The sequence below is a fragment of the Duncaniella dubosii genome, assembly GCF_004803915.1.
Lineage (GTDB): Bacteria > Bacteroidota > Bacteroidia > Bacteroidales > Muribaculaceae > Duncaniella > Duncaniella dubosii.
Map to the genome: position 1 here is coordinate 922,473 of NZ_CP039396.1, position 230,686 is coordinate 1,153,158.

A 230,686-nucleotide genomic window follows, 5' to 3' on the forward strand; every position below is an offset into this window, starting at 1 on the left:
GTGTGGAATACACCCCGCGAGTAGGCGCACGCGAAGTGAAACGCGAAAATATCACAGTCACTCCCGAAGACACATTTCTTGCCGGTGTCACCGATGAGAGCCTCGGAGAATGGAGACCCGGAAAACGCTTCAGTGTCACCAACGACAAAATACGCCTGATTTTCGGCGCCACCGCTTCGCCCTACGACTCGCTCGGAGGAAAGACCCTCATATTTACCGGCGCTAAGGAAGCTCCTTCTATAACAGGAACATCGGTCACCGACATCAGTTTCACAGCCGAGTCGTGCGACGGACGTACCTTTGTCTACCGTATCAACCGCCCTATCGCCAAAGTGAAGGAACAAGGGCCGCTTAGCGTGCCGTTCACCATACAGGAAAGCCTTGTCGACGATGCCCGGAAACTAATGGACGGACAGCATTACTATGTGCTCACGCGCACATGGCGCGATGACTCAGACAATTCGCTCAACGGCCGTCAGTTCGTGCCGGTGACTGTCGACTCCGTGACCCCGGCAACGACATCTATCCTATCAAGGTGTCGTTTACCGACGAGCGCGGCACTTCGGCTCGCCTCTTCCTCCATCCCGGTCCGCGAAGCTACACTCCGCGCTCATTCCCGGCGCTGTTCTCATTCACAAACCCAAGGCTGAAATATCCGTCAATCACCGACGATATGTGGGACAAGATTATCAACGGACGTGTCGCGCTCGACATGACCCGCGAGGAATGCCGGCTGGCACTCGGCGCACCACGCGAAGTCGACCGAGGCGCTGACAATTCATACATACGCGAGGTGTGGCTCTATGAAAACGGCATCTATCTCGTGTTTGAAGACGGCATATTGAAGTTATACCGCCATTGAACCCCTCCCCCCGGCTCTGCGTTAGATATAATGGAGGCTGCCTGACGGCGGCCGGCTGCATTGAAAACATATCTGAACAAAAAACATAACAGAGCTATGATTACTGTAACATATCTTGACCACAGCGGGTTTGCAGTCACAACCCCGCAGGCTGTCATGGTGTTTGACTACTACAAAGACCCTGACAAGAAACTCGAAAAGGTGTTGAACGACAATCCGTCGAAAGACGTGGTGTTCTTCGTGTCACACCATCATCCCGATCATTTCAACACCTCGATATTCGAACTTGCGCAGGAACGCAAGCGCACTTATGTCCTTTCCAACGACATCTTCTCTAAGCTTGTCCCCCAAAAGGGTATTTCCGTCGCGTGGATGTCGGCCGGCGATGTCATTGACCAGATTCCCGGGTCAAAAGAAGTGAGGGCCTACGGCTCGACCGACGCAGGCGTAAGCTACGCCATCACCACCGCCGAAGACGAAGTGATTTTCCATGCCGGCGACCTCAACGACTGGCACTGGAGCGAGGAATCGACCGAACGCGAAGTTGCCGAGGCTCAGGCCAAATTTGAAAAGATCGTCAACCGCATCGCCGAGGACATTCCTGAAATAAAGATCGCCATGTTCCCCGTCGATGCCCGTATGGGAGCTGATTTTGCCAAAGGTGCTGAAATTTTCCTCTCGAAAGCCAAGGTCGACAACTTCTTCCCGATGCACTTCTGGGGCGAACCGCAGAAGGCATGCGATTTCCAGTCGTATGTCCCCGCCGGCTCGACAACCAAGTGCCACTGCCTCGACAAACCCGGCTGCAGCGTGGAAATCAGATAGATGACAACAATTATAATCAGATTTTATATTCCCTGCATATTCACGCAAGTATGAACCAATAGGTAACGTATTCACAAAAATAAAAAAGGACCATCCTTCATCGAAAAAGCGTAAAAGGATGGTCTTTAATTATGTGTGACGGTCATTAAGCGGCATAGTTAAAATTCCCGCTCAGACAGTCCTGTCATTCTTATTCGTTTGTCTTGGCGGGGACGGCCACGGGGTTGGGGGCGGAGTTGGCCTTGCCTGCCTCCCAGCCGAGCGCGCTCGCGCCAAGGACGGCTGCATCGGCTTCCTTAAGCTCTGAGGGGATGACCTTGACCTTGCCCTTGAAGATATGGAGCATGTTTTTCTCCATCGACTCGCGCAGAGGACGCATCAGAAGGTCGCCCGACTTGGCAAGACCACCGAAAAGGATAATGGCCTCCGGCGAAGAGAACACGGTAAAATCAGCAAACGCTTCACCGAGGATATTGCCGGTGTATTCAAAAATCTCCTTAGCAAGTTTATCGCCCTTAATGGCAGCGTCGTAGACATCCTTTGATGTTATCGCATCAATCGGGAGCTCGCGGAGCAGCGATTCGTCCTCGCGGATTTCAAGGAACTCGCGGGCAGTGCGAGCGACACCTGTGGCCGAGCAGTATGCTTCGAGACAGCCTGTGCGGCCACATCCGCACAGACGGCCGTTGTTGCGACGGATTATTGTGTGGCCAAGCTCGCCGGCGAAACCGTCGTGGCCATAGACAAGCTGACCGTTGATGACGATACCGCTGCCGACGCCTGTGCCGAGTGTAATCATGATGAAATCGCGGAGACCGCGGGCCGCGCCGTAGGTCATCTCGCCGATTGCTGCCGCGTTTGCGTCGTTGGTGATGGCCACTGGTATGCCGAACTTCTCGCTTACAATCTGCGCGAGAGGCAGCGGCGATGGCCACGGGAGATTAACCTTGCCTTCGATTGTGCCGGTGTAATAGTTGGCGTTTGGAGCGCCGATGCCTATGCCGAGAATCTTGTCGAGAGCATCGTTGGCCTCAAGAAGACGGATAACTTCGGTGTGGAGCTCGTCGAGATAATCATCGAAATCAGCATGCTTCTGAGTCTTGATTGATGAACTTGCAAGCACAACGCCACGGGCGTCAACAATGCCAAACACGGTGTTGGTTCCACCTATGTCGATACCTAAAACATAAGGTTTAATCATTGGATTTGATTTTTGAGATTGTTTTATTTAGGATTAGTGAGATACAAAATTACAAAATCTTTCGTGCCACAGAAATATTTTAAAAATTTTATGACTAATTTAACGCAACAAAGGGATTCCGCATCTGATGAAACGCGGAATCCCTCTGTTTAAAAGTCGTTATAAGAAACTTATCTCTCTCAGAATTTTAATATCACACCTGCATTAGCCACAAATCCGTCAAGCGGAGCGTATATGTCGCGAAATTCGGGATTAGTGACGCTTCCGGTGTAAATGGTGTCGAAACGAGTCTGACGACGGTCAGTGAAGTTTTCAAAGTTTGCATAGATTGAAAACCTGTCCCATATCTTTTGAATCATAAAACCCATTGTGACATAATCTTTTCCCATAAGACCGTCGGTCAAATGCTGTTTTCCGACATAGTAAAGTTCATATCCTATGCGCCAGCTGTCTTCAATCTCATACATCAGCATGGAATTCAAACGATGTTTAGGTGTGAGAGTCTTAGCATATCTATGGCCGTTTTCTCTCACGACAGCATCAGTGTAGGTATAACCGAGAAAGAGGCTAAAATCAGAATACATTATCTTAACATTGGTCTCAGCACCCTTACTGTTCATATTACCTGCTATGTTATAGAATCTGTAGAGACCGTCAGACTCCTGCTTCAGTTCAAGCGGATGACGGAGATATGTGTAGAAAAACAACTGATTCAATGTGAAAATCACACGCCCGTCAGCAAACGATGTGCGGTAATTAAAATCGACATTCGCACCATAGCTCCGTTCCAGTTTGTTAAATTTCCTGTCAATCGGCAACACGTTTTCATATTGCAGCCTTTCGCTCTCTTCTGAGAATATCGACGGCGGTTTGTAGCCGAAACCTCCACCTATGCGCGCCGAAAATTTACTGTTGATTTTAAACAATGCCGACAGACGAGGCAAAACCGCAAAGCCATAATCGCTGACATAATCACCTCGCAGTCCTGTCTCAAGAATGAATCTGTCACTCAGGTTAAGCGTGTTCTGGACGAACGCTCCAAACGTATTTATTGAAAAATCGCGGACAGGCATGGGGGTCAACTGCTTTTCGCTGAAATGTTCGGTCCATACGTTAAGACCACCCACCCATTCGCTCCGCTTGCCGGAGTTCACATAGGAAACTTCGCTGAATGACGACCACTGATCTCCGTCAAAACGATAGTCCGGAATGGAAATCTTACGGCGGAAGAGAGTCACACTGTTTTTCACGTTAAGACTGCCTGCCTCATTGAATTTATGTCTGACCGACAAACGGGAGCTATAGCGCTGCGACCTGTTACGCTCGAAGTATGGATGCTCTTCAGTGTGTCCGTTACGGATATAATCCATATCCCCTCCCAAGCGGTCTTCGACCATCGCTTCAATCCCCAGATTAGCCGTAGTATTTTCACCAGGATAGAAAAACAAAGTCGGGTTAAGCGTAAAGCGGTCAAACTCAGGAATGGCAGTAAAACCTACGTCTGACGGGTCATAAGCCCAGTTCCGGTTATATGACGCAAAAACCGTCGTGCCGACCTTTCCGAAACGCTCTCCATAGAATGAATTGACATCAAGTCCCTTAGCGGTCGTACCATTGAGTTGAATCTGAAAATCACGTTTCTCTTCAGGGGTTTTAGACACAAGGTTAACAAGTCCGGCGATAGCGCCCCCGCCGTAAAGAGTACTTGACGAACCTTTGATGATTTCAACCTGACGCAGATCAAGAGGCGGTGTCTGCAGAAGTCCGAGACCGGCGGCAGCTCCCGAAAACGCAGGAAAACCATCCTTCAGTATCTGGGTGTATTTTCCATCAAGACCCTGAATCTTAATAAGTGAATTTCCGGATATAGCGGATGTCTGCTGGGTCTGAATACCGGTGCTCTCGCTGAGGAGCATCCTGATATCTCCGGGCTTCATCAGACTTTTTTCCTCGAGTTCTTCAGACCCGATGAATTCAACACGGGTCGGGAGATCATTAAATGTGCGCGTGCCACGCGTTGCGGTAACCACTACTTCTTCAAGTTCATTCTCATCTTCCTCAAGCGAAATCACATTGATGTCACCGGGATTAGCCAAAGGAAACACAAACTTTTTGCGTTCGGTCTCATATCCCACACAAGAGAATACGATTGTCTGTGGACCGTCAGGTATACCAGTTATGGTAAGGAAACCGTCGGCATCCGCTATCGCCCCTTTATCAGTTCCCTGTATTATTGCTGTCGCGCCCACAAGGGTCTCTCCACAATCTCCGTCTATGATTTTTGCCTTGAATATATTTTGAGCGCAAACAGCCTGTAGCGACAAGACCATTACCGCTAATAAAATTGAAATCTTTTTCATTGATAATTATTGTATAGTGAATTTTGATTAATACATACCGTCTCATGCCAAAACTATCTTTCGGCATGTACGTGTCAGAGAGGGAATGAAAAAAATCATCCCTGCAATGTCATTAAAAATCACTAACAATAAAGCGGCGGGGGAGTGTCAACTGAAATAAAGGCTTCTTGGATACGAGCCGTCGGAGCATATTCCATTACAGCATGGCAACAAACCACAGGTTCAACAACTTTAACCCGCCTGACGGCCTCAAATCCGGTGCAGGTCGAGCATGCTATAAATGGAGAACAACAATCACATCCGTAATCATCACCACATGTCCCCTCACACTGACATTCAGAGCCACGAAGCGCACACATGTCCTTCTCCAATGCCGGAGCAGTACACATGAGCATAACAAATAAAAGAAGTATGAGCGAGATAAAACGCATTTAAATGATGATTACAATCCTAACGGACTGCAAAATTAAGAAAAAAACTAATACAGATCACGAAAACAGTTTGGTTTAACATTCTATAACACAAGGATTGTCAGAGCCATGATTGCCATACCGACGATGACGCCTAAAAGAGAAAGATGATGATGGCCGAAGCTTTCGGCGCTTGGCAGCAGCTCGTCGAAAGCTATATACACCATGATTCCGGCCACAGAGGCAAGACAGATGGCATTGACCATCGGAGACCAGAACGGAAGGAGGAAGGCCATGCCGACAAGCGCCCCGGCCGGTTCGGCGAGACCCGATATGAGCGAGTAGCGCAGTGCCTTGCGGCGGTCGCCTGTGGAATGATAGATCGGGACGGAGACAGCAATCCCCTCCGGGATATTGTGGATGGCTATCGCCACCATGATCGGCAGCGCCACTTCAAGACCGTCGAGACATGAAATAAAGGTAGCCATTCCCTCGGGGAAATTATGGATGCCGATGGCGAGAGCCAGCATCGTGCCGGTACGTTTCAGCTTGTGATGGCTGTCAGACCTCTCCAGCTCATTCATGGTGTGTGTCTCATGAGGATTCTCATCCTCGGGGACAAGATAGTCGATGGCGGCTATCAGCCCTATTCCTCCGAAAAAGGCTGCAAGCATTATTGATGTGGCCACGCGGTCAGAGTAGATGGCTTCGAGCGACTCGACAGCCTGTGGCATAAGCTCCATGAATGAAATGTAGACCATCACGCCGGCCGAAAGTCCGAGCGCACCAGCCAGCATACGGGTGTCGGTGCTTCGGGTGAAAAAAGAAATCAAAGCTCCGATTCCTGTCGACAGACCGGCCAAAGCCGTAAGTCCCAAGGCAATAAGTATGGTTGATAATTCAGGCATGAAAAAAATATTGAAGCGTTGTAAAAAAAGTTGTCCAAAAATTTGGCAGAATAAAAACAAAGCAGTAATTTTGCACTCGCAAACGGCTCCTTAGCTCAACTGAATAGAGCATCTGACTACGGATCAGAAGGTTACAGGTTTGAATCCTGTAGGAGTCACTAAGGTTAAGGAAAAAGCCATTCCGACGGGTCTACTTCGGGATGGCTTTTATATTTTTCTTACAATTCGTACGATGGAGATTATGTTCATTTGCGGCGTAAGGCATTTACTTTCTGGTGAAGCTTCTCGACTTCAGCAAGTGTGACCGCAGCTACGGCGAGAGTTGCAACCTGAAGTGTTGCATGAATAATGCAGTGGAGAAGTTTGTGACGGTGGCAGGATGCCTCCTCATGATCATGATGTTTGATAATTTCCATAATAGATAGTTTTTTTATTCGTGAATCAATCCCGGGCGAAGACTCAACCGGCAGAGCGGGACAAGAGCATCACCCTTACATCATCTAAAACGCCCCACCGCTTTTTCGGTTCAGACAATTAACTTTTATTTCACAGCGCTACTGCCCCAATAGCTATGCGCCGCTGAAAAAGACTACAGGGCTGTCATCGCGACAGCCCTGTAGTCTTTTAACCTTAAATCTAATACCATGAAAACACAGTGCAAATATAGTAACTTGTCTTTAAAACGAACCATACAGTAAAAAGGTTCACGGACATTTCATTTTTTGAAAAATTTTTCCCGATACCACGACAAGACATAACGACAGACTGACGGAACGTCTGACTATCGGGCTGACGGCAATAAAAAAGCTAAAAAACAAAGGGCTGTCATCACGACAGCCCTTTTGTTCTTTAACCTTAAATCTAATACCATGAAAACACAGTGCAAATATAGTAACTTGTCTTTAGAACGAACCATACAGTAAAAAGGTTCACGGACATTTCATTTTTTTTGAAATTTTTTTTCCGATACCACGACAAGACATAACGACAGACTGACGGAACATCTGACTGTCGGGCTGACGGCAATAAAAAAGCTAAAAAACAAAGGGCTGTCATCGCGACAGCCCTTTTGTTCTTTAACCTTAAATCTAATACCATGAAAACACAGTGCAAATATAGTAACTATGTCTTTATAACCTCGGGCAGCCTGAAAAGTTCACGCAAGCAGCCGATTTAACATAAGTTAACACTACGGCTCAAAAAAATGATGTAATTTAGCATCTTGAAAAGCAATCTGACAGATAATTACACTCTGACGATTAAATCGTACCGAGACAATCTGACGGAGATTAATTAAACCGAATACGTAATATATTTAATGAGTACCCGCCTTTTAGTAATAGACGACGAAGAGTCAATCTGCGAAATCCTGAAGTATAATCTTCAGAAAGAAGGATATCTGGTCGACACCGCCTATAGCGCTGAAGAGGCATTGGAAATGGATCTCACCCCCTACGACCTTTTCATCGTTGACATCATGATGGAACGTCTCAGCGGATTTGACTTTGCCAAACGCCTGCGCAACTCATCTGAAATGGAAGACGTGCCAATCATTTTCTGTTCGGCTCTCAACGGCGAGGACGATACTGTCATGGGGCTGAACATCGGGGCAGACGACTACATCACGAAGCCGTTCAAGATAAGCGAGATGCTTGCAAGGGTCAACGCCGTGTTGCGTCGCACCCAGATTGCACGCCGTGCGCGCGAAGCGACATCTGCCGTCTTACACGACGGACTCGAACCCCAGATCGTATATCAGGGACTGCGCATAGACCCCAACGAAAAAATCTGCTATCTCGACGGAGATAAGGTCGCACTGACCAAAACCGAATTCGAGATACTCGCCTTTTTCCTCACGCGCCGCAACCGCATCTATTCGCGCGAGGAAATCATACGCCATGTGTGGGCCGATGACGTAGTGGTCACAAACCGCACGATTGATACCAACATCACACGTCTCCGCAAAAAAATCGGACATTACGGCAACAACATCGAAACTCGCTTAGGGTTCGGCTATGGGTTTAAAGAGAAGGATTAACTACCAGTGGAGACTCTTCCTGCCGATTGCGACAGCGCTGTGCATCGTGTTCGGTGCCATAATATTCTATCAATATAAGAGAGAGGCCAACTATCGCGCGCAGGTGTTCAACACCGAAATCGACCTGATCGACAGCCGCATTCTTGACGCATACCGTCAGGATGTCAATCTGCGTACATTCCTGTCATTCATCCAGCAATTTTTCCAAGGCTCGATGTTTGAGGGAGTGCGTGTCAGCGTCTACACCGACGACCGCCTTACATACTCGCTCGGCACCCCCATCCCCCTTGACATGACCGATGTCGACATACGTAAACGAAGCGCTACGTACTCAAACATAGAAGGATCTGACGGAGAACGTCTTGTCCGGCGCGAAGAAGACAAACTTTATTTCTTCTCCAAGGTCAAGAGCGACGACGGCAAGGTCACGGTCTGCACCGCGATGCCCTACAGCGATAATGTCCACGATGCCATCGACATCGACATGAGAGTGTGGCTCGTGATTCTGTCGGCCCTTGCCGTAACCCTGATCATCGCCTATCTGTCTACCCGGATATTGTCGCGCAACGTAGTGCTGCTGCGCGAGTTTGCCTACAATGCTGCCTCAGGTGGAAAAGTCAGGGAGGACTACGAATTCCCGCGAAACGAACTGGGCGACATATCCCGTGAAATCCTCAAATTCTATCATGACCGCAACAAGAGTCTCGAAACAATAAAGCGCGAACGCAGGATATCAATACACGCCATCGAAGAAAAAGCCAAGATTTCGCGTCAGATGACCAACAACATCAACCACGAAATCAAAACTCCGGTCGGAATCATACGCGGTTATCTCGAATCAATCCTCGGCGACCCGGAAATGGACGACCAGACGCGCACCCGCTTCCTTGAGCGCATGATGACCAATGTCGAGCGACTGACCTCGCTCCTCAACGACGTATCGACAATGACCCGCCTCGAAAACGGCGCTGACATGATAGCCGTTGAAAGCGTCAACATGCACGACCTCGTCTACCAGATTGAATATGACCTTCCGGCCAACAACCTTGCCGGAAAGATGGAATTCCAGTTCGACATCCCGCTGGACTGCGAGGTCACAGGCAACTACAGCCTGCTCAACGGCATGGTGTGCGGACTCATCAAGAATTCGGCTCTCTATTCGGGAGGAACCGAAATACACCTCAACATGATTTCTGAAAACGAACGGTTCTACGTGTTCAGCTTCTATGACAACGGCAACGGTGTAGGTGAAGAGCATATCCCCCACCTGTTTGAGCGGTTCTACCGTGTCGACAACGGACGCTCACGTAAAATGGGCGGGACAGGACTCGGACTGCCGATCGTCAAGAGCACCATAGACTCTCTCGGAGGGACAATCTCGGTTCACAACCGTTCGAAAGGCGGCCTTGAATACATATTCACACTGCCAAAATACGTTGATAAAGACTGAAACAATCCTCACGCACCCTTCAAGTAAGAATTTTTCACCGATTATCGGTGAAAATGTCGACTAATCTGCACAAAACCGCCTTTTAGACAAAAAAACAGTCTTAAATTTAGTAAATTCAGATAATAATGCTTAAATTTGCATTGCAACCCGTGACGCTTTGCACTGTTTCTGTCGCACGATAGCATCCCCGACACTATATTTTGTAAAGTTCACATGCTCCCCTCTCTCATCTCATCGATTCATCACTTTCGATGTACTTCTTGCAATACATACAGGCTTTGTGCTTAAAATAATACTCTTTAAAACATCCTTATAATCGAAAGCTAATTTTTATGGGATACTGGACAATAAACTCTCTCATTATCTTTGCTTTGTGTGCGCTCCTCGCAGGTGTGCTCATCCCTCAGATTCTTTTGATTGCCTACCGTCGCAATCTTTTCGATGAAGTCAACGAACGCAAGATTCACAAAGGTCTTGTCCCCGTCTGGGCGGCATCGCGTTTGTCCCCGTGATTATCGTTTCAATCGCCGTGCTGCTGGAAGGCAACATAAAGTTGGGCTATTCAATGTTTTCCGATGCACTTTCCAATTGCTACCTTCCGCTCCTTTCCACCTTCATCGCACTGCAGCTCCTCTACCTGACCGGCCTTGCCGACGACCTTATCGGTATCAAGTACCGTGCGAAGTTTGTGGTTCAGCTCATCTGTGCCATCTTCCTGCTTGGCGGAGGCGTATGGTTCTCCAGCCTCGGAGGCGTTCTCGGAATCGGTGAAGTGTCACCGTGGTTCGGTTACCCCTTCACAATCGTTGTTCTCGTGTTCCTCATCAATGCCATCAATCTCATCGACGGAATCGACGGACTCGCATCGGGTCTCAGCTCTATCGTATGTGTCATCTATGGTGTCGCATTCATGTTCCTCAGCGAATATGCTCTTGCCATAGTCAGCTTCGGCACACTCGGCGTACTCATCCCCTTCTTCTATTATAATGTGTTCGGCGATGTCAACAAACACAAGAAAATCTTCATGGGCGACACCGGTTCGCTGACAATCGGCCTTATCCTCGGTGTGCTCGGAACAATCCTCTATGTGCATCCCAACAACAACATGCTCGGTGTCAACCCGTCGATCATCGCATTCTCACCCCTGATTGTCCCCTGCTTCGACGTAATCAGAGTCTACATGCTCCGCATACGTCAGCACCGCAGCCCCTTCCTCCCCGACAAGAGCCATATACACCACAAGTTCCTTGCAGCAGGCATGAAACCGCGCATGGCCATGATTACAATCGTCAGCGTATCGGCGCTGTTCACCATCATGAACTTCGCTCTCGCCTCATATATGAAAGTGAACATCAACATCATCGTCATAATCGACGTTGTGGTCTGGACTCTCGGAAACTACTGGGTTTCACGCAAAATAAAGACCTATCAGGCATCACTTGGCTCAAAGAATGCCTAAAGACATACTGAATCAGCCGCAGCCGTGGCCAACGGCAACGCAGATAACAAATTTCCCTGTAGAGAAATAATCTTTTCAGGGAAATTTGTTATCTTTGTAGAACACCACACGTAAACTCAACTACGAAAAAATCAGAATCACTCATGATTGACCAGATACTCAACGAGGAGATAACCGAAAAGGCAGTCCTTGTCGGACTTATCACCGAACAGCAAAACGAGACAAAGGCAAGGGAATATCTCGACGAACTCGCCTTTCTCGCCGACACGGCGGGAGCCAAGACCGAAAAGATTTTCATGCAGAAACTCCCCTATCCCAACCCACGCACGTTTGTCGGCAAAGGCAAACTCGAAGAAATCCGTGCCTATATCGAGGACAATGACATAGGAATGGCCATTTTCGACGACGACCTAAGCTCAAAGCAGGTGCTCAACATCGAGCGCGAGCTGAAAGTAAAGATTCTTGACCGCACGAGCCTGATTCTCGACATCTTTGCCAAACGCGCCCGCACAGCCAACGCAAAGACTCAGGTGGAACTTGCACAGTATCAGTATCTCCTCCCACGACTGACACGAATGTGGACACACCTCGAACGCCAGCGAGGCGGCATCGGTATGCGCGGCCCGGGTGAAACACAGATCGAAACCGACCGCCGAATCATCCTCAACCGCATATCATGGCTTAAAGAACAGCTCCGCGACATAGACAAGCAGAAGGCCGTCCAGCGTAAAAACCGTGGCAAACTAACACGCGTGGCACTCGTCGGCTACACCAATGCCGGAAAATCCACCCTGATGAACGTGCTCAGCAAAAGCGATGTATTTGCCGAAAACAAGCTTTTTGCGACACTCGACACCACAGTGCGCAAAGTGATTATCGACAATCTCCCGTTCCTGTTAACCGACACCGTAGGGTTCATCCGCAAACTTCCCACCCATCTCGTCGACTCGTTCAAATCGACACTCGACGAGGTGCGCGAAGCAGACCTGCTCGTACATGTGGTCGACATCTCCCACCCGAATTTCGAGGAGCAGATCGAGGTTGTCGACAAGACCCTCCGCGAAGTGTGTGACGGCGCTGACAAACCGATGATAATGGTGTTCAACAAAATCGACGCGTTCACCTACACGCCTAAGGACGAAAACGACCTCACACCCGGGACTCGCGAAAATGTGTCGCTTGAAGAACTGGAACGCATGTGGATGTCGCGTCTGCCTCACGACTGTGTGTTTATCTCGGCCAAGAAAGGCACTAACATCGAAGAACTCAAACAGATGCTCTATGAACGCGCAAAAGAAATCCATCTGACCCGATTCCCTTACAATGACTTCCTTTTCCAGAAATATGACTCTGAAAACATCGATCCACAATAGATTCCGAAACCTCTGAAGTCATTTTTTGAGGTACAGAAATTCAGAAATAACAAAAATAACAGATTTTTATTCTGTCATTTGGATTCAGGCGATTTGACTGCCTGTTATTTCTCAACCGATAGGTTGGGATTGTCCAAAAGAATAAAAATCTGTTATTTTTGTTATTTCTGAATTTCTGTACCCTATCCCACTCATGAGTCGGACATGGGAAAATCAATGCAATCCGAAGGAAAGGATAAGCCACGAAGAAATAGACATGTAGATAAGCATGCCGATGATGTCGTTTGTGATGGATATAAACGGCCCTGTCGCAATAGCGGGATCTATTTTAAATTTTTCAAGAGTAAGGGGCACGAACGTTCCGAAAACCGAGGCAAACATCACCACGCAGAATATCGAGGCCGAAACGGCTATTGTCGTCACCTGATGTCCGCTGCCAAGGGTAAAGAAATTGTAGAGGAACACCAGCAGGGCGATGATACTGCCATTGAGCAATCCGACCCCGAGTTCCTTGAGAAGCTGCCTTGTCGACTTCTTGATGTCAAGCGAGCCGTTGGCAAGACCTTGGACCACGATTGCCGACGACTGTGTGCCGACATTTCCGCCCGTGCCTCCGATAAGCGGAATAAACAGAGCCAAGGCAGGATCGACCACAAACCCTCCTTCGAAGCGACCGAGAATAACAGAGTTGCAGATTCCGCCGACCATACCGATAAGAAGCCACGGCAGACGCGCTTTGGTCTGGGCAAACAGTTTGTCGTCGCTCTCCACGTCGCCCGAAAGACCTGATGCCAGCTGATAGTCGCGCTCGCTTGAGTCACGCACCTTGTCCATCACGTCGTCGACCGTTATGCGTCCCAGCAGACGGCCGATCGAGTCAACAACAGGCATCGCCACGAGGTCATATTTCTCGAAGTCAAGAGCCACATCGTCTATCGGCGTGTCGGCCTTGACGGCCACGGGGTCGGTCTCCATGACATGACGGATTTTGGAAACCGACGGATGGGTTATGAGTTTTTTGAGCGGAAGAGTGCCGCGCAGACGGTCCTCGTTGTCGACGACATAGACATAATAGACCTCGTCCATGTCCTCGGCCTGCATCCTCATCTGCTTGATGCACTCGGGCATGCTCCAGTTTTCGTTGACCACAATCATTTCCGTACCCATCAGACCGCCGGCCGTATCCTCGTCATATTTCAGAAGGTCGATGATGTCGCCGGCCTGCTCTACGTCGTCGATGTGGCTGAGAATCTTCTCGCGGTCATCCTCGTCAAGCTCCTGAATAATGTCGACCGCATCATCCGAGTCAAGGTGTTCGATCTGCTTGGCGATATCGGCCACATCCATCTTCGAGAGAAGCTTGGCTCGGTCGTCCTCGTCAAGCTCCATGAGCACATCGGCCTGCATCTCCTCGTCAAGAAGCTTGAAGAGATATTCGGCCTCATCGAGATCAAGATCCTGATAAAGCTCCGCGATGTCGGCCGGATGGAGGTCGGCAAGTTCCTCGGCAGCGGCCGAATCGGCACGGTCATGGATAATTTTACGCAGGTGTGCGAGATATTCGGGGGTGAATTCTTTCATTACCGTCGTGTGAGGAGTGAGGGCTGGAAAATTCGACTCTTATTGGCTTATCTCGACGAACCGACAAGATTTGTCAGTTCGATGAACTGTGCCACCGAAAGCTGTTCGGGGCGCAGAGAGAGAAGCGGGTCGTCCGGCAACGGCACTCCTGCCGGAAACATTCCGCGGATCGAATTGCGGATGGTCTTGCGGCGCTGCCCGAAAGCCGTCTTCACGACGGATTTGAACAGCCGTTCGTCACATCCGAGATCGGTGACGCCGTTGCGGACCATCCTTATCACGCCGCTCTTGACTTTAGGCGGCGGATTGAACACATTTTCATCTACCGTGAAAAGATATTCAACGTCATACCATGCCTGAAGCAGCACGCTCAGGATTCCACGCGCCTTTGTCCCCGGAGCGGCGGCAAAACGCTCAGCCACCTCACGCTGAAGCATTCCCGAGCAACAAACCACTTGGTCACGGTAGTCGAGCACATGGAAGAAAATCTGCGACGAGATATTGTAAGGGTAGTTTCCGATTACGCAAAACTTCTGACCGTCAGGATAAATCGCAGCCAGATCAAGGCGAAGAAAATCCGCGTCGAGTATACGTCCGGCCAATTCAGGATAGTTGTAGCGCAGATAGTCGATGCTCTCGCCGTCTATTTCAGCCACTTTCACATCATGGCCCGACGCGATGAGATATTTTGTCAGTACGCCCATTCCGGGGCCTACCTCCATCACAGGAAGACCCTTGTATGATGAAAGGGTGTCGGCAATGCGTGCGGCGATGCTCTCATCGGTCAGGAAGTGCTGGCCAAGAGCCTTTTTCGGACGCACATCACCGCCCTGAGTGGGTTTGTTATAGTTTCTTTTCATGGACTTCTGCGCGTGGAAGGGTTGATTAATCAAATGCAAAGATACAAATAAGTCGAGAGTAATGCCAAATAAATTTGGCATTACCGGGCGAAAGTATCTGAGACGAAGTCAAAAATCATGCACTGGCTCACTTCACAGCCTTACTGATGGCGGATGCTCACATCATTTTCAGAATGCTCGCTACTTACGAATCAATTTTCCTATCAGTGCGATGAATAGAGATATAGGTATGCTCCATCCCCATATACCATCATCAAAAGATTCTTTCTGAGAAAATTTCAATATGACATAAATTAAAGGTAAAATGAATAGACCGAGCCACATTAATACGGTTCCAATTTCTTTTCGCATATCAATAAAAATCTAAAGTATTTCATATAATTTTATTTTAATTCAACACAAAATCAACATTTATAATTTACAACCATTATCTATTTTTTATTTAGATAAATTTTAAATAACACATTATCTGATGAACAACGAAACAATATCAGTCGTTTTATATAGTGAACGCAGAAAAACAAGACGTTCAAAACGGTAGTCTTTGGCGATAAGGCCACAGGCTATATGACGAAGAGCAGAGCTCGAACCTCAATTCGGCTCTCTCTGCCCCCGATAGAAGGTTTCTAAACCGTAGAAACCTTAGGGAGACGGCCTAAAACCCGCTCCCGACATTATCACCCCGCCCGGCAGTGGAACCAGCGTCCCGCCGGCTTTTTTGTGGGGTGTATGTAATCAAAGTTTTGATATACCGGTCTGTATTAAAGTTTATTCACACGGCCTGTAAAGAGAACTGCGCCTGTCGATGTCTCCTCAATAATGAAAGCAAACGGACGGTCGATATGGAATTCTACCGGCTCAAAGTAAACATCGGTATCCCACGATTCATGCTTCGTGACAGCCGTAGCAACTGTCCCTTTTTCATCAACTTCAATACGGGTAAACTGTTCTGATCTCGACAGATGCACGGCCCTGTCAGACATCGCCGACAGATCGGCCTTATTGGCATCATAAACCTCCTTGATGCCCATACTTCCAAAATAACCGTCGAGATCAAAACGGGTGTCTATCGTGAATTTCGGCATTTCAAGCATACAATCTTTGACTACCCGGTTGCTTTTCCAAGCTGCCCAAGCTTCCGCATCGAGTGTCTGCAACACCTCGCCGAGCGACGAGTCCTTCGACGGGAGCAGCAGAGTCATCGCATATGCGCCGTTGCCGTAATTCATGCGGACAAGTTCATATTTCTCCGTTTTGAAATAGGGCATATATTCCTTTTTACACATAGTGGCAACATTCGAGACTGTTCCGTCGGAATTGGTGAATTCCTTGCTCACCGTATTCTCGGTTTTAAACGGCTGCTGCCACTCGCTTTTGAAATAAAGGGCGTTGAGAATGATAAATACTATATCTCCTGAGTATGGACTATTGATTACAGACGGAATCATCCCGTCGGTTTTCAACGAGCACCAGTCATTTATCTTTTTCACGGCCACGTCGGTCGTAAGGTCAACCGTCGCAACATCGGTGCGATAGAAGTCTGCCATGGAACGTGAATAGGCCGGTAGGATATTGAATCCATTGTTAAGCCACAAGGAGTTGGCACTGCGGAAAGCGGTCTTCTTGTCGGCTTTGGGCAGTTCGGACAGCAGACGTTTATTCAAGGCGTTAAGCTCTCCGACTGAATTACCGCCGAGAACCTTGGATAGCTCGTCGAGAGTTGTCCCCTGCGCGCCGTTGGCGAGCATGCTGAGTGAAAACTGCGCACTCAGAGGCGACACCATAAAATTGGCCTGCTCCGAATTGGCATCGAAATAACGCAACATATCAAAAGCAGTGCTGATCTGCGTATCGACAATAGCTATTTCACTGCCGTCCAGCACTATATCCTTACGCTCGTTATCTGCCACATCACTATCACTGCTACATGCGCTAAACATCAGGGCAAAGCCACACAATAAAGCATTACATATTTTCATTGTATATAATTTAAATGAATATCCTTTATTTTCCCATCAATCATTCTATTATAGATAATGTAGATAAGTCTATTTCATGCCTTATACATTATTTTATTACTTACACTACTAAATGGAGTAATTGATGAATTACTAAATCATTACTTATCTAATTTTTGGTAATAACCTGATAACTCATAATGCCGTAAGCTCATAGACCCGACAAGTCAACCGTCTGTGAGGTGGGTCAGCGGGCGCAGGAGCGGACGGCTTCGAGGTCGCTGAGGCCGTCGGCGGCTATGTTTCGGTTGATGCCGGCAGGACGTTTGGTGACGCGCACAAGGTCGCCACAGCGGGCCACAGTGAGAATTTCGTTGAAATCAAGAGCCTTGAACTCGTCGTAGCCTACGGGCTGCCAGTCAATGAGAAACTTCCCGGCATCCTTGACTATATTATCGAGAGCCTCGGGCTTGATCACGAGCAGGGCTCCGGCATAGGGAAGCTTTAAACCGCTGTAGGAGCTGTCGGAACGGTCGCTCTTGGCCAAATCGGCAGCGTTAATCCAATCACCGCCGGCCTGCCGCACAGCGGCTTCGATATCGGGCACGACCACCACCACATTCCAGATACCGTCGGGATTTTCCGGCTCTGTTGTCTGAGGTGCAGCAGCACGCACGGGAGCGGCTACGGCAAGTAGCATGAGCAGCGAAGCTGCAAGGAAATAGCATAAACGGTTTGAATTCATGGTGATTTTTAGTCAATTTAAGTAAAGAATCACTAAATTTATTGATTTAAAGCTCAATATGCAAGAATTAGTATCTAGCATTAACTAATATTAACAAACATTAACAATGCTTACTTTGAACTAAAAAACACCCGACCTTATAAATGAGATTATATCATATTCCCGATATTATACATTTCCAAGAGCATCAGGCACTCTTGAAGCAATCATATCGGATAGTCAACTTAATATATCAGAGCGTCAGCTAAAGCTGGCCGAGTTCCACCATCGTGGCGACGCGCTCGACTATAGCATCCTTGCGGTCGGTGTCAGGCTTGTAGGAGGTCTTGAGATTGACACCGAATATACGTCCGAATGTCTGCCAGAACCCGGCACGGAATGAGCCGAGGAAGGCTTTCAGGATATTATAACTCGACTGGTTGGTCTCGCGGTTGATTAGCTTGACAAGCATCTGTGCCTGTGACTTCGTAAATTTCTTAAGAGCCGGCTTATACTGTTCGAAAACCGCCCCCTCCATCTTTTTCAGATGTTCCTCCCGCTCCTTCTGGGTCGGAAATGTCTCTATGTACTCATAGGTTTCGATAAGCGTCTCGCAGATGAGTTTGGCATATGGAAGAGTCTTCTTTACATCGCGGACCGTCTTCCAGTAGAATTCCTCTTCCTTTTTGTTTTTGAACTTCAGCGGCGGATAGACTGTCACATCGGCAAGCACGAGCATCAGAGTATTTTCGCCGTCCTCGCCGTCAAAAAAGTAATAGCCCTGCAACGGTTTCACACGGCCGCTGCCGACCTTTATGGGGTCATCGGCCACGGTAACATCCGCGTCGGGCGACATGACAGGGCTGCTGTATGCGCAGAGCGCACACAGAGCCGTCATGATAATTGATATGAAGATTCTATTGAGTTGTGTCATACATTATTATAACACCCGAAACCGGTGTTTTATTGTAACGCCGTCCTAATCTATGGTCTCAGGCCCGTGTGGGACGGGAGGATAGTCGACTGTGTAGTGGAGACCACGTGACTCCTTGCGTTCCTTAGCCTGACGCATGATCAGGTAACCGACATTAATGATGTTGCGCAGCTCGCAGATTTCACGCGATGCCTTCGATTGCTTGAAAAGCTTCTCGGTCTCCTCATAAAGAATGTCGAGGCGATTCCATGCACGGTCAAGGCGAAGATCGGAGCGCACGATGCCCACATACGTACCCATAATCTGGTTGACTTCCTTGATGCTCTGGGTAATAAGCACCATTTCCTCAGTGTGGCGGGTGCCTTCGTCATTCCATTCGGGGACATCGGCGCGGAAATCATAGTGCGAGGCATTGGCAACGGCATGTTTCGCGGCCGCGTCGGCATAGACAACAGCCTCTATCAGCGAATTGGATGCCAGACGGTTGCCGCCGTGGAGACCTGTGCACGAGCATTCACCAACAGCATAGAGCCGATGTATCGACGACTCAGCGTTTCCGTCGACCTTGATGCCTCCGCAGAGGTAGTGGGCCGCAGGTGCTACAGGAATGTAGTCCTTGGTGATGTCAATGCCGAGCGACAGACATTTGGCATAGATGTTCGGGAAATGCTTGCGTGTCTCCTCAGGATCTTTGTGTGTCACGTCGAGATACACGTGGTCGTCGCCTGTAAGTTTCATTTCCGAGTCAATAGCACGGGCAACGATGTCGCGTGGCGCGAGCGACAGGCGCGGGTCATATTTGTGCATGAACTCCTCGCCCTTGAGGTTGCGGAGCACAGCGCCGTAGCCGCGCATGGCCTCTGTAATCAGGAAGCTCGGTCGGTCGCCGGGATGATAGAGCGCGGTCGGGTGGAACTGTATGAATTCCATATCCTTAACCGTTCCCTTGGCACGGTAGACCATCGCGATTCCGTCGCCTGTCGCCACAAGCGGATTGGTCGTTGTCTGATAGACTGCCCCGACACCTCCGGTGGCTATGAGTGTGATGCGCGATAGGAATGTATCGACCACGCCGGTGGCGGTGTCGAGCACGTATGCCCCGTAGCAGGTTATATCGGGGGTGCGGCGGGTCACGATCTTGCCCAGATGATGCTGGGTTATTATCTCGATTGCAAAATGATGTTCGAAAATATCGATGTTTTCATTTGCTCTGACAGCCTCGATGAGCGATTCCTGAATTTCGAAGCCGGTGTTGTCGGCATGGTGGAGGATACGGAATTCCGAATGGCCGCCCTCGCGGTGAAGATCAAAAGTTCCGTCGGCCTTCTTGTCGAACTCGACACCCCAATCTATCAGCTCGCGTATCTGCGCAGGAGCTTCGGTCACCACCTTGCGGACGGCCTCGGGGTCGCTGAGCCAGTCGCCGGCAATCATGGTGTCGTTGATATGTTTTTCGAAGTCGTCAACTTCGAGATTTGTGACAGAGGCCACGCCTCCCTGAGCGAGAGCCGTGTTGGCTTCGTCAAGAGTGGTCTTGCAGATGAGTGCCACGCGCCCTTTCGACGCTACTTTCAAGGCAAAGCTCATGCCTGCTATGCCTGAACCGATTACGAGATAGTCATACTTTCGTGTCATGATGCCTTTCGAAATATGAGAGGAGGGTGAGGATTGGTTTCTTATGGAATTGAGATTATGTTTATGAGTGTAGAGCAGCGGAGACGTGTCATTTGATGATGGCAAGACCGCCTTGGGCCGTTTCTTTGTAGATTGACGGAAGGTCGTGGCCGGTCTGCTTCATTACCTCGACGATACGATCGAACGACACAGAGTGACGTCCGTCGGAGAACGAGGCATAGAGGTTGCTGTCAAGCGCACGGGCCGCGGCATAGGCGTTTCGTTCAATACAGGGAATCTGCACAAGTCCGCAGACAGGGTCGCAGGTGAGTCCGAGATGGTGTTCGAGACCCATTTCAGCAGAATATTCAATCTGTGCGGGCGTACCTCCGAAAAGCTGGCTCGCAGCAGCGGCGGCCATTGCGCATGCCACGCCGACCTCTCCCTGACAACCGACCTCCGCACCGGAGACCGAGGCATTATGCTTGACGACACTGCCGAAAAGTCCGGCTGTCGCAAGCGCACGGAGTATGCGTTTGTCGGAAAAGCCCTTTGAAGTCGAGAGATGATAGAGAACTGCCGGGAGCACTCCGCACGACCCGCAGGTCGGAGCGGTCACAATCCGGCCGCCCGATGCGTTCTCCTCACTGACGGCAAGAGCATAGGCATAGACAAGCCCGCGCGAACGAAGGCTGTCGTTGTGGCCGGAGGCATGGAGATAGTAGCTGACGGCCTTGCGGCGCACGCCAAGCCCTCCGGGGAGCACCCCTTCGGCATCGATTCCGCGCTCGACCGCCTCTTTCATCACTTTCCAGACTTCCGCCAGATAGTCCCACACGTCGGGGTCGTCATATTCCCGACATATTCCCAGAAACTCTTGCCCGACTTATCGGCCCAAGCAAGAATATCGGCTATCTTGCTAAGAGGATAGACATCGCGCACCTGCGGACGGTCCTCGCCCTCGTTCACGATGTCACCTCCGCCGATCGAATAGACCGTACGGCGGTCAGTCTCGTGCCCTTCGCTGTCAAACGCGGCAAAAGTCATCCCGTTGGGGTGGAACGGCAAAAATATGTCGGGTTGCCAGAGTATGGTGGTCGGAGCAATCTTCTCAAGCTCGCCAAGTATCGCCACATCAGTCATGTGACCCTTTCCGGTGCCCGCAAGAGCGCCGTAAAGGGTCACAGTAAACGATGCGGCATCCCGGTGAAGGGAGCCAAACTCCTGAGCGGCCTTCAGAGGCCCCATCGTGTGAGAACTCGACGGGCCGTGGCCAATCTTATAGAGTCGTTTGATTGATTCCATCAATAATTTTTGAAAATCATCAGTCGATGAGGACGTGGCCGGTCATCTCCTTGGGCTGCGGAAGGCCCATAATCTTAAGCATGGTGGGAGCCACGTCTGCCAGCTTGCCGTCCTCGACCTTGGCGTCCTTGCGTTCTGTCACATAGATACAGGGCACAGGGTTGAGCGAGTGGGCGGTGTTGGGAGTGCCGTCGGCGTTGACCGCATTGTCGGCGTTGCCGTGGTCAGCGATGATGATGACTTCATAGCCGGCTTCCTTGGCTGCCTCAACAGTGTCCTTGACACACTCGTCGACTGCCTTCACGGCCTTGCAGATTGCATCGTAGACACCGGTGTGACCCACCATGTCGCCGTTTGCATAGTTCACGACAATGAAGTCATATTTTTCCTCCTTGATGGCCTCGACGAGTTTGTCCTTGACCTCATAGGCACTCATTTCGGGCTTGAGGTCGTAAGTGGCAACCTTCGGAGAAGCTACAAGTATGCGCTCCTCGCCCTCGTAAGGCTCTTCGCGTCCGCCGTTAAAGAAGAATGTCACATGGGCATACTTCTCGGTCTCGGCGATGTGGAGCTGCTTCTTGTCGAGGCTCGACAGATATTCGCCAAGAGTGTTTTCGACATTCTCTTTCGGGAAGAGGATGTGTACGCCGGTAAACGAAGCGTCGTAGGGAGTCATGCAGTAATACTGGAGTCCGGGGACAACCTTCATGTCGGCTTCGGGGATGTCGTGCTGGGTGAGGGCTACGGTGAGCTCCTTGGCGCGGTCGTTGCGGTAATTGAAGAAAATCACTGCGTCGCCTTCCTTGATAGTTCCGTCGACAGTCGAGTTGTTGATAGGCTTGATGAACTCGTCGGTCACGTCGTCATTGTAGCTCTCCTGCACGGCTTCGGCCATATCGGCAGCCTGCTTGCCTTCGCCTTTCACGAGAAGATCATAGGCCACTTTGACGCGCTCCCAGCGTTTGTCGCGGTCCATTGCATAGTAGCGGCCGATAATCGAAGCGATTTTTCCGGCCGACTTGGCACAGTGGTCTTCGAGAGCCTCGATAAAGCCCTTGCCGCTGCGGGGGTCGGTGTCACGACCGTCCATGAAGCAGTGGATATAGACTTTTTCAAGACCGTAGTGCTTCGCGATGTCGCAGAGCGCATAGAGATGGTCGAGCGACGAGTGAACGCCACCGTCGCTGGTAAGTCCCATAAAATGGATGGCCTTGCCGTTGTCGCGGGCATAGGTGAACGCATCTACGATTTCAGGGTTGGTGAGGATCGAGCCGTCCTTGCATGCCTTGTTGATTTTCACAAGGTCCTGATAGACCACGCGACCGGCACCTATATTGAGGTGTCCCACTTCCGAGTTGCCCATCTGGCCGTCGGGAAGACCGACGTTTTCACCTGAAGCCTGAAGCTCGCTGTGGGGATATGTGTTTACGAGATAGTCCCAATAGGGGGTCGGAGTAGAGAAAATCGCGTCGCTCTTTGAGTGATTGCCGATTCCCCATCCGTCGAGAATCATTAACAATGCTTTCTTTGCCATGATGTTATAGAAATTGTATGGTTATTTTTCAAGAGTGCAAATTTACAAATATTTTATTAGAAACAGCTAAGGATAGCGCGATAAATGAGGCTACCGCCTCTGTCTGTCAGATTTTTTGCAAGGTCTTGACCTGCGTGACGCTCAATGGGATTTCACGGGTGTAGTGTGTCACGAATATCAGCGACATTCCGTTGCGGCTGACAAGGAGGTCGATGAGACGGCGGACACGCTCCTTGTGAGCGGCATCAAGCCCGTGGAGTGGCTCATCAAGAATCAGTAGCGACGGCTGTTTGATGAATGCCCGGGCCAGAAGCACGAGACGCTGTTCGCCGGACGAAAGCTCCTGAAACCGGCGGTCGGCGATGTGGCCTATGTCGAGAAGCCTCAGCCATGTGCGCGCCTCGTCAAGCTCATCGGATGTGGGCTTGCGGAACTGCGAGAGAGAGTTGCGAAGTCCTCCCGCCACAATTTCCTCAACCGGCAGAGCCGAACGGAAATACAGCTGCATCTCGGGACAGACATAACCTATGCGATCCTTTATCTCCCAGATGCTTTCACCCGACCCGCGACGTCGGTCAAAGAGAGTGATACGGTTGGCATAAGCCTGCGGATTGTCCGCGCAGACAAGGCTAAGTAGCAACGATTTACCTGAACCGTTAGCCCCTGTGAGCGCCCACCTCTGTCCGGCACAGACCTTCCAGTCAATCCCTTCAAGGACTGATTTGCCACCGTAGCGCACGTGACCGTCCTCAATAGCGAAAGCCACCTCAAACTCTCCTGCGCTTCCCTTCTGAGCCGGAAGATCCTGAAGAGTCATTTCAGGCACTGACGGCAATGGCCGCGAGCGGAGCGCATCAATGGCTTCGGGACTTGTCTCGGGGGCTGAGACCTCATTGCCGGATATGGCGATAACCGAATCCGTATAGGAAGGAATGTCGGCAGGGTCACACAACAGGAGCACAATGCCGACACCTCCCTCTGCTATGCCCTTAATCGCCTTGTCAAGCTCGGAGCGCGAAAGCTCGTCGAGACCGATATAGGGATTGTCAAGAATCAGAAGGTCAGGCACTTCAAGGAGCGCGTTTATTATCAACAGCTTACGCAATTCACCGCTCGACAGATAGTTGATGCGTTTCCCGACGACATCGCGAAGGGCGAAGGCATTGCATAGCTCCGTCCATTTTTCGGAAACAGCTTTATCGCCAAGTATCTCGCCGACAGTCGGCACGAGGTCATTGACCGTAGCCTCAAAGCGCTGGTCGTAGCGGGTCACTTCGATGCCCGTAAGTGAATGGATATCGGTGAAAGCAAGCATCTTCACCTTCATGTCGGGACGGCAGAACCGCAGACGGTTACCGTAGGCATAACGCCCCTTTTCGATAACAAGTCCGAGAGTCGATTTTCCCGCACCATTCGGTCCGAGAACCACAGTGACACCCTCCGGGATATAAGACCCATGCGGATTGGCAAGCACCACATTGCCGTAGCCGAGCCTCCGGCTGTCGAAACTGACGATAAACTTCGTACTATCCATAGCTATTTTAATTAATCAAGCTGTTGACCTAAAAATATGTTTTTACAGCCACAAAATTACAAAATCGGCCAAAAGCCCACCTCATTTTTATTTGACTATATTATGTTTTAATGATATTTTTTGTATTTTTGCCGAAAGTCTCCCCCTCTCCTGCGACAACAAACCAATCACGAAAATAACCGATACCTGAAAAAAGTAACTTTACAAGCAAAATTTCATCCCTATGTTTAAAGACCAACCTAAAGGCCTTATTCCAGCCGCCCTCAGCAATATGGGCGAACGCTTCGGCTACTACATCATGAACGCCGTGCTGGTGCTGTTTCTATGTTCGAAATTCGGACTCAGCGAAGAGACGAGTACCCTTATCTATTCCTTCTTCTATGCCGGCATCTACCTGCTCAGCCTTGTCGGAGGTGTGATTGCCGACCGTACACAAAACTACAAGGGCACAATCATCAGCGGTCTCATCGTGATGTGTTCAGGCTATCTCCTCCTGTCAATTCCCATCCTCTCCACAAGCGAGAATATCTCATGGCTCCTGCCGATGACCTGTTTCGCCCTCTTCCTGATCGCATTCGGCAACGGTCTCTTCAAAGGCAACCTGCAGGCAATCGTAGGCCAGCTCTACGACAATCCGAAGTATGCCTCCAAGCGCGACTCCGGATTCCAGATTTTCTATGTGTTCATCAACGTCGGCGGTCTCATCGCCCCCTTTGTCGCCCCCATGCTCCGCAGCTGGTGGCTCGGTGTCCACAATCTCGCCTACAATGCCAAACTCCCCGCGCTCTGCCATGAATATCTGAGCGTGACCGACAACATGTCGACCGAAAACATCAACAACCTCTACTCGCTCATCACAGCCACCGGCGGAAATGCGGCCGGCGACATTCAGGCATTCTGCAGCCAGTATCTTGAAGTGTTCAACACCGGTGTCCACTATTCGTTCATCGCATCGGTAGCGGCAATGGTGCTCTCGCTCGCCATATTCCTCATCTACAAGAAGGGTCTTCCCAACCCGTCGGCCAAAGCCAAGACCACTTCTGTCAGCATCTCTGACGAGGAACGCCGTGCAATGGCCAAGGAGATCAAACAGCGCATGATGGCCCTCTTCGCAGTGCTCGGCGTGGTTATCTTCTTCTGGTTCTCGTTCCATCAGAACGGCACCTCGCTCTCGCTCTTCGCACGCGATTTCGTCGACACATCCACTATCGCACCTGAAATCTGGCAGGCTGTCAATCCGTTCTTCGTGATTGTCCTCACACCGGTTGTCATGGCCCTCTTCGCCATGCTCAGCCGCCGTGGCATCGAAATCTCCACCCCCAAGAAGATTGCCATCGGTATGGGACTCGCAGGTCTCGCCTTCCTTTTCCTCGCCATCTTCTCGGCTGTTTCAGGTTATCCCTCGGCTACTGAATTCCGTGCAATGCCCGTCGGAGAGACCGCCGGTATGCTTGCCGGTCCGTGGGTGCTCATCCTCCTCTATTTCTTCCTGACAGTCGCCGAACTTTTCATCTCACCCCTCGGGCTTTCATTCGTGTCGAAAGTTGCCCCCGGCCACATGCAGGGTCTCTGCCAAGGTCTATGGCTGGGAGCTACAGCGCTCGGAAACCTCCTGCTCTGGATCGGCCCGCTCATGTATAACGCATGGCCCTTGTGGATGTGCTGGAGCGTATTCCTTGCCGTCTGCATCGTATCTATGGGCGTAATGTTCGGCATGGTCAACTGGCTCGAACGAGTGACCAAGGCATAAATTCAAGCATAATTTAAGTACATAAAGGATAAAGCATTTGGTGCTGATACGACCATTTCAGACCAAATACTTTATCCTTTATCAATACCCACTGCAAACTTAATCCTTCGCACTTAAAACCTCGTACTTTGCACTCAATACTTCGTGCTTAATACTTTGTACTCAATACTTTGTACTTCGTACTTAATACTTCGCACTTATGTTCAACAACCAACCAAAAGGCTTATACGTGCTCGCGCTTGCCAACACCGGCGAGCGTTTCGGCTACTATACCATGCTTGCAATCTTCCTGCTGTTCCTGCAGGCAAAATTCGGGCTCGACTCCACCGTATCCGGCCAGATTTACGCAGGCTTTCTCGCTCTTGTCTACTTCATGCCCCTTATCGGCGGATGGGTCGCAGACAAGTGGAGCTTTTCAAAATGTGTAGTCACAGGACTTGCAGTCATGTTTGTCGGCTACCTCATCATGTCGATTCCAACCGATATCCGAAGCACCTCGTCACTCATAATCCTGATATTCGCACTTCTGCTCATTTCCTGCGGTACGGGTCTGTTCAAAGGCAACCTTCAGGTGATGGTCGGCGACCTCTACAACGAAGCCCGCTATAGCGGACAGCGCGATGCCGCATTCTCGCTTTTCTACATGGCAATAAACATAGGTTCTATGTTCGCGCCCATGACTGCGACTGCCATGTGTAATCTTGCACTGAACGGCAAGGGCCTCACTTATGTGTCCTCACTTCCTGCTCTCTGCAACAATTATCTTGACGGACACGAAAACGCAGCCGAACTGATTGCCACCGCCTCTGAAAACGGCATGAATCCCGGAACAGACATAGCAGCATTCGCAAACGACTATATCACAACACTCTCGACCGGCTACAGCTATGCTTTCGCGATAGCCTGCGGTTCGCTCATCGTCAGCTTCCTGATCTATTTCCTCGGCCGTAGCACATACGCCCACATACTGACCGACAAGAAACAGGCTGTTTCGGCCAAAACCGTTACCAATTCCGGTCCGGAGCTGACTCCCGCACAGACCAAGCAGCGCGTCGTTGCGCTTTTGCTCGTCTTTGCCGTGGTGATTTTCTTCTGGATGGTATTCCACCAGAACGGCGCGACACTCACCGAATTTGCCAAGAGCTGCACCTCGCCTCAAGCCGAAGGATGGACCCGTATCGGATTCAATGTCTGGGCATTGTCGAGCATCGCCATCGGCGTCTATGCGCTCTTCAACCTTTTCCAGTCGAAAGGCACTCTCAGCCGTGTGATTTCAATCGTCATCATCGCACTCGTGGCCGTAGCGCTCAACTATTTCTACTCCCACACCGACAATCCCCTCACCGGCATACAGCCTCAGGAATACCAGCAGTTCAACCCCTTCTATGTCGTGGCGCTCACTCCATTCTCGCTTGCCATTTTCGGCTGGCTTGCCAAACGCGGCAAAGAGCCGTCGGCACCACGCAAAATCGGCTATGGCATGATTATGGCAGCCGTAGCCTACGGTCTCATGCTCATAGGCTCGCTGTCAATCGTCGGGACAACCGCCACAGTGTCGCCCAACTGGCTTATCTCGACCTACCTTCTCCTGACCTTCGCCGAACTTCTGCTTTCGCCGATGGGTATAAGCTTTGTCAGCAAGGTCGCACCCCCGAAGCTCAAAGGCTCGATGATGGGCGGATGGTTCGCAGCCACAGCCGTAGGCAACTATCTCGTGTCTATTCCGATGGTGCTTTGGGGTAAAATCCCTGTCTATGTCCTCTGGGGCATCCTCGTGGCCATCTGCCTCGTCTCGGCTGTGTTTATTTTCTCAATCATGAGGAAACTCGAAGCCGCTACCGCCGATACCCCGCTCCCGCTGACACCGACCCCCTCGAAACCGTCGGGGACGAAGCCATCTGATACATGGCCGGCCCTATTTGCCTAAAGAACCACACTGGCAAATACCTCATAAAAAGCATTCCCGTCTTCCTGCTAAAGGGAGGACGGGAATCTTTTATGATGCAAAATTTACAGATAGTCTTTCGGAAATCTATGGCATATATAAAAAATTGTCCGCTGCCCCTTTCAATCAAGGAGCAACAGGACCAAAGCCAAAAGGCGTCAAATAGTTATAAAACTATTCCTTTCCAATAATGTAGAGATTATATCATACTTACACTACACCATCGTTTGCCCTGAAAACCATCATCGCGATGACATGCGGAGCAATGTTGCCTTTTTTCCTTAGTCCAAATATTGTGAATTTAATGCGTAAAATTTTTATCAGTCCAAGGATTGCAACTATTGTGGTGCTTCTTTTCACTGCAAAGGTAAAAACTTTTTCATATAGCAAAGAAATCATTTTCATTCTATTAATATTATTTAACACTCATAGATAAGCCATTTGAATTTAGTTGTATTAGACGACTATATCCGCATTGCATACAAAAAAACTCCTTCCCAGACCGAGGTTTTCGCAATTAATTCGTATTTTTGTCATTCTTATACATAATAATAACCCAACGTGACTTTTATCACAATGAAAAATATCATACTCTTCGATCCGGTTGAGGCGCGCGACCGTCTGCTTCCGCTGACGCTGACCCGCCCGGTGGCTCTCATTCGCCACGGCATAACCACCATTTCCGAAAAATGGCAGAAAGCCATACCGGGCGCCTATTCATATTCGACTCAGGACTACCTGTCGATGAAATATCCTATGGTCGAAGCCACTGACGGCGACAACCTGTTCATCGCCGGCAACCTCCACCCCGACAGCAAGCTTGTCGAAGCCATTCTTGCCCTCAACATTGGGGAAGCCCTCACCTTCAACGGAGAGACAATCGCACGCAGAGGCAACGGCAACCCGACCTCTGAAACCGAATATGACGGAACTCCCTTCCGCCTCAGCAACATCTGGGATATCTTCATGCTCAACGACGAGGCCATACGCCGCGATTTCGAACTCCTCACCGCCGGACGCTCTTCCCGTCCGCTCAGCGACAGCTGCCGTCTCATCGGCGACCCCTCGCAGCTCTTCATCGAAGAAGGTGCGACAGTCGAATGCGCAAACATTAACGTGTCGAAAGGCCCGGTCTACATCGGACGCGATGCCGAGGTGATGGAAGGCGCATGTCTGCGCGGACCGATCGCCATGTGCGAGCACTCGGTAGTCAACATGGGCGGAAAAATCTATGGAGCGACCACTCTCGGCCCTTACTGCAAGGTCGGTGGAGAGCTCAACAACGTCGTGATGACCGGTTTCTCCAACAAAGCCCACGACGGATTCCTCGGCAACGCCGTCATCGGCGAATGGTGTAACCTCGGCGCAGGCTGCACCGCATCGAACCTCAAGAACACCTATGCCCCGTCAAGCTCTGGAGCATGGCCGAGGGACGCTTCATCAAGACCGACCTGCAGTTCTGCGGACTCATCATGGGCGACCACTCAAAGGCCGGAATCAACACAATGTTCAACACCGCCACAGTTATCGGTGTCGGTGTCAACTTCTATGGCGCAGGATTCCCGAGGACATATCTGCCATCGTTCACCGAAGGTTCGCCGCTCGGCATGAAACCCGTCATCATGGACCGCTTCTTCGACACCGCATCGCGCATGATGTCGCGCCGACACAAGGAACTCACTCCCATCGACAAGGAAATATATATCAACATCCGGGAGCAGAGCGCCGAATAAGCCGGCCCACACAATTATCCCCTACAATTCACCCCCTCACACCACCAAACCACTATGCCAAAAGTATCAGAACGCGGCACAATCATGCCCGCATCACCAATCCGCCGCCTCGCCCCTCTTGCCGGCGACGCCAAGGCCAGAGGCATAAAGGTCTACCATCTCAACATCGGACAGCCCGACGTCCCGACCCCGCCCGCCGGACTCGAAGCGCTGAAACACATCGACCGTCAGGTGCTCGAATACAGCCCCTCGGCCGGACTCCCTTCGCTCCGCGAAAAACTCCGTGAATACTACCACCGCTTCAACATCGAGGTCGATGTCGACGACATCATCGTGACAACCGGCGGATCGGAAGCCGTGCTCTTCGCATTCATGGCCTGCCTCGACCCCGGCGACGAGATTATAGTCCCCGAGCCGGCCTATGCCAACTACATGGCCTTCGCCATATCGGCCGGAGCGAAAATCGTCACTGTCCCCTCAAGCATCGACCAAGGGTTCGCCCTCCCGCCTGTCGAGAAATTCGAGGAGCTTATCACACCGCGCACAAAAGGTATCCTCATCTGCAACCCCAACAATCCGACCGGCTACCTCTACACAATGAAAGAGATGCTCCAGATCCGCGACCTTGTGAAAAAATATGACCTCTTCCTCTTTTCCGACGAGGTTTACCGCGAATTCTGCTACACCGGTGCGCCCTACATCTCGGCCTTCCACCTTCCCGGCATCGAGGAACAGGTTGTGCTCATCGACTCCGTGTCGAAGCGCTACAACGAATGTGGCATCCGCATCGGAGCGCTCATCACCAAGCATCCCCAGCTCAAGACCAACGTCATGAAGTTCTGTCAGGCCCGTCTCAGCCCTCCACTGCTCGGGCAGATCGTGGCCGAAGCTTCAATCGACACCCCCGCGACTACATGCTCGCCACCTACAACGAATATGTCGAGCGCCGCAAATTCCTCATCGACGAGCTAAACAAAATCCCCGGCTGCTACACCCCCATCCCGATGGGAGCGTTCTACACCGTCGTGAAACTCCCCGTCGACGATGCCGACAAATTCTGCCAGTGGTGTCTGCGTGACTTCAATCTCGACGGAGAGACCATCTTCATGGCCCCAGCCTCAGGCTTCTACACCACCCCCGGAATGGGCAAAGACGAAGTGCGAATGGCCTATGTGCTCAAAAAAGAAGACCTTGCCAAAGCCATGAAAGTCCTCGCAGCCGCCCTCCAAGCCTACCCCGGCCGCACAATCTGACATCCCTACCCTCCCCATAGATAAAAACCGGAACACAACGATAGCGCACGCCTTCCGGGCACTCCCGCCCGCAGCCGTGCGCTATCGTCTCGTTATATATCACTGAACAGAATCACACCTTAATTATATATAGGCCGACTGTCAGCACCCGCCGGCGAGCCGCCTGATGTCGCGGGCGACCGACGACTCACTGTTAGGCCCGATCACACGGTCGGCAGCAGCGATAACCTCCGGCATCGCATTGGCAACGGCCACAGCCTCGTCGGCAATTCCAAACATCGGCAGATCGTTGAGATTATCCCCGTAGACCGTGATGCGCTTCGCCCCGATATGGCCGGCAAGCCACTTTATGGCCGCAGCCTTGCTGACACCCGCACCGAAAACCTCGATATTGGCCACGTCATGGTTGAAAATATCGCGGTAGCACGACACCGATACACCGTCCACTCCCCGCAGACGCTCCACCACGGCCTCGACCCTCACAGCCTCACCCATGCCGAACACGAGTATGGTCGAAGCCGACGGGACAGTAAGCTCACGGCTGTCGCCCAACACGAAGCGCTTCCCCTCCAGATGGCGGCGCTCCTCGTAGAAATGCCTCTCCTGACGGTTCATCTCGCTTCGGTGATAGACATTGAGCCTTTCCCCGTCGCCAAGGTCATAGACAAACGGATCGACACCCTCGGCCGCAAACACAGCCACCACCTCGGACGCCACATTTCCATCCATCAGCACAGGGCGCAGATAGCGCCTGCGCTCCCTGTCCCACAGCGCCGCCCCGGTCATGACAATGGCCGGAATCGACGTATAGGTATCCTCAAGCAGCACATCGACCGTGGCCGGAGTCCGCGCGGTGGCCACCGTAATCGCCGTCCCGCACCGAGAAAGCCCGCTGACAATCTCCGCCGTCTCACAGCTGACCCTGCTGTCAGTCCCCAGCAACGTCCCGTCCATATCGCTTACATATAGAGTTTTCATAAATTCCGATTTAAATTCTTTCAAATTATAATTATCTAATCCGCAATGCGGTAGCATTCCTTATATTTACTTTATTGCAACAGTTCGGTAATTTTTGAGCAGGCATAGCTGTATCGCACTGATACACAATAGTTTGCATTGATATTGAATTATTGTTGCATCTTATTGATATTCAATTGAATATGCAAATTTTACCGAACTATTGTTATTGCAAAAATACATAAAATAATCCCTATTCTCATATTCCATCGGCCTCAAAAGCAGTCCTTGAGCGTCCCTGAAAGAAAAAACCGTAGTCCGGTTCATCCTTATCGTTGACAATCAGACCACAAAATTTGGAAATCTAAGGCAAGATGTATAATTTTGCAACATAACTCTGGCAAGAGAGCCTCAGTTCTACATTTTAACTAATTACAAGCGTTTTTTGCTTAATCCTTCAATCAAAAATCGGCAAAATTTTTACACAGAGGATCGGGCAGTCAAAAAGACGCTCATGCGTGCCTATCTTCCACCCCGTAGGCTCGGGGTCGATATATCGGCATGGCGTGGGGGTGGACTGTATATTCTGTGTTGGGCGTTTGCCGATGCCTTGATTGAGATATTCAGCATAATGTCCCTACGCTTTTTTATTGACTTTCGGCTCTGAGGGGGACACATAGCCAAATAAACCAATCAATTTATATGGCAAACACTTTACGCTTCGGAATCTTAATGTCCATTGCAAGCGCTTTCGGGCTAAACGCCACAGCCCAGAGCGAAACATTCACCGGGGTATCAGGCACAAACTACTACGTCAACTACGAAGATGGATTTATCGGCCAGACCTTAAATGGAGAGATGAAACTGATTTCTCCCCAATCCTTTGTCGAACGAGATCTGATACCCATGGCATTCACCGCAGATTCTCTTACGGCAGAGACAAGAGATATCTATGACAGAATTCAATATGCCACCGACGCACTCCAGAAACTAATTGACGGTGCAACGATGATTACCAATGGATACGCGGATGAAATGATTGTGTTCAACAAGGACATGGAGAATCTACTGTATCTCTATCTTCAGCTTAGCGAGAATCTTGATAAAATCTATAACTCCCGTCAAAAGACCGGAATCAAGAGAGCAAGAGAAACGAAATTCGAGTTCAATGTCAGCGGAACTCTGACCGATCTTGACTACACATTGTTTATGGTGAATTTCACTCGGGGTTATCTCATAGACCTCTTAAACGAGATTATCGAGACCGCAGACGAATATGAGGCCGCCGGCAAAGAAATGATTGATATTCTCACTCTCTATCAGAGCCACGCCTCGACTCTGACTGATAATTATAACTATCTTGCCGACTACTTCAACAAGAACGCCGCCACAATGACCAAAGAAGACTGCTATTGGCTTCTGGAACAGATTAAAAATCAGGTAGGAACCATTAACTCATTACTCAATGATGCTCCCAAGAACCCGGCTTCCTATGCCGAATATCTCCTCAAAATGACGGCTGAAACCCTCGATAAAACATATTCCGAATATCTCGAAACCGTCGAAGAAGTCAACAACCTTAATAATCAGCTCGTAAATCTGGCCTACCTCCCGTCAGTGCTATATGCAGGAATTGAAGGAGACCCGTTCGGACTTTATTACTACATAAAGGACAATGGCGGAGTTCTCAATATCCCTTCCACACAGCAATATGTCGACATATACACGGTGACAGGTATAAACGGCAATATATTTACTCCTTTCTATGAGGTTGCCAATCCAAATTGCACAAAGCTAATAATTCCTGCCACAATTAAATCTATTTCCGACAACGCGTTTGCTGTCAACGGATTGGAAACGATAGAAGTCAATGCCATCGAAGTGCCCGATATGACCGACGACTGCTTCACAACCGATGTATACAAATCTGCCGCTCTTATAGTCCCCGACGGTACAACCGAAGCCTATGCTTCCGCCCCCGGATGGAAAAATTTCGCCAACATCAGATCTGTGACAGAATCCGGCATTGAATCTGTCATCGCTGACGGCGTGAATGTAAAGATTGAAGGCGGTGTCCTTTATGTCTCCGGAGCAGACGGATTGCTGACAGAAGTATTCTCCATAAGCGGAGCGTCTGTATATAAAGGATGTGACAGTGCAATCCAGCTTCCTGCACACGGAGTTTACATCGTCCGCATAGCAGACAAGTCATTCAAAGTAGCACGATAAACGACAATCAAGGCGGAGAGAGGTCAGACACAAAGAACCTCAGGCGTATCCGTGTCCCACTCTCCGCCTTATTATCCCTGATCAACACTATGAAGAAAAATATATTATTATCCAAAAGCCTCGTCCGTCTTCTCCTTCTCGCTCTTCTTCCGGCAATCAGTTCGTGCGGGAGCGAAGGAAATGACATGAATACGTCACTCATACCTATCCTCAGTGGTAAAAGCTACGGCTACATCAACCTTGAAGGAGTCTACATGATAAATCCGCAATTTGATGAAGCCGGTGAATTTTTCGATAGGCGCGCACTCGTGCGCAAAGGCAATCTTTACGGATATATCGATGAAAAAGGCACTTATGTCATCCCGCCAAAATACGTCAGTGCCACGCCTTTTTCCGAAGGAGTGGCATGGACAGTGGAGGCCGACGGCGCGCCGACTCTGATTGACACCGACGGCAACACCCAGCTTGTGGCAAAAGATGCCGAAAAAGTCTGGGTATTTACAGAAGGAATGGCCAAGGTCTTGACAACAAAATCTGACAACTCTAAAGTATACGGCTTCTTGGACAGAAAAGGGCAATTCGCAATAACGCCACAATTTGACCAGGCATATCCGTTCAGTGATGGAATGGCCAATGTACGTATCGGGAAAAATTCGGGCTATGTCGATAAGAAAGGACGAATGGAAATAAGCGACTCTATAATGAAATGCGTCTCATCGTTCTTTAGAGGATATGCCATCGTTGAAAACGGCAATGGCGACTATGGATTAATTGATTCCAAAGGACGGCTTGAAATAAACCCACAGTTTTCTGAAATATATCCTGACGGAGACATGCTTATCGTAGCGACCTCCGGCGATGAAAAAAACTACGGATGGTGTGACCGAAACGGAAAATTCATCATTAATCCTCAGTTTCGCAATGCCTCATTTTTCAGCAACAACGATTATGCCCCGGTTAAGATAGGAAACAGCTGGGGATATATCGACCGTAAGGGTAAAATAGTCATTAATCCACAATTTGACGATGCTCTCTCCTTTATTGACAATAAAGTGGCATTCGTCAAAACGGGTGATAAAGTAGGAATTATCGACAAAGATGGCAAATATGTGGCAAATCCACAATTTGACGAACTCCCGGGAATGTATATGCTGAATATGGCATACGGAATCCCCGCCACAAGTGTAAATTACTATGTCACCACCCGCTACTTCAACGTTGAAAAAGCCGTGGATATGGTGATGGACAACGTGACAAAAGAAGGAATCAGAGGAATAACACTAAAAACCCCGATTTCAAAAATTATCAAGGATTTTAATATTCACGAACGTAATCTCTACGGAAGCTATGGAGCGACAAATATCACATCTGCCGAACTTGGCAAAAATCTCTTCGCGACATTCAGTATTGAAGGCGACTTTTTCCAAGACGTATCCGACGGATGGTGGGGTACGACAAGCGTACTTGTAAAAAACGCAACCCCGAAAGCACTGCATTACTCTCTTCAGACAACAGGGCTGGCTATCGGGAAGGAACGAAAGTTATTCAAAGCCTTAGCTGACAGAATGAATCTTAAAATCAATTCTGACAAAAACTCGGCTACCGGAAATTATGGTAAAAACCACATCTGGCTGACTCTAAACGAGAATGAAATCAAAATATCAATGACTCCCGGAGGGAAAAATTATGCCGACGTACCGGATTCCACTCTCATCATTGAAGAACTCATCGAAGATCAAACCTCAGCGGAGACATTCGAAGGTAAAATCAACAACAAATATGGAATCGTCATGCAGCTTCTGATTCTCGGGTCAGATGTAAGCGGGACATACCATTACACCTCTCGCAAATCACCGATTACTCTGTCAGGCACACTTGACAGCGACGGCACTATCCGGCTCGAAGAAAAAACCGGCGGGAAGATTACCGGACAGTTTGCCGGCACATACACCCCGTCGGAAATCTCAGGAACATGGATTTCAGCCGACGGCAAAACCCGTATGCCTTTCGTTGTCGAGCGCAGCAATAATTAGGATTATGAAACCAAATAAAATAATATGAAACATTCAATAAATATACTTCGGAGAATAGTAGCACTCATGCTGCTTTCTATTTCGCTGATACCCGCAAACGCCTACAATTATGATGAGGAAGCCGGACTGAGAAACTTCCGTGATAAATCTTATGTGGCAGCTCTCCCTATGCTTCAGCGTGCAGCCAAAGCAGGAAGTCTCCCGGCTCTTGATGCTCTCGGGCAGATGTATGAACACGGATGGGGAGTAAAAGCCGACAGAACAATCATGATGAACATGTATAACAAGGCTGCCTTACACAACTATCCTCCAACCCTATTTCATCTCGCAACCTATTATTACGATAGCGGCCAGACAGACAAGGGATTGGAAATGATGATAAAAGCGTCGGAACACGGATCAACAGAAGCCAGCATGGCCTTAGGCAAACTCTATATGGCTGATGACAAAGAAAAAGCCATCAGATACTACCGCCATGCAGCGGATAACGGTGAATATTCGGCTTTCAATGAAATAGGCCGTATATACACGCTTGACAATGACTGGCCCAATGCACTCGAATATCTGACAGAGGCCAACAGGCATAACACTATCAGCAACGACATGAAGTTAGCTCTCGCGACCATGAAAGCCCAAGGCTTGGGCACTACAAAGAATCTGGAAGGAGCATTAAGCCTCCTGACCGAACTATATGAAAACGGATATGAACCCGCGACTTCTCTATATAACGAGGTCAAGACCGCAGCAAACAAGATTACCGCGCCCGTATACCCCGGCGGAATCAATGCTCTTTATGCTTTCCTGCGGAAGAATGCCCGGAAACCTCATGCCGCAATCCCATCCGCACTAAACGGGACAGCCACTGTCGAATTCATTATCACTCCAGACGGAACAGTCAGCAATCCACAATATGTACGAAGGTGCAACGTCAGGGTTGACGAAGAAGTCATGCGGCTTGTCCGACTCCTGCGCGGATGGAAGCCTGCAACCAAAGGTGGAAAACCATGCAGTACAGTAACACGTCTGTCAATGTCATTTTCACCTGCCTATAACGCCGAAATCCAATTTACGAAGGTTAAATAATCGCTATTGAGGGCAGAATTTTTGCAAATGGAGCCATTTTTGGACTTTTTTGCGCATTTTTTAGTCAAAAAAAGTTAAAACCAATTGGGTTTTACTTATTGTATCAATTATAATGCGTACATTTGCATGTGTGTTTTTCATAGTATTAGATTAAGATAAAGGTTTAAAAAGGAAAGAGGATGTCGTGAGACATCTTCTTTTTTATTATCCATTTTGTCGTAAACTGCATATCGACAAGGCGCTGTGCTGTCTTCCTCTGAAATGCCACGCAAACCCGTCGTCCAGTTCGCTGGCTCTTGTTAAAAAACAACTTTTTTAAGAAACGTAAACTAAAAAAAGTTGCATTTCGACGGCAAAAATTCTAATTTTGCGCCCGAATATTATCAATTCATTCAACCTATTTCCCGAATAGCAATCCACATGAAAAATCTTGACCTTATCCTCGCAGAGAAGCTACTGAAAATCAGTGCTATCAAACTTCAGCCGGAAAACCCTTTCACTTGGGCGTCAGGCTGGAACTCACCCATCTATACGGATAATCGCAAGACACTCTCCTATCCCGATGTCCGCAATTTTATCAAGGTCGAGCTCACCCGCATTATCCTCGAGAACTTCGGAGATGTCGACGCCATCGCAGGTGTGGCCACCGGCGCGATAGCCCAAGGCGCTCTCGTTTCCGACACACTCGGTCTCCCATACGTCTATGTCCGCTCGACCCCCAAGGATCACGGACTTGAAAACCTCATCGAAGGCGACCTCCGCCCCGGACAGAAAGTAGTGGTCATCGAAGACCTCGTATCGACTGGCGGAAGCAGCCTCAAGGCCGTCGAAGCCATCCGCAACGCCGGCTGCGAAGTCATCGGCATGGTCGCTATATTCAGCTACGAATTCCCCGTGGCAGTAAAGCGCTTCAAGGAAGCAAACGTCAACCTCATGACACTTTCGAACTACTCGGCCCTCATCACCGCAGCCCTCGAAACCGGATTTATCCGCGAGAGCGACGTCGCAACCCTCAAGGAATGGCGCAAAGACCCCTCGCTCTGGACTCCCGACTCCCCCAAGGTCGATGAATAAATCCCCTCTGACGACCGTCGCTCCGCCCAAACGGCCCGACCGACCGTCAATAATGATAGAAAAATCATAAGCCACCTGTCCGCAATCAGAATTTCAACGGGCCGGTGGCTTTTATCACCATAAAACAAAAACAAACCTCAACCACAAAAAAGCTAAAGTTATGGCAACATATACAGGCAAACCCGTGACACTACCCCGTCCCATCGGACAGATATACGAACGTGTGGCTGACCTCAGCCAATACCGCTCGCTCGTCGACCAGCTCCCCGAAGAGCATCGCGAAAAGCTCAACGGCGTCGAATTCGACGGTGACTGCATCCGCATGGAAGCCCCCGCCATCGGACAGCTCGTGTTTAAAATCAGCGAGCGCATCCCCACAAGCCGCGTAAGCTTCTCGGCCGAAGGATGCCCCGTCCCCCTCAGCCTCAGCGTCAACCTCAAGGAAGCCGGCGAGGACTCGACCATACTCACACCGGCAGTCAAAATTGAAATACCCCCGATGCTCAAACCCTTCATCGGAAACAAGATTCAGGAAGCAGCCGATAAATTCGGCGAAGTCTTCACCTCTATTTTCCAGTAAATATATCACCGCCATGCCCGCTCTCCTTCGCAAACTGCTCCCGGCGCTCACGCTCGCAGCTATGCTGACGGCATGCGAGTCGGTCGATGACGACCGCATCCCATACGCCGAAGTCCATCTGACATTCCACACCGTCGGCGACTGGAACATATATGGCGTGCAGGGCGACGCAGCCTCATCGCGCACCTACATATTCAACTCCAAGGAGCGCGTCCCCTCCAACTTCCCCTACACGACACTCGACCGCACCGGCTACGGCGGCCTGCTGCTCGTCACCGACGTGCTCGGCGACCTCCACGCCTACGACCTCGCATGTCCGTTCGAAGTGCGCCCAAACGTCCGCGTGTCCATTCCCGAAGGCGAACTCTTCGCCCGCTGCCCATCGTGCGGGAGCACGTTCGACGTGTTCCAGAACCGTGGCAACCCCATCTCAGGCCCGGCACAGGAACGGGGCTACGCCCTCAGACGCTACTCGGTCGTCTCGGGCGGAGCGACAGAATATCGCGTCGTGACCCGCTGAACAACTCACCTCGCCAATCAGGACTGACGTATAAACAGACAAAAAACAGATGTGCAGGAAACGCTTGCCGGTCAAGCATTCCCTGCACATCTGTTTTTGTCTATTATCTCCCGATTATTTCTGCCGTCCTTTCAGAGCGAAATATTTCCAGAGCGGAGCAGCCATAAGAGCCTGCTTCATGTTGTCGTTGACAAGCATATCCCAGACCTCATCCTCGCTGAGCAATTCGACCCGGATATCCTCGGTCTCGTCGAGATGCTGCTCGGCGATGCGCTCCACATCACGGGCGATGAAACTGTAGCTGAGATTGTTCTGGCTGCTCGGATTGGCCGAAATGACCATCGACAGCTCCCACTCCCCGCCACCGAAACCGGTCTCCTCAAGCAGCTCGCGCTGCGCCGTGGTCAGCGGGTCTTCACCCCTCTCCGCCACACCCGCGCAAAGCTCCGTCGCCACGATGCCGAGTCCGTGACGGTATTGCTTCACCATCACAAACTTACCCTCCGGAGTGATGGCAATCACATTGATCCACATAGGGTATTCAAGCACATAATACTCGTCATACACAGTGCCGTTGGGCAGACGCACGACATCGCGCCGGGCTGTGAGCCACGGACGGCGGAAGAGATACTCACTGCTGAGGGTCTCCCATTTCATCTTCTCATCTTCATTGACAGAATTCATAGCTAATATATTTAGAGACGTTTATTAAAATCATTTCTCTTTCTGCCTAAGCAGAAAGTCGCTTATTGCGAGCGCAACCGAGGGAAGGCCGTCAGGCATCTCGCTGTTGAGAATGTCCCACATCCCGTCGGGATTCTCGCGCGCGACGGTCATCACTCGCATATACTGCTCGCGGGTGATAATAGCCGAAAAGTCGGTCAGCTTGTCCTGACGGATGAGCGACACGATATGGCTGTAGACAGTCCGCGGCTTGATACCCTTGGTCTCGGCGATGCCGTTGACATCATAGCCCGCATTGAGAAGCAGAAGCGTCTCTTCGTGTGACAGCCCTGTCCCCAGCGACTCGGCAATCCCCTTGAACTTGCGTATGGCGGTGACAAATGGTTTCCAGTATTTGACCGTCTTCTTCTCGCCGACACCCTCGACACGGGCAAACGAGTCCATGTCCACAGGCTCTACGCGCACCATTTCAAGCAGCGTCTTGTCGGAAAACACGATGTAGGGAGGCACCTGCTCCTTGCGCGCAAGCTTCAGACGCACCTCCTTCAGCTCGGCCAGCAGGCGCTCGGCCGGCTTGAGTTCCGGTTCGGGGATAACCTCCTTCCTTCCGCGCGCCGTCTTGCGGCGTTCAGGCTCTTTGTATTGAGCAAGTGTGACGGGAGTGCGGTCGCGCAGCACTATCGCTCCGTAGGCCGTCACCTTCAGATGGTTGTTTTCATTATAGGCGATGTCGATCAGACCAAGCTGTATGAGCTGCGAGAGATAGGAGTTCCACTCTGGATAGCTCAGGTCGCGCCCCGCGCCGTAGGTCTTTATCCGGTCGTAGCCACGGTCGATGAGATCGCGTTTCGAAGCCCCGCGCAGAATGTCGATCAGCATCGTGAAGCCGACCTTGCCCTCAGTCCTTATGATGGCGCTCATAGCCTTCAGGGCGATGACCGTACCGTCCATACGTTCGGGGGGATTGAGACACACGTCGCAGTTGCCGCAGTCATGGTCCATCGTCTCGTTGAAATAGCTCAACAGAATGCGTCGGCGACACAGCGACGACTCCGCATACTCCTGCATGCGCTTCAGTTTCTCGCTGTTTATGGCCTGCTGGCCGCTCTCGTCGACGAACCCCTGAAGAGTGATGATGTCGGCGTAGGAATAGAACATCGTTGCCTCGGCCTTCACGCCGTCGCGTCCGGCACGCCCTATCTCCTGATAGTAGCTCTCGATGTTGCGGGGCATGTTGTTGTGGACCACCCAGCGGATATTGCTCTTGTCGATACCCATTCCGAAAGCCACGGTGGCACACACCACCTGAACATCGCCGTTGATAAAACGGTCCTGCGCACGGTTGCGCTCCTCGATTGAAAGACCGGCATGATAGACCACCGATTTGTAGCCCATGCCGAGAAGCTCATTGTTCATCGACTCTGCCGACTTCCGGCTGATGCAGTAGACTATACCTGAATCGTGGCGGTAACGGTCGATGAGCATCGCGATGTAGCGCAGACGCTGGCTCTTGCCGGGATTGTTCATCACCCGGAGCGAGATGTTGGGACGGTCAAACGAGCCGATAAACGTGGCCGGATCTCTGAGGCAGAGCTGTCGGGCGATGTCGTCGCGCGTGAGACGGTCGGCCGTCGCTGTGAGCGCCATGACAGGCACGTGGGGATAAAGCTCCTTCAGCCGCGAGAGACGGGTGTAGTCCGGTCGGAAATCATGTCCCCATTGCGAGATGCAGTGAGCCTCGTCGATGGCAATCAGACTTATCGGAAGATCGCGCGACCAGCGGTCGATTTCCATCAGAAGGCGTTCGGGAGATATGTAGAGAATCTTGATGCGGCCTGTGAAAAGCTGCTGGAGTATATTGTGGTTCTCGGCCTCGGTCTGCATTGAGTTGACCGCCGCCGCAGGAATGCCATTGGCGGTCAGCGCGGTCACTTGGTCCTTCATAAGCGCTATGAGCGGAGAGACGACCACGGTCACCCCTCCGTCGGTCAGCAGAGCCGGAATCTGATAGCATATCGACTTGCCGCCCCCCGTAGGCATGAGCACCACGCAGTCGCGCCCGCACGCAGCCGTAGTTATTATATCGAGCTGCAAGGGACGGAATTCACTGTAACCATAAAACCGGCGCAGAAGTGCGACCGCACGTTCCTTTATATCGAGTATTGGTTCTGACAATTGTACTGGATGAGATTGGATTGGACAATAATAGGCCGGCGCAAGAGTCAGAAAGCCTGCTCCTCACCGCCAAGTGCATTGATGACCGTGCGGACGATTATTTTAAGGTCGAGGAGAAACGACCAGTGTTCTATATACCAGATGTCGTGTTCGACACGTCGCTCCATCTGCCAAAGCTCCTCGGTCTGACCCCGGTAGCCGCGCACCTGCGCCCATCCGGTGATGCCGGGTTTGATCAGATGGCGCACCATGTACTGGCTGATTAGACGGCGGTAGTCCTCGGTGTGTTTAAGCATGTGTGGACGCGGGCCGACAATCGACATGTCGCCCATGAACACATTGATAAACTGCGGCAGCTCGTCGATGCTCGTGCGGCGCAGGAAATCGCCGAGTTTCGTCTTGCGCGGGTCATTCCTCGTGGCCTGCATACTGTCGGCCTGCTCGTTGACCCTCATGGTGCGGAATTTCCAGCAAAGAAAATCGCGTCCCATGTAGCCGGTGCGCATCTGGCGGAAAAACACCGGGCCGGGAGAGCTGAGCTTGATGGCAATCGCCACGGGGATGAAGATGACAGGAGAGAATATGAGGAATGTACCTGAGAAGGCTATGTCAAACGCACGTTTGAGCACCCGGTTGGCATTGCGCTCAAGCGGGTTGTGGCGCACTTCGAGCACCGGCATCTGCCCGATGGAGTCAAGCCGGAACTTGCGTGTCAGGAAGGGAGAAATCTGAGGGACAAAGTGGAATTTCACCATGTGTTTCTCACATATGCCCAGTATGAGCTGGACGGCCTCACGCTGCTCACCCGAAAGGGCATAGAAAATCTCGTCGGTATGGTTCTCGACCACAAATTTCTCCAGTTCCTCCAGATTGCCGGCATACTGGCTGCGCAGTTCGAAATCAGGCGGACAGTAGCGGTCAAAGAATCCCTGACATCTGTAGCCGAAACCGCTGTCAAGCTCCATCTCAGCCAGCAGACGCTCGCCGGTGGGATTACACCCGACGATTACTATGCGCGAATAGCTGCGGCCACTGCGCCGATAGGTCTTCAGAAGATAATGTGAACCGAGCCACCACGCCATCTGCATCAGCGCGCTCACCGAGTAGAACTCCGCAAAGACACGCCACGGTATGGCATCGAGTTTCAGGAAATAGAGCAGGAATATGAATCCGAGAGCATGGAAACAGACGGCGTGTAGAGCCGAAAGCATCAGCCTGTCCATCTGCATTGCCCTGACCTTGTGGATGCGCCCGATGTGACGCGCCACCGGGATATAGGCCACGTTGAGCAACACCCATATAAGGCGCGTGTGGATTTCAGCCACCGACGGGTTGAGTATGGTCACGACAAAAAAGACCCCGTTAAGTATAAGGAAGTCAACTAAAGTCAGAGCCCTGTGGAAATATCGTCCGTGTCTGTTACCTTTTCCCATAGCCAAAATGTGTGTCTAGTCTCTTATATATAATCGGTCGGATACCCTTAAATATTGTAAACGGAGACGAAAAAAATATCAATTCGACATCAAATAATGACCATCGGACGTGTTTACATCCACATCCGATGGTCAAATCGTAGAACCCGGCGGCTCAACATCTGCGGAGACTTCGTGTCTCCCCTGTCGTCGGGTCTTTTCAGAGTTTGCTGTCGATGACAGCTATTTTTTTCTCAAGATCGGCGATATCGTCTTTTAGACGCTGCATGCGGCGTTCCATATCCTTGAGCATCGAACCGGCGTTCTTCGACTTGGCCGAAAGAAAGCCCATGTTGTTCTCATAGGTCTGGAGTTCACTGCGGCGCTGCTCGTAGACACGCATCAGGCGTTCGCGCTCACGATAGAGACGGTTTTCGTCATTGCCGATTTCATTGATCGTATTCTCGAAAGAAGCCATGCGCGAACCGCGCTGCGAAATGTCGAGTTTCTGATACAGCTCGTTGACAACCGCACGGTAAGCCTCATAGATATTGTCTTTCTCGCTGAACGGCACATGACCGACGCTCTGCCATTCGGCCTGAAGGTCCTTGACTGCCTTGATTGCGTTTTCGCGTCCGAGAGTCTCAAGGTCGAGAGCCTTGAGTTTGTCGATAATCTCGTTTTTCTGTTCGAGGTTGGCGCGCTCGGTGCGGCGTGTGCCGGAGTTGTTCTTTTTCTTCTGCTCGAAGAAGTAGTCGCATGCGGCAAGGAAACGGCGCCACACCTGATCGGAATGCTTCTTGGCCACAGCGCCGATAGTCTTCCACTCTTTCTGAAGGGCGGCGAGTTCGTCGGCTGTCTTACGCCATTCGGTACTGTCTTTAAGAGCCTCGGCGCGCTCGCAGAGTGCGATTTTCTTCTCAAGGTTGCGCGAAAGAGTGTCTTTCATGCCACGGAAAAACTCGGCCTTGGCGGCAAAGAACTTATCGCATGTCTCACGGAAGCGGGCAAACAGCGCATTGTTCGACTTGCGCGAAGCATAGCCGATCTTCTTCCAGTCTTCCTGAGCGGCGATTATGAGCTTGGTCATCTCGTCCCATGCGGCATAGGTCGAAAGCTTGTCGAATTCGTATGACTCGATGCGTTCGCAGAGCGCTTCCTTAGCGAGCTCGTTTTCACGCTCACGTGCCTTGCGCTCCTCGAAGAATGTCTGGTAGCGCTTGTTGATTTCAGCTGATATATCCTTGAAGCGGCCCCAGATTTCCTCACGCACTTCCTTGGGCACAGGACCGATCGAACGCCACTGCTCGTGGAGTTCCTGAAGGCGGCGGAATGCTGCGATGACATCCTCTTCCGCACGAAGCTTGTCGGCTTCGGCCACAAGAAGTTCCTTTTCCGAAAGGTTCTTCTTGAAATCATAGTCGCGGAGCTCCTTGTTTATCTTGAGCTGGTCGTAGAATTTCTCGACTGCATCCTGATAGCTTTTCCATAAATCGGCGGCTACGGGAGCGGGCACTTCGCCGATTTCCTTGAATTCATTCTGGAGATCTCGCACCTGCTGGAAGAAACGGTTGGCATTGTCGACATCGCTTCCCATTTCAATAATCTTGTCGATGATTTCCTTCTTGCGCTCGTAGTTCTTCTGCTGCTCGGCCTCGATGGCTGCACGCTGCTCGGCCTTTTTCTCCTTTACAGTGGCAAGGATGGCCTTGAATGCCTCCTCGGTTTCATCTGTGGTGGGCTGAAAAGCCTCAGGCTGATTTCCCGCCTCGACGAAAGCCTCACGTTCGTTGCGCTGCTCCTCGTTGCGGATTGCATAGAACTGTTGTTTCAGACGCGACACTTCCTCATTGGTGATCTCTGCAGGTTCTTTCTCCGAAAGGAGCTTCAATGCAGCGAGGATGCTTTCTTTTGTTGCAGGCTCATGCGAACGTTCCGTAGCGACTTCTTCTGAAAGCTCTTCAGACGAAGCAGCCACCGGCGACTCCTCCTCAACAGCTACAGCCGATGAGACGGTCTCGGCCGGTTCGGGTGTCGGAGTGGAAATGTTTGTAGAATCGGCTGCCACTGATGCGGCGCCTTCGTTCAAGGTTTTATCCAATGCGTCGTTTGGCATTGAAGTGTCACGCGGTTCCATAACAGTTGTTTAAGGTGATAAAATGCTCACTGCACTTTTTCAGGGGCCGCAGCCGCCTCGCGCAGCGAGAAGGGATAGGTAAATAGATTTTAGTGTGCTAATTTACTGATTATTTTCAAAAAAAATAATTTATTTCGCGAAAAATCCAATAATTAACACTTTAATACTAAAATTAACATAAATTCCTGTGGTTTCACTATCAATCTAATAACGTGCTGATTCACTCGGCAGCCACCGCATAGACCCCCATAGCAGTGCCCGTGAAGTTTCCGGCGGTGCGGGTGCTGAGAAGCGAGGCGGGAACTGTCTGAGGCAACTGACGGTAGTCTTCATCGCCTTCGGCATACTCAAAACTGTAGCTGCCCTTTCCGTCGGCCACTATCCTGAGACGCAGAGGCTGCGAAGAGTCGTCGAGAGGCGACTCGAACTCTATCACTCGGTCATTCTTGCTCCGGGCATCGACCCGCGCAACCACATCGCCATACGAATTGACCGCCTTTCCGAAGACAATATGACAGTCATCATCCTGAAACAGCATAAGTCCCGCGATGTCCTCAGGGCTCTGCGGTGAGAACTCATCGAGTGTCACGCTCAGTTCGAACGCATTTTCCGTCACCCAGCGTCCGATGGCCGATGGCGATTTCTTGTCGGCAAATCTCACAGGCGAAGCCTCAACGGTCAGAGTCCCGTCTGCGTCTGTGCTGTAGAAACCAGATTTCGGATTCCTGATGAAAAACGCATCGTCGACAAGCCCGTCGGCAGTCCACAGACGGCTCTCACGCTCGCGCTGCGGACGCCCTTCAAGCACCTCGTCGCGGGCGGTGATGACAGGCTGGCCGTATTTCCAGCCGACACGGTGGATGAAAGTCTCGCGCCCCATGATGTCATGACCGTCTTCCGAGTAGGGACGCACCCCGAGAAACACAGCCCACCATCTGCCATCCTTGTCCTCGACGAGATCGGCATGCCCGGCACAGGTGACGGGGTATCGCCGCGAGGGGTCAAGACCTCTCTGCGTCAGTATCGGATTTATGCGGCACGGTCTGAACGGCCCTTTGGGACTTGCCGATTCAAATATCACCTCGCGGTGGTCAGGGCCAGTGCCTCCTTCGGCACACATAAGGAAATATTTCCCACCTATATAATATAGGTGTGGTCCTTCAATCCATACGGGCTTCTCATCGATATTGACACCTCCGTTGACTATCACCTTCGACTCGCCGGTCACACGGCCTGTCTTCCAGTCAAAATCATGGATGCGTATGGTCCGGTGACCGTCGTAGAGCGCCTCCCCTTCAGGAGAGTCGTTGTTGACTATATAAGCCTTGCCGTCGGCATCGAAAAACAGGCTCGGATCAATCCCGCCGACCTCCGGCAACCAGACCGGATCGCTCCATTCACCTTTTTTCGGGTCTTTGCATGTCACATAGAAATTGCCCCCGTTGTCAACGAGCGTCGTTATCATATAGAAAGTCTCATTGTGGGGATTATAGGAAATCGAAGGCGCATATATGCCACCCGACACACGGATGCTGTCGGGGAGCGAGAGCTGCGAAGGTCTGTCGAGCACATAGCCGAGGCGCTCCCAGTTGCGCAGGTCGGTACTGTGCCATATCGGCACTCCCGGATAGAACGCAAACGAAGAATTAACCATATAGTAATCATCGTCAACCCTGACTATCGACGGGTCGGGATAACATCCGGGCAACAATGGTGTCCAGTCGGGCGAAGCAACTTCGTCGCCGTCGGGCATGGTCACCTGATAGCTGAAGTCGGAAAAAACAGCCATAGGTTTCTCGTCGCTCTCATTGCACGAAACGGCCATAATCAGTCCGATGGCACATGGTAGTAAAGATAAGGATATTTTTCTCATAGCATATAGTAAATACATTGTACGCAAAGATAATACAGCCTTGCATTACTGACAAGTATTTCACCTGTTCTTTTTCTTATTTCGTCACATTTATTTTCACCGTTAAGCAAAAAAGTCCTATCTTTACATCATGACTTCATCACACAGACTTCTGCCTGCAACCATAGCGCTGATTTCAGCCATAAGCCTCGGAGCATCACCGGCCCGCCCGGTGAGACATACCGCCACACTCCCCGACGGCTCGACCGTCGGCTACCGGATGGTGGGTGACGAACGATTCCACTACCTTGTGACCGACGACGGATACCCCCTTGTGGCCGACGGAGCGACCCTCTGTTTCGCGGAGACAGGCGACAACGGGAGAATGGTCAGCAGCGGAGTGGCCGCCGCCGACCCTCAGTTCCGTTCGCCGGCAACTTTGACGTCCCTTAAAAACCTCGACAGCAACGCTGTAATTGAAAAAGCGGCATTGTCAGCCGAGGTCTCTCCTATACGCGCCATCAGTCCGAAATACGCCCCTTCACGCGCACCGGAATCCATGAGCACCACGACATTCCCCGTCACAGGTTCTCCGCGCGGACTTATAATCCTCGCCGAATATACCGACGTGAAATTCTCGACCCCCATGCCGCAGCAATATTTCAGCGACATGCTAAACCTTGAAGGTTTTGACCGGGACAGAGCCTCAGGCTCTGCACGCGATTATTTCATTGTATCGTCTGCCGGGGTGTTCACTCCGCAGTTCGATGTCGTAGGGCCGGTGACCTTACCCCACACACAGGCATACTACGGACGCAACGAGCCTTACGATGATGCCAACGCGTCCTACATGATACCCGACGCATGCGACATTCTCGCTGCCCAAGGCTTCGACTTTTCAATTTATGACTGCGACAATGACGGTGAAATCGACAACGTGTATCTCATCTATGCCGGCCGTGGCGAATCGTCGGGCAACCTTGAAGACATCAATACCGTGTGGCCTCACTCTTGGAAGGTCGGCGACATGAACCGGTACTACAACGGCTGTCTGCTCAACCACTACGCCTGTTCAAACGAAATCGAGGGAGACAAGCCTGACGGCATCGGTACGTTCTGCCATGAATTCTCACACGTCATGGGACTCCCCGACCTGTACTATACCGGACACTCGCTGCTCACCTATCTTACACCCGATACTTGGAGCGTACTTGATATCGGCTGCTATCTCAACGACTCCCGCACACCGCCTCTCTATTCATCTTTCGAACGCATGTCGCTCGGATGGCTGAAGCCAGAAGTAATCGACAGTCCCGGCGAATATGCGCTCGAACCGCTTGCCGATACCAATACCGCCTATCTTGTCAAGACTGATTCCGATGACGAATTTTTCCTCTTCGAAAACCGGCTTAAGGAGGGCTGGGATTCCTATCTCAGAGGCGAAGGCATGTTGATATGGCACATCGACTACGACAAAGACATCTGGTTCAGCAACACTGTCAACAACACCCGCTCCCACCAGCACGTAGATCTCGTCGAGGCCATCAGCCGTACATCGCCCTCAGCCTCCCCCAGCGACCCCTTCCGGGCGCGTCAAACGTCACCGAATACACCGCCGACACTGCGCCTCCAAGCCCGCGTTTCATTTCATGGTCGCATAACGACCCCGGCTATCCCTTGACAAACATCCGCACCGACGGCCGGCTGATCCGCTTCATGGCAGGAAACAGCGACGACTCTGCCATCGACGACATCATGGCGTCCGAACCCGTCACTGTCAGAGGCGGCGAGGCTATTATCATCAGCGGTTCAGACCTGCCGGCCTCAGTCTACACCATCGCCGGCACACCGGCCTACCACGGCGAATCCCGCCGAATCATACTCCCGACCGGGCTTTACATCGTCAAAGTCGGAAACCATACAACAAAAGTGGCGCTTCATTGAAAGCGCCACTTTCGTTGTATATCGTTGTATATGTATTACAATTCCTGTAAAACCTCGGATTGAACGATGCTGCTCAGACTATTCTCAGATCGACCACTGTCTCCCCGTCGAGTAAAGCTGAGATGCGCGACCCTTCTTTCAGGTCTACCGGCTCGGCAATCGGAGGCAGCATGATGACATCGCCCATCTTTAACGTCATGTATTCACTGACATTTGCTATGACCTCATCGACAGTCGGCGCAATCGGCTCTGACACCGATTCAAAGACCGGGACATCGGAAACCGACACCTGAACCGTCGCCCCGTCCTGAGCATGTGCCGCCGGCAGCCATGCCCCGTTGACAAGGCTCGAATCCATCCCCGACAAAACACCCTCAAGCCCCGCGCACTCCCTAAGGGTGACACGAAGCGAAAGGCTCACGCCGTCATAGTAGCGCGAGGCAAACTTGCGTGCGATGTTCTTGCCGAGACGGCCGATTCTGACCGACGGATGCAACGACGCCACCCATCCCTCACCCCATTCGGGCATGAAAAGTGGACGGCCCGGAAGAATCAGGGCCGAATCCGGGTGGATATCAATGTCGGGAGAGGATGATAACGAAACGAGACGGATTATTTTCATTTTGGCATACGGTTATACATCACCGCGAGATGCGCATAAATCGAGGTGTTCTGTATGGCCACCGCCGGCGATGTCTTGATATGGAAAGGTGTGAAATTCCAGAGCGCCTTTATTCCTGCATCGACACACTTCTGTGCGACCTCCGCAGCACTCTCCACGGGGACTGCGATAACAGCGATTTCCGCGTCAAGCTCCCTCACACGGCGCTCAAGATCCGAATAATCATAGATAGGCTTGCCGCCGAGCCGCGTACCGACCACATCGGGATTGACATCGAATCCGGCTACGATGTTGAGCCCGTAGCGCGACAGGCCGGAGTCGGCCATAAGCGCCGCGCCGAGGCTGCCGACACCCATCATCACCGCATTGTGCTCGCGATGGAAACCGAGAAAATCGAGCAGACCGCGTTCAAGCTCCTTTACCTCATAGCCTATGCGTGTCTTGCCCTTGATGTTGAGATACGACAAATCCTTCGCTATCTGCGACGAGTCGACATTGAGCTGATGTGAGATTGCTGTCGAGGAAACATACTCGACTCCCTCCGCTCTCAGACGCGACACGCAGGCGAGATACCACGGCAGACGGCGTATGGCCGGTTCCGGTACGTATGGTGCTGTCGTCTCCATTAAGGCAATCGTGTTTTAGTCATTCTATCAAGAGGTAAACTTCTTTTTCTGAAATTTTGTTTGCTTACGGTTATCGGAATAGCCTCGGGAGAAGAGCGTTTTTTCCATTTTTTATGACTTGGAGACCCAAGTCCGGGCCACAGCCGCGACTGCCGCAAGACCGCTCATGGCGGCTTCCGCTGATTTCATAGCCGGAAAAGCAAACAGACTCTGAGACAAAATTACAACTTTTCCGCCTATTATCCAAAGAAGTATTCCGCAGCCTTTTTGCATCTCGCAAAAATTTTCATAATTTTGCCGTAAAAATAAGCAATCAATTTTCACGACATGAACCGCAAAGTAAGAGTACGTTTCGCTCCCTCTCCAACAGGCCCGCTCCACATCGGAGGTGTCCGCACAGCGCTTTACAACTATCTTTTCGCACGTCGCAACGGTGGCGACATGATTCTCCGTATCGAGGACACCGATTCCAACCGTTTCGTCCCGGGTGCGGAGGACTACATCAACGAGTCGCTTGCATGGCTCGGAATCAAGATTGACGAAGGTGTCCGCGAAGGCGGCGCTTACGGTCCTTACAAGCAGAGCGAACGCCGTGACATATACCGCACACATGTCAGACAGCTCCTCGATGCCGGACGCGCATACATCGCTTTCGACACCCCCGAGGAACTCGAAGCCGCACGCGCGGCCACTCCTAACTTCCAGTATGACGCATCGACCCGCATGAACATGCGCAACTCCCTCGCGATGCAGCCCGAAGAAGTGAAACGCCTCATGGACGAGGGCACCCCCTACGTGGTCCGTTTCCTCATCGAACCGGGACGCGACGTGGAAGTCAACGACCTCCTGCGCGGAAAAGTGACCATCAACTCATCGATTCTCGACGACAAAGTGCTCTACAAGAGCGCCGACGACCTTCCGACCTATCACCTCGCCAACATTGTCGACGACCATCTCATGGAAGTGTCCCACGTCATCCGCGGCGAGGAATGGCTGCCGTCAGCACCGCTCCACGTGCTCCTTTACGAAGCATTCGGCTGGGCCGACACCCGTCCTGAATTCGTCCATCTCCCCCTTCTGCTCAAACCCGACGGCAAAGGCAAGCTCTCGAAGCGCGACGGCGACCGCCTCGGCTTCCCCGTGTTCCCTCTCGAATGGACCGACCCCAAGACAGGCGCTGTCTCCTCGGGCTACCGCGAGTCGGGCTACCTTCCCGAAGCTGTCATCAACTTCCTCGCCCTTCTCGGATGGAATCCCGGCGACGACACCGAAATCATGTCGATGGACGAGCTTATCGCGAAATTCTCATTCGACCACTGCTCGCGTTCGGGCGCTAAATTCGCTTTCGACAAAGGACGCTGGTTCAACCACGAATATCTCCAGACCACACCCGACGACGAACTCGCCCGCCTGTTCCGCCCCGTCCTTGAGGCTCACGGCGTGAACGCAGCCGATTTCTCCGACGATTACATCGCCCGGGTGGTCTCACTCGTGAAGGGACGCATCAATTTCGTTGCCGACCTCTGGGATCAGGCAAAATTCTTCTTCGTAGCACCCTTGACCTACGCCGAAAAGGACATCAAGAAACGCTGGAAAGAAGATACCCCCGCCATCCTCACAGAGCTTATCGAGGTGCTCCGCTCGCTCCCCGACTTCAGCTCGAAGGGCGCAGAACCCGTCGTCCTCGACTGGGTGGCTGCCAAGGGCTATCATCTCGGAAATGTGATGAATGCCTTCCGACTCACCCTCGTCGGCGAATGCAAAGGCCCGCACATCTTCGACATCACCGAGCTTATCGGACGCGACGAGACCATCGCCAGAATACAGCGCGGCATCGACACCATCAAAGCCCCCGAATCCTGACACCATTGCGCAGTAGGGTCACCGGCCCTACTGCGCAACCCTAATAACCTCACACTTTATACTTAATACTTCATACTTCATCCTTTAATACTTTACTCCTTAAATATTCATCCATGATCAAAGTAGGCATAATCGGAGGTTCAGGCTATGCCGCCGGCGAACTCATCCGCATCCTAATCAACCACCCCGATGTCGAACTGAAATGGGTTCATTCGCGCACCGTCGGCGGACAGCGCATCGTCGATGTCCATCAGGGCCTCCACGGAGAAATCGACATGAACTTTTCAAGCAACTTCGATCTCAAAAACATAGATGTCCTTTTCTGCTGCCGCCCGGCCGGAAAGACCCGTGAATTCATCGAGACACACACCATGCCCGAAGACCTCAAAATCATCGATCTCGCACGCGACCACCGCATCGAGGACGGCACTCACGACTTCGTCTACGGACTATCGGAGCTTAACCGCAAACCGATGGTGCGCGGTGCACGCCATGTAGCCAACCCCGGCTGCGTCGCTATGGCTGTCGAGCTCTCACTCATGCCGCTGGCCAAAAACCTCCTGCTCAACTCCGACATCCACACAACCGTCATCACCGGCGCGACAAGCGAAGGTGCGGAACACCGGCCCACCACCCACTATGCGTGGCGCAACGACAACATGGTGGTCTACCGCCCGTTCGCCCACACACAAATGCCCGAAATCCTTCAGGCCCTCAAGGCGATGCAACAGAGCTTCAACTCAAAGATCCACATGCTGCCGATGCGCGGCTGCTTCTCGCGCGGCATAATGGCTGTCAGCTACCTCGACTGCTCGCTCGACCTCCCCGAAATCATAAAGCTCTACAGCGACTATTTCGCCGACCACAACTTCACATTCATCACATCCAAGATTCCCGACCTCAAAGACGTGGTCAACACCAACAAGTGCATCATCCACCTCGACAAAATCGACGGCAAGGTGCTCATCACGGCTGTAATCGATAATCTGCTGAAAGGTGGCGCAGGCAACGCTGTCCACACCATGAACCTCCTCTTCGGCCTTCAGGAGACAACGGGTCTCACCATGAAGCCCGCGGCATTCTGACCTCCGGCCTGACACTCTTCCCCCAACGGCCTGACATCCGGTTTTTCCACTTCATAAACATAAACGGCCGCAATCCTTCCGTTCCCGGAATGGACTGCGGCCTTTGCTTTGAACATAAAAGCCCCCGGAGCTGTTAAAATGACAGCCGTAATTAATTATACCACCTTGACATGTACACACATTAATATACCCGGCTACTATCTAAACAAACACACTTATCGACTATGGACATGTTTTGTTATCAATGTCAGGAGACAGCAAAGGGAACAGGCTGTACCCTGCAAGGAGTCTGCGGAAAAAAAGCAGAGACATCAGCCCGGATGGATCTTCTCTTGTATGCCACCCGTGGCATCGCAATCGTCAACCGCGCTCTGCGTGAAAAAAACACCCCGTCAAGAGAAGCGTCACACTTCATTATCGATGCACTCTTCACCACAATCACAAACGCAAACTTCGACAATCCGATGCTTGACGACTACATCACACAGGCGTTCAAGCTTAAAAACATCCTTTGCGGACAAGCGAAAAAGGAGGAAATACCGCTCCCCGGTCTCCCGGAAGTCGAGTTTCAGGCCAAGGCCGACGAATATGAAAAGGCTGAAGCGTTCACAGGTGTTCTCGCCGAAAAAAACGCCGACATCCGCGCCATCAAACAGCTCGCTGTCTACGGCTGCAAAGGCATGGCAGCCTACGCCCGTCATGCCGCGAACCTTGGCTATGAGGACGAAGATGTCTATACGATAATCGAAAACGCGCTCGCCGAGGTAAGCCGGTCAGACATCAGTGCCGACGAGCTTTTCTCACTTGTAATCAATGTCGGCGAAGGCGGTGTCAGGGCTATGGCCCTTCTCGACAAGGCCAACACCTCGACCTATGGCAACCCCGAAATCACCGAAGTCGGGATAGGTGTACGCGACCGCCCGGGCATCCTTGTCAGCGGGCACGACCTGAAGGATCTTGAAGAGCTGCTCGTGCAGTCCGAAGGAAAAGGCGTCGACATATATACCCACTCCGAAATGCTACCCGCCCAGAGCTACCCGTTCTTCAAGAAATTCCCGCATTTCGCCGGTAACTACGGCAACGCGTGGTGGAAACAGACTGATGAATTCGAGACTTTCAACGGAATGTTTCTCTTTACGTCAAACTGTATAGTCCCTCCTCGCAAAAACGCCACATACACCGACCGTGTCTACACGACCGGTGTAGTAGGCATGCCCGGAACCCGGCACATAGCCTCCGGCAAGGACGGCAGAAAAGATTTTTCGGAGCTCATCAGCCGTGCGGCCTCCTGCCAGCCCCCGCAGGCAATTGAAAACGGAAAAATCGTAGCCGGATTCGCCCACAATCAGGTGCTCGCCCTCGCACCGAAGATCATCGACCTCATCAAACGCGGAAAAATCCGGAAATTTGTCGTCATGGCAGGCTGCGACGGTCGCTTCCCGTCGAGAAAATATTACACCGAATTTGCCGAGAAACTTCCTGAAGACTGTGTGATTCTGACAGCCGGATGCGCTAAATACCGCTACAACAAACTACCGCTCGGCGACATCGAGGGAGTCCCGCGTGTCCTCGATGCAGGCCAGTGCAACGACAGCTACTCGCTCGTGGTCATCGCTACTGCCTTGAAGGAGGCATTGGGTCTGAAAGACATCAATGACCTTCCGATAGTCTACAACATTGCGTGGTATGAGCAGAAAGCCGTCATCGTGCTTCTCGCGCTCCTGAGCCTCGGAGTCAGGAACATCCATACAGGACCTACCCTTCCGGCTTTCTTCACCCCCGATATCCTAAAGGTGTTGAAAGAGAAATTCAACATCGCCACCATCTCTACCGTCGACGAAGACATCGACACTCTTGTCGGAAAATAAGACAGAGCCGTGATTAAAAATTTTTCAGAGTGCCACAGCTTGTGGCACTCTGTTTTTTATATATCTTTGCAACATAAAACCCGTATCCGATAAGAAACCCCGAAAAATAGATTAAAAAACTCACTGCAATGATTGACGAAATTATTCGGTATAATCGCGAGTTCGTAGCCTCTGAAGGCTATCGCCGCTATGAGACATCCAAGTATCCCGACAAACGCATAGCAATCGTGACCTGCATGGACACACGTCTTGTCGAGCTCCTCCCGGCCGCCCTCGGTATCCGTAATGGAGATGTCAAGATGATCAAGAACGCCGGCGGCACAATCACCAATCCCTTTGACTCCACCATGCGTTCGCTGCTCGTGGCTGTCTACGAACTCGGAGTCAACGAGATCATGGTCATAGGCCACACCGGCTGCGGTGTGCAGGGCATGGATGCCGAGGAAATGCTCCACCTGATGCGTGAACGCGGAATCGACGAGGAACACATATCGCTCATGCGCCACTGCGGAATCGACCTAAACAGCTGGCTTCACGGATTCACCGACACTCCCGAAGCCGTCGCAGAGACCGTCAACCTCATCCGCAACCACCCTCTGATGGCCAAGGATGTCCGAGTCAGCGGCTACATCATGGACTCAGCCACAGGTCTCCTCCAAAACATCTGACATACAATAAGCCCCCGACATATGTCTGATTTAACAGCCGCATAGATTTAACTAAAAATAAATGAAAATAAATTCAATAAATCTATTTTATTATAAAAATATTTTATAACTTTGCCCCGCGTCAAAACTTTGGCTTCATACAAGAATTAAAGTTAGTATTTAATCACATCCACGATACTTTCCGAAAATAAATTTTCAACATTAATAATACCATAACCTTAAAAATTCAACCTTATGAAGAAAATCTTTACTCTTGCTGCCGTGGCATGCATGGCATGGTCTGTTAACGCTCAGGAAATCTGGCGCGCAGCTGACTTTGACCTTACAACAGCTACACTTGAAAAACTGACAAACAATATCTATGCAGGAGGCACAGCTGAAGCCCCCGACACAAGCAAACCCGGTGAACTCAGCACTTCACAAATCTCGGCCTCAACAGCTAACATCACCCTCACCGGCCTCTCAACCCCCAATGCAGACAAAACTATTGCAACCGGAGCAGACGCATGGCAGCTCAAAGGTTCTGTAGACGGCAACGACGCCCTCATCGTCGACGGCTGCAATCCTACATTCGCACAGTATCTCATGGGTCAGGGCAATCCCGAATCAGTTTCTTGGTACTACTACGAAACCAACTCTGACGGAGACGAAGTATTCCGTGTGGCAGGTACTTATTGGGAACCCGGAATGGACATGCCCGCAAAAGGTATGTACTGGAAGTTTGATGCTAAAGCTGACGGAACTCTTAAGACAGCTGTATATATCAATAAGGGCAATCACCTCACCTACATCGTTGACGCTGCAACAAAACAGCCTCTTGCTCCCGAATCCATCGATGTTGCCATATTCTATCAGAACACAGGCTTCGCTTTTGAAGGCAGCGTAGACGAAGGCAATGCCAAGTATCTCAATGTTGGTAAAATGCCTGAAGATTACATCCTCCAGCACACCAACGGCATCACCCAGAACCGTCCCGCTCTCGGCTATGTAAGCTTCCCTGTAAAAGCCGGTCAGTCTTACTACCTCTTCAACCCCAAAAGCCAGGTAGGTCTCTATGGCTTTGAATTCACTGCAGCCGGTCAGTCTGGTATCAGCAACATCATCGCTGACGAAACCCTCAACCCCGACGCTCCCATGTACAACGTACTTGGCCAGCGCGTAAGCAAGGAATACAAGGGCATCGTTATCCAGAACGGCAAGAAATTCATCAACAAGTAATCAATTTCCCGTCATAGGATAAAAAACATCAACCCCGCTTCACACCGAAATGTGGAGCGGGGTTATCCGTTTAATGAAATCAATATATCGGGAGTGACCGGTCTACTCCCCTTCTATAAACCCGACCGTCAGTTCGACAGCCCGGCGGAATGCCTCGGGCTGACCGCCGACAGTGATGAAAAGGTGGACTGCCTGTGGAAACTCAACCCTCGTCAGCCGTTGCGCCCCTACCCTTGTCGCAAACTCGCGTCCTTGATTGCAGAGAATGTCGCGCCCGGCAGCCACAAGCAGAGTCCGGGGCAGATGCTCAAGCGCCTCATCACTCAGGTCGCCGACATTGACATCGCCCGCGACATCGCCTTTAAGATGACCGATATACGCACTATTGAAAGCCTCCATCAGATCCGCATCCAGACCATAGCCCGACCCGTAGTCACCCCACGAAGCCGAACCGTCAGGATAAGCCTTCGTCACCGGATAGAAACACACCACACCTGCGAGCCGCCTGCAACACTCGTCGCCGGAAAGTGCGGTAGCCAGCGCGAGATTTCCACCCGAGCTGTCGCCCCCGACAAACACCCTGTCGGAATCAGCGCCGATTTCCGCGGCATTCCCGAAAGCAAAGCCCACGGCCTCGCGGCAATCCTCAAGCCCGGCCGGATAGGGCGACTCCGGCGCAAGTCGATAGTCGACCGCAAGCACCCTCGCCTTGCCGCTCGCCGCCACCTCCTGACAGAAACGTGCACAACTGTTGATGCTTCCTATCGTCCAGCCCCCGCCATGAAAATATATCAGCAGCGGAAGCGCCCCGCCGACACCCTCAGGCCCATATAGCCTCATCGTCGGAGAGAGGTCACGCGTGACCACCCCCTCGCGTAGCGGAGGCTTCGAATTGCGTCCGTGGCGCACCCTCTCCAGCGCCTCGCAATCACCCTCTATCGCCCGCAGGATGGCATCTTTCTGAGACGACTGCAATCCCTCCGGCAGTCCGCGACGAAAAGCCTCAGCCTCAACACGCATGATACTGTCGGAAACCGTCTGCGCATTCATGCCGCACAACGACGACATGACACAGCCAAGTAAAAAAACAAAATTCTTCATCGTATATCAAATAATTATATAATCTGCTTCCATGTATATAGCTAATTCCTAATGAAATACGCATACAACATGCACCTTTATCATGAAAATCGGTTTAAGACCGCCGTCAAAGATATGCAATATTCTCCGAAAAATAAATGCCGGCCTCCGACGCAGACTACGCTGCACCATAGAGACCGGCTGTTGTCAATGTAGCTATAAAAAAGAATTGATTGTCTCTCGACAACCAATCTTAGTTAACCTTAAATCTAATACCATGAAAAACACATTGCAAATTTACGCACTTTTGCAGAATCTACAAACTTTTCTGCAACAAAAATCCTCCGTTTTAACATATTTTTTAGCATCGTGACCAAAATTCATCAAAACGAATGGATTTTTTAGCGAAAATCACAGCTTTTGGCAACATTTTGCCATTTTCAGATTTCAGGATGAATCTATGGCACCCTTCCCGCACTACCGCTCTACTCCAAAGCTCAGGCCCATCAGCGCAATGAAATTTTACAATAGGAAAAACGCGGAATTTTTCGTAATTTTGCCAATAGAAATACAATAGAGCACCCTGTTTATGAGCGAGGACAACTTCACAACGGATACCTTGGACGAAAACGACGGCTTCACACCGGAAGAAAACCCACCCGGCCATGCCGACAATTTTGATCCGAAAATAATCGTCGACACCAGCAACGACACCATCCGCCACCAGCTGCGCGGCATGTACCAGAGCTGGTTTCTCGACTATGCGAGCTACGTGATTCTTGAGCGAGCTGTCCCCAACATCGAGGACGGTCTCAAACCCGTGCAGCGACGCATACTCCACTCGATGAAGCTGCTCGACGACGGTCGCTTCAACAAGGTGGCCAACATCGTGGGCAACACCATGCAGTTCCACCCCCACGGCGATGCGTCGATCTACGAAGCCCTCGTACAGCTCGGACAGAAAGAACTCCTCGTCGAGACTCAGGGAAACTGGGGCAACACGCTCACAGGCGCTGGCGCAGCGGCAGGACGATACATCGAAGCACGCCTCTCGCAGTTCGCCCTCGACGTGGTCTACAATCCCAAGGTGACCGAATGGACTCTCAGCTACGACGGACGAAAAAAAGAGCCCGTCACTCTCCCGGTCAAATTCCCCCTCCTGCTCTCGAAAGGCGCTGAGGGTATCGCGGTCGGACTCTCGTCAAAGATTCTGCCTCACAACTTCAACGAAATCATCGACGCGGCGATCTCATATCTGCGCGGCGAACCCTTCACACTCTATCCCGACTTCTTCACGGGAGGCTCTATCGACGTGTCGCGCTACAACGACGGCGAGCGCGGCGGCGTGGTCAAGATTCGCGCCAAAATCGAGAAAATCGACAACAAGACCCTCGCAATCACCGAAATCCCCTACGGCAAGACAACGGCGACCCTCATAGAGTCGATCGTCAAGGCTCAGGAAGCAGGAAAAATCAAAATCCGCTCCGTGGTCGACAATACCGCCCAGACAGCAAACGTGATTGTCTACCTTCTCCCCGGAACATCGAGCGACAAGACCATCGACGCCCTCTATGCCTTCACCGACTGCGAGGTATCGGTCTCGCCCAACTGCTGCGTGATTTCCGACAACAAGCCACACTTCATCGGCGTGAGCGACGTGCTCCGCCACAACGTCGACCGCACACGCGACATACTCGGACAGGAACTGAGGATACAGCTCGGCGAAGTCCGCGAACAGCTCCACTTCGCATCCCTCGAACGGATCTTCATCGAGGAGCGCATCTATAAGGACAAAGGCTATGAGGAAAGCGAGAACCGCGAACAGGCGATAGCCCATATACGCGGACGACTCGAAAAATTCAAGGATATCTTTATCCGCGAAGTCACCGACGACGACATCATCCGCCTCTTCGAAATCAAGATGGGGCGCATCCTCAAATTCAACGTCACCAAATGCGAGGAGCAGATCGCGGCATTCCACGAACGCATCGCCGACCTCAACTCCAAACTTGACAACCTCACCGCCTACACCATCGACTGGTATGCCAGCCTCAAGCACAAATACGGAGAGGCATATCCGCGCATGACCGTCATCAGGAACTTCGACAGCATTCAGGCCACCGCAGTGGCCGAGGCCAACGAGAAGCTCTACATCGACCGCGAGGAAGGTTTCATCGGGACATCGCTCAAAAAAGACGAATACCTCTGCAACTGCTCGTCGATCGACGACATCATCATCTTCTACAAGGACGGCCGCTACAAGGTGGTCAAGGTGCAGGAAAAACTTTTCGTCGGCAAGGGAATCATACACGTCGACGTGTTCAAACGCAACGACAAACGCACCGTCTACAACGCCATCTACCAGAACGGCAAGGGCGGTACATACTACATGAAGCGCTTCTTCGTCACCGGCATCACGCGCGACAAGGACTATAACCTCACTCCCGGACTCCCCGGAAGCAAGGTCTGCTGGTTTACCGTCAACCACAACGGCGAGGCCGAGGTGGTCAAGGTGACACTCAAGCCCAAACTGCGCCTGAAGACACTACAGTTTGATGTCGATTTCTCCGAACTCGCCATAAAGGGGCGCAGCGCCATCGGCAACATCGTCACCCGCAACGAAGTCCACCGCTTCTCGCTCAAAGCAGCCGGACGCTCGACACTCGGCGGACGCGACGTGTGGTTCGATCCCGATGTCATGCGACTCAACTACGACAGCCGTGGCAACTATCTCGGAGAATTCAACACCGGCGACCTCGTGCTCGTCATCCAGAAAAACGGCGAATACTACACCTCGACATTCGATGCCTCAAACCACTACCCCGACAACATCCTCCGCATCGAGAAGTTCGACCCACACAAGGTCTGGACAGCCATCCTCAACGATGCCGACCAGAAATATCCTTACCTCAAACGCTTCACCTTCGAACCCTCGGCGAAGACCCAGCGCTATCTCGGCGAAAACGAGAAGTCGGAACTTATCCTGCTCAGCGACGAGCCGGGACTGCGCATAGAAGTGACATTCGGGGGGCCGACTCATTCCGTCCTGCGATGGAAGTCATCGCCCGCGATTTCATCGCCGTCAAGTCGTTCAAGGCCAAAGGCAAACGACTCACCACTTTTGCAATCGACCACATCACCGAACTTGAACCGGTCGTTACCGACGAGGTGGACGATGACGACGATTCAACCGACGAACAGTCACAGCCCGAAACAGCTCCCGAACCCGACCCGTCAATCGAGCCGGAACGCAGTGACGATGAAATCCGCGACGAACTCACCGGCCAGCGGCGACTTTTCTAACTCCCTGTCTATCAAAGAGGCCAAAAGGTTCAGAAAGAAGAATATAAAGGTACAGAAATTCAGAATAGACAAAAATAACACATCTTTTAGACTTGATTCAGGCAGAAAAAGTTTTTCAACTTATCGTGCCATACGGACTAAAAGATGTGTTATTTTTGTCTATTCTGAATTTCTGTATCTCTTTTTGTCTGTTATGTATTTTTGTACCCCTATGGCTTCTATCTGAGGGACTTACTGTTCCTCAGCGCTATGAGCTGTTGCCGTTTCGGCTTCCTGCTCCTTGTCGAAATGATTGTAGGCATCGACAATGCGCTGGACGAGAGCATGGCGGACAATATCCTTCTTCGCAAATTCAATCTTGCCTATGCCGGGGACATCCTTCAGCACCTTCAGAGCCTGAATCAGCCCCGATGTCACCGAACGCGGAAGGTCAATCTGTGTGGCGTCGCCCGTAATGATCATCTTGGCGTTCATGCCCAAGCGTGTAAGGAACATCTTGATCTGCTGGACGGTGGTGTTTTGCGCCTCGTCAAGCACGATCACAGCATCGTTGAGCGTGCGTCCTCGCATGAAAGCGAGCGGAGCAATCTGAATGACATTCGTCTCCATGTATTCCTTAAGCTTGACCGCCGGAATCATGTCTTCGAGAGCATCGTAGAGAGGCTGGAGATAAGGATCGATCTTGTCTTTCATGTCGCCCGGCAGAAAACCGAGCTTCTCGCCGGCCTCTACGGCAGGACGCGACAGGATTATCTTGCGCACTTCGCGGTTTTTCAGCGCCCTTACGGCCAAGGCGATGGCTATGTAGGTCTTTCCAGTTCCGGCAGGCCCGAGGGCAAATGTCAGGTCATTCTCGCGGACCGATTTCACCATCAGCGCCTGATTCTCGTTGCGCGGACTGATAGGCTTGCCGTTGATGCCGTAGATAATCACATTGTCATTGCGCGGAGTCTCTGGCGACTTGCCCTTAACGATGTCGAGAATCACCTCCTCGGTCAGCTTGTTGTACTTGATGCAATATTCCTCAAGCTCCTTGATGCGCTTCTCGAACTCGGCGGTCTCATGCTCGTCGCCGATCACCTTGATGACCGACCCGCGGGCTGCCATGCGCAATTTAGGGAAAAGATTGCGGATAAGCTGCATGTTGCTGTTGTTGACACCGTAGAAACTGACGGGGTCTACATTGTCTATGATTACGATTCTTTCAATCATTCAGGTGTCTGTGTTAAATTAGTCCCTCGTTGCAGAGGAAGATGTCTCGCGCGCGTTCCTTATTATCTTATTATATTATGATGCCGGGTCGTCAATATCCGGAGTCTCCCTCTTTTATTTTATTAACTTCCGCAGTTTTGTTTTTGTTTAGCGGAATCGTGTACATAAGTGAAAAACCGCCTGTCACCGCCGAACCGCGCTTGCCGTAACCGGGGATGAACATCGGCTTGCCGACATCGCTCTTGGTTTCGTGGAGGATTGAGTGGTAGATTATCGTCCAGCCGAGCGACCAGCTCTTCAGCACCTTCACCTTGATTCCGAAAGTCACTTCGAGATAACCGGCGGTCGACTTCCTGTCGGCAATAGAGAATTTTCCTTCCTCGCCCCAATAGCTGTCATCGACTGTCACATTGTCGACGTTCCACTTGAAATTCGTAAACCCGTATCTCAGGCCCATCTGCAACTTGTAGTCCGGATTGGAGTTATAGAAAAAGTTGTATGACGCACCGATTTTGACGTAGGGCGACACCGGGACTCTGAACGTGAAGTTCGAACCGTCGGGAGTGTCATTGCAATTGTCGACACCGATTGCCAGAAACGGGAAATAGCGGTTGTGGAGACTCACCTCCGCCCACACGTCGCCAAGACCGTAATGTTGTCCGAATGCACGCATGATGGGATTCCACAGATTGACACCACCGACCACCTCGTGGAGAAGCGGATATTCCATCTTCGGAGGCACGGGCAGCAGCAGCGAGTCGACAACCTCGGTGCCTGTCACCGTATCGACAAGAATCTTACGGCCCTGAGCGTCGATCTGCTCCACGACATGTGTGCGGTCGAGACGCTTCTGGCGCTCTGAATCGGGGATTGTCTTGGGCACATCGGGAGTGACAGGGGTCACACGCCGCTGTGCCGACACCTCGGTCGCGGCCAATGCCAGAACGACCGCCACGGCCACCCGTAGCGCAGACGCGAAGCACGAAAATATATGTTTAAAACTATACATCTTGATTGTTAGCCTCTTAAACTTTACTCCTGTCCTCTCATTCTTCCTCTTCCTCCGCCGTGCGGAAATAAATCTGGATTGTCTCGTGGTCGATGTTGGTTATAAGCGAGTCGGTCACTGCCACAGAGTCAATGAGATGAGTCGTATAGCTATAAGACGTAATACGGTAGTGATACATCGCCCCGCAGTCTTCCGACGCGAAATATGGCGTGGCCACATAGTCGAAACGCAGCGTGTCGATTAGCCACGGAAAGTCAAGAGCCTTCTGTTTATATTGAAAATAGAACTCCGTCGACGGCTTGGTGGAACGGAAAGGGAGATAGAGCTGCGACACACGCGACCCCGGTCCGAGAAGCAGGGTATCGTTCGGAGCATCGACCCCGCCGACAGCCACCGAGTCGGGAGTGATCTGCTGTTTGGTCGACATCGAGTAGAAACCTGCGAGCGGCAATGAATTCTGGTTTTCCGTACAACCGACATTGCTACACGAACTCACAGCAGCCCAGATACAGCCCCCGACGGCAACTATGTTAAAAAGCGCTTTCAAAAACTTACTTAAAACTTAAAACTTTTACACATCGTACTTAGCACTTAATACTTCGTACTTAACACTTTGTACTTTGTACTTAAAACCGTCCCCACTTGACAATCTCGTCAAGCTCCTTGCGCTTCTTGGCGGGAACTTCGACTCCCTCAGCCGGATAGCCGAGCGGAATAATAGCGACCGGCTCTACGCCTTCGGGCAGACCGAAAGCCTCGGCAATCGCCTTGGGATCGAAATTGCAGACCCAGCAAGTCCCGAGACCGAGCGAGGTGGCGGCCAGACAGAGATGCTCGACGGCTATCGAGACATCGACATCAGTGTGATCCTTGCCGTCGCAGCCTCGGTGCCAAGCCTCGTCATGGATGCCGCATGCGACGATAAATTCCGGAGCGGTGCGTATCCACTCGCGGTCATAGCTGCTCAGGATAGCCGCGCGCTGCTCGTCGGAATCAGCCACAAGGAATTTCCACGGCTGACGGTTGCAGGCCGACGGCGCGAGGCGCACGATGTCAAGGACGGTAAGCACAGTGTCGCGCTCAACCTTGCGGTCGGAATAGGCGCGGCATGAATAGCGCTGCTCGCAAAGGCGATATAATTGGGGATATGCGTTTGATTTCATGAGAATATATGTAATTCTGTATTTTTTTGAATGTTTGATTAAAGCCGAGACACACGGTCTTTGCGGCGACTCACCGTCGTGTCAGAGTTCGCTCTTGATTTCATAGTGATTGCGCCCCGGGGCGTTACGGACAATCAGCTCGCCGATAAACCCAGTCAGAAACAGCATCGTGCCTAATATCATCATCGTCAGAGCGAGATAGAAATAGGGAGAATCCGTGACAAGGATGTAGGGATTGCCGTGATACATGTCCCAGAGCTTGCCGAAACCGACCACCATGACGGCGATAAAGCCGACTATGAACATGAGCGAGCCCAGAAGACCGAAGAAGTGCATCGGCTTAGCCCCGAACTTCCCGGTGAACCATAAGGTTGCAAGGTCGAGATAGCCGTTGACAAAACGGTCGAGGCCAAACTTCGTCGTTCCGTATTTACGCGCCTGATGATGGACCTCCTTCTCCCCGATGCGGTTGAAACCTGCATTCTTGGCAAGATAGGGAATATAGCGGTGCATGTCGCCGTAGACCTCGATATGCTTCACCACCTCAAGGCGGTAAGCCTTCAGACCGCAGTTGAAGTCGTGCAGATTCTTTATGCCGCTCACCTTGCGTGCGGTCGCGTTGAATAGCTTGGTGGGGATTGTCTTCGACAGCGGGTCGTAGCGCTTGCGCTTCCATCCCGACACGAGGTCGTAGCCGTCGCGCATAATCATCCTGTAAAGCTCGGGGATTTCGTCGGGCGAATCCTGAAGGTCGGCGTCCATCGTGATTACTACGTCGCCTTTCGCAGCCTTGAAACCGGTGTTGAGAGCCGGCGACTTGCCATAGTTGCGTCTGAACGAAATCCCGTGCATTCCCGGATTCTTGGCGCAAAGCTTCTCTATCACCTTCCAAGAGTCGTCGGTGCTTCCGTCGTCGACAAAAATCACTTCGTATGTGAAGTCGTGGTCAGCCATGACACGTTCAATCCATGCCGCAAGCTCCGGAAGCGACTCGGCTTCATTGTAAAGGGGTATGACCACTGATATATCCATAAGTCCGTGGGATTGGGGTTATTGTGATTTGTAGTAGTGAATGTGTCGTTTGCAAATGAAGTATCCGTGCCGGAAGAGGCATCGGCCATTTATTCGTCCGCACCGTCGATCCGTCCGCGACGCTGGCGCTGCAGCTTGTGGCGCAGGGCAATGAGAGCGCTGATGACAATCGACAGAATCGAACCGCTGACAATCGCCGCCATGATAATCTCGCTCACGATTGCGATCGGCGAGGGGATGAAATTGGCCTCGATCATCTGGGCGGCTATCCCGCCGGCCTCTTCGAGCGCCGTCCCGGGCGCGTTCTTGCCAAGCTCTATCAGCCCCTGCAGCTGCCCCATGATGAAATCAGGCTCGATCCACTTCATGTAGACCACAAGCAGAGCGCCCGAAATGAGGATTCCGCAGACAAACACCACCACTCCGAGCATCCACATCATCGGGAAAGTGGCACACTCCTGAAGTTCCTTGTCGTAGCGCCTGATGAACACATAGATTACTGCAGGCACACATACAACCATCACAAGCGACAAAAGGCCGAGCAACGGAAGAGCGGAGGCGAAAATGGAGCTGAAAAACATCAGCGACAGGTAAAGGCCGAAAATGAAGCCGAAATCGGCACCACGGCGATAGGGAGAGGTTATTATATTCTGATTTGCTGTCATGGGAATTAGAAATGAACCGGGGCGCTCCCGAAAAACACCCGCCGGGGAAGGAAATCGGCCGCGACAGGCCGTCCCGACAAGCTCCGAAGTCGCTCACGACTTGCAAAGTTAGGTATTTTTTGGCACTTTTTCAAGAAAGTTGTAACTTTGTACTTCAATGAAATCAATTCGCATACCACATCTCTTCCACTGCCTGCTGATCCTGCTCGCATCCTGCATGATGGGCGGATGCCGTATCAGCTACAAACTCAACGGTGCAGCCATCGACTACACCGTCTACAAGACCATCTACGTATCAAACTTCCCCATCCGCGCTGCGCTCGTCTATCCGCCTCTACAGCAGACGTTTGAAAACGAACTGCTCGACTATATCTCGCGCAACACCCGTCTGCGCACCGTCGACACCCCCAACGCCGACCTGCAGCTCGAAGGCGAGATCACAGGCTACAACCTCTCCCCCAGGCCGTCACCGAAAACGCATACGCCTCACGCACCCGCCTGACCATTCAGGTCAAGATCCGCTACATCGACAACAAGGCCGAAGGCAAGGACATCGACCAGACGTTCAGCGCCTACCACGACTTCGACAGCTCCGAAATGCTCACCGACGTGCAGGACCAGCTCTGCAACGAAATCTCCAAAGAACTTGTCGACCTGATCTTCAACGCCACTCTCGGCGACTGGTAACACCCGCCACCAGCACTTAATACTTGATACTTGTCACTTAATACTTGACACCTAACCCCCTTCATCCTTTTCCAAGAGCCATGAACGAACCGCTAAGCCATTATCTTCGCACCCTTTCCGACCCGGAAATACCGGTCGGGCTTTCCGACGTGGAACGGCTGATGAAGGAATATCCGTTTTTCACCCTTCCGGCTCTCACCCTCATGCAGCGCGAAGGCAACGCTCTTCCGGCCGAAACCCGCAGCCGGCTGCTCGGACAGATAGCGCTCAACGCTCCCGACCCCGCAGCTTTCGCCGCGCTCTCCGACAGCCGTCGCGACACGTGGCTAAACTTCTATCCGCCCGAAAAGAAAGCCCCGGTGACGACCGAGAATGCCATCGACACCTTCCTCAACACCTACGGACACTCATCGCCCGAAGAAGACAGACTGCTCGAACGTCTCATCTTCAACCCGACCGCCGACTACTCAGCGGTTCTCGAACGCGAAGAGCCACTCCCTACCCCCTCAGCCGATCCAACAGACCCGCAGACAGCCCTCATCGACAGCTTCATCATGAAACAGCAGGGAGCATCGCCCGCAGCCACGTCAGCCGAGGATGACACCAAGGCTTCCACGCCTCCCTCCGAAAGCCCCGAACCCGCCGGCAACGACACTCCCCCCGGCCTGTCCCTCCCGCTGCTCAGCCAACCGGCATCAAGCCCCCTTCAGACATCGCCGTCAACAGCGGACAGACAGCCTCTCCGCCGCCGGCCGCCACTCCGTCCGACCACCCGACAGCCGTCCACGAAACCGCCTCGGACACCTCTCTAAGTGAAAGTCTTGCAAAAATCTACATCCGCCGTCGCCGTTACGACAAGGCTTTTGAAATTATTCACGGTTTGAGCTTGAATAATCCAAAAAAAAGTGTTTACTTTGCAGACCAATTGCGTTTTCTGCGTAAATTGATGCTCAATTCGAGCTTAAGCGAACAAAATAAACCATCAAATTAACTATGTATATTTTATTGATTATCCTGACGCTCATCTGCGCAGTGCTCCTGATTTGCGTAGTGCTCGTTCAGAAGTCCAAAGGCGGAGGCCTTTCGTCATCGTTTGCAGGTTCAAACCAGATCATGGGTGTGCGCCGCACCAACAGCTTCATCGAGAAACTCACATGGGGTCTCGCCGGAGCCATCTGCCTCCTCTCCATTCTTGCAACATTCTCTATGCCCAAGGCCATCAACGCCAATTCGTCACGCGTAAACGCCGCTCCCGCCGAGCAGGTTATTCCCGGTGATTTCAACACTGCAGCTCCTGAAGCCGCTCCCGCAGCGACTCCCGCTCCCGCTGCCACTGAAACTCCCGCCGAAGCTCCCGCACAGGCATCTGACTCTGAGACTCCCACCGAATAATCAACCCACAGCCGGATTCCTATCCACACCGAAGGGTTAATCTCATACACATAGCCTGCTCTGACACATCAACAACGTCGGCGCAGGCTTTAGTTGTTGATATAAGTAGCTCCGGGATGCCCCGGATGCCCCTCTCCGACAACCAAAACCTCATACCGTCACAAAATACATTGCAATCGGCATGAAAGATTTTTTCCAGCTCCTGATGAGGTTCGTGCCACCCTACAGGAAGTATCTTTTTCTCAATATATTATTCAATTTCCTCGCCGCCTTTCTGACCCTTTTTTCTTTCGCCCTCATAATCCCGATTCTGGAGATGCTATTCAAGGTGAAAGAAGCCTCTTATGAATTCATGCCGCTCGGCTCTGCCTCGCTGAAAGACGTGGCAATCAACAACTTCTACTGGCTCACACAGGAGTGCATAGTCAACTGGGGACCGGTCGGGACACTTGTCCTGCTTTCGGTCATGCTCGTCATCATGACCGCCCTCAAGACCGGGGCGACCTACGCGAGCCTATATTACGTGATTCCGATGCGTGCGGGAATCGTCCGCGACATCCGCAACTTCGTCTACGATAAAATCGTCTCGCTGCCGATAGCCTATTTCACCTCCGAGCGCAAAGGCGACGTGATGGCACGTATGACAGGCGACGTCGCCGAGATTGAAAACTCCATCATGTCGTCGCTCGACATGCTCTTCAAAAATCCCGTGATGATCATCGTGTGCCTCTCAGGCATGATCATGATTTCATGGCAGCTCACCATCTTCGTGCTTGTCCTTCTCCCGATAGCCGGAACAGTCATGGGGCGCGTCGGCAAAAGGCTGAAACGCAAGTCGCTTCAGGGACAGCAGCAGTGGGGCACAATCATGAGCTACATCGAGGAAACCCTCGGCGGTCTGCGCATCATCAAGGCTTTCAATGCCGAAGACAAGGTAAAGCAGCGTTTCCGCGACGGCAACCAGCGATTTTTCAACATCACCGCATCAGTGCAGCGCCGCCAGTCACTCGCCCACCCAATGAGCGAGCTGCTCGGCACAATCACCGTGGCCATTGTCCTCAGCTTCGGCGGCATGCTGATTCTCTCGGGCAAGACAAGCCTGACCGCGCCTGAATTCATATATTACATGGTGATTTTCTACAGCATCATCAATCCCGCAAAGGACCTGTCGAAAGCTGTCTACAGCATTCAGAAGGGTCTCGCGGCGATGGAGCGTGTCGATGCCATCCTTGCCGCCACAAATCCCATCACCGACCCTGTCGCGCCTAAGGAAATCAAGAACCTCAAGGGACATATCACCTACCGCGACGTGACCTTCGGCTACGATCCTGAAAGCCCGTGGTCAGAAAAATCGACCTTGACATCCCGGCCGGAAGCACCGTGGCGCTCGTCGGACAGAGCGGAAGCGGCAAATCGACCCTCGCCGACCTTCTACCCCGCTTCTACGACATCGACCGTGGCAGCATCACGGTCGACGGATGTGACATCCGAGACCTCCGCGTCCACGAACTGCGAAGCTACATGGGCAATGTCAATCAGGAAGCGATACTCTTCAACGACACTATTTTCAACAACATATCCTTCGGTGTCAAGAACGCCACAAGAGAGCAGGTCATCGAGGCGGCCAAAATCGCCAATGCCCACGAATTCATCCTCGCCACCGAGCAGGGCTACGACACCAACATCGGTGACCGAGGCTGCCGTCTGTCGGGCGGTCAGCGCCAGCGCCTCTCCATTGCCAGAGCAATCCTCAAGAACCCCCCGATACTCATTCTCGACGAGGCGACCTCGGCTCTCGACAGCGAAAGCGAGAAGTCTGTACAGGAGGCACTCGAACGCCTCATGAAAGACCGCACAACGCTCGTCATCGCCCACCGCCTGTCGACCATCCGCAACGCCGACCTCATCTGCGTGCTCCACGAAGGAGAGATTGTCGAGCGCGGCACTCACGACGAGCTTTTCGCTCTCAACGGCTACTATACCCGACTTGTCGAAATGCAGTCGATGAACTGACATTCCGTCAATGAAACATCTGCAAAATAGCACCCAAACGACAGCATTTCTTGACAATTTGTTTGAAATTCAATAAAAAGTGTGTATATTTGCCATAAATTGTCAATCTAAGCATCTTCATTGTTTGAGCACAGAACATAAGGAATAATGGAAAAAATAGACAACTTAGACCGCAAGATATTAGAAATCGTCATGCGCAACGCGCGCATTGCCTCGAAAGATGTCGCTCAGGAATGCGGAGTCTCACGAGCGGCCATCCATCAGCGCATCCAGCGCATGATAGACCTCAATGTCATCACCGGCTCAGGATATCTCGTCGACCCTAAAGTCCTTGGCTATCGGACATGCACATATATCGGAGTCAACCTCGAACGCGGAGCTATGTACCGCGAGGTCGTCCCCCAGCTCGAAAAAGTCCCCGAAGTCGTCGAATGTCACTATACGACAGGTCCTTACTCGATGCTTATCAAGCTTTTCGCCCGCGACAACGAGCATCTGATGGAGCTTCTCAACGACAAAATCCAGATGATTCCCGGAGTCGTGGGAACCGAGACCCTCATATCGCTCGACCACAGTATCAGCCGGGTGCTCCCGGTAACTTACGACGACTGAGCCGTCGGTCATCCGGCCATCCACACGACAAAGCGCCGGAGTCCTCCGTCCCCTCTTCTTCCCTTAAATTTTCCTACCTGACAGCATGAGACACATTATTCCCCTCTTTGCCTTGACCGTCGCGCTCGGAGCGACGGCCGAGCGGATTTGAATTGACAATGACTGGCGTTTCGCCTTCGGCCACACCGACCCCGCGCGGGACTACGGATCAGGCACTGAATATTTCAACTACCTTACAAAAGCTGCATCGGTCCACAACATAGGTCCTTATGCCATGAAGTTCAACGACTCGACATGGACCGAAGTCGACCTCCCGCATGACTTTGTGGCCGACCTGCCATTTGCACGCGAGGCAAGCCACAGCCACGGCTACAAGACCGTCGGCTACAAATATCCCGAAACTTCCGTCGGGTGGTATCGCAAGGTACTTCCCGTGGCCGCCGAGGACTCCGTGATGCGTCTGTCGCTCGTTTTCGACGGAATATTCCGCGACAGCCGGGTGTGGTTCAACGGCTTCTATCTCGGAGGCGAACCGAGCGGCTACACACAGCAGACCTACGACATCACACCTTATGTCAACTGGGGCGGCGACAATGTGATTGCCGTCGGTTCGGATGCCACTCTCGAAGAAGGATGGTTCTATGAAGGCGGAGGCATCTACCGCCACGCATGGCTCGACCGCAAAGCACCCCGCCACATAGCCGACAACTCCATCGCGACATCCTTTGTCGACGGCCCGAATTCGGCTGTCACCGTCAGCGGGCGCATAGCCAACCGCCTCTACGGAGTCGATCCCGCCGACAATGAGACTTGGACCCTTAACGCCGTCCTCATCGACCCGCAGGGGAATAAGGCTGCTGAAAAAACAATCGACATCACCGGCCAGCTGCGCCGGATGATTGACCGCGACCGCAACCACCCCTCGGTGATAATGTGGAGCGTCGGCAATGAGGAGTGGGGTGTCGAATGGGATGAGAAAGGCCGTCGCATCGTCAGTGAGCTGCGCGACGTCTGCCACCGTCTCGACCCTACGCGCCCTATGACCGTGGCCACAAGCGGAGGCCCGATGCCGATAATTCCGGCCGATGTGGCGGGCTACAACTACATAATGCAGAACCCTGTCGAAAAATACCGCGCCGAATATCCGGCCCGCTGCGCCTACGGCTCGGAAGAGACATCGGGCTGCGGGACTCGCGGTGTCTATTTCGACGACCGTGAAAACGGACGAATGGCCTCGCTCAACCGCATTCCCGACAGTCGCGACAGCTGTCTCAACCGCATCGAGCGCGGATGGCGCTTCTATGCCGACCGCCCGTGGCTCGCCGGACTCTTCTATTGGACCGGATTTGACTACCGCGGCGAGCCTAACCCGCTCGAATATCCCGCGACCGGCTCTGAATTCGGTCTGCTCGACTACTGCGGTTTCCCGAAGGACGAGGCTTGGTATCTCAAATCGTGGTGGACCGACGAACCCGTGCTGTACGTCTTCCCCACTGGAATCTCGAAGGACACGAGGGCGAGACCATCGACCTCTGGGTTTACTCCAACATGGATGAAGTCGAACTGATTGTCAACGGCAAGAATCTCGGGCGCAAGACCATGCCCCGCAACGGCCATCTGTCATGGCCGGCCGTCTACCGTCCCGGCTCGGTTGAAGCCCGAGGCTACCGGAACGGCCGCCGGGTAATGACACGCAAGGTCGAGACCACCGGTCAGGCAGTCCGCGCCATCCCTGACTATGCCTATTCCAAAGATGGCATCCAGATCATCAACGTCAGTCTCGTCGACTCCAAAGGCCGCACCGTCCCCACAGCCTGCAACCCCGTCACCATCACCTACGGCAATCCCGGAGCCACCCCGGACAGGACTGCGGCATACGCCTGCTCGGCGCAGGCAACGGCGACCCGGCTTTCCGTGGCATCGAACGCCCCGCCCCCGGATCAAATCCGGCATCATTCACAATCCCAGCCTTCAACGGCCACGCCCAGTTCATCATCCACAACCCTCACTCCTGTCCCGTCTCAATCACCTTGAGCGACACGACATCAACAGACGACTAATTTATCACCATCTTCTTAATTCGTTATGTCCGAAATCTTCATCAGACGATATTATCAGGAAGAAAATATCATGTATTACCTCCATTTTATCGGAGAAGAAGCTGTGCGTCAGCTCGAAATACATACCGGCAAACGTCTCCGCTACACTACCGAACACCCGTATGACGATGACGGCGGCTTATACGACCAAGATTTCTCCGACGTCGAATGGCCGGCCGACTCATTCATTACCCGCGAGGAATTCGAAACCGAGTGGAATAAATAATCATTAAAATTACGAATAAATGTCTACCTTTGCGGATGGTCACTCTGAATGACCGTCCGCAGCTCTTATTCACCACATCACAAATGACAAACCGACAACTTATCACCATAGTTCTTGCGCTGTTATGGCTCTTGCCGGCCTCTGCATCAGAGCGTACCGGCAGTTCCGCAGCAGACAGCAACACCTCAGCGTCACAGCTACCCGGCAGCACACCCGAAGCCGACCCTGCCATCATCCGCCCCGTCTTTGCAGCCTATACCGCCGAATTCGGGTCAGGCCATCTCGCCGACACCTACCTCAGCCCCATAAAATACACCGGATGGCACGCCGGGCTTGACTACCAGCGCTATCAGGCTATGCGTTTCGACCCCGAACACTGGACCATGCGCCTCCACTTCAACCTCGGGCTCGACAAGACCGACAATCCCGCACGCAACGCCACGATGTGGAGCGCCATGCTCAACGCCGACTGGGGCATGATGCGGAAGTTCCGTCCCTTCACCCCCGACCTCACCCTCGCCGTCGGCGGCTCGACCGGCATCGAGGCCGGATGTCTCTATAACGCACGCAACGGCAACAACCCTGCCTCAGCCAAGGCCGCATGGACCGTCAACCTGACCGGCTACGCCTCATGGCGCACAAAACTGTGGCGGTTGCCGGTGACACTCACATATCAGCCGACCCTCCCCGTCGCAGGAACATTTTTCGCCCCGGACTACGGCGAGCTTTACTATGAAATCTATCTCGGCGACCACAAGGGACTCGCCCACGCCGCATGGTGGGGCAACTATTTCAAGCTCGACAACCAGCTGACCGCCGACCTCCACCTCGGATCGACCAACCTGCGCCTCGGCTACCACGGCGCAATCTTCTCGTCGAAAATCAATCATGTGGTGACCCACATCTTCACCCACGCCTTCACCGTAGGTGTGAGCGGCGAGTGGATTTCGGTCAATCCGCGAAAGGGCATTCCCGCCAAATGCCGGATGATAAACGCCTTATATTAATCTGAATCCGTCACCCCTGTCACACGCAAAACAATGACCCGACTCATAAACGCACTATCAGCTCTCTCACTGCTTGCAATCACCATCCTCTCAGCTTCGTGTCACCCCATCGAGGAGTATGCCGACGATCCGCAAGGCAATTTCGAAGCCCTCTGGACCATCATCGACGAACACTACTGTTTCCTTGACGAAAAAGGCATTGACTGGGATGCCGTCCATGACACATACGCCTGCCGGATAGGCCCGGAGATGACACGCGAGGAACTCTTCATCGTCTGCGCCGACATGCTCGACGAGCTGAAAGACGGCCACGTCAATCTCTCAGCGCCCTTCAACACCTCCTACTACCGCAAATGGTGGAGCGACTATCCGCAGAATTTCTCCGAACGGCTCATCGAAGAGTCGTATTTCAACTTCAACTACCGTCAGACGGGAGGCATGAAGTTCGGCATACTCTCAGAAAACATCGGCTACATCTACTATTCGTCGTTCTCCAACCCCGTCGGCGAAGGCAACCTCGACAATGTGCTTTATTTCCTGAAAAACACTCAGGGACTGATTATCGACGTGCGCGACAACGGCGGCGGCAACCTGACCAACGTCGAGACCCTCGTCAGCCGTTTCATCACGCGTCCCACAGTCGTCGGATATATCTCCCACAAGACAGGGCCCGGCCACAACGACTTCTCCGAACCGTTTGAAATCGAATACAAGCCCGCTGCCGAGGGACGCATCCGCTGGGGAAAACCGGTCATCGTGCTCGCAAACCGCTCGACCTTCTCGGCTGCCAACAATTTCGTGTCAGTCATGAAGCTGCTCCCGGAGTACGAGTTGTCGGAGCTACCACAGGCGGAGGATCGGGCATGCCCTACTCATCAGAGCTTCCGTGTGGTTGGTCAGTGCGCTTCTCGGCCTGTTCGATGCTCGACGCAGAGCGCCGTAGCACCGAATACGGCGTCGAACCCACCGAAGGCTGCGCAGTCGACATGAATCCGCTCGAAGCCCTCTCAGGCAAAGACACCATACTCGAATTTGCCATCGCCCTCCTCCAGAATCCATAACTTTACCCATTCATCAATTCTTTAGAGGAGTATCGATATACAATGTTGATACTCCGTGTTTAGTTCAAAGTAAACTTTATCGGAATTCTGCTTGTTAATTCAACAGAAATCCGTTATCTTTGCATAGTTTCTATCCCTCCTTCAACCCGATCGGAAATGGCTGAATTTTATCTTTGCCCTGTCGATGACATCGATAACCAGAAATATGATTTCTATCTGCTCTACATTGACGGACGAAATTTCTTTGAGGACTTTGTGAAGTCACTCAGACAGAAATCCGAACTTGATGAGATGGATACAATCATGGCCCTTATGGATAAGGTCGACAACAACAATCTGCCGACATCAAAATACAGGCATATAACCGGTGGGAAATATGACAGAAAAGATGTGTGGGAGTTCAAGTCAAAACATCTGAGAATCTATACTCTTAAAATCCCGCCGGACTACTATATAGTCCTTGGCGGCTATAAGAAGGGGCAGGAAAAAGACATTGCCAAGATATTCAGACATTTTAATAATATTCCTGATGAAATTCCAATCAGGGATGATGACGAAAACGACAATGAAGCTCAACAAGAACAGAAATAAATATGATTCGCCCGCTTACTGGACGCAACTCATCCAGCTTTCGCTCCAAGATAACATCAGACATTATCTTGAAGAAAAACATCTGACGCAATCTGAGTTTGCTGAACGGCTTGGAGTGTCGAAAGGCTACATTTCCCAAATACTTAACGGCGATTTTGACCATAAACTCTCCAAACTCACCCAGCTGGCTCTTGCCTGCGAGATGGTGCCGCGCATAGAATTCGTCCCGAAGCAGCACAGCCGCGAAGTCGCCTACGAAAGCTATATCCGCCCTGCCGACTGGAAACATTGCACCACCTATACCCGAAAGCTGAACTTTCACACCGTCCGGCCTCAAAATGCGAAATACACAGAACTTCCCGGATCTAAAACTCTCCGTTCTGCCGTCATATTTGATGGAGGAAACAACTGGACAGAATCTCAATCTCCGATAACCATAGATAAGATTGCCTGATGATACGCTTCAATATGTCAAAGATAGCAATAAATCAATTTGCTATATTAAAGGACAGTTGTCAGGGAAAGGCCATCACACTTTCCACGGAACTGTCATTTCAGTATTCCGCTGAAACGCGTCAGATTTCTTGTGAGGTAGGCTATCGTTTTACCACAGACGAGGAATTATTCCTGATATTGAAATCGCAGTGTGATTTCGCGATTCATCCTGACGATTGGGCGACCTTTGAAAAAGAGGACGGACTCCACATTCCAAAATCTGTCATGGAACTGCTGGCAGTGCATACCATCGGGACATCCCGGGGTATCCTTTTCTGCAAGACAGAGGGCACACCCTTTAATTCCCTGATGATTCCGCCTATCAATGTCGCCGGAATGATGAAGGATGAGGATGAAAATGTAGCGCCTCATCAATAGTCTGACCGGGATTTCCAATCCTGCTGTTGGGATTCTTACGTTTTTTGCGTACATTTGTATAGAGATAAAGCCGGGTGAATAAAAAACAGGTAATGATATATAGGGATTGCTCCTGTTTTTTCAACCGTCTTAAAATTTAATCAACTTACAATCTCCTGCAAATGCAACAGTTCGTTCATCTCCACGTACACAGCCAGTATTCCCTCCTTGACGGACAGGCTTCGGTCACGGGTCTTGTCGATAAGGCAATGGACCTCGGCATGCCCGGTTTCGCGCTGACCGACCACGGCAACATGTTCGGCATCAAGGAATATTTCAACTATGTCAACAAGGTCAAAGGCAAATACAAAGGCAAGCTCGCCGACCTCAAAAAGAGAATAGAGGAAGCCCCCGAAGGCGAAGCCGACAAGCTCCGCGCCGAACTTGCCCCCGAGATGGAGAAAATTGAACGCAAACTCGCATTCAAACCCATATTCGGCTGCGAGATGTATGTGGCCAAAGGCTCTCTGACCGACCGCTCCGACAAGACCGACAAAGGCCGTCACCTCGTGGTCATAGCCAAGAACCTGAAAGGCTACAAGAACCTAATCAAAATCGTCTCGCAGGCACATACCCACGGCTTCTATCACCACCCGCGAACCGACAAGGAAGCCCTTGCCGCCCACCGCGAGGGGCTGATCGTATGCTCCGCCTGTCTCGGCGGAGAAATCCCCCGCCTCATAGCCGAAGGCAACACCGCCGAGGCCGAGAAGCAGGTCGTATGGTTCAAGGAGACCTTCGGCGATGACTACTACATCGAGCTGCAGCGCCACAAAACCGACCGTCCCGGTGCGAACCGTGAGACATACGTAGAGCAGGAAAAAGTTAACCCCGTGCTCATCGAGCTTGCACGCAAGCATGGAATCAAGATCATAGCCACCAACGACTCCCACTTCATCAACGCCGAGGATGCCGAGGCCCACGACCGCCTCATCTGCATCTCGACCAACAACTATGTTGCCGATCCCGAGCGCATGCGCTACACCAAGCAGGAGTGGTTCAAGTCGCAGGACGAAATGGCGGCCGTGTTCCCCGACCTCCCCGAAGCGCTTGAAAACACCCTTGAGATCCTCGACAAAATCGAGGTCTATTCAATCGACCACGCGCCGATCATGCCCTTCTTCGAGATTCCGGCCGACTTCGGCACGGAGGAGGAATACCGCACACGCATCACCGAGCAGCAGCTCTTTAACGAATTCACACAGGACGAGAACGGCAATGTAGTCCTCTCGCCTGAAGCCGCACAGAAGAAAATCGAGAAACTCGGAGGCTACGACAAGCTCTACCGCATCAAATTCGAGGCCGACTATCTCTCGAAACTTGCCTATGAAGGCGCGGAGCGCCGCTACGGCTCTCCGCTGACCCCGGAACTGGAGGAACGCATACGCTTCGAGCTCTACATAATGAAGACGATGGGTTTCCCCGGCTACTTCCTCATCGTGCAGGACTTCATCAACGTAGCCCGCAAGGAGCTCGGAGTGAGCGTAGGCCCGGGTCGTGGTTCGGCGGCCGGAAGCGTCGTGGCCTACTGTCTCGGCATCACGCAGGTCGACCCGATCAAATATGACCTCCTTTTCGAACGTTTCCTTAACCCCGACCGTATCTCGCTCCCCGATATCGACGTGGACTTCGACGACGACGGCCGTGCCGACGTGCTTCACTACGTCACGGAGAAATATGGTGAAGACAACGTGGCCCATATCATCACCTTCGGCACCATGGCCGCGAAATCAGCCATCAAGGACGTGGCCCGCGTCGAGCAGCTGCCTCTCGCCGAGAGCAACCGCATAGCCAACCTCGTCCCAAGCGCATGCCTGACGGTCCTGACGGCAAAACCCTCAAGACCAACCTGAAGAACTGTTACCAGTATGTGCCCGAATTCGCAGCCGAGCTGAACTCTAACAACTATCTCATCCGCGAGACACTCGAATATGCTCGCCGTCTCGAAGGCAACGTCCGCAACACTGGCGTCCATGCCTGCGGTGTCATCATCTGCCGCGACCCGATTTCCGACTGGGTACCCGTCGCCACAGCTGTCGACAAGAGCGTCGATTCGAAGGATAACGACAAGATGATAGTTACTCAGTATGAAGGATCTATCATCGAGGACACCGGACTCATCAAGATGGACTTCCTCGGGCTTAAAACTCTGTCAATCATCAAGGAAGCCGTCTCAAACATAAAGCAGACCTGCGGAATAGACGTCGACATCGACTCCATCGACATAAACGACCCGAAAACCTACGAGCTTTACAGCCAAGGCAACACCGTCGGTACGTTCCAGTTCGAATCGGCCGGCATGCAGAAATATCTGCGCGAACTCCAGCCGTCGACCTTCGAGGATCTCATAGCCATGAACGCCCTCTACCGTCCCGGCCCGATGGACTATATCCCCGACTTCATCGCCCGAAAACACGGACGCAGCCCCATTACCTACGATATTCCCATCATGGAGAAATATCTCAAGGACACCTACGGGGTGACCGTCTATCAGGAACAGGTCATGCTCCTGTCGCGTCTGCTCGCCAACTTCACGCGCGGTCAGAGCGACACACTGCGTAAGGCGATGGGTAAGAAGCTCATCGACAAGATGAACGAGCTTAAAGGGCTCTTCCTCAAGGGCGGACAGGCCAACGGCCACGACCCGAAGGTGCTTGAAAAAATATGGGCCGACTGGGAAAAATTCGCATCCTACGCGTTCAACAAGTCACACGCCACATGCTATTCATGGGTAGCCTTCCAGACGGCATGGCTCAAAGCCAACTATCCGTCGGAGTACATGGCGGCCGTCCTCACGCGCAACCGTTCCGACATCAACAAGCTCACCGGCTTCATGGATGAATGCAAGCGCATGAAAATCCCCGTGCTCGGCCCGGACATCAATGAAAGTTTCGTCGAATTCGGTGTCAACTCCCACGGTGACATCCGTTTCGGACTCGCGGCCATTAAGGGCGTGGGCGAAAACGTGGTCAAGGCCATCATCGCCGAGCGCAAGGAGAACGGCCCGTTTGAGTCGATCTATGATTTCGTAGAGCGTGTCCCCTCGTCGGCTGTCAACCGCCGCATCTTTGAGAATCTCGTCTATGCCGGCGCATTCGACAGTTTCGAAGGCGTGAAGCGCGAGGATTTCTTCTATGAAAACCCTCGTGGCGAAGTGTTTACTGAAACCCTCGTCCGCTACGGACAGGCATTCCAGAACGACAAGCACAACTCGGCCATGTCGCTCTTCGGCGATGACGCGGAGATGAGCACAGCAGGTCGTCCGCCCGTAGTTCCGCAGAAGGAATGGGCCTCGGCAGTGAAACTTGAACGCGAACGCGAACTTGTCGGTATGTATCTCTCGGCACATCCCCTCGACCCTTATTTCATGGAGCTGACCTACGGCACATGTACCGTCAAGGGCTACAATGAATTCGACCCGGTCGAAGGCGTGGAACTCACGTTCGGAGGCATGGTGGTCGACTTCACCAGCCGTCCCGCCCGCAACGGCGGCCAGTTCGGCATACTCAAAATCGAGGACTACACCGGCAGCGCCGAGTTCATGCTCTTTGAACAGACCTATATCAACTTCCACAACTACGGAGTCCCGGGCACGCCTATCCTCATCACCGGACGCTATGAGAAGCGCTTCTCCTCGTCGCCGCTGCGCTTCAACATCATGAACATCCGTCTGCTCAACGACGTGAAAGGCAAGCTCGTACACTCTATCACAATCGACCTGCCGTCCGACAAGATAACCAAACATATCAAAGAACTGATCGAGGAGGAAATCAAGCGCGAGCCTGATGCCAACGGCGAACTGACATTCCGAATCTTCGACCCCTCGATCAACCGCTCGCTCCACCTGCGTTCCAACCGCCGCATCCCCATCTCCCGCAAGCTCATCGACACCCTGACCGAAGAGGACATAAACTTCACCATAAATGACTGACGCAGCACAGCCCTGCCATGCCATTCAAATTAACAAGAATTTATAAACAGGACTCGCATACGCAGGTGTTTGTTTCAGGAAAATTACGTACATTTGTAGCACTGAAAACAATCAGATACATAATCTAAACTAAACGACTAACTATCATGACATTCACTGATCAGAACGTACACGACATCATTGCTTCAGGCAAACCGGTGGTAATCGATTTTTGGGCAACATGGTGCGGCCCCTGCCAGCGCATGACCCCCATCGTTGAAGAACTCGCTGAAGAATATAAAGATACAGTTGTCATCGGCAAGTATAACATCGAGGAGGAAAACGACCTTGCAGCACAGTATCGCATCATGTCAATCCCCACCATCCTCTTCTTCAAGAACGGTGAGCAGATCCGCGACCTCCGTCTTGCCGGCGCTCAGCCCAAAGAAAATCTCGAAAAGCAAATCAAGAAGCTTCTTGAACTTTAATATCTGCTCCGGGACTCTCTAAGAGGCAAGTATCCAAGACATCAAAAACCAAGGGACAAGCGATTTTCCAATCGCTTGTCCCTTGGTTTTTGTATTATCGCACATTTCCGTGGGGTAAGGCTATGTAACTTTGCAGTGTCGCTCAATATCCAAAGTCATTCCCCATCAAGACACTCCGCCATGAATACACAAAACGCCATTGTCACAGTCTCTGCAAACTTCCGCACTCACAAACCCCATTTCTCCCGCTCAAAATCAGCGAAAGAAAGGTGGACAAAACCTGTTTCAAAGGCTTTCTACGAAAAACTGCGGCTTCGCTGCGAGCAGATTTTCGAAGAAATGCGCTATGGCAGCGGATGGGTGATGAACTTCATGCCGGCCGTCGACAGATATATCTCGACAGGAGAGACTCCGGGAATGTGTGACGAGGGCATACGGATAGTTTTCATCTGTCTGCGTCATGAAATAGACATGGCGCTTGAACGCTCTGCAAAAGCCCGCAAACGGGCCGCAGAACGACGCGAGGGGAAGGAGGCTGCGCAGACTGCCACCCCAGCCGATGAGCCTCATAAGAAGGAAAAAGGTACACTTCCGACAGATACGGCCGATGCGGTCACACCCGATTGTAAGGCCGAGACCTTCAGCCCGACAACCGAGCCGGTCAGTGAAATCAGAATTCAGAGAAACAATAGGGAAGAGTCGAGCTGACGGACGGGAAAATCATGATACGGTTCTTCCCGCAAGCATAACTTCAACAGGCCCACCGGCAAGTTTCTCATATTCAAGCAGAGCCTGACGGCATGCCCGCAAGGTGAAATCGGATCGGGAAGCTCGTTGCCGTCAGTCCCGCGGGCAGCTATGGCAATGGACGTGAAGCGGGCTTCAGGATAGGTGGCATGGGCATAGAAAGCCGCCGTGCGTTCGGCACACAGTCCAGACGGATATGCGGCGTTTTCCTGATTAGAGCCGGTGACAATCTCACCGTTTGAGAGCAGGATGGCCGCTCCTACACTGAATTTACTGTAAGGGGCATAGCTGCGATAGGTTGCCTTGCTTGCAAGCGTCACAAGCTGCTGCTGTTGCGGAGTCAGTTCATCGAATCCGGCTTCAACCACGGGAATGGTTATATCAAAAGTCTTCATAGAAATAAGGAATTTTCAGTTGTCAAATGTATCAAATAAATTCCGGCAGCCGTCCTGAAGCAGATCGAGCACAAGCTCGAAACCTTCCGAACCTTCATAATAGGGGTCAGGCACATGGTCGTAGCGGGAAGTGTCGGTAAAAAAAGCCGCCATAGGCACTATTTTCCTCTCGGCCTCCACCGACGGCGCTACACGCCGCAGATTGGAGACGTTTGAAGCGTCCATAGCCACTATCATATCGAAATCAAGGAAATCTTCGGTATCGACCTGACGGGCGCGATGGGTCAGCTCCAGACCTCGCTGACGGGCATGCACCCTCATGCGCCGGTCGGGAAGATCGCCGATGTGGTAGGCGCCCGTTCCGGCTGAGTCAATCACCCAGCCGTCCTGACGACCCTTGCTCTCCACAATGTCGCGCATTATACCTTCGGCCGCAGGCGAACGGCAGATATTGCCGAGGCAAACGAAAAGCACTCTGAAGGGTTTTCCTTCTTGACGGGCCGACAGGATGTCGCAGATACGCCGGCGGGCGGGATTATCGTTGTTCATATGTATATATTGACAAATAAATCACACATATTGTATAAATCAATTTCTCAGAGTTACTTACAAAAGTAATAATAAAAACGGTCAGTGTGGCATATAAGTTGAAAAAAGCATCTCCACAGAGCCTTTTTAACAGCTTTGCAGAGATGCTTTCGTTTATAACTACACTATCGGGAGATGTATCCTTCAGTGAAGACGGGTCTTCACTGTCAGTTCTCCAGATCTTTCGGAATGGCCACGATACGGAGCTTGTTGTCGCGGATGAACGAGATGATGTTGTCGCGTTCGGTACTCGGGTCTACGTCGGCCTCAATGCGCTTGAGAGCATTGAAAACAGAAGTGCCGGTCTGATAGATGTGACGGTAGCACTTGGCAATGTCATCAATGCGCTCCTCGCTTACGCCCTGCATCCGCAGGATGGTAGCGTTGACACCGAAATAGGCAGTCGGGTTATGAGCCATGATGCAGAAGGGAGGCACATTGCCGGTGATGCGGCATCCGCCCTTTATAAGCACCCAGTCACCGACGCGCGAGTTCTCGTGGATCACAACGCTCGATGAGAGGATTGAACATTCACCGATTTCAACGTCGCCCGCTATGGAGACATTATTGCCGATCACATCGCGACCCTTGAGATGGGAATCGTGTCCGACATGTGAGTTGGCCATGAGGAACGATCCGGTCCCGATGAGAGTGCCGCCTTCGGAAGCGATGCCACGGTTAATGATAACGTTTTCACGAATCACCACGTTGTCGCCGACGTAGCAATAGGTGAAACCGCCTTTCCAGCGGAAATCCTGCGGGTCAGCGCCGACAATAGCACCCTGATAGATTTTACAGTTCTTGCCGATGCGCGAACCACGGATTATGCTTGCAAAAGGCATAACCACGGTGTTGTCGCCGATCTCGACATCCTTGTCGATGTAGGCGAAAGGATGGATAGTGACATTCTCGCCGAGTTTGGCCGAGGGGTCGATGTGAGCTTTGTCGCTAATCATGTTATTATATGTTTGAGGTTGGAGCTATTGCACTTGTTTATCGTCCTCCGCCGAGGTTCTGATAAAGATTGATTATCGAACGTGCGGCGGTCAGGTTGGTTGTGATCTGGGCAGTCTGTGCGCTGAGCAGGTTTTTCTGGGCAGTGAGCACTTCGAGATAGGTTGTCGAACCGTCGAAGAGGAGAAGCTCGTTGGTGATTTCGACAGCCTTTCCAAGGTTCTCGACCTGAAGGGCGAGCCACTGCTGCTTCTTGACGCTCTTCTCATAGACGGTCATGGCATCGCTGACATCGGCAGCGGCACTCATGAGAGTATATTCGAAGTTGTTGAGGGCCTGCTGCTGCTGAGCCTTGGCGGCTTCAAGACGGGCAATGTTCTGTCCGCGCGAGAAGATGGGGGCTGTCAGGCTGCCTGCAAGCTGGATGAACCAGTCACCGGGATTCTTGACAAAACCTCCGAGAAGGTTGGTAAATCCGCCGTTTGCAGTGATGTTGATGCTGGGATAGAAAGCGGCGCGGGCCGATGCGGTCGAGTAGTAGGCCGAAGCGAGAGCCATTTCAGATGCACGCACGTCGGGGCGCACAGCGAGTTCGGCCATCGGGATGGCGGTACGGTTCATGACAGGCACATTGATCGAGGCATCGGGCGATACAGTCCATTTCCGGGGCATCTCGTTGAGAAGAAGCGACATGGTGTTGTTGGCTTCGTGGAGCGAAAGCTCGATGTCGGTTATCGAAGCCTCGATGCTGTAGTATTGCGCAAGGCTCTGGACCACTGCGTCCTCGCGCAGACGGCCTGCCTCTTTAAGATTGCGCATCACATTGACGCTCTCTTTCCAGAGTTCGGAAGTCTCGCGTGAAAGTTTGAGCTGGGCTTCAAGAGCCGAGATCGAATAGTAGCACTGGGCCACGCCGGCGATAATCTGCGAGCGGACAGCCTGTTCGTAGGCTCTCGACTGAAGCTCGGCCATCTCGGCGCCACGCTTGGTGTTGAGAATCTTGCCGAAGATGTCGACTTCCCAGTTGACAGCGAGCGGGAGCTGATAGGTCCAGCTGAAATCATTGTCGGCATATTTCGCACCCGCACCGTTGGGTGTGAAGGCGAGCGAGGGGAGATAGCTCAGACGAGCGCCCTTGAGCTGTGCGTGGGCGATGTCGACGTTGAGCTTGGCGTTGCGGAGATCCTTGTTGTTGTCCAAGGCACGCTGGATAAGGTCGACAAGAGCGGGATCAGTGAAGACGGCACGCCACGAGAGATTGCCGAAAGCCGTTGAATCGTCCTGAATCTGAAGAGCCTCGGCATACTCCTTCACGAGCTGACTGTCGATGTCCTTGACATCATATTTTTTGTAAATCCCGCAGCCACTGAGCGCGGTAACGCTCAGCGAGGCTGCAAGGACAAGTGAAAAATTCTTGATTTTCATTGAGTATGGTGTTAACTGTGATGAAAAACAGTTGGAGAATTTGATTAGTGAGAGGGAGTGTACTGCTCGATTTCGTTCTCGATACCTTCATTGTCGGTGTCTTCCCACTTGAGCGGAGTGATCTTTTCCTGAATCTTCTGGAAAATCACGAAGAGGGCGGGCACGATGAGCACCTGAAGAATCATACCGATGAGCATACCGCCGATCGAACCTGTACCGAGGGCACGGTTACCGTTGGCGCCCGCACCGGTCGCGAACATCATCGGGAGAAGACCGATAATCATTGCAAGCGATGTCATGAGGATAGGACGCAGACGCGCTGAGGCACCCTGAATCGCAGCATTGACAATCGACATGCCCGTGCGGCGGCGCTCGACAGCGAACTCAACGATAAGGATGGCGTTCTTGGCGAGAAGACCGATGAGCATGATGAGGGCAATCTGCAGGTAGATGTTGTTGGTGATGCCGAATATCTGAGCAAAGATGAAAGTACCCATGAGGCCGAAGGGAATAGAGAAGATAACGGCGAAGGGAAGGATGTAGCTTTCATACTGTGCGGACAGAAGGAGGTAGACGAAGAGTAGACAGAGACCGAAGATGACGGCAGTCGTTGAGCCGGCACCGGTCGAAGCTTCCTCACGTGTCATACCGGAATATTCGTAGCCGAATCCGGCAGGGAGTGTCTCGGCGGCAACACGTTCGATTGCTTCAAGACACTGGCCTGACGAATAGCCCGGAGCAGGCTGGCCGGTCACAGAAATCGACTGGAACATGTTGAATCGGTTGAGAAGGTCAGGACCGTAGACCTTGGTGAGAGTCACGAAGTTTGACAGCGATGCCATCTGGTTGCCGTTGCGCACCTTGATCGAGGCAAGGGTCTCGGGGCTTACACGCGATTCGGGGGTAGCCTGCATCATAACACGGTAAATCTTACCGAAACGGTTGAAGTTTGACACATACATACCGCCATAGTAGCCCTGAAGCGTCGAAAGAATGTCTTTCGGCGACAGACCGGCCTGCTTGGCTTTTGCAGCGTCGATGTCGACCATGTATTGCGGGAAGGTCGGGTTGAATGTCGTGTAGGCCGCCTGAACTTCCGGCTGCTGGTTGAGCTTGGCAAGGAAGCCCTGAACCACGGTGAAGAAAGCGTTGACATCACCGCCGGTGCGGTCCTGCATCTTGATTTCAAAACCGTTGGTCATAGAGTAGCCCGAAATCATCGGGGGAGCGAAAATCATCACACGTCCGTCCTTGATGACCGAAGTCAGTCCGTAGAGCTTCATGAGGATTGCATCAGATGTCTGGTCGGCACGCTTGCGGTCTTCCCAGTTCTTGAGCTTGAGGATGAAAGTACCGTAGGTGGCACCCTGACCAGCCATGAAGCTATAGCCGGAAATCTTTTGGCGATACTCGATTTCAGGAATCTGAGCAAGAAGCCCGTCGATTTTATCGAGCACTTCGTCAGTGCGTTCCTGAGATGTTCCCGGGGGCATGTCAAGCATACAGAAGAGCGTACCGGTATCCTCGTTGGGCACGAGGGTCGAGGTTGTGATGCTCATGAGCCATACAAGAATAGCAACAACGCCGGCCACAATTCCAAACGAAGTGATCTTGTGGTGGATGAAGAAAGAGGTAAACTTGTTGTAGACTTTCAGGATGCGGCCGAAGCCGATTTCAAATCCTTTGTGGAAACGCTTGCTGAAGATGCCGAGGACTGCGATGACTGCGCAGACAGAAGCGATTGCAAGCTGGAGGGGCTTGTGGATGTTGTACCATCCGAGCACCATGAACGTGATTGTGGCGACAAGGAAAGCAAAAGTGATCAGCGGGGGGAGATTGAGAGAGAAACGGCGCTTGGTCTCCTTGACAACGGCTTCGCCGGCTGCGCTGTAAGCCTTGCCCATGCGTTCCTTGAGCGACGAATTGTCATCGTGGCCTTTCAGGAAGACGGCACAGAGCGCGGGAGAAAGGGTCAAGGCGTTCAATGCGGACAGACCGATCGCGATTGCCATTGTCAGACCGAACTGACGGTAGAACACACCTGTCGTACCCGACATGAATGACACGGGAATGAACACGAGCATCATGACGAGGGTAATCGAGATGATTGCACCGCCGATTTCACCCATCGCGTCAATCGAAGCCTTACGCGCGCTCTTGTAGCCAACGTCGAGCTTGGCATGGACCGCCTCGACGACCACAATCGCGTCGTCGACCACAATCGCAATCGCAAGGACGAGAGCAGAGAGGGTGATGAGGTTGATGGAGAATCCGATAAGATTCATGAAGAAGAATGTACCGACAAGGGCCACGGGAATGGCAATGGCGGGGATGATGGTCGAACGGATGTCCTGAAGGAAGACATATACGACGAAGAACACAAGGATGAATGCCTCGATGAGGGTCTTGATAACCTCATGGATAGAGGCATCGAGGAAGTCGTTGTTGTTCATCGGGACAGCGATGGCGAGACCGGCAGGAAGTTCCTTCTTCATGTTGTCGACCACCTTGAGACAGTCGTTGATGATCTGTGTCGCGTTAGAACCTGCGGTCTGGAAGATGATACAGCTCGTAGAAGCGAAGCCGTTGAGAGAGTTTGAGAAGCCGTATGTCACACGTCCGAGTTCGATTTCGGCAACGTCGCCGAGACGGAGCACCTCGCCGGTCGGTTTTGCGGAAACGACGATGTTCTCAAATTCCTCGGGGGTTGTGAGACGGCCTTTGTATTTCATCGTGTACTGGAAGCTCTGGTCACCCTGTTCGCCGAAGGCACCGGGGGCAGCCTCGATGTTCTGCTCGGCAAGAGCATAGGAGATGTCGGTGGGGACAAGACCATACTGAGCCATCACCTCGGGCTTGAGCCAGATACGCATGGAGTAGTCAGCGCCGAATGACATAACGTCGCCCACACCTGACACACGCTGCAACTGCGGAATCATGTTGATTTTCGCGTAGTTGTCGAGGAACTCCTGAGTGTAGTTGCCGGACTTGTCGTAGAGTGCCACCATGAGAAGCATTGAGCTCTGACGCTTCTGAGTGAGCACACCCACCTGAGTAACTTCGGCAGGAAGGAGGTTCTGTGCTTTTGCGACACGGTTCTGAACGTCGACGGCAGCCATGTCGGGGTTGAAGCCCTGTTCGAAATATACGGTAATGTCGGCCGAACCGGTATTAGTTGCGGTAGACTCCATGTAGGTCATGCCTTCAGCACCGTTGATCGACTCTTCGAGAGGGGCAATCACAGAGTTAAGCACCGCCTGAGCATTCGCACCTGTGTATGTAGTGGAAACCCTGATGGTCGGAGGCGCAATGTCGGGGAACTGGGTTACCGGCAACGAAAAGAGTCCGATCAGACCGAGAAGTACGATGAAGATCGAAATCACCGTCGACAGCACCGGTCTGTTGATGAATCTATCTAATTTCATTGAATTTACTTAAAAATGATATACTGTGTTTCCGTTAAACTTATTTCGCAGCGGGAGCGGCCTGTGCCGGTGCTTCACCTGCCTGAGGTGCTTCCTTTGGAGCGACGGGATTGATGACCATTCCGTCAGAAAGCTTAGAGCCAACGCCTTCGACAGCGATGCGCTGACCGGGCTGGAGACCTGAGGTGACAACGAAGGTCTTGCCGTCATTGTTGGCCTCGATAGTGATAGGAGTGGAAACAATCTTGTTTGAGTCGTTGACAACGTAGGCGAAACGACGGTCCTGAAGTTCGAAGGTAGCCTTCTGGGGAATCACTATTACGTCCTGCTTGTCGTCAGGGAGTATGATCTGACCTGTGCCTCCGCTGCGGAGGATTCCGCTGGGGTTCTTGAAGAGGGCGCGGACGCTCGAAGAACCTGTCGAGTTGTCGATGACACCGGAGACTGTGGCAACCTTGCCGGAGATGGGATAGAGAGTTCCGTCGCTAAGTCGGAGCTGTACTTCGGGCATGGCCTTGATGGCAGCGTCGATTGACTGCTTGCCTTCACCCGAAAGCTTAAGGAGGTCTTTTTCGGTGAGTGAGAAATAGGCATAGACTTCAGAGTTGTCGCTGACAGTTGTCAGAGGCTGTGCTGAAGACGGAGACGCGAGAGAGCCTTCACGGTTGGGGATAGTGCCGACAACGCCGTCGCTGGGAGCAGTCACGACTGTGTAGGCAAGATTTTTCTGGGCAGAGGCGAGAGCGGCCTTGGCGTTGGCGAGCTGAGCCTGTGCCTGCGCGAGAGAATTCTGTGAGAGCTGATACTCGTATTCGCTGATGATGTTCTTGTCGAAAAGAGTCTTTTTGCTGTCGGCGGTCATCTTTGCGGTGTTGACAGCTGTCTGGGCGTTGTTGACGGCAGCGCGGGCCTGATCGACGGCAGCCTGAAATGTCACCTGATCAAGAGTGAAGAGCACCTGTCCCTTGCGCACGTGCTGACCTTCATCAACATGAACCTTTGTGATGAATCCTGTTACCTGCGGACGGATATCAATGTCGGTCTTACCCTTTATGGTTGCAGGGAAGGTCGACTGCAGAGCAGCTGTCTGAGGAGCGATTGTGATAGTAGCGATTTCGGGGCCGGCATCTGCATCTGCTGCTGGTTCTTCGAACATGAAGGCAGCAAAGCCACGGCTGCGAGCATCATACCGATGCCGCTTTTCGATAACGCGATGGATTTCATTGTCATTCTTTTCTTAACTTTGATAATATACCTATTTTAATAATTTTTCGAAATTTAACGTGCAAAGTTACCAATTATTTAAGCACTAATAGACAAAGGGAATAATAAAGATTGTAAAATTGGCAAAAACTCCCTCATTATTTCCTTTTTTGACCAATAGAGTATTAGGAATTTTATTGAATAATTTTACACATCGAGGCTCATGCAAGAGTCTTTTTTCTAAGATTCGGCAGGAAGGCAGCCACGATGCCGAGAAGGGGCATATAGGCACAGAAATTATAGACGGCCTCAATTCCGTAGCGGTCAGCGAAGTCGCCGAGCACAGCAGAGGCAATGCCTCCGACACCGAAAGCGAATCCGAAGAAGAGGCCGGAAATCATGCCGAGCTTTGTCGGGAGGAGTTCCTGAGCATAAAGCAATATTGCGGGGAAGGCCGACGAGAGCATGAAGCCGGCACAGAAACTGAGCATGACTGTTGGTGCGAGGCCGACGTGGGGCATGAGAAGCGAGAAGGGGCTGTCCCGAGAATCGAGGCCCAGATGACGGCCTTGCGGCCATAACGGTCTCCAACAGGGCCTCCGATTAGCGTGCCTACGGCTGTCGAGACTACGAATACAAAGAGGAATATCTGAGAAAGGGAGACGGAAACTCCGAATTTGTCAATGAGATAGAAGGTGTAGTAGCTCGAAAGGCTTGCCATGTAGATGTATTTCGAGAATATGAGGACGATTATGACACCGATTGTAAATATGGTGTGGCTGCGCGAGAGCGGGAGTACGGCATGACGCTCCGTGCGGACCTCACTATTGCGAAGCTCGCGGAGATAGTTGCCATACCACCGGCAGATCGGTCGCATGGCCCAGAAACAGAGGAAAGCAAAAATCAGGAAAAAGGCGACATAGCGGCGGTCGTGAGGCGCAACGATGAGTGCGACGAGCAACGGACCGATAGAGCCACCGAAGTTTCCGCCGACCTGAAAGACAGACTGCGCGAAGCCTCGGCGCTGACGTCCGGCAAGAGATGTTATGCGCGATGCCTCGGGATGAAGCGTTGCCGAACCGAGTCCGACCATGAAGACGGCGACAAGTATGCCGGTCAGAGTCGTGCAGAAGGCGAAGAGGAGGATTCCGACAGCTGTGGAGCACATTCCCATAGGCAGACTGAACGCGAATGGCCTGCGGTCGAAAGCATAGCCTACAACGGGCTGAAATATTGATGCCGCAAGCTGATAAACGAGCGTTATAAGGCCGATTTCAGCAAAATTAATGCCAAGATCAGCCTTGAGCATTGGATAGACCGCTGTGATGACCGACTGGAGAAGGTCGTTGAGACAGTGGGCGGCACTCAGCGCAAGCAACACATGGAATGTGGGCATTTTTGTCAAGCCCTTCAGTTTCTGAAAAAAATTAGCCATAAGACGTATATAATTCTACAGTTTTCTATCTACAAAGATATTTCAGAAATATATAAAAAAGCCGAAGCCTGAGACGCTATCTGCATCTCAGGCTTCGGTCGGTTAGAAGGGGCGGTTATCTACTTTCCCACTTTCGCAGTATCATCGACGTGGTGAGGTTTAACTTCTCTGTTCGGAATGGGAAGAGGTGGAGCCCTCACGCTATGGCCACCTTAGTGTCTGCGGTCAGGAACTGTATCCTGCCTTGTAAGGTTAGAAAGAGGCGGTGGAAGCGAAGTGAAGCTACATGAGTAACCTTCTCTTGAACCGGCCACCGAACGATTCCCGAGGCCTTGTTACGTTTGCCAGCGGATGTACGATTCAGCGACTGAAACTGTCCTTCCATCAATGGGAAGGCTATTTTTTGGGATTGCTCCCAAGAAAGGGTTTGGGCGATTAGTACCGCTCGGCTGTGTACGTTACCGTACCTGCACCTGCGGCCTATCTACGTCTTCGTCTTAAACGGCCCTTGTGTGGAGATCTTATCTTGAGGGGGGCTTCGTGCTTAGATGCTTTCAGCACTTATCCTTACCCGACGCGGCTACCCGGCGGTGCTCCTGGCGGAACAACCGGTAAACCGGAGGTCGGTCCAACACGGTCCTCTCGTACTAGTGTCGGGGCCTCGCAAATCTCCCGCGCCCACAACAGATAGAGACCGAACTGTCTCACGACGTTCTGAACCCAGCTCGCGTGCCACTTTAATAGGCGAACAGCCTAACCCTTGGGACCTTCTCCAGCCCCGGGATGTGACGAGCCGACATCGAGGTGCCAAACCACTCCGTCGATATGAGCTCTTGGGAGGGATCAGCCTGTTATCCCCGGAGTACCTTTTATCCTTTGAGCGATGGCCCTTCCATACGGAACCACCGGATCACTATGCTCTAGTTTCCTACCTGTTCGACTTGTCTGTCTCTCAGTCAAGCGCGCTTGTGCCATTACACTCTGCGGCCGGTTACCAATCGGCCTGAGCGCACCTTTAGAAGCCTCCGTTACGCTTTTGGAGGCGACCACCCCAGTCAAACTACCCACCAAGCAGTGTCCTCGCCAACGCGAGTTAGAGACCAAATGTGCAAAGGTCAGTATTTCAACGCCGACTCCACGGTGACTGGCGTCACCGCTTCGATGTCTCCTGACTATCCTACACATCGCACACCCGGTCACAGTGCTAAGCTGCAGTAAAGGTTCACGGGGTCTTTTCGTCCCGTTGCGGGTAATCGGCATCTTCACCGATACTACAATTTCACCGAGCTCACGGTTGAGACAGTGTCCGGATCATTACACCATTCGTGCAGGTCGGAACTTACCCGACAAGGAATTTCGCTACCTTAGGACCGTTATAGTTACGGCCGCCGTTTACCGGGGCTTCAATTCAATGCTTCCCTTGCGGTGACATCTCCTCTTAACCTTCCGGCACCGGGCAGGTGTCAGGCTGTATTCTTCATCTTTCAATTTCGCACAGCCCTGTGTTTTTGTTAAACAGTTGCCTGGACCTATTCTCTGCGCCCTCCCCGGAGGGAGGGACCCCTTATCCCGAAGTTACGGGGTCAGTTTGCCTAGTTCCTTAACCGTGAATCTCTCGAGCGCCTTGGTATGTTCTACCCGACCACCTGTGTCGGTTTGGGGTACGGGTCCTGCATGGATTAAGTTTAGCGGATTTTCTCGGGAGCATGGTTACCTCCGCTGTCGGATTGCCTCGGGGGCTCTCCGTACTGTCCCGTTTCAGCACCCCCGGCGGATTTGCCTGCCGGGCGTATACCTACGCGGTTCAACGTGCTATTCCGTCAGCACGCGGGAGTGTCACTTCTCCGTCTCCACATCACTCCATACAGGAGTAACGGAATGTTGACCGTTTCTTCCATCGGGTACGCCTTGCGGCTGCCCCTTAGGTCCCGACTGACTCTGATCCGATTAGCGTTGATCAGAAACCCTTGGTCTTGCGGCGAGGGGGTTTCCCGCCCCCTTTGTCGTTACTTATACCTACATTTGCTTTTCCGGCTCCTCCAGCGCGGCTCGCGCCACGCCTTCAGCGGTTACCGGAATGCTCCCCTACCAATCATGCATTACGCATGATTCCACGTCTTCGGCACCGGACTTATGCCCGATTATTATCCATGCGGGATCACTCGACTAGTGAGCTGTTACGCACTCTTTAAATGAATGGCTGCTTCCAAGCCAACATCCTAGCTGTCCTTGCAATCCCACCTCGTTATTGTCTTCAACTTAGCCCGGATTTGGGGCCTTGGACGGTGGTCTGAGTTGTTCCTCTCTCGGACGCGGACCTTAGCACCCGCGCCCTCACTCCCGGGGACCGTGCCGTGGCATTCGGAGTTTGTCAGGACTTGATAGGCGGTGAAGCCCTCGCATCCTATCAGTCGCTCTACCTCCACGGTACTGCGCCCGAGGCTGCACCTAAATGCATTTCGGGGAGTACGAGCTATCTCCAAGTTTGATTGGCCTTTCACTCCTACCCTCAGGTCATCCGAAAGCTTTTCAACGCTTACCGGTTCGGTCCTCCAGTGGGTGTTACCCCACCTTCAACCTGCCCAAGGGTAGATCACTTGGTTTCGCGTCTACCGCCGCTGACTGAAGGCGCCTTGTTCAGACTCGCTTTCGCTTCGGCTCCGCACCTGAAGTGCTTAGCCTCGCCAACGACGGTAACTCGTAGGTTCATTATGCAAAAGGCACGCCGTCACTGTACTAAACAGCTCCGACCGCTTGTAGGCACATGATTTCAGGGTCTGTTTCACTCCTCTGTTCGAGGTTCTTTTCACCTTTCCCTCACGGTACTGGTTCGCTATCGGTCTCTCGGTAGTATTTAGCCTTACGGGATGGTCCCGCGGATTCGGCCAGGATTCCTCGTGTCCCGGCTTACTCAGGTGCCGTCTCTGTCAGCTCTTGCATTTCGCCTACGGGGCTCTCACCCGCTGCGGCCCTCCTTTCCAGAAGGTTCGGCTATGCGCCCGCTGTCCATTCGTCGACGGTCCTACAACCCCGGTCCGCGCCGAAACGCGGCCGGTTTGGGCTCTTGCGCGTTCGCTCGCCACTACTTGCGCAATCATTGGTTTATTTTCTCTTCCTCCGGGTACTGAGATGTTTCAGTTCCCCGGGTTTGCCCCTCCTATATGGGAGGTACCGGCCGAAAGCCGGTGGGTTGCCCCATTCGGACATCTGCGGATCAAGGGATATTTGCTCCTACCCGCAGCTTTTCGCAGCTTATCACGTCCTTCGTCGCCTCCGAGAGCCAAGGCATCCTTCATGTGCCCTTATCTCCTTTCTTTATGACCTTAGTATTTTTCAATCGGTTCGAACATCACTCGGCTCGCTCTCTGAAATCGTCCTGTTGTTGTGACTCGATTCAAAGAAACAGAGTTGCCTCGTGTTTCGCTTGATTTGATTTACTCGTTGTGTTTGCTTCGATTTTGCAAGCTCCATATTTTTTCAATGGAGTCTCGCGTATCTTCGCTTCCAGTATGTCAATGTCCTCTTTCTTGTGTAGTCCCTGGCAGAGTTGAACTGCCGACCTCTACATTATCAGTGTAGCGCTCTAACCAACTGAGCTAAGGGACTGTGCTTAATCCCTTCAGGAAGGACCGCTGTGAATCCGTTTCACGGGATTAATTATGATAGTTGCAACTTCCGAAGCAGTACGGAGTCCGTGAACCCCGCCGGACATTTCCATATCCGTGTGCCAGCCTTCTATATTTCGTCAGACTTTCTTTCAGACCCGGAGACCGCTGTCTCCGCTCCAGAAAGGAGGTGTTCCAGCCGCACCTTCCGGTACGGCTACCTTGTTACGACTTAGCCCCAGTCACCGGTTTTACCTTAGGGCGCTCCTTGCGGTTGCACACTTCAGGCACTCCCGGCTTCCATGGCTTGACGGGCGGTGTGTACAAGGCCCGGGAACGTATTCACCGCGCCGTGGCTGATGCGCGATTACTAGCGAATCCAGCTTCATGGAGTCGGGTTGCAGACTCCAATCCGAACTGAGACAGGCTTTGAAGTTCCGCTCTGCGTCGCCGCATCGCATCTCTCTGTACCTGCCATTGTAACACGTGTGTCGCCCCGGACGTAAGGGCCGTGCTGATTTGACGTCATCCCCGCCTTCCTCACAGCTTGCGCCGGCAGTCTCGCCAGAGTCCCCAACTTTACTTGCTGGTAACTGGCGATGGGGGTTGCGCTCGTTATGGCACTTAAGCCGACACCTCACGGCACGAGCTGACGACAACCATGCAGCACCTCGACGGATGCCCGAAGGGCTGCCTCCTTTCAAAAACATTCATCCGTCGTTTGAGCCCGGGTAAGGTTCCTCGCGTATCATCGAATTAAACCACATGTTCCTCCGCTTGTGCGGGCCCCCGTCAATTCCTTTGAGTTTCACCGTTGCCGGCGTACTCCCCAGGTGGAATACTTAACGCTTTCGCTGTACCACCCAGACCTCAATCGGCCCGGACAGTTAGTATTCATCGTTTACTGCGTGGACTACCAGGGTATCTAATCCTGTTCGATACCCACGCTTTCGTGCATGAGCGTCAGTTGAGCGCCGGTATGCTGCCTTCGCAATCGGAGTTCTGCGTGATATCTATGCATTTCACCGCTACACCACGCATTCCGCATACTTCTCGCTCACTCAAGAACGCCAGTTTCAACGGCACGACGGGGTTGAGCCCCGAAATTTTACCGCTGACTTGACATTCCGCCTGCGCACCCTTTAAACCCAATAAATCCGGATAACGCTCGCATCCTCCGTATTACCGCGGCTGCTGGCACGGAGTTAGCCGATGCTTTTTCTTCAGGTACTCGCAAAACGCCACACGTGGCGTCCTTTGCTCCCTGACAAAAGAGGTTTACAATCCATAGGACCGTCATCCCTCACGCGACTTGGCTGGTTCAGCCCTGCGGCCATTGACCAATATTCCTCACTGCTGCCTCCCGTAGGAGTCTGGTCCGTGTCTCAGTACCAGTGTGGGGGACCTTCCTCTCAGAACCCCTACGCATCGTCGCCTTGGTGGGCCGTTACCCGCCAACTAGCTAATGCGACGCATGACCATCCGTAGCCGGAATCGCTTCCTTTAAACCCCGGGGAGATGCCTCCAAGGGTTGTTACGCGGTATTAGACGGAATTTCTTCCGCTTATCCCCCTGCTACGGGCAGGTTTCATACGTGTTACTCACCCGTGCGCCGGTCGCCGGCGGGAGTATTGCTACTCCCCCGCTGCCCCTCGACTTGCATGTGTTAAGCCTGTCGCTAGCGTTCATCCTGAGCCAGGATCAAACTCTTCGTTGTTGTCTATCTTTTCTTTTTCTTTTCTATTTCATAATAGAGCAGGAAAGCAAGAAAGACCGTCTGTTCTGTTCTTTATTTTGCCTTCACAGAAACAGCGCCGGATCCTGTCTGACTTATTCGGTTGAACACCGGATTTTTTTCGGAAATTTGACAGAGTTCACTTCTAAATTATGACTCTTGTACTACTTCGTTATTGTTGCAATTATTTCAATGTTCTCTTCGTCGCTTTCTTCGGAAGCGCCTCTCGTGGCGTTTATCGGAAAACTTTGCAAGGGTATGTCTTATTTTCGAAACCTGCAAATCTTTTCGAGATTTTAACATTTGTTTAACATTTCATCGTCGAACAATTCAATGTCTCTCAGCGTTTCAATCTCCAGCCCCTCACCGCTGTGAGGTTTGCTTCTCAAAAGCGAGTGCAAAGGTAGACACTTTCTGTATTACCTCCAAATTTTTCATGGTGTTTTAACAGAATTTTAACACTTTTGCGTAAATAGAGCCTTTTACCACATTATTAAATATAATATGGCATCTATAATCATATTAAAAATCTCCCCTACCCTCTCAAAAATATAATAGCGGGAACGCCGGAAAAGATGAAGGAACGCAGAAAAAAAATCACGCACCGATATGCGCGGAGCATAATAAAAATTTCACGCGACGCTGATTTTTTTTCGCAAAAGCGTTCAAATTTTGAAAACACACGAGAAGAGAAAAAGATCAGGCCGAATAGCATCTTTTAAATATTGACAACGCAAAAGCGCTTGCTTTTGGATGAATTTAACTCATGGATTGGGAAAATAGAACAAAAATTCGTATATTTGCAAAATATTTGAAAGAATGACAAGCCGTCTTACTGCTTCCACCATCTTTTTCATATGCAATCCGGACAAACCTCTGAAATAATGTCCGGGTCATGAGAGTCAGACTGCTTCTGACTGAAAAGCCAAAGGCAGGACTGCTCTAAAAACATCAGTTCAATAACATTCTTAATCTTAGAGAACCGACAGAGCTCTTCTCCCCGGATAAGCCGATGCGGTCTAAAAATTTTTAAAAACACGACTTATTTAAAGACTTTATGTGCGGAATTGTTGGTTATATCGGCTCAAACAGAGCCTATGACATCCTGATACAGGGACTCAAGCGCCTTGAATATCGCGGTTATGACAGCGCCGGTGTAGCGCTTGTCGACAGCGAAGGGAAGCTTCATGTCCATAAATCACAGGGAAAAGTTTCTAACCTCGAACATGTTGCCCAAGCCGGCTGCATCGAAGGTACTCTCGGTATCGCCCATACCCGCTGGGCTACACACGGCGAGCCGAACGACACCAATGCCCATCCCCATGTGTCGCAGAGCGGCATGATAGCGCTCGTCCACAACGGCACTATCGAAAACTACTCAGTGCTGAAAAAAGTGCTGACCGACCACGGATATGAATTCAAAAGCGAGACAGACACCGAGGTGCTTGTCCAGCTCATCGAATATATCAAGCTCACATCTTCATGCACACTCCTTGAAGCCGTGCGCGAAGCGCTCCTTCAGGTCGAAGGCGCGTATGCCATCGCAGTTGTCGAGCAGGAAAATCCCGACACGATGATTGTGGCACGCAAAAGCTCGCCGCTGGTAATCGGCGTGGGCGAAGGCGAGACTTTCATCGCCTCTGACGCGACTCCGATCGTAGGATATACCGACAAGGTTATCTATCTCAAAGACAACGAAATCGGCATCATCAGCCGCAACGAGCCTCTTCAAGTCATCTCGCTGTCGAGCAACAAACCTTCAGACATCAACATCCAGAAGCTGAAACTTTCGCTCGCCCAGCTTGAAAAGGGCGGCTATGACACATTCATGCTCAAGGAGATTTTCGAGCAGCCGTCTACGCTGCGCGACTGTCTGCGCGGCCGCATCGTAGACAATTGCTCGCGTGTGGTCCTCTCTGGCGTGGAGCTTAACAAGGAGCGCTTCATGAAGGCTGAACGCATCACGCTCGTGGCCTGCGGTACGTCATGGCACGCTGCCCTCATCGGCAAGCGTCTCATTCAGGATTTCTGCCAGATTCCGGTTGAAGTTGAATATGCTTCGGAATTCCGTTACGGCAATCCGGTGCTCAACGAAAAAGACATCGTTATCTCGATAAGCCAGTCGGGCGAGACCGCCGACACTCTTGCTGCCATCCAGCTCGCCCGTGAGAAAGGCGCGTTTGTCTACGGTATCTGCAACGTGGTCGGAGCGTCGATTCCCCGCAATACCGACTCTGGAACATATATCCATGTCGGCCCTGAAATCGGCGTGGCATCAACCAAGGCATTCACAGGTCAGGTGACAGTGCTTACGTTGCTCGCGCTCTCTGTCGGACAGCTTCGCGGCACAATCGACAACGAAACGCTCCACAACATCCTCGTTTCGCTCGACAAAATGCCCGAGACCATCAAGGAGGCTCTCAAAGTTGACGATGAAGTGAAGAAACTTTCGAAAATCTTCGCTTATGCCCACAATTTCCTCTATCTCGGACGTGGCTACAACTACCCCACCGCCCTCGAAGGCGCACTGAAGCTGAAGGAAATCTCATATATCCACGCCGAAGGCTACCCCGCCGCCGAGATGAAGCACGGACCGATTGCGCTCATCGATCATGAGATGCCGAGCGTGATTATCGCTCCGAGCGATTCGCTCTACGACAAGATCATCTCCAACGTACAACAGGTGAAGTCACGTGGAGGAGCAGTCGTGGCAATCGTGTCGGAAGGCAATCAGGCCATGAACGACATCGCCGACTTCTGCATCGAGATTCCCGAAGTACCCGAATGCCTCACTCCGATTGTAGCATCAATCCCACTCCAGCTTCTTGCCTACTATATCGCCGTGAACAAGGGCAAGGATGTCGACCAGCCCCGAAATCTTGCAAAATCAGTCACTGTCGAGTAATATACGACACAGATAAAACCATAGGAAAGTCTCCGCTTGCATTGGCGGAGACTTTTTTTGTGAGGATATGTCAACATTTTATACTCCATAATGGTTTATAAGAGACAGGATAATCAAAGTTAACACATATAATCACTCTATTACTATGACTAAGAAAAGTATAAAAGGCACAAAGACTGAAAAAAATCTGGTGATAGCCTACATGGCTGAATCAGGAGCATATTCCCGTTACACTTATTATGCAGGACAGGCCGACAAGGAAGAGTATTTCCCAATCGGCGAGATTTTCCGCGAGACAGCAGCCAACGAACTGCGCCATGGCAAAATTTTCTTCAAATACCTCGAAGGAGGCTCGCTTGACGTCTGTCTCGGCGTGGATGCCGGAGAAATCGGCGATACCGCATCGAATCTTGCCACTGCCGCTCAGGAAGAACTCACCGAGGGCGTTGAACTTTACACCCAGTCGGCAAAGGTTGCCGACGAGGAGGGTTTCCCCGAAATCGCAGAACATTTCAGAGCCATCGCCTCAATCGAGAAGCGTCACCACGAACGTTTCATGGCCTATCTCAAACAGGTCAAGGAAGGAACTGTGTGGAAACGCACCAAGCCCATCACATGGCAGTGTCTCGTATGCGGCTATCAGATGGTCGGCAAAGAGCCCCGAAAGTATGTCCGGCTTGCGACCATCCCTATCAGCACTACATCGCGCTCGACATGGACGAACTTTAAGAGAAATGCAGCATAACGGTCTGCAATTTCACACTGACCGGATGCTGCCGAATAATGCAAATGTATAAACAGGAAATACCCGCTGCGACTATTTTCGCAGCGGGTATTTCCTGTTTTGTTCCGGCTGTAGGGCCGTTATTACATCGCAAAGGCGTTGAAACCTCCGTCGACGACGGCAACCGTACCTGTCACGAAGCTTGAAGCGTCGGAAATCAGATACTGGATAGTTCCGCAAAGCTCTTCGGGATCGCCGAAACGGCCGAAAGGTGTCTGACGGATCACAGCTGCGCCACGGGCAGTCAGCGAGCCGTCGGGATTGGTGAGCAGCGCGCGGTTCTGGTTGGTCACGAAAAATCCCGGGGCGATGGCGTTGACACGGATGCCCGAGGTAAACTTTGTGGCCACTTCCGTAGCAAGGAAGGCTGTGAAGTTAGAGATACCTGCCTTGGCGGCGGCATAGCCCATCACTCGGGTGATCGGACGGAAAGCAGCCATCGACGAGAAGTTGACAATCGAGCCTTTGCCGGCCTCGACCATCGGCTTGAGGAAAATCTGTGTGGGGATTACAGTGCCTGTGAGGTTAAGGTCGAGCACTTTCTGGAAAGCGTCGATCTTGACATCGAAGAAATTGCCCTCGGGCGAAATGACAGCTCCGGCCATATTGCCACCTGCGGCATTTAGGAGAGCGTCGACACGTCCGTATTTCGCCATGATTGCATCGCAGTTAGCCTGCACCACGGCAGCATCCATCACGTCGGAGACAAGAAACATCGCTTCGCCGCCCTTGGCCTTGATAGCGTTGACAATCTCGTCGCCCTCTTCCTGACGGCGGCCGAGGATAACCACCTTCGCGCCCTGTGTCGCGAGATATTCGCCGATGCAGCGGCCGAGGACACCTGTCCCGCCGGTTATGACCACCACATGGTCCTTGACTGAAAATAATTCGTTCATGATTTTTAGATAGTATTCTGAATTGTCGTTTTAATCAGCAGCCCTTTTCGGCATTGATTGTCGCCATGATGCCCGAGACCATCCCGAGGGCGAGCATTCGGCCGTGGAAAGAATAGCCTGCGTTGTAGCCCATTTTTTCGTCGCCGAGCATCAGCGGAGCGTGGTCGACGCGCATCGGGACTCCGGGACGTTTTTCCTCAAACGTGCGTACCACGTCGATAAGGCGCGGGTCGAGGTGGGTCGACTCCTTGAAGTCGCCGTTGGGCATCACGTTGCAGATGCGGGCATGGACGAAGTGGGTGCGGTCGGCATATTTCTTTGCCAGCTCAGGCACATCGTTGTGGGCTCCGGCGCTGAGCGAACCTGCGCAGAACGTCAGACCGTTGTGAGGGTTGGGCACTGCGTCAAGGAAAGCTTTGATGTCGGCGTCGCAGGTGACGATGCGCGGAAGGCCGAGAATCTGCAGCGGGGGATCGTCGGGGTGGACACACATGTTGATGTCATATTCGTCGCAGACCGGCATGATGGCTTCGAGGAAATATTTCATGTTCTCGCGGAGCTGGTCGGCATCTATGCCGTCGTAGAGCGCGAGGAATTCGCGGAACTTCTGGACCGGGTCGAGATCGCTTTCTGAAATGTTGCCGTTGACGAAGCCTGAGTCTTGACAATGATGTTCTCGACGAGGCGCTTCTCGCCTTCCTCGTCCATTGTCTTCTTCAGCTCGTCGACACGGGCAAGGATTTCGTCTGTGTAGTCCTTCTCCGCTCCCTCGCGCTTGAGGATGTGGATATCGAAATAAGAGAACTCAGCGCGGTTGAAGTAGAGGTTTGAAGTCCCGTCGGGGTTGGGATATTCAAGGTCGGTGCGTGCCCAGTCGAGCACCGGCATGAAGTTGTAGCATATTGTCTTGACACCTGCCTTGCCGAGATTACGGAGCGACTCCTTGTAGTTCTCGATAAGTTGGTCGCGGTCAGGGCCGGCATATTTGATCGACTCGCTCACCGGGAGACTCTCGACCACGCTCCAGCGCAGACCTGCCTTCTCTATGAAGTTTTTCATCTTCTCGACCTCTTCAAGCGACCACACCTCACCGTTGGGAATGTGGTGGAGGGCGGTGACGATGCCTTCGACTCCGATCTGACGGAGCATTTCGAGGGTAATTTTATCGTTGGGGCCGAACCAACGCCATGTTTTTTCCATCTGGTCTATGATAAGTGATGATTATTGTTGCGTATAGCTATAGGAAAGGCGCATGCGGGACGAAGGACTGTTGGAAAGCCCCGGCCCGTCTGCGCCTGTAGATGTTTTCGTTTTTTATGGTCAGTGCATATTATTTGCGGGCCTCAACAACATAAGAGAGAGCCTCACGGCACTTGTCGGTGACATACTGCCAGTCCTGAGCGGCCACGCGGTCTTTCGGAAGAGTTTTGAACCCATGCCGACACACCATACACCGGCCTTGATCCAGCCTTCGATGTTTTCCTTTGTAGGTTCTACGCCGCCGGTGACCATAAGCTTGGTCCAAGGCATGGGAGCAAGGAGACCCTTGACGAACTTTGTGCCGAGCACGTCGCCGGGGAAACACTTGCAAAGGTCGCAGCCGGTTTCCTGTGCGGCACCGACTTCGCTGACTGTTCCGCAACCTGGGGTATAGGGAACGAGACGGCGGTTACATACGCGTGAAACTTCAGGGTTGAAGAGCGGGCCGACAACGAAGCATGCGCCGAGCTGGATGTAGAGTGCGGCGGTAGCTGGATCGACAATCGAGCCGACACCCATTGCCATTTCAGGACATTCCTTTGCAGCAAACTTCACTACCTCTGCAAAAACTTCGTGAGCGAAGTCACCACGGTTGGTGAACTCAAACGCACGGATGCCACCATCGTAGCAAGCCTTTACAACCTGCTTTGCAACTTCTGCGTCTTTGTGGTAGAAAACGGGCACAACACCGGTCTCACCCATCTTGGCGAGGACAGCGATCTTATCAAATTTTGCCATAATTTCTTTGGTAAATCCAAGGGTAAAATGTAATTCGTTAGTTACTCGCAAAGTTAAACAAATCTCGCGAAACTCTAAAATAAAATTATCCCATTTATTGTTAATACCATTCCAGCCAATACAAATAAATAATCAGATGACGGGGATACTGTCCTAATCCTTGAATCATTTGGAATCCTACCTAAACCGAAACAAGGCAATTGTCGCGTATTGATTTAAGCGCTTGTTGTATCTATCGGATCTTAAAAATTACAATAATATAACATCCTATTGTCACCCATAAATTTTCAGTTTTAAAGTTCCGCAATCTGACACACTATCGCCTACCACGCAATGCAATAAAAGGCCGCATCCATGACGGAATGCAGCCTTTTGTCTGATATACCCAAGGCTAATCAGCCATGGGGGAGGATTGACGAAGAAACCTTTGGGGAGATTACTTCTTATCGCGGTTGCGCCAGAGGTTGGTCATGTCTTCGAGGGTCTTGCCCTTGGTTTCGGGGACGAGGGCGGCGACGAACCATGCGGCGATGACGCAGATGATGCCGTAGAGCGCGTAGGCAAACATGTGGCCGAACTTGTCGCCCATGCCGAGACCGTGCATGTTATACATCGGAACGAAGGTCGACGAGACGATGAAGTTGAAAATCCACTGGAAAGCCACCGCGATGGCCACTGCCTGCGAACGGATGGTGTTGGGGAAGATCTCGGCGATGAGCACCCAGCAGATGGGGCCCCATGAGAACATGAACGAAGCCGAGTAGACCATAATCGAGACAACAGGGATGATCGGAGCGATACCGTCGACTATATTGCTGAGAGCCACGCCAAACGCGCCGATAGCCATGCCGATCGACCCCCAGATGAGCAGGGGCTTGCGTCCGAGCTTCTCAACCGAGAAGACTGCAACGAGGGTGAACGAGATGTTGACGATGCCCATGATGATAGTCTGCACCATCGGGTTGCCCATGTTCATCGACTCGAAGATACGGGGTGCGTAGTAGAGCACGGCATTGATGCCGACCGCCTGCTGGAACACCGAAAGCATCACGCCGACAAATATGACCATGATGCCAAACGAGAAGAGCTTTTCGCTCTTGACCTCGACTGTGCTCTTGATCTGGGCAAGGATTTCTTTGGCTTTCTCATAGCCGTTGATGTGCGAGAGCACACCGAGAGCCTTCTCGTCGCGGCTGGTGAGGGCGAGATAGCGCGGTGATTCGGGCACAAGGCTTACGAGGATGGTGAACAGACCGGCTACAATAGCTTCAGAACCAAACATGTAGCGCCAGCCTTTCTCTATGGTCCATGTGTCGGACTCGGCGCTGACCTGATAGAGCGTAGCACCGATTTTCTCGATGACTGGCTGAGTATGCTCTCCGAGGATAAGGAAGTTGACGAAATAGACCACAAGCTGGCCGAAGATGATGGCAAACTGGTTCCACGACACGAGTGTGCCTCGCAGATTCGACGGGGCTACCTCGGCGATATACATCGGGCATATAGCCGACGCGAGTCCCACACCGATGCCTCCGAGAATACGGTAGAAGTTAAAGGCGATCATCAGCCCTGAAGTCGGAGTGCCGTAGTCAAAGAAAAGGAACTCGGGATAATAACTGCCGAGCGCAGAGAGGAAAAAGAAAATGCCGGCGATGGCAAGCGATTTCTTGCGTCCGAAATATGAAGCGAAGAAGCCCGAAACGGCAGCTCCGATGATACAGCCGAGCAGAGCACTCGACGAAGTGATGCCGTGGATGGTGTCAGTGTAGACAAAATCTTTTGCTCCGAGGAAGAAAGCCTGCAGCCCCTTCTCGGCACCTGAAATCACGGCCGTGTCATAGCCGAAAAGCAAGCCTCCGAGCACTGCGACGAGCACAATCGAAAAGAGGTAGACCTTGCTTCCTTTCTGAGGATAGTTCATGGTTAGGTAAGAAGTTTTTGATGGGTTATATAGTTATTGTTGATTGTTTTCAGAGTAGCGGTTTATGAGGAGCGGGGCTGAGTGGAAGAGGATGTGTGTCGGGAATCTATTAGAGGAAAATGTCCGTGCAGGCATCATCTGTCTGATGCCGCACGAACATTGTTTCATGGAAACAGTGAGGTATTCACGGGGAATACACACTGATTTCTCCGCTTAGCAATACATGGCAACGATAGCTTCGTAAAGCTCCTGCTTGCCTGAGGTCTGCTTGGGTTCGGGCTGAGTCTTGGCGTAGGCAACCACGTCTTCAAGAGAGAGCTTGCCTTCCTCGAATTCCTTACCCTTGCCACCGTCGAACGAAGCGTAGCGCTCGGCGAACATGGTCTTGTAGGGTGATTCCTCAAGGATTGCGGCAGCGCTTTCGAGCGCACGTGCCATTGCGTCCATACCGGCGATGTGAGCGATGAAGATATCTTCGAGGTCGGTAGAGTTGCGACGAGTCTTGGCGTCAAAGTTAGTACCGCCGTTGCCGAGGCCGCCGTTACGGATGATCTGCATCATTGCCTGGGTAAGCTCGAAGTTGTCGATGGGGAACTGGTCGGTATCCCAGCCGTTCTGGTAGTCACCACGGTTAGCGTCGATAGAGCCGAGCATGCCGTTGTCGACAGCCACTGCGAGTTCGTGTTCGAAAGTGTGGCCGGCGAGAGTAGCGTGGTTAACCTCGATGTTCACCTTGAAGTCATTTTCGAGACCGTGAGCCTTGAGGAAGCCGATGACAGTCTCAGTGTCGACGTCATACTGGTGCTTAGAGGGTTCCATAGGCTTGGGTTCGATGAGGAATGTGCCGGTGAAGCCTTTTGAGCGGGCATAGTCGCGGGCCATGCGGAGCATAGTTGCGAGATGCTCTTTCTCACGCTTCTGGTCGGTGTTGAGGAGGCTCATGTAGCCTTCGCGTCCACCCCAGAACACATAGTTCTGACCGCCGAGAGCGATAGTAGCGTCGATAGCGTTCTTGATCTGGACTGCTGCACGGGCAACAACATCGAAATCAGGGTTGGTTGCAGCGCCGTTCATGTAGCGGCCGTTGCCAAACACGTTTGCTGTGCCCCAGAGGTTCTTGATTCCGGTTTCGTCCATCTTAGCCTTGAGGTAGGCAACGATTTCCTTCATGCGGCCTTCGTAGTCGTCGATGTCGTTGAGGTCGCCGATGAGGTCGGTGTCGTGGAAGCAGAAATATTCGATGCCCATCTTCTGCATGAACTCGAAACCTGCGTCGGCCTTCTGCTTTGCGATGGTCATTTCGTCAGGACCGATGTTCCAAGGGAATTTCTTTGAAGTTCCGCCGAACTGGTCGCCGCCTTCAGCACAGAGAGTGTGCCACCATGCCATAGCAAACTTGAGCCATTCTTTCATAGGCTTGCCGAGCACAACTTTTTCTGCGTCATAGTAACGATAGGCCATAGGGTTCTTTGAGTCCTTGCCTTCAAACTTGATTTTTCCTATACCGGGAAAATATTCTTTTACTGCCATAATAAATGTATTGATAGATGTATTAAAGATTAAGTATATTGTTTCTATATTTATAAATCAGATTTCGCGCATCAGGCGCTCCTTCCACAGATCGTAGGCATCGCGATAGGCACGGCTGTCGCTGACCGAAGGCTCGATGATCTCGATTTTTTCGAGCGACGCGAACGCCTCGTTGTTGTCGCGATAGATTCCTGCGCCTATTCCCGCACCCTTGGCCGCGCCGACTGAACCGTCGGTGTCGTAAAGCTCGATGGTCGCACCGCTCACGCCGGCAAGCGTGTTGCGGAAAAGCGGACTGAGGAACATGTTGGCATGTCCGGCGTGAATCTTGTTAATCGGCATGCCCATCTGCTCCATAATCTCCATTCCATACATGAACGAGAACACGATGCCCTCCTGAGCCGCACGGAGAAGGTGAGATTTGTTGTGGGTGAGGAAGTTCACACCGTGGATCGAGCAGTTGACCTCCTTGTTCTGCAACACACGCTCCGCTCCGTTGCCGAAGGGGATGACCGACACGCCTTCAGCTCCGATCGGAGCTTTGGCTGCGACATCGTTCATCTCGGCATAGCTTATGCCCTCGGGGGCGACGGTGCGCTTGCTCCACGAATTGAGAATGCCCGTGCCGTTGATGCAGAGCAACACGCCCAGACGGGTGGCCTCGTCGCTGTGGTTGACGTGGGCAAACGTGTTGACACGGCTCTTGACATCATAGTTCACCTCGCCAAGCACACCATAGACCACTCCTGAAGTTCCTGCGGTCGATGCTATTTCACCGGGATTAAACACGTTGAGCGAAAGCGCGTTGTTTGGCTGGTCGCCTGCTCGATACGACACCGGAGTGCCCTCGGTGAGACCAAGCTCGGCAGCCGCTTCGGCTGTCACACGGCCCTGAATCGAGAATGTCGGGACGATTTCGGGGATTATGCTCCCGTCAAATCCGAGATAATCCATCAGGAATCCGGCAACCTTGTTTTCCTTGAAGTCCCAGAGCATCATTTCCGACAGTCCGGAGACGGTGGTGCAGATGCGGTCGGTCAGACGCATGGCGATATAGTCGCCGGGAAGCATAATCTTGTCGATTTTCTCAAACACCTGAGGCTCGTTTTCCTTGACCCACGCAAGCTTGGTGGCGGTGAAGTTGCCGGGTGAGTTGAGTATGTGGCTGAGACACTTCTCTTCGCCGAGTTCGTTGAAGGCCTTTTCGCCGTATGGCACACCTCGCGAGTCACACCAGATGATGGCCGGACGCAGAGGTACTTTGTTCTTGTCGACCATCACGAGGCCGTGCATCTGATAGGATATGCCTATCGCCTTGATGTCCTTCGGATCGGCCTTTGACGAAGCGAGTATGCTCTCGGTGGCATGTTTAAGACTGTCCCACCACTGCTGGGGACGCTGTTCGGCCCATCCGGGCTTCACTGCTATGATCTCGGCCTCGGTACGGGGATAGAAGTCCGATGCCACGGTCTTTCCGGTCTCGACATTCACAAGGCTCGCCTTAACAGAGGAACTGCCTATGTCATATCCTAAAAGATACATATTTCGTGTTGTGTTTGGTTATGATGTAACGTTAATTCTGTTGGTTAAATTTCGAAAAATCCGCCTGCAGGTGTCGTCCGGCTAACGAGAGCCACTGTAGGCTTTCTTGTCGAAGCGGTAGTAGCGGGCCGCCCTGTGAGCCACTCCCTGCTGCCGCTCGTCGAGAGGTATGATATATGACAGCTGCGAGATTTTCTTATGGAAATTTCTCACGTCGAGCTGTTTGTCATAGATAATCTCCATCAGCATCCTGAACTGCGATGCCGTAAATTTCTTCGGCAGAAGGTTGAAGATGAGCGCACGGTTGTTGTCAGCCTCGCGTCTTATGGCCTTCAGAGCCTCGGCGATTATCAGGTTGTGGTCAAAGGCAAGGCGACCGAGCTGATTGAGCCGTTGCCATTCGGCCACTTCAGTGTTGACTGTCTTTTCAAGTGTCTTGTCAAGCTTGACAAGTGAAAAGTAGGCTATGGTCACTATACGCTTCACCTTTGCCTGTTCCTTTTCAAGCCAGTGGACATCGCGCAGATTGCTCGTGCGGTCCTTCGACCCGAAAGCCTTGAACTGTGTCAGCGTCACGTCGCTGACACCGGTCAGTTCCTTGAGCACTCTCGATGCAGCGTCGTCGAGATCCTCATCCTGATAGATGAGGCTGCCCGGCAGTTTATAGTCCATGAAAACCTTGCCGTTTGAGTCGCAACCGCTCCGTTTGCTGAGTAGCACATTCAGACTTTCACCATCGAAGCCGAGTACAACGCAGTCGACCGAGATATGATTATTGGCAAGTGGTGCCGCCATAAAACTTAGTGATTTTTGTGTTAGTCGGTACTTTAAGGTTCTCGCAATGAAGACCGCTCCGGCTGGCACCGGAGGCATTGTCAATCGTTTGCGATGGCAAATGTACGAATTTTACAAATCACGTGTCCACTCAAAAATATGTTGTATAACATAAAAATGAGCGCCTTTCGTTTTCTTACCGTCTACAGTAAGGGGTCGTGTTCACGTCAATTATACAATAAGCTATCACTTCGCTCTGTCTTTTTCTTCCAAATGCCTTGTCTGTTCCGCAATTATACCTTTATACAAGCCATGCGCCTTATAGTCCGACATACAATAAGAACCGCACGTTTCATGCTTTTAATTTTTGTAACACAATCTGTTAAATTTCTCTAACATCTCGGCTTCTTTTCTGATGTCAGTTGTTTATTAGACAAAACTCTCAAACTTTAAACTCAAAAAACCAATAAAAAAACAATAAGTAATATCCATTAAAAAAGAAAAAACATCGCGTTTCGAAAGAAAAGCACTTACACTTCAACTAAAAAAGCAAAGACATGAAACGATTAATTCTTGCTTCAGCCCTCGTCGGCTGTATTATGGGTGCCTCAGCCCAGGATCTGATCGAACGCCCGACATTTGGCGATAATTGGCAGCTCGGCCTCGACGGTGGTATCACCACCCCGCTCAAAGGCCACTCCTTTTTCGGTAACATGCGCCCGACCGTAGGCCTGCATCTTGGGAAACAGCTTACTCCGCTCTTCGGCCTCGGCATCGAAGGCGTGGCAGGCATCAACACATCGACCGTCAATGGCGGACGCAGTAGCAAGACCGCCTTCGACGATACCTATCTCGGTGCCTACGGTACGTTCAATCTAACTAACGCATTCTGCGGTTTCCGCTGCGAACCGCGTCCCTTCACAATCGATGCTGTTGTCGGCATCGGATGGATGCATGACTACGTAAGCTACGGAAGCGACCACAGCAACATCGGCGCAAAAGCCGGCCTCAACTTCAACTTTGCCGTAACCGACCATTTCGGAATCTCGCTAAAACCGAGTGTCCTCTGGAATGTCACCGGCAACGGAACAGGACATGACGATCAGGGTCTCGACCTCAAACGCGCCAACTTCAACCTCACTGTCGGCCTCAACTACAATTTCGGACCCGGCTTCGAATGCGTGAACTGCCCCGACAACTCTGCCGAACTTTCAGAACTCAACGGACGTGTCAACGCCCTCCGTGCTGAAGTCGACGGACGCAACGCAGCCCTTGCAGCAGCCGATGCAAAGAATGCCGAACTTACAGCCGCTCTCGCAGCCGCCAATGCAAAACCGGCAAAGATCATCAAGGAAAACAATCTCGAATCTGTCCGCTACGTCTTCTTCAAGATCGGTTCGAGCGTGATTACAGCAGACCAGCAGCCTAACATCGAAATGATCGCTGCCTACCTCAACAACCATCCCAAGGCCACCGTACAGGTCCGCGGATATGCTTCGGCCGACGGCCCAGCCGATGTCAACGAACGTCTCGCTAAGGCTCGTGCAGAATCTGTCAAGAACGCCCTAATCAAGAGATATAAAATTGATCCCAAGCGCATCAACGCCGAAGGTGAAGGTATCGGACACATGTTCAGCGAAGAATCCTGGAACCGCGTTTCCATCTGTACTCTCGACGCTGACTGACAGAACCCGCGTCTCTAACACCTCTATTATATAATAATGTATAGGAGGTGGAAATCTCCTCTCAACATTGACTGACACACACTTCATAAGTCCCGTCCGACGATTGTCGGACGGGACTTTTTCTATGCCTTCACCATGATTTTTTCTCTTCGTTTTGCATTATCGCACCTTTTTGCCCCCTGCCGTCCCTTAACTTTGCAATGTCGCTCCACAACCATCACCCCTTATTTTCCTTTGTCTATTTCCTCGTCAACCCGGCAACAACCATTTATCCACCCTCAAAAATCCCATTCCATGACACCCGCACCACTTGAATTTGTAAGACATCCTGAAAATGACACCACCGACCCCGCTCAGCAGACAACTGACACACAGACCCCACCTCAGAAACCCGACACAGAAAACAACACAACCGACATCGACCGACACATCATCCTGAACACTCCGCGCAAAAGCGTCTGGGACACACCCCTCACCCCTTAGCCCATTATTATTATTTGTACTTTGTACTTAATCCCTTGTACTTAATACTTTGTACTTAATACTTTGTACTTCGTACTTAATACTTAAAAAAAATGCTCACTACCCAGCTCACCAACGAACTCGCCCCCACCCTGCTCCGCAGCGAAATCGACGAACGCATAGCAAAAGTGCGCCCCTCGTCCACCCCTCTCGACCAGATTTCACGAATGGTCGGAGCGCGAAAAGCCAAATCAATGAAAGTGGAATACTATTCGGTCGATATCAAGGACGGGGCTTCGAAAACCTCACGGTCGCTCCGCGGAGTCACTCTCGCCGCCGGACAATCCTTTGAACTCCCTGTCGAAAACGCCGCCATCTTCACTGAGACCGAAACCGTCCTTCTCCCATCGGTCATCATCCCTAAGGGTTCTTACAAAGGACAGCACCTCGTGGCCTATGTCTCGGCAATCAACGCCGACAGCATCTCGCTCATTCCAGTAAACATCCCCGAAGGCGAAGCCGGTATAGAAATCGGAACAATCGAACAAGGCACTAACGTCACACGCATGGGTCGCGCAGCCCGCGAACTCGATGTCCAGACATCACAATACGTCGCGCTTCCACGCAAAAACTACAATTTCTGCCAAATATTCAAAAGTCAGGTCGAAGAAGGTTTCTATCAGCGACTTTCCGATAAAGAAGTCGGCTGGACATTCTCTGATCAGGAAGAAGTAGCCATAATGGACATGCGCATGGGCATCGAGAAATCGTTTCTCTTCGGAGCACGCGCCCGCATCTCACTCCCCGACAGTCAGGATGAAATCCTGTTCACAGGAGGCATCTGGAATCAGACCGACCGCACTTTCACCTACGAGAATATGACCGAGCAGGGACTCACAGCCCTCTCGCGTGCGGCTTTCACCGGACGGTCGGGCTCATCGCGCAAAGTGCTCATCGGTGGATCAGGGCTTATAGAGGCTATCTGCATGACTCCTCATGTCAAGTCAATCAGCGCCGATGACAGGGAAGTCGTATGGGGCATCGACTTCCACCGCATTGTCTCCAAGTTCGGGACACTCTATGTTCATCACTCCGAGGTCTTCGACCTCTGCGGCAAAGAGAACTGTGGCATGGTAATAGATCCTGAATACATCACCAAATACACCCATGTCCCTTTCTCGGCCGACCGCATCAGCTTCCGCAAGCAGGGTGTCCGCAACACCGAAGGCGTAGTCCTCACCGAAGCCTCCTGTCTTGTGCTACGTCACCCGGACTCCCACCTCCGGATTGAAATGGCATCCGAAGCAAACAGTCCTTCAGCGAGATAAGAAGCCGACAGGGTCGTACATCCGTACGACCCTGTTGTTATTCCTCAGTCTGGATGCACTTAGTGCTAAGACTGAAATACAGCAGTCCGAAAATCAGTATGGCCAGCGCGATACCGGCCACAATCTCCTTAACCTCCGGGGAACTTAGCTTTGCAATCATAAATGCGATCATCCACATCACGCTCGACATGCCACCGCCGGAAATGCCGTCGCGTCTGAATGCCTTCCACGACCATCCGTTGGCGCGCAGACATAGAAACAGCGATATTAGATAAGCGCAAAACAGTGTCATGGCTACAATCTGTAGGGCAAGCGGCCCGGGAAACATCGCAATCCACACCACTAATATCCATCCTGCGGCAAAAGCTATCAGGTTTACTGTCCGTGCCGACGACAATACTATGTTTTTCATCTTTTCCTTGATTATTATAATGTGACCAATTGATATCGATATGATTATACGCTTGCAAATTTAATCATTACCGTTAAAAAAAACAAATAAAGACGACAAGTTTCTATTCCATCTCTCTGCTCATTTACCGAACAGAGAGATCCGGAATAGGAACCTGTCGTCTTTTCTATGTGCGCGTTTATCAGCCTCTGTCATCCGACAGGGCTACATGCACACAAATATTATTAATTAGCGGGAGTGATGTCGGAAGTCTCAACCTCAAACACGAGCATTGCGTTGGGTGCAATGCCGGCCTGCTGGTTGCCGTCGACTCCATAGGCAAGATTGCCGGGGATATAGAGCACATACTGTGAACCGTTCTTCATCATGGCGAGACCTTCACCGAAACCGGGAACGACACGCTTGGGGTTCATCACGACACCGTCTGAGTTGCTGTCAAACACTTTGCCGTCGATGAGCTTGCCGGTATATTTCACCTTGGCGCTGCCGTTCTGACCGACTGCTTCGCCTGTACCTTCCTTGATCACCTTGTATGCAAGACCTGAAGGAAGCACCTTGATTGCGGGGTCTTTAGCCATCTGATCCTTCAGATAAGCCTCGCCGGCAGCAGTGTTTTCCTTAGCTTCGGGGCTGTTTTCCTTGGCCTGACGGGCTTCTTCTTCCTTCTGCTGGTAAAATTCCATCATCTTCTGCTGTGCCTGTTCTGCGAGAACTTGGAACTGGGTCTGTGCCTCACGGAGAGCATCCTGATTGACTGTATCGGCAGAGAATGCCTTGGCGTATGCCTCATAAAGCTTGGCACGGTCGATGGGCACACCTGCTTCCTCATAACGGAAGAGCTGACCTACGAGCTGCAGACCGAAGCTGAGACCTGTAAGGTAGCCCTGCTGGGTGGTGTCGGTCATGATCACCTGCTTGAGACCGCGGAGAATGTCTTCTTTCTTAAGATTAGCTTTCTGATCTTCGGGGAGGGTGAGATATTCCGATGCAAGACGGCAGCCCTGAGCCTCGCCCATAGCTACAGAGAGTGAATCGCCGAATCCCTTGTTGGCATTGCTTGATGATGAATTGCCGCATGAGCTCGCGCCGAGCAGCACTGCGGCCACGCCGCAAGCCATAATTAGCTTTTTCATAAACTTTTGTAAATTTTATTTTTTAATGGTGTTTTCTTGTCGTTTTCTATTTTTTACGCCGAAGTGCGGCCGCCACTGTCATAGCGCCCGCACCTTCTCGGCTATAGGATAGATTTTTCTTATTTCTTGATTACCTTGAGCAGCTCTACGTCAAAGATAAGAGTCGCGTTCGGGCCAATCACACCGCCTGCGCCCTGCGGGCCGTATGCCAGCTGCGAGGGAATGAACAGACGCCACTTCGATCCGGCCTTCATGAGCTGGAGTGCTTCAACCCATCCGGGGATAACCTGTGTCACACCGAATGTCGCGGGTACGCCACGCTCTACAGAGCTGTCAAACACAGTGCCGTCGATAAGTTTGCCTGTGTAGTGGACCTCGACCTGATCCTGAGCGGTAGGCATCTCGCCGTCGCCTTCGGTAATCACCTCATACTGCAGGCCGGAAGCTGTGGTCTTGACCTCCACGCGCTTGCCGTTCTCTTCGAGGAACTGCTTGCCGGCTGCCTCATTCACGTCGGCCATCTTGGCTGCCTCGGCACGCTGCTTCTCCTCAAGTGCGGTGAAATATTTCTGAATCTCAGCCTTTGCCTCGTCGTAGCTCATCTTGGGTTCGCTGCCATAGAACACAGCGGCAACTCCGTCGGCGAAATCCTGTACGTTGATTTCCTGAATGCCGCTCGCACGGAAATTGTTGCCCATGCTCAATCCGAGAGCATAGCTGATACGGTCCAATTCTTTATTTTCCATAATTATTTTTTGATTTAATTGTCATCAAGTCTGCAAAGATAGCCTATTTTGCAACGCTCTTTCCAATAATTTTAATTTAAAAAAGTTAAAATCTCAATCGTGCCCGCGCCACAAGCTACCGTTTTGTACAACAAACACCGCCGCCGTTTGGTTCAGCGCCCGGATGTCAGCAAGTTACGAGCGCGACTGTTTAGAATTCCTTCAAGCGCGCCAAATACTTACCGATGATATCGAACTCGATGTTGACCTTAGTCCCGACCTCGATTTCCTTGAAATTGGTATGCTCGAACGTGTAGGGAATGATGGCCACCCGGAATGAGTAGCGCTCCGAGTCACAGACGGTAAGGCTGACTCCGTTGACCGTGACCGAACCCTTTTCGACTGTCACATAGCCTTTGGCCGCCATTTCGGGAGCCACATTATATGCAAATTTGTAGTAGCGGCTGCCTTCAACCTCTTCGATTGCCTCGCAGACCGCCGTACAGTCCACATGGCCCTGCACGATATGCCCGTCCAGCCGGCCGTTCATCACCATCGAGCGCTCAAGGTTCACGAGACTGCCCGCTTCGAGCAGACCAAGATTGCTGCGGTCGAGTGTCTCCTGAATGGCTGTCACGGTATAAGTTCCGTCGCCCGGAAGCGAAACCACTGTCAGACAGACTCCGTTGTGAGCCACGCTCTGGTCGATTTTTAGCTCGTCCGTGAAACTGCACTTCACCCGCAGGTCGACATTGCCGTCCTTTCTAACCACGTCAACCACCTGCGCAGCCTCTTCTACTATGCCTGAGAACATAATTATTGCTATTTTTAGTGTCTTGATTGTTTATATAATGGTGCAAATTTACGAAATTTGCCACTTAATGCAAAAACACAACCCGAATCATGAAAAAAAGCCCTCTTTACACCCGCACAGGCGACACCGGCATGACCTCTCTCATCGGAGGACAGCGCGTCGCCAAAAATTCGCCCCGCGTATCAGCCTATGGAACCCTTGACGAACTCAACGCCATGATAGGACTCGTACAGGCTCATTGCACCGAGCTTGACAACTTCGTGACAGCGACACTCCTGTCAATCAACAACACTCTGTTCAACATCGGCGCATATCTCGCCACACCATCGCCACAGACCGACAGTCAGCCCGAAGCGCCTGCCGGCGACACTCCCGGCCAATCCCCCGAGCCGGAGTCTCAGACCGACGGCCCTGCCGAAAAAATCACAGCCACGCTCACCCCTGTCCTCACCGAGCTTGAACATCAGATCGACCTTCTCGACTCGTCTGTCCCACCGATCCGTCTGTTCGTCCTCCCCGGCGGGTCGATCGGGGCAGCCCACGCCCATGTCGCACGCACCATCTGCCGCCGTGCCGAGCGCGAAATCCTCAACCTCGCCGACACAGGAGCGTTTGTAGCTCCGATAGTCCTCACATATATCAACCGCCTCAGCGACTACCTCTTCGCACTCGCCCGCTACATCAATCACTTCACAGGCACTCCCGAACTCACATGGCATAGATAAGCATCATCTTCCGGCCAATAATCGCCAAATCCCGGCAAGATTCTAAACTTAACTCCGTCCGCTCTGCATTTACCGACATCATTTCGCAGGAGGCATACTGACTGCTAATCAGCCGGTATGCCTCCCTCATTCTATATCCCCATCCCGGCAACAATTCCTGCGTCAAAATCTTGGAAAACGGCAAAAACAGCCCCGAAAACCTTGGAAAAACGGCAATATGACCATGTTCATTCGCCGTCAGACTGACTGCGGAGGTGTTTACCGGGTAGATTTCAGCGGACTAACGTAATGAAACCATAACAGCAAAATGGAGAACGGAAATGTTATAAATGCTTTATTAATAGATTGTTCAGAGAGATTGGCCTGTTTTTATTCGGCAGTTACAGAGCTTTTTTGTAAATTTGTAGCCAAATTACCCGTTGCAGGGCTAATGACATTACTAACAATCTAACCATCACCATATTATGAACAATAAAGAAGTGGTTCTCTCCGGCATACGTGCCACAGGCAACCTTCACCTCGGCAACTACTACGGAGCGCTCAGCAAGTTCGTTAAAATGCAAAACGACTACGACTGTCTGTTTTTCATCGCTGACCTCCATGCCCTCACAACCAATCCAGAACCCGACGCCCTCCATGCAAACGTCAAGAACATCCTTGCCGAATATCTCGCAGCGGGCATCGATCCCGAGAAGGCTACAATCTTCGTCCAGAGCGATGTCCCCGAAATCTCAGAGATGTATCTCCTGCTCAACATGCACGTCGGCATCGGCGAACTGATGCGCACGGCTTCATTCAAGGACAAGGCGCGCAAACAGCTCGGCATCAAGACAGGAAACGACGACGAAGACATCGAGAAGCAGATCATAGGCACCGACTCCAACAAGCGTGTCAACGCCGGACTCCTCACCTATCCCACCCTCATGGCCGTCGACATCCTCATCCAGAAAGCTCATAGAGTGCCTGTCGGAAAAGATCAGGAACAGCACCTCGAACTCACCCGCCGTTTCGCACGCCGCTTCAACTCGTTCTATGGCGTAGACCTCTTCCCCGAACCCCAGAACTTCAACTTCGGCGACCATGCGGTCAAAGTCCCCGGACTCGACGGCTCAGGCAAAATGGGCAAGAGCGAAGGCAACTGCATCTACCTCATCGACGAGGAAAAGGCTCTTCGCAAAAAGGTGATGCGCGCCGTGACCGACGAAGGTCCTAAAGAACCCAACCAGCCGATTTCCGAGCCTGTGCAGAACCTTCTCACACTCATGGAGCTTACCTCAGCCCCCGAAATCGTCCAGAGCTACCGCGATGCCTATGCCGACTGCTCAATCCGCTACGGCGACATGAAAAAGCAACTCGCCGAAGACATCCTGAAGGTCACCACACCCATCCGCGAGCGCTACCACGACATCCGCAACGACGACGCATACATCTCGCGCATTGTCCGCGAAGGTGCCGAGCGTGCACGCGAACGCGCTTCAAAGACACTCTCGGAAGTGCGCGAAGTGATGGGCATCCGCCGTTTCTGGTAAACAGCCCCGCTTTTCCGCTAACACTGATTACATTGATAATCCGGATAAATGAAAAAATATAATCTTATCAACAATTCGCTCGGCTGGCTCTGCTTCGTCATCGCAGCGGTGACCTACATGCTCACCCTTGAGCCTACAGCGAGCTTCTGGGACTGCCCGGAATTCATATCCCAAGGCTACAAGCTTGAAGTCGGCCACCCGCCGGGCAACCCTATCTTCATGCTTGCCGCCCGCTTCTTTGTCAACTTCGCATTCGGCGATGTCAGCAAAGTCGCGCTTATGGTCAACTCCATGTCCGCACTCCTCTCGGCCGGCACAATCCTGCTGCTGTTCTGGACAATCACCCATCTCGTCCGCCGTCTTGTCGTGAAGGATAATGTCGAGAACCTCTCGCTCACACAGATGCTCGTCATCTTCGGCTCGGGTATCTGCGGCGCTCTCGCCTACACGTGGAGCGACACGTTCTGGTTCTCGGCAGTCGAGGGCGAGGTCTATGCCTTCTCCTCGTTCTGCACGGCTCTTGTCTTCTGGCTCATCCTCAAATGGGAGAACCGCGCCGAACGACCCCATAGCGACAAATACCTGATACTCATAGCCTACGTCATCGGTATCTCAATCGCAGTCCACCTGCTCAACCTCCTCTGTATCCCCGCCATCGCTCTCGTCATCTACTACCGCCTCTGGAATAACACCACAGCCAAAGGCTCACTGGTGACTCTCGCGGTTTCGGCTGTGGTAGTCGGACTTATCCTCTACGGCCTTGTCCCCGGATTCATCGAGGTATCGCAATATTTCGAACTCTTCTTCGTCAATGTGCTCGGCTGCAGCTACAACATGGGCGTGCTCATCTATGCAATCCTTGCGGTAGCCTGCTTCATCTGGGCCATCAGCGAACTTTACAAGCAGAACAGCATCGCGAAAATCCGCATCAGCGTGCTGCTCAGCATCTTCTTCTCCGGTATTCCCTTCATCGGCGACAGCATGTGGATTCCTGTGATCATCATGATTGCGGTCATCGCTTATCTCTTCGTCGCCAAGAAACTCCCGGTGCGCATCCTCAATCTCGTCGTGATGAGCATATTCGTCATCTTCATCGGCTATTCGTCATACGCTCTGCTGCTTATCCGCGCAAGCGCCAACCCGCCGATGAACCAGAACGCTCCCGACAACGTTTTCGCACTCGCCTCCTACCTCAACCGCGAGCAGTATGGCGAGCGTCCGCTCTTCTACGGACAGACCCACCAGTCGTCCGTGGTCTATGAAATCGACGCTCAAGGCCAGGCTTCACCTATGTATAAGGAAGGAAAACCGCTCTATGCAAAGGTGGTCAAGACCTCAACCGACCAGCCCGACCACTACGAAATCACCGGCTACAAGAAAGACTATGTGATGGCTCCGGAGCTCAACATGCTCTTCCCGCGTATCTACAGCGGACAGCATGCCGCCGCCTACTCCGACTGGATCGGCGGACTCAAGGGCAAGCCCGTGAGCGCTACCCGCTATGTCCATGACGGCGAAGTCCTCCAGACGGTCGACGCTATCAAGCCCACTATGGGCGAAAGCCTGCGATTCTTCCTCGTCTACCAGCTCAACCACATGTACTGGCGCTACTTCATGTGGAACTTCGCAGGCCGCCAGAACGACATCCAAGGCAACGGCGAAGTCAATCACGGCAACTGGATTTCAGGCATACCGTTCATCGACAATCCGCGTCTCGGCGACCAGAGCCTTCTCCCCTACTCCGACGGCGAAGGCAACAAAGGCCACAATGTCTTCTATATGCTCCCGCTAATCATGGGCATCATCGGCCTCGGCTGGCAGGCTTTCACCTCCAAGCGCGGCATCGAGCAGTTCTGGGTCATCTTCTTCCTCTTCTTCATGACCGGCATAGCCATCGTGCTCTACCTCAACCAGACCCCGACACAGCCCCGTGAGCGTGACTATGCGTTCGCAGGTTCGTTCTACGCCTTCGCAATCTGGTTAGGCATGGGCGTGGCCGGACTCTGGGCGCTTGTCTGCGAACTGTTCAACCGCAAAGGCAAGGAGAAAGGCAAAAAACACACTTCCGGCAGAGGTTCTCGCCGCCAAGGAGCGCAAAGTCAGCCTCGCCGGTGCGGTTTTCGCCTGCCTCGTGGGCCTGTTTGTCCCGCTGCAGATGGTATCGCAGACGTGGGACGACCATGACCGCTCGGGCCGCTACGTCACCCGCGACTTCGGCATGAACTACCTTGACTCCGTTGACGAAAACGGTATCATCTTCACCAACGGCGACAATGACACCTTCCCTCTCTGGTATGCTCAGGAGGTCGAGGGACACCGCACCGATGTCAAGGTTGTCAACCTCTCGTATCTCACCACCGACTGGTATGCAAATCAGGTCAAGCACCCCTCATATCAGGCCGAAGGAATCGAGACACTTGCCAAGCCCGAAGATTACGGCTACGAACGCATGAATTTCAGCTATTTAGCGGCCGACTGCGACAGCACACCCGTCAATGTCTTCACTGCGTTGCGTCAGGTTTATGACCAAAGCTCAAGCAAGAACGCATGGAACGCCCCGATGATGGAATACAACAACTTCATCATCCCCGTCGACATCCCTGCCGCCGTAAAGGCCGGACGCATTACCGAACATGAGGCAGAAGTGGCCGACACAGCCATCCGCGCCAACATGGCCGACGACCGCGAGGCATCGCGCCACGGAGGTATGACCCTCAGCCAGATTCTCTCGCTCGACATGCTCGCGACATCTGTCAAGAACGGATGGAAAAACCCCATCTACTTCGCATCGACAGTGCCTTCCGACTACTATATCGCCCTCCAGCCCTACATGCGCTCGACAGGTATGGCCTACGAGGTGACACCTGTCCGCAACGAGGAAAACGGCGACTATGACATCAACGCCGTCAACACCGACAAGGCTTACCGCAACATAACCGAGAAATTCCGCTGGGCGGACTCGACAAGGTGACCGACCCGAGTCAGATATACCTCGACGAGACCGTGCGCAAGATGGTGACCACCACCCGCTCCTACATTCTCGGTACTGCGACCGCGATGATCAACGAAGCTGTGATGGCCGAACGAGCCGACTCCATAGCTACTGACGATGAAGCCCGCAAGCAGCTCGAAGCCTACAAGACCGACCGCTATGCCAAGGCCAAGGAGCTTCTGACCATCATCGAGGAGAAACTGCCCGAAGCCGCAGCCCCCTACGCTATCCAGATACCGCAGAAGATGGCACAGATCTATGCCCGCATCGGCGTCGCCACCGGCGACAAGGAAGCATCGGCAAAGGCCATCGAGCTTCTCGAGAAGGAAATCATGCGCTATGCCGGAAATGTGAAATACTACCAGAGCCTCAACCCCTGGCAGTATGCCACCCTCCCGCAGACCGACCGTTTCATAGAGACATATTATATGGTCTATCTACTTCAGGATCTCGGCGACATAGGCGGTGATCCGGAAAAGATGGTTGACCGACTCACCGACATGGGTGTCAATTTCGACCGCATTGTCTCCATCCTCCAGCAGTAGAATCCATGTGGATCGAACAACCGCCGTTTTTCTACCGTCTGCTCTTCACCGAAGCTATATGGCGTATACTCCACCGGGGAAAAAAGGTCGTCTATCTCACTTTTGACGACGGCCCTATCCCCGAGGAGACGCCGTGGGTGCTCGACGTGCTTGACCGCTACGACATCAAAGCCACCTTCTTCATGGTCGGCGACAATGTGAGAAAGCACCCCGAAGTGTTTGAGGAAGTCAAACGGCGCGGCCACTCCTACGGCAACCATACCATGCACCACCTGCAGGGGCTGAAAGAATGTGCCACCACATTTTTCCGCGACATCACTGAGGCCGACCGGTATATCGGCTCAATCCTGTTCCGGCCGCCACACGGCATCATCTCCCCGCTCCAGACAAAGCTCATCAAGCGCCACTACAATATAATAATGTATGACGTGGTGACACGCGACTACTCTAAACGTGTCACGAAAGAGCAGGTGCTTGACAATGTGAAGCGCTACACCCGCAACGGGTCTATAATCGTGTTTCACGACTCTCTCAAAGCCCACGAGAAGATGCGCTATGCCCTCCCGCGCGCCATCGAATGGCTCAGGGAGCAGGGCTATGAGTTCCGCGCACTGCCAATGTGAACGGTGTTGCCGATGGATGCCGCTGAAATCAAACAACTGCTGAAAGCGGCGGGAGCGTTCAAGTCAGGAATCGCACCCGCTGAGGAAGTCGATGCCGACCGCATGGCCGACTACGACAGATGGCTTTCCGAAGGCCGTCACGCCTCAATGTCCTATCTTGAGAAATACAATGATATCCGACGGAATCCCGCTCTGCTCCTACCCGGAGCAAAGAGCGTGATTTCGTCGGTTTTCAATTACTGGTGGGGACGCTCCGACAGCCCGCTGAAATGGGCCTCATACGCTCTTGGAGATGACTATCACGACGTGGTGCGCTCGCGACTGCAAAGCGTGGCCGACACAATTGTCCGCGAGACAGGGGCGGAATGCCGTGTCTGTGTGGACACAGCCCCGATTTCCGAACGCTACTGGGCTGTCAGAAGCGGTGTCGGCTTCATCGGGTTGAACCGTCAGCTTATTGTACCCGGCGCAGGCACACATTTCTTCCTCGGAGAGATTGTCACTACCCTGCCACTCACGCCTGACTCTCCCGAGACGCGCACCTGCGGTGAATGCCGGCGCTGCCTGACCTCCTGTCCCGGCGGAGCGCTCAGCGACACAGGGCTTGATGCCAACCGCTGCCTCTCCTACCTGACCATCGAACACCGTGGCGATTTCCCGGCCACTGTCTCCTCCAATCCGGCCATGTCAGACAGACAAGCGGACAACGACCAAAGCCTGTCGCCGGCCATACGTTTCGGCCGACACATCTACGGCTGTGATGTCTGTCAGGATGTCTGCCCGCACAACCGTTTCGCCCCCATCTCTGAAATCGAGGAATTCCGCCCGCGTCCGGCCATATTGCAACTCGACACAGAAGCCATACTCTCCATGAAGCAGGAAGACTTCTCAACCATCTTCCGACGTTCGGCCATCAAGCGCACCAAACTCGCCGGCCTCCAACGCAACGCCATCAAAATCAAGGCAAACGACAAAAACACACATAACTAACGGGGAGATAAAAATATTTCAGTCACAATGCCACAGCATTGCTCCTTCAATTCATCACAAAATCCATCTCAAGAGAATGGACACCGGCTTTCACATTTGTTTTTAAACAACCTCTAACAAAAATCAAGGAGAAAAATTGAAACTTTATGAGACAATGAGCTTGTAATTTTATTATTTTTTATCTACCTTGCAGGACATTAACCAATCAAACGCCTTGTCATGGAAACGATTATTCTCCTTATTCTTGTGACAATCCTAATATTTGTCATAAAAAACAATTCTGACATCTCACTGATAAAGGCTCAGAATGAGTTAAACCACCTTAATCTTGAAAGGCTGCGCAAAAGGCTTGAAAATTTCGAAATCAAGGGGGAAGCAGAAATCCAAAATGTCATCGATACAAATACGGAGACCGAAAAATGCCCTGACATAAACATCGGGACTCAATCTTCTGAGAAAACCGTCGACAATGTCCCGCCGATTACAGATAATGAGGAGGAAAAAGGACTCCCGACCGTCCCGCCATTCACTCCGATTGCCGTCAACGGCGACCAACCAGACTCTCCAGATACAGACCAATGCACTCCGAATGAGGTCTCACCAGACGAAGAGCATGCATGCAATCCACGCAAGGCCAATTGGGAAAGACTCATCGGAATCAATATTTTCAGTAAAATAGGCATTCTGATACTTATAACCGGTGTCGGGTTCTTTGTCAAGTATGCCATTGACAAAGAATGGATAAACGAAATGACACGGACTATCCTCGGAATCTGCGCGGGCTTCACGCTGTGGGGAATAGCCTATCGAATCAGAGATGACTACCGCAATTTCTCATCCATTCTTGCCGGAGGAGGATTTGCAATCTGCTTTCTCTGCATCGGCATAGCATTCCACCTTTACAGCCTGTTTTCAGCGACGGCCACGTTTATCTCGCTTGTCGCCCTTACACTGTCAATGATTCTGATCTCACTGAAATTCGACAGAGCAGAACTGGCTTTCATATCCATTATCGGGGGATTTGTGACTCCGTTCATCTCATCGGACGGAAACGGCTCTTTCCTGTTCGTATTAGGCTACATGGCACTGCTCAACACCGCCATGTCGGCTATCACTATCCACAAAAAATGGCATTCGCTACCGATTTTATCCTGTTGGCTTACATATATCATATGTATTGCCGGATACATAAGCAATGAATTCAGAGAAATCTACGGATGGGGACTTGTGGCTATCATCTATTACTTCATACTGTTTACCATCTCGCTGACCGTCACACTCAACCGAAGCCAACTACGGTTACGAACCGTGTTCCTCAATCTATCGGCAATCATACTTAACAGCCTCGCTTATCTGAGCCTGACCACCTTACTTGCCGAGAAAACCGCACTGCTCTCGCACTTCGACGGCTGTGCCGGAATCATCGGAGCAGCCATAAATTTCGGCATCTATCTCAGATATTATCTCAACAAAGAAGATGGGCCTGCAAGCAATCTGCTTATAATCCTGATAGCCGGGTTCTCGTTGGCAACAATCCTAATACAGTTCTCAAATCCAAACATATATATCGCAGGAATAGGGCTTGAAGCTGCAATCGCATCATGGCTGTATTCCTACAGCGGCAAACGCATATTCAAGATAATAGCGCTTATCATCGGACTGCCTCTGAGCTGCTGTCTTATACATTCAGTCGTATTCGGATATGACTCTTATGACGAATCATGGGGCTATATCGTGACCGCAATCGCATTCACATGGAGCGCCTATTATAATTTCATAAGACAGAGCCGCGAAGGGAAATGTTGCGAATCAATCCTATCGTCAGGCGCGCTGTGGGCGGGAGCGACAATCGGACTTTCCGGCTCGCATGCCATTTTCAGCCACTTTTTCATCGGGGTTGCAGCCGATGGCTTAACCTTGCTGCTGACAGCAACCGCAATGTCCGTAATCCTTTTGACCACGACAAACTACAGAATGCGGTCGACATATCTGCTCTTCCCCGGATCTATCGCTGCGGTATTCGCTTTGATGAGCCATACGAGCGAGGAAATGCCGATTGCAAATCTACCTCTGCTGCTGTCAATGGCCGGATTCACATACGCATATCTGATATGCGGAAAAGACATTTTCATCCGCAAGCTCATACAATTGCCTAATATCAGCTATTATACGATATACTTTAACCTCGCGACAGCGGTCTATGCGGTGTCTGTCGCGCTCAACCTGCTCGACATATCCGGATTGTCACATCTCCACAGTGCGGGAGTATCAATTGCGCTGACCGGCTGCGCAGCCATAGAGATGGCACTCGGAATGCGCTATCAGAACAAGCTGCTGAGATTCATATCACTCGGAATATTCGGAATTGTGATTGTCAAACTCCTTGTTTTCGATCTCTGGAGAATGGCTGCGATAGGCCGTATAATCGTTTTCATCCTGCTCGGAGTAATTCTGCTGGCTGTTTCATTCTTCTATCAACGGCTGCGCAACGTGCTTATCGACAAACTGCCTCAAGAGGATAAGTAATACCTTCCCAAAACTGCCCTATCCATTTTTTCCTAAGGCATTTCGTCCGTCTCTCGGAGGAGGCGGGAGGGTGGTGTCAGGGCGAGGGAGGCGGGATTGTATTTCGTGCCGAACGAGAGATGAAACCCGTGGGCGAGCAGCTCACGGGCAAGCTGCGGTTTGCCCCGGAATCCGTGGATTATCCACGGCTGGGCTGGGCGCAATGATTTCCGAAGCGCGATTATTTCGGGATAGGCTTTGACAATATGGAGTATCAATGGCTTTGAGAGCCGTTCGCTGATGGAGATGTGAAATGTGAGCAGGGTGGTCTGTGCTTCGATTATTTCATTTCTCGACAACGATTCACTGCCTTCAATCTTCGGGTCGAGCCCGCATTCGCCAATGGCAAGAACTTGCGGCTCAGCGGCGAGAGCCTGCAACATACGGATGTCGGCAGGAGTTGCCTTAAACAGATTCCACGGATGGATGCCTACGGAGTAAAAATATCCTTTGTGCAGCCGTAACTTCCCTTCCTTGCCGACGGGATCAATGTCGACTATGGCGTTGCGACGCAAACGGTGTGTGTGGGAGTCGAACATAGGAGGAAGGACAAAGGACTAAGTATTAAGGACTAAGTATTAAGGACTAAGTATTAAGGACTAAGTATTAAGGACTAAGTATTATTAATGTGGGGGTGAGGGGTAGGATTAAGTAAGAGGAAGTAGGTGCTGATTAATAAGGGATGTAATTTAGGGGACGGGGTCGTAGCCTGAGCCTCCCCACGGATGACAGCGTGCGATGCGCCTGATGGCGAGCCATGTGCCCCGGATGATGCCGTGTTTCTGTATGGCCTCTATTGCGTAGGCGCTGCACGTTGGGGTGAAACGGCATGCAGGAGGAAACAGCGGTGATATGCAGAGCTGATAGAAGCGAATCGGCAATATGAAGAGGAGGCGGAGCAATGGAGGGAAGGATTAAGAGAATATTAAGTACAAAGTACTAAGGACTAAGTAACAAGGACTAAGTAACAAGGACTAAGTATTAGGGTTGGTCAGAGAGAGTTTTGGAGATGCGGGTGAGGATGCGGGTGACACCTTTGAGGACTTCGGCGTATGGAAGGACTTCAGTGGCAACGTAGATGAAGGCGATGTCGAGCGGAATGTCCTTTGGTATCAGGTGACGGTTGAGGCGGTAGGCTTCGCGGACACGACGGCGCATCTGCACACGGTCGACGGCATGACGCAGTTTTTTCTTAGGATAGAGACGAGAAACTGGGGACACGGGGCAACCTTGCGGCGGGATGTCTCCGAAGATGTCTCCATAGCGACAAGCCGCGATAAGTTGACAGTCCATACGGCTCTCAGAGGGTAGGCCATAACAGACTGAGCAGCGGGATTGCTGCGGTCAAATAGCTGGCCGATTGCAATCTCGCTGCGGAGTTTTTCGATTTTATATAGTCTCTGTCCGACCATATTTCCAGATGATCTTATTCGCCTTTTTCAACTTCTTCCTTGAGGAAGTTTTCGAGGGCAGCGGTCATTGAAGGAGCTTTGACCGATGGAGCTTCGAGGTCGAGGCGCAGGCCCGCGTTGCGGACAGCCTGTGCGGTCGTAGCGCCGAAGCATCCGATGCGGATGTCTTTCTGCTCGAAACCGGGGAAGTTTTTCAACAGGGAGTCAATCCCGGCCGGACTGAAGAAGAGCAGCATATCGTAGTCAAACTTCTCTTCAGGACCGAAGTCGTTGGAGACCGTACGATACATGACGGCTTTGGTGTAGTTGATACCGTTCTTGTCAAGAATGGTGGTGTCTTCCTTGTGAACGTCAGATACTATGTAGAGGAATTTCTCCTTCTTATGCTTTACAAGAGAGGGAAGAAGACCGTCGAGTTTACCAGTCTCGCCATGGAAAATCTTGCGTTTACGGTAAACAATGTACTTCTGAAGATAAAGAGCGATAGATTCTGTTGTGCAGAAGTACTTCATAGTGTCAGGAATGGAGATTCTCATCTCCTCACAAAGCCTGAAGAAGTGGTCAATAGCAGTACGGGCTGTGAAGACAATAGCCGAAAAGTCAGAGATAGATATTTTTGACTGACGAAATTCCTTGGCGGTAAGCCCTTCTACTTTGATAAAAGGCCGAAACTCGATTTCACTCCATATTTATCAGCGATGTCGTAATAGGGAGACTTGTCGGAAGCCGGCTTAGGCTGGGAAACTAAAACTTTTTTAACTTTCACTGTCAGAGCGCTTAGGGATGTAATTGACTGAAAAATCCGATACATCTATATATGATGACCGGGGGTACAATTTCGAGAGTGCAAAGATACAAAATAAAATAAAGCAAAGAGCCAAAATTGTCGTAAAAAAGCCTAAAGCCCTTGAAAATAAATATCAAACGAGCCAAAATATAGCAAACTACGCCAATAGTGACAACAATGGGAGCCACATCAGGATTGAACAGCACCACGAGCGCGGGTATGGTGAGCGCCATTCCCAGAAGCGACTGCGAGGCGTTGAAACCTTTGAGCCACTGACGGCCCGAGAGCTTGTCGGTGAACACATAGCCCACTATGCGGTAGGCCATCAGCTGCCACAGATAGTAGACGGCAGCCCCGACGGTCAAGGCGGCTATCTCAGGGAAAGTCGGGAGAGGCGTGGTGTAGCCCGATGAGCTGAGGGCGGCATTGATTATTATGCCTTCGCACAGACATGCAAGTAGCACGATTGAAATCTGGATGCCTGTCTCGGTGAATGTGCGGACTGCCGATGTATCGTCGGTGTGGCGCACAGTCCAAAGATCGTAGGTGAAATTTTTGAGAAAGGTGGAATAGTGACGGAAGTTATAGGCAAGCAGCAGAAACACTCCGATTATCAGACACAACACACCCGAGTCATAGCCCGGCAGAAACTTACGCTCAGCCGGTCTTACCCCTGAGGTAAAAGGGACAGGCCCGACGGTCATGGTGAGTTTCTCGGCAGCCGATGATGGCGCTTCATACTCGCGACACAGCTTCGGGGCAAACGGCGAGACGACAGAATCGAGGGGCAATGAAGTGTTCATCGTCATATACGGTCAATAATTTCCATAGCTTCCTCGGGAGAGGCGACAACTGTGGCAGGAATCACACCGCCACGCATGAAGCCTTTGGCCTGCATCGAGTCGAAGAGAGCAATGAGATGATCGTAGTAGCCGTCGGTATTGACAATTATGACAGGGCCGTTGAAAAGCGAGAGCTGATGCCACGTCATGATTTCGGCAAGCTCGTCGAGAGTCCCTATGCCACCGGGAAGAGCGATGGCCGCACGCGACATGGAGGCCATCGTATGTTTGCGGTGGTGCATCGACTCGGTGTCGATACAGCGTGTGAGGCGGGGGTGATTCCATCCTTTCTCAATCATGAAATGCGGGAGCACGCCGACAGCCTCGCCCGAGGCATCGACAGCGCCTTCGATGGCAGCGGCCATCATGCCTCCCGCACCGCCTCCGCATACAAGTGTCAGGCCGGAAGCAGCGATCAGTTCACCCATTCGACTGGCCACGCTTAGGTAGAGGGGATCAATATCGGATGAAGAGGCGCAATAGACAACTACGCCCGATGGAAGTGCATTATTAGGTTTCATGGGCGCAAATTTACGAAATAAGCGTCAGATACGGGGCATTCCAAAGCCGGAATTTGACTCTAAAAACAAAAATGCCCTCCCGCAATCAAGGCAGGAGGGCAAAGGCAGGGCCTGACAGCCTCTAATAGCTGCGAGAACGGAGGAATGGACGCGCGGGAGTGCGCAAAGCAGAGAGCATGGCTGCAACAGCGCTCTCGGAACGGGCTGTGAATGAAGATGCAAGCTCAGAGGCGGCATCTGAATGAGTCGAGGATGAGGCAACCGAGTCGGCAAGCACCCGACAGGCTACGGCGAGTTCGAGATTACGGCGCAGGAGCGAGCCGAGCTGCCCGGAGACACCGGCCGGAAGCCTGAGATCTATACGAGAGAAGGGTATCAGCCTCCTCAGCAGAAGACTGATGACCCAGATCGACGGCAGGAAGTTCATTGTCAAGCTCCGCATCGTCGACATAGGGGAGAAGATGGAGAATGATTCCGGCGAAGGCGTTTTTGACCATAAGCCTCAGGAGTCCCGTCCGCTCCCGGTCAAGGAGCGGACGGAGAAGGAGACGCGTGGATTCGTCGGCCGCCGACAGTGACTCAAATGCAGCAAGCGCATGGATCGTGTCGGTGATGACAGCGGTTGAAAGTGAGAAGTGCATTTTTCAAGGTTCAGAATTAAGATTGAATCAAGATTCGGTTTAAGCGGGAACGAGGAGTTTGCGGGTACGGCAGTCGAAGTAACGGCGGACAAGGGAAATGGCTGTGGCCGGAGAGATGAAAAACTGCGACGCTCCACCGGCTGACAGCACATTGGCCAGCGCGTCGGCCAGCCTCATGCCGCGCTTTTCCATGAGACGTGTCACACGGGTGTTGAGTTCGGTCCACAAGGCAAATCGGCGGCCGCGCCGAAGCTGCAGACGTCCGTGGCGAAGGACACGGAGCATGCGGAGCGCATAGTCAAAGGTGCAGTAATATGCCGGCGCATGACTCATGGCCGCCTTAACGGCAAGCGATTCAATGTCGACCGCCGCACCTGCGGGAAGGGAAGTGATAAGATTATTGACCGCTGTAAGGAAATGACGGTTGCGCAGATTGATGAGAGAAAGCATGACTGATGAAATTTAAGGTTTAAAAATTAGTGAATTTGCAGGACACCACTTTTCCGGCGTGAGGTTTTTATGTCGGTTTTACATTGGCAAATTTACAACAGCAGTATGGTAAAAAGCGTGCACACGTATGTAAAAATATGTTAACAACAACGGCATTCCAAGGCATTTCCCCGAAATCACGACAACAGAGCGAGCGCTATGCGGTCGCGCAAGGTTCGGAATGAATTGAAGCTTTCATACACATCGAGCAGAGCGATTGCCGAGTTATATACCTGACTTTCATAGAGCGAGGCCGAAACATTAGCGCCCGGGGTCATGCCCTGAAGGGCCGATGTCACCCCCGAAATCTGCTGAAACATCTGCATTTCCATCTCCAACAGCCGCGCTGCCCCTTCGCTGCGTCCGGCAGCCGTCACCTCGACAGGCAATCGGCGTGCGGTCGGATTGACCGGAATCACACCGCCGGGACGGCTCCAGATATCGGCCACCTTTTCCATGTCGAGTCCCGGAGGAATAGCGTCGGTCGGCATCAGCAGCACACCTTTGGCACTGTTGGCAAGAATGTGGTCGATTGTGGTAATGAGCGTGTTGATGTGTTTCTGCTGTCCGACCAGATCCTCGATGAAAGGATGGACGGCACCGTCGGTGAGCGGGTAGAACTTCAGGGCAAACGGATGTGCGCCCGATTTCAGCGGCGAGCGCGAATGGTCGATCACGCTTCCGTCGGGAGTGAGGAAACGGCAATGCCAGTGTGGATCTTCGACAGGATGATGCGGATCAATGTCGTAGGTCCACACCTCTATAACCCGACAGAAGCCGGGCGAGGATGAAGAGTAGAACTTCGTATCAGCCGAGTCATGTCCGCCCCATGCCACCGACGAGAGATAAGGCCCGTCGGCTGAGACGTGGCGGTAGATTTTTTCAAGATAACGGTGACGGCGCGCGAGTTGTGGCCGAAACGGAGGCGCAGTTCGTCGAGAGTCATGTCGTGGAGCATACCGATGAGGCGGATATCGCTTCCACGCGGGTCGCGGAAAGGAGTGCAGAAAAAGTGTTCGGGATTCACATTGTCGATCCACACTCCCGCTCCGTCAGGAGGACGGTTTTCATAGACCACACGCTGTATGGCCGTCCCGGAAATGAGGAACTCTTCAAGCGCACGGCTGTCGAGTTCATCCAGAAGATTAGACCGGTAGACATCGAGAAGCTGCGCTGAAGGAGGCTCTCCGGACTGCGAGATGTTGTAGCGGAAACGGCCGACGACACTTTTGACCAAGGCGCGGAGCAGATTGTTGGTCAGCGGACGCATGCCGGCCATACGCGCTTTCTCATATTCGCTGACCGTCTGGCCGGAGGATGTCTGCGTCAGGTCGCTCCACTGGTCGCCATACGTGTGGCGCATAAGTCCGCGCCTCGTTGTCCGCAGTGCGGCATGGCGTTTCCATGCACTGAACGCCTCTTCGATGAGGCCGGGATTGGAGGAGAACATTTTTTATCTGTATAAACGATGAAAGTTTGACAATCAGAGTTGGCGGGGATGAATGGTTGCAAAGGCGGAGTCGTCGAGACGGTATTCATCCTCGTCGTAACTCACACAGAGCAGAGTGCGGACCGATTCGCCCGAAGCGGCGGCAGGATAAAGGTGCAGACGGTTGTCGTGGAATATTGCTACAGGCCGCGACGGCGTTGCCCGCGTGTAGGGGTGAAGCTGACGCATGGCCGCGGGATGGGTCGGACTCGTGACAATCCGCGCTGATGTCAGCCAAGAATCGAGACGCACGCTTACGATTCTCACCACCGACTGCGGAAGATCAATGACGACAGAACCGTCGGATGCCGGTGTCAGGATTATGGATTTTGAAAGGTCGTCGGCAACAAGGCAGGAGGCAGGAGCTTCAAGAAGCAGCCGTCTGTACCACTGCTTCATTTCCGAAAGATGGATTGCGGATGTGTCGATTCCGTCGTTGCGCCTGAAGGCGGCATCGGTGAACGAAGGCGAATAGCCGGAATGAAGCATCCAAAGGTCGAGCATGCGGGAGGGAGTGAGGCGGAGGTGCATTATTTTTCAAGGTCTAATGGTGAGAGATTAGAGTAGATAAGGGAGTGACAGAATAGCTGAGAATTAGGGAATAAGGGGATGGTTGACGGTGAAGGGTGATGCAAAGTTACGGCACACGGCTGCGGGTTTTGGAGCGATAATACAAAAGAGGTCGTTATTTTTCGTATTTTTGCAAAGTCACAGAGCGCTGCCAAGAAGCCGATGAATTTCCACCATCGTCTATAAGCAGACGCATTATACAATCATTATCATCTACCTACATCATGATTTCCATAAGTGATCTGAAAGAAAAAGTGCTCACCGGCGGAGAGCTTACCGAAGCCGAGGCAATGAGCCTCGCCAACCTCAACACGGATGAATATGACAAACTTTTAGAATCCGCAGCCGAAATCACCGACCGCTTCGGCAGCCGGAATTTTGATTCGTGCTCCATCATAAACGCCCGCTCCGGGCGCTGTCCGGAAGACTGTAAATGGTGCGCCCAGTCGGCTCACCATAAGACCGATATCGCCGTCTACCAGCTTGTCGACCGCGATACCTGCATGGCGCTTGCCGACTACAACCACCGGCGTGGAATCGGACGGTTCTCGCTCGTCACAAGCGGACGGACACTCTCGGGCAAAGCTCTTGACACCGTATGCGACTACTACCATGAACTGTCGGAACGCGAAAGCGGCATGGGACTTTGCGCATCAATGGGATTGCTCGACAGCGAGGCGCTCCGACGACTGCACGAAGCCGGAGTGGAACGCTATCACTGCAATCTTGAGACTGCACCATCCCACTTCCCTACCCTTTGTTCGACCCACACCATCGACGACAAAATCAAGACCATTGAAGCCGCTCGCGAGGCCGGCATGGAGGTGTGTAGCGGAGGCATAATCGGCATGGGCGAGACAATGGAGCAGCGTGTGGAGTTCGCCCTTACACTCAGACGCATCCGGCCGGTGTCGATTCCAATCAATGTCCTCTCCCCCATCCCCGGGACTCCGCTTGAGAATGCCGCTCCGCTGAGCAGCCGAGACATTCTCCAGACAGTGGCCATATTCCGCATGATACATCCACATGCGGTGTTGCGCTTTGCGGGCGGACGCGCGCTTATCGACCCCGAAACCCAGCGCAAAGCACTCGGATAGGAATCAACGGAAGCATCATGGGCGACCTGCTGACCACAATCGGAGCGCAGATCGACGAGGATATAGCCATGATACGCGAATGCGGCTACAATTTTGAAACTCCCGGAGAATGAAGACAATAACAGAATTAAGTAAGGACGAGAAGATACGCTACCGCGGACATCTGTCGCTTTGTGAGATTGACGTGGCCGGCCAGCAGCGCCTCGCCGAAAGCCGCGTGCTCATCGTCGGGACGGGAGGACTCGGAAGCCCTGTGGCTCTCTATCTCGCCGCCGCAGGCGTGGGCACAATCGGGCTGCTTGACGCAGATACAGTTAGCCTCAGTAACCTGCAGCGCCAAGTGATACATACCACAGCCGACATCGGGCGGCTGAAAGTCGAATCGGCCGCAGAAAAACTACGAGCCATCAATCCACACATAAACGTGGTCACCCACCCGTTCATGCTTGACAGCGACAATGCCGTGGCAATCATGGACAACTATGACCTTGTGATGGACTGCACCGACAATCTGCCGACACGCCTGCTGATCAACGACACATGCGTGGCCACCGGAAAAGCGATGGTCTTCGGCGCAGTGTCGCGCTTCTCAGGACAAGTGTTCAGCCACAAGGCCGGCACGGCATGCTACCGCTGCATCTTCGACCCGTCGACCACTGCCCGGAAGCCGACCTCCCTTGTGTCATCAACGGAATCATGAATACGGTTGTCGGCGTGATAGGGTCAATTCAGGCAACGGAAGCCGTCAAACTTATCGTCGGGACGGGCGACGCACTCCTTAACCGCATGCTGACGTTTGATGCCATCACTATGCAGTTCAACACCTTTGTTATCAGTCCTATAGACACATGCGAATGCCAACATGGTTAACTATTTTTAACAGCATGTTTAACTATAGTATATCATTTATATCTACTTTTGCAGTCGATTTCTAACTATTAGTCTGATAATTAAATCTGAAAATGAGCAACACTTTAGCAAATATGCCCCGAGTTGAAATCGTGGGCAGTTTTCTTCCGCCGGAAGAACTCGAAAACGCTCTTAACGAAAAAATCCACGGAAATCTCAGCGAAGAAGCTTATCACGCGATTGAGGATAAGGTGATTGACAGCCTCATCGACAGGGAAATCGAATCCGGACTCCAGATAGTGACCGACGGCGAAATGCGCCGTAAAAGCTGGGCCCGCGACTTCTGGGAAGGATTCAACGGCATGAGCCGCGACCGCATCGACACCGGCTCTGTCTATCAGGATGAGGTAGTGCGCCACGACCTGCTCCGCTTCGACGGACGCATCGAATTCAACGAAGCCCATCCGTTTTTCGAAAAATACTCCCATATGCAGGAGCTGACAAGAGGCCGCGCCGAGGTGCGCCAGACCATTCCATCGCCGGGAGAGCTCTACATGCGCATACTTCTCGGTTCGAACGGTGATATATCAAAAAACTATGTGTCGCCTGAAACTCTTCTCGATGACATCGTGGATGCCTACCGCAAGACCATCGAGGAATTCTATCGTCGCGGCTGCCGCCATATCCAGCTCGACACAGGCGTGTGGGGACGACTGAGCGACCCTGATTTCGACCGCCTACTGCTGCTCGGCGGTGTGGACTCCGACAGAGTTACGCTGACACTGCTCGATCTCATCAACCGCACGATCGAAAACCGTCCGGCCGACCTTGAGATAATCCTCAGCATCGCAGCCGACGAGCGACACATCCCCCGCTGGTTTGACGAAAAGGAGCTCACACACCTCCGTCTTATGCTCGAAAAGGTCGATGCCGACGCCTTCCTGCTCCCCTTCGCCATATCCTCGCCTCAGGAGATCGAGGCTGTGCGCTGGCTTCCTGCCGGAAAGCGCGCCATCATCGGCGTAGTCGACGGCTCGCTTCCGAACCTCGAAAACGTCGATGACATCGTTGAGGCCATCCGTGTGGCTGCACGCTATGTTCCCATCGGCCTCCTGTCTGTCAGCCCGACTTGCGGCTTCAAGGTCAGCGACCGCGAACGTCAGGGGCTAAACTACGAGACCCAGTGGTCAAAGATAGCACTTCTCAGACAGGCCGCTGAAAAGTTTGCCAACGAAATCGGATAAATCCGGCCAACAAACATATATGAGTATGTCGCATCCTCCACGCGAGGCCATGCAACATACTCATTTTATAATAAAACGCTATGGAAAAGAAACGGATCCACCTATGTATGTGCCGCATGAGCGGCGCTGAAAAGCGCTTCATCGACGAGGCTTTCGCCGAGGAATGGGTAGTGCCACTCGGACCGAACGTCGACGGCTTTGAGGCAGACCTTAAACATCGTATCATCGACAACGATCCCGGGTGCAGCGGCAAGGAAATCGCCGCTCTGTCGGCCGGAACTGCGGCCATACATCTGGCGCTCGTGCTGCTCGGTGTCGGAAATGGGGACGAGGTGATGTGTCAGAGCTTCACTTTCGCGGCATCGGCCAACCCGATTGTCTATCAGGGCGCACAACCGGTGTTTGTCGACAGTGAGCCGGAAAGCTGGAACATGGATCCCGCTCTGCTCGACGAAGCCATAGCCGACCGTGTCGCCAAGACCGGCCGCAAACCAAAAGCAATCATCGCAGTTCATCTCTACGGCATGCCGGCCCGCATCGACGAGATCTGTGCCGTAGGCGAAAAAATGGGGCATTCCGGTGGTAGAGGATGCTGCGGAGGCTCTCGGCTCGGTATATAAGGGACACGAGTGCGGAACGTTCGGCAACTATGGAATCCTCAGCTTCAACGGCAACAAGATGATTACGACCTCCGGCGGAGGAGCGCTCATCTGTCCCGACGCGGCAGCCAAAAAACGTGCGATTTTCTACGCGACTCAGGCTCGCGAGCCATTCCCCTACTATCAGCACGAACACATCGGCTTCAACTACCGCCTCAGCAATATCAGCGCCGGTATAGGACGCGGGCAGATGACCGTGCTCGACGAGCATATCGCCCATCACCGTATGCTGGCTTCTGTCTATCAGGAACTTCTCGCGGATATCGACGGTGTGACCTATCACGCAAACCCAAGCGCGGATTCCGACGCCAACTACTGGCTGTCGACCATCGAAATCGACCCGGAAACCACAGGAATCACACCTGACGACGTGCGCGAACATCTGGCACGTCTCAATGTGGAGACCCGCCCGCTATGGAAACCGATGCACCTGCAGCCGGTCTATGCCGACGCGCCGGCATACGTCAACGGAGTCAGCGAACACCTGTTCGGCCGCGGACTCTGTCTTCCTTCCGGCCCTTGGGTGACACCGGAAGATGTCAGAATGATTGTCGGTGAAATAGCCTATCTGATTTCCTCCCAGTCGGCATCGCTGACCTGAGGTTCGCGCGGCGTATAAGCCGAATCCTGATTTGACGGCGCACGGTGGTGGTCGGCCGTAACTTCTATTTCCTCGAATTCAACGTATTCTCCCTCGTCGCGGGAGAATATTTTTTTCTTCCTGCGGGGATAGTTGCGTGATTCGCGTCGCGGAGGCGCGTCATTGCGTGGAGATGAAAACGGGCCGTAGGACGACGATGCAGACCTGCCGCCGCCAAAAGCCTGATTGAACATATCATTGACCTTCTCCTGATATTTGCGCCGGGCATAGCGCATCAGCATTGGCTTCAACAGAAGCCACACGAGGTAAATGATTATGATTGTAGCTATAAAAGTCATGTTAAATCAACAAATGTTTTAACCGGCCCCGACACTGCGGACGGGAGGGATAGTATTAGCCTTGGAAATAGGGAGATTAAGCCTCTGCTTCAGCCTTTTTGCCGAAAAGCGAAATCAGAATGTAGAGGACAATCGTCCATGCGAAACCCGAAATACCTTCGGTGATTACGAAGAAAACGGCCGCGGCAAGCACTACATATCTTCTAACGTTGCCACGCCACGAAAGGTTGGCGAATTTGAGCGAAAACATCCTCAGCTCGCTCACCATCAGCAGCGAAATCGCCACAATCAGGAGCGCCATTACTATGTCGCCGGGATAGGCGTGTGAATCAATCCATGCGAGCGCACCTATCCAGAAAATCGCATTGGCCGGGATAGGCAGACCGATGAACGATGTGGCCTGACGGGTATCGACATTGAATTTCGCAAGTCTCAGCGCTCCCATCACGGCTATGAACAGGGCTATCGCGCTCACCCAGACCGATGCTCCGTAAGCCTGCATGGAGTTCATGACGAGGAAAGCGGGTGCAAGACCGAAGCTGACAAGGTCACTGAGAGAGTCAAGTTCCTTTCCGACGGGCGAATATGCGTGGAGCAGACGCGCCGATAGGCCGTCGCAGAAATCAAACACCGCCGCAGCTCCAATAAAGATAAACGCCCACGACATCGGTGACAGAGAACCAGTCTCCATGCCGAGATTAAAAGCAAAAAACACCGCCGCACATCCTGAAAGAAGGTTGAGGCAGGTGATGGTGTTGGGGATATAGGATTTGAGTGATTTCAATTGATGATTAGTGATTTAAATGTGTTTGCATAGAGCCTGAAGCCTTGTGTATTCTTTATCTGTCTGTCAGTCATCGGGGTTATTTCTCAGGCGGGCAATCACACTGACACCGCCCGTGGTCTTGTCGCCGATCTTGACAAACACTTCAGCATCGAGAGGGAGATAGATGTCGACACGCGAACCGAATTTGATGAATCCCATGTGGTCCTCGATATTCGCGGCATCGCCCGGTTCGGCGTAAGTGACAATACGTCGGGCAACCGCACCGGCTATCTGGCGGACAAGAATTTCCTGACCGTTGGTCGCACGGATCAGCACCGTCGAGCGCTCGTTCTCAATGCTGGCCTTTGGAAGATAGGCGCTGAGAAAACGTCCGCGATGGTGGCGCACCAGAAGCACTTCGCCATCGACCGGAAACCAGTTGGCATGGACATTGAACACAGTCATAAACACCGAAACCATCCTCACCTTACGGCGGAGAACCTCCGGCTCGAACACTTCTTCAAGCGCAACGACAGTACCGTCGACCGAACTTACGACCACATTCTCACGGTCACCGCGGAATGTGCGCCGGGGCGACCGGAAAAAGTTGACAATCAGCAGATACAGAATCGCCGAAATCGATGAAAAGACAATTGGGATGACAGCCGGACGAATGAACATCCATGCCGACAGATTGATGACAATCATTATCAGCATGACTACAATCAGTATGTTAGTACCTTCGCGGTGTATCTTGACTTTCATTTACTATGTTTGGTCGGGGCGTCATGCGCCCGCATTAGCTCCCGTGGTATATTAATAGGTCGTTAACTTAATTTGCAAAATTACTCAAACTTTTCAACTTATCAAAAATAAAGGTAAAAAAAGGTCTGCATTAAACATAAGCCATTTCATCTGTTAACGAATTTTAACCCGAGAATAGGCTGTATTCTCATTTATTTACCTAATTTTGCTATTGCAAATTAGCCTCATGTTCGGAATTGACCAATTTTTCCGAAACATCGCTGAAGGGAGATTACATCACCACGGCAATTCGATTGCTGACATTCTTGCGTGAATGCGGTTATTGAAAGTGATGGGACGGCTCTTCTCCCTTTCTTCCCGGCCTGAGCGCCGGAGTAGATAAAGTGAAAATATCTGCGTCCCGTCTTGCAGGACTTGTCTGATTCATACTGCGCTCTTTTGCTCTCCGGGGTATCAGAAGTGTAGCTGTTGAACTATGAGTTCTATGCAAAATAGCCGTCCACAAAACTACACCGACATACATTGTTTATCACACGATTCTCATCTGTTCACGGCAGGTGAGGCATATTGGCATGTACATACACCTAACTCTCACTATATATCATTATGCTGCGGTTTGCAGCATAATAACAACCTATAAGGCTCTTAGAGATGCTATGAAAACACACCTTAGATTCTTGGCGACAGCTCTACGCTTTGAAATGTCGTAGGAAGACAATCAAGACCGCGATGCTTTGCAGGGCATCGCGGTCTTTGCTTTTCATTTGTCCGGCAGACTTGTGAAACGGCTCAGAAACTTTTTCTGACATTACGGCTCACCGCAATGAGATTGCCGGCCGAAATCAGCACAATGATGGCAAGGCCGATTCCTATTGTCGGCCAAGAAGAGGTCGGCTCGATCCCGAGCGTCGACAGCGGCTCGCGCCACTTATGCGAGGCGACAAGCATAACCGTTATTGCTGAGATAATAACCACGGCATTCACCGTCGTTATGATAATGTTATAGTATCTCGCCACCTGAGCGGGAGAATAGCCGAGCTGCATGAGCTGATGAATCTTATCGCGGTTCTTCTGCAAAAGCAGATAGATGCTGAGGAGCAGAATGAAAAACGCCAGCAGACTGATGACGAGGCCGACAGCGATAACCACCGTGGTCACGAGCGAAAGGAAATAGGCCGCCTTGCCGTTGGCTGCACGGTCGCCGGCAGTCTCATAGTCGTGTTCATCAAGAAAGCTCTCCGCCTGCGGATCGCCCGGCTTGTCGAGCATCACTATCAGACGCGAGGGCGATTCCGAAGCATTGGCCGAAAACTCGCGGTTTGCCCAGTCCATGAACTCTTCGGGTACGGCAATGGTGTTGAGGCGCGATGAAAATCCGACAATCCGAGCATTGACCCACTGTTGCCGCCCGTTGCCGCTAAGCGACAGCTGGAGAGGCACCATCCCGATGACCTCCTCCGACACCTGCGGCATGCCGCGCGATGTGGCGAATCCGAAGTTATAGAGCGACAGGTAATCTTTGGAGATTATAACCGGCACAAACTCTGAACGGCCCGGTTCATATCCCCATCCTTTCGGAGAGACATCAAAAAAATCGTCGGGGATTGATTCGAGAAATAGGTCCGACCCCATCGAACTGCCGCCGAAACTGACTTTGGCATAGACATTGAAAGCAGCCGAATTGAACCGTCCGACATTCCGCGCCCAAGGCTGCGAGGCGATGTCGGCAATCTCCGCTTCGCTGAATCGCGTCGACTCTCCGTCGCCGCTCATAAACGAGCCGAGACCGCTGACTTTCTTTGATATTATCAGATAGTCCTTTGAGATAAACGAGTCCTCATCGTCCCACACAGTGGTCACGTCGCGATAAAACTGTATCGCGGTGAGCACTATTGCCAGCCCGACGAGATTGGCAAGCGCATATCCGGCAATCTGCCCGGCACTTATATTGCGTCTGAGCAGACGCCACACTATATTTTTTGACATCGGATAATGACAGTTTTTAATAACATTGTTCAAATATCGGAAAACGATGATGCTCAATTAATTCCGATAGTTATCAGAGGGTTTAATTTGTTATGAAACGCCCTCTCATTTTGGAGACAATCAGAGCCGCAGCAACTCATAGTCGGGCAGTTTGATTTTGTTGCCGACCGATGTGGCTATTATGCCTGCCCCAAGGCGGCGTGCCTCCTCGTCGATTAATTCCGCAACCGCCTGATTGTTACGGCTGTCGAGATGGCTGACAGGCTCATCAATGAGCAGAAAGTCAAACGGCTGGCATAGGGCGCGGATTATCGCAACCCTCTGCTGCTGCCCGACCGACAGACGGCCGGCCGGCTCTCCCGCCTTCTCGCCGATTTCAAGCCGTTCGAGCAACGAGACTATTTCATTGCCCGACTTGTGGGCGGTCAGACGGTTTTTGATTTCGATATTTTCCATCACGGTCAGTTCCGGGAACAGTCCCATCTCCTGCGGAAGATAGGCCAGCGACCGCCGGCGCAGCTCACACCACCGGCCGATGCCGAAACTCCGGGCGTCAGCACCGTCAAAAAGAATCTTGCCGTCATAATCATGGCGTGAACCGTAGATGTAGCTGCACAGCGACGACTTGCCTGTCCCGCTTTCGGCCTCAATGAGATAATATGTCCCGCGCCTGAATGTCATGTTCTCCTGAAGCCATAGCTGAGAATCCCTGACAGGCAGCTCGTTCTCGCTCCCACGGAACACATGTGGAAGCACCCGGCGCAATGATATTTCCTCTGTCATAGCAGCGCCGTGAGAATAGCTTCAAGTATAGGGCGGTCACTTCCGTTCAGCCCGAGTTCCATTGTCGAATTGTCACTGTTGACCTGCACACTGAGCTTAACGCCGAAATCAGGAAGCATATAGCCGAACTCTTTGAGAGTTGGCAGGTCGACATAAAGCGCACCGTTCTTGCCGTTGAAGACAGGTGTAAGCGCATTCTGACGGTTCGGTTCAAACGGCATATTGCTCACCGCTAAATAACCGTCGACATTTCCCATGTAGAGATTCATGCCGTATTGCGGGACAATCATCACGCCATCCTTATATTCCTTCGGGCTGACTCCCGCCATGAAGAGCGAACTGCGCACCATCCCCATTATGTCGTTGATTTTCTTTTGCGGAAGGCTTACCATCATGACAAAATGCCAGTTGCCCGGATCAAGATCGGTGTATGCCTCGCTGTTGGCCGGTCCGGCTGCGAGAAAAATCGTACCGTCTATCGACTGAAGATAGGGAGTGATGACCGACAGCATGGCCTGAGTCTGGAATCCGCCCACAGCACCCACAGATTTTGTCACTATACTCCAGTCAAATTCAGGACTGACACCAAGTCCGAAAGCCACGTTAAAGCTCTCAGGAACATAGGCAAGCACAGCCGGATTCATTTCTTTAAGCCCCTTGAAAGCTACCGGCTTACCGTCGGCCTTTATAAACGAACTTGAACCGACGAGCTTGTTATCCTTGACATTAGAGGTGAAAGTAGCCCATGTGGTTTCAAGGTCAGGATTTTCACCTTTAGCCTCTTTCTTGTCTTTTTTCTTCTTTGCATCAGCCGCGAAATCCTGACGGACAACGACGTTTAGAAGATTGTCGCTCTCAAGCAGCTGCGCGATTCCAGTCATTGACGCAAGCGATGATTTTTCAGCATCCTTACTCATCGACTCGACGATCCCTACCGCATCCGACGGCGAAGCGTCAACAAACCATACTTGTTTGCTGTCGAGCAGTACAGACATTCCTCCGGCCACACCACAGCTATAGTCACCGGTCTCGTCGCTCCATTCAATCGTCCCGGCAGTGACATCCTTGAACTTCGCTTTATCGCTGACAAGCATGGTCATTACCAGCATCTGTTTATCTCCGACAGTCCATGCCGTTTCATCGGGATTGCATATTCCTGCCTCATCAAGCTTGCCGACAGCTTCGACAATGGCAGCCAGACGCTCCGTGGCTTCAATCCCGGAAGGATATACAGCCTGACCGTTCTCATACTTGCATCCGGCTTGTTCAAGTGCCGTTTTAAGTCTTATGACACCCGCCTGTTCTACAGTCGAGGGTATCGCGTCAAGCAACTTGCGCTCCTTTGAGCATGACACCGCGAGGACTCCTAATAAAACCACCGCCAGCATCGGCAGCGACAACCGTTTTAGTTTCATATAATATCGTCTTTTAATGGTCTGACTGCAAACTTACAAACAATGTCTCAGACCACCAAGCCAAACAGCAACTATTTAACGTGATTTCGATGCAAATTAACTAATTGAGAAATTGATATTTAGCAACAAAAGCATTAAGTATCTCATACTCCATCAATTCAGCCGGAATATCGTATGTATCGTTATTTATAACTGACGCATATTCATATTTGGCGAGATTGACGCTATTGTATGCTGTTGATTTGGAGGTGGTACATGCCGAAATCAAGAACAAGACAACAAGAATACGATTCTTATTTTTCAAAAATGTCGTGGAATGGCGATGCCATTCCGACTGTAAATTTAGTCAAAATATCTGAATCTGAAGCTATAATCGCCAAAAATTAGTAACTTTGCAATCTAACACGCGTAAAAATGGCAATGAAAGAAGAACATTTTTCGGATACTATAGAATCAAAACTATATGATGACGTGTGTGCCATCATTGAAGACACCCGTTATCGTGTGGCGGTGTATGTCAATTCCGAGGCATGTCGAATGAACTGGCATGTAGGTATGCGAATCAAGGAGGATGTATTGCACAATGCTCGCGCAGAATATGGCAAACAGGTAGTGAAACATCTTGCCGAGAGACTTGTCAAAAGGTATGGTAGTGGATGGGGATTCAAGAAACTACAACATTGTCTACGCAGCGCGTAGACTTTTTCGGAGGCGGAAATTGACTACGCAGTGCGTAGACAATTAAGCTGGACTCATCTGCGTTCCCTGATGTTTGTCGAGGACGAACTCGCCCGCAAATTCTACATGGAAATGTGTCGGTTAGAGAAGTGGCCGACCCGGACCCTTGATGAGAAAATAGATTCGCAACTATATGAACGGACAGCCATAAGTCGCAGACCGGAGGAAATCATCAAGGCTGAACTTGACACGATGAAGGATACCGTACATCCTGACCTTGTGTTCAGGAGTAGTTATTTCCTCGATCTCGTTGGACTGCCTGACGTATTCAGCGAGAGCGACCTCGAAACCGCTATACTAAACCAGATACAGCAGTTCATAAAGGAGTTCGGTTCTGACTTTGCTTTTGTTGACCGTCAGAAAAGAATTCCGGTTGACGGCACAGTCTATAAGCTTGATTTGTTATTCTACCACAGAGGATTACACCGGCTCGTCGCAATTGACTTGAAATTGGGGCGTTTCAAACCGGAACATGAGGGACAGATGTTATTATATCTGCGCTATCTCAACCGCAATGACCGCAGGGAGGGAGAAGAAGCACCAATTGGTCTTATCCTATGCTCCGAAGGAAATACAGAGCATATCGAATATCTGATGCTCGAAGAAGATTCTCCCGTAAAAGTAGCTCAATACTACACAAAACTGCCTGACAAAAAACTCCTCTCCGAAAAACTGCAATGAGCCATCGCCAAAGAGTATCAGAGAAACAAGGAAATCGACAATAGAGAGCCGCCAGAATGATAGAACAAAGCTGAATTACTTAAACTTATTGGTCTCAGTCCTCTATGCGCTACCTGCGGATAAGTTTGCGGAGATTGCGGACGACCAATACCGACGCGATTACCGGCACTGGGATGATAGAGAGACGCAGGATTGTCGACGGCATGCACTGAGCAGCTACAATACATGCGAGTGTGACCGATAATGTCAGAACACCCAGACGAAGCGACGGCGCAGGGAGGGTCAGACGATAGCGGACATAATATACATAGCCGACAATAAGTGCATAGAGCAGGAACCACAGAGCGTATGCGACTCCAAGACCGCCGATACCCCACGCGGAATAGCATCCGATGTTCAACCCCAACCCGGCCAATGCACTGACCGACTCCGTAGAGAGGAAAGCAAGGCCATCACCCTTTGCAAGAATGACGTATGACATGCAATATGACACTCCCCTCATCACAATACCGGCCATAGCAATGGTAATGAAAGGGACGGCCGCCTCAAAACGGCTGTCATATAGAATCCTGACAAGCCACGGAGCAAGGGTGATGAAAAAAGTGACAGCCGGAAGCAAAAGCATCAGTATCAATCCCATCTCATGGGCTACAAATACGCTCAGACGCTTCCCGGAAGTGGCGACACGAGCCAGACGCGGATAATATTCCGTGGCAAGCGCAGTGAAAATCAGGCCTACATAGCGGTTGACCATCGTATAGCCGGCCTGATAGAAACCGACCTCAGTATCTCCGCCCCTGTTGTTGAGCCATGCTATAAATACATAGCTCAAAGCCTGAGCTATGAAATCGGCGGTCGTCATATAGAGACCGAGAATAATGAAACGTCTGCCCGACGAAAGAGTCTCCCCTACCCCCACCGGACGTTCAGCCCGGATTCCGCGCACCTTATATATATATGTGGCGGTGAAAGTGGCAAGAGAGTATGCAATAATCGAGAGGACAACGCTGGCAATCCCCCAGAAATAATACATCGGTACGGAAACTACAAAACCGGCAACCGCACCCCACACCGAAGCCTTGGCCAGACGGGCAAGCGCTCCCATTCCCTGCATGACCGCCTCCTCGACATTTGCGATGGAAAGAAAAAAGATTACGACAGCAAGAGCCATATAGTGGAGCGTCATGCCTCCGTCGCCGAAAGTGAGACGGCTCAGCAACGGGGCACAGGCAACCATGAGCACCGCGCCCAAGACACCGAGCATCCACCCCCAGCGACGAACCACAGTCACCGTCACGGCAATGGCCGACGGAGATGTCTGTCCGGCGATATCGCGGACAGAACTTGAGCGCATGCCTAACTGGGCGAGCGTCTTGACCGTATCAACCGCACCGTTGAAGATTCCGAATAGCCCGACACCAGCCGGCCCGAGCCAGACAGCTATAAGCTTCGTGCGTATGATGCCGACAAGAATCTGCAACATCCTCACACCGCCAAACATACCCATGGCCTTAAGGACTTTAGTAGAAACCGCAGCACTCATCGCCCGACCTCCTTCCATGCGGGAGTGACATTATCGAAAGCAAAGGCAATCCCGCTGAGCATCTCGCGCAGAGCCGGAAAAAAGCGTGACTGCCCCGACTTGGAAAGCCTCCACGCCTTAAGCGGAATCCGCGGAAGGAACGTCAGAGGATAACAATAGTAGATAAATGCCCCGAAGGCTCTAAGCACACCCGGTTCGGTAATTTTACGCTGACCTGTAGTCATCCCCTCATGACGGGTAATCACAATCGGAAAGAAACGGCAGTTGAGCTTCATGCGCCTTGCGGTAAGAAGAAACATTTCGTCCTCGGCCGCGTGCAGACTGATCGAACCCGGTCCGAATGCAGGATGAAAGCGCAGCAATGCAGCACGTCCGCGCCTGCGTACAGCGACTTCAAACGAGGTCTGATAGAAACCCTTAGGCAAGCGCCGGCCGAGACGGCACTCCTCTGAAGGATAGACCTTGCCGGTCCCCTCATACATGAATGACGCATAGTCGAGATCAGGATTATCCTCAAACACCTGTCTTACAGCGTCGAGCTTCGAGGAGGAGTAGCGGAGATCATCGTCGGCCACAAGATAGACATCGGCCGTCGACAGCTCTATGGCATTGTTGCGGTTGAAACTCACACCACGCTGTCCGAAACGGTCGACCGTCACATCATTGCGCGCATCGAGCGCAGGAGGTATCTCCGCATCGCGGTGATCCTGCCACGAAACGATATAGCGCACCCCTTCGACTACGGGCAGATTCATGTCAGCAACCCTGAGAATACCCTCAGGTGTATGGGTGGCAATAAGGACATCAAGCGTCAACATGGTGTTCAAGGTGTATTTTTCGTGAATAGCTTTGTGGAAGAGCCGGCCTCTTCTTTCAGACGCAGCCGTTCGGTCCAGAACGCTGCTGTGCGGCGCGCCACAAGACGATAGTCATTGTGGCGGACCACGAACTCACGTCCCATAAGTCCGCGCGGACGAAGTTCGCGGGGATTCAGCACTGTGTGTTCGAGCGCACGGAAAACCGACTCATAGTCAGGTTCGACATGAATCACCGGACGCAACTCTTTCTCACCTATGAAATCATAGAATTCAGGCGCGCCGCCCGACACGGTGTTCAACCCGTAGGCCATAGCCTGAAGAGCATTGGTCGCAGGCGTATAGCTATAGAGCTGGTCGAGCACCACATGGGCAGAACGCAGGAGGCCGAGATACTCGTCGTAGGGACGGTTTTCGACTATCACCAGCTCAGCCTTCCCGGGATAGCGGTCGACCACGGCGCGGGCGGCATGCTCCATCACGTCAGTCCCCTTTTCGAGCTGACGGTTACGGTAACGGCCAAGGAAAAGGCGTATTTTTTCGGGTCTCTCGGGAAGCTCTACAGGCTGTAGGGCATCGGTGTCGATGGGAATGCCGGAATATGCGATTTTTTCAGGAGGAAGCGTCCGGCGCAGGGCAAGGTCGTTTTCATAGAGTACAGAGACAGCCCCGTCGACCGACGAATAGATATGACGGTCGAGCGCACACATATCATCGGCCAGCCACTCCCTGCATATCCACGGCTTTGCCTTGAGATAGGGAGAATCCTCACCGAAGATTTTAAATTCGTTGTATTTCAGCGGGCCGTCAGGGTCGAGGCATGTGGCCACATAATTGGGGTCAGTGCCGAGTGCGGTATTGAAAATCGAGCGGTTATTTGACTTGAGGAAGTCAAAAAGCACCCGCTGCCTGACGGGACGCAGTTCCACGTAGCTCTGCGTGGCGATAGTCACCACATCAAAGCCCCGCATTCTCTTCATGAGTCCAAGGCGTAGTCTCATCCAGAGGTCAAGTCCGCCGAGTTTACCGCTGAAGCGACGGCGCATGTCGATGTCACGTCCGGTGTTGAGCCAGTAGCCGCCGTTGGAAGCTACTACCGTCTCATGGCCAAGTTCCTGCAGTCCCCGCGCGAGTGTACGGTGACATGAGGAGGCATCTCCGACAAAAAGTATTTTCAAACGTCCGTCGTTCATGGTTATGGAAGATTAGAAGTTGAGGCGGGTGACGGAATGGAGAGAGCCGTTGCTACAGTTTTTTGCGGAAAGCCCGGCGGCGGCGGTGCTGGCGCTTCTCGAAATAATCCCACTGCGACTGGACCTTTGTGTTTGATTCAAGCTCAAGATTCGTTTCGGCATATTTTATGCCGTTCTTGATGAAGATGTTGAGAAGATCGTAGAAGAACAGTGAGTTGACACCCTTTGACTGATATTCAGGCTTGACGGCGATAAGAAGCAGGTCGATGACCTCGTTCTGCCCCTTCATGTCGCGAAGGATATGATACCATCCTGTCGGGAACAGCGATCCGCCTGACTTCTGAAGAGCCTTTGCAAGCGATGGAATGGTGATGCCAACCCCTATAAGCTCACCCTTGCTGTCAACCACCACACTGACATATTCAAGTCGCAGAATGCTGAGATACATGTCGATATAATAGTCGATCTGCTTTTCGGAAAGGGTGCAGTAGCCGTAAAGGTCGGCGTATGCCTCGTTGATGAGCTGAAAGAGTGCCTGACCGTAGTCAGCCTTGATTTTCTTGCCGGAGGTGTATTTGAGAATACGAAGATCGTATTTTTTCAACACGATTTCCGCTATGCGGGTCATTTTTTCAGGCACTTTGTCGGGCACGGTGATGCGGTATTCCACCCAGTCGGTATCTTTTCGATAGCCGAGGCGCTCGACATGTGCCGGATAGTAGTCGTAGTTATAGATGGTGGCCATAGTGCCCATCTCGTTGAAGCCTTCGACAAGCATTCCCTCTCGGTCCATATCGGTAAATCCCATCGGACCTATCATCTCGGTCATGCCACGGTCGCGCGCCCACTCCTCGGCTGTCGCGAAGAGCATGTCGGACACTTCGGGGTCGTCGACAAAATCGACGAAACCGAAACGCGCCTCCTTGCGGCCTGTGCTCTCATTGAGCCGGTCGTTGATAATGGCTGTTATACGTCCTACAGGCTTTCCGTCGCGGTAAGCCATGAATGACTGCGCACGGCAATATTCAAAAGCAGGATTCTTGTCGGGGAGCAACGTATGGACCTCATCGAAAACCAAGGTGGGGACAAAATAGTCGTTACCTTTATAGAGGCTGTTGCCGAATCTGACATATTTCTTGATTTCTCTTTTTGTCGGCTCTATGGCCTTGATCGTTACAGACATATATTCAATCGGTAGATTCAATCTGGGTATTGGCGGTCTCCTGAAGCGGAGCCGGTCGGTAGGGAGAGTTGAGCCACAGCAGCAGTGCGATCATCGCGACGAGGAATGCTATTATGGCTATGTATATGTTGTTTTGCTTGCGGTCGGCAAGAGCCAGTCGAAGTTCGTTGACATCATGATAGCGTTTCGCCGGGTCGGGATTCATGCAGCGCTCAGCCACCTTGCGCAGTCGCTGATGCTGTCCGGGAATGGCGGCGAGCGTGGCGGCGAGCACTTCTCCGTAGTTCCTGATGTCCTCGCTCGCATCCTTGGGCGTGATGTGGGTCTTCTGGTCGAAGCCGACATCAATGAGCTTGAGGTTGCCGACGTTTTCGGTGAAAATAATCCGGGATGTGGAGAGTGGATGGTGTTCAAGATGATTGGCCTGTATATAGTCGAGGGCATCGAGAAGCTGATGCTGGAGCTTGTCGAGGTGAGCCTCGGTAACCTTGCCTTCCCTGATGAGCTTTTCAAGCGAATCGCCATACACATCATCGGTGATGATACACATTCCGAGGCCGGGAACTTCCTCAAAATCATTTATCATGATGATATGGGGATGGGCGAGATTGTAGCGCACCTCGAACTCCTTCTCTATCATCTGCTCATATTCGGGCACACCCTTCAGCTCCGGGCGAAGAGTTTTCAGCATCAGCCACTTGCCAAATTTCTTGGCTGTATAGACATGATAGAATTCTTCGTCCCATTCGGGAAGATGCTCTATTTCAGTCCACTTTTCAGTAGACCCGTAAACAGGAGGATTGGAGGGAGTTGTATCCATAATCTGATGATAGTTTTTACTTGAAGAAGCCGAGCCAAAGAAAAGTCTATCCATCCGGCTACCTATTAGTTTGCAAAGATACGAATTTTTTCGATAACGAGCCTATTCGCACATGGCTTCGTCGGGATTCATATAGAAGAGGCGCGAGGTGGCGCGCGAGGTGGCAGTGTAGAGCCAGCGGTAGAAGTCAAGACCCTGTGCTTCGGCAGGAATGCCCCCCATGTCGACAAACACATTGGGCCACTGTGCGCCCTGCGCCTTATGGCAGGTCACGGCATAGGCATACTTGACCTGAAGCGCGTTGAAATATTCGTCGGTGCGCAGACGGCGTAGACGAGTCTCGTAAGGGACATCGGGTGCGTTGACCTCCGGGTCGTCCATCCGTGCCTGAGCGAGCGACTCCATGCGTTCGCGCGAAAGCGAGGAACTTTCGTCGGTAAGGGTGTCGAGAAATATGCGACACTCCACATCGACATCGCGGTCAGGCAGATTAACGGTCACATTAGCGAAACGGAAGCCATATTTTTCCTCCGTAGAATGGACGGCGGTGACGACGGCCACATCACCGTTGGCAATGAAGTCGAGACCCTTGATTTTAGCCGACCAAGTGTAGTTGTTTTTTGCAACCAGCAGACGCTCTCCCTTGACCAGCTCCTCCTCATAGTCAAGAATCTGAGTGCGGATGCCGAGATTGAAGGCCGTCGCGCGCCGGTTTGAACGGGTTATGACAGCCGTGGCCGCTGCTCCACCGTCACGATAGCAGTCTCCGATAGCGTCGAGCACCTCCTCGCCATCGACCACAAAAACATCATCGTAGTGGCCGAGTATAAGTTTTGGCGCGGGAAGAGGATCGACAAGCATTGCACGCCGCAACCATGTGGCATTGCGGAGGATACCGGAATAGCGCGCCTGCCTGACGGTATCGGTCAGAACCGCACGCGAAACGTGGAGTCCAAGCTCCTTGTAGCGTTTAGGCGACATGGCCGGACTCTCGGTGCTACCAACCGGGGGCAACTGCGCGATATCTCCAAGCAGAATCAGCCGGCAGTTATCGCCGGTGAACACGTATTGCAACAGGTCTTCAAGCAATCCGTTGACAGGCCCTGCAAGCCCTGAGTCCGATTCCTGATCCCCTATCATCGATGCCTCGTCGACAATAAACACAGCGTTTGAAAGACGATTGTCCTGCATCGTGGTGAAACCTCCGGAAAGATTGCCCGTCGGCCCACGGTAAATCTTACGGTGTATGGTGAAAGCCGGATGTTCGGAATGTGCGCTGAACACTTTGGCTGCACGCCCTGTAGGGGCAAGCAGCACGACCGGACGGCCGACCTCCTCAAGAGCCTTGACAAGCGCACCTGTCAGAGAGGTCTTTCCCGTGCCGGCATAACCGTTGATGATAAAGACTGACTCCGGAGGCGTCGCCGACGAGCAGAAACGGGAAAGCGCGTCAATAAGCAGTGATTGCTGCCTATTGGCGTTGTAGGGCAACTTGGCCTTTACCAGATTTGCAAATTCGCCGACTGTCATGATTCTTACTAAACGTTTACCGCTCACAAAAGTATATAAAATCAGTAGATTTTTAATTACTTTTGCGGAGGATAAAACATTATAATTAAAAATAACTCCTCATCCCCCACCCCTCATGAAGCCATCAGACCGCCTACATATAGTGAAAGGCTCAATCACCCGCCTGACAACCGATGCCATTGTCAATGCCGCCAACAATCAGCTACGCGCCGGAAGCGGAGTCTGCGGTGCAATCCATTCGGCTGCAGGACCGATGCTACAGACCGAGTGCATGAAAATCGGATGGTGCCCGACAGGGCAGAGCGTCATTACCGATGCCTATAATCTCCCGTGTAAAAAGGTGATTCACACCGTAGGGCCCGATCTGCGCCCGTGGGCGGCTGACAAACTGGCCGAAAGCCCCGAGCGGCTTTTAGCGTCGTGCTACGACACTGCCATCAGTCTCGCCAAAGCCAACGGGCTGAAATCAATCGCCTTTCCGTGTATAAGCACCGGTGTATATATGTATCCTAAATCCGAAGCTGCCCGTATAGCCTACGACACTATCATGCACCGCCTTTCGACCGACTACGACGGCGAAGTGACCGTCTGCTGTTTCACGGACGATGACCTTGAAAGCTACCGCCAGCTGACAGACTGACCTCCAGACGAAAAAAACGATTTCATTTCTCACATAAGGCTATGATTTTGTCGAGGTTCAATTCCTATCAGTTTCATAGTTATGCAAAAATAACAAGTTTGCAGGAGATTGTCAAATGTGCATAGGCATTTTTAGATGAAACAGGATCGGTTTCTATCATTACAGATGAAAAATGCACAGGCCATGTAGCTATTTTTAACAAAGACATTAAACAATGTTTAAAGAATATCTCCTATCTTTGCAATTAACACGTCGAAAGCGTTTATTCCAATTCAATTAATTCATCCACTTAGAAACACAAACCGATTTTATGAAGAAATTTTTACTCTCATTAGTTCTGGTTCTGTGCCTCGGCCTTCCGGGTGCAGCCAAGGCTCTCTACACATGCCAGTTCGGTGCAAATTACAATCAGTCATCAGTAAGCAACTACACAACGACATGGCAGGTCAAAGTCGGCGAGAACACATGGTCGATTGCCAACTTCAACAACAACAAGAACGGCTGGGATTATGTAAGATGCGGACGCAAGGGCATCGCTTCTGTCGCAAGCATCACAACCGACTTCGCAATTGCCGAAGCCATCAACACTGTCGAGGTCACCATCGACAAAATCACCCCGAGCCGATCACTTCAATCAAGCTCGAAACTTCAGCAGCCGCAGATTTCGCCACCATCGACTCGACCGTCGACATGCCGGCCGATAATTTCAAAACCGGCGAAATGGTCTTCACTCTTGAAGCCCCAAGGCAAATCTCTACTATCGTCTGACTTTCGACTGCGGTGACACAGGCACTGCAAACGGACTTATCCAGATCAGCGCAGTGACTTATAACAACGCAGAAGAAACTCCCATTGAAAAAGTTGCCGACATCGCCGCTTTCATCGCAAAAGCTGACAAGAACCCGGTAATTTTCAGTGGAAATGTAGAAGTCATCTACCAGACCGGCTCATATCTGTTTGTAAAAGATAACTCCGGCCGTCTGCTTATCTATGGCAAGATTGACCAGACCTACGAGCCCGGCGATGTAATCCCCGGCGGATTCATGGGAAGCTACGGAACTTACGGAGGCGAACCCCAGCTCACCAACCCCACCGGCCTACAGCCTGCAACCGCACGCAATGAAAGCGCGCCCCGCACGATAGCCCTCAGCGAAATCACCGAGGCCAACAAGTTTGAATATGTGGCAATCAATGGCGTGAACATAGCCTCTGTAAACAACCGTAACATCACTTTCCAGCAGGGCGAGACAACATTTGCCGGCTACAACCAGTTTTATACAACTCTGCCCGAGGAATATGAAAACGTCACATTCAACGTTACCGCTATCATCGGATGCTACAACGGCAATCTTCAGGTGCAGCCCATCTCAATCGAGAAAGCCGACAGCAGCTCTATCTCAGAAATCGGCACAGACGATAACGCTCCTGCCGAATATTTCAACCTTCAGGGCATCCGTGTCGAGAACCCCGAAAACGGTCTTTTCATCCGTCGTCAGGGCAACAAGGTCTCCAAGGTAATCATCCGTTAATAGAGATCTCTGACTGAATCCATCAACAAAGCCAATATCAACGGCAGGCCGTGTCAATTTTCTGACGCGGCCTGTTTTTTTAATAACAAATGCCTTACAGGAAGAATTGACAGACCTTCCAACTGTCGCAAAATTTGCGATAGTTCAAAAAGAAGGCGAGAGGAGTGTCACACGTAATGTCGAGCATTATAATCTTGACGATGGCGTGGTCGCTTTCGATGGCGCGGGGAGGCGTTAAAGATACATAAAAACACCCAATTTCGACCGAAGTGGGTGTGAAATTGGGTGTTGTGCTTGTAAATTGCTGATTGTCAGCATAAGTTGTGGAGTATAGCGGACTCGAACCGCTCACCTCGACACTGCCAGTGTCGCGCTCTAGCCAGATGAGCTAATACCCCATGTTTGCGGTGCAAAGGTAAGTATGATTTTTGGTTTTTGCAAGGATTTGGCAATTTTTTTCGTAATTTTGTGGCCGGATTGTCCTATGGCATAAGCATATCCTTTAAACAAGCCTCTCGAAGTAACGTGCCACTGACCGGGACATCCACCCGATACACCCTTCATAACGACTCTGAAAATGGAACAGCACGAAATACGCCGCCCCCTGCTTGGCATGACACTCGCCGAGCTCGAAACCGTTGCCGCTGAAGCCGGTCTGCGCAAGTTTGCAGCCAAGCAGATAGCCCGCCGTCTCTATGTCAACCGCGCACGCAGCATCGACGAGATGACCGAACTTCCGAAGGCATCACGCGAATGGCTCAGCGAACACTACTGCGTCGGCCTTCAGGCACCGATCAAGGCTTCGCGGTCGGCCGACGGCACGGTGAAATATCTCTTCGCCACACGAGGCGAAGATTTCGACTTTCTGACAAGCGGCAAGGGCGGACGCGATGTCGAGGCTGTCTATATCCCGGACCGCGACCGCGCGACACTGTGCGTCTCGTCGCAGGCAGGATGCAAGATGGGATGTAAGTTCTGCATGACAGGACGACAGGGATTTCACGGCGACCTGACCGCTGCCGGCATCATAAACCAGATATTCGCCATACCCGAAAGCTCGACCCTGACCAACCTTGTGTTCATGGGAATGGGCGAGCCGATGGACAATATTGACGAAGTGCTGAAAGCGCTCGAAGTGCTCACCGCCCCTTGGGGTCTGGCATGGAGCCCGAAGCGCATCACGGTGTCGAGCATAGGCAAGCTCGATTCACTCCGCCGCCTGCTTGACGAGACAAAGGTACATGTGGCCATCAGTGTCCACTCACCGTTCCCGGCCGAACGCGAAAGTCTCATGCCGATTGAAAAGGCGTTTCCTGTAACCCGCGTCATGGAGTTTCTGCGCGACTACGACTTTGCCCATCAGCGCCGCTTGTCGGCTGAATATATAATGTGGGGCGGTGTCAACGACGACATGTGCCATGCCGACGCACTCGGACGTCTGCTGCGCGGTCTCGACTGCCGTGTGAACCTCATAAGATTCCATGCAATCCCCGGTTTTGAACACCAGACCGCATCGACCGCCGTCATGGAGCGGTTTCGCGACAGGCTCAACGAACTTGGCGTGACCGCAACCATACGAGCCTCGCGCGGAGAAGACATCGAGGCCGCATGCGGAATGCTTAGCGGCGAAAGCGCCGGAGAAACCCACTGACAACCGGCAATGGCCTTTGCCGGGAGATAAAATCCACAAAACCCGCCTGTCACAAACCGGCGAACCTATCCGAACATAAGGACTCAGCTGGATAGCCGATCGACATACGGTTCGAAAAAGTTGCGCCCCATGATGCGCGAGATGCGCAGGAGCAGTTCGGCATCGATGCTATGGCGGTTAAAGATCTTGTAGATATTGGTGCGGTTACAGCCAAGCTCTTGGGAGAGCCATACGACAGACTTCTGCTGTGCCTTAAGCTCATCCTTGATCAGTTTTCCTATAAAGATAGTCGTCATAATGTATTTCAATGTGTGTATGTCAGGAATGCAGGATGAAAATATCGCATGAAAGGATAATGCGCGAAAAAACATAAGATAACTGCTGGTAGGAAATGCTGCAGATGTGGCAGCTTCACATTTATAAAGTGGGAAAGGCCATGGTAAACCTTCGTGGGCAAAGAGGCTGCAGAGATATAAAAAATAGGGCTGAACCCCTCTGATTCATACTACGATTCCCAGTCTGCGGCACCGCCAAGCGCCTTTATCCACGGAACAAGTATGAGATGAGTTCAGCCCATATTTCGAGCATATAAACTAATCTTATTCCTTATTCCCCGCGGACTGAAGATATTGGCGGTTTCCAGACAGAGGGAATTTATTTAACATTTTACACATCCTCCGCCGCCAAGCCATGAAGCCTCTGCGCGAGACTACGTGACCGACGGAGAAGTTTGCAATGCAAAGTTAATGATGTTTTTGGTTCGAGTCAAAGAAATATGCGTGAAAAACAGAGACGTAAACCTTAAAAAAGATTAAATCGGCTATATGGGATTTAAAGACCTGAACACTCCCGCCGATGCCGTTGTTTCAAGTTTTGGATGAGTGAGAGAGGCTGAAAGCGCTCCGCTCTTCGGGTTTTAATTAAAAATTATTAATAAAGAAAATTTTCTTTAATCCTGCATTTTAATACCGAAAAAAGTAAGTAACTTTGCAGTCGGATAAGAAGATTCCTTTTGTCTAAAAAATACACAGACAACCTAAGGTTCAAAAGATTTTCAATATAAAATAAGAAACAACAAATTATCAATTTCATATCAAACTCCTTTACACAACAATGAGTACAATTGATTTATCCCAGTATGGCATCACCGGCGCAAAGGTGATTCACAATCCCAGCTACGACCAGCTCTTCATCGACGAAACCAACCCCAACCTTCAGGGTTATGAAAAGGGTCAGGAAACCGAGCTCGGTGCTGTCAACGTGATGACCGGAATCTACACCGGCCGTTCGCCCAAGGACAAGTTCTTCGTTAAGGACGACACCAGCGCAAACTCTATCTGGTGGACAACCGAAGAATACAAGAACGACAACAAGCCCATCACTCCCGCTACCTGGGATGCCCTCAAGGCTATCGCCGACAAGGAGCTCTCTGACAAGACTCTCTATGTTGTCGACGCTTTCTGCGGCACAAACCCCGATACACGTCTTGCAGTACGCTTCGTGATGGAAGTGGCATGGCAGGCTCACTTCGTGACCAACATGTTCATCCGCCCCACCGAAGACGAGCTCAAAAACTTCAAGCCCGACTTCGTGGTTCTCAACGCTTCAAAGGCTAAGGTTGAAAACTGGAAGGAACTCGGCATCAACTCTGAGACCTGCGTTGCATTCAACCTCACCGAACGCATGCAGCTCATCATCAACACTTGGTATGGCGGCGAAATGAAGAAGGGTATGTTCTCAATCATGAACTACTACAACCCCCTCCGCGGCATCGCTTCAATGCACTGCTCGGCCAACACCGACAAGCAGGGCGAAAACACCGCTATCTTCTTCGGCCTCTCAGGAACAGGCAAGACCACACTTTCAACCGACCCGAAGCGCCTCCTCATCGGCGACGACGAGCACGGCTGGGACGACAACGGCGTGTTCAACTACGAAGGCGGCTGCTACGCAAAGGTTATCAACCTCGACAAGGACAGCGAGCCTGACATCTACAACGCCATCACCCGCGACGCACTTCTCGAAAACGTTACTGTCGACGCTGAAGGCAAGATCGACTTCACCGACAAGAGCGTGACCGAAAACACCCGTGTAAGCTACCCCATCAACCACATCAAGAACATCATCGTTCCTTCTCGCGGTCCCGCCGCAAAGAACGTTATCTTCCTCTCGGCTGATGCGTTCGGAGTGCTTCCTCCCGTTTCTATCCTCACTCCCGAGCAGACCAAGTACTACTTCCTCTCAGGATTCACCAGCAAGCTCGCAGGCACAGAACGCGGCATCACAGAGCCCACTCCCACCTTCTCTGCATGCTTCGGCGCTGCATTCCTTTCGCTCCACCCCACCAAGTACGCTGAAGAACTCGTTAAGCGTATGGAACAGAGCGGTGCAAAGGCTTATCTCGTGAACACCGGCTGGAACGGTTCAGGCAAGCGCATCTCTATCAAGGACACCCGTGGCATCATCGACGCTATCCTTGACAGTGCTATCCTCAGCGCTCCCACCAAGCAGCTCCCCATCTTCGACTTCACCGTCCCCACCGAACTCCCCGGCGTAGATCCCAAGATCCTCGATCCCCGCGACACTTACGCCGACGCTCAGGAATGGTACACCAAGGCCGACAAGCTCGCTGAAATGTTCATCAACAACTTCAAGAAGTTCGAAGGACATGAGGCAGGCAAGGCACTCGTAGCTGCAGGTCCTCACCCCGAAAAGGCATAAATCTGACTGTCTGAACGCAGTTCAGCAATCATAAGAAACCCGACGCAGGGCGCACTCCGGCAATCGACGGCAGTGCGCCCTGCCCCTTTTCCCGGTCATTCATTTACCTCAAAAATCCAATTCCCGCCATAAAAACGTCAAACTACAGACCATGACCACCCGCAATATATTTCTCTACATCCAATGTATCATATACATCTTCACACTTGTCCTCTTTGCCATTAAAGTCGCCAATGTGGAACTGCTCATCCTGATGACCCTCGCGTTTGTAACCTTCATCGGCCTCTACCTCTCGTCAAAATCCCGCGAAAGGAAATGAACACATCCGTTCCGGCCACTGAACCGTTGAAATTCAGAAGTGATGGCCCTGACGGTCAATTAATGAATTTTTTCAATAAATATAGCTGGCGGTTGAAAACTTTTCAGTAAATTTGCAATGTAGGAGAACGAGGCGCTGACAGCACATTCCACAGCCCGTCCACTCCTGTTTCCAAGAGGGAAAGTTTCAACCAATCAATTCTATAAAACCAATTTAAAAGAATAGTTATGTCAAAGGTTACAGTTGTAGGCGCCGGCAACGTGGGCGCTACTTGTGCTGATGTGATTGTCAAGTATGGTATCGCCGACGAGGTTGTCCTCCTCGACATCAAGGAAGGTGTTTCGGAAGGCAAGGCCATGGACATCATGCAGACCGCCAACATCCTCAATATCAACACCCGTCTTACCGGTGTCACCAACGACTACGAAAAGACTGCAGGCAGCGACGTCGTTGTCATCACTTCAGGCATTCCCCGCAAGCCCGGCATGACCCGCGAAGAGCTTATCGGTGTAAACGCCGGCATCGTAAAGTCTGTGACCGACCAGCTTCTCAAGTATTCGCCCGATGCGATCATCATCTGCATCTCCAACCCAATGGACACCATGACCTACCTCATCCACAAGGTCAGCGGTCTTCCCAAAAACCGCATCATCGGCATGGGTGGAGCTCTCGACAGCGCCCGCTTCAAATATTTCCTCTCAATCGGCCTCAACGCCAACCCCACTGAGGTTGAAGGCATTGTGATCGGCGGACACGGCGACACCACAATGATTCCCCTCGTGCGCTACGCAGCTTACCGTGGTGTGCCCGCTACAAACTATCTTTCTGACGACCAGCTCGCCAAGATTGCAGCCGACACTATGGTCGGTGGCGCTACCCTCACCAAACTCCTCGGCACTTCTGCATGGTATGCACCCGGTGCGGCTGGAGCACAGATGGTCAAGGCTGTTCTCCACAACGAAAAGAAACTCATCAGCTGCTCTGCACTCCTCGACGGAGAATATGGCGAAAAGGATCTCTGCATCGGCGTTCCCTGTATCATCGGCAAGGACGGCATCGAAAAGATTGTTGAATTCGAACTCAACGATGCCGAAAAAGAACTCTTCCACAAGAGCGCCGAAGCTGTCCACAAGACCAACGCAGCACTCGCTTCAGCTCTCTAAAAACAGAGCCTGAACGCGACATCTGTCGTTTGACCGAAAACCTTTCAGCCCACATTTCTCCAGCTCTCTGCAACCGCACCGGAGCAAAAGAAATGTGGGCTTTCCCGACTCAGACAGGCAGCCCAAACGCCGGCTGGCCGACACGACAATCAATCCTCATAAATTTCAATAATCTATCCTCATAAATTTCAAACCATCAAAAGCCCTTGGCAGATATGACACTCCGAAAACTACTCCTCTCAGTCATCGTGGGCGCGACATTCGTGGCCTGCGGAAGCAGTGACTCAGCCGCAAAAGAGACTAATACAAAACCCGAAATGACCCAAGTCAAGGAAGGAGAACCAATAGTCTACACCCTCAACTCCACAATCTCTCCCGACAAGCAACTGCCCACTGTCATCGACTTCAGCGCCACATGGTGCGGTCCGTGCCGTCGCTTCGCCCCCATTTTCGAGGAAACGGCCAAAGAATACAAAGGCAAAGCCATCTTCATGTCTGTCGATGTTGACAACTCACCCGAGACTGCACGCCAGTTTGAAGTATCGGCAATCCCTCAGGTAAGCATCCTCATGCCCGACGGCACAATAACTTCGACAGTCGGATTCATGGATAAAGACCAGTTCGTCGACTTTATCTCAAAAGCCGTCAAATAACCACCACTTACAACTTTGTACTCAGCACTCGATACTCGGTACTTGGTACTTGGTACTTAATACTTTGACTTTGTACTTTGTACTTGATAATTTGTACTTACTAATTTGTACTTACTAATTTGTACTTACTAATTTGTACTTACTAATTTGTACTTACTAATTTGGTACTTTGTACTTAAAAAACAACATTACAGATGGAGAAACGCCTGTTTCTGCTTGATGCCTACGCGCTGATCTATCGCGCCTACTACGCCCTCATCCGTTCGCCACGATTCACCGGAGCGGGCTTCAACACATCTGCCGTCTTCGGATTCTGCAACACGCTCGACGACCTCTTGCGAAAGGAAAACCCCTCGCACATCGCCGTGTGCTTCGACCCTCCCGGCGGAAGCACCTTCCGTCACGAGGAATATCCCGACTATAAAGCCCAGCGCGACAAACAGCCCGAGGACATCACAGCATCCGTCCCCTACATCAAACGGATACTTGAAGCCTACCGCATACCAGTGATCGAGATACCAGGATTCGAGGCCGACGACGTGATCGGCACACTTGCCGTCCGCGCGGCAAAGGAAGGATTCGACACCTACATGATGACCCCCGACAAGGACTACGGCCAGCTCGTGGCCGACCACATCTTCATGTACCGCCCGGCACTAAAAGGTGAGGGATTCGAAATCCGCGACACCGCACGCATCTGCGAGAAATACGGCATAGCGCGTCCCTCACAGGTAATCGACCTCCTCGCCCTCGAAGGAGACGCCTCTGACAACATCCCCGGCTGCCCGGGCGTCGGCGAAAAAACCGCCCGCACACTTATCGAGGCATGGGGTTCGGTTGAAAACCTTCTTGAGAACACCGACAAGCTCAAAGGCGCACTCCAGCGGAAAGTCAGCGAGAACGCCGACAAAATCCGCATGTCGAAATATCTCGCCACCATACGCACCGATGTCCCGGTCGACATCGAAATCGACAGCCTCGTCCGCAAGGACATTGACATCGACAGCCTCATGGCCGTCTACTCCGAACTCGAATTCCGCACACTCCTCGCCCGTCTGAAAGCGTCGCGCAAAGCCTCGGAAGCGGCCGTCGTAGAGACGGCCGATGCTCAGCCCGTCACCGACAGCCCTGCCGAAAATCCCGCCGCTGCCGCCTCACAGCCCGACTCGTCTGGGATGGGATCGCTTTTCGACATGCCCGACGACAGTGCCCCAACCATCGAAGCTCCCTGCGAGGACCGCAGCTACACTGTGGCAACATCCCCTGCCGAAGCTGCCAAAGTGGTTGCCCGGCTTGCTAAATCGCCGGCAATAGGCATGGCGCTCTATGCCGTCGGCGAGGAAGCCATGACAGCACGCTGGGAGGGAATCGCACTCTCGGCCAAACCATGCGAGGCGTTCTACATACCACTCGGCGACGGAGCGGCGCGCAGCGAAATCCTCGCCGTCATCGAACCGCTCTTCACCGGAGCGGCAACCCTCGTCAGCCACGATGTCAAGCGCGACTATCTACTCCTGAAAAACGCCGGAATCGGCCTGTCAGCCCCCTACTTTGACACCACCGTGGCCCACTACCTCATCGACCCGGAGATGAAACACGAACTGCGTTACGTAGTGGCAAAATATCTCCGTCTCGAACTCGCCGGAATCGCTCCAGATGCCAAAGCCGGACATCCCAAGACTGCGCTGACGCAGGAGGCCGCCGTCGGCCGATACTGCGAAGAGGCCGACCTGAGTCTGCGCCTGCGGAAGCCTCTGTTCGACGAAATCGCCTCGCGCTCGATGGCACCGCTTCTCGACGAAGTGGAACTCCCGCTCATCCGTGTGCTTGCCGAAATGGAATACACAGGAGTCCGCATCGACTCCACCGTGCTCACCGACCTCTCCACCCGCCTAAAGCAGCAGGTGCGTGCTATGGAGGAGGAAGCCTACGAGATGGCCGGAGGCCCGTTCAACATCGGCTCGCCCGCACAGGTCGGCATGGTGCTCTTTGACCGCATGAAAATCGACCCCAAGGCCAAGAAAACAGCTCGCGGCTCTTACTCCACAACCGAGCAGATTCTTGAAAAATATGCGCCGAAAGTCCCCGTCGTAAGCCTCATCCTCAAAATCCGCCGGCTGAAGAAACTAATTGCAACCTATCTCGACGCCCTGCCCGGAATGGTCAACCCGAAGACAGGGAAGATCCACACATCCTACAATCAGACCGTCACCGCCACTGGACGCATATCGTCGACCAACCCCAATCTCCAGAATATTCCCATCCGTACCGACGACGGGCGCGAAATCCGTCGCGCATTCATCGCCGATCCCGGCGACATGATCATGAGCGCCGACTATTCGCAGATCGAACTGCGCCTCATCGCAGACCTCTCGGCCGACAAGGACATGATCGAAGGCTTCCTGTCGGGCGACGACATCCACCGCATCACCGCCTCGAAAATCTACGGCATACCTCTCGCCGAGGTTACCGACGACCAGCGCCGGCGCGCAAAAACCGCAAACTTCGGCATCATCTACGGCATCTCCGCCTTCGGTCTCGCCGAACGCCTCAGCATAGCCCGCGCGGAAGCCAAGCAGCTCATCGACGGCTATTTCTCGACCTATCCCCATATCCGCGAATATCTCGAAAAGTCGGTCACCACCGCCCGCGAACAAGGCTATGTCACCACCCGCATGGGACGCCGCCGCTACCTGCCCGACATCAATTCCCGCAACGCGGTCGTGCGCGGTTATGCCGAGCGAAACGCCGTCAATGCCCCCATACAAGGTTCGGCCGCCGACATAATAAAAGTGGCTATGGTACGTATATATAATGAAATGGAAAGCCGTGGACTCCGCTCACGCATGATTATGCAGGTTCACGACGAACTCATCTTCAACGTCCACCCATCGGAACTCGACGTAATGAAAACACTTGTCGAGAAGCAGATGGAAGGGGCTTATCACGGAGCAGTCCCCCTCACCGTCTCCGCCGGAATAGCCCCCAACTGGCTCGAAGCCCACTGATAGCGCCCTCCACTATACATATATTATATATAACCCGTCAAAAACAGGAGTGCCTACCCATCCACGGCACTCCGGCAAACAGACAGATATGACCACAGAAGAAAGAACACGCATAGAAGAACGCATCGTCACGATGCTTAAGACAGTCTACGACCCCGAAATCCCCGTCGACATCTATAATCTCGGCCTCATCTACGCCATTGATCTCGACGATGACGGAAATCTCAAGATCGACATGACCCTTACAGCCCCCAACTGCCCCGCCGCCGACTTTCTGGTTGACGATGCCCGCATCAAGCTCGAAAGCATCGAAGGAGTAAAAAGTGTCGACATCCGCATTGTCTTCGAACCCGAATGGAACAAAGACATGATGACCGAAGAGGCAAAACTCGACCTCGGATTCCTCTAAGCATCCCCACCCCACAGATGTCGGCCTCGACATTGATTCACCAGACAGAAAGCAACCCGGCCATGCCACTCCCGACAAAAACCTACTTCATCAGTGACCTGCACCTCGGAGCATCCTATATAGCCGACCACCGCGCACACGAAAAGCGCGTGGTCGACTTCCTTGAATCCATCGCCCCTGACTGCAAAAGGCTCTTCCTTCTTGGCGACATACTCGACTACTGGTGGGAATACCGCACGGTCATCCCGCGTGGCTTCACCCGTTTTTTCGGGGCGCTTGCACGTCTCGCCGACTCGGGCGTAGAGATAATCTGGTTCAAAGGAAACCACGACATCTGGATTTTCGACTATCTCCCTCAAGAAATAGGTCTCACCGTCCACGACGGCATGATGACAACCGAAATCGACGGTCGGCGCTTCCTGCTCGAACACGGCGACGGTGTCGGCTCGCTTCCTTGGTCCTTCCGCCGTCTCAGAGCCATCTTCCGTAATCCCCTTGCCCAGAAACTCTACGGAGCCATCCATCCCCGGTGGTCGATCGGCTTCGCCCACTCGTGGTCATCCCACTCACGCAAGCAGGGAGGCTACACTCCTCCCGAAAAGGCGGGCGACAATCTCGTTGACTTCGCCCGCAGCTACAACGCCGATCCGGCTCATGAAAAAATCGATTTTTTCATCTTCGGCCATTGTCACATACTTCTTGACCGCCCCATCCCCGAAGGGGGCAGAATTGTCATTCTTGGAGACTGGATTCGCCATTTTTCCTATGCGGTCTGGGACGGTGAAACACTCAATACTCATATTTTTGGACTTGAAAAATAAGAGAAGTTTATCATATTAACGTATTTTAACAAAGAGGGTTTCAAAATCACAACTTTCATAATCCACTATATTTCAGAAAATTAAGCACATCAATTGCAAGAATTGCAAAGAATCTGATATAAATTTATGTTGGATAACATAAAGAAAAATTTGTCCGCGCGTGATTCTTGGCCTACCTTTGCATCACGAACCTAAAACAATCTTTTTTACCTTAGAAATTGTACCTATTGGAAACTCATAAAAGGGAGCCGCGTGAAGCTGCTCCCTTTTAATTTTTAACAATTTTTCGTTAGCCGGATATTGCATGTTCAAAATAAAAGGCATACCTTTGCAATGAAAACAAAGTTGTAATCATTACAATTTTAAATTGAATTCATCATCCATGCAGACCTATAGTTTTACTACTCAGGAAATACTCGATACCCTGTCGGAGGGCGGAGTCAAGCCCTCGGCCCAACGGATAGCAATCCTAAGGTATCTCATGGAAAACAGAATTCACCCGACGGTCGACGAGATTTTCAAAGCTCTCCAGCCCACTAACCCCACACTCTCGCGCACCACCGTCTACAACACCTTGCGCCTACTTGCCGCAGCCTGCATAATCCGCTGCATCGAGACCGGCGGAGGCGACGGAGCGAGATGGGACTATTCACAGCACGACCACGCACATTTCCTGTGCGCGTCATGCGGAAAGGTCACGGACATCGACTACAATGACGCTTCACCGTCATTTGTAATCCCACCCAAAGGCTACATCGTCCATTCGACCGACGTTATTTTCAAAGGTCTCTGCCCACTCTGCTCCGAGGCCGTATAAACTGAATTAAAGTCAAATTTCGTATAAAAAACAATTAAACAAACATCAATTCATTATGAAAAAGAAATTTATCTGCACCGTTTGCGGTTATGTACACGAAGGTGACGAAGCTCCCGAATTCTGCCCCCTCTGCAAAGCTCCCCGTTCAAAATTCAAGGAAATGGACGAGAGCGCAGTGCTCGAATTCGTGACTGAACACGTAATCGGAATCGCTAAGGACACCGACGACGAAATGAAGGCCGATCTCCGCGCACACTTCGAAGGCGAATGCGCCGAAGTAGGCATGTATCTCGCCATGTCGCGTCAGGCTGACCGCGAAGGTTACCCCGAAATCGCAGAAGCCTTCAAGCGCTATGCCATCGAAGAGGCTGAACACGCTTCCAAATTCGCTGAACTCCTTGGCGAATGCGTATGGTCAACCAAAGAAAACCTCGAAAAGCGCATGGCAGCCGAAGCAGGCGCAAACGCCGACAAGATGCGTATCGCCCGCCGCGCTAAGGAACTCAACCTCGACGCAATCCACGACACCGTTCACGAAATGGCTAAGGACGAAGCACGTCACGGTCAGGGATTCCAGGGTCTCTACAACCGCTACTTCAAGAAGTAATCAGCGACAGAACCTTTAATACTATACCTTTTCAGCCCCGTTGCCACATTTTCAAGGCAGCGGGGTTGTCGTTTTTCAGCCGGTTCGCATCTTCGATGCCTTGTCATAATTTGGTCGCCATTGTAACCCCGCGTCGAGCGGAGACCACAGACCGAAGCAACACCGTGGGGGCATGCCGAAGGAGACACCGGCCTGATAGTTAATAAACCTTAACACGATAAATTTTCTGTAACCGAATTGTCGAAGTATTGTAACTATGTTGTAACTTTGCTACGCCATACTTTAACCATACCGAAACATAAGGCCGAGTGAACTAAATCGGCATATATCAACCACCTTAATACAGCCAGCAGAGTCATGAAAGGATATCTAATCGCCGCCCTGTTCAGCATCATCGCTACCTTAGGGATTACAAGCTGTCGTCCGACCGCCTCTAACGGTGACGCGACCCGTACCCGTCAGGAAGAAAAACGGATCAAGACCCCTGCGCGCTTCAACCGCGACAGCGCCTACTCCTACGTAAGACGTCAGCTGGCATTCGGGCCGCGCGTATCGGGCACGGAAGGAAACCGCCTCTGCCGCGAATATCTCGTCAACGAACTCCGCCGCCACGGCGCACAGAATGTAAATGTCCAGACCGGCGAAGTCACAGCCTTCAACGGCGACCGTCTCCCGATAGGCAACATCATGGCATCATACAAACCCGAAATCCACGACCGCATACTCCTATTGGCCCACTACGACACCCGTCCGTGGTGTGACTCCGACCAGAATGAGGAAAACAGGCTCAAACCCGTGCTCGGAGCCAACGACGGCGGCAGCGGAGTGGCAGTCCTCCTTGAAGTGGCACGTCATCTCAACGAGACAGAGCCTCCGGTAGGCGTGGACATCCTGCTGGTCGATGCCGAGGACTACGGTCAGGCTTCAGGATTCTCGACCCACGACACATCGTGGTGTCTCGGCACGCAATACTGGATTGAAAACATGCCCTATCCCGCCGACTCGCTGCCCCGCTATGCAGTGCTTCTCGACATGGTAGGAGGAATGGACGCTAAATTCCACCGCGAATACTTCTCGGACCAGAACGCATCGAAACTTGTCGACAAAGTGTGGTCGGTAGCCGCCCGTTCGGGATATGAGAACCGCTTTATCAACAAGAGCGGAGGTGCAGTGGTCGACGACCACATCTTCCTCAACGACGCCGGAATACCTGCAATAGACATCATCGAGTCAAAAAACGAGTCGACGGGAACATTCGCCCCGACATGGCACACGACCGACGACACGCTTGAAAACATAGACCCCTCGTCGCTCGAAGCGGCCGGACAGACGGTGCTCAATCTCATATACAACGAAATCCGCTGCATGAAATAATATTACAGGCGACACCCGCCCATACAGAAAGTATATTTCCCGGAATCATCCCATACGGATAGCCGCCCGGACAAAAGAACAGGAGGAAACAGACCGTCAAGGCTTGTTTCCTCCTTACCTTATGAAAAGAATTGATGATTATATGCCTTAATCACAGGCTGACGGACATCACTTACTTGAGAGTGCCCTGGTTGGCCTGTTCGATCATTTCCTTGCTTGCGGTGATGTAGACCTCTACACGGCGATTCTGCGCACGGCCTTCGGCTGTGGAGTTGGATGCAATGTAGTCCTGCATCGGAAGACCTTCTGCAGAAAGACGGGTGGCAGCGACACCGCTGTTGAGAAGATAGTTGCGAACGGCGTCAGCACGTCCGGTAGCGACACGCTCGTTGACGGCAAGCGAACCGGTGTCATCGGTGTAGCCGTAAATCTGCACGTTTGTGCCGGGATTATTGATAAGCGAAGCGGCAAACTTGCTGAGGTCAGTGCGTGCGCTTGCGCTGAGAGTCGTACCGTTGGTCGGGAAAAGAATACCGCCGTTGAAAGTGACCTGAATTGCCTGCAGACCGTTTTCATCGGTCACCTGCTTGATTTCAGCCTGTTTTGCAAGCTCAGCCTGCAGTTCGGCCTGCTGCTTGTCCATCTTCTTGCCGATAAGGACACCTGCGCCCGTACCGACCGCAGCGCCGATAGCCGTACCGATTGCAGCGCCCTTGCCACCACCGATAAGCGCACCGAGTCCTGCTCCGAGAGCCGCACCGCCGCCACCGCCGATGGCTGCGCCTTTACCTGTATTCGTCCATGATGAGCATCCCGTTGAAAGAAGCACACAGAGAGCCATTGCAGGAATTCCTAAAGCTTTTGCGAGTTTCATTTTTATATTTTTTAAGTTAACGTGTTAAATATCGACGCAAAAATAGGCATTAATTCATAGACTTCCCAATAAAATCTACTCATCGCAATATTTTTTCTATAAAGCGTCTGTATAGTTATTACGCATTCAAAAAAATAAAGTTTTTCACCGAATCGCAATCTTTGATAAAAATTTCTTAATTTTGTCATCGGTTATGGCGACGTCAGGTCCTTCCGTTGGCATGACCGACCCTGAAAACACCTTGAGAACATTGTTGATGCGGAGGGTCTTAAACGAAGGTTAACCTTAAAAAGAGTGCCGTCGGCGACACATTGCGGGCATTCTATAATTATCGTCATGTCGACAAAGCGTTTTTCTCCGAAAGGCAATCTTTTGCTTTATCATGTAGGGGCCGCTGTTGCTGTCATTGGCTGGGGAGTCTCGTTTATTTCCACAAAAGTGCTCCTCGACAACGGATTGCACCCTATCGAAATCTACATCTACCGTTTCGCCATCGCCTATCTTGCGATGCTGCTGATCTGTCACAAAAAGATATTCAGCAACTCGTGGCGACATGAATTCAGCTTCATGCTCGCAGGTCTTTTCGGCGGCTCAATCTATTTCATCTCCGAGAACGTTGCGCTTGAATACACTCTTGTCAGCAACGTATCGCTCATCACCTCGCTATCCCCGCTTCTGACAGTGCTGCTCATAGGTTTCATCTATAAGTCAGACCGTCCCGGGAAAGAAACCATTCTTGGCTCTGTAGTGGCCTTTCTCGGCGTGGGTCTCGTGATTTTCAACAGCAGCTTCAATCTCAGCATAAACCCTCTCGGCGACCTGCTGTCGCTTCTGGCAGCCTTCTGCTGGGCAATCTACAGCATAGTCCTCAAGCAGCTCAACCCGCTCTACAGCGCACTGTTCATCACCCGAAAGACTTTCTTCTACGGCGTGCTGACAGCCATCCCGTTCCTGCTAATCGAGCCGTCGATTACCCCGCCGACAGTGCTGCTCGACCCGGTATTGCTCGGCAACATCCTGTTTCTCGCACTATTCTGTTCGATGTTCGCCTATCTGATGTGGGCAGCCATTATCGGCAAAATCGGAGCTGTCAAAGCCTCCAACTACATGTATTTCCAGCCGGTGGTGACACTCGTGTTCTCCTTCCTCATCCTCGGCGAGAAAATCTCGGTCATCGGCTATACGGGATGCGCCATGATCCTGCTGGGAGTCTGGATGGCCGACTATCTGCAGAAACGCAAACTACGTAACTAAAGTCTGAGGCCGAATGAAACGGTTCTCTGACAAATTCACCAACATACACCTCACCGACCTTATGAAGAAATCCATTATCAGCGCAGTGCTTTTAAGCGCCACTTTGGGCGCAGGCGCGGTGACTCCGCTATGGCTTCGCGATGTCCGCATCTCGCCCGACGGCAAGACAATCGCCTTCACCTACAAAGGAGACATCTACACCGTCCCCGTCAACGGCGGACAGGCCAGACAGCTCACCACCGTACAGTCCTACGAATCAGAACCAGTCTGGTCGCCTGACGGCAAGATGATAGCCTTCGCGAGCGACCGCAACGGAGGCTCTGATATCTATATCATGAGCGCCGACGGAGGCGAGGCGACACGCCTGACCTACAACTCGGCAGCCGAAATTCCCCACGCATTCACCCCCGATGGCAAATCGGTGGTCTACTCGGCATCGATTCAGGACGCTCCCTCGGCCCTGCTGTTTCCGGCTGCATGGCAGACAGAGCTTTACTCCGTGCCTGTCAAGGGCGGCCGTCCGCGCCAGATTCTCTCGACTCCAGCAGAAGCCATCAGCTATCTGCCCGACAACAAATCGTTTATCTACGTTGACCGCAAGGGCGGCGAAGACCAGTGGCGCAAACACCACACATCGTCGGTCACCCGCGAAATCTGGAAATATGACGCAGCCACAGGCCGCCACACCAATCTCACGGAGCACCCGGGCGAGGACCGCAGCCCGGTGGTGACACCCGACGGTCAGACAATGTATTTCCTGAGCGAGCGCGACGGCGGAACGTTCAACGTCTACTCAATGCAGCTCTCCGACCCGTCGAAGATAAGCGCGCTCACCGATTTCAAGACCCACCCGGTGCGTTTCCTCTCGCGCGGTGCCGACGGCACACTCGCCTTCACCTACGACGGTGAAATCTACACCATGCGTCAGGGAGGCAAACCTTCGAAAGTCAACATCTCGATAGTAGCCGACGAGAGCGAGCCGGACGTAATCACGCGCTTCACCTCCGGCACACGAGGAGCAGTCCCCTCGCCCGACGGTAAGCAGGTGGCATTCGTCAACCACGGCGACATCTTCGTGACCTCGGTGGAATATCCTACCACCAAGCAGATCACAACCACACCTCAGGCGGAAAGCTCTATCAGCTGGGGCACTGACAACCGTACACTCTACTACAGCTCCGACCGCGACGGCCACGAGAATATCTACCGCGCCAAAATCGCGCGTGAAGATGACCTCAACTTCCCCAACGCGACACTTATCGACGAAGAGCCGGTGTTCAAGCCCAGCGACAACGTTGACCGCGCACATCCGCTCATCTCGCCCGACGGAAAGAAGATGGCATTCGTGACCGGCCGCCGCGACATCGCAGTCATGGACATCAAGTCAGGCAAGGTCACACAGCTCACCAAAGGCAACATCTGCAACTCGCGCACCGGGAAACTCAATTTCTCATGGTCGCCCGACAGCAAGTGGCTTGCAGCCGAAGTCGACATGCACCGCCGCAGCCCCTACTATGACATAGCCATCATCAACGCATCGACCGGTGAAATCACCAACATCACCAACTCTTCATATTCCAACTATAGTCCCCGCTGGGTGATGGGCGGCGACGCAATCCTCTTTGTGAGCGACCGCTACGGCATGCGCAGCCAAGCTTCGTGGGGTGCGCAGTATGACGCGCTGCTCGTGTTTACCAACCGCGCCGCCTACGACCGTTTCCGTCTCTCGCCCGAAGATTTCGCGCTCCAGAAAGAATTGAAGGAGGCACGAAAGAAGAAAGAGGCCGAAAAAGATAAAAAAGATTCGAAGGATTCCAAGAAATCGAAAATCGACGATTCAAACAAGAAGCAGGAATCAAAGGACATCAACATTGAGCTTGACGGCATCAGCGACCGCATCGTGCGCCTGACTCCGTTCTCGTCAGACCTTGCCGACATCTATATCGACGACAAGGGTGACAACCTGTGGTTTCTCGCCGCATTCGACAGTGGCTACGACCTCTGGAAAATGAACCTGCGCAAAGGCGATGTGAGCCTTGCAAACAAACTCGATGCGGCCGGACTCTCGATGACTCCCGACGCTGAAGGCAAGAACCTCTTCCTCCTCGGCTCGTCGTCGATGCGCAAGATGAGCCTTCCCGGCGGAAAGATGGAAAGAATCACCGTCAGCGGAACACGCAAGAACAACCCTGTAGCCGAAAGAGAATATCTCTATGACTACATACTCAAGGAAGAGGATGCACGCTTCTTCGATCCCAAAATGCACGGTGTGGACTGGAAGAAGATGGGCGAGGCTTACCGCAAGTTCCTCCCCCACATCAACCACAACGCCGACTTCGCCGAAATGACAAGCGAACTTCTCGGTGAGCTCAACGTATCGCATACCGGCACACGCTACTATGGCGACGGAGCGAAAGAACCCACCGCATCGCTCGGACTGCTCTATGACATGACCTACGACGGACCGGGTCTCAAGGTTGCGGAAATCGTGGAAGGTGGCCCGTTCGGCCATGCCGACACCGCCATAAAGCCGGGAGCAATCGTGACAGCCATCAATGGTGTCAAGATTGACTCGGAGAGTGACTACACCCCGCTTTTCAACGGAATCGCACGCAAAAAGACCCTCGTCAGCTTCACACTCCCCTCAGGCGAGAAGGAGGAAGAAGTGGTGCTCCCCACAACCCGCATGACCGACCTTCTCTATAACCGTTGGGTGAAGCGCAACGCCCACCTCGTCGATTCGCTCTCTGGCGGCCGTCTCGGCTATGTGCACATCCGCTCAATGAACGACGCAAGCTACCGCACAATCTATGCAGACCTGCTCGGAAAGTACAACGAGCGTGACGGAATCGTGATCGACACCCGTTTCAACGGCGGAGGCCGTCTGCACGAGGACATCGAAGTGCTCTTCAGCGGAAAGAAGTATCTCACTCAGGAAATCAAGGGAGTGGTCGCAGGCGAAATGCCTTCGCGCCGCTGGAACAAGCCTTCGGTCATGCTCACCGGCGAGGCCAACTATTCAAACGCACACGGCACTCCGTGGGTGTATCGCCACGTGGGTCTCGGCAAGATTGTCGGCATGCCTGTCCCCGGAACGATGAGCTCGGTCAACTGGGTCAACATGCAAGATCCCTCGCTGACATTCGGCATCCCGGTTGTCGGTTTCAAGACAGCTGAAGGCAACTATCTTGAAAACACCCAGCTCGAACCTGACGTGAAGGTGGCCAACGACCCTGCAAAAATCATTCTCGGAATCGACGACCAGATTTCAGCAGCCGTCACCACTCTTCTCAACGACATCGACAAGAAGAAATAATCAATTCTATTCCTATAGCAAAACAGACAACGCCTGTTCCCGGACTGCCGGGGACAGGCGTTGTTCGTTTGTATTCACTGAAAAATCAGCACCGTTTTTCACCACATAAGACAACAGCGTGCTACCGCATGCAACGGTCGAGTATGGCATTGAGGGTGCTGTCGTCAAACCTGAATGGGGAGACAAGGCGACCTGTGGCATGGATATAGAGAGCGATAGCGCGCGTCATGAGCATGTCGTCATGGCAACCGCGCGAGGCGCAGTAAGAACCGTCTGGCAATGCCTCATACTGGAGAAGCTCGTCGCAGGCGGCCGACGAGTGCTCGACATAGCCACGGTCGCGCACACAGGCCACAAGATTCGCGATGATAGCCGGCTTGGTGCGCATGTTGGTGTGGAAACCGACAGTCTGCGCCGCGCCGTCGTGGCTACAAGGACGGAAATAGAGATTCGGATAACGCACCGAAAGAGTATCGAGTATGTAACGCCCCTCGCCCTCCGACGAGCTTTCCCATGAATTGCTCTCGACAACAAGCAGAGCGTCACCGTAATACCGTCCGAGAGCCTCAGCCTTGCGTGCAAGCAGGTCATGGTCGATATGCCCGCGCCACTGGGCCACGATTTCGGGAACTCCGTCAGGCGAATCGGAGTGGCGGTCAAGGACACAGATGACAGAGAAATCAGCGTTGCGGGTGCGTCCGCCGATATCGACACAGACTATATAGTCACCGCCCGGCCGCGGATAGCGCCACAGCTCACACTTTCCGTCGACCGAAGGGACAAACCTCGGCGCTACACACAGCGCCGTGTCACCGCAGTCAGACATCACGACCTCTCCCCTTTCGGCCTTCACACGGCAACCCTCGCGCAATGCCTCGACATCTTCCGAACTGAACACGTTGCTTACAGTCGACGAAAAAGCCTCGGCAGGAGTCGTGGGATACTCGGCCATCATTGACCTATGGTCGGAGAAAGCCATGCGCTTCTCATGATACCATTTTATCGCCTCCAGCGTGCAACCGTGGACAGTCCACAGACTGCGCTCGTAATCGTCCATCGAATCCCACAGCGCATCTGGATCAGAGACCTCACAGCGGTTGATCTCAATCTCGTGCCAAGGGACGAAGAAAGGAATCTTGTCACTCGCACCCGGAGTGTTGGCGCGCAGCCATTCACGATGGAAAAAATTACCTACGCCGTTGGCAGTGCTCTCCATAGCGACAAACGACAGCGGTTTCGACGCTATGCCGGAAGTGACCGAACGCATAAGGTCGGCCGGACTGTGGCGTGGAGAGTCCTTCCAGAAAGCCACTTCGCTGAGATGGGCAAGCGCACAGTCGAGACCGCGTGCGGCCTCCTGATTCTCGCTCGAACAGACCGTCACCTTGCACTCGCGTCCCGGAATGACCCGTGTGTTTGTCATGCGTTCGAAGGGTCTGAACTCAGGACGCGCCTCCTCATCCCAATAATCAGGCGGATAGCGGGAAAGGAGCTTGGAATACATTCCACGTATGGTGGCGGCCGTGTCCTTGACATGGGCACATATAAGGGAGTTCCAGTTGCGGCAATGGATTATCTGAATCCATGCGAAATAAATCTGTATAAGCGTCGAACCGCCCCATTGACGGGCTTTAAGCATGATCAGACGCAGCGGGCGTCCGGCCCGACGTTCGGCTTCAAGCAGACCGACAAGCCTCCGCTGCGGACGGTTGAGACGGAAAGGAATGTCGGCCGAGGTCATCTTGTCGGTTATCACCACACAGCTCACCGCCCAGAAAGGGAAATCATATCTGAAACGCAGACGCGCGAAATCCGTCTCCGAGACCGCCACACCAAGCCGCGAATCGGCAAGCATGGCCGAAGGAAGATAATAGGTAGTGCCGTTGAAGGAATATGGACGACGGTCTGAATCCGATTCATCGCCTGTCAGCGGGTCCGGAGTATGGCCAAGAGCCACATTCCGGCGGCTATTCTCAATAAGTATATCGCGTGGTATCATTGCAGTAGAAAATTCTTTACACTGAGATTTATGGACAGGATGAAATTATGGCGATGACAGGCGAAAACACTCAGAGGCGGAAGATGAGCCACGTTCCCGCGCAGACAGCATGAAGTAAGCAGCCCCGAACGCATGACTCCCGCACCGTTGTCAGCCCGGAGCTCGACAGTCCCGCCGGAAATCTCGCCGAATAGAGGAAGGGCGAATCCATAGACGCCGGGCGACGGCGAAGGCGCTGCGACCGACGCGCGATAGGCCACAGCGACCTCAGCATCCTCACGTGAGACCGACAGCTGGTAGAGCCGTCCATCGTCATCGGTGGCCCAGACACTCTGACCGTCGTCAAGAAGCGACGACACGACCGGAAACGAGCGGGTGTAGAGCATCCTGCCTTTATCGTCATGGACAACCGCATCGGGAAATAACGGACGGAAATCATCGCCCTCCGCAATCATGAAGTTTTCAGGACAAGGATTTTCGTGGCCGTAGAAACAGATAAGTTCGCCACGTGACGAATCACGCGCAAGCCTCCCGGCACTGACAAAGGAGCGCATGGTGACGACGCTCTGGCCTGTGATCCTCACAAGGTCATCGCCGGCAAGCACCGCGATAGAGTTTCCACCGAGACGACAGACGGCATCGCAGCTGCCGACAGGGCGAATGTCAAGAGTGCGCGCGGTCAGACGGCTGCGCGACGAATTAGCCGTTACCGACTGCACTCCGCCCCTCCCGAAAAGATAGAACCGCGCGCTGCCCGCATCCCATCCACCGGTCGTCCCGGCAGCGGCCATCAGAGCCACAGGGCGCGATTCGGAAGTCCGGGTGACAGCAAGCGGGCGGAGTGGTTCAGAAACGGAGGCAAGCACTACAGCCGACGGCATCGGGCGCGGACGCGACGAGCCGGAGGGAAGGATAAAGGCCGGCATGTCACGCTCCATCTCCACCGGCAATCCGTCGTCGGCAAGCCAGTAGGCAAAACGCCCTGAGGGATCTGGACGAAGGTCGACACGGAGCGAACAACGCTCATAGAACAGCTCCATGCTCACCGCGTCGGCCGACGGATAGACGAGCAGCGGTGACATCGGACCGGGAGGGAAAGAACTTATTGCGGCGCTGCGCACAGAGCTGCTGCCGTCGGCAAAACCGATTTTGACAGCCATCGGTGCTGACTGAGGGAAATCAGTGCCGGGCGCGGGAGCTGCAATGACAAATCCGCATGGCAGCCAGCCTTTAAAGCGCATGGCCGAAACAGAGGTGTATGCGATGCTGTCGCCACCAGTAGCGGCCACTCCGGCGCAGAGACAATGAGGCATGTCGAGCGCTACCATGAGCGATTCATCCTGTCGAAGCGGTGTATGGGCACGTGACACAAGACGGCGAAGCACCGTCAGCTCATCGTCGAGACCGTAAGAAGGACGACGTAGCGGGCGGCTTATTCCCTTCCATTCACAGGCCGAAGAGTCGAAACCGAGGGTCGCACACGGACTCAGACTTTCGCCTACGGATGCAAGGACTGCTTCGGTCAGAGAGCGCAGACGCGAGCCTTCGCCGGCAATAGCCGAGACCGAATCATTCAGCCCCGGCAACCCGACATGGAGCGATCCGGAAGTGGCCGAAAACGAGCCGAAGCGGTGAGGGGCATTGCCGGTCCCGTCAAACGGATGAAGCTGCGGACTGACCGACAAGACCACGCGGCTGACCGCCTCCTGCCATTGTTCCGACAGCGGAATGCAGAGTTTCAGACGCAGGGTGAAGGCGGACGCTGTCATGCGCTCAAAGGAGAGCGTCGAGAAGCCGTCGCCGCTCAACAAAAAGTCTACGCCAAGCAGCTGCTGGCCGTCGGATGGCATGACCATTACCGGCGCTGAGACATAGAGCACCTCTCCGTGGTGGCCGATGAGGCTGTAGCGCGCGATTACCGGCTGGAAATAGACCTGACGCTGCATGGCTGACTCAGCTATCGAGCGGTAGGCATCTCCGACGAGACGGCCAACTGCCAGCGCATCTGCGGCAGTGAGCCGTGATGAGCGCGAGGTGTATGAATCCCGGAGCTTAGTGCCTCCGACCGTCGTGGTCAGCGGGGCATCGTCATTGCGAACAATCGCAAGAGGCTCCGGCATGTCGGCCGCGCAATGCCAAGTCCAGCCGCCATTGCTGTCGGCATGCAGCCACATGGGAGCATCGTCAGCACCCATAAGAATCAGATAGCGGCCGGCACATCCGACAACGCCCGACGGTTTTCCGGGTGCGTCAGGAAGCTTTACGGACTGAGTGCCGTCGTGACAAAGCAGACGACCTTCATGTTCCATGACAAGCCATTTACGGCCATCGGGACTTTCTATACGGCCTCCGGGAAGCAGGCGTGCGCCGGGTATAGGGCGGTCAAGCGTAATTTCGGCGGGAGAACCGACCGCTTCAAGGCCGGAACGCCTGAGCGAAGGCCGGAGGTTATGGCAGATTTCCGTTTCGCGCCGGATCAAAGCGCCTGCCGGAAAACGAATCACAGTCTTGTGGCTGCCTTTCAATCGACGAGAGTTCATAGTAGGGATTAAGGATGAAGGGTAAAGGATTAGAAATGAGTGCAGATAAGGTAAAAGGGTTAATAACAGGAGTTGATTGGTGGGTTGGGCATGGTGCAAATTTACTATTATCCGATGCCCGAAAAGGTGCGATAATACAAATTGAGGCATAAAAAGACAGCATGGGAAATGTTATAACATTTCCCATGCTGTCTTTTTATATCTTCTCAGGGCTAAAACGCCGCAATCAATTATTGGTTCCCAGTTCGCGGACTGCGCCTGTGAGCGGATTGAAATGGAGATAGGCAGGCTGGCGCTTGTGGGTGAACAGGCTTGGGTCAAGACCGAAAACCACACCATATTGCGCGACATCAAACTCCTTCTCGACCAATGTCTTGTCGTCGAAGCTCAACGACACCCACGCAGCCCCCGGAATGCGGTAGGCCACGCCCCCCTTGGGGAAAGTCTTGGCCACTCCCTTATCATTGACCGGCAGTTCGCCACGTGTCACAGGCGTAATCTCGATATATATCGGATCGCCTGACAGGTCTGTGGCATCAACAAGCCCTTCGGCAGCCGAAAGACGGGCCACAACCATGCGTCCCTGCTCACCCTCTTCGGGTACATAGACCATATATGTACGGACTTCCACCGACTTCTGGACAGTGCCGAGAAACATTGCGGTCAGAGCCTCCTCCTGCCCCGCAAGCTGGTCGAGAGCCAGTTTCATGGCAGCCCCGTCCGAAGGCATCGCGTCGGCCTGGCCGGATATGATTTCGTTGCGATTGGTGCGAAGTTCATAGATTTTATCAGCCGCCAGTTCGGCTTTTTTTGCCGATGAACGGCTCTGAATCATTTCGGGGGTTACAGCCTGCTGCGCTATGGGCTTCTGGAGCACCGTGGGCGCGGGGGCAACAGCCTTGGGAAGTGGCGTCAGCTCGACAGCCGCCTCGTAGGTCTCATCGTTGATTGAAAGCGGGAAATTGCTGTCGCTCACCATCATGAACGTGCCATTGCCTCCTTTGAAAGTTGCAAGATAACGCGCCTCTTCGTTGGCAATGGCCACAGGATTGATGACAGCTTCCGTGATGCGCCACGACGTAGACTGCTGCATGATCGGCTCAGTGTTGAGATATTTGCGGGCATACTGATAAAACTCGCCGGGAGTGTTGACTGTCTTCTCGACGGCAATCGTGACTTCGAAAGCCGTCAGCGGAAGAGTGTACATCAGACCATACTCGCTCGCCTTGGTGGCTGTCAGCTTCGACGATGTCTGTGCCGTGGACGGAAGCGCAGCCAGAGCGCCCAGCAGCAATATAGACAATAACTTTCTCATAGTTGAAATTGAAAAGTCTTTTAACCTTTTTAATTCTATGTTTTAAACTCTTTAACTCTCTGGAAATTACACCTGCATGATGGCTTTTATCGCCTTGCCGACACAAGCGGCGATGTCGCCGGAGAGCGAGCCGTATTCGCCCTCGACATGTGCGGCTATGTCGCCGGCAAGCCCGTGGATGTAGACAGCTGCCGTAGCAGCGATCTCCGACTTGTAGCCCTGTGCGAGCAGCGAGGTGATGATTCCTGTCAGCACGTCGCCGCTTCCGGCTGTGGCCATAGCGGCAGAACCTGTCGAATTGAAAAATATCTTTCCGTCAGGACGTACAGTGGCGCTGTAACGGCCTTTCAGCACGATTATCACCTTATATTTATGAGCCACTTCAAGCGCCCTGAGCAGACGGGTCTCCGACGAAGCCTGCGAGCCGAAAATGCGGTCAAACTCACCGGCATGGGGCGTAAGAATCGAGCCGGGAGCTATGTGGTCCATGAGCGCAGGCGTGCGGGAGATGATGTTGAGGGCATCGGCATCGAACACCATCGGCCGTTTTATGGTCTTGATAAGAGTCTCAAGCGCTCCGCGTGTGGCATCGTTTGTGCCTATGCCCGGCCCTACGCCGATAGCAGTGAAATTGACGCGCGGAGTCATGTCGGAAATCACGTTCTCGTTTCTGTCAGGGAGATAGAGCGCTTCGGGGACAGCAGTCTGGAGCACGCTGAAACCGCAGCGGGGAGCATGGACGGTCAGTTTGCCCACACCCGAGCGCAAAGCTCCGCGGGCGGCGAGCACTGCCGCTCCCATCATGCCGTAGCAGCCCGTGAAGAGCAACGCATGGCCGAAATCAGCCTTGGAGCAGAAATCGGGACGGCGTTTGAGCACACGTCTTACATCGTCTTTCTCTATAAAGAAATATTTCGTGGGGGTCTGTTCGATTGCGCGGCGACTCAGACCGATGTCGACCACCTTCCACTGCCCGACGATAGGGGCATTGTCGCTCAGGAAAAACGCGAGTCGCGGAAACTGCACTGCGACAGTGAGGTCGGCATGGACAACGTTGCGGGCAAGTATGCGCGAATTCCAGTCGCCATACATTCCGGAAGGCACATCAATCGACACCACGGTCGCCCCTGATTCGTTGATATAGCGCGCCATAGCCATATATCCGCCTTCGAGGGGGTTGCGAAGACCTGTACCGAAAAGTCCGTCGATGACGAGATGGTCGGCTGTAAGGGTCGGAATGTGAGACGTATGCACAATCTCCGTCATGGCCACATTGCCAAGCCTGAGGAGTTCGTCGCGGCATGCCCGGCAGTCGGGCGACAGCGAGTCGCCTTTCACATTGATAAGCACGACATGCGGATTGAATCCGGCCTCTATCAGCAGTTTGGCTACAATCAGAGCATCAGCGCCGTTATTTCCCGCGCCGGCAAAAACCATTGTTGGTTTCGACGGACTCCAGCGGCTGAGAATTTCATTGACCACCCCTTCTGCCACACGGTGGATCAGCTCCATCGAGCTGACACCCTCCTCCTCGATAGTGACGCGGTCAATGTTTCGTATATGTTCAGTGCTAAAAATCTTCATAATCAATCAAAAAGAATTGCCCACGCAAAATTACGGAAATTTCGCCAATAAACATGACTATCAACATAGATTAATCCAAAAAGTCGGCCAATCCGTATAAAAAAACAGTGTGCATGCCATCGGCCGACGGCATGCACACCAAGGGTTACGGTAGTCAAAACTAAAGGGAAGGTTCGGACCTTTAGGTGTGTCTCAATCGTGTGTCAGTGCAACAAGAATCATATCAATTCATTTAATATAACATGACTTTGCTCTTAATATTTACATGAACCCAATCCAGACACTATCGTGAGCTGGATCAATATCCGGGATTCTTGAAGAGCGCACCTGTGGTGATCACGTCTGTATAATTGCTCGGGATCGGACGCAGTGCGTATTCAGGCTTGAAGTAACCGGCAAGTTCGGGGAATGTCGACTGAAGGTAGCTTGCATCCTTATACATACCGGTGCGCTTAAGGTCGAAGAAGCGGGTGAACTCACCGCAAAGCTCTCGGCCACGTTCGTCAAGGACGGTGCGGATTGTAGCCGCTCCCGACAGAGGAGCAGCACCGGCACGCTGACGCACCTTGTTGATATAGCCCATAGCCTGTCCGCCACCGTTGAGGACGATGTCATATTCGGCAGCGATCAGATAAATCTCAGCCATACGCATCGGCATCACTCCGTTGAGATTACCGTTGCGCATATTGCTTTCATTGGCTACAAAGTAATTGGAGCTTGCATGTTTGTTGAGCGACGGATAGTAGTAGCGGTAGTGGTTTTCACCTTCGCCGGCGGTCATGATGATGCCTTTGTTGGAATCGTCATACACGTCCTTATAGTCGATAAGAAGATGATTCGATGTGCCCTTGTCAGCTACTTCCGACGCATAATTTGCATCCTGAGGCATCACGAAGCGGATTGCGAGATCACCGACATTGATCTTATCACCTACTTTTGAGGCATCCTTTCCGTAGCGTAAAGCATCGCCGTCAGTCCAGCTGTACTCCTGATTTGCCTTCCATTCAGTGATGAAAAGCTTGTGGAAACGGGGGTCAAGCGTACCGTTGTCCTGCACGTAGAGGCTGAGGAGGTGCTGGGTCGGCATGAAGTCGCCCTGCACGCCGCCGTCCCATGCCAGACGTACAGCCTGATTGTCGATTCTCGCTCCGAAGTGGTTGAGCTGACAAAGGAAGTGCTCGTCGTTGCGGTTGGTGCGGTAGTTACCGTTGCTTGAACCGTGGGTCTTGCCGCCGTAGACGGTGTATTTCCAGAGAGCTTCCTTGTTTGACTTGTTGTTGGCCTCCTTGAACACGTCGTCAAAATCGGCATACATATATGTCATGTAGTTCGAGCCACCGCTCTCGCAGTCGGTGATGAGCTTCTTGGCGGCATCGAAACCTTCCTGAAGGAACTCGGGAGTGTCATACTGGCGTGTTGCGAGGCAAGCCTTGGCGAGATAGCCGAGCGCCGACTTCTTGGTGGGGTTGGCATCAGCATCATAATTTCCGACCGGAAGCCATTCGGCAGCAAAACGCAAGTCGGGAATAATCACGTCGCGATAAATCTCAAGCGCATCTGTGCGCTCAGGCGAGTAATTGTTAGACTTCTGCACGGCTGTCAGCTTTACGACACCGCCAAACATTTCAACGAGATTGTAGTAGTAGACAGCGCGGAGGAAATGAGCTTCAGCCACTTTGGCATTGCGCTCTGCGTCAGTCGCAAACGAGCAGTTGGGAGCTGTCTCGATGGCAAGGTTGCAAGCACCGATACCATCATATGCGGCGTTCCACAATGCGTTTGTGAAAGTCAGGTTGGGCGAGGCGCCTGCAAAGAACTTGAACACATTGTCGTTCTGACCCATCTGATTGGTCTTGGCGGTCCAGAGGTCGGTATTGCCTTCCATGAAGCCCATGAAGTCAATGCCGTTGTAGAACTGGCGTTCGAGGCCGAAGTAGCACTGGTTGAGCAGTGTTTCGTAGCCGGCAGGAGTAGTGCCGAGGTTTTCAAGGGTAAAACCGCCGGGGTTTACCTCATCGAGTGAACAGGACTGCATCATGAGTGTCGCACTCACTCCACAGGCCCAAAGTATATTTGAGAATTTACGTTTCATTGTATTAATTTCGTTTTATGGGATTAGAGTGTGAGGTTGATACCGAATACAAACTGCTTGTATGTCGGGAACGCATCCGAACCGCCGGTCTCAGGGTCAGTGCCCTTGAGCTTGCTGTCATTGACAATGATACAGGGATTATAGGCAGTTCCATAGATGCGGAGACGCTCGATGAGAGCCTTGCGGGTAAGCTTCTGAGGCAGGGTGTAGCCGAGAGTGATGTTCTTGATCTTGGCAAACGAACCGTCGACTACACGGAGAGCGGGATAGAACTTGCTCTGTTTGCTTCCTGTACCGGGACGGGGATAGTAGGCTCCCTGATTGCTCTCTGTCCAGTAGTCAGTGCCGGCAAGCTGGTTCTTGGTACGTGAATCTTCTGCTGTGTAGTAGCCGAGGAGGTCGCTGCTGATAGTCTGACCGAAACGTCCCATCATGAATACAGAGAGGTCGAATCCTTTATACTGGAAGGTGTTGTTAAGACCGAGAATCCAGTTGGGGTTCTGATGACCGAGAATCTGACGGTCATTGTCGCTATAGGCGTGTACACCAACGTCGCCATCTTTCTCAATGGTTTCAATCTTGAGGAAACCGGGCTCAACACCAAGTTTCTTCATAAGTTCAGGATCATCGTTTGTACCCCAGATGCCGGCATATTTCCAGCTGTAGATACTCTTGATAGGCTGACCTTCGAAAAGGCTTTCGTTGATGAGGTCACCGCCGGGAAGCGATTTGATTTTTTCTTTGCTCCATGTTGCTGTGAAAGTTGTCGACCAGTTGAAATCCTTGGTCACGATGTTGCGGCTGTTGATAGTCAATTCGACACCGTGGTTTTCGGTTTTTGCAAGGTTCTGCCAGCTCGAAAGGGGTGAGCCCCAGCCTGTAAGACCGTCGGTGATGGGCACAGTACGCTTGTAGAGAAGGCCCTTGGTGTCTGTCTTGAACCATTCGATTGATCCGTCGATGCGGCTGTTGAGCACACCGAAGTCAAGGCCGACGTTCCAGTTATATGATTTTTCCCAGCCGAGGTCGCTGCCGGCAAACGTACCTGTGTACTGTGCGAACTGAACGGGGACACCTCCGACAGTCACACCGGCGTTGGGATAGAGATATGCCTGACTCTGGGTCACGTAAGCGCCTGTACCGCCTGAGTTACCGGTGATACCGTAGCTGACACGGAGCTTTGCATTGTCAAGCCAGCTGCGGGTGTCCTCCAAGAAGCTTTCCTCAGAGATGCGCCATGCGACAGCACCTGCAGGGAATGAATCCCACTTGCTGCCTTCAGAGAACCAGCTGACACCGTCCAGCGGTTTGAGAATGTGAGAAGATAACGGCCTTTGTAATTATAGTTCACACGGAACGCATACGACATTTTCTGTGTGCGGGAATAGTCAGAGTAAGTGTAGGGGCTGGTCGAGCCGGAGAGAAGACGATGATACTGCCACGAGTCAACGAGGAAACCGCCGCTGCCGGCGATAGTCTGTTCGTTTGTATTCTTATTATAAGAGGTAATGAACTGCGCGCCAAACGAGTGGTCTTTGATATCGGCATTGTATGAGAGAATATTTTCCCATGTATATGACCAGCCGTTGTCATGTGTCTTCTGTGCGTAGGGTGACGACGCATACGATGGCTGGTTTGCGTTCGCCTGACTGCCCCAGTACTGGCCGAGACGGCTGTCAGAGAGAGTAGTGCTGAGCTGTGAGCGGAGTTTCAGACCGGCAATGGGAGTAAGTTCAAGATAACCGATAGAGTTGATGTAGGTTGACTTGGTATTGTTGGCATACTGGTTTTCGATGAAGTCGCCCATCGGAGAATACTGTCCGTTGATGAACTCATGGTTAAGCTTTCCGTTCTCGTCATAAGCATCGCCAAGAGGGAACGAGGTCAGTGACTTTGTATAGGTGTTCTTTACGCCTCGGTTGCGGTCTGAATAAGTAAGGTTGCTCGTGAAACCGATTGTGGCATACTTGTTGATTTCCTGATCGATATTGAGACGGAGAGTGTAGCGGTTGATATTGTCGTTCTCAAGCAGACCTTCTTCCTTCGCGTAGGAAGTCGAAGCGAAAATACGGGTCTTCTGTGTGCCTCCGCTGACTGAAAGAGCATATTTCTGTGTGGTCGCACGATGTCCTGACACGAGGTCAACCCAGTCAATCCACTTGCCCTGATTGTAGGCTTCCGTATAGAGCGGATTGCCGAGCAGGGTGCTCATATCAGAAGGATAATTTCCGGTGGTATACTTGTAAGCCTCGCTCTGGTAAGCTACCCATTCGTCACCAAGCATACCGTGCTTGTAGTTTGCATCGCCACTGAATCCGTAGTAGGCATCGAAGTTGACCACAGCCTTGCCTTCCTCTCCTCGCTTGGTAGTGATAATGATCACACCGTTAGCACCGGCCGAACCATAGATAGCCGTAGAGGAGGCGTCCTTGAGGATGTCGATTGACTCTATATCGCTCGGATTAACCTGATTGTAGCTGCCGGGAAGACCATCGATGATGAAAAGAGGCTCGTTGCTGCCATAGATTGAACGCGAGCCACGAAGAAGGATGCTGACATCGCTGCCGACCTCACCGCTTGCCTTGGTGATGTCCATACCGGCGACCTTGCCGGAAAGGGCTTCCATCACGTTGTTGGTAGGAGCGACCACTACGTCAGAATTTTTCATCGAGGAGACAGCGCCAGTAAGGTCTTTACGCTTGACAGTGCCGTAGCCGATGACTACTACCTCATCAAGCACCTCGCGGTTTTCTCTGAGGGTGACATTAATCACGCTTTTTCCGGCGACGGAAACTTCTTCAGTGACATAGCCGACATAGCTGATGACGAGCACAGCATTGTCAGCCACATTGTTGAGGGCAAAATTACCGTCAATGTCGGTGACTGTGCCCATTTTGGTGCCTTGAACTGCGACATTAGCACCGATTACCGCTTCACCGGCTTCGTCAGTGACCGTGCCGGTAACAGATTTTGCCTGAGCGGTGGCCGCAAAAGCCATCACTGCCAGCATCAGGGTAAGGATATTTCTGCCTAAGCTTTTTACCCCCCCCAATTAACATCTTTTAACAACTTTCTGTTTTCCATGATGTAATAATGAGTGGTATTAAAAAAATTAAAATGAATTTTCGTTGGTATCGTGAGGTTTTCTATAATGCAGGTATATAAATTACAATAAGATGGCGACAAAGTTAACAATAATTTTGATAATACCATCAATTTTTACTTAAAATTATACTGATTTCCCTCGACAATAAGCCAATACCCATTATTACAATATGAATAGTCTATAATCAGAACACCTCATAGTCCAGTCCCGCCGTATCGAGTGCACACTTGAGTGTGCACGTAGGATTGACCAGAATACGGCGGACAAACGGCAACAGCAGCAAGGGCAGGTCATCGTCATGATCGGTCACCACAGCCTCGACATTCCAGCCCCTCTCCCCGGCAAGAGCGCAGACAAGACGACGTTTGGTCTCTCCGCGAGTCTCGACATAGCCGTCATACGCGCCACTAAGCGGAGTCGCTATCCACTCATCGAAATTCAGATGTCTGAACAGATAAGGGATATACAGGTCAGGGGCGGCGGTGGCGAGCACAATCCTTGCTCCCTCCGACCTCAGCCGGTCAAGTTCACGAACCAGCCGTGGATTAAGCGCGCCGGCGAGCTGAGAGGCAAATTCAGTCAGATCCCTGTCTGACATGGCCTGCGTGCCGAGACGGTGGATCGGATATTTCATGGCCACATGGCTTATCACCCCTGCTTTTCTGGCAGCAAGGAGCCCTATCACCTTAGCAAGCGAAGTGTATGCTCCGCGCTCTTTAAGACGCCCGACAAGAAAGCGGATGAACATCCTGAATGAATTTCCCTGCAGCAGAGTGCCGTCAAGATCGACAACGACACATGGAATCTCCCGATCCACACGTGTCAGGCTTTCATATCCATTGACCATGGAAAACGTATTAAAGTTTTATTACGATAAAGAGCATAGTCGGGAGAGATGACAGGCCGCGAGGTCGTCACGGTTATCACAGCCGAACGCACCTGTGCCGACGGACACGCCTCACGCAGAGAGCTGACAACGGCTTCAAGTGTCACACCGCTGTCGACGGCATCGTCGACCACCAGAATCCTCCTTGCCCCAAGGGCGGTTATTTCCTCAGGAATCTCCACGCGCCCTACCCTCCTGCGAGGTCTGAGTGCGAGCAGACGGGCCTCGACCATCCTCATGAAATCGAGCACGCGTGCCGGAAGCAGGGGGAGCAATCCTGCCACGAGTCCCTTATGACGTGTCGACGGGCGCTGCAACTCCACTACAGCCAGCCGGGCTCCGGGAAATTCGCCGAGCATCTCTCTTGCCACATACTCGCCTCCAGTCCGTATGCCAACCATAAGCTCGGGCATAAATTTATCGCCCTCCACAACTTCGGCAAGCATCCGGCAGGCAACTGCGAAACGCCTGCTGTCTAAAGTAACAACCTTCATATTCTTCTTACTATTTTTTCTTACTACATCAACGATTTTTCCTACTACCGCCATAGACCAAAGGCGATACGGCTTTCAGCATGCGCTCCCCGAGATATGAAACGAGAATCCCAAGTTTGTTTTTCATCCTGACATGCGGATTCAGCAGACTCTCGCGCCGATAGCGTCTGATGAGCTGCCAGCATTCGTGAGAAATCCGCGCGTATTCTCCATTCCGGTCATGAATGGCAAGCAGACAATACATGTTGAAATTGGCGCTTAACCGACGGTCGCGAGCCGCGGGAAGAAGCCCGGGACAATTCTTGGCCATAAAATCCTCAAGGCGCGATGTGACCTTCAGCACATCGAGGCGCGCAGGAGAAAACCGGTTCGTAAGACTGCCGGGAGTGTCACGGTAGAAATAGACAGGAGCGTCGATGACGGCAATCTTTCCGTCGCGGCCTTCGACCTTATAGAAAAGGTCGAGATCCTCATAGATACAACCCTCGTCGAAGCACACATCGCGCAGACGTTCGCGACGGTAAAGCTTCCCCCACGGAGCAGGGACAATGCCTTCAGACTGATAGAGCACTTTTTCAATGACATCAAGCCGGTCGCAGACCCGTGGCGCGGCATCGCTCCGGGATCCATCAATCTGTCTGAACTCGACTCCACGCCGCCATCCGCCATAAACAAGGTCGCAACCGCTCACATGCGCCGCTCCGAGCAGCAGTTCTATGCTGTTGGGATAGAGAACATCGTCGCTGTCAAGAAAGCTCACCCATTCGCCCCCGGCAATGCGCAAGGCCGCATTGCGGGCGGCCGACACTCCCGACTGCGGTTGGACAAGCGGCCGCACACGGTTGTCGCGAGCGGCATATTCCGCAATAATCCTGCCTGTCGAGTCTGTCGAACCGTCGTCGACAACTATGATTTCAATATCGCGACAGGTCTGCCCGACAGCACTGTCGAGACATTCCCTGAGATATTTTTCAGCGTTGAAAGCCGGGATGATTATTGAGACCATAAGACGAGATAATACCTTTAATCCGCTCCTCAATTCTTTTTGCGTTTGACGGTGTGCGCAACGCCCTCGATTTCGCAGAAAGATTTGCGGTCAAAAATTTTGATTGCAAATCCTCTGTTTCGGTCTTATCAAGAGGCAAAACATAGCCATCAGGAAATTTATCAGGATTATTCCTGACAGCCTGATTAATTTCTTTTGTCTGTGCGCCATAAAAGCGAGCCACATCAGCATCGAGTATCACGCGCAAACCGCGCAACCCGATGATGGCATTCTCTATTTCTTTATAATTCACTAAATTTTCCATGGTACAGAGAGATAAAAACGAAGCGAGACAATCCAAAAGCTACTTCTGACGTTGCAGCTCGAATCCGGCAGTCATTCCATCATACTGGTTAAGGATGGCAGACACACCTTTGAGGGTGTTATTTCCTGTGAGGCTTCCGGCCTTTTCAATCAGCACCATAAGCTTGCTCACGTCAAAGGTCAGCTCCATCTTGTCGCCGTTCATGACTATATAGCTTTCCATCGATCCGATGTTGACTGACTTCAGAGCCTTAAACGTGAAGATAAAATTTCCCGACGAGGCATCCTTTGAAATCGAACCTCCAAGATTTATCAGACGAGCCTTGAACGTAAACGTAGAGTCTTCGGCTATTGTCATCACAAGCGAGGTGAAGCCGGCGGTCTTGTAATATGGTTCGAGCTTGGCTTCAACCTGAGTTGCAGCCGCCGCACCTCCGGCCTTAAGCAAAAGATTGTCGCTTTTGAATGTGACCGCAGGTCCTGAATATTTCCATGTACCCGCGATTTTATCGATGGTCAATGACGAAGAACCGATGCCAAGCTTGTTTGCGACACCCGACAGCAGATCGCCGAGACCACCTGAGGATTTGGTCTGCTGCGAATCGGTCTGTTCGGTCGTGGATGAGCCTTTCGAACCAAGATTTCCGAGTATATCGTTTATATCCCATCCCGAAGCATGGACGGGAGCACTGGCAAACATGATGATCGCAAGGAGAATAAGAAGGAGAATTTTTTTCATAAGGTTAAAGGATTTATAATATTAACATCAATAGTTCGGTAAAATTTGCATATTCAATTGAATATCAATAAGATACAACAACAATTCAATATCAATGCAAACTATTGTGTATCAGTGCGATACAGCTATGCCTGCTCAAAAATTACCGAACTGTTGTAACATAGAATCGGAATCAATAAGAGAGAGTCACGTGGTCAAGCCACAGAGTGCTGCCAATCGACTCACCTTTGACCGGATCAGGACTCGTTGCAATGGCCTCGCTTTCCTCAGCGATTGTGCCGATTGCAGCCGACGAGGCAAACATGACCTTTAGTCCCGTAGCCTTCACACCGAAATAATCATACGTAAGCGAAGCCTTGAAAGCCGTGTAGCTGTTGGCCACGGGCAGATAGGCGGTAGCAGACCCGATGACCCGCGTTTCACCGTCGATATTTCCATAGACCTCGATAATGGCGATGCCATTGTCAGAAGTGTCGGCCTGTGAGGGATTATATTTGTAATATCCGTTGAGCGACATGGGGCGCGAACGCCAGTCGACAATATCGTCATAGGTCTCTTCCATTGTCAACGGATTGAACGAATATGAACCGAGGAATAATTTTCCGGCTGCCCGCGACTTGATTTCAGGGATTACGGGTGAATATTGCAGATAAGGCTGGCCTGTCTGTGTGTAGTCAGGAATAATCGCTCCGTCAATATCAAAAGCGACGCTGCGCAGACACACTGCGAAGCTTGCATCCTCCGTATCGCCGGGAACGGAATATACGGACGGCTGCATGTACCATGTGTTATGGTTTGACGCACGGGTTGAAAAAGTTTTAGCGTTAGTATTGGCCCACTCCCTCGGAACCTGAAGGCTGAACGACTGATGATTCTGCCAATTGAATATGGCCACCGTCGTCTGAGAGTAGCGCCCACCGCTCGCAAGGTTTTTATAAGAGATTCCGTCTTTGCGGTGCTCGAATTCGTCGTTTGGGAGAGCCGGGGCAGACTCCGTCGATAATCTGACCGGCGATGTGAAATCATCCTTGCCGGGATTACGCATCATGGTCGCGGTCAAAGTGTAGTTGGTCGAAGGGTTCAGACCTGTAATGACCACCATCCCCTCTTCCGGGTCGCGATAAAGCACACTCGCACGGCTACCGTTGAGATAGATGTCGAGACCCTTGGCTACGGCAGATATGAGTTCAGGAGTGTCGGCGATGACCTTTACACGAGCATAAGTGGCAAAAGCATCGAACTCAAGGTTGAAATCCGGCATGAAACGGGTAATGCCCACCTCTCCCCTGACCTCCTGACAATAGAGAATCCGGGCATTCAGGTCAGCGCTTCCGGGCGGAATGGCAAAGGAAATGTCATAGATGCCGGCGGAAACCTCACTTACAGAGATTATTTCGGCAGACTGCCACTTTCCGTTGTCGAGAAGCTCGACCGCGACATGAGAGGCGAAATCATCGGCAAGAGTGGCGACACGGATAACGGCCGTCGTCGCGCCTACCATAGCTGAAGAAACCGAGTCGACCACAATCTCCATCGGCTGAGTCTCGACCGTCAGCATGAGCGGATTGCCCACACGGCCATCGATATCCTCTGCCATCAGACCGATAGTGCTTATGGCCTGCGCCTCGTTGAGAAAGACAAAATTTCCGAGGAAGGCCGATAGATCCACATCGATCCTTTGCGGTGAGGAAGTCCATGTCAGGCCATAAGTAGAAAAGATTTCGGCATCCTCTGCCGACAGAGCCAGAAGGTCGGCCTGACGTGGTATGCCGACAGAATTGAGATAAGGAGAATTGACCGTAAGATAAAGATGGGAAAGCCCTGCGGAAGAAGTGACCGCCACCCTGACAGGTTCGTCGGGGATCTCTCCTTCAGGCAGGACATAGATTTCATCGGATGTCCAGCCGGAAGCGGTCAGTTGAGGGGCATCGCTGCAATGAAAGCGCTGTCAATGGTGCGTGAGACGCTTTCCGAACCTACCGTACATGTGACCACCGGGTAGCCACCGCTACTGTCAATCGTGAAGCGATATTCATAAAGCACACCGCTCTCAGTCTGCGCTATCTCAAAAGCCTTGTAGCCGACCTCTCGGCCGTCGGGCATGGTCAGTTCAAGATAGACCGACGTGTGCCCCGGAAGGAGATAGAGAACATCGTCGCATGCGGTGTCATAGCCGAAATAACCTCCCCCCTCGGCATGAAGATAGGCGCGGACCGATTTGAAACCGGCTGACATCTCCGGGTCAAAAGCCACGGTATTGGCCGTGCTGACAGGTCGTAGCGCCATGTCCTGATGCAATGTCTGCCCCGGCAGGATGTCAATATCAGCCACGGCACTGTAGTAAGGGCAGTCAAAACCCTCCTGTTCGTAGCCATAGAATGCCTGAAGATGATAAGATCCGGTATAATATATGTCATCCTGAGGAAAATCAGTAAACGAAGACCATACATGAGAATACGATCCGGCGACTGACCGCATAAAGACACCTGTCTGAGCTATCTCAGGCAACAAAAACTCAGGTGCTCCGACTACCGCTCCGTCAGGATAGTAGAATGTGTTGTCAATTTCTATGTTGAGTGACAGACGTCCCGTTCCTGCGCTGACAATTGTCTTATCGTCAGAACAGGAGATAGAGAAAAGAGCGGGACAGATAAACACCAAGGTCTCCAAGAACCGAAGGCGTAATGCTGACTTATGGGTAATCAAAAGAATGTGAATAATGATTGTTTTGAAAAAATTCAGAGCGTTATGTGGGTAGCCTGAAGAGGTGTCTGGAGAAAAGTCCCGGCAAGCGAGGCGAAACGTCCGGCATTCTCGGTGGTGAGGTAGGTGCAAGCGCCTCCACGGGTACACTTCTCGTCCATCTCTGGGTGACGCTTGAGATAGTCGCGCAGACTTGCGGCCACGAGTTCGCCCTGAGTGACGATGGTGGCACGGCCGGCGACCTGACGACGAATCTTCTCGATGAGCAATGGATAGTGTGTGCATCCGAGAATGATCGTGTCGATTTCAGGCTCTTCGGCAAAAAGCTCCTCGACATATTTTTCGACAAAATAGTCGGCACCGGGTGAGTCATATTCGCGGTTTTCAACCAGCGGAACCCACATGGGACATTCGACCGACACTGTGCGGAACTGCGGGAAGAACTTTGCGATTTCTATGTCATAAGTGCCGGAACTGATAGTTCCCGGAGTGCCGAGGACTCCGATATTTCCGTTTTTTGTAATCGATCCGAGCGCTTCGACCGTCGGGATTACAACCCCGAGCACACGCCGGGAAGCGTCCCACGAAGGAAGGTCTTTCTGCTGGATGGAGCGCAGCGCCTTGGCCGAGGCTGTATTGCATGCGAGAATGACAAGATGACAGCCGCGCTCGAAAAGCGCATTGACAGCTTCACGCGTAAACTCATAGACCACATCGAAAGAGCGAGTGCCGTAGGGAGTACGGGCGTTGTCGCCGAGATAAATGTAGTCGTATTCAGGAAGGGTCTCGCGAATCTCTTTGAGGATTGTCAGGCCGCCATAGCCTGAGTCAAATACGCCGATAGGGCCGGGTGATGATGGAAACATGGGCGAAGTGATGATTTAATGTGTTAACGGGAAGAAGAATACAGGTTTGTTTCTGTAGCAATCTCCGACTGCAAGCAAAACGCCGTGCAGCCGGAGATAGTTTACTTAATCAGATTGTTTTTCAACATCTTTTCAGCCGTCATAACGACATCCGACCTGAAAAAACAGAGTCGATGTCTCACAGCTGAAAGGAATATCATGCGACAACGGTCAGCAGGTAGTCGTAGAAGTAGCTTACGATACCGAGACCGATTATGCCTGCCACGCAAATCCACATGCCAAGACGCTCGGAGCATGCCGAACGGAAAGTGGCGATGGGTGTTTCGCTGTCATTGATAAACATTGCCTTTACAACGAGGAGGTAGTAGTAGAGGGAGATGATAGTGTTGATAAGGGCGATGAGCACAAGGACGTAGAGAGCGGTCGAGCCTGTGCCGTTAAGGGTCGATGTGAACACGAAGAACTTGCTGAAGAATCCGGCGAAGGGCGGGATGCCGGCAAGCGAGAACATCGCAAGCATCATTGTCACCGCAAGGCGGGGATTGGTCTTGTAAAGTCCGTTATAGTCACTCATGTCAAGCTTGCCGGTAGCATTCTCGATAGCACCGATCACACCGAAAGCGGCAAGGTTTGAGAAGATGTAGACCAGAGTGTAGAACATGAGGGCCGATACACCCATTGCATTGTCGCCGATGATCGCAAGCATGATATAGCCGGCCTGCGAGATTGACGAGAAGGCAAGGAAGCGCTTCATGTTGTGCTGGCGCATCGCGAAGAGGTTACCGACAGTAATGGTGAGAATGATGAGCGCATAGAGCATCCATTCCCAAGCCACTTCATAGACTGCCCCGAATACCTGAGTGAGAACCACGAGAAAGGCGAAAGCGGCTGAGCCTTTTGAGATGACCGAAAGATAAGAGGTGACGGAAGTGGGAGCGCCCTGATAGACATCGGCAGTCCAGAGATGGAAAGGAACAAGAGAAATCTTGAAACCGAAACCTGCCATGACAAAAGCGAGGGCTACTGCAAGCATGACACCCATATTGCCATAGAGAGCCGATGCGATGCCCTGATAGTAGAGCGTTCCGGCGATGCCGTAGACGAACGACAGACCCATCAGAAGGATGGCAGAAGAGAAGACTGCCGTAAGGACATATTTGATGGCTGCCTCATGGCTCTCGTAGCGGTGCTTGTCGAAAGCGACAAGGGCGCAGAGAGGAAGCGATGCTGTCTCAAGACCGATGATGAACATCAGGAAATGACGGCTTGAAATCATCAGGTACATGCCCAGAAGAGTGAGCAGAATCAATTCGTAGAATTCACCGCGACGGATGGCGGTAAACTCGGAGTTAGCCCATTTGACTGACTGGATAAGGACGATGAGCACACCTACATTGAGGATATTCTTAATGGCAACAATTGTAGGCGATGTGAAATACATGCCCGAAAAAGCCGACTCGGTGAGCCTGACAACCGGGCAGAATCCCCATGCGGTCACCACGGCCATGAGCGCACATGCAATCATTGGCACGGCCTTGGTTCCCTTGGGCGATGCAAACGTATCGTAAAGGAAGACTAATAGGAATACGATTAACAATCCTATTTCCTGCTTTAATGCTAAAAACTGTGAGTAATCCATTGCTATTAATCTATGATTAGTTCAGACCTATTACGGTAAAGATTTCGGGGCTGAAAGTAAACTTGATAAGGTCGATGAAGAAGTTGGGGAAGAAGCCGATGCAGGCGACGCTCACGATGAGCGAGGCTGTAGCGACGCGTTCCCACCACTTGGCATCGGTGAGTGTCATGTGGTGCTGGTCATAGACAGGGCCGTAGAGAAGCTTGCCGACAACACGGAGAATGTAGACGGCGGTTGTCACGATAGAGCTGCATGCCACGATGACGAATACGCGGTGGAAGAGGTCGGTGTGCTCGAACGATCCGACGAAAATAGTCATTTCGGCAACGAAGCCCGAGAGACCCGGAAGACCGAGCGAAGCCATACCGGCAATGACGTAGCAGACCGAGAGATAGGGAAGAATCTGCATCATACCGCCCATCTCACGGATGTCGCGAGTGTGGGTACGTCCGTAGATCATACCGATAAGGGCGAAGAAGAGGGCTGTCATGAGACCGTGAGAGAGCATCTGCATAATCGCACCGGTCATCGCGGTGGTGTTGAGCATAAGGATTGCGAAGAGCACCAGACCGCAGTGAGAAACGGACGAGTAGGCATTGATGTATTTGAGGTCATTCTGGACACATGCGCTGAACGCACCGTAGACAACCGAGATACCTGTGAGGATAAGGAAGATCCAAGCGAGTTCGTTTGCGGCATGAGGCATGAGGAAGATTGCGACACGGAAGCAGCCGTAGCCACCAAGCTTCATGAGCACACCTGCGTGTAGCATCGACACTGCCGTGGGGGCTGAAGCGTGACCGTCGGGCGACCAAGTGTGGAAGGGAAACATAGCGCCAAGGACACCGAAGCCGACGAAGGTCATCGGGAAGAGGAACTTCTGCCAGCCGTGGCTGATCGCGTCATATTCGGCAATCTGAAGGATGTTCCATGTGAGGGGCATGCCTTCGGGAGCTGAATGGTAGTAGATGCCGATGAGACCAAGCATGAGGAAGGCAGAACCGCCCATGAGCATGAGCGTGAGCTTCATGGCCGAGTAGTTCTTGTTTCCGCTGCCCCAGACACCGATGAGAAGGTACATCGGGATGAGTGCGACCTCATAGAACATGAACATGGTGAAAAGGTCGATTGAGATGAAGAAGCCATAGACACCTGTCGAGAGGAGAATCAGCCAGAGGAAGAATTCCTTGGGCTGGGGAATTTCCCACGAAGCGAAGCTACCGGTTATAAGGATAATACCGGTCAGGATAAGCATGGCGATCGAAATGCCGTCGACACCCACCGCAAGGTTGATGTTGAGCGGTGCGAACCACTGCCACGAGTCAACCCAGAGCATGGGTTCGGTAGCACCGGCGGCGCGGAGGGCGAGATAGTCGACAAGAAGCCAGACGGAGAGAGCAGTCAGTGCGACCGAGCCCGTGACGGCCACTGCACGAATCTGCTTGATGTTCCGGCAGAGGGCGAGCCCCAGCATCATGACGAGGGGTATCACCACAAAGTAAATTAATATATTTGAAAACATATCGTTACTATATTTTAGCTACTTTACAAACAGATTCAGAGTACACATATCGCGACGATGAGACCAAGGATGACAGCTCCGATAAGATACCACCATATATACATCTGTACCTTTCCGCTCTGAAGACCCTTGATGGCGACGGAAGCCTTGTTGGTGACGAAGGCGAAACCGTCCATAGTTCCGTCGATTATATGACGGTCAAACCATGCGATGGGCTTGCAGATACCGTCGAAAATGATGCGACGGGTGATGAAGAGATAGATTTCATCCCAGTAGAAACGACGGTGAGCGGTAGTCCAGAGCCAGCGGCAGGAATCGGCAAGACGCTTGGGCTTGTCGTTCTCGCGGATATACATCCAGCGTGCAAGGAAGATTCCACAACAAGCCACTGCAACAGAAAGGCAGGCGATAGGAATGTTGAGGTGGATATGGTACTCATGACCGTCGAAGGTGACGAACTCACCGAAGGGCACGAGACCGCAGACAGTCGAAACGATGGCGAGGAATATGAGCGGGAATGTCATTGCCATACCCGGGTCATGGGGCATGTGGCCGTGATGTTCCTTGGCATAGTCAGGATTGTTCCACCAGAACACGAGGTAGTACATACGGAACATGTAGAATGCGGTCATACCTGCAATGAGTGTCATCCAGATACCCCAGAAAGTGTGGTTTGCGAAGCAGGCCACAAGGATTTCGTCCTTCGACCAGAATCCTGCGAACGGAGGAATACCGGCAATGGCGAGACAGCCTACAAGGAAGGTGATATGGGTGATGGGCATGTATTTGCGGAGACCGCCCATAGATGTGTAGTTGTTGGAGTGAACCGCATGGATGAGCGAACCTGCGCCGAGGAAGAGGAGCGCCTTGAACATCGCGTGGGTGAAGAGGTGGAACATGGATGCCATGTATCCGAGGCCTTCGTGGATAGCGACGTTGTTGCGAGAGGCAACACCAAGCGAAACCATCATGAACGCAATCTGCGAAATAGTCGAGAAGGCAAGGATACGCTTGATGTCGATCTGTGCGCAGGCTACCATTGCGGCATAGAAGGCAGTGGCAGCTCCGACGACAGTCACAAACATGAGGGCTGCGTCCTCAAGCATGTAGAGCGGGAAAAGACGTGCGACGAGATATACACCTGCAACCACCATTGTCGCAGCGTGGATAAGAGCCGAAACAGGGGTCGGGCCTTCCATCGCGTCGGGAAGCCAGATGTGGAGAGGAAGCATGGCCGATTTACCCATACCGCCTGTGAAAATGAGCACGAGAGCCCAAGTGAGAACCGAAGCGCCCATGAAAGTAGCTCCACCGAAGCATGAGAGAACTCCCTGAGGATTCTGAGTCATCGGAAGGAAGTCGAGCTGCTGGGTGTAGAACGACAGGATGAGAATACCGATGAGGAAACCGAGGTCGGCGAAACGGGTGACGATAAACGCCTTCTTACAAGCCGAGATGGCCGAAGGAAGTGTGTAGAAGAAACCGATAAGAAGGAATGAAGAAGCACCCACAAGCTCCCAGAAGATGTACATCTGGAAAATGTTTGTGGCCACTACAAGACCGAGCATCGAGAAGCTGAAGAGCGAAAGGAAAGCATAGTAGCGCTGGAAGCCTTTCTCTCCGTGCATATATCCGAGCGAATAGATGTGGACCATGAATGAAATTGTCGGGATGACAATAAGCATCAGGGCTGAAATCGGATCAAGGAGGAAACCGAGCTTGATTGCAAGATTGGGTGTGAACTGCAGCCAAGTCTGGTTGAAGACCACATATTGAAGACGGTTGGTGCCGTCAATGAATTCAGGGCTTCCGGAGAAATAATAGGTGAACGCCGTGTAATAGGACAAGACCAACACGGTTCCCATGCCGAGTGTGCCGAGGACACCGGCGAGTTTGTGGCTCATTTTTACGCCTCCAAGTCCCAGAACGAGGAACATGAAGAAAGGAATGGCCAATATCAGAATAGGTATTGTAATATCCATAGGGCGTGATTAATTTTTCATTTTAGTTGCGTCGCGGACGTCAATGTTTTTGCTGACCCTGAAGAGGTTGATGATTATCGCGATTGCGAGCGCGGTCTCGGCAGCGGCGATAGCGATGCCGAAAAGGGTAAACATCCATCCTTCCATCGAAGAGGGGAAGAGATAGCGGTTGAAAACCACGAAGTTGATGTCGACCGCGTTGAGCATCAGCTCAAGCGAGATAAGCATGGCAATCATGTTGCGGCGGGTAAGAAAGCCGTAGACACCGCAGCAGAACATCACGAGAGCCGGAACGAGATACCAAATCAAAGTAATATCCATGATGGGAAGTTGTGATTAGCGTTTACGGGCGATTACCACGCCACCGATTATACATGCGAGTAATAACACACTGACAGCCTCGAAGGGGAGAAGATACTGTTCGTAGCCTGTTCCGAGCATTGCCTCACCGATGCGGTGCATGGTGGGATTTGACATTGCAGGGAGGGGCTTGAAGATGTCGGCACAGCGTGAGCAAAGCGCCCAGCCACATGCGCCGGCGGCTCCGATAGCGCCGACCAGACCAAGTAATTTCTTCCTTGAAGCTAACTGTTCACTGTTGTCACCGGGATGTGTCGTAAGCAGGATTGCAAACACGAAAAGCACCACGATACCGCCGGCGTAGACAGCAATCTGTACCGCACCCAGAAACTCGTAGTCAAGTTTGAAATAAAGGGCGGCAGTTGCAAAGAGCACGAAAAGCAGATATGTGGCCGCACGCAGAATCTTGCGCGTGGTGACAGTCAGTACCGAGAAGATGACAATCGCAAGCGCGATTATCCAGTAACAAATTGTACTTCCTACTGATTCCATATACTGTGATAGTAATTAATTTAGCTGTTAATTGGCGTTACCGGCCTCACGTTTGGCCTTGAGGGCAGCGGCCTTTTCGAGAGCAGCACGGATTTTGGCTTCCTTCTCAGGATCGCCGGCTGCAGCAGCGAGAGCCTTGGCAGCGGCATCGTTGGCCGCCGGGGCGGGAGCTGCCTTTGGAGCAGCGTCAGCGGCGGGCTTTGCGGCTGCGGCTGCTTTCTTGGCTTCTGCGGCGGCCTTGGCGGCAGCAATCTTGGCCTCTTTTTCAGCCTTCATGCGGGCAATCTCCTCAGGAGTAGGCTGCGGCTCTTCCTTTTCAGGAAGATAGTTGAGCTTTCTGAGAAGCTTTCCACGGGTAAATACTGCCTGCTCGAAGTCATTGCTGAACTCAAGGGCGTCTGTGGGACAGTTTGTCACACATAGCTGACAGAACGTGCAGCTTCCGAGGTCATACATGTACTTGTCGAGCTTCTTTTTCTTCTTTCCGTCCCAAGTATCGACGGTTTTGATACCGAGAGAGATTGTTCCGTTGGGACATACGCGCTCACAAGTTCCACAGGCGATACACTTATGGTCGCCCTGATCGTCATACTTGAGGGTCAGGACAGCCCTGAAGCGGTCTGCAACGGGGAGATTGTCGCGGTTGTCGGGATACTCTTCGGTAATTTTGGGGGTGACAAATTCCTTACCGGTCACCTGCATGCCTTTTATAAGACTTGCAATGCCGGAGCCAAGATTTGAGAAATACTCTTTTACACTTCCCATGTCGGTTTATTATCTGTTGTGCTGTGTTAATTCGTGGATGGTGACTTTGATTGGCGGGGCGGAGAGGCGACAGCCTTTTATCAACTGTCTCTGACCTGACCGCCGACAATGTCGAGGAGTTCGGTCGTGATGCTCTGCTGACGCAGTTTGTTGTATTCGAGGCGGAGCTGTTCGAGGAGTTTCTTCGCGTTGTCATTCGCACTCTGCATAGCCATGATACGGGCAGCCTGCTCCGAGGCACGGTTTTCGGTGAACACCTCCTGCATGACCGCAAGGAGGAACATCGGGAGGACCGAGACAAAGATGGTCGCTGCATCAGGCTCGAATATGCATGGGCGGCAGACGGCTTTCACACCTTCGCCAGAGAATGTTTCGGAGCTGACGGGGAGCAATGAATCGCATTTGGGCCTCTGGCGGCTTACTGACTGGAAGTTCATGTAGAGAAGATCCACACGGTCGAACTCTCCTGAAAGGAAACGGCTCTCAAGATGGCGGGTGAAGTCCTTGACGAGATCGCCGCCAGACTTTGAGTCGACTCCCGAGGCCGGCTCGACGCTGACTCCGGGAAGATTGAGTTTAGAGGTCGCCTTGACCATCTTACGGCCGACCGGGATGACCGTCACCCGCACTCCTGCTCCGAACTTCTCGCGGTAACCACGGAGGACTGCAAGGAGTTCCTTGAAGAGATTGATGTTGTAAGCGCCACACAGACCGTCGTCAGAACCAAACACGGCTACTGCGATCGAATTGACATCGCGCTCATCTGTTAGAGGCGACGAGAACTCGGCATCGGCCGTAAGGAGATTGCCGATAATGTTCTCTATCTGCTGTCTGAAAGGGAGGAGACGGCGAAGATCACTTTCGGCACGGTGCATCTTGGCCGAAGAAATCATCTTCATGGCTCCGGTGATTTTCTCACTTGAGGCCACCGAGCCGATGCGTCCTTTAAGTTCGCGAAGTGTAGCCATAATGATGTCTGACTGTCAGAGAATGGATTCTATTTATTGGCGGGAGGACACGCGGACAAGCCTCGTCCTCCCTTAATATTTTTATTTATATGATGCCGAGATTTCAGCGGCAGCATCCGAGAGCTTTGATGTCACGTCGTCGTCAAGCTTACCGGCACGGATTGCCTCCATGACTTCGGGATACTTGGTGTTGACGAGCTGAAGGAAGTTTTTCTCGAATTCGGCAACCTTGTCGAGAGGCACGTTTTCGAGAAGACCGCGTGTACCGCAATAGATCACGGACACTTCGTCCTCGACCTTCATCGGAGAATACTGTGGCTGGATGAGAAGGCGTTCGTTCTTACGTCCCTTGTCAATCACGCGGGCAGTCACGGGGTCGATATCGCCACCGAACTTGGTGAATGATTCAAGCTCGCGGAACTGGGCCTGATCGATTTTCAACGTACCTGCCACCTTCTTCATTGATTTGATCTGAGCGTTACCGCCCACACGCGACACGGAGATACCTACGTTGATCGCCGGACGGATACCACGGTTGAAGAGCGCTGTCTCAAGGAAGATCTGGCCGTCGGTGATTGAAATCACGTTGGTCGGAATATAGGCCGACACGTCGCCTGCCTGAGTCTCGATGATAGGAAGTGCAGTGAGCGAACCTCCGCCTTTGGCCTTGCCTTTGAGCGATTCGGGAAGGTCGTTCATATTCTCGGCCACCTGCTGGTTGTCGATGATTTTAGCTGCACGTTCGAGCAGACGGCTGTGGAGATAGAAAATATCGCCCGGATATGCCTCACGACCTGAAGGACGCTTGAGAATGAGGGAGATTTCGCGGTAGGCCACTGCCTGCTTCGAGAGGTCGTCATAAACGATGAGGGCGTCACGGCCGGTATCGCGGATAAACTCTCCTATGGCAACTCCGGCAAATGGAGCGTAGTAACGCATAGAGGCCGAATCTGCCGCAGTAGCAGCCACGACCACGGTGTAGTCGAGAGCGCCGTGCTGACGGAGTGTCTCTACGATAGCTGCGACCGACGAAGCCTTCTGGCCGATTGCCACATATATACAGTAGACGGGCCTGCCGGCATCAAAGTTGGCACGCTGGTTGATGATGGTGTCGATAGCGATCGCGGTCTTGCCGATCTGGCGGTCACCGATGATAAGCTCGCGCTGTCCGCGGCCGATGGGGACCATCGAGTCGATAGCCTTTAGACCTGTCTGAAGAGGCTGCTTTACGGGCTGACGGAAAATCACACCCGGAGCTTTGCGTTCGAGAGGCATAGGAAGAAGCTCGCCCTGAATAGGACCGCGGCCGTCAATCGGTTCGCCAAGGACATTGATGACACGGCCAAACACACCGTCGCCCACATGGATGGAGGCAATTTCGCCGGTACGCTTGACAGTCATGTTCTCGGTAACCTTATTGACATTGTTGAGCAGGATGACACCCACATTACTCTCCTCAAGGTTGAGGGCTACACCTTTCACTCCGTTTTCGAATTCGACAAGCTCGTTGGCGCAGACGTTGTCAAGGCCATATACATGAGCTACGCCGTCGCCGACTTCAAGTACGACTCCCGTCTCCTCGAAGGAAACTTTGGAGTTGATATTCTCCAGCTGCTGTTTTAATACCTGAGAAATCTCGCTTGGGTTAATCATTGTGATATATAGGGGTGTGAAATTTGTTAGTTGCTTAAAAGTTTTAGACGCAATTGCTTGAGTTCATCGGCCACAGAGGCATCGAGCTTGTCGTTGTCGATGGTAACGGTGAAGCCTCCGATCAGAGCAGGGTCAACACGGTGGTGATATTCCATCGTGCCACCGTCAAGATGACGCTCAATGAGCGCCTTGAGACGATTCTCCTCAACAGCACCCATAGGAGCGGCCGATGTGACGGTCACAAGATAGATGCGATGCTCACTACGATATATCTTCATGTAGGCGAGGGCTATGTCGCGGGCTGCATCAAGGCGGTTGTTTTCAACCAGCAGCTTGAGATAGCGGGCATAGACTTCATCCTTGTCTGTCGCACCTGCCGCCGAAGTCAGGAGCTTGACTTTGTCGGGCGCGGGGATAAAAGGATTGGCCACGGCCTGCCGGAGCGAAGGCTCGGCGACAAAGGAGCTGTCAAGCGTGTGCATCAGCTCATAGATGCGCGCATCCGCGCCCTTTTCGGAGGCATACTCGAAAAGAGCCTTTGCGTAGCGACTGGGGATGAGACCTTGGTTCATTGCGTGGAGATGAGAGCCTTAGAGGATGAGTAATCTTTAAGTTAATTGAATTCAGATAGGTCAAGGAAACGGAACTGCGAGGGGGACTGTTGCTGCCGTTGTACCCGTCATTTCGGGCACAACGGCCGGCAACGTCAATTCTGTTTCTCCATCTCGTCGAGCAGGGAGTTGACAAGCTTCTCCTGAGCCTTCTCGTCCTTCATCTCGTTGCGCACCACTTTCTGGGCGATATCGAGGGCGAAAGAAGAGACCTCGTTGCGGAATTGCTGTTCGGCCTGTTTGCGTTCCTGTTCGATAGATACCTTTGCGGCGTCCATCACCTTCTTGGCTTCAGACTGAGCTGCGGTGCGGGCTTCCTCGATGATCTGTGACTTCATCTTGTCGGCCTCGCGCAGCATGTCGGCCTGCTGGCGACGCGCGTCGGCTATGTATTTATCCGCCTCTTCGCGGGCATGGTCAAGCTGTTGTTTGGCATTTTGAGCATACTCCACACCTTTGTCGATGAGGTCGGCTCGGTCAGACACTCCTTTCATGATCACCGGCCAGCCCCACTTCCACAGAATGAAGAAGAGGACGGCGAATGACACGAACATCCAGAATACCAGACCGAAATCAGGCGTGAAAAGTTCCATCTTTCAAAAAATTGAAGTTTGGATTAGCCCACAAACATTGCGAGGATACAAACGATGACAGCGAAAAGGGCCACACCTTCGATAAGGGCGGCGATTACGATCATGTTACTGCGGATATCGCCGGCCGACTCAGGCTGACGGGCGATAGCCTCCATGGCTGAACCACCGATTTTACCGATGCCGATACCGGCACCAATTGCTGCGATTGCTGCACCGATACATACGCCGATGCCGAGTGTTCCTTCGATAGCTGCTAAAATCATTGCTAACATAATTGCGGAAGATTAAATGGGTTATTTAAATTTTTTAAGATTATGCAGGGTTTGCAGAGGGAGAGGATTGCGTTTTCGCATCCTGAAGATGCTTCGAGCCGTCGTGGTGACCGTCATTGCCATGTCCTTCATGATGCCCTTCTTCCTGCCCGAGGGCGATGAAAAGTGTCGAGAGCATTGTGAACACATATGCCTGAATGAAGCTCACGAGCACATCGAGGAGAAGCATGAACACCGAGAATATGATGCTCACCACTGCGGTCGCTCCGGTCACGACTGGCCCCATAGCGGCAAAAATGAATATCAGGAGTGTCAGAACGATGACAATCATGTGACCGCCCATCATATTGGCAAACAGACGGACGGTGAGGGCCGCCGGCTTTGTGAAAATACCAAAGATTTCAATCACCGGCATGATAGGTATAGGCCATTTGAACCACCAAGGCACATCGGGATTGAACACTTCCTTCCAGTAGTGTTTCGTTGCGAATATGTTTGTGATAAGGAAGGTGATTATGGCCAGAACGAGTGTCACAGCGATGTTACCGGTAAGGTTTGCGCCACCGGGGAAGATGACAATCAGGCCAAGGAGGTTCATCACCAGAATGAAGAAGAATACCGTCAGAAGATAAGGAGCAAACTTGTTTGCCTTGTTCTTGAGAGTAGGTTTGATCACGCCGTCATAGATGAACAGGATCACGAGTTCAATCGCACCCGTCATCTTTCGCGGACCTTTCATTCCCTGACTCTTGTGCCAGCGGGCAACCGAGAGGATGCACCAGATGACAAGCAGAACCGAGATGAAGACACCGCAGACATTTTTGGTAATCGAGATGTCAACCGCAGGTTTGACTTCCTGACCGTTGACAAGCTCAACGACCTTGCCCTTATAGGGACTGTCTTTCCCGGCCACCTTAAACTCGGCATTGCCGTCGCGGTACACCGCACCGTGGTCGACCCTTGCCGACGAGAACACGTGAAGTCCGTCAGAGCCCCATACGATGACTGGGAGGGGAATTGACTTATGGTGATTGAAAGGCACTTCCCAACCGTAACGGTCGCCAAGATGGTCGAAGATGATTCCTTGGGCATCTACGGAGCTGTCCTTCTCGACAAGAGAGTCGAGCGGAGTCTCCTCAGACGCAGCCATTCCCAACGGGAAGACAAGCGCCATGACTGCCAGAAGCAAGGCTGTGAATATGTTTCTTTTCATCGTCACCATGAGTTAATATATGCAGACTGACACGATATTCGAATCGACATCGACGATTCCGCCGCCTACGGCTACGGTATGTTCACCGCCATCGGCGGCTGTATAGCGTATGTCGCCGGGTGTAAGAGTTGAAATCAGCGACGCGTGTCCGGGGAGGACAGTGAATGCGCCCATCGTTCCGGGAAGGTGGACCACCTTGACTTCACCCTGAAAGACAATGTCTTCGGCCGATATGATTTTGAGTATCATTGCTGTGTCTGCTAATGAGTGTGAGAGACTGTGTTTATGTTACCGTAGCGGAAATGCTCTTATTTTGCAACTTCCGCGAGGAGCTTCTTGCCCTTTTCGATAGCTTCGTCGATTGTGCCGACATTGAGGAACGCCTGTTCGGGATATTCGTCCATCTCGCCCGACAGAATCATCTTGAAGCCTCTGATTGTCTCGCTCAGCGGAACCATCACGCCCGGAAGGCCGGTGAACTGTTCGGCCACGTTGAACGGCTGTGAGAGGAAGCGCTGTGCACGGCGTGCGCGGGCTACGACGAGCTTGTCTTCGTCGGAAAGTTCATCGACACCGAGGATGGCGATGATATCCTGAAGCTCGTTGTACTTCTGAAGAAGCTGCTTGACGGCCTGAGCTGTGTTGTAGTGGTCCTCACCGATGATATTCGGATCGAGGATACGCGATGTCGATTCAAGTGGATCGACCGCGGGATAGATGCCAAGCTCCGAAATCTTACGCGAAAGCACCGTAGTTGCGTCAAGGAAGCTGAATGTTGTCGCAGGAGCAGGGTCGGTCAAGTCGTCGGCAGGCACGTAGATAGCCTGAACCGAGGTGATCGAACCGTTCTTTGTCGAAGTGATTCGTTCCTGAAGAGCACCCATTTCGGACGCAAGTGTAGGCTGATAGCCCACAGCCGACGGCATACGGCCAAGAAGCGCCGACACCTCAGATCCGGCCTGAGTGAAACGGAAGATGTTGTCGATGAAGAGAAGGATGTCCTTACCGCCGCCGTCCTGATCGCGGAACTGCTCGGCGACAGTCAGACCTGAAAGAGCCACGCGCAGACGTGCGCCCGGGGGTTCGTTCATCTGGCCGAACACGAGGGTTGCCTGAGACTGCGACACCTGATCCATGTCGACATCCGCAAGATTCCACTCACCCTTGGCCATGCCTTCTTCAAATTTCTTGCCATATTTCATGACACCGCTCTCGATCATCTCGCGGAGAAGGTCGTTACCCTCACGCGTACGTTCGCCGACACCGGTGAACACCGAGAAACCGCTGTGGCCTTTCGCGATGTTGTTGATAAGCTCCATGATGAGCACGGTCTTTCCTACACCTGCGCCACCGAAAAGGCCGATCTTACCACCCTTGCTGTAGGGTTCGAGAAGGTCGATCACCTTGATTCCGGTAAAGAGGATCTCAGTACCGATGGTGAGGTCGTCGAATTTAGGTGCCGGCTGATGGATGGCACGGAGATTGTCGCGGTTGAGTTCCGGCAGACGGTCGATAGCATCGCCAAGCACATTAAGCAGACGGCCTTTCACCTGCTCGCCTGTCGGCACGGCGATAGGACGCTCAAGGTTGTCGACACGCATTCCACGGCGAAGGCCGTCGGTGCTTTCCATAGACACACAACGGACTGTGTCCTCGCCGATATGCTGCTCTACTTCGAGAATGGTCTCCGAGCCATTGTCGTGAGAGACACGGAGGGCGGTATAGATGGGTGGGATGATGTTGTCATCACCTTCGAAAATCACATCGACCACCGGGCCGATTACCTGGGCGATTTTGCCGTATTTTTCACTCATCGCGTTTAGATTTTTTGGCATGCAGTCAGGCGCCTAAGCCTTCACTGCGTGATATTTGTTAGAGTTTGAGGAAATTAATCTTAGAGGTATAGCTTGAAGGTCACGACGAGGACCATGAGCACAAGATTGAAGAGGTTGATAGGAAGAAGATACTTCCACTCAAGTGTGAGGAGCTGGTCGATTCGCAGACGGGGGAAAGTCCACTTGAACCAAATGATGATAAAGGAGAGCGCAATCGCCTTGCCGATAAACCATACAAACGAGGGTATGTAGTCCATTATATGGTTAAAGGCATCCAAGCCGGGGATGTGGAGAGGCATCCAGCCTCCGAAGAAGAGAAGCGCGGCCACACCGGAAACGATAAAGAGGTTAAGATATTCGGCAAGATAGAAGAATCCGAAATGGATACCCGAATACTCTGTGTGGTAGCCGGCGGTAAGCTCGCTTTCAGCTTCAGGAAGGTCAAACGGGCCACGGTTGGTTTCTGCCGTACCTGCGATCATGAAAATCACAAAGGCGATGATAGCCGGAACATGGCCGGAGAATATAAACCAGAGGTGGTTCTGAGCCTCTACGATACCTCCCACAGACATAGTGCCTGCCATCACAACCATAGTTACAACACACAGACCCATTGAAAGTTCATAGCTGACCATCTGCGCGCCCGAACGAAGAGCGCCGATGAGAGTGAACTTGTTGTTTGACGACCATCCGGCAAGCAGGATACCGAGCACTCCGATCGACGATACTGCGAGCAGGAAGAAGATGCCGACGTTGAAATCGATAATCTGGAGTCCGTTGCCCCACGGAAGCACCGCAAAGGCAAGCATCGAGGCGATGATGACGAGATAAGGCGCAAGGGCAAACAGGAATTTGTCGATATGGTTGAGCGAGATAAGCTCCTTGATAAGAATCTTGAACATATCGGCGATACTCTGCATCAAACCCCACGGGCCAACGCGGTTAGGGCCGAGGCGGCACTGGAAATAGGCACACACCTTACGTTCGAAGAGGATATAGAACAGCGCGAGCACTGCATAGAGCAGCATCAGGCCAACTCCGACGAGCAGACACTCAAGAGTGACTGCAGCCCATTCGGGGATATAGTCAGTGAGGAAGGAGTGAAGCCATGCGGTTCCGACTGATAGGTCTTGCATAATGTCTGTTAAATTACTTTATTTTCTCTCTGTGTTAGTTCACTCTTTTTAGAAATCCATTGCCTTATCAACGGTCAATGTCGGGGACAATGTAGTCAAGCGAGCCTCCGATGGTGATAAGGTCGGCGATCTTCTGTCCGTCGGTTATATGGTCGACCACGGCCGCTGCAGGGAGGCAGGGAGTGGCAAGCTTCAGACGGTAGGGATTGGCTGTTCCGTCGCTCTCGATGTAGACACCGAATGTGCCGCGACAGCCCTCAACCATCTTGAACCAGTTTCCGGCAGGAAGCTTGATGACCTTCGGGACTTTCACGCAATAGTCACCCTCGGGGATGTTGTCGATAAGCTGTTCGATTATGCGCGCGCTCTGCACCATTTCGTCCATGCGGACCTTGAACCGGGCCATAGAGTCGCCTTCAGTGCGGACAACCTCGTCAAATTCAAGTTCGGAATAGATGCTGTAAGGCTCACACTTGCGCACGTCGCAAGCCCAGCCCGAACCACGACCGTTAGGGCCTGTGACAGCCCAAGAGATGGCATCGTGACGTGTGAGGACTCCGACATTCTCCATACGGTTCTTGGCGATGACGTTGCCGGTGAATATCTTGTTGTATTCCTTGATATTGGCGGGGAGGACATCAAGAAGCGCATGCACGTCCTTGACGAAATCGGGATGCAGATCCTGCATGACACCGCCGATGCAGTCATAGTTGAATGTCATGCGCGCGCCACAGGTCTTCTCCATGATGTCAAGAATCTGTTCGCGGACACGCAGGGTGTAGAACAGCATGGTGGTCGCACCAAGGTCCATACAGTAAGTTCCGATAAACAGGCAGTGAGAGGCAATACGTGAAAGCTCGTCCATAAGCACACGGATCACCTGTGCGCGACGGGAAATCTCGATGCCGGCAGCCTCCTCGATTGCCATACAGAGGCAGTGGTGATAGGGATGTGCCGAGAAATAGTCGAGACGGTCCATGAAGTGGAGGGTCTGGGGATAAGTGAGTCCCTCGCAGATTTTCTCGACACCGCGGTGGATATAACCGAGATATATGTCGATTTTCTTGATGATTTCACCGTCGACCGCTGTGCGGAAACGGAGCACGCCGTGAGTGGCGGGGTGCTGCGGGCCGATATTGACCACAAAATCTTCGGGTTTGAAAATACGGCGTTCATGTTTCACGACCTTACCCTCGGCATCCTCGGTCCAGACATCGGTGAAGTCGGTCTGACGCTCGTTTTCAATCGAAACGGGATTGATGGCGGGATCAGCGTCGTAGTCCTTGCGCAACGGATAGCCCTTCCAGTCGATGTTGAGGAAGAGACGGCGCATATCGGGATTGTTGATGAAGATTATCCCGAAGAAGTCATAGACTTCACGCTCGAAAATGGTAGCGATGGCCCAAAGATCGTGAATTGAATGGATCAGAGGCTGTTCGCGGTCGCCTGTGGCCATAACCTTCACCGAAATATGGGTGTTGTGTTTGGTCGAGGTCAGATAATAGATACAGCCCATGCCATTCTCTTTCCAGTCCATGCCGACGATGGTTACAAGGAAGTCAAAGGCAAGGTCACTGTCATCGCGGAGTGTCTTGGCGAAGTCATGCCACTTTGCGTCAGGGACGGTCACCCGCATGATGTCGCCGTCTTCAATGACAGCTTCGGGCAACACGCTTAAAATCTTTTCCCGGATGTTGGACATAATTATAATAAGGTGTATGGAACGTTATTCTTGATTCTAATGATTGATTTATTCAGAGGAGAGAAGGCCGCCGGTGTCAGTCATTCACACCTGCTACGGGATGAGCTTTGAGGAATTCCTCCTGCTTCTCCTGACGGTTTACTCCACCGAAGAACTTTTCGACCTTGATTTTACGTGAAAGCTGCATGATACCGTAGATCATGGCTTCAGGACGGGGAGGACAGCCGGGGACAAAAACGTCGACAGGCACAATATCCTCGATTCCCATAGCCACATGGTAGCTCTTCTTGAAGGGGCCGCCGGAAATCGCACAGCTGCCGCAGGCAATGACATACTTGGGTTCGGCAAGCTGGTCATAAAGGCGGCGGAACACCGGCACCATGCGGTGGACAATCGTTCCTGCCACCATCATGAAGTCGGCCTGACGGGGCGACGCACGGGCAACTTCCCAGCCAAAGCGCGCCATGTCATAGCGGGCTGCTCCGAGCGACACGAATTCGATGCCGCAGCAACTGGTGGCGAAAGTGAGCGGCCAGATCGAGTTGGAACGCCCCCAGTTGATAAGTTTGTCGAGTGAGCCGACGATTACGTTCGTCCCGCTCTCCTGAAGCTCCTTGACGAGCTTCTCGATGTATTCATTGTCTTTCCATGCCTCATAGGGCATGCCTTGCGTAGTTACTTCCATTCAAGAGCTCCTTTCCGCCAGGCATATACAAGGCCCAGCACTATAATTCCAAAAAAGACGGCTATGGCTGTGAGACCGGAAGTCCCGAGTTCGTGCACTCGCACCGCCCAAGGATAAAGAAACACCGTCTCAACGTCAAACATCAGGAAGAGGATGGCAAAAAGATAATAGCCCACCTTGAACTGAGCCATTGATTCACCACGTGTCGGGATACCGCACTCGTATGCCTCTCCTTTCTGAGGATTGAATGAGCGGGGCGATATCAGCCCCGCAAGCCAAAGAGCTATAGCCACGAGAGCCACACCGGTCAGGAGTGCTACCACGGCCAAAGTCGCATTTTGAATTGCCAATGCTATCATATTGTATCAAATACTGATTTAGTTCCTAAGAAGCTATGCATCATGGAATTAGACCCTCTTTTCAGTTAAAGTCACATAAGAGGGTATAAAACGCAGTGCAAATATACTGAAATTTTTCCGAAATTACCCAATAAAATCTGACTGTCTTTATTATAAATCCTTAAATTAAGGCTGATAACCCGCCGTATAATAACGACAATCGCAGCGACCACCGTAATTATCCGGCAGCCACTGCGGCTGTGCATACATCATCCGATTCCCGGCAATCAGAAATTATATCCGACCGAGATATTGAAATTATTCCAATATGATCCCGCGTCAGCGGCAACCTCCGTCAGTCCCCACTGGTATGAAAGCCCTACTGATAAACGCGACCAAGTGTAGGCCGCCCCGAGTCCAAGACCCACATGGAATCGCTTGAAATCATAGTCATCGTCAAAAAGATCCATACTCTGGCTTATTTTTTCACCCCTGAACTTAAGATCACCGGTAGCCTTGCCATATACTCCATAGTCGAAATACGGGCCAAAAAACACCTGCACTGAACTTTTCAGATTAAGAGGCAGACGATAAGAAAGATAGACGGGAAGTTCGATAAAGTTCATGGTAAAACGCGCATTTGCTTCTACTTCATACCCCTCTACATCCATATCCATGTCGTCACTCTTACATCCTTTTTGTGTGAAGAACAGACCTGAATTAATCGACAGACTGTTGACGATATTGAAATCCACACCCAAGCCTCCGAAGAATCCTATTTTCGACTTGGCATCATCCTCGTCGCCTCCGACATTGGCCACATTCATGCCGGCACGGACTCCGAAAGTGACCGGCTGAGCCGGCTTACCGCTATCCCATAAACCTGTCTGAGCCTGCGCACCCATTGCCATAACGAGTCCCGCAACACCTGCAATAATCTTTTTCATAGCTGAAACTGTGTTTTTAAACGGTTAATATAAAAATACCGAATCGTCTGATTCAATTTCACAAATATAGCTCTTTTTTTATCCATATCCATAATTTTGGCAGTAAAACTATTAATTTTTCATAAAAATACAATATGTCTGTAACTAACGAATGATTATCACGTCTTATAATCATATAACCAATCAAAAAGCATCCTTCAATCATGATTAGCCTAAAGACACTCATTGCGGCCGCCGTCATCACGATTTCCATAACGGATATGCCTATATGCGGACAGACAACACTGAAAACAACCATCGATCCTGTTACCCTCATACTCGACGGGCGGAAAGCCGACGGCGGATGGCGGCTGATACCCGGCCCGAAGACCGATGTGCTTGACACGACTGCGAAAAACATCACATTTGCCACCGACACCGACACGCTCAACATCACACTCGACGAATGGCAGTCAAAAGATTTCATAATCCTGACAGCCAAAGGCGACACCGCACGCGTAAGAGTCAACTGCACGGCTGCCAACCCCTACGAAAATCCTGACCCGGCACTCCTTAAAAAAGCTCCGTCCGGACTTCTCAGCCGGAAGCAGGCCGAATTTGACATCAACGCGCTCGTATATAGCCTGAGCCAGATACACCCCGACATTTTCTCGACCTGCAGACAGGCCGACTTCTTCCGCGCAGTCAACACGGCGATAGCCTCTCTCCCGGACTCGGTCAGCGTCATGGAGCTCTACCGTAGGACTGCTCCGATAGTGGCCATGATAGGCGACGGGCATACCAACCTTACATTCCCCTACAGCAAAGTCTTTACCAAAGAGCTCAAACGGATGCCGGTGTGGGTTGACGTGCTCAGTGACAAGTCAATCGTCTGCCGTTCGAGCCTAGACTCCATAATCCCCCGTGGCGCGAAGATTCTGAGCATCAACGGCCACACTGACACTGAGATGATAGACGCAATGATGCCCTTTGTAGCCGGCGAGCGCGAACACTTCAAGCTCTCGCGAATCGACAGTTCCTTCCCGGCCCTGCGCCACATGCTCTTTCCGGCCGACACGTTCGAAATAAGCTATCTGCCCGAAGGCGCAAAGAAACCGCTGTCAGTCACATATCAGGCAATATCGTTTGACGAAGCAAAAAGACGAAGCCCGGCGTTGCCCGAATCAGGCTCGGATAATCCGTATTCATTCACGATTGATAAAAAGAACAATGTCGCCATCATGGACTTCCGTGAATTCAGCGATGTCGGGCGCATGGAAAGTTTTGCAGACTCGATGTTCACAGCCCTGCGCAAAAACAAAATAGGCAACCTCATCATCGACCTGCGGAAAAACGGAGGCGGCAACAGTTCTGTGGGTGACAGACTGCTCCGCTACATCACCCCCGAACCATATATGCAGATGGACAAGGCGCTCGTCAAAATAACCCCGCTCACAAAGAAACTCATGAAAGCCCCCGACATCGTGCCGACGTTCATGTTTTGGGAAGCTACTCCCGACCAATACATCGTTCCGCGCACAGCCGACGAAGGCCACTATGACGGAAATGTCTATCTCCTGACCTCAAACAAGACATTCTCGTCGGCCGGTTCATTTGCTTGGGCATTCAAGGAATGCGGCATGGGAACAGTCATCGGCGAGGAGACAGGTGGCATGAACGTCTGCTTCGGCGATGTGCTCAGCTACCGCATGCCGGTATCCCGTCTGCAGTGTTCCGTGTCATTCAAACGTTTCTGGCAATTCCGCGCCGACGAAAACGACATCCACGGCACTATCCCGGACATCGCTGTCCCGGCCGCAAAAGCTATGGACACGGCACTCAAGCTTGTAAAGAAGTCAAAATAAGGTATAGTTCCCTCCGCACTTATATCACAATAAACATACTCAAGCCACAATTATACACAGAACCTGCAATAACACAGAAGTCCGTCTGTTTCAAGTGCGAAACAGACGGACTTCTTATTTTTATCATTCACGGTGCAAAACGGGTTCAGATTACATTTCACCCCGGATTTGTCACAATTTTTTTAGAAGTGGTAGTAGAAACCAAACATGAGGTTGTTGCTGTTGAGATCAAGACCCCAGTTTTCGGGTGCTCCATTGTTCTTCGCCGGACGGTTGCCACCCTGATATCCGAGGAAACCGACGTGTGCTACAAGACTGAATTTCTCGCTGAGATTGAGGGCGACACCGGGACGGAATCCGATTCCGTATTCCACAGCTGTGTGTCCGTGAGCGCGGCCGATGCCGAAATCAACGCCACCGTCGACAAACAGATCCACACGCTCTGAGCTGAAATAAGTATAGCGAGCATAAGGATTAACCTTGAAAACAGTCTTCTCCTCGCCGCCTGACTTCCTGTAAGAAGCGCCGAGTATCGCACCAAGAGCGAAGTTATCTGTCACATTATAACCGAGTTCCGGGAGGACTGTCACCTGAGTGCTCTTGATACCGCTGGCTGATTCTGTTGTCCTTCCGAAGGTTACCTGACCTCCTGCATACCAACTCTGGGCTGAGGCACCTAATGTCATAATGGCCATTACTGCCATAAGTAAAAACTTCTTCATAACAATGTTTTTTACGTTTAGAATATTGATGATTAATAAAATATCATTTATAGTGGAAACATGAAAAAGCCCTCTTGCCGGAGTTGATAGCAAATCTTTGACAATCACTTTTTCATCTATTAAACATTTCTTTCACAAAAAAGGTTGAATACGTCATCGAAAAACCATGACCGTCCGGCTAATTTCAGGCATGTTTACGGCATGATTACTTTCTCACGAAAAAAACTTAACTTTGCAACAACTTTAAGACATATTCAGACATGTTCACTGATACCGAAACACAAAACGATATTTATAATATATGTGATTGCGAGACGCTCCACGACCGCTTTGACCGCGAGCATCTCTGGCATCCCTATACATCAACCATCAATCCGCTACCGACCTACAAAGTGGAATCGGCCGACGGAGTGCGCATACGCCTCGCCGACGGGCGTGAGCTTATCGACGGCATGTCGTCATGGTGGTGCGTCATACACGGCTATAACCATCCTGAGATAAACGAGGCCCTGCAACGCCAGCTCGGAAAAATGAGCCATGTGATGTTCGGCGGCCTTACACACTCTCCGGCCATCGAACTCGGGAAGCTGCTTCTTGAAATGGCTCCGCCCTCAATGCACAACATTTTCTATGCCGATTCCGGTTCCGTAGCCGTCGAGGTGGCGATGAAAATGGCCGTTCAGGCGGCCGTATCAAAGTCAGGCGACCACAGAAAAACAAACTTCGTCACCATCCGCAGCGGCTATCACGGCGACACATGGAACGCCATGAGCGTCTGCGATCCTGTGACCGGAATGCACGGCGCATTCGGAACGGCTCTCCCAATCAGATACTTCGCACCTGCACCTGAAGTGACGTTTGACGGTCGCTGGAATCCCGCCGACATAGAGCCTCTCGCCGGTATAATCAAGGAACACAAGGACGAACTTGCAGCCCTGATTCTCGAACCCATCGTACAGGGAGCAGGCGGCATGCGTTTCTATCATCCCCAATATCTCCGCGAAGCCCGTCGGCTCTGCGATGAAGCCGGTATATATCTGATTTTCGATGAAATTGCAACCGGCTTCTGGCGCACAGGCAAATGCTTTGCGTGGGAACATGCCGGAGTAGAACCCGACATCATGTGTATCGGCAAAGGGCTGACTGCCGGCTACATGACCATGAGCGCCGTCCTTACCACACGCGATGTCGCCGATACAATCTCGCGTGGCGAGGCCGGAGTGATGATGCACGGCCCGACGTTCATGGCCAATCCGCTCGCATGCGCCGTTGCCGTCGCATCGCTCAGACTGCTGCGCGAGCAGAACATGAAACAACGGGTCGCACACATCGAAGCCGTCATCCGCCGCCACATCGCCGCAGCCGCCCTCGTCAAAGGGGTCAGAGACATCCGCGTACTCGGCTCAATCGGCGTAATCGAAATGGAAGAGCCGGTCGATGTAGGCGAGTTCCAGAAGCGATGTGTCGAACGCGGCATCTGGGTGCGCCCGTTCGGACGCAACGTCTACATCATGCCACCATATATAATCTCAGACAGAGATCTGAAATATCTTATTGAAAAAATGATCGAGTGCATCAAGTGAACACTTACTCCGACATACTCTCACGCCTCCGTGCCGACGGCAACTTCCGCTCCATCCCACGCGAGCTTGTCGACAGCGATAGCGTCACTGACCTGTCGTCGAACGACTATCTCGGCCTCGGCGCAGACCGTGGGTTGCAGGACCACTTCTTCAGCTCGGCCTACAACCGCCGGATTCCAATGACTTCCTCGGCCTCGCGCCTTCTCAGCGGACGCCAGAGAGAATATGAAGACCTCGAAAACTTCCTTGCGGAACTTTACGGACGCCCCTGCCTGCTGTTCAACAGCGGTTATCATGCGAACACCGGCATGATACAGGCGCTTGCGACAGGCGACACCATGATTGTTGCCGACAAGCTCGTCCACGCAAGCATAATCGACGGCATCACTCTGTCGAAATCAGCCTTCACCCGATTCCGCCACAACGACACTTCACATCTTGAAAAAATACTCGCCAAAGAAGCGGCCGCCCACGAAAGGGTGCTCATCGTTGTGGAAAGTGTCTACAGCATGGACGGCGACCGTGCCGACATCGACACTATCGTGGGGCTGAAGGAGAAATACCCCAACGCAATGCTTTATGTCGACGAGGCCCATGCGTTTGGCGTAGAGGGGCCGAAGGGACTTGGCTTATGCCGTGGAAACGGAAATTTCGACAAAATCGACATCATAGTAGGGACGTTCGGAAAGGCTGCGGCATCAGCCGGTGCGTTCTGTGCGGTCTCCCCTACCCTACGCGACTACCTCATCAACCGTGCACGCAGCCTGATATTCTCGACATCGCTGCCGCCGATGACTGTCGCATGGACACATTATATGATTGAGACATTCCTCGCGATGGATGAACAGCGCCGCCATCTCAAAGCTCTCGGAGAGCGGTTGCGCCAACATCTCCAGCCACTGTCGCCCGGATTTCCCATCACCGCAAGCCACATACAGCCTTTTGTCACCGGCTCTGCCGAAAAAGCCGTATCCCTCTCGGAAAAACTGCTTGCCGAAGGCTTCAAGGTGCTCCCGATACGCACGCCGACCGTCCCTCCCGGAACGGAAAGACTGCGCATAAGCCTGAGCAGCGCAATGAGCATCGACTGTATCGACCGCTTTGGCGAAACACTCGCAAAACTGATTTCATCATGAAATTCCACGTATTCCCCGCCAAGGACAACTCAAGCCACGACCGCGCCCTGCTGATTTTTGCCGGCTGGGGCATGGACGAGAAACCTTTCAGCCGTCTGCATCTTCCCGGTTATCATATAATAGTAATCTGGGATTACCGCGACAACAGATTTCCCGACCGACTCGAACGCACGATGGAAACCTTCGGTGAAATCGCTGTCATCGCATGGTCATTCGGAGTTCCTGCGGCAACAGATTTCCTGCTGTCACACCGCTCGCTCCCCGTCACGGCACGAATAGCCGTCAACGGAACGATGCACCCTGTCAACAATCAGAAGGGAATCTCGGAAGATATATTCCGGGGGACACTTGAAGGTCTTGATGAAAAATCATTGTCGAAATTTTATCTGCGCATGTGCGGCTCTGGTGCGGCAATGCGGCTTTTTTCCGAGACACTCCCTGACCGCAGTCCGTCGGAATTGCGGGAAGAACTGACAGCTATAGCAGACCGCCGCACGGTCGCTCCGCATGGATTATGGGAGCGTGCGGTCATAAGTTCGGACGACCGCATTATTCCACCCGACAATCAGATTCAGGCTTGGCGCGAAGAGGCAATCGAGACAATACGCATAGACGGCCCTCACCTCCCCAATTTCAACCGTCTCTTCCAATCACTTCTGACTGAAAAAGGACTTGTCGCCGAAAAGTTCACCCGCGCCGAGACTACCTATGACGACAATGCCATCGTTCAGCGCGAAATCGCCGAACGCCTCTGTAGCTTCGCATCCGAGGCTTTGAAAGAAATATCAACCGGTGCCTCCTGCCCGATGGATGTCCTTGAAATCGGATGCGGAACGGGGCTTACCACACGCATGCTATGCCGGGCGACCGGTCTTGACAAAATCGAGGTCTGGGATCTTCATATCCCCTCGTCAATTCAGGAATCCATGCCGGATGTCAGGCTATCGGCTCGCGAATGTGATGCCGAGATCGAAATCCGCCGACTCCCAAGCGAAAGTCTCGACATGATTTTTTCCGCATCCACAATGCAATGGTTCAACTCCCCGAAAACATTCATGAGCGAATGTGCCCGCGTACTCCGCAAAGGCGGCTATGCCATACTCTCGACATTCGGTCCGGGGACAATGACCGAGATAGGAAGTCTGTTGAACAGCAGACGCCACTATCCGTCTGTAGACGCGCTCCGGAGCATGCTTCCCGACGGATGTGCGGTAATCAGCCTCATATCCGGGACACGCACCATTCTGTTCGAGACACCTGCCGATGCTATGCGCCACGTAAAACTCACCGGGGTCAACGCCCTTAGCAGCAGACACGGCAGCATCTCCGCACGAACAATACTCTCATCCTATCCCCTCACCCCTACGGGACAAGCACCGGTCACATACGAACCGGTCTACATCGTATTCAGAAAAATATAATCACCACCTTATTAGATAAGACATGGGTCAGGCATATTTCATCTCAGGAATCGACACCGACGCCGGCAAAAGCTACGTCACCGGCTATATCGCATCGCGCCTCATGAAAGAGGGCAAGAGTGTGGCAACCCAGAAATTCATCCAGACCGGCAACATCGGTTTTTCGGAAGATATAGACCTTCACCGAAAAATCATGGGTATCGGACCGTTGCCAGAGGATATCGACCACACTACCGCCCCGATAATCTTCTCTTATCCGGCATCGGCACAACTCGCCGCCCGCATGGACGAACGAGATATAGACCTCAACATCATCGACAGATCGACTGAAATTCTCTGCAGCCGCTACGACATTGTGCTTGTCGAAGGGGCTGGAGGGCTGATGGTCCCTATCACCGACGATTTTTTCACCATCGACTATGTGGAGTCGCGCAAACTGCCGATAATATTAGTGACCAACGGAGTTCTCGGATCAATCAACCATACCATCCTATCACTTGAAGCCATTAAATCACGCGGGATAAGGCTCGCCGCCGTCATCTACAACGAGCACTTCGACACCGACCGCATCATCAGCGCAGACTCTCAGGCATTCCTCCGGCGCTACGTCAGCCGCAACTTCCCGGACACCTGCTTCGCCACAATACCCACTCTCGATTAAAACACTTTTTAAATACGCTCTAACACTATTTGAAACCATTTTTTAGGCGATTTCAACAATAATAAGTAACTTTGCGTCCTAAAACGCATATTCCAATGGACATCAATTCTTTTAGCATCTCAATATCAAAGGAGCAGCTGTCGGGACTGCCGACGGTAGAATTTGCCGGCTCTATAACGGTGCTTGAAAATATGCCCGATGCCTTGGAAGCCCTCCGCTATCTCAATACATGTAAGGCGGTAGGATTCGACACCGAGACAAAACCAAATTTCCGAAAGGGGCAGACCAATACGGTCTCGCTGATTCAGATTTCCACTCTCGACCATTCATTCCTGTTCCGTCTTAACAAACTCGGTTTCTTCCCGGAACTGCGCGAGTTCATGGAATCAGACAAAGTAACAAAAGTCGGGCTTTCGCTGCGAGATGATTTCCATGTCCTCCACAGGATAGCCAGCTTCGAACCGGCTGAATTCATCGACCTGCAAAATGTCGTGAAGTCATTCCATATCGCCGACTCAAGCCTGCAAAAGATATATGGAATAATTTTCAACGGACGCATCTCGAAAAGCCAGCGTCTGAGCAACTGGGAAGCCGCCCAGCTGAGTCAGGGTCAGAAAATCTATGCGTCGATCGACGCATGGGCATGTCTGCGAATCTACCGGCATCTGATGGACGGCTGTTTCGACCCTGCAGAGTCGGCCTACATACACCACGATTCCGGAACAGCCGAAGGACAATAGTCTGTCTCTTCCCGATTCCTGACAGCAACCATTAAACAGATTCATCCCACTTAATACCTGACACTTCATAATTAAAACTTTAAACTTAACCTAAAAACCATGAAACTACGACGTTCAACAGTCATCCCGTCCATCCTCCTGATTTATCTCGGAGTGATGAGCTACATCGGTTATTCCGAATTCCAGCAAGGAAACTATCTATACTACTTCGGTGTTATCGGCGCCACATTGCTCATAATTGCCATCCTGCATGTTTTTCTGAAAAAACGGGAGCGCCTGCGGGAGAACGATTCACGCCGGACGTAGAAATAAACACAGTATCAACGAAACATGCAAATCAGAACCCCAAGAGAAATCACTGAAACCGCCGCAACTGTCGGCGCAGCCAAAGCTAATCTTACAGTCAAGAATCCCTCGCGTCTTCTGCTCGCATCGTGTCTTGCCGGAGTCTACATAGCTCTTGGCGGAATCTTATCGCTTATTGTCGGCTACGGTTTCCCGGAACTGACAGAAGCCAATCCGGCAGTCCAGAAACTTCTGAGCGGGTGCATGTTTCCAATCGGTCTTATATTGGTGGTAGTGCTCGGCGCAGAACTTTTCACCGGCAACAATGCCCTCCTCATCCCGTCATACGCAAAAGGCAGCCACAGCTTCGGGCTTGTCATGCGTAACTGGGTAATGGTATATATCGGAAACTTCATCGGCGCAATTGCTTTTACATATATAATGGTCTATGCCTGCGGGCTTACTTCGTCCGCACCCTACCACGAAGCCATCATCAACATTGCCAAAGCAAAAGTATCGATGACATGGCTGACAGTATTCATAAAGGGAATCGGAGCTAACTGGTGTGTCTGCCTTGCGGTATGGCTCGCTCTTTCCGGAAAGACATTTTTTGAGAAAGCCCTCGGCTGCTGGCTGCCGGTAATGGCATTCGTAGTACTCGGCTACGAACACTCGATTGCCAACATGTTCTTCATCCCCCTCGGCATGATGGAGGGCGCGGACATAGGCATAATTGAAGCAATAACAACCAATATTATTCCTGCCACCCTCGGTAACATAGTCGGAGGAGCTCTCCTCGTCGGCGCAGTCAACGCATATATCCACGAAATCAGGAAAGACTGATCCCCAACAATACGGGTAGAAAAACAACAACGCATGGCTGCGATCTCACATCGTGGCCATGCGTTGCCTTTATGTATGATTTTACTGTTGGCTGTTAAGAGACAGCAGTATTCCTGCATCTCTTTTTTCTTATTCCTCAGATTCAGTGTTGCGCTCAATATCGAAAGCGTAGGTTAAATCAATGCCAGAGCGCGATAAAAAAACATTATCTACTATTAGTAAAAAATTGATGATCGATCATCAGATATATTTCTCATAGCTTTATTCAGAGGTTTAACTCTGCAAAGTTATGAAATATAATCGACGAAAGATGTGACAAATGTCACAATCGTCTCCCGCAGCGGGTGACAACGTTATTTTTTATTTCGTCTTCTGATTACGGAAGCGATGAAGCTGCCGGCGGGAGATGTTCAGATATGAAGCAAGGTCTCCGACAGGTACGAGGTCAAGAATACGTGGGAAACGTTCGAGAAGATGTGCGTAGCGCTGTTCAGGGGTGAAACGGTAGATGTTAAGCACATGGTCATAGGCTTGTCCGAACAACACCTGCAGAAATTTCACCTTGACTTCAGGCCGGGTGTCAAGAATCTCACATATATACGACGAAGGGACAACCATCACTTCCGAATCTTCCAATGCGATTATGTCCGTAGGCATTTTCTCTCCGGCCAAGGCACTGAGATAATTGGCGACGACCGCATCCTCGAAGACAAAGCCTACAGCCTTGGCATGACCGGCATTATCTGTCAGGGAGTGTTTGAATCCACCCGAGACAATCCACCCTACACGCTGCAACACTTCACCGGCATGCACGAAATATTCGCCACGCCTGAAAAACAATCTTTCTCCGCGGGTCTCACATAAATTCTTCCAGAACGAAAAATCAAGAGCTTCTTCAAAAGCATTGAACTGTGACATATCAACGATTATAAGTAACCATTCAAATTAAGCAATCCAAGACACAATGTAACTTTCCTGTAAAATAGTCATAAGCTCTTGTGTCTGACGACAGCCCCAAAGAATATGAATAATTATGAAGAGTTACTATTTTTATATGTTACAACAGATTCCTGACTTCCGGTCCGCGCCGTCATTATAATCAGAGTCATAACGACGGCCGGATGAAAATCAAGAATCCGTTGTCATGTCAACTGTCCTACAGCCGACTATTCCATGAGCTTGCGATAACGGCGGCGCGTAGGCTCTTTGCCGTCGTTGTGGGCACGCTTGTAATCCTCGTAGTCGGAGTATGAACCTTCAAAGAAGACCACATTGCCGTCGCCTTCAAACGAAAGGATGTGTGTGCAGATGCGATCGAGGAACCAACGGTCGTGGCTCACGACAACGGCGCATCCGGCGAAATCGTCGAGACCTTCTTCAAGAGCGCGAAGCGTATTCACGTCAATATCGTTGGTAGGTTCGTCGAGCAGAAGCACGTTGCCCTCCTCTTTAAGCGCCATTGCAAGGTGAAGGCGGTTACGCTCGCCACCCGAAAGCACTGCTATTTTTTTCTCCTGATCAGCGCCGGTGAAGTTGAAACGCGAAAGATAGGCTCGGGCATTGACATCACGGCCACCCATGCGGAAGCTTTCCACTCCCTGCGAAATCACCTCGTAGACACTCTTGTCGGGAAGAAGGTCGTGGTGAGTCTGGTCGACGTATGCAATCTTGACAGTCTCGCCTACCTCAAACGTACCTGCATCGGGAGTCTCCTGCCCCATGATCAGACGGAAAAGAGTGGTCTTTCCCGCACCGTTCGGTCCGATGACACCGACAATACCGCCCTGCGGGAGCGAGAAGCTCAGATCCTTGAAAAGCTGCTTCTTGCCGAAAGCCTTCGAGAATCCCTGCACGTCAATGACCTTGCTGCCGAGACGCGGACCATTGGGGATGAAAATCTCAAGACGCTCTTCCTTCTCCTTCTGGTCCTCGTTGAGAAGACGGTCGTAGCTCGAAAGACGGGCCTTGCCTTTGGCCTGACGGGCCTTGGGAGCCATACGCACCCATTCAAGCTCGCGTTCGAGAGTCTTGCGACGCTTCGATGCCTGCTTCTCCTCCTGAGCCATGCGTTTGGTCTTCTGGTCGAGCCATGAGGAATAATTACCCTTCCAAGGTATTCCCTCGCCACGGTCAAGCTCAAGAATCCAGCCTGCGACGTGGTCAAGGAAGTAACGGTCGTGGGTGATGGCGATGACCGTTCCCGGATATTGCTGAAGATGCTGTTCGAGCCAGTCGATCGACTCAGCGTCAAGGTGGTTGGTAGGCTCGTCGAGAAGCAGGATGTCGGGCTGCTGAAGGAGCAGACGGCAAAGAGCCACACGACGGCGTTCGCCTCCTGAAAGGGTGGTCACACTCTGGTCGTCGGGCGGACACTGGAGAGCATCCATCGCACGTTCGAGCTTAGAATCTATGTTCCACGCATCGGCGGCGTCAAGCTTGTCCTGAAGCTCTGCCTGACGTGCGAGAAGGGCATCCATCTTGTCGGGGTCTTCAAGCACATCCGGGTCGCCGAACGATTCATTTACCTTATCGAACTCGGCAAGAAGATCCATGATCGGCTGCACTCCTTCGCGCACAACCTCAATGACGGTCTTGGAGGGATCGAGCTGCGGATCTTGTTCGAGATAGCCCACAGAGTAGCCCGGAGAGAAGACCACCTCGCCCTGATAGCTCTTGTCGAGGCCGGCTATGATTTTCAGAAGTGAGGACTTACCTGAACCGTTGAGACCGATGATACCTATCTTAGCACCATAGAAAAATGAAAGATAGATGTTTTTCAACACCTGTTTCTGCGGCGGATATGTCTTTGAGACACCCACCATCGAGAATATTACTTTTTTATCGTCAGCCATATAACTGTTTTTATTATTTTTTTAATGATATTCTAATGCAACAACGGACTGGAATTTACATGCGGTTCATTGGAGTTCGGAATGAAATTCGTAATTTTGCGCCCCGAAAAATCACAGGACCAATCCATAAATAGAGTTTCTAATAGTTTCTAACAGATCGCCGTTATGCAACGTGGATTAATAGCTTTGGCCATAGGCACTTTTGCCCTTGGCATTGCCGAATTCGGTATGATGGGAATACTCAGTGATGTAACCCGAAGCGTCAACGTCAGTGTCGTTGACGGCGGACACCTGATTTCGGCTTATTCGCTCGGTGTCGCCATAGGCGCACCCATGCTCATATTTCTCCGCAAGATGCCTTTGAAGAGGCTTTTGCTCTTGCTTGCAGTCATTATCACAGCGGGCAACACAATGGCAGCCCTCTCGACAGGCTTCCCGATGCTGCTCTGCGCCCGTTTCCTCTCAGGACTGCCCCACGGAGCTTTCTTTGGCGCAGGAGCTATCGTCTGCTCACGGCTCGCATCGCCGGGACATGGCGCTCAGGCAGTAGCCGTGATGGTCGGAGGCATGACCGTAGCCAACGTAGCCGGAGTACCGGCCGCAACACTTATCAGCAACCTGTTCAACTGGCGCATCGCTTTTGCAATGGTCGCCCTGTTCGGAGGACTGGCGCTGGTGGGCATCCGCGCATGGATTCCGCGACTCGAACCGCTGCCGGATTCCGGCATGAAAGGCCAGTTCCGCTTTCTCAAAAGCGCTGCACCTTGGCTGATCTACGCCGGTGTCTTTTTCGGACAGGCCAGCGTCTACTGCTGGTTCAGCTATGTCGACCCGATAATGACCAAAGTGACCGGCTTCACGGGTTCAGCCATGACATGGGTCATGATGCTCGCGGGCATAGGTATGGTCACCGGAAACGCCATCGCCGGAAAACTCGCCGACCGCTTCGGAGTCGCACGCGTGTGCGGCACTCTTGCAGCATCGATGCTTGCAGTCATGCCGATGCTCTATCTCTTTGCCGACGTGAAGATAGCCTCACTCGCGCTGATGTTTCTTGCCACAGGGGCGCTGTTCGGCATCGGCGGTCCGTTGCAATATCTCATAGTCCGTTTCGCCAAAGGAGGCGAAATGCTCGGAGGAGCAGGCATACAGATTGCATTCAATGTCTCGAACGCTGTTAGCGCGGCTCTCGGAGGAATTGCTATCCACCACGGATTCGGTCTTGCCTCTCCGGCATTGGTCGGTGTGCCGTTTGCAGCCGTCGGTGCCGCAGCCCTGTTTATATTGCGAAGCAAATACAAGACTCAAGGCGCATAACCGCCATGACTCCTACGGAATGTTCGGCCGTCACTTACGGCTCTTTGGAGCGTATTTGACGGGATAGTCGCAGCGGGTCTTCCCGGCGATTATGTTGTTGAGCTTTCCCTTGATGAGCTGCTTGCGTATCATCGAGATATGGTCGATATAGAGCATTCCTTCAAGATGGTCGCACTCATGCTGAACGATTCGCGCGAGGAAACCTGTGATGACTTCTTCGTGAGGTTCGAAATTCTCATCGACCCATTTAAGCCTGATATTTTCCACACGAGGAACTCTTTCAGAAAGTCCCGGCAGGCTCAGACAGCCTTCATCACGGACCACGGTCTCACCGTCAAGAATCTCGATTTCCGGATTTATGAGGGTGAGTTTCCGACCCTCGCATTCGGGGAAACTGTCTTTGACAGGATCGGCGTCTATGACAACGATTCTGTCGGAAAGTCCAATCTGCGGAGCGGCGAGACCGACACCTTCGCTATCATACATGGTCTCATACATTTTTTCGACAAGTTCCTTGAGACCGTTGTAGTCTGACGAGACCGGGGCTGCAATCTTGCGGAGCACCGGATGACCGTATAAATATACTGGTAAACGCATTTCGTATTCGGAATGATTTTTATAAGTTCTATATCTTCACTGTCGGGCATCACTGCTCACCTCATCATGTCGCGGCTTTCGAGATAACCGTTAAGGATGATGACCGCTGCCATGCGGTCGATCGCGGCTTTGTCGCGACGGTCGCTTTTCTTAACGCCGGAATCAATCATGGCACGATGCGCGAGAGTCGAGGTGAAACGTTCATCGAAAAATTTTATTTCAATGTCGGGAAGTTCCTTTCTAAGCCGGTTGATGGCAGGAGTGATGTAACGCATCGACTCCGAGGGCTGTCCGTCGAGCGTCTTGGGGAGACCGACTATTATTTCGTCGACCCGTTCACGAGCCACGTATGATTTGATATATGGTATCAGCTGTGCCGATGGCACAGTGTCAAGCGCCGTGGCCACTATCTGCAACACATCGGTCACAGCAAGTCCGCAGCGCTTACGTCCGTAGTCTATAGCGAGCAATCGTCCCATTTTTAATTGCAAAGGTACGAAAAATTCCTAATATTATTTTTTATGTGTACATTTGCGATACAAAATTTACCTTCAATCACAATCATCACATCAGCAATATCATGAAAAGACTTGTCAAGACTGCATTCATTGCCTTAATCTGCAATTTTATCGTCAACGACGCTATGGCCGCACCGAAACGTGATTACGAACTGCGCCGCACCGACAAAGAATTTTTCACGACGCCCGAAGCTGCACGCATCGGAGAGCAGGTGCTCGCCTACCAGCGTGTCACAGGAGGATGGCCCAAGAACATAGACATGTGCCGTCCTCACACTCCCGAAGAGCTTGCTGAAATCAAGACCCAGCGCGACCGCCGCAACGATTCGACCACCGACAATAACGCCACAACAACACAGATGACATTCCTCGCACGGCTTTATCAGGCAACCGGCGATACACGTTACCGCGACGCTTTTCTCGCAGGAATGGAATATCTTCTCTCAGGACAGTATCCCAATGGCGGATGGCCGCAGTTCTGGCCTGATCCGCAGGGATATCAGATACACATCACCTTCAACGACGGCGCGATGGCCAATACACTCACACTTCTGCGCGACATTTTCGAGCAACATGAGCCATATGGAGGAAACCTGACAGACGAAACACTCCGCACACGTCTGCGAGTAGCCTTCGAAAAAGGAATCGACTGCATACTCGCCACACAGATACGTGTCGACGGAAAGCCGACCGTCTGGTGCCAGCAGCATGACCGCGAGACATTTGCCCCAGCTCCCGCACGCTCCTACGAGATGCCGTCGTTCTGCTCGGCCGAAAGCTCACAGATAGTCGGTCTGCTCATGCAGCTCCCCGCCCCCGACAAAAGAATAAAGGAAGCTGTACACGGTGCGATGGCATGGTTCGAGGCCAACAAGCTCATGGGCTACCGTCTGGAACGCACAGGCCGACCCAAATCGCCGGAATCCGACACCCGTCTTGTGGCCGACCTGACAGCCGGCCCTCTGTGGGGACGCTTCTACGACCTTGAGAAATGCGAAATCTATGTCTGCGACCGCGACGGCATTCCCCGCAAATCTCTCGAAGAAATCGGCCACGAGCGTCGCAACGGCTACAGCTGGTATAACGACAATCCGCTCTCGCTCTATCCCGTTTACGACAAGTGGGCCGACCTCAATGATCCCGACGGAAAAGTCAGAATCGACATGTCTCTTGTCAACAAGGCCGAGGCTCGCGGGCAAAAGCGCCGCTGATTGCCGGCTTATCCACAGCTCCCGGTTCAAGTTTCTGCTTAAAATCTTGATTGTTAAGTGAATTTTTCGTAAGTTTGCATTTATAACACAATACAATATCATACTTACTCATTCTTAACCTCAAAATTCACCAACCACACACAATGAACCATCAGACATTTTTAGCATTAGCTTGTATGGCTCTCGTGGCAAACGGCATGTCAGGTGCGGAAAAACTGACATCTCCCGACGGAGACATATCGCTTACATTCGAACTGCGCGACGGACGCCCTACCTATTTTGTCGATTTCAAAGGCAAGGAAGTTATCGCCCCCTCCGGCCTCGGATTTGACCTGTTCAGCGAATCAGGCCGAAACAGCTTTGACCAGCAGGGAAAGAAAGCCGCAGCCGATGCTCTGTCTCTGAAAGACGGTTTCGAGCTTGTCAACACCACACGCGACAGCGTTGATGAAAACTGGGAACCCGTATGGGGAGAGGAAACACTCATCCGCAACAACTATAACGAGATGTCGGTCACACTGCGCCAGCCTGCTTTCGACCGCACGATGGTGGTACGCTTCCGTGCGTATGACGACGGCATAGGATTCAGATATGAATTTCCCGGCCAGCCCAATCTCAACTATTTTGTCATCGCGGAGGAAAACACGGAATTTGCCATGACCGGCGACCACACCGCCTACTGGATTCCCGGCGACTACGACACCCAGGAATACAACTACACAAAATCGCGTCTGAGCGAAATCCGCGACCTCTTTCCCTCAAAGATCAACCCGGACAACGCCTCGACCACACCTTTCTCACCGACAGGCGTGCAGACGGCACTCCAGCTGAAAACAGACGACGGCATATATCTCAACATCCATGAAGCCGGAACCATCGACTACCCGACCATGCACCTCAACCTCAACGACACAACCATGACTTTCCACTCATGGCTGACTCCCGACAATCAGGGGCGTAAAGGTTATATGCAGACTCCGGCCAACACTCCTTGGCGTTCGGTAATCATCACAGACGATGCCCGAGACATCCTCGCCTCACGCCTCATCTACAACCTCAACGACCCGACAAAGTATGAGGATACCTCTTGGATCAAACCGGTGAAATATATCGGTGTGTGGTGGGAGATGATCACAGGCGCAGGCTCATGGAACTATACCGACGATGTCTACTCCGTGAAACTCGGCGAGACAGACTACACCAAGACAAAGCCAAACGGCCGTCACAGCGCCAATACCGAAAAAGTGAAACGATATATCGACTTCGCGGCCGAACACGGTTTTGACCAAGTGCTCGTAGAAGGCTGGAACGAAGGCTGGGAGGACTGGTTCGGACAGTCGAAGGACTATGTGTTTGACTTCGTGACACCCTATCCCGACTTCGACCTCAAGGGTCTGAACGAATACGCCCATTCAAAAGGCGTGAAACTGATGATGCACCACGAGACCTCCGGCTCTGTCCGCAACTACGAGCGCCATATGGAAAAAGCCTATCAGCTCATGAACGACTACGGTTATAATGCGGTGAAGAGCGGCTATGTCGGCAACATGATTCCACGCGGAGAATATCACTACTCACAGTGGCTCAACAACCATTACCTCCATGCCGTGAAGGAAGCTGCAAAACACAAAATCATGGTCAACGCCCATGAGGCCAGCCGTCCGACCGGTCTCGCCCGCACCTACCCCAACCTCATCGGCAACGAAAGCGCGCGCGGCACGGAATATCAGGCAATGGGCGGCAACGACAAAACACACACCTCCATACTCCCCTTCACACGCCTTCAGGGTGGCCCGATGGACTACACTCCCGGAATCTTCGAATTCGACCTGTCGACCTTCACACCGGGCAACAATTCCAAAATCGCTTCGACCATTCCCGGACAGCTCGCTCTCTATGTGACCATGTACAGTCCCCTACAGATGGCCGCAGACCTTCCCGAGCATTACGAAAAGCATCTCGATGCCTTCCAGTTCATCAAGGATGTTCCCGTCGAGTGGGAACGCTCGGTCTATCTCGAAGCCGAACCGATGGACTATGTGACAGTGGCCCGCAAGGACAAGAACTCCGATGAATGGTATGTCGGCTCAACCGCCGGAACTGCCGACCGGAAGAGCGAGATAGCACTTTCATTCCTTGATCCGGGACGAAAATACGAGGCAACCATCTATGCCGAAGCACCCGATGCAAACACGGTCGACGGACAGACACGCTACACAATCACCAAGAAGACCGTGACTTCGAAATCAAAACTAAGCATCCACGAACTTGCCGGAGGAGGCTATGCGATTTCAATAAAACCGCTTTCATAAGAGATGAAGCCCGACCGTTCTCAATACAATTTATTTATGAATCCAATATAGTCATAACAGCCTGCATCAACGACAGCCTGAAAGAGACATCTGAAATTCCGGCCGTTGCAGATGCGGGCTTTTTCTCTCCATCTCCGCTGATTAACGAATTTCATCACTAAATACTATACAAAAAATAATGCAAACGATTCCGACATTAGTAACTATAAGTTAACCATAACTAATCAAACTGTAAAATGCGAAAATCTTTACTTATCCTCTCGTTTGTTGGCTTGATAGGAAGCTCAGTGGA

189 protein-coding genes, 3 tRNA genes, 3 rRNA genes and 16 pseudogenes (2 of these 211 only partly in view) are annotated in these 230,686 nt (G+C 52.1%); 96 read left to right on the top strand and 115 right to left on the bottom strand.

All coding sequences use genetic code 11. The features are described 5' to 3' along the window. The 3 genes from E7747_RS04035 to E7747_RS04045 all read left to right on the top strand — a co-directional run. Positions 1-650, top strand: partial view of a hypothetical protein gene (locus tag E7747_RS04035; RefSeq protein WP_136414266.1) — the 3' portion only. It extends 64 nt beyond the left edge of the window; the window shows 650 of its 714 coding nt (coding positions 65-714); its start codon lies beyond the left edge, outside the window; its stop codon occupies positions 648-650. 23 nt (positions 651-673) lie between these two features. Further along, a complete protein-coding gene (locus E7747_RS04040) occupies positions 674-862 on the top strand; it encodes a hypothetical protein (RefSeq protein ID WP_136414268.1) in 189 nt (62 codons plus the stop codon). Positions 863-958: 96 nt separating this feature from the next. Next, the gene (locus E7747_RS04045; protein ID WP_136414270.1) at positions 959-1,687 is read left to right on the top strand and encodes an MBL fold metallo-hydrolase; all 729 of its coding nucleotides are present in this window, start codon (positions 959-961) and stop codon (positions 1,685-1,687) included. Between the two features lie 190 nt (positions 1,688-1,877). Here the strand turns inward: E7747_RS04045 and E7747_RS04050 are convergent, their stop codons facing one another. Both E7747_RS04050 and E7747_RS04055 read right to left on the bottom strand, forming a co-directional pair. Beyond that, on the bottom strand, positions 1,878-2,888 hold the full coding sequence (locus E7747_RS04050; RefSeq protein ID WP_123615609.1) for an ROK family protein: 1,011 nt from the start codon (positions 2,886-2,888) through the stop codon (positions 1,878-1,880). 179 nt (positions 2,889-3,067) lie between these two features. After that, entirely contained in the window at positions 3,068-5,248 is a 2,181-nt protein-coding gene (locus E7747_RS04055) for a TonB-dependent receptor (RefSeq protein WP_136414272.1), read from the bottom strand. A 203-nt stretch (positions 5,249-5,451) separates the two neighbouring features. Between E7747_RS04055 and E7747_RS04060 the strand changes: the two genes are divergently transcribed. Beyond that, a complete protein-coding gene (locus tag E7747_RS04060) occupies positions 5,452-5,652 on the top strand; it encodes a hypothetical protein (RefSeq protein WP_136414274.1) in 201 nt (66 codons plus the stop codon). A 110-nt stretch (positions 5,653-5,762) separates the two neighbouring features. On the opposite strand, the gene zupT is transcribed toward E7747_RS04060, so the two are convergent. Further along, positions 5,763-6,566, bottom strand: a complete 804-nt coding sequence (zupT, locus tag E7747_RS04065; protein WP_136414276.1) for a zinc transporter ZupT — start codon at positions 6,564-6,566, stop codon at positions 5,763-5,765. A gap of 84 nt (positions 6,567-6,650) precedes the next feature. On the opposite strand from zupT, the gene E7747_RS04070 reads away from it, so the two are divergent. Beyond that, positions 6,651-6,724, top strand: a tRNA-Arg gene (locus E7747_RS04070). A gap of 87 nt (positions 6,725-6,811) precedes the next feature. Here E7747_RS04070 and E7747_RS16485 read toward each other — a convergent pair. After that, complete coding sequence (locus E7747_RS16485; protein ID WP_168185225.1) at positions 6,812-6,982, bottom strand: hypothetical protein; 171 nt, start codon at positions 6,980-6,982, stop codon at positions 6,812-6,814. Between the two features lie 902 nt (positions 6,983-7,884). On the opposite strand from E7747_RS16485, the gene E7747_RS04075 reads away from it, so the two are divergent. The 5 genes from E7747_RS04075 (at position 7,885) to hflX (ending at position 12,886) form a co-directional block, all read left to right on the top strand. Beyond that, a complete protein-coding gene (locus E7747_RS04075) occupies positions 7,885-8,604 on the top strand; it encodes a response regulator transcription factor (RefSeq protein ID WP_136414278.1) in 720 nt (239 codons plus the stop codon). Beyond that, positions 8,582-10,054 carry a sensor histidine kinase gene (locus E7747_RS04080; RefSeq protein WP_136414279.1) on the top strand — a complete coding sequence of 491 codons (1,473 nt, stop codon included), beginning with the start codon at positions 8,582-8,584 and terminating at the stop codon, positions 10,052-10,054. The genes E7747_RS04075 and E7747_RS04080 overlap by 23 nt, the downstream gene beginning before the upstream one ends. 332 nt (positions 10,055-10,386) lie before the next feature. Then, a complete protein-coding gene (locus E7747_RS16885) occupies positions 10,387-10,566 on the top strand; it encodes a hypothetical protein (protein ID WP_228449249.1) in 180 nt (59 codons plus the stop codon). Next, on the top strand, positions 10,563-11,513 hold the full coding sequence (locus tag E7747_RS04085; protein WP_228449250.1) for an MraY family glycosyltransferase: 951 nt from the start codon (positions 10,563-10,565) through the stop codon (positions 11,511-11,513). Before E7747_RS16885 ends, E7747_RS04085 begins: the two co-directional genes overlap by 4 nt. Positions 11,514-11,656: 143 nt before the next feature. Beyond that, positions 11,657-12,886 carry a GTPase HflX gene (gene hflX / locus E7747_RS04090; RefSeq protein ID WP_136414281.1) on the top strand — a complete coding sequence of 410 codons (1,230 nt, stop codon included), beginning with the start codon at positions 11,657-11,659 and terminating at the stop codon, positions 12,884-12,886. A 213-nt stretch (positions 12,887-13,099) separates the two neighbouring features. Here hflX and mgtE read toward each other — a convergent pair whose 3' ends face one another. The 9 genes and pseudogenes from mgtE to E7747_RS04135 all read right to left on the bottom strand — a co-directional run bounded on the left by mgtE (position 13,100) and on the right by E7747_RS04135 (position 24,930). Continuing rightward, positions 13,100-14,467, bottom strand: coding sequence for a magnesium transporter (gene mgtE, locus E7747_RS04095; RefSeq protein ID WP_123615602.1), 1,368 nt, complete (start codon positions 14,465-14,467; stop codon positions 13,100-13,102). A gap of 47 nt (positions 14,468-14,514) precedes the next feature. Further along, on the bottom strand, positions 14,515-15,327 hold the full coding sequence (gene rsmA / locus E7747_RS04100) for a 16S rRNA (adenine(1518)-N(6)/adenine(1519)-N(6))-dimethyltransferase RsmA (protein WP_136414283.1): 813 nt from the start codon (positions 15,325-15,327) through the stop codon (positions 14,515-14,517). Positions 15,328-16,088: 761 nt separating this feature from the next. Continuing rightward, on the bottom strand, positions 16,089-17,237 hold the full coding sequence (locus E7747_RS04105) for a serpin family protein (protein ID WP_228449251.1): 1,149 nt from the start codon (positions 17,235-17,237) through the stop codon (positions 16,089-16,091). Between the two features lie 295 nt (positions 17,238-17,532). Next, positions 17,533-18,030, bottom strand: coding sequence for a hypothetical protein (locus E7747_RS04110; RefSeq protein ID WP_136414287.1), 498 nt, complete (start codon positions 18,028-18,030; stop codon positions 17,533-17,535). Positions 18,031-18,274: 244 nt separating this feature from the next. Next, positions 18,275-18,943, bottom strand: coding sequence for a DUF4294 domain-containing protein (locus E7747_RS04115; RefSeq protein WP_228449252.1), 669 nt, complete (start codon positions 18,941-18,943; stop codon positions 18,275-18,277). A gap of 45 nt (positions 18,944-18,988) precedes the next feature. Next, positions 18,989-20,578: an L-aspartate oxidase gene (gene nadB / locus E7747_RS04120; RefSeq protein WP_136414289.1), complete on the bottom strand. Its 1,590-nt coding sequence runs from the start codon at positions 20,576-20,578 to the stop codon at positions 18,989-18,991. Between the two features lie 88 nt (positions 20,579-20,666). Continuing rightward, positions 20,667-21,862: pseudogene (locus E7747_RS04125) on the bottom strand (L-serine ammonia-lyase). 19 nt (positions 21,863-21,881) lie between these two features. After that, on the bottom strand, positions 21,882-23,396 hold the full coding sequence (gene gpmI, locus E7747_RS04130) for a 2,3-bisphosphoglycerate-independent phosphoglycerate mutase (protein ID WP_136414291.1): 1,515 nt from the start codon (positions 23,394-23,396) through the stop codon (positions 21,882-21,884). 106 nt (positions 23,397-23,502) lie between these two features. Beyond that, a complete protein-coding gene (locus tag E7747_RS04135; protein WP_136414293.1) occupies positions 23,503-24,930 on the bottom strand; it encodes an ATP-binding cassette domain-containing protein in 1,428 nt (475 codons plus the stop codon). Positions 24,931-25,153: 223 nt separating this feature from the next. Here E7747_RS04135 and E7747_RS04140 point away from each other — a divergent pair, with 223 nt between their 5' ends. The 5 genes and pseudogenes from E7747_RS04140 (at position 25,154) to E7747_RS04155 (ending at position 31,611) form a co-directional block, all read left to right on the top strand. Then, entirely contained in the window at positions 25,154-26,680 is a 1,527-nt protein-coding gene (locus E7747_RS04140; protein ID WP_123615640.1) for a peptide MFS transporter, read from the top strand. A gap of 199 nt (positions 26,681-26,879) precedes the next feature. Next, positions 26,880-28,607: a peptide MFS transporter gene (locus E7747_RS04145; protein ID WP_136414295.1), complete on the top strand. Its 1,728-nt coding sequence runs from the start codon at positions 26,880-26,882 to the stop codon at positions 28,605-28,607. A gap of 594 nt (positions 28,608-29,201) precedes the next feature. After that, positions 29,202-30,236 (top strand): putative sugar nucleotidyl transferase, encoded by a 1,035-nt coding sequence (locus tag E7747_RS04150; protein WP_228449253.1) that lies wholly within the window; start codon positions 29,202-29,204, stop codon positions 30,234-30,236. Beyond that, positions 30,233-30,358 (top strand): hypothetical protein, encoded by a 126-nt coding sequence (locus tag E7747_RS17220; RefSeq protein WP_262710061.1) that lies wholly within the window; start codon positions 30,233-30,235, stop codon positions 30,356-30,358. The genes E7747_RS04150 and E7747_RS17220 overlap by 4 nt, the downstream gene beginning before the upstream one ends. A 54-nt stretch (positions 30,359-30,412) precedes the next feature. Further along, positions 30,413-31,611, top strand: a pseudogene (locus E7747_RS04155) (pyridoxal phosphate-dependent aminotransferase). A 141-nt stretch (positions 31,612-31,752) separates the two neighbouring features. Here E7747_RS04155 and E7747_RS04160 read toward each other — a convergent pair. Beyond that, positions 31,753-32,589: an HAD family hydrolase gene (locus E7747_RS04160; RefSeq protein WP_168185226.1), complete on the bottom strand. Its 837-nt coding sequence runs from the start codon at positions 32,587-32,589 to the stop codon at positions 31,753-31,755. A gap of 681 nt (positions 32,590-33,270) precedes the next feature. On the opposite strand from E7747_RS04160, the gene E7747_RS04165 reads away from it, so the two are divergent. From E7747_RS04165 to E7747_RS04190, 6 genes are all read left to right on the top strand, one after another. Further along, on the top strand, positions 33,271-34,797 hold the full coding sequence (locus E7747_RS04165; RefSeq protein ID WP_136414298.1) for a hypothetical protein: 1,527 nt from the start codon (positions 33,271-33,273) through the stop codon (positions 34,795-34,797). An 89-nt stretch (positions 34,798-34,886) separates the two neighbouring features. After that, positions 34,887-36,830: a WG repeat-containing protein gene (locus E7747_RS04170; protein WP_136414300.1), complete on the top strand. Its 1,944-nt coding sequence runs from the start codon at positions 34,887-34,889 to the stop codon at positions 36,828-36,830. Between the two features lie 24 nt (positions 36,831-36,854). After that, the gene (locus tag E7747_RS04175) at positions 36,855-37,913 is read left to right on the top strand and encodes an energy transducer TonB (protein ID WP_136414302.1); all 1,059 of its coding nucleotides are present in this window, start codon (positions 36,855-36,857) and stop codon (positions 37,911-37,913) included. A gap of 420 nt (positions 37,914-38,333) precedes the next feature. After that, a complete protein-coding gene (gene pyrE, locus E7747_RS04180) occupies positions 38,334-38,987 on the top strand; it encodes an orotate phosphoribosyltransferase (protein ID WP_123615690.1) in 654 nt (217 codons plus the stop codon). Positions 38,988-39,147: 160 nt separating this feature from the next. Beyond that, positions 39,148-39,567 (top strand): hypothetical protein, encoded by a 420-nt coding sequence (locus E7747_RS04185; protein WP_123615650.1) that lies wholly within the window; start codon positions 39,148-39,150, stop codon positions 39,565-39,567. A 13-nt stretch (positions 39,568-39,580) separates the two neighbouring features. Further along, entirely contained in the window at positions 39,581-40,087 is a 507-nt protein-coding gene (locus E7747_RS04190) for a Rieske (2Fe-2S) protein (RefSeq protein WP_123615651.1), read from the top strand. 114 nt (positions 40,088-40,201) lie between these two features. On the opposite strand, the gene E7747_RS04195 is transcribed toward E7747_RS04190, so the two are convergent. The 6 genes and pseudogenes from E7747_RS04195 to E7747_RS04215 all read right to left on the bottom strand — a co-directional run bounded on the left by E7747_RS04195 (position 40,202) and on the right by E7747_RS04215 (position 48,368). After that, positions 40,202-40,771 carry an NUDIX hydrolase gene (locus E7747_RS04195; protein ID WP_136414304.1) on the bottom strand — a complete coding sequence of 190 codons (570 nt, stop codon included), beginning with the start codon at positions 40,769-40,771 and terminating at the stop codon, positions 40,202-40,204. A 30-nt stretch (positions 40,772-40,801) separates the two neighbouring features. Next, positions 40,802-41,140: a helix-turn-helix domain-containing protein gene (locus E7747_RS16890; protein WP_228449306.1), complete on the bottom strand. Its 339-nt coding sequence runs from the start codon at positions 41,138-41,140 to the stop codon at positions 40,802-40,804. Beyond that, positions 41,132-42,925 (bottom strand): annotated as a pseudogene (gene recQ / locus E7747_RS04200) (DNA helicase RecQ); the annotation flags it as partial. The pseudogene recQ and the gene E7747_RS16890, both read right to left, overlap by 9 nt. 68 nt (positions 42,926-42,993) lie before the next feature. Next, entirely contained in the window at positions 42,994-44,379 is a 1,386-nt protein-coding gene (locus E7747_RS04205) for an undecaprenyl-phosphate glucose phosphotransferase (RefSeq protein ID WP_136414306.1), read from the bottom strand. Positions 44,380-44,578: 199 nt separating this feature from the next. After that, positions 44,579-46,495, bottom strand: a complete 1,917-nt coding sequence (locus E7747_RS04210) for a DUF349 domain-containing protein (RefSeq protein ID WP_136414308.1) — start codon at positions 46,493-46,495, stop codon at positions 44,579-44,581. Between the two features lie 220 nt (positions 46,496-46,715). Next, positions 46,716-48,368, bottom strand: coding sequence for a glycoside hydrolase family 43 protein (locus E7747_RS04215; protein WP_168185227.1), 1,653 nt, complete (start codon positions 48,366-48,368; stop codon positions 46,716-46,718). A gap of 130 nt (positions 48,369-48,498) precedes the next feature. On the opposite strand from E7747_RS04215, the gene E7747_RS04220 reads away from it, so the two are divergent. Both E7747_RS04220 and E7747_RS04225 read left to right on the top strand, forming a co-directional pair. Next, a complete protein-coding gene (locus E7747_RS04220) occupies positions 48,499-50,028 on the top strand; it encodes a M6 family metalloprotease domain-containing protein (protein WP_136414312.1) in 1,530 nt (509 codons plus the stop codon). Further along, a complete protein-coding gene (locus E7747_RS04225; RefSeq protein WP_136414314.1) occupies positions 50,025-50,291 on the top strand; it encodes a hypothetical protein in 267 nt (88 codons plus the stop codon). The genes E7747_RS04220 and E7747_RS04225 overlap by 4 nt, the downstream gene beginning before the upstream one ends. Positions 50,292-50,364: 73 nt before the next feature. On the opposite strand, the gene E7747_RS04230 is transcribed toward E7747_RS04225, so the two are convergent. Beyond that, positions 50,365-50,913: a fumarylacetoacetate hydrolase family protein gene (locus E7747_RS04230; RefSeq protein ID WP_136414316.1), complete on the bottom strand. Its 549-nt coding sequence runs from the start codon at positions 50,911-50,913 to the stop codon at positions 50,365-50,367. Then, positions 50,910-51,539, bottom strand: a complete 630-nt coding sequence (locus E7747_RS04235; RefSeq protein WP_136414318.1) for a redox-sensing transcriptional repressor Rex — start codon at positions 51,537-51,539, stop codon at positions 50,910-50,912. Before E7747_RS04235 ends, E7747_RS04230 begins: the two co-directional genes overlap by 4 nt. 327 nt (positions 51,540-51,866) lie before the next feature. On the opposite strand from E7747_RS04235, the gene gltX reads away from it, so the two are divergent. From gltX to E7747_RS04260, 5 genes are all read left to right on the top strand, one after another. Beyond that, positions 51,867-53,402, top strand: a complete 1,536-nt coding sequence (gltX, locus tag E7747_RS04240; protein ID WP_136414320.1) for a glutamate--tRNA ligase — start codon at positions 51,867-51,869, stop codon at positions 53,400-53,402. A 113-nt stretch (positions 53,403-53,515) separates the two neighbouring features. Next, positions 53,516-54,487 carry an N-acetyl-gamma-glutamyl-phosphate reductase gene (gene argC, locus E7747_RS04245; protein ID WP_123615659.1) on the top strand — a complete coding sequence of 324 codons (972 nt, stop codon included), beginning with the start codon at positions 53,516-53,518 and terminating at the stop codon, positions 54,485-54,487. Positions 54,488-54,711: 224 nt separating this feature from the next. Continuing rightward, on the top strand, positions 54,712-56,355 hold the full coding sequence (hcp, locus tag E7747_RS04250) for a hydroxylamine reductase (protein WP_136414322.1): 1,644 nt from the start codon (positions 54,712-54,714) through the stop codon (positions 56,353-56,355). A gap of 128 nt (positions 56,356-56,483) precedes the next feature. Further along, positions 56,484-57,023: a beta-class carbonic anhydrase gene (locus E7747_RS04255; protein ID WP_136414324.1), complete on the top strand. Its 540-nt coding sequence runs from the start codon at positions 56,484-56,486 to the stop codon at positions 57,021-57,023. A 234-nt stretch (positions 57,024-57,257) separates the two neighbouring features. Further along, positions 57,258-58,241, top strand: coding sequence for a hypothetical protein (locus tag E7747_RS04260; protein ID WP_136414326.1), 984 nt, complete (start codon positions 57,258-57,260; stop codon positions 58,239-58,241). 102 nt (positions 58,242-58,343) lie between these two features. Here E7747_RS04260 and E7747_RS04265 read toward each other — a convergent pair whose 3' ends face one another. Next, the gene (locus E7747_RS04265; protein ID WP_228449254.1) at positions 58,344-59,291 is read right to left on the bottom strand and encodes an alpha/beta hydrolase; all 948 of its coding nucleotides are present in this window, start codon (positions 59,289-59,291) and stop codon (positions 58,344-58,346) included. Positions 59,292-59,910: 619 nt separating this feature from the next. Between E7747_RS04265 and E7747_RS04270 the strand changes: the two are divergent. Beyond that, positions 59,911-62,624 (top strand): annotated as a pseudogene (locus E7747_RS04270) (DNA gyrase/topoisomerase IV subunit A). A gap of 231 nt (positions 62,625-62,855) precedes the next feature. Here E7747_RS04270 and E7747_RS04275 read toward each other — a convergent pair. The 6 genes from E7747_RS04275 to E7747_RS04300 all read right to left on the bottom strand — a co-directional run bounded on the left by E7747_RS04275 (position 62,856) and on the right by E7747_RS04300 (position 67,705). Further along, positions 62,856-63,836: a PhoH family protein gene (locus E7747_RS04275; RefSeq protein WP_123615665.1), complete on the bottom strand. Its 981-nt coding sequence runs from the start codon at positions 63,834-63,836 to the stop codon at positions 62,856-62,858. Positions 63,837-63,927: 91 nt separating this feature from the next. Then, a complete protein-coding gene (locus tag E7747_RS04280; protein WP_136414328.1) occupies positions 63,928-64,845 on the bottom strand; it encodes a DUF6048 family protein in 918 nt (305 codons plus the stop codon). A 37-nt stretch (positions 64,846-64,882) separates the two neighbouring features. Next, positions 64,883-65,392, bottom strand: a complete 510-nt coding sequence (locus tag E7747_RS04285) for a DUF6452 family protein (RefSeq protein ID WP_136414330.1) — start codon at positions 65,390-65,392, stop codon at positions 64,883-64,885. A 79-nt stretch (positions 65,393-65,471) separates the two neighbouring features. Next, positions 65,472-66,008 (bottom strand): nitroreductase family protein, encoded by a 537-nt coding sequence (locus E7747_RS04290; RefSeq protein WP_136414332.1) that lies wholly within the window; start codon positions 66,006-66,008, stop codon positions 65,472-65,474. A gap of 81 nt (positions 66,009-66,089) precedes the next feature. Then, positions 66,090-67,040 carry a glycosyltransferase family 2 protein gene (locus E7747_RS04295; protein ID WP_136414334.1) on the bottom strand — a complete coding sequence of 317 codons (951 nt, stop codon included), beginning with the start codon at positions 67,038-67,040 and terminating at the stop codon, positions 66,090-66,092. Positions 67,041-67,129: 89 nt separating this feature from the next. Then, complete coding sequence (locus E7747_RS04300) at positions 67,130-67,705, bottom strand: DUF4199 domain-containing protein (RefSeq protein ID WP_136414336.1); 576 nt, start codon at positions 67,703-67,705, stop codon at positions 67,130-67,132. Between the two features lie 157 nt (positions 67,706-67,862). On the opposite strand from E7747_RS04300, the gene E7747_RS17225 reads away from it, so the two are divergent. The 17 genes and pseudogenes from E7747_RS17225 (at position 67,863) to E7747_RS04380 (ending at position 83,411) form a co-directional block, all read left to right on the top strand. Beyond that, the gene (locus E7747_RS17225) at positions 67,863-68,207 is read left to right on the top strand and encodes an LptE family protein (RefSeq protein WP_262710062.1); all 345 of its coding nucleotides are present in this window, start codon (positions 67,863-67,865) and stop codon (positions 68,205-68,207) included. 14 nt (positions 68,208-68,221) lie between these two features. Continuing rightward, positions 68,222-68,392, top strand: coding sequence for a hypothetical protein (locus E7747_RS17230; RefSeq protein ID WP_262710068.1), 171 nt, complete (start codon positions 68,222-68,224; stop codon positions 68,390-68,392). Between the two features lie 80 nt (positions 68,393-68,472). Continuing rightward, a complete protein-coding gene (locus tag E7747_RS04310; protein ID WP_136414337.1) occupies positions 68,473-69,204 on the top strand; it encodes a hypothetical protein in 732 nt (243 codons plus the stop codon). 181 nt (positions 69,205-69,385) lie between these two features. After that, positions 69,386-69,784: a preprotein translocase subunit SecG gene (gene secG / locus E7747_RS04315; protein WP_136414339.1), complete on the top strand. Its 399-nt coding sequence runs from the start codon at positions 69,386-69,388 to the stop codon at positions 69,782-69,784. 181 nt (positions 69,785-69,965) lie between these two features. Next, positions 69,966-71,797, top strand: a pseudogene (locus E7747_RS04320) (ABC transporter ATP-binding protein). 147 nt (positions 71,798-71,944) lie between these two features. After that, the gene (locus E7747_RS04325; RefSeq protein WP_123615675.1) at positions 71,945-72,409 is read left to right on the top strand and encodes an Lrp/AsnC family transcriptional regulator; all 465 of its coding nucleotides are present in this window, start codon (positions 71,945-71,947) and stop codon (positions 72,407-72,409) included. A 274-nt stretch (positions 72,410-72,683) separates the two neighbouring features. Further along, positions 72,684-73,976: a glycoside hydrolase family 2 TIM barrel-domain containing protein gene (locus tag E7747_RS16900; RefSeq protein WP_228449255.1), complete on the top strand. Its 1,293-nt coding sequence runs from the start codon at positions 72,684-72,686 to the stop codon at positions 73,974-73,976. Continuing rightward, positions 73,958-74,443: a DUF4982 domain-containing protein gene (locus E7747_RS16905; protein ID WP_262710063.1), complete on the top strand. Its 486-nt coding sequence runs from the start codon at positions 73,958-73,960 to the stop codon at positions 74,441-74,443. The genes E7747_RS16900 and E7747_RS16905 overlap by 19 nt, the downstream gene beginning before the upstream one ends. 51 nt (positions 74,444-74,494) lie before the next feature. Further along, the gene (locus tag E7747_RS04340; protein ID WP_136414341.1) at positions 74,495-74,734 is read left to right on the top strand and encodes a hypothetical protein; all 240 of its coding nucleotides are present in this window, start codon (positions 74,495-74,497) and stop codon (positions 74,732-74,734) included. Positions 74,735-74,769: 35 nt separating this feature from the next. After that, a complete protein-coding gene (locus tag E7747_RS04345) occupies positions 74,770-75,741 on the top strand; it encodes a DUF3316 domain-containing protein (RefSeq protein ID WP_136414343.1) in 972 nt (323 codons plus the stop codon). Between the two features lie 33 nt (positions 75,742-75,774). After that, positions 75,775-76,802 (top strand): annotated as a pseudogene (locus E7747_RS04350) (S41 family peptidase). A gap of 156 nt (positions 76,803-76,958) precedes the next feature. Next, a complete protein-coding gene (locus E7747_RS04355; protein ID WP_136414345.1) occupies positions 76,959-77,393 on the top strand; it encodes a hypothetical protein in 435 nt (144 codons plus the stop codon). Then, entirely contained in the window at positions 77,368-77,847 is a 480-nt protein-coding gene (locus E7747_RS04360; protein WP_168185228.1) for a helix-turn-helix domain-containing protein, read from the top strand. The genes E7747_RS04355 and E7747_RS04360 overlap by 26 nt, the downstream gene beginning before the upstream one ends. A 14-nt stretch (positions 77,848-77,861) precedes the next feature. After that, complete coding sequence (locus E7747_RS04365) at positions 77,862-78,266, top strand: hypothetical protein (protein ID WP_136414348.1); 405 nt, start codon at positions 77,862-77,864, stop codon at positions 78,264-78,266. Positions 78,267-78,427: 161 nt separating this feature from the next. Next, positions 78,428-82,236: pseudogene (dnaE, locus tag E7747_RS04370) on the top strand (DNA polymerase III subunit alpha). Between the two features lie 146 nt (positions 82,237-82,382). Then, entirely contained in the window at positions 82,383-82,703 is a 321-nt protein-coding gene (trxA, locus tag E7747_RS04375; protein WP_123615683.1) for a thioredoxin, read from the top strand. 180 nt (positions 82,704-82,883) lie between these two features. Continuing rightward, positions 82,884-83,411 (top strand): hypothetical protein, encoded by a 528-nt coding sequence (locus E7747_RS04380; RefSeq protein ID WP_136414350.1) that lies wholly within the window; start codon positions 82,884-82,886, stop codon positions 83,409-83,411. Here the strand turns inward: E7747_RS04380 and E7747_RS04385 are convergent. From E7747_RS04385 to E7747_RS04435, 11 genes and pseudogenes are all read right to left on the bottom strand, one after another. After that, complete coding sequence (locus E7747_RS04385; RefSeq protein ID WP_228449257.1) at positions 83,381-83,845, bottom strand: cytidine deaminase; 465 nt, start codon at positions 83,843-83,845, stop codon at positions 83,381-83,383. The genes E7747_RS04380 and E7747_RS04385 overlap by 31 nt on opposite strands. A gap of 15 nt (positions 83,846-83,860) precedes the next feature. Then, on the bottom strand, positions 83,861-84,394 hold the full coding sequence (locus E7747_RS04390) for a low molecular weight protein-tyrosine-phosphatase (protein ID WP_136414352.1): 534 nt from the start codon (positions 84,392-84,394) through the stop codon (positions 83,861-83,863). A gap of 206 nt (positions 84,395-84,600) precedes the next feature. After that, a complete protein-coding gene (gene lpxA / locus E7747_RS04395) occupies positions 84,601-85,389 on the bottom strand; it encodes an acyl-ACP--UDP-N-acetylglucosamine O-acyltransferase (protein ID WP_123615687.1) in 789 nt (262 codons plus the stop codon). Positions 85,390-85,426: 37 nt separating this feature from the next. Then, positions 85,427-86,812, bottom strand: a complete 1,386-nt coding sequence (locus E7747_RS04400; RefSeq protein ID WP_136414354.1) for a TolC family protein — start codon at positions 86,810-86,812, stop codon at positions 85,427-85,429. Between the two features lie 44 nt (positions 86,813-86,856). Continuing rightward, positions 86,857-90,237, bottom strand: coding sequence for an efflux RND transporter permease subunit (locus E7747_RS04405; protein ID WP_136414356.1), 3,381 nt, complete (start codon positions 90,235-90,237; stop codon positions 86,857-86,859). 40 nt (positions 90,238-90,277) lie between these two features. Beyond that, positions 90,278-91,393 carry an efflux RND transporter periplasmic adaptor subunit gene (locus E7747_RS04410; RefSeq protein WP_228449258.1) on the bottom strand — a complete coding sequence of 372 codons (1,116 nt, stop codon included), beginning with the start codon at positions 91,391-91,393 and terminating at the stop codon, positions 90,278-90,280. Between the two features lie 268 nt (positions 91,394-91,661). After that, a pseudogene (locus tag E7747_RS04415) lies at positions 91,662-92,836 on the bottom strand (MFS transporter). A gap of 145 nt (positions 92,837-92,981) precedes the next feature. Next, positions 92,982-93,090 (bottom strand): 5S ribosomal RNA (gene rrf, locus E7747_RS04420). A gap of 200 nt (positions 93,091-93,290) precedes the next feature. Next, positions 93,291-96,191, bottom strand: a 23S ribosomal RNA gene (locus E7747_RS04425). Positions 96,192-96,407: 216 nt separating this feature from the next. Continuing rightward, positions 96,408-96,481 (bottom strand) — tRNA-Ile (locus tag E7747_RS04430). Between the two features lie 182 nt (positions 96,482-96,663). Further along, positions 96,664-98,197, bottom strand: a 16S ribosomal RNA gene (locus tag E7747_RS04435). The 16S, 23S and 5S rRNA genes sit together here with 1 tRNA gene alongside, the layout of an rRNA operon. A 1,075-nt stretch (positions 98,198-99,272) precedes the next feature. Between E7747_RS04435 and glmS the strand changes: the two genes are divergently transcribed. Next, on the top strand, positions 99,273-101,120 hold the full coding sequence (glmS, locus tag E7747_RS04440) for a glutamine--fructose-6-phosphate transaminase (isomerizing) (RefSeq protein ID WP_136414358.1): 1,848 nt from the start codon (positions 99,273-99,275) through the stop codon (positions 101,118-101,120). 145 nt (positions 101,121-101,265) lie between these two features. Beyond that, on the top strand, positions 101,266-101,865 hold the full coding sequence (locus E7747_RS04445; RefSeq protein WP_317130224.1) for a rubrerythrin family protein: 600 nt from the start codon (positions 101,266-101,268) through the stop codon (positions 101,863-101,865). Between the two features lie 122 nt (positions 101,866-101,987). On the opposite strand, the gene E7747_RS04450 is transcribed toward E7747_RS04445, so the two are convergent. From E7747_RS04450 to E7747_RS04480, 7 genes and pseudogenes are all read right to left on the bottom strand, one after another. Further along, positions 101,988-102,800 carry an SDR family oxidoreductase gene (locus tag E7747_RS04450; protein ID WP_123613945.1) on the bottom strand — a complete coding sequence of 271 codons (813 nt, stop codon included), beginning with the start codon at positions 102,798-102,800 and terminating at the stop codon, positions 101,988-101,990. A gap of 34 nt (positions 102,801-102,834) precedes the next feature. After that, positions 102,835-104,000, bottom strand: a pseudogene (uxuA, locus tag E7747_RS04455) (mannonate dehydratase). Positions 104,001-104,130: 130 nt separating this feature from the next. Continuing rightward, a pseudogene (locus E7747_RS04460) lies at positions 104,131-104,798 on the bottom strand (bifunctional 4-hydroxy-2-oxoglutarate aldolase/2-dehydro-3-deoxy-phosphogluconate aldolase). A 436-nt stretch (positions 104,799-105,234) separates the two neighbouring features. Beyond that, entirely contained in the window at positions 105,235-106,719 is a 1,485-nt protein-coding gene (gene xylE / locus E7747_RS04465) for a D-xylose transporter XylE (protein ID WP_136414360.1), read from the bottom strand. 213 nt (positions 106,720-106,932) lie between these two features. After that, positions 106,933-108,249: a xylose isomerase gene (gene xylA, locus E7747_RS04470; RefSeq protein ID WP_123613941.1), complete on the bottom strand. Its 1,317-nt coding sequence runs from the start codon at positions 108,247-108,249 to the stop codon at positions 106,933-106,935. A gap of 57 nt (positions 108,250-108,306) precedes the next feature. Next, positions 108,307-109,791 carry a xylulokinase gene (locus E7747_RS04475; RefSeq protein ID WP_136414362.1) on the bottom strand — a complete coding sequence of 495 codons (1,485 nt, stop codon included), beginning with the start codon at positions 109,789-109,791 and terminating at the stop codon, positions 108,307-108,309. Positions 109,792-109,872: 81 nt separating this feature from the next. Next, a complete protein-coding gene (locus tag E7747_RS04480) occupies positions 109,873-110,586 on the bottom strand; it encodes an NUDIX hydrolase (protein WP_136414364.1) in 714 nt (237 codons plus the stop codon). Positions 110,587-111,122: 536 nt separating this feature from the next. Between E7747_RS04480 and E7747_RS04485 the strand changes: the two genes are divergently transcribed. The 3 genes from E7747_RS04485 (at position 111,123) to E7747_RS04495 (ending at position 114,040) form a co-directional block, all read left to right on the top strand. Beyond that, positions 111,123-112,250 (top strand): OmpA family protein, encoded by a 1,128-nt coding sequence (locus E7747_RS04485; RefSeq protein ID WP_136414366.1) that lies wholly within the window; start codon positions 111,123-111,125, stop codon positions 112,248-112,250. 294 nt (positions 112,251-112,544) lie between these two features. Beyond that, complete coding sequence (locus tag E7747_RS04490) at positions 112,545-112,733, top strand: hypothetical protein (RefSeq protein ID WP_136414368.1); 189 nt, start codon at positions 112,545-112,547, stop codon at positions 112,731-112,733. Between the two features lie 92 nt (positions 112,734-112,825). Continuing rightward, a complete protein-coding gene (locus tag E7747_RS04495; RefSeq protein ID WP_123613936.1) occupies positions 112,826-114,040 on the top strand; it encodes an SU10 major capsid protein in 1,215 nt (404 codons plus the stop codon). A 37-nt stretch (positions 114,041-114,077) separates the two neighbouring features. On the opposite strand, the gene E7747_RS04500 is transcribed toward E7747_RS04495, so the two are convergent. The 4 genes from E7747_RS04500 to E7747_RS04515 form a co-directional block, all read right to left on the bottom strand. Then, positions 114,078-114,452 (bottom strand): hypothetical protein, encoded by a 375-nt coding sequence (locus tag E7747_RS04500; RefSeq protein ID WP_136414370.1) that lies wholly within the window; start codon positions 114,450-114,452, stop codon positions 114,078-114,080. Between the two features lie 224 nt (positions 114,453-114,676). Continuing rightward, positions 114,677-115,585 carry an FKBP-type peptidyl-prolyl cis-trans isomerase gene (locus E7747_RS04505; RefSeq protein ID WP_123613934.1) on the bottom strand — a complete coding sequence of 303 codons (909 nt, stop codon included), beginning with the start codon at positions 115,583-115,585 and terminating at the stop codon, positions 114,677-114,679. Positions 115,586-115,704: 119 nt separating this feature from the next. Beyond that, positions 115,705-116,316 carry an FKBP-type peptidyl-prolyl cis-trans isomerase gene (locus E7747_RS04510; protein WP_136417027.1) on the bottom strand — a complete coding sequence of 204 codons (612 nt, stop codon included), beginning with the start codon at positions 116,314-116,316 and terminating at the stop codon, positions 115,705-115,707. A gap of 205 nt (positions 116,317-116,521) precedes the next feature. After that, positions 116,522-117,124, bottom strand: coding sequence for a riboflavin synthase (locus tag E7747_RS04515; protein ID WP_136414372.1), 603 nt, complete (start codon positions 117,122-117,124; stop codon positions 116,522-116,524). A gap of 89 nt (positions 117,125-117,213) precedes the next feature. Here E7747_RS04515 and E7747_RS04520 point away from each other — a divergent pair, with 89 nt between their 5' ends. The 8 genes from E7747_RS04520 to E7747_RS04555 all read left to right on the top strand — a co-directional run bounded on the left by E7747_RS04520 (position 117,214) and on the right by E7747_RS04555 (position 127,054). Then, positions 117,214-117,849, top strand: a complete 636-nt coding sequence (locus E7747_RS04520; protein ID WP_123613932.1) for a cob(I)yrinic acid a,c-diamide adenosyltransferase — start codon at positions 117,214-117,216, stop codon at positions 117,847-117,849. 464 nt (positions 117,850-118,313) lie between these two features. Then, positions 118,314-119,378: a tryptophan--tRNA ligase gene (trpS, locus tag E7747_RS04525; protein WP_123613930.1), complete on the top strand. Its 1,065-nt coding sequence runs from the start codon at positions 118,314-118,316 to the stop codon at positions 119,376-119,378. Positions 119,379-119,426: 48 nt separating this feature from the next. Continuing rightward, positions 119,427-121,562: a glycosyltransferase family 117 protein gene (locus tag E7747_RS04530; RefSeq protein WP_136414374.1), complete on the top strand. Its 2,136-nt coding sequence runs from the start codon at positions 119,427-119,429 to the stop codon at positions 121,560-121,562. After that, positions 121,534-122,349, top strand: a complete 816-nt coding sequence (locus E7747_RS04535) for a hypothetical protein (protein WP_136414375.1) — start codon at positions 121,534-121,536, stop codon at positions 122,347-122,349. Before E7747_RS04530 ends, E7747_RS04535 begins: the two co-directional genes overlap by 29 nt. After that, on the top strand, positions 122,346-122,915 hold the full coding sequence (locus tag E7747_RS04540; RefSeq protein ID WP_136414377.1) for a hypothetical protein: 570 nt from the start codon (positions 122,346-122,348) through the stop codon (positions 122,913-122,915). Before E7747_RS04535 ends, E7747_RS04540 begins: the two co-directional genes overlap by 4 nt. Before the next feature lie 5 nt (positions 122,916-122,920). Next, complete coding sequence (locus E7747_RS04545; protein ID WP_136414379.1) at positions 122,921-123,538, top strand: polysaccharide deacetylase family protein; 618 nt, start codon at positions 122,921-122,923, stop codon at positions 123,536-123,538. Positions 123,539-123,550: 12 nt separating this feature from the next. After that, the gene (queG, locus tag E7747_RS04550) at positions 123,551-124,528 is read left to right on the top strand and encodes a tRNA epoxyqueuosine(34) reductase QueG (RefSeq protein WP_136414381.1); all 978 of its coding nucleotides are present in this window, start codon (positions 123,551-123,553) and stop codon (positions 124,526-124,528) included. 219 nt (positions 124,529-124,747) lie between these two features. Then, positions 124,748-127,054 (top strand): DUF2339 domain-containing protein, encoded by a 2,307-nt coding sequence (locus E7747_RS04555; protein ID WP_136414383.1) that lies wholly within the window; start codon positions 124,748-124,750, stop codon positions 127,052-127,054. A gap of 32 nt (positions 127,055-127,086) precedes the next feature. Here the strand turns inward: E7747_RS04555 and E7747_RS04560 are convergent, their stop codons facing one another. The 7 genes and pseudogenes from E7747_RS04560 to E7747_RS04590 form a co-directional block, all read right to left on the bottom strand. Further along, positions 127,087-127,632, bottom strand: coding sequence for a TatD family hydrolase (locus E7747_RS04560; protein WP_136414384.1), 546 nt, complete (start codon positions 127,630-127,632; stop codon positions 127,087-127,089). A gap of 150 nt (positions 127,633-127,782) precedes the next feature. Continuing rightward, positions 127,783-127,995, bottom strand: coding sequence for a membrane protein insertion efficiency factor YidD (yidD, locus tag E7747_RS04565; protein WP_123613924.1), 213 nt, complete (start codon positions 127,993-127,995; stop codon positions 127,783-127,785). A 79-nt stretch (positions 127,996-128,074) separates the two neighbouring features. Next, positions 128,075-128,386: a ribonuclease P protein component gene (locus E7747_RS04570; RefSeq protein WP_136414386.1), complete on the bottom strand. Its 312-nt coding sequence runs from the start codon at positions 128,384-128,386 to the stop codon at positions 128,075-128,077. A 133-nt stretch (positions 128,387-128,519) separates the two neighbouring features. After that, positions 128,520-129,271, bottom strand: a pseudogene (locus tag E7747_RS04575) (uroporphyrinogen-III synthase). An 11-nt stretch (positions 129,272-129,282) separates the two neighbouring features. Next, positions 129,283-130,095, bottom strand: a complete 813-nt coding sequence (locus E7747_RS04580) for a DUF4271 domain-containing protein (RefSeq protein WP_168185229.1) — start codon at positions 130,093-130,095, stop codon at positions 129,283-129,285. 2 nt (positions 130,096-130,097) lie between these two features. Continuing rightward, a complete protein-coding gene (locus E7747_RS04585) occupies positions 130,098-130,655 on the bottom strand; it encodes an LOG family protein (RefSeq protein ID WP_123613920.1) in 558 nt (185 codons plus the stop codon). Positions 130,656-130,776: 121 nt separating this feature from the next. After that, positions 130,777-131,082 (bottom strand): hypothetical protein, encoded by a 306-nt coding sequence (locus E7747_RS04590; protein WP_136414388.1) that lies wholly within the window; start codon positions 131,080-131,082, stop codon positions 130,777-130,779. Between E7747_RS04590 and E7747_RS04595 the strand changes: the two genes are divergently transcribed. Then, positions 131,054-131,233 carry a hypothetical protein gene (locus E7747_RS04595; protein ID WP_136414391.1) on the top strand — a complete coding sequence of 60 codons (180 nt, stop codon included), beginning with the start codon at positions 131,054-131,056 and terminating at the stop codon, positions 131,231-131,233. The two genes, E7747_RS04590 and E7747_RS04595, sit on opposite strands and share 29 nt — an antisense overlap. A gap of 102 nt (positions 131,234-131,335) precedes the next feature. Here E7747_RS04595 and E7747_RS04600 read toward each other — a convergent pair whose 3' ends face one another. The 4 genes from E7747_RS04600 to E7747_RS04615 all read right to left on the bottom strand — a co-directional run bounded on the left by E7747_RS04600 (position 131,336) and on the right by E7747_RS04615 (position 133,805). Beyond that, complete coding sequence (locus tag E7747_RS04600; RefSeq protein ID WP_123613918.1) at positions 131,336-131,746, bottom strand: hypothetical protein; 411 nt, start codon at positions 131,744-131,746, stop codon at positions 131,336-131,338. A gap of 176 nt (positions 131,747-131,922) precedes the next feature. Further along, positions 131,923-132,621: a portal protein gene (locus tag E7747_RS04605; protein WP_168185230.1), complete on the bottom strand. Its 699-nt coding sequence runs from the start codon at positions 132,619-132,621 to the stop codon at positions 131,923-131,925. Further along, positions 132,546-133,235 (bottom strand): PAS domain-containing protein, encoded by a 690-nt coding sequence (locus E7747_RS04610; protein ID WP_136414397.1) that lies wholly within the window; start codon positions 133,233-133,235, stop codon positions 132,546-132,548. Before E7747_RS04610 ends, E7747_RS04605 begins: the two co-directional genes overlap by 76 nt. Positions 133,236-133,268: 33 nt before the next feature. Beyond that, complete coding sequence (locus tag E7747_RS04615; protein ID WP_136414399.1) at positions 133,269-133,805, bottom strand: hypothetical protein; 537 nt, start codon at positions 133,803-133,805, stop codon at positions 133,269-133,271. Between the two features lie 329 nt (positions 133,806-134,134). On the opposite strand from E7747_RS04615, the pseudogene bioB reads away from it, so the two are divergent. The 5 genes and pseudogenes from bioB to E7747_RS04635 all read left to right on the top strand — a co-directional run bounded on the left by bioB (position 134,135) and on the right by E7747_RS04635 (position 138,294). Beyond that, positions 134,135-135,054, top strand: a pseudogene (bioB, locus tag E7747_RS04620) (biotin synthase BioB). Then, entirely contained in the window at positions 135,051-135,641 is a 591-nt protein-coding gene (locus tag E7747_RS04625; protein ID WP_136414401.1) for a HesA/MoeB/ThiF family protein, read from the top strand. Before bioB ends, E7747_RS04625 begins: the two are co-directional and overlap by 4 nt. Beyond that, positions 135,638-135,811 carry a ThiF family adenylyltransferase gene (locus E7747_RS16490; RefSeq protein WP_168185231.1) on the top strand — a complete coding sequence of 58 codons (174 nt, stop codon included), beginning with the start codon at positions 135,638-135,640 and terminating at the stop codon, positions 135,809-135,811. The genes E7747_RS04625 and E7747_RS16490 overlap by 4 nt, the downstream gene beginning before the upstream one ends. 113 nt (positions 135,812-135,924) lie before the next feature. Beyond that, on the top strand, positions 135,925-137,034 hold the full coding sequence (locus tag E7747_RS04630) for a uroporphyrinogen decarboxylase/cobalamine-independent methonine synthase family protein (protein ID WP_168185232.1): 1,110 nt from the start codon (positions 135,925-135,927) through the stop codon (positions 137,032-137,034). Positions 137,035-137,114: 80 nt separating this feature from the next. After that, positions 137,115-138,294 (top strand): annotated as a pseudogene (locus E7747_RS04635) (DegT/DnrJ/EryC1/StrS family aminotransferase). Here E7747_RS04635 and E7747_RS04640 read toward each other — a convergent pair. From E7747_RS04640 to E7747_RS04665, 6 genes are all read right to left on the bottom strand, one after another. Beyond that, entirely contained in the window at positions 138,258-138,632 is a 375-nt protein-coding gene (locus E7747_RS04640; protein WP_136414407.1) for a DUF4834 family protein, read from the bottom strand. The pseudogene E7747_RS04635 and the gene E7747_RS04640 overlap by 37 nt on opposite strands. Positions 138,633-138,708: 76 nt before the next feature. Further along, positions 138,709-139,416, bottom strand: a complete 708-nt coding sequence (gene pssA, locus E7747_RS04645; RefSeq protein ID WP_136414408.1) for a CDP-diacylglycerol--serine O-phosphatidyltransferase — start codon at positions 139,414-139,416, stop codon at positions 138,709-138,711. Between the two features lie 66 nt (positions 139,417-139,482). Further along, positions 139,483-140,163, bottom strand: a complete 681-nt coding sequence (locus E7747_RS04650; RefSeq protein ID WP_123613909.1) for a phosphatidylserine decarboxylase family protein — start codon at positions 140,161-140,163, stop codon at positions 139,483-139,485. 789 nt (positions 140,164-140,952) lie between these two features. After that, positions 140,953-142,149 carry an FtsX-like permease family protein gene (locus tag E7747_RS04655; RefSeq protein WP_136414411.1) on the bottom strand — a complete coding sequence of 399 codons (1,197 nt, stop codon included), beginning with the start codon at positions 142,147-142,149 and terminating at the stop codon, positions 140,953-140,955. Positions 142,150-142,269: 120 nt separating this feature from the next. Next, positions 142,270-142,932 (bottom strand): ATP-binding cassette domain-containing protein, encoded by a 663-nt coding sequence (locus E7747_RS04660; RefSeq protein ID WP_123613907.1) that lies wholly within the window; start codon positions 142,930-142,932, stop codon positions 142,270-142,272. After that, positions 142,929-144,347, bottom strand: coding sequence for a hypothetical protein (locus E7747_RS04665; RefSeq protein ID WP_136414414.1), 1,419 nt, complete (start codon positions 144,345-144,347; stop codon positions 142,929-142,931). The genes E7747_RS04660 and E7747_RS04665 overlap by 4 nt, the downstream gene beginning before the upstream one ends. Before the next feature lie 420 nt (positions 144,348-144,767). On the opposite strand from E7747_RS04665, the pseudogene E7747_RS16910 reads away from it, so the two are divergent. Both E7747_RS16910 and E7747_RS16915 read left to right on the top strand, forming a co-directional pair. Further along, a pseudogene (locus E7747_RS16910) lies at positions 144,768-145,214 on the top strand (DUF1016 N-terminal domain-containing protein); the annotation flags it as partial. Between the two features lie 63 nt (positions 145,215-145,277). Then, a complete protein-coding gene (locus E7747_RS16915) occupies positions 145,278-145,766 on the top strand; it encodes a PDDEXK nuclease domain-containing protein (RefSeq protein ID WP_228449307.1) in 489 nt (162 codons plus the stop codon). Positions 145,767-145,875: 109 nt separating this feature from the next. Here E7747_RS16915 and E7747_RS04680 read toward each other — a convergent pair whose 3' ends face one another. The 6 genes from E7747_RS04680 to E7747_RS04705 form a co-directional block, all read right to left on the bottom strand. Then, positions 145,876-147,327, bottom strand: coding sequence for an oligosaccharide flippase family protein (locus E7747_RS04680; protein WP_136414418.1), 1,452 nt, complete (start codon positions 147,325-147,327; stop codon positions 145,876-145,878). Beyond that, positions 147,306-148,127: a glycosyltransferase family A protein gene (locus E7747_RS04685; protein ID WP_136414420.1), complete on the bottom strand. Its 822-nt coding sequence runs from the start codon at positions 148,125-148,127 to the stop codon at positions 147,306-147,308. The genes E7747_RS04680 and E7747_RS04685 overlap by 22 nt, the downstream gene beginning before the upstream one ends. Before the next feature lie 5 nt (positions 148,128-148,132). Further along, entirely contained in the window at positions 148,133-149,317 is a 1,185-nt protein-coding gene (locus E7747_RS04690) for a glycosyltransferase family 4 protein (protein WP_136414422.1), read from the bottom strand. 52 nt (positions 149,318-149,369) lie between these two features. Continuing rightward, a complete protein-coding gene (locus tag E7747_RS04695) occupies positions 149,370-150,500 on the bottom strand; it encodes an N-acetyltransferase (RefSeq protein ID WP_136414424.1) in 1,131 nt (376 codons plus the stop codon). Between the two features lie 4 nt (positions 150,501-150,504). Next, a complete protein-coding gene (locus tag E7747_RS04700; RefSeq protein ID WP_228449260.1) occupies positions 150,505-151,320 on the bottom strand; it encodes a protein kinase domain-containing protein in 816 nt (271 codons plus the stop codon). A 102-nt stretch (positions 151,321-151,422) separates the two neighbouring features. Further along, positions 151,423-152,850, bottom strand: a complete 1,428-nt coding sequence (locus E7747_RS04705) for an ATP-dependent DNA helicase (protein ID WP_136414427.1) — start codon at positions 152,848-152,850, stop codon at positions 151,423-151,425. 115 nt (positions 152,851-152,965) lie between these two features. Here E7747_RS04705 and E7747_RS04710 point away from each other — a divergent pair, with 115 nt between their 5' ends. The 3 genes from E7747_RS04710 to E7747_RS04720 all read left to right on the top strand — a co-directional run bounded on the left by E7747_RS04710 (position 152,966) and on the right by E7747_RS04720 (position 155,019). Beyond that, entirely contained in the window at positions 152,966-153,490 is a 525-nt protein-coding gene (locus E7747_RS04710; RefSeq protein ID WP_136414429.1) for a macro domain-containing protein, read from the top strand. A 310-nt stretch (positions 153,491-153,800) separates the two neighbouring features. Next, complete coding sequence (locus tag E7747_RS04715) at positions 153,801-154,274, top strand: hypothetical protein (RefSeq protein ID WP_136414431.1); 474 nt, start codon at positions 153,801-153,803, stop codon at positions 154,272-154,274. A 37-nt stretch (positions 154,275-154,311) separates the two neighbouring features. Further along, positions 154,312-155,019 carry a hypothetical protein gene (locus tag E7747_RS04720; RefSeq protein WP_136414433.1) on the top strand — a complete coding sequence of 236 codons (708 nt, stop codon included), beginning with the start codon at positions 154,312-154,314 and terminating at the stop codon, positions 155,017-155,019. A gap of 324 nt (positions 155,020-155,343) precedes the next feature. On the opposite strand, the gene E7747_RS04725 is transcribed toward E7747_RS04720, so the two are convergent. Beyond that, a tRNA-Ala gene (locus E7747_RS04725) sits at positions 155,344-155,417 on the bottom strand. Positions 155,418-155,596: 179 nt separating this feature from the next. Here E7747_RS04725 and rlmN point away from each other — a divergent pair. Further along, a complete protein-coding gene (rlmN, locus tag E7747_RS04730; RefSeq protein WP_136414435.1) occupies positions 155,597-156,670 on the top strand; it encodes a 23S rRNA (adenine(2503)-C(2))-methyltransferase RlmN in 1,074 nt (357 codons plus the stop codon). An 83-nt stretch (positions 156,671-156,753) separates the two neighbouring features. Here the strand turns inward: rlmN and E7747_RS04735 are convergent, their stop codons facing one another. Further along, complete coding sequence (locus tag E7747_RS04735; RefSeq protein ID WP_123613967.1) at positions 156,754-156,966, bottom strand: XRE family transcriptional regulator; 213 nt, start codon at positions 156,964-156,966, stop codon at positions 156,754-156,756. Between the two features lie 817 nt (positions 156,967-157,783). Here E7747_RS04735 and pckA point away from each other — a divergent pair. The 10 genes from pckA (at position 157,784) to E7747_RS04780 (ending at position 168,562) form a co-directional block, all read left to right on the top strand. Beyond that, positions 157,784-159,391, top strand: coding sequence for a phosphoenolpyruvate carboxykinase (ATP) (gene pckA / locus E7747_RS04740; protein WP_136414437.1), 1,608 nt, complete (start codon positions 157,784-157,786; stop codon positions 159,389-159,391). Between the two features lie 151 nt (positions 159,392-159,542). Further along, the gene (locus E7747_RS16500) at positions 159,543-159,710 is read left to right on the top strand and encodes a hypothetical protein (RefSeq protein ID WP_168185233.1); all 168 of its coding nucleotides are present in this window, start codon (positions 159,543-159,545) and stop codon (positions 159,708-159,710) included. A gap of 227 nt (positions 159,711-159,937) precedes the next feature. Further along, positions 159,938-160,873: a malate dehydrogenase gene (locus E7747_RS04745; protein ID WP_123613891.1), complete on the top strand. Its 936-nt coding sequence runs from the start codon at positions 159,938-159,940 to the stop codon at positions 160,871-160,873. Between the two features lie 215 nt (positions 160,874-161,088). Next, on the top strand, positions 161,089-161,526 hold the full coding sequence (locus E7747_RS04750; protein WP_123613890.1) for a thioredoxin family protein: 438 nt from the start codon (positions 161,089-161,091) through the stop codon (positions 161,524-161,526). A 194-nt stretch (positions 161,527-161,720) separates the two neighbouring features. Then, the gene (gene polA, locus E7747_RS04755; protein WP_136414439.1) at positions 161,721-164,534 is read left to right on the top strand and encodes a DNA polymerase I; all 2,814 of its coding nucleotides are present in this window, start codon (positions 161,721-161,723) and stop codon (positions 164,532-164,534) included. Positions 164,535-164,622: 88 nt separating this feature from the next. Beyond that, positions 164,623-164,943 carry a metal-sulfur cluster assembly factor gene (locus E7747_RS04760; RefSeq protein ID WP_123613888.1) on the top strand — a complete coding sequence of 107 codons (321 nt, stop codon included), beginning with the start codon at positions 164,623-164,625 and terminating at the stop codon, positions 164,941-164,943. Between the two features lie 62 nt (positions 164,944-165,005). Further along, positions 165,006-165,764, top strand: a complete 759-nt coding sequence (locus tag E7747_RS04765; RefSeq protein WP_136417029.1) for a UDP-2,3-diacylglucosamine diphosphatase — start codon at positions 165,006-165,008, stop codon at positions 165,762-165,764. A gap of 382 nt (positions 165,765-166,146) precedes the next feature. Beyond that, complete coding sequence (locus E7747_RS04770) at positions 166,147-166,581, top strand: Fur family transcriptional regulator (RefSeq protein WP_136414441.1); 435 nt, start codon at positions 166,147-166,149, stop codon at positions 166,579-166,581. Between the two features lie 55 nt (positions 166,582-166,636). After that, a complete protein-coding gene (locus E7747_RS04775) occupies positions 166,637-167,188 on the top strand; it encodes an NADH peroxidase (RefSeq protein ID WP_123613886.1) in 552 nt (183 codons plus the stop codon). A gap of 357 nt (positions 167,189-167,545) precedes the next feature. Beyond that, positions 167,546-168,562, top strand: coding sequence for a M28 family peptidase (locus E7747_RS04780; protein WP_136414443.1), 1,017 nt, complete (start codon positions 167,546-167,548; stop codon positions 168,560-168,562). A 172-nt stretch (positions 168,563-168,734) separates the two neighbouring features. Here E7747_RS04780 and E7747_RS04785 read toward each other — a convergent pair whose 3' ends face one another. Then, entirely contained in the window at positions 168,735-169,436 is a 702-nt protein-coding gene (locus E7747_RS04785; protein ID WP_136414445.1) for an OmpA family protein, read from the bottom strand. A 336-nt stretch (positions 169,437-169,772) separates the two neighbouring features. On the opposite strand from E7747_RS04785, the gene E7747_RS04790 reads away from it, so the two are divergent. Further along, entirely contained in the window at positions 169,773-170,690 is a 918-nt protein-coding gene (locus tag E7747_RS04790) for a DMT family transporter (protein WP_136414447.1), read from the top strand. 61 nt (positions 170,691-170,751) lie between these two features. Next, complete coding sequence (locus E7747_RS04795; RefSeq protein WP_136417031.1) at positions 170,752-174,006, top strand: S41 family peptidase; 3,255 nt, start codon at positions 170,752-170,754, stop codon at positions 174,004-174,006. 121 nt (positions 174,007-174,127) lie between these two features. Here the strand turns inward: E7747_RS04795 and E7747_RS04800 are convergent, their stop codons facing one another. Then, complete coding sequence (locus E7747_RS04800) at positions 174,128-176,005, bottom strand: hypothetical protein (RefSeq protein ID WP_136414449.1); 1,878 nt, start codon at positions 176,003-176,005, stop codon at positions 174,128-174,130. Beyond that, positions 176,002-178,545, bottom strand: a complete 2,544-nt coding sequence (locus tag E7747_RS04805) for a hypothetical protein (protein WP_136414450.1) — start codon at positions 178,543-178,545, stop codon at positions 176,002-176,004. The genes E7747_RS04800 and E7747_RS04805 overlap by 4 nt, the downstream gene beginning before the upstream one ends. Before the next feature lie 14 nt (positions 178,546-178,559). Between E7747_RS04805 and E7747_RS16505 the strand changes: the two genes are divergently transcribed. Continuing rightward, complete coding sequence (locus E7747_RS16505) at positions 178,560-178,697, top strand: hypothetical protein (protein WP_168185234.1); 138 nt, start codon at positions 178,560-178,562, stop codon at positions 178,695-178,697. Between the two features lie 74 nt (positions 178,698-178,771). Here the strand turns inward: E7747_RS16505 and E7747_RS04810 are convergent, their stop codons facing one another. From E7747_RS04810 to E7747_RS04960, 31 genes and pseudogenes are all read right to left on the bottom strand, one after another. Next, positions 178,772-179,860, bottom strand: coding sequence for a DUF4831 family protein (locus E7747_RS04810; RefSeq protein WP_136414452.1), 1,089 nt, complete (start codon positions 179,858-179,860; stop codon positions 178,772-178,774). Between the two features lie 66 nt (positions 179,861-179,926). Continuing rightward, positions 179,927-181,444: an NAD(P)H-hydrate dehydratase gene (locus E7747_RS04815; RefSeq protein ID WP_123613879.1), complete on the bottom strand. Its 1,518-nt coding sequence runs from the start codon at positions 181,442-181,444 to the stop codon at positions 179,927-179,929. A 298-nt stretch (positions 181,445-181,742) separates the two neighbouring features. Beyond that, positions 181,743-183,536 carry a RagB/SusD family nutrient uptake outer membrane protein gene (locus E7747_RS04820; protein ID WP_136414454.1) on the bottom strand — a complete coding sequence of 598 codons (1,794 nt, stop codon included), beginning with the start codon at positions 183,534-183,536 and terminating at the stop codon, positions 181,743-181,745. Positions 183,537-183,559: 23 nt separating this feature from the next. After that, positions 183,560-186,534, bottom strand: a pseudogene (locus E7747_RS04825) (SusC/RagA family TonB-linked outer membrane protein). A gap of 292 nt (positions 186,535-186,826) precedes the next feature. Continuing rightward, on the bottom strand, positions 186,827-187,489 hold the full coding sequence (locus E7747_RS04830) for a haloacid dehalogenase-like hydrolase (protein ID WP_136414456.1): 663 nt from the start codon (positions 187,487-187,489) through the stop codon (positions 186,827-186,829). Further along, positions 187,465-188,076: a phosphoribosyltransferase gene (locus E7747_RS04835; RefSeq protein ID WP_136414458.1), complete on the bottom strand. Its 612-nt coding sequence runs from the start codon at positions 188,074-188,076 to the stop codon at positions 187,465-187,467. The genes E7747_RS04830 and E7747_RS04835 overlap by 25 nt, the downstream gene beginning before the upstream one ends. Then, complete coding sequence (locus E7747_RS04840) at positions 188,051-189,028, bottom strand: glycosyltransferase family 2 protein (protein ID WP_136414460.1); 978 nt, start codon at positions 189,026-189,028, stop codon at positions 188,051-188,053. The genes E7747_RS04835 and E7747_RS04840 overlap by 26 nt, the downstream gene beginning before the upstream one ends. Then, positions 188,994-189,332, bottom strand: coding sequence for an ORF6N domain-containing protein (locus E7747_RS04845; RefSeq protein WP_136414462.1), 339 nt, complete (start codon positions 189,330-189,332; stop codon positions 188,994-188,996). The genes E7747_RS04840 and E7747_RS04845 overlap by 35 nt, the downstream gene beginning before the upstream one ends. Positions 189,333-189,371: 39 nt before the next feature. Then, a complete protein-coding gene (locus E7747_RS04850; RefSeq protein ID WP_136414464.1) occupies positions 189,372-190,070 on the bottom strand; it encodes a lipocalin-like domain-containing protein in 699 nt (232 codons plus the stop codon). 172 nt (positions 190,071-190,242) lie between these two features. Then, positions 190,243-191,913, bottom strand: coding sequence for a hypothetical protein (locus E7747_RS04855; protein WP_136414466.1), 1,671 nt, complete (start codon positions 191,911-191,913; stop codon positions 190,243-190,245). 71 nt (positions 191,914-191,984) lie between these two features. After that, positions 191,985-192,728, bottom strand: a complete 744-nt coding sequence (locus tag E7747_RS04860; RefSeq protein WP_228449308.1) for a DUF4493 domain-containing protein — start codon at positions 192,726-192,728, stop codon at positions 191,985-191,987. An 80-nt stretch (positions 192,729-192,808) separates the two neighbouring features. Then, the gene (murI, locus tag E7747_RS04865; protein ID WP_123613871.1) at positions 192,809-193,639 is read right to left on the bottom strand and encodes a glutamate racemase; all 831 of its coding nucleotides are present in this window, start codon (positions 193,637-193,639) and stop codon (positions 192,809-192,811) included. Positions 193,640-193,835: 196 nt separating this feature from the next. Next, complete coding sequence (locus E7747_RS04870) at positions 193,836-195,278, bottom strand: NADH-quinone oxidoreductase subunit N (protein ID WP_136414469.1); 1,443 nt, start codon at positions 195,276-195,278, stop codon at positions 193,836-193,838. 16 nt (positions 195,279-195,294) lie between these two features. After that, the gene (locus tag E7747_RS04875; RefSeq protein ID WP_123613869.1) at positions 195,295-196,800 is read right to left on the bottom strand and encodes a complex I subunit 4 family protein; all 1,506 of its coding nucleotides are present in this window, start codon (positions 196,798-196,800) and stop codon (positions 195,295-195,297) included. 35 nt (positions 196,801-196,835) lie between these two features. Beyond that, on the bottom strand, positions 196,836-198,782 hold the full coding sequence (nuoL, locus tag E7747_RS04880; RefSeq protein ID WP_136414471.1) for an NADH-quinone oxidoreductase subunit L: 1,947 nt from the start codon (positions 198,780-198,782) through the stop codon (positions 196,836-196,838). Positions 198,783-198,791: 9 nt separating this feature from the next. Then, positions 198,792-199,103, bottom strand: a complete 312-nt coding sequence (gene nuoK / locus E7747_RS04885) for an NADH-quinone oxidoreductase subunit NuoK (protein ID WP_123613867.1) — start codon at positions 199,101-199,103, stop codon at positions 198,792-198,794. Between the two features lie 15 nt (positions 199,104-199,118). Beyond that, positions 199,119-199,634: an NADH-quinone oxidoreductase subunit J family protein gene (locus E7747_RS04890; RefSeq protein ID WP_123613866.1), complete on the bottom strand. Its 516-nt coding sequence runs from the start codon at positions 199,632-199,634 to the stop codon at positions 199,119-199,121. A 27-nt stretch (positions 199,635-199,661) separates the two neighbouring features. Further along, complete coding sequence (locus E7747_RS04895; RefSeq protein WP_136414473.1) at positions 199,662-200,399, bottom strand: 4Fe-4S binding protein; 738 nt, start codon at positions 200,397-200,399, stop codon at positions 199,662-199,664. An 80-nt stretch (positions 200,400-200,479) separates the two neighbouring features. Next, positions 200,480-201,367: an ATP synthase F1 subunit gamma gene (atpG, locus tag E7747_RS04900; protein WP_136414475.1), complete on the bottom strand. Its 888-nt coding sequence runs from the start codon at positions 201,365-201,367 to the stop codon at positions 200,480-200,482. A gap of 81 nt (positions 201,368-201,448) precedes the next feature. Then, complete coding sequence (atpA, locus tag E7747_RS04905) at positions 201,449-203,020, bottom strand: F0F1 ATP synthase subunit alpha (protein ID WP_136414477.1); 1,572 nt, start codon at positions 203,018-203,020, stop codon at positions 201,449-201,451. A gap of 26 nt (positions 203,021-203,046) precedes the next feature. Beyond that, on the bottom strand, positions 203,047-203,592 hold the full coding sequence (locus tag E7747_RS04910) for a F0F1 ATP synthase subunit delta (protein WP_123613862.1): 546 nt from the start codon (positions 203,590-203,592) through the stop codon (positions 203,047-203,049). 134 nt (positions 203,593-203,726) lie between these two features. Then, positions 203,727-204,224 carry a F0F1 ATP synthase subunit B gene (gene atpF, locus E7747_RS04915; protein ID WP_123613861.1) on the bottom strand — a complete coding sequence of 166 codons (498 nt, stop codon included), beginning with the start codon at positions 204,222-204,224 and terminating at the stop codon, positions 203,727-203,729. 23 nt (positions 204,225-204,247) lie between these two features. After that, the gene (gene atpE, locus E7747_RS04920; protein ID WP_168185382.1) at positions 204,248-204,499 is read right to left on the bottom strand and encodes an ATP synthase F0 subunit C; all 252 of its coding nucleotides are present in this window, start codon (positions 204,497-204,499) and stop codon (positions 204,248-204,250) included. Between the two features lie 37 nt (positions 204,500-204,536). Continuing rightward, on the bottom strand, positions 204,537-205,715 hold the full coding sequence (atpB, locus tag E7747_RS04925; protein WP_370279960.1) for a F0F1 ATP synthase subunit A: 1,179 nt from the start codon (positions 205,713-205,715) through the stop codon (positions 204,537-204,539). 6 nt (positions 205,716-205,721) lie between these two features. Continuing rightward, positions 205,722-205,958, bottom strand: a complete 237-nt coding sequence (atpC, locus tag E7747_RS04930; protein WP_123613859.1) for an ATP synthase F1 subunit epsilon — start codon at positions 205,956-205,958, stop codon at positions 205,722-205,724. Between the two features lie 59 nt (positions 205,959-206,017). After that, positions 206,018-207,523, bottom strand: coding sequence for a F0F1 ATP synthase subunit beta (gene atpD / locus E7747_RS04935; protein ID WP_123613962.1), 1,506 nt, complete (start codon positions 207,521-207,523; stop codon positions 206,018-206,020). A gap of 80 nt (positions 207,524-207,603) precedes the next feature. Further along, complete coding sequence (gene nuoH, locus E7747_RS04940; protein WP_123613858.1) at positions 207,604-208,680, bottom strand: NADH-quinone oxidoreductase subunit NuoH; 1,077 nt, start codon at positions 208,678-208,680, stop codon at positions 207,604-207,606. A 67-nt stretch (positions 208,681-208,747) separates the two neighbouring features. After that, positions 208,748-210,382 (bottom strand): NADH-quinone oxidoreductase subunit D-related protein, encoded by a 1,635-nt coding sequence (locus tag E7747_RS04945; protein ID WP_136414481.1) that lies wholly within the window; start codon positions 210,380-210,382, stop codon positions 208,748-208,750. Positions 210,383-210,458: 76 nt separating this feature from the next. After that, entirely contained in the window at positions 210,459-211,067 is a 609-nt protein-coding gene (locus E7747_RS04950; protein ID WP_123613856.1) for an NADH-quinone oxidoreductase subunit B, read from the bottom strand. Then, positions 211,058-211,426 carry an NADH-quinone oxidoreductase subunit A gene (locus tag E7747_RS04955; RefSeq protein ID WP_123613855.1) on the bottom strand — a complete coding sequence of 123 codons (369 nt, stop codon included), beginning with the start codon at positions 211,424-211,426 and terminating at the stop codon, positions 211,058-211,060. The genes E7747_RS04950 and E7747_RS04955 overlap by 10 nt, the downstream gene beginning before the upstream one ends. A 266-nt stretch (positions 211,427-211,692) precedes the next feature. Next, positions 211,693-212,352 carry a porin family protein gene (locus tag E7747_RS04960; protein WP_136414483.1) on the bottom strand — a complete coding sequence of 220 codons (660 nt, stop codon included), beginning with the start codon at positions 212,350-212,352 and terminating at the stop codon, positions 211,693-211,695. A gap of 203 nt (positions 212,353-212,555) precedes the next feature. Between E7747_RS04960 and E7747_RS04965 the strand changes: the two genes are divergently transcribed. Then, positions 212,556-214,196, top strand: a complete 1,641-nt coding sequence (locus tag E7747_RS04965; protein ID WP_136414485.1) for a S41 family peptidase — start codon at positions 212,556-212,558, stop codon at positions 214,194-214,196. Positions 214,197-214,378: 182 nt separating this feature from the next. On the opposite strand, the gene E7747_RS04970 is transcribed toward E7747_RS04965, so the two are convergent. Continuing rightward, the gene (locus tag E7747_RS04970) at positions 214,379-214,918 is read right to left on the bottom strand and encodes an outer membrane beta-barrel protein (RefSeq protein ID WP_136414486.1); all 540 of its coding nucleotides are present in this window, start codon (positions 214,916-214,918) and stop codon (positions 214,379-214,381) included. A gap of 326 nt (positions 214,919-215,244) precedes the next feature. On the opposite strand from E7747_RS04970, the pseudogene bioA reads away from it, so the two are divergent. From bioA to E7747_RS05005, 7 genes and pseudogenes are all read left to right on the top strand, one after another. Next, positions 215,245-216,501: pseudogene (bioA, locus tag E7747_RS04975) on the top strand (adenosylmethionine--8-amino-7-oxononanoate transaminase); the annotation flags it as partial. Further along, entirely contained in the window at positions 216,498-217,637 is a 1,140-nt protein-coding gene (locus E7747_RS04980; protein ID WP_168185236.1) for an aminotransferase class I/II-fold pyridoxal phosphate-dependent enzyme, read from the top strand. The pseudogene bioA and the gene E7747_RS04980, both read left to right, overlap by 4 nt. After that, positions 217,634-219,058, top strand: coding sequence for a pimeloyl-ACP methyl esterase BioG family protein (locus E7747_RS04985; protein WP_136414492.1), 1,425 nt, complete (start codon positions 217,634-217,636; stop codon positions 219,056-219,058). The genes E7747_RS04980 and E7747_RS04985 overlap by 4 nt, the downstream gene beginning before the upstream one ends. A 22-nt stretch (positions 219,059-219,080) precedes the next feature. Beyond that, positions 219,081-219,719 (top strand): dethiobiotin synthase, encoded by a 639-nt coding sequence (gene bioD, locus E7747_RS04990; protein ID WP_136414494.1) that lies wholly within the window; start codon positions 219,081-219,083, stop codon positions 219,717-219,719. A 95-nt stretch (positions 219,720-219,814) separates the two neighbouring features. Further along, positions 219,815-220,459 carry a 3'-5' exonuclease gene (locus tag E7747_RS04995; RefSeq protein ID WP_123613846.1) on the top strand — a complete coding sequence of 215 codons (645 nt, stop codon included), beginning with the start codon at positions 219,815-219,817 and terminating at the stop codon, positions 220,457-220,459. A gap of 99 nt (positions 220,460-220,558) precedes the next feature. Further along, on the top strand, positions 220,559-220,765 hold the full coding sequence (locus tag E7747_RS05000; protein WP_123613845.1) for a hypothetical protein: 207 nt from the start codon (positions 220,559-220,561) through the stop codon (positions 220,763-220,765). 24 nt (positions 220,766-220,789) lie between these two features. Next, entirely contained in the window at positions 220,790-221,587 is a 798-nt protein-coding gene (locus E7747_RS05005; RefSeq protein ID WP_136414496.1) for a formate/nitrite transporter family protein, read from the top strand. Between the two features lie 360 nt (positions 221,588-221,947). Here E7747_RS05005 and E7747_RS05010 read toward each other — a convergent pair whose 3' ends face one another. Together E7747_RS05010 and ettA are read right to left on the bottom strand one after the other, a co-directional pair. Continuing rightward, positions 221,948-222,505: a Crp/Fnr family transcriptional regulator gene (locus E7747_RS05010; protein WP_136414498.1), complete on the bottom strand. Its 558-nt coding sequence runs from the start codon at positions 222,503-222,505 to the stop codon at positions 221,948-221,950. Positions 222,506-222,753: 248 nt separating this feature from the next. Next, the gene (gene ettA / locus E7747_RS05015; RefSeq protein WP_123613842.1) at positions 222,754-224,439 is read right to left on the bottom strand and encodes an energy-dependent translational throttle protein EttA; all 1,686 of its coding nucleotides are present in this window, start codon (positions 224,437-224,439) and stop codon (positions 222,754-222,756) included. 165 nt (positions 224,440-224,604) lie between these two features. On the opposite strand from ettA, the gene E7747_RS05020 reads away from it, so the two are divergent. Next, on the top strand, positions 224,605-225,756 hold the full coding sequence (locus tag E7747_RS05020) for an MFS transporter (RefSeq protein ID WP_123613841.1): 1,152 nt from the start codon (positions 224,605-224,607) through the stop codon (positions 225,754-225,756). Positions 225,757-225,786: 30 nt separating this feature from the next. Here E7747_RS05020 and def read toward each other — a convergent pair whose 3' ends face one another. Then, positions 225,787-226,353 carry a peptide deformylase gene (gene def / locus E7747_RS05025; protein ID WP_123613840.1) on the bottom strand — a complete coding sequence of 189 codons (567 nt, stop codon included), beginning with the start codon at positions 226,351-226,353 and terminating at the stop codon, positions 225,787-225,789. A 56-nt stretch (positions 226,354-226,409) separates the two neighbouring features. Further along, complete coding sequence (ruvX, locus tag E7747_RS05030; protein WP_136414500.1) at positions 226,410-226,832, bottom strand: Holliday junction resolvase RuvX; 423 nt, start codon at positions 226,830-226,832, stop codon at positions 226,410-226,412. A 101-nt stretch (positions 226,833-226,933) separates the two neighbouring features. Here ruvX and pelA point away from each other — a divergent pair, with 101 nt between their 5' ends. From pelA to E7747_RS05045, 3 genes are all read left to right on the top strand, one after another. After that, positions 226,934-228,082, top strand: a complete 1,149-nt coding sequence (gene pelA, locus E7747_RS05035; protein WP_136414502.1) for a pectate lyase — start codon at positions 226,934-226,936, stop codon at positions 228,080-228,082. A gap of 143 nt (positions 228,083-228,225) precedes the next feature. Then, complete coding sequence (locus tag E7747_RS05040; protein WP_136414504.1) at positions 228,226-230,394, top strand: glycoside hydrolase family 97 protein; 2,169 nt, start codon at positions 228,226-228,228, stop codon at positions 230,392-230,394. Between the two features lie 236 nt (positions 230,395-230,630). Continuing rightward, positions 230,631-230,686, top strand: partial view of a thiol protease/hemagglutinin PrtT gene (locus E7747_RS05045; RefSeq protein WP_136414505.1) — the beginning only. 2,416 nt of this gene lie beyond the right edge of the window; 56 of the gene's 2,472 nt are visible here — the first part of the coding sequence; it begins with the start codon at positions 230,631-230,633; its stop codon lies off the right edge, out of view.

What these genes read in the sequence shown, in the direction of transcription:
- E7747_RS04445 (WP_317130224.1), top strand. Translation starts at nt 101,266, where the DNA reads ATGACTAAGAAAAGTATAAAAGGCACAAAGACTGAAAAAAATCTGGTG.
- E7747_RS04630 (WP_168185232.1), top strand. Translation starts at nt 135,925, where the DNA reads ATGCCCCGAGTTGAAATCGTGGGCAGTTTTCTTCCGCCGGAAGAACTC.
- E7747_RS04585 (WP_123613920.1), bottom strand. Translation starts at nt 130,655, where the DNA reads ATGAAACCTAATAATGCACTTCCATCGGGCGTAGTTGTCTATTGCGCC.
- E7747_RS04665 (WP_136414414.1), bottom strand. Translation starts at nt 144,347, where the DNA reads ATGAAACTAAAACGGTTGTCGCTGCCGATGCTGGCGGTGGTTTTATTA.
- E7747_RS04485 (WP_136414366.1), top strand. Translation starts at nt 111,123, where the DNA reads ATGAAACGATTAATTCTTGCTTCAGCCCTCGTCGGCTGTATTATGGGT.
- E7747_RS04680 (WP_136414418.1), bottom strand. Translation starts at nt 147,327, where the DNA reads ATGGAAGGAGGTCGGGCGATGAGTGCTGCGGTTTCTACTAAAGTCCTT.
- nadB (WP_136414289.1), bottom strand. Translation starts at nt 20,578, where the DNA reads ATGACACGAAAGTATGACTATCTCGTAATCGGTTCAGGCATAGCAGGC.
- lpxA (WP_123615687.1), bottom strand. Translation starts at nt 85,389, where the DNA reads ATGATTAGCGACAAAGCTCACATCGACCCCTCGGCCAAACTCGGCGAG.
- E7747_RS04340 (WP_136414341.1), top strand. Translation starts at nt 74,495, where the DNA reads ATGTCCGAAATCTTCATCAGACGATATTATCAGGAAGAAAATATCATG.
- E7747_RS04770 (WP_136414441.1), top strand. Translation starts at nt 166,147, where the DNA reads ATGCAGACCTATAGTTTTACTACTCAGGAAATACTCGATACCCTGTCG.
- E7747_RS05040 (WP_136414504.1), top strand. Translation starts at nt 228,226, where the DNA reads ATGAACCATCAGACATTTTTAGCATTAGCTTGTATGGCTCTCGTGGCA.
- ettA (WP_123613842.1), bottom strand. Translation starts at nt 224,439, where the DNA reads ATGGCTGACGATAAAAAAGTAATATTCTCGATGGTGGGTGTCTCAAAG.
- E7747_RS04965 (WP_136414485.1), top strand. Translation starts at nt 212,556, where the DNA reads ATGATTAGCCTAAAGACACTCATTGCGGCCGCCGTCATCACGATTTCC.
- trxA (WP_123615683.1), top strand. Translation starts at nt 82,383, where the DNA reads ATGACATTCACTGATCAGAACGTACACGACATCATTGCTTCAGGCAAA.
- E7747_RS04235 (WP_136414318.1), bottom strand. Translation starts at nt 51,539, where the DNA reads ATGGAGACGACAGCACCATACGTACCGGAACCGGCCATACGCCGTCTG.
- E7747_RS04555 (WP_136414383.1), top strand. Translation starts at nt 124,748, where the DNA reads ATGGAAACGATTATTCTCCTTATTCTTGTGACAATCCTAATATTTGTC.
- hcp (WP_136414322.1), top strand. Translation starts at nt 54,712, where the DNA reads ATGGACATGTTTTGTTATCAATGTCAGGAGACAGCAAAGGGAACAGGC.
- E7747_RS04280 (WP_136414328.1), bottom strand. Translation starts at nt 64,845, where the DNA reads ATGTATAGTTTTAAACATATATTTTCGTGCTTCGCGTCTGCGCTACGG.
- pelA (WP_136414502.1), top strand. Translation starts at nt 226,934, where the DNA reads ATGAAAAGACTTGTCAAGACTGCATTCATTGCCTTAATCTGCAATTTT.
- E7747_RS04955 (WP_123613855.1), bottom strand. Translation starts at nt 211,426, where the DNA reads ATGATAGCATTGGCAATTCAAAATGCGACTTTGGCCGTGGTAGCACTC.
- E7747_RS04960 (WP_136414483.1), bottom strand. Translation starts at nt 212,352, where the DNA reads ATGAAAAAGATTATTGCAGGTGTTGCGGGACTCGTTATGGCAATGGGT.
- E7747_RS04570 (WP_136414386.1), bottom strand. Translation starts at nt 128,386, where the DNA reads ATGGACTGTCAACTTATCGCGGCTTGTCGCTATGGAGACATCTTCGGA.
- E7747_RS04945 (WP_136414481.1), bottom strand. Translation starts at nt 210,382, where the DNA reads ATGTCCAACATCCGGGAAAAGATTTTAAGCGTGTTGCCCGAAGCTGTC.
- E7747_RS04520 (WP_123613932.1), top strand. Translation starts at nt 117,214, where the DNA reads ATGAAAAAAAGCCCTCTTTACACCCGCACAGGCGACACCGGCATGACC.
- E7747_RS16885 (WP_228449249.1), top strand. Translation starts at nt 10,387, where the DNA reads ATGGGATACTGGACAATAAACTCTCTCATTATCTTTGCTTTGTGTGCG.
- E7747_RS16485 (WP_168185225.1), bottom strand. Translation starts at nt 6,982, where the DNA reads ATGGAAATTATCAAACATCATGATCATGAGGAGGCATCCTGCCACCGT.
- zupT (WP_136414276.1), bottom strand. Translation starts at nt 6,566, where the DNA reads ATGCCTGAATTATCAACCATACTTATTGCCTTGGGACTTACGGCTTTG.
- E7747_RS04595 (WP_136414391.1), top strand. Translation starts at nt 131,054, where the DNA reads ATGACCCAGATCGACGGCAGGAAGTTCATTGTCAAGCTCCGCATCGTC.
- E7747_RS04530 (WP_136414374.1), top strand. Translation starts at nt 119,427, where the DNA reads ATGAAAAAATATAATCTTATCAACAATTCGCTCGGCTGGCTCTGCTTC.
- E7747_RS04515 (WP_136414372.1), bottom strand. Translation starts at nt 117,124, where the DNA reads ATGTTCTCAGGCATAGTAGAAGAGGCTGCGCAGGTGGTTGACGTGGTT.
- E7747_RS04745 (WP_123613891.1), top strand. Translation starts at nt 159,938, where the DNA reads ATGTCAAAGGTTACAGTTGTAGGCGCCGGCAACGTGGGCGCTACTTGT.
- E7747_RS04640 (WP_136414407.1), bottom strand. Translation starts at nt 138,632, where the DNA reads ATGACTTTTATAGCTACAATCATAATCATTTACCTCGTGTGGCTTCTG.
- E7747_RS04410 (WP_228449258.1), bottom strand. Translation starts at nt 91,393, where the DNA reads ATGTTCGAAGAACCAGCAGCAGATGCAGATGCCGGCCCCGAAATCGCT.
- E7747_RS04290 (WP_136414332.1), bottom strand. Translation starts at nt 66,008, where the DNA reads ATGAAATCAAACGCATATCCCCAATTATATCGCCTTTGCGAGCAGCGC.
- E7747_RS04475 (WP_136414362.1), bottom strand. Translation starts at nt 109,791, where the DNA reads ATGTATCTTTTAGGATATGACATAGGCAGTTCCTCTGTTAAGGCGAGC.
- ruvX (WP_136414500.1), bottom strand. Translation starts at nt 226,832, where the DNA reads ATGGGACGATTGCTCGCTATAGACTACGGACGTAAGCGCTGCGGACTT.
- pyrE (WP_123615690.1), top strand. Translation starts at nt 38,334, where the DNA reads ATGAAAAATCTTGACCTTATCCTCGCAGAGAAGCTACTGAAAATCAGT.
- atpG (WP_136414475.1), bottom strand. Translation starts at nt 201,367, where the DNA reads ATGGCTACACTTCGCGAACTTAAAGGACGCATCGGCTCGGTGGCCTCA.
- E7747_RS16900 (WP_228449255.1), top strand. Translation starts at nt 72,684, where the DNA reads ATGAAGTTCAACGACTCGACATGGACCGAAGTCGACCTCCCGCATGAC.
- E7747_RS16915 (WP_228449307.1), top strand. Translation starts at nt 145,278, where the DNA reads ATGAAGGATACCGTACATCCTGACCTTGTGTTCAGGAGTAGTTATTTC.
- E7747_RS04135 (WP_136414293.1), bottom strand. Translation starts at nt 24,930, where the DNA reads ATGGATAGTACGAAGTTTATCGTCAGTTTCGACAGCCGGAGGCTCGGC.
- nuoK (WP_123613867.1), bottom strand. Translation starts at nt 199,103, where the DNA reads ATGGATATTACTTTGATTTGGTATCTCGTTCCGGCTCTCGTGATGTTC.
- E7747_RS04780 (WP_136414443.1), top strand. Translation starts at nt 167,546, where the DNA reads ATGAAAGGATATCTAATCGCCGCCCTGTTCAGCATCATCGCTACCTTA.
- E7747_RS04040 (WP_136414268.1), top strand. Translation starts at nt 674, where the DNA reads ATGTGGGACAAGATTATCAACGGACGTGTCGCGCTCGACATGACCCGC.
- E7747_RS04195 (WP_136414304.1), bottom strand. Translation starts at nt 40,771, where the DNA reads ATGAATTCTGTCAATGAAGATGAGAAGATGAAATGGGAGACCCTCAGC.
- E7747_RS04360 (WP_168185228.1), top strand. Translation starts at nt 77,368, where the DNA reads ATGAAGCTCAACAAGAACAGAAATAAATATGATTCGCCCGCTTACTGG.
- xylA (WP_123613941.1), bottom strand. Translation starts at nt 108,249, where the DNA reads ATGGCAGTAAAAGAATATTTTCCCGGTATAGGAAAAATCAAGTTTGAA.
- E7747_RS17220 (WP_262710061.1), top strand. Translation starts at nt 30,233, where the DNA reads ATGAAACCCGTCATCATGGACCGCTTCTTCGACACCGCATCGCGCATG.
- E7747_RS05020 (WP_123613841.1), top strand. Translation starts at nt 224,605, where the DNA reads ATGCAACGTGGATTAATAGCTTTGGCCATAGGCACTTTTGCCCTTGGC.
- gpmI (WP_136414291.1), bottom strand. Translation starts at nt 23,396, where the DNA reads ATGGCAAAGAAAGCATTGTTAATGATTCTCGACGGATGGGGAATCGGC.
- nuoH (WP_123613858.1), bottom strand. Translation starts at nt 208,680, where the DNA reads ATGCAAGACCTATCAGTCGGAACCGCATGGCTTCACTCCTTCCTCACT.
- E7747_RS04845 (WP_136414462.1), bottom strand. Translation starts at nt 189,332, where the DNA reads ATGGAAAATTTAGTGAATTATAAAGAAATAGAGAATGCCATCATCGGG.
- atpF (WP_123613861.1), bottom strand. Translation starts at nt 204,224, where the DNA reads ATGGAACTTTTCACGCCTGATTTCGGTCTGGTATTCTGGATGTTCGTG.
- E7747_RS04355 (WP_136414345.1), top strand. Translation starts at nt 76,959, where the DNA reads ATGGCTGAATTTTATCTTTGCCCTGTCGATGACATCGATAACCAGAAA.
- xylE (WP_136414360.1), bottom strand. Translation starts at nt 106,719, where the DNA reads ATGAACTATCCTCAGAAAGGAAGCAAGGTCTACCTCTTTTCGATTGTG.
- atpD (WP_123613962.1), bottom strand. Translation starts at nt 207,523, where the DNA reads ATGAGTGAAAAATACGGCAAAATCGCCCAGGTAATCGGCCCGGTGGTC.
- E7747_RS04660 (WP_123613907.1), bottom strand. Translation starts at nt 142,932, where the DNA reads ATGACAGAGGAAATATCATTGCGCCGGGTGCTTCCACATGTGTTCCGT.
- E7747_RS04275 (WP_123615665.1), bottom strand. Translation starts at nt 63,836, where the DNA reads ATGATTGAAAGAATCGTAATCATAGACAATGTAGACCCCGTCAGTTTC.
- E7747_RS04735 (WP_123613967.1), bottom strand. Translation starts at nt 156,966, where the DNA reads ATGACGACTATCTTTATAGGAAAACTGATCAAGGATGAGCTTAAGGCA.
- E7747_RS04115 (WP_228449252.1), bottom strand. Translation starts at nt 18,943, where the DNA reads ATGACACAACTCAATAGAATCTTCATATCAATTATCATGACGGCTCTG.
- E7747_RS04910 (WP_123613862.1), bottom strand. Translation starts at nt 203,592, where the DNA reads ATGAACCAAGGTCTCATCCCCAGTCGCTACGCAAAGGCTCTTTTCGAG.
- E7747_RS04170 (WP_136414300.1), top strand. Translation starts at nt 34,887, where the DNA reads ATGAAGAAAAATATATTATTATCCAAAAGCCTCGTCCGTCTTCTCCTT.
- E7747_RS04365 (WP_136414348.1), top strand. Translation starts at nt 77,862, where the DNA reads ATGTCAAAGATAGCAATAAATCAATTTGCTATATTAAAGGACAGTTGT.
- E7747_RS04590 (WP_136414388.1), bottom strand. Translation starts at nt 131,082, where the DNA reads ATGAACTTCCTGCCGTCGATCTGGGTCATCAGTCTTCTGCTGAGGAGG.
- E7747_RS04790 (WP_136414447.1), top strand. Translation starts at nt 169,773, where the DNA reads ATGTCGACAAAGCGTTTTTCTCCGAAAGGCAATCTTTTGCTTTATCAT.
- E7747_RS04190 (WP_123615651.1), top strand. Translation starts at nt 39,581, where the DNA reads ATGCCCGCTCTCCTTCGCAAACTGCTCCCGGCGCTCACGCTCGCAGCT.
- secG (WP_136414339.1), top strand. Translation starts at nt 69,386, where the DNA reads ATGTATATTTTATTGATTATCCTGACGCTCATCTGCGCAGTGCTCCTG.
- E7747_RS04205 (WP_136414306.1), bottom strand. Translation starts at nt 44,379, where the DNA reads ATGGGAAAAGGTAACAGACACGGACGATATTTCCACAGGGCTCTGACT.
- E7747_RS04325 (WP_123615675.1), top strand. Translation starts at nt 71,945, where the DNA reads ATGGAAAAAATAGACAACTTAGACCGCAAGATATTAGAAATCGTCATG.
- E7747_RS04705 (WP_136414427.1), bottom strand. Translation starts at nt 152,850, where the DNA reads ATGACAGTCGGCGAATTTGCAAATCTGGTAAAGGCCAAGTTGCCCTAC.
- E7747_RS04600 (WP_123613918.1), bottom strand. Translation starts at nt 131,746, where the DNA reads ATGCTTTCTCTCATCAATCTGCGCAACCGTCATTTCCTTACAGCGGTC.
- E7747_RS04210 (WP_136414308.1), bottom strand. Translation starts at nt 46,495, where the DNA reads ATGGAACCGCGTGACACTTCAATGCCAAACGACGCATTGGATAAAACC.
- E7747_RS04400 (WP_136414354.1), bottom strand. Translation starts at nt 86,812, where the DNA reads ATGAAAATCAAGAATTTTTCACTTGTCCTTGCAGCCTCGCTGAGCGTT.
- E7747_RS04450 (WP_123613945.1), bottom strand. Translation starts at nt 102,800, where the DNA reads ATGAACGAATTATTTTCAGTCAAGGACCATGTGGTGGTCATAACCGGC.
- E7747_RS04060 (WP_136414274.1), top strand. Translation starts at nt 5,452, where the DNA reads ATGGCAACAAACCACAGGTTCAACAACTTTAACCCGCCTGACGGCCTC.
- atpA (WP_136414477.1), bottom strand. Translation starts at nt 203,020, where the DNA reads ATGATTAACCCAAGCGAGATTTCTCAGGTATTAAAACAGCAGCTGGAG.
- E7747_RS04895 (WP_136414473.1), bottom strand. Translation starts at nt 200,399, where the DNA reads ATGGGAAGTGTAAAAGAGTATTTCTCAAATCTTGGCTCCGGCATTGCA.
- E7747_RS04985 (WP_136414492.1), top strand. Translation starts at nt 217,634, where the DNA reads ATGAAATTCCACGTATTCCCCGCCAAGGACAACTCAAGCCACGACCGC.
- E7747_RS04165 (WP_136414298.1), top strand. Translation starts at nt 33,271, where the DNA reads ATGGCAAACACTTTACGCTTCGGAATCTTAATGTCCATTGCAAGCGCT.
- mgtE (WP_123615602.1), bottom strand. Translation starts at nt 14,467, where the DNA reads ATGAAAGAATTCACCCCCGAATATCTCGCACACCTGCGTAAAATTATC.
- E7747_RS04560 (WP_136414384.1), bottom strand. Translation starts at nt 127,632, where the DNA reads ATGTTCGACTCCCACACACACCGTTTGCGTCGCAACGCCATAGTCGAC.
- E7747_RS05010 (WP_136414498.1), bottom strand. Translation starts at nt 222,505, where the DNA reads ATGTCACAGTTCAATGCTTTTGAAGAAGCTCTTGATTTTTCGTTCTGG.
- glmS (WP_136414358.1), top strand. Translation starts at nt 99,273, where the DNA reads ATGTGCGGAATTGTTGGTTATATCGGCTCAAACAGAGCCTATGACATC.
- E7747_RS04220 (WP_136414312.1), top strand. Translation starts at nt 48,499, where the DNA reads ATGACTTCATCACACAGACTTCTGCCTGCAACCATAGCGCTGATTTCA.
- E7747_RS04690 (WP_136414422.1), bottom strand. Translation starts at nt 149,317, where the DNA reads ATGAACGACGGACGTTTGAAAATACTTTTTGTCGGAGATGCCTCCTCA.
- E7747_RS04145 (WP_136414295.1), top strand. Translation starts at nt 26,880, where the DNA reads ATGTTCAACAACCAACCAAAAGGCTTATACGTGCTCGCGCTTGCCAAC.
- E7747_RS04610 (WP_136414397.1), bottom strand. Translation starts at nt 133,235, where the DNA reads ATGTTCTCCTCCAATCCCGGCCTCATCGAAGAGGCGTTCAGTGCATGG.
- E7747_RS04840 (WP_136414460.1), bottom strand. Translation starts at nt 189,028, where the DNA reads ATGGTCTCAATAATCATCCCGGCTTTCAACGCTGAAAAATATCTCAGG.
- E7747_RS04650 (WP_123613909.1), bottom strand. Translation starts at nt 140,163, where the DNA reads ATGAAAGTCAAGATACACCGCGAAGGTACTAACATACTGATTGTAGTC.
- E7747_RS04995 (WP_123613846.1), top strand. Translation starts at nt 219,815, where the DNA reads ATGGACATCAATTCTTTTAGCATCTCAATATCAAAGGAGCAGCTGTCG.
- E7747_RS04230 (WP_136414316.1), bottom strand. Translation starts at nt 50,913, where the DNA reads ATGAAAATAATCCGTCTCGTTTCGTTATCATCCTCTCCCGACATTGAT.
- E7747_RS04295 (WP_136414334.1), bottom strand. Translation starts at nt 67,040, where the DNA reads ATGGATATATCAGTGGTCATACCCCTTTACAATGAAGCCGAGTCGCTT.
- E7747_RS04215 (WP_168185227.1), bottom strand. Translation starts at nt 48,368, where the DNA reads ATGAGAAAAATATCCTTATCTTTACTACCATGTGCCATCGGACTGATT.
- E7747_RS04545 (WP_136414379.1), top strand. Translation starts at nt 122,921, where the DNA reads ATGTGGATCGAACAACCGCCGTTTTTCTACCGTCTGCTCTTCACCGAA.
- E7747_RS16500 (WP_168185233.1), top strand. Translation starts at nt 159,543, where the DNA reads ATGACCACCCGCAATATATTTCTCTACATCCAATGTATCATATACATC.
- E7747_RS04685 (WP_136414420.1), bottom strand. Translation starts at nt 148,127, where the DNA reads ATGTTGACGCTTGATGTCCTTATTGCCACCCATACACCTGAGGGTATT.
- E7747_RS04810 (WP_136414452.1), bottom strand. Translation starts at nt 179,860, where the DNA reads ATGAGAAAGTTATTGTCTATATTGCTGCTGGGCGCTCTGGCTGCGCTT.
- hflX (WP_136414281.1), top strand. Translation starts at nt 11,657, where the DNA reads ATGATTGACCAGATACTCAACGAGGAGATAACCGAAAAGGCAGTCCTT.
- def (WP_123613840.1), bottom strand. Translation starts at nt 226,353, where the DNA reads ATGCGTTTACCAGTATATTTATACGGTCATCCGGTGCTCCGCAAGATT.
- E7747_RS04710 (WP_136414429.1), top strand. Translation starts at nt 152,966, where the DNA reads ATGAAGCCATCAGACCGCCTACATATAGTGAAAGGCTCAATCACCCGC.
- nuoL (WP_136414471.1), bottom strand. Translation starts at nt 198,782, where the DNA reads ATGGATATTACAATACCTATTCTGATATTGGCCATTCCTTTCTTCATG.
- E7747_RS04700 (WP_228449260.1), bottom strand. Translation starts at nt 151,320, where the DNA reads ATGGATACAACTCCCTCCAATCCTCCTGTTTACGGGTCTACTGAAAAG.
- E7747_RS04490 (WP_136414368.1), top strand. Translation starts at nt 112,545, where the DNA reads ATGACACCCGCACCACTTGAATTTGTAAGACATCCTGAAAATGACACC.
- E7747_RS04695 (WP_136414424.1), bottom strand. Translation starts at nt 150,500, where the DNA reads ATGTCTGTAACGATCAAGGCCATAGAGCCGACAAAAAGAGAAATCAAG.
- E7747_RS04045 (WP_136414270.1), top strand. Translation starts at nt 959, where the DNA reads ATGATTACTGTAACATATCTTGACCACAGCGGGTTTGCAGTCACAACC.
- E7747_RS04850 (WP_136414464.1), bottom strand. Translation starts at nt 190,070, where the DNA reads ATGAAAAAAATTCTCCTTCTTATTCTCCTTGCGATCATCATGTTTGCC.
- E7747_RS04310 (WP_136414337.1), top strand. Translation starts at nt 68,473, where the DNA reads ATGAACGAACCGCTAAGCCATTATCTTCGCACCCTTTCCGACCCGGAA.
- E7747_RS04160 (WP_168185226.1), bottom strand. Translation starts at nt 32,589, where the DNA reads ATGAAAACTCTATATGTAAGCGATATGGACGGGACGTTGCTGGGGACT.
- E7747_RS04760 (WP_123613888.1), top strand. Translation starts at nt 164,623, where the DNA reads ATGACCACAGAAGAAAGAACACGCATAGAAGAACGCATCGTCACGATG.
- gltX (WP_136414320.1), top strand. Translation starts at nt 51,867, where the DNA reads ATGAACCGCAAAGTAAGAGTACGTTTCGCTCCCTCTCCAACAGGCCCG.
- E7747_RS04055 (WP_136414272.1), bottom strand. Translation starts at nt 5,248, where the DNA reads ATGAAAAAGATTTCAATTTTATTAGCGGTAATGGTCTTGTCGCTACAG.
- E7747_RS04075 (WP_136414278.1), top strand. Translation starts at nt 7,885, where the DNA reads ATGAGTACCCGCCTTTTAGTAATAGACGACGAAGAGTCAATCTGCGAA.
- pckA (WP_136414437.1), top strand. Translation starts at nt 157,784, where the DNA reads ATGAGTACAATTGATTTATCCCAGTATGGCATCACCGGCGCAAAGGTG.
- E7747_RS04805 (WP_136414450.1), bottom strand. Translation starts at nt 178,545, where the DNA reads ATGAACTCTCGTCGATTGAAAGGCAGCCACAAGACTGTGATTCGTTTT.
- E7747_RS04795 (WP_136417031.1), top strand. Translation starts at nt 170,752, where the DNA reads ATGAAGAAATCCATTATCAGCGCAGTGCTTTTAAGCGCCACTTTGGGC.
- argC (WP_123615659.1), top strand. Translation starts at nt 53,516, where the DNA reads ATGATCAAAGTAGGCATAATCGGAGGTTCAGGCTATGCCGCCGGCGAA.
- E7747_RS04380 (WP_136414350.1), top strand. Translation starts at nt 82,884, where the DNA reads ATGAATACACAAAACGCCATTGTCACAGTCTCTGCAAACTTCCGCACT.
- E7747_RS04875 (WP_123613869.1), bottom strand. Translation starts at nt 196,800, where the DNA reads ATGTTTTCAAATATATTAATTTACTTTGTGGTGATACCCCTCGTCATG.
- E7747_RS04500 (WP_136414370.1), bottom strand. Translation starts at nt 114,452, where the DNA reads ATGAAAAACATAGTATTGTCGTCGGCACGGACAGTAAACCTGATAGCT.
- E7747_RS04150 (WP_228449253.1), top strand. Translation starts at nt 29,202, where the DNA reads ATGAAAAATATCATACTCTTCGATCCGGTTGAGGCGCGCGACCGTCTG.
- polA (WP_136414439.1), top strand. Translation starts at nt 161,721, where the DNA reads ATGGAGAAACGCCTGTTTCTGCTTGATGCCTACGCGCTGATCTATCGC.
- E7747_RS04785 (WP_136414445.1), bottom strand. Translation starts at nt 169,436, where the DNA reads ATGAAACTCGCAAAAGCTTTAGGAATTCCTGCAATGGCTCTCTGTGTG.
- E7747_RS04505 (WP_123613934.1), bottom strand. Translation starts at nt 115,585, where the DNA reads ATGAAAAAGCTAATTATGGCTTGCGGCGTGGCCGCAGTGCTGCTCGGC.
- E7747_RS04480 (WP_136414364.1), bottom strand. Translation starts at nt 110,586, where the DNA reads ATGGCGGCACCACTTGCCAATAATCATATCTCGGTCGACTGCGTTGTA.
- E7747_RS04080 (WP_136414279.1), top strand. Translation starts at nt 8,582, where the DNA reads ATGGGTTTAAAGAGAAGGATTAACTACCAGTGGAGACTCTTCCTGCCG.
- E7747_RS16490 (WP_168185231.1), top strand. Translation starts at nt 135,638, where the DNA reads ATGAATACGGTTGTCGGCGTGATAGGGTCAATTCAGGCAACGGAAGCC.
- E7747_RS04890 (WP_123613866.1), bottom strand. Translation starts at nt 199,634, where the DNA reads ATGGAATCAGTAGGAAGTACAATTTGTTACTGGATAATCGCGCTTGCG.
- E7747_RS04815 (WP_123613879.1), bottom strand. Translation starts at nt 181,444, where the DNA reads ATGAAGATTTTTAGCACTGAACATATACGAAACATTGACCGCGTCACT.
- E7747_RS04050 (WP_123615609.1), bottom strand. Translation starts at nt 2,888, where the DNA reads ATGATTAAACCTTATGTTTTAGGTATCGACATAGGTGGAACCAACACC.
- E7747_RS04345 (WP_136414343.1), top strand. Translation starts at nt 74,770, where the DNA reads ATGGTCACTCTGAATGACCGTCCGCAGCTCTTATTCACCACATCACAA.
- murI (WP_123613871.1), bottom strand. Translation starts at nt 193,639, where the DNA reads ATGTTTCCATCATCACCCGGCCCTATCGGCGTATTTGACTCAGGCTAT.
- E7747_RS04265 (WP_228449254.1), bottom strand. Translation starts at nt 59,291, where the DNA reads ATGAATGCGCAGACGGTTTCCGACAGTATCATGCGTGTTGAGGCTGAG.
- atpC (WP_123613859.1), bottom strand. Translation starts at nt 205,958, where the DNA reads ATGATACTCAAAATCATATCGGCCGAAGACATTGTCTTTCAGGGTGAA.
- trpS (WP_123613930.1), top strand. Translation starts at nt 118,314, where the DNA reads ATGAACAATAAAGAAGTGGTTCTCTCCGGCATACGTGCCACAGGCAAC.
- E7747_RS04185 (WP_123615650.1), top strand. Translation starts at nt 39,148, where the DNA reads ATGGCAACATATACAGGCAAACCCGTGACACTACCCCGTCCCATCGGA.
- E7747_RS04260 (WP_136414326.1), top strand. Translation starts at nt 57,258, where the DNA reads ATGAAGAAAATCTTTACTCTTGCTGCCGTGGCATGCATGGCATGGTCT.
- E7747_RS04750 (WP_123613890.1), top strand. Translation starts at nt 161,089, where the DNA reads ATGACACTCCGAAAACTACTCCTCTCAGTCATCGTGGGCGCGACATTC.
- E7747_RS05000 (WP_123613845.1), top strand. Translation starts at nt 220,559, where the DNA reads ATGAAACTACGACGTTCAACAGTCATCCCGTCCATCCTCCTGATTTAT.
- E7747_RS04820 (WP_136414454.1), bottom strand. Translation starts at nt 183,536, where the DNA reads ATGAAACGTAAATTCTCAAATATACTTTGGGCCTGTGGAGTGAGTGCG.
- E7747_RS04835 (WP_136414458.1), bottom strand. Translation starts at nt 188,076, where the DNA reads ATGGCGGTAGTAGGAAAAATCGTTGATGTAGTAAGAAAAAATAGTAAG.
- E7747_RS04765 (WP_136417029.1), top strand. Translation starts at nt 165,006, where the DNA reads ATGCCACTCCCGACAAAAACCTACTTCATCAGTGACCTGCACCTCGGA.
- E7747_RS04140 (WP_123615640.1), top strand. Translation starts at nt 25,154, where the DNA reads ATGTTTAAAGACCAACCTAAAGGCCTTATTCCAGCCGCCCTCAGCAAT.
- E7747_RS04110 (WP_136414287.1), bottom strand. Translation starts at nt 18,030, where the DNA reads ATGAATTCAAACCGTTTATGCTATTTCCTTGCAGCTTCGCTGCTCATG.
- E7747_RS04495 (WP_123613936.1), top strand. Translation starts at nt 112,826, where the DNA reads ATGCTCACTACCCAGCTCACCAACGAACTCGCCCCCACCCTGCTCCGC.
- E7747_RS16505 (WP_168185234.1), top strand. Translation starts at nt 178,560, where the DNA reads ATGAAGGGTAAAGGATTAGAAATGAGTGCAGATAAGGTAAAAGGGTTA.
- E7747_RS04800 (WP_136414449.1), bottom strand. Translation starts at nt 176,005, where the DNA reads ATGATACCACGCGATATACTTATTGAGAATAGCCGCCGGAATGTGGCT.
- E7747_RS04870 (WP_136414469.1), bottom strand. Translation starts at nt 195,278, where the DNA reads ATGGATTACTCACAGTTTTTAGCATTAAAGCAGGAAATAGGATTGTTA.
- E7747_RS04715 (WP_136414431.1), top strand. Translation starts at nt 153,801, where the DNA reads ATGAAGAAATTTTTACTCTCATTAGTTCTGGTTCTGTGCCTCGGCCTT.
- E7747_RS04385 (WP_228449257.1), bottom strand. Translation starts at nt 83,845, where the DNA reads ATGAAGACTTTTGATATAACCATTCCCGTGGTTGAAGCCGGATTCGAT.
- E7747_RS05005 (WP_136414496.1), top strand. Translation starts at nt 220,790, where the DNA reads ATGCAAATCAGAACCCCAAGAGAAATCACTGAAACCGCCGCAACTGTC.
- E7747_RS04175 (WP_136414302.1), top strand. Translation starts at nt 36,855, where the DNA reads ATGAAACATTCAATAAATATACTTCGGAGAATAGTAGCACTCATGCTG.
- E7747_RS04390 (WP_136414352.1), bottom strand. Translation starts at nt 84,394, where the DNA reads ATGAACAACGATAATCCCGCCCGCCGGCGTATCTGCGACATCCTGTCG.
- E7747_RS04830 (WP_136414456.1), bottom strand. Translation starts at nt 187,489, where the DNA reads ATGGTCAATGGATATGAAAGCCTGACACGTGTGGATCGGGAGATTCCA.
- E7747_RS04615 (WP_136414399.1), bottom strand. Translation starts at nt 133,805, where the DNA reads ATGCACCTCCGCCTCACTCCCTCCCGCATGCTCGACCTTTGGATGCTT.
- rsmA (WP_136414283.1), bottom strand. Translation starts at nt 15,327, where the DNA reads ATGAAAAGAAACTATAACAAACCCACTCAGGGCGGTGATGTGCGTCCG.
- E7747_RS04580 (WP_168185229.1), bottom strand. Translation starts at nt 130,095, where the DNA reads ATGAACACTTCATTGCCCCTCGATTCTGTCGTCTCGCCGTTTGCCCCG.
- E7747_RS04535 (WP_136414375.1), top strand. Translation starts at nt 121,534, where the DNA reads ATGGTATCGCAGACGTGGGACGACCATGACCGCTCGGGCCGCTACGTC.
- E7747_RS04775 (WP_123613886.1), top strand. Translation starts at nt 166,637, where the DNA reads ATGAAAAAGAAATTTATCTGCACCGTTTGCGGTTATGTACACGAAGGT.
- E7747_RS04255 (WP_136414324.1), top strand. Translation starts at nt 56,484, where the DNA reads ATGATTGACGAAATTATTCGGTATAATCGCGAGTTCGTAGCCTCTGAA.
- E7747_RS04950 (WP_123613856.1), bottom strand. Translation starts at nt 211,067, where the DNA reads ATGGAAGTAACTACGCAAGGCATGCCCTATGAGGCATGGAAAGACAAT.
- bioD (WP_136414494.1), top strand. Translation starts at nt 219,081, where the DNA reads ATGGGTCAGGCATATTTCATCTCAGGAATCGACACCGACGCCGGCAAA.
- E7747_RS04970 (WP_136414486.1), bottom strand. Translation starts at nt 214,918, where the DNA reads ATGAAGAAGTTTTTACTTATGGCAGTAATGGCCATTATGACATTAGGT.
- E7747_RS04405 (WP_136414356.1), bottom strand. Translation starts at nt 90,237, where the DNA reads ATGAAATTAGATAGATTCATCAACAGACCGGTGCTGTCGACGGTGATT.
- queG (WP_136414381.1), top strand. Translation starts at nt 123,551, where the DNA reads ATGGATGCCGCTGAAATCAAACAACTGCTGAAAGCGGCGGGAGCGTTC.
- E7747_RS17225 (WP_262710062.1), top strand. Translation starts at nt 67,863, where the DNA reads ATGAAATCAATTCGCATACCACATCTCTTCCACTGCCTGCTGATCCTG.
- E7747_RS16905 (WP_262710063.1), top strand. Translation starts at nt 73,958, where the DNA reads ATGGATGAAGTCGAACTGATTGTCAACGGCAAGAATCTCGGGCGCAAG.
- E7747_RS04655 (WP_136414411.1), bottom strand. Translation starts at nt 142,149, where the DNA reads ATGTCAAAAAATATAGTGTGGCGTCTGCTCAGACGCAATATAAGTGCC.
- E7747_RS04300 (WP_136414336.1), bottom strand. Translation starts at nt 67,705, where the DNA reads ATGACAGCAAATCAGAATATAATAACCTCTCCCTATCGCCGTGGTGCC.
- rlmN (WP_136414435.1), top strand. Translation starts at nt 155,597, where the DNA reads ATGGAACAGCACGAAATACGCCGCCCCCTGCTTGGCATGACACTCGCC.
- E7747_RS04625 (WP_136414401.1), top strand. Translation starts at nt 135,051, where the DNA reads ATGAAGACAATAACAGAATTAAGTAAGGACGAGAAGATACGCTACCGC.